The sequence below is a fragment of the Streptomyces sp. CB01201 genome, assembly GCF_002803085.1.
GTDB classification, from domain to species: Bacteria; Actinomycetota; Actinomycetes; order Streptomycetales; family Streptomycetaceae; genus Streptomyces; species Streptomyces hundungensis.
On the sequence record NZ_NNBJ01000001.1, the window covers coordinates 626,134 to 855,210 of the forward strand.

Annotated in this window: 198 protein-coding genes, 2 pseudogenes and 1 riboswitch (1 of these 201 only partly in view); of the genes and pseudogenes, 111 read left to right on the top strand and 89 right to left on the bottom strand. The window is 71.2% G+C overall.

Annotation, left to right across the window (positions count from 1 at the left end; genetic code table 11):
- From CG740_RS02835 to CG740_RS02845, 4 genes are all read left to right on the top strand, one after another.
- Positions 1–775: the 3' portion of an amidase gene (locus tag CG740_RS02835; protein WP_100573245.1), read on the top strand. It extends 680 nt beyond the left edge of the window; 775 of the gene's 1,455 nt are visible here — the last part of the coding sequence; its start codon lies beyond the left edge, outside the window; it ends in the stop codon at positions 773–775.
- On the top strand, positions 772–2,313 hold the full coding sequence (locus CG740_RS02840; RefSeq protein ID WP_100573246.1) for a glutamine synthetase family protein: 1,542 nt from the start codon (positions 772–774) through the stop codon (positions 2,311–2,313). Before CG740_RS02835 ends, CG740_RS02840 begins: the two co-directional genes overlap by 4 nt.
- A gap of 142 nt (positions 2,314–2,455) precedes the next feature.
- Positions 2,456–3,100 carry a thymidylate kinase gene (locus tag CG740_RS39435; RefSeq protein ID WP_107488353.1) on the top strand — a complete coding sequence of 215 codons (645 nt, stop codon included), beginning with the start codon at positions 2,456–2,458 and terminating at the stop codon, positions 3,098–3,100.
- Positions 3,100–4,323 carry an MFS transporter gene (locus tag CG740_RS02845; protein WP_159030200.1) on the top strand — a complete coding sequence of 408 codons (1,224 nt, stop codon included), beginning with the start codon at positions 3,100–3,102 and terminating at the stop codon, positions 4,321–4,323. Before CG740_RS39435 ends, CG740_RS02845 begins: the two co-directional genes overlap by 1 nt.
- A gap of 36 nt (positions 4,324–4,359) precedes the next feature.
- Here the strand turns inward: CG740_RS02845 and CG740_RS02850 are convergent, their stop codons facing one another.
- From CG740_RS02850 to asnB, 9 genes are all read right to left on the bottom strand, one after another.
- Positions 4,360–5,532 (bottom strand): GNAT family N-acetyltransferase, encoded by a 1,173-nt coding sequence (locus CG740_RS02850; RefSeq protein ID WP_100573248.1) that lies wholly within the window; start codon positions 5,530–5,532, stop codon positions 4,360–4,362.
- Between the two features lie 58 nt (positions 5,533–5,590).
- Complete coding sequence (locus tag CG740_RS02855) at positions 5,591–6,652, bottom strand: 50S ribosomal protein L11 methyltransferase (protein ID WP_100573249.1); 1,062 nt, start codon at positions 6,650–6,652, stop codon at positions 5,591–5,593.
- On the bottom strand, positions 6,649–7,548 hold the full coding sequence (locus tag CG740_RS02860; protein ID WP_100573250.1) for a TauD/TfdA family dioxygenase: 900 nt from the start codon (positions 7,546–7,548) through the stop codon (positions 6,649–6,651). Before CG740_RS02860 ends, CG740_RS02855 begins: the two co-directional genes overlap by 4 nt.
- 1 nt (position 7,549) lies before the next feature.
- Positions 7,550–8,818 carry a biotin carboxylase N-terminal domain-containing protein gene (locus CG740_RS02865; RefSeq protein ID WP_100573251.1) on the bottom strand — a complete coding sequence of 423 codons (1,269 nt, stop codon included), beginning with the start codon at positions 8,816–8,818 and terminating at the stop codon, positions 7,550–7,552.
- Between the two features lie 23 nt (positions 8,819–8,841).
- The gene (locus CG740_RS02870) at positions 8,842–9,582 is read right to left on the bottom strand and encodes a metallophosphoesterase (protein WP_100573252.1); all 741 of its coding nucleotides are present in this window, start codon (positions 9,580–9,582) and stop codon (positions 8,842–8,844) included.
- Complete coding sequence (gene aepY, locus CG740_RS02875) at positions 9,579–10,688, bottom strand: phosphonopyruvate decarboxylase (RefSeq protein ID WP_100573253.1); 1,110 nt, start codon at positions 10,686–10,688, stop codon at positions 9,579–9,581. Before aepY ends, CG740_RS02870 begins: the two co-directional genes overlap by 4 nt.
- Complete coding sequence (locus tag CG740_RS02880) at positions 10,685–11,539, bottom strand: isocitrate lyase/phosphoenolpyruvate mutase family protein (protein ID WP_234376012.1); 855 nt, start codon at positions 11,537–11,539, stop codon at positions 10,685–10,687. The genes aepY and CG740_RS02880 overlap by 4 nt, the downstream gene beginning before the upstream one ends.
- A complete protein-coding gene (locus CG740_RS02885; RefSeq protein WP_100573254.1) occupies positions 11,536–12,237 on the bottom strand; it encodes a class I SAM-dependent methyltransferase in 702 nt (233 codons plus the stop codon). The genes CG740_RS02880 and CG740_RS02885 overlap by 4 nt, the downstream gene beginning before the upstream one ends.
- Before the next feature lie 72 nt (positions 12,238–12,309).
- Entirely contained in the window at positions 12,310–14,553 is a 2,244-nt protein-coding gene (asnB, locus tag CG740_RS02890) for an asparagine synthase (glutamine-hydrolyzing) (RefSeq protein ID WP_100573255.1), read from the bottom strand.
- Between the two features lie 247 nt (positions 14,554–14,800).
- On the opposite strand from asnB, the gene CG740_RS02895 reads away from it, so the two are divergent.
- Complete coding sequence (locus CG740_RS02895) at positions 14,801–15,343, top strand: CYTH domain-containing protein (protein WP_199846302.1); 543 nt, start codon at positions 14,801–14,803, stop codon at positions 15,341–15,343.
- A gap of 9 nt (positions 15,344–15,352) precedes the next feature.
- Here the strand turns inward: CG740_RS02895 and CG740_RS02900 are convergent, their stop codons facing one another.
- Positions 15,353–15,664, bottom strand: a complete 312-nt coding sequence (locus CG740_RS02900) for a MazG-like family protein (RefSeq protein WP_100573257.1) — start codon at positions 15,662–15,664, stop codon at positions 15,353–15,355.
- Positions 15,665–15,938: 274 nt separating this feature from the next.
- Here CG740_RS02900 and CG740_RS02905 point away from each other — a divergent pair, with 274 nt between their 5' ends.
- Positions 15,939–16,727: an SDR family NAD(P)-dependent oxidoreductase gene (locus CG740_RS02905; protein WP_100573258.1), complete on the top strand. Its 789-nt coding sequence runs from the start codon at positions 15,939–15,941 to the stop codon at positions 16,725–16,727.
- A 183-nt stretch (positions 16,728–16,910) separates the two neighbouring features.
- On the opposite strand, the gene CG740_RS02910 is transcribed toward CG740_RS02905, so the two are convergent.
- On the bottom strand, positions 16,911–17,174 hold the full coding sequence (locus tag CG740_RS02910) for a GlsB/YeaQ/YmgE family stress response membrane protein (RefSeq protein ID WP_100573259.1): 264 nt from the start codon (positions 17,172–17,174) through the stop codon (positions 16,911–16,913).
- Between the two features lie 221 nt (positions 17,175–17,395).
- On the opposite strand from CG740_RS02910, the gene CG740_RS02915 reads away from it, so the two are divergent.
- Both CG740_RS02915 and CG740_RS02920 read left to right on the top strand, forming a co-directional pair.
- Positions 17,396–18,532 carry an ABC transporter permease gene (locus CG740_RS02915; protein WP_234376013.1) on the top strand — a complete coding sequence of 379 codons (1,137 nt, stop codon included), beginning with the start codon at positions 17,396–17,398 and terminating at the stop codon, positions 18,530–18,532.
- A 77-nt stretch (positions 18,533–18,609) separates the two neighbouring features.
- A complete protein-coding gene (locus tag CG740_RS02920; protein WP_234376014.1) occupies positions 18,610–20,511 on the top strand; it encodes an SMI1/KNR4 family protein in 1,902 nt (633 codons plus the stop codon).
- A gap of 186 nt (positions 20,512–20,697) precedes the next feature.
- Here CG740_RS02920 and CG740_RS02925 read toward each other — a convergent pair whose 3' ends face one another.
- Together CG740_RS02925 and CG740_RS02930 are read right to left on the bottom strand one after the other, a co-directional pair.
- A complete protein-coding gene (locus tag CG740_RS02925; protein ID WP_100573260.1) occupies positions 20,698–21,132 on the bottom strand; it encodes an OsmC family protein in 435 nt (144 codons plus the stop codon).
- A 76-nt stretch (positions 21,133–21,208) separates the two neighbouring features.
- Positions 21,209–21,904, bottom strand: coding sequence for a DUF899 domain-containing protein (locus CG740_RS02930; RefSeq protein WP_100573261.1), 696 nt, complete (start codon positions 21,902–21,904; stop codon positions 21,209–21,211).
- A 246-nt stretch (positions 21,905–22,150) separates the two neighbouring features.
- Between CG740_RS02930 and CG740_RS39520 the strand changes: the two genes are divergently transcribed.
- From CG740_RS39520 to CG740_RS02955, 6 genes are all read left to right on the top strand, one after another.
- Positions 22,151–22,294: a hypothetical protein gene (locus CG740_RS39520; protein ID WP_159030202.1), complete on the top strand. Its 144-nt coding sequence runs from the start codon at positions 22,151–22,153 to the stop codon at positions 22,292–22,294.
- A gap of 260 nt (positions 22,295–22,554) precedes the next feature.
- Positions 22,555–23,235: a dienelactone hydrolase family protein gene (locus CG740_RS02935; RefSeq protein ID WP_442802794.1), complete on the top strand. Its 681-nt coding sequence runs from the start codon at positions 22,555–22,557 to the stop codon at positions 23,233–23,235.
- A gap of 294 nt (positions 23,236–23,529) precedes the next feature.
- Positions 23,530–24,120 carry a fasciclin domain-containing protein gene (locus CG740_RS02940; protein ID WP_100573263.1) on the top strand — a complete coding sequence of 197 codons (591 nt, stop codon included), beginning with the start codon at positions 23,530–23,532 and terminating at the stop codon, positions 24,118–24,120.
- A 266-nt stretch (positions 24,121–24,386) separates the two neighbouring features.
- Positions 24,387–26,168, top strand: a complete 1,782-nt coding sequence (locus CG740_RS02945) for a redoxin domain-containing protein (protein ID WP_100573264.1) — start codon at positions 24,387–24,389, stop codon at positions 26,166–26,168.
- Positions 26,169–26,419: 251 nt separating this feature from the next.
- On the top strand, positions 26,420–28,303 hold the full coding sequence (locus CG740_RS02950) for a glycoside hydrolase family 9 protein (RefSeq protein ID WP_100573265.1): 1,884 nt from the start codon (positions 26,420–26,422) through the stop codon (positions 28,301–28,303).
- A gap of 138 nt (positions 28,304–28,441) precedes the next feature.
- Positions 28,442–31,210 (top strand): helix-turn-helix transcriptional regulator, encoded by a 2,769-nt coding sequence (locus tag CG740_RS02955; RefSeq protein ID WP_100573266.1) that lies wholly within the window; start codon positions 28,442–28,444, stop codon positions 31,208–31,210.
- Positions 31,211–31,248: 38 nt separating this feature from the next.
- On the opposite strand, the gene CG740_RS02960 is transcribed toward CG740_RS02955, so the two are convergent.
- Positions 31,249–32,664, bottom strand: coding sequence for a putative Ig domain-containing protein (locus CG740_RS02960; RefSeq protein WP_159030203.1), 1,416 nt, complete (start codon positions 32,662–32,664; stop codon positions 31,249–31,251).
- Positions 32,665–32,842: 178 nt separating this feature from the next.
- Between CG740_RS02960 and CG740_RS02965 the strand changes: the two genes are divergently transcribed.
- On the top strand, positions 32,843–33,610 hold the full coding sequence (locus CG740_RS02965; RefSeq protein WP_100573268.1) for an SDR family NAD(P)-dependent oxidoreductase: 768 nt from the start codon (positions 32,843–32,845) through the stop codon (positions 33,608–33,610).
- A 59-nt stretch (positions 33,611–33,669) separates the two neighbouring features.
- On the opposite strand, the gene CG740_RS02970 is transcribed toward CG740_RS02965, so the two are convergent.
- From CG740_RS02970 to CG740_RS02990, 6 genes are all read right to left on the bottom strand, one after another.
- Complete coding sequence (locus tag CG740_RS02970; protein WP_159030204.1) at positions 33,670–34,473, bottom strand: aKG-HExxH-type peptide beta-hydroxylase; 804 nt, start codon at positions 34,471–34,473, stop codon at positions 33,670–33,672.
- 149 nt (positions 34,474–34,622) lie between these two features.
- On the bottom strand, positions 34,623–35,579 hold the full coding sequence (locus CG740_RS02975) for a JmjC domain-containing protein (protein ID WP_100573270.1): 957 nt from the start codon (positions 35,577–35,579) through the stop codon (positions 34,623–34,625).
- Positions 35,557–36,816, bottom strand: coding sequence for an MFS transporter (locus CG740_RS02980; RefSeq protein ID WP_159030205.1), 1,260 nt, complete (start codon positions 36,814–36,816; stop codon positions 35,557–35,559). The genes CG740_RS02975 and CG740_RS02980 overlap by 23 nt, the downstream gene beginning before the upstream one ends.
- Positions 36,817–36,851: 35 nt before the next feature.
- Positions 36,852–37,994, bottom strand: a complete 1,143-nt coding sequence (locus CG740_RS02985; RefSeq protein WP_159030206.1) for a hypothetical protein — start codon at positions 37,992–37,994, stop codon at positions 36,852–36,854.
- 98 nt (positions 37,995–38,092) lie between these two features.
- A complete protein-coding gene (locus CG740_RS39525) occupies positions 38,093–38,263 on the bottom strand; it encodes a hypothetical protein (RefSeq protein WP_159030207.1) in 171 nt (56 codons plus the stop codon).
- A 143-nt stretch (positions 38,264–38,406) separates the two neighbouring features.
- Complete coding sequence (locus tag CG740_RS02990; RefSeq protein ID WP_159030208.1) at positions 38,407–38,763, bottom strand: LysR substrate-binding domain-containing protein; 357 nt, start codon at positions 38,761–38,763, stop codon at positions 38,407–38,409.
- A gap of 8 nt (positions 38,764–38,771) precedes the next feature.
- On the opposite strand from CG740_RS02990, the gene CG740_RS02995 reads away from it, so the two are divergent.
- The 4 genes from CG740_RS02995 (at position 38,772) to CG740_RS03010 (ending at position 42,504) form a co-directional block, all read left to right on the top strand.
- On the top strand, positions 38,772–39,557 hold the full coding sequence (locus CG740_RS02995) for an alpha/beta fold hydrolase (protein WP_100573274.1): 786 nt from the start codon (positions 38,772–38,774) through the stop codon (positions 39,555–39,557).
- Positions 39,554–40,480 (top strand): AMP-binding protein, encoded by a 927-nt coding sequence (locus CG740_RS03000; protein ID WP_100573275.1) that lies wholly within the window; start codon positions 39,554–39,556, stop codon positions 40,478–40,480. The genes CG740_RS02995 and CG740_RS03000 overlap by 4 nt, the downstream gene beginning before the upstream one ends.
- 102 nt (positions 40,481–40,582) lie before the next feature.
- A complete protein-coding gene (locus CG740_RS03005; protein WP_100573276.1) occupies positions 40,583–41,401 on the top strand; it encodes a phytanoyl-CoA dioxygenase family protein in 819 nt (272 codons plus the stop codon).
- Positions 41,398–42,504, top strand: a complete 1,107-nt coding sequence (locus tag CG740_RS03010) for a zinc-binding dehydrogenase (RefSeq protein ID WP_100573277.1) — start codon at positions 41,398–41,400, stop codon at positions 42,502–42,504. Before CG740_RS03005 ends, CG740_RS03010 begins: the two co-directional genes overlap by 4 nt.
- A gap of 144 nt (positions 42,505–42,648) precedes the next feature.
- Here CG740_RS03010 and CG740_RS03015 read toward each other — a convergent pair whose 3' ends face one another.
- A complete protein-coding gene (locus CG740_RS03015; protein WP_100573278.1) occupies positions 42,649–43,470 on the bottom strand; it encodes a helix-turn-helix domain-containing protein in 822 nt (273 codons plus the stop codon).
- A gap of 161 nt (positions 43,471–43,631) precedes the next feature.
- Between CG740_RS03015 and CG740_RS03020 the strand changes: the two genes are divergently transcribed.
- A complete protein-coding gene (locus tag CG740_RS03020) occupies positions 43,632–44,834 on the top strand; it encodes an MFS transporter (protein WP_100573279.1) in 1,203 nt (400 codons plus the stop codon).
- Between the two features lie 268 nt (positions 44,835–45,102).
- The gene (locus tag CG740_RS03025; RefSeq protein ID WP_100573280.1) at positions 45,103–45,627 is read left to right on the top strand and encodes a DUF1877 domain-containing protein; all 525 of its coding nucleotides are present in this window, start codon (positions 45,103–45,105) and stop codon (positions 45,625–45,627) included.
- 274 nt (positions 45,628–45,901) lie between these two features.
- Here CG740_RS03025 and CG740_RS03030 read toward each other — a convergent pair whose 3' ends face one another.
- Positions 45,902–46,951 (bottom strand): epoxide hydrolase family protein, encoded by a 1,050-nt coding sequence (locus tag CG740_RS03030; RefSeq protein ID WP_234376015.1) that lies wholly within the window; start codon positions 46,949–46,951, stop codon positions 45,902–45,904.
- A gap of 19 nt (positions 46,952–46,970) precedes the next feature.
- On the opposite strand from CG740_RS03030, the gene CG740_RS03035 reads away from it, so the two are divergent.
- Positions 46,971–47,531 (top strand): TetR/AcrR family transcriptional regulator, encoded by a 561-nt coding sequence (locus CG740_RS03035; RefSeq protein ID WP_100573642.1) that lies wholly within the window; start codon positions 46,971–46,973, stop codon positions 47,529–47,531.
- Between the two features lie 53 nt (positions 47,532–47,584).
- Here the strand turns inward: CG740_RS03035 and CG740_RS03040 are convergent, their stop codons facing one another.
- Positions 47,585–48,406, bottom strand: a complete 822-nt coding sequence (locus tag CG740_RS03040; protein WP_100573281.1) for an SDR family NAD(P)-dependent oxidoreductase — start codon at positions 48,404–48,406, stop codon at positions 47,585–47,587.
- Between the two features lie 189 nt (positions 48,407–48,595).
- Between CG740_RS03040 and CG740_RS03045 the strand changes: the two genes are divergently transcribed.
- The 4 genes from CG740_RS03045 (at position 48,596) to CG740_RS03060 (ending at position 52,140) form a co-directional block, all read left to right on the top strand.
- Positions 48,596–49,027 (top strand): MarR family winged helix-turn-helix transcriptional regulator, encoded by a 432-nt coding sequence (locus CG740_RS03045; protein ID WP_100573282.1) that lies wholly within the window; start codon positions 48,596–48,598, stop codon positions 49,025–49,027.
- Between the two features lie 130 nt (positions 49,028–49,157).
- Positions 49,158–50,006: a precorrin-6A synthase (deacetylating) gene (cobF, locus tag CG740_RS03050; RefSeq protein ID WP_100573283.1), complete on the top strand. Its 849-nt coding sequence runs from the start codon at positions 49,158–49,160 to the stop codon at positions 50,004–50,006.
- A 445-nt stretch (positions 50,007–50,451) separates the two neighbouring features.
- Positions 50,452–50,967 (top strand): hypothetical protein, encoded by a 516-nt coding sequence (locus CG740_RS03055; protein ID WP_100573284.1) that lies wholly within the window; start codon positions 50,452–50,454, stop codon positions 50,965–50,967.
- A 348-nt stretch (positions 50,968–51,315) separates the two neighbouring features.
- Positions 51,316–52,140, top strand: a complete 825-nt coding sequence (locus tag CG740_RS03060) for an SDR family oxidoreductase (protein ID WP_100573644.1) — start codon at positions 51,316–51,318, stop codon at positions 52,138–52,140.
- A 125-nt stretch (positions 52,141–52,265) separates the two neighbouring features.
- Here the strand turns inward: CG740_RS03060 and CG740_RS03065 are convergent, their stop codons facing one another.
- On the bottom strand, positions 52,266–53,360 hold the full coding sequence (locus CG740_RS03065; protein ID WP_107488354.1) for a WD40 repeat domain-containing protein: 1,095 nt from the start codon (positions 53,358–53,360) through the stop codon (positions 52,266–52,268).
- Between the two features lie 246 nt (positions 53,361–53,606).
- Positions 53,607–54,089 carry a hypothetical protein gene (locus CG740_RS03070; RefSeq protein WP_100573286.1) on the bottom strand — a complete coding sequence of 161 codons (483 nt, stop codon included), beginning with the start codon at positions 54,087–54,089 and terminating at the stop codon, positions 53,607–53,609.
- A 129-nt stretch (positions 54,090–54,218) separates the two neighbouring features.
- Between CG740_RS03070 and CG740_RS03075 the strand changes: the two genes are divergently transcribed.
- Positions 54,219–55,520 carry an ion channel protein gene (locus CG740_RS03075; protein WP_234376016.1) on the top strand — a complete coding sequence of 434 codons (1,302 nt, stop codon included), beginning with the start codon at positions 54,219–54,221 and terminating at the stop codon, positions 55,518–55,520.
- 366 nt (positions 55,521–55,886) lie between these two features.
- A complete protein-coding gene (locus CG740_RS03080; protein WP_100573645.1) occupies positions 55,887–56,879 on the top strand; it encodes a fatty acid desaturase family protein in 993 nt (330 codons plus the stop codon).
- A gap of 329 nt (positions 56,880–57,208) precedes the next feature.
- Here the strand turns inward: CG740_RS03080 and CG740_RS03085 are convergent, their stop codons facing one another.
- Complete coding sequence (locus CG740_RS03085; RefSeq protein WP_100573288.1) at positions 57,209–57,418, bottom strand: DUF6480 family protein; 210 nt, start codon at positions 57,416–57,418, stop codon at positions 57,209–57,211.
- Positions 57,419–57,630: 212 nt separating this feature from the next.
- Here CG740_RS03085 and CG740_RS03090 point away from each other — a divergent pair, with 212 nt between their 5' ends.
- The 3 genes from CG740_RS03090 (at position 57,631) to CG740_RS03100 (ending at position 59,182) form a co-directional block, all read left to right on the top strand.
- Entirely contained in the window at positions 57,631–58,077 is a 447-nt protein-coding gene (locus CG740_RS03090; protein ID WP_100573289.1) for a hypothetical protein, read from the top strand.
- A gap of 121 nt (positions 58,078–58,198) precedes the next feature.
- Entirely contained in the window at positions 58,199–58,573 is a 375-nt protein-coding gene (locus CG740_RS03095; RefSeq protein ID WP_100573290.1) for a hypothetical protein, read from the top strand.
- Between the two features lie 129 nt (positions 58,574–58,702).
- Positions 58,703–59,182, top strand: coding sequence for an SRPBCC family protein (locus CG740_RS03100; RefSeq protein ID WP_100573291.1), 480 nt, complete (start codon positions 58,703–58,705; stop codon positions 59,180–59,182).
- A 502-nt stretch (positions 59,183–59,684) separates the two neighbouring features.
- Here the strand turns inward: CG740_RS03100 and CG740_RS03105 are convergent.
- Positions 59,685–59,987, bottom strand: a complete 303-nt coding sequence (locus tag CG740_RS03105) for a hypothetical protein (protein ID WP_100573292.1) — start codon at positions 59,985–59,987, stop codon at positions 59,685–59,687.
- 23 nt (positions 59,988–60,010) lie between these two features.
- Here CG740_RS03105 and CG740_RS41815 point away from each other — a divergent pair.
- Positions 60,011–61,128 (top strand): annotated as a pseudogene (locus CG740_RS41815) (IS701 family transposase); the annotation flags it as partial.
- Positions 61,129–61,149: 21 nt separating this feature from the next.
- Here the strand turns inward: CG740_RS41815 and CG740_RS39530 are convergent.
- The 6 genes from CG740_RS39530 to CG740_RS03140 all read right to left on the bottom strand — a co-directional run bounded on the left by CG740_RS39530 (position 61,150) and on the right by CG740_RS03140 (position 68,197).
- Entirely contained in the window at positions 61,150–61,812 is a 663-nt protein-coding gene (locus tag CG740_RS39530) for a hypothetical protein (RefSeq protein WP_159030209.1), read from the bottom strand.
- A gap of 277 nt (positions 61,813–62,089) precedes the next feature.
- Positions 62,090–63,613, bottom strand: coding sequence for an aldehyde dehydrogenase (gene adh / locus CG740_RS03120; RefSeq protein WP_100573295.1), 1,524 nt, complete (start codon positions 63,611–63,613; stop codon positions 62,090–62,092).
- A 57-nt stretch (positions 63,614–63,670) separates the two neighbouring features.
- Positions 63,671–64,963: a GAF domain-containing protein gene (locus tag CG740_RS03125; RefSeq protein ID WP_234376018.1), complete on the bottom strand. Its 1,293-nt coding sequence runs from the start codon at positions 64,961–64,963 to the stop codon at positions 63,671–63,673.
- Between the two features lie 124 nt (positions 64,964–65,087).
- The gene (locus tag CG740_RS03130) at positions 65,088–65,663 is read right to left on the bottom strand and encodes an N-acetylmuramoyl-L-alanine amidase (RefSeq protein ID WP_100573296.1); all 576 of its coding nucleotides are present in this window, start codon (positions 65,661–65,663) and stop codon (positions 65,088–65,090) included.
- Positions 65,664–65,678: 15 nt separating this feature from the next.
- Positions 65,679–66,707: an acetamidase/formamidase family protein gene (locus CG740_RS03135; protein ID WP_100573297.1), complete on the bottom strand. Its 1,029-nt coding sequence runs from the start codon at positions 66,705–66,707 to the stop codon at positions 65,679–65,681.
- Positions 66,704–68,197 carry an APC family permease gene (locus CG740_RS03140; RefSeq protein WP_234376019.1) on the bottom strand — a complete coding sequence of 498 codons (1,494 nt, stop codon included), beginning with the start codon at positions 68,195–68,197 and terminating at the stop codon, positions 66,704–66,706. The genes CG740_RS03135 and CG740_RS03140 overlap by 4 nt, the downstream gene beginning before the upstream one ends.
- Before the next feature lie 349 nt (positions 68,198–68,546).
- Here CG740_RS03140 and CG740_RS03145 point away from each other — a divergent pair, with 349 nt between their 5' ends.
- A complete protein-coding gene (locus CG740_RS03145) occupies positions 68,547–69,608 on the top strand; it encodes a fatty acid desaturase family protein (RefSeq protein ID WP_100573298.1) in 1,062 nt (353 codons plus the stop codon).
- A gap of 93 nt (positions 69,609–69,701) precedes the next feature.
- Positions 69,702–69,884, top strand: a complete 183-nt coding sequence (locus CG740_RS03150; protein ID WP_100573299.1) for a hypothetical protein — start codon at positions 69,702–69,704, stop codon at positions 69,882–69,884.
- Here CG740_RS03150 and CG740_RS03155 read toward each other — a convergent pair.
- On the bottom strand, positions 69,881–70,972 hold the full coding sequence (locus tag CG740_RS03155; RefSeq protein WP_100573300.1) for a hypothetical protein: 1,092 nt from the start codon (positions 70,970–70,972) through the stop codon (positions 69,881–69,883). The two genes, CG740_RS03150 and CG740_RS03155, sit on opposite strands and share 4 nt — an antisense overlap.
- A 96-nt stretch (positions 70,973–71,068) precedes the next feature.
- Positions 71,069–71,335 (bottom strand): hypothetical protein, encoded by a 267-nt coding sequence (locus tag CG740_RS03160; RefSeq protein WP_100573301.1) that lies wholly within the window; start codon positions 71,333–71,335, stop codon positions 71,069–71,071.
- 168 nt (positions 71,336–71,503) lie between these two features.
- Here CG740_RS03160 and CG740_RS03165 point away from each other — a divergent pair, with 168 nt between their 5' ends.
- Positions 71,504–72,430, top strand: a complete 927-nt coding sequence (locus CG740_RS03165; protein ID WP_100573302.1) for an oxygenase MpaB family protein — start codon at positions 71,504–71,506, stop codon at positions 72,428–72,430.
- Between the two features lie 88 nt (positions 72,431–72,518).
- Here CG740_RS03165 and CG740_RS03170 read toward each other — a convergent pair whose 3' ends face one another.
- On the bottom strand, positions 72,519–73,118 hold the full coding sequence (locus CG740_RS03170) for a class I SAM-dependent methyltransferase (protein ID WP_100573303.1): 600 nt from the start codon (positions 73,116–73,118) through the stop codon (positions 72,519–72,521).
- A 169-nt stretch (positions 73,119–73,287) separates the two neighbouring features.
- On the opposite strand from CG740_RS03170, the gene CG740_RS03175 reads away from it, so the two are divergent.
- The 9 genes from CG740_RS03175 to CG740_RS03215 all read left to right on the top strand — a co-directional run bounded on the left by CG740_RS03175 (position 73,288) and on the right by CG740_RS03215 (position 81,643).
- Positions 73,288–74,055: an MHYT domain-containing protein gene (locus CG740_RS03175; protein WP_100573304.1), complete on the top strand. Its 768-nt coding sequence runs from the start codon at positions 73,288–73,290 to the stop codon at positions 74,053–74,055.
- 49 nt (positions 74,056–74,104) lie between these two features.
- Complete coding sequence (locus tag CG740_RS03180) at positions 74,105–76,618, top strand: sensor histidine kinase (protein WP_199846304.1); 2,514 nt, start codon at positions 74,105–74,107, stop codon at positions 76,616–76,618.
- Entirely contained in the window at positions 76,615–77,100 is a 486-nt protein-coding gene (locus CG740_RS03185) for a roadblock/LC7 domain-containing protein (protein WP_100573305.1), read from the top strand. The genes CG740_RS03180 and CG740_RS03185 overlap by 4 nt, the downstream gene beginning before the upstream one ends.
- 21 nt (positions 77,101–77,121) lie before the next feature.
- Positions 77,122–77,538, top strand: a complete 417-nt coding sequence (locus CG740_RS03190; protein WP_100573306.1) for a DUF742 domain-containing protein — start codon at positions 77,122–77,124, stop codon at positions 77,536–77,538.
- A complete protein-coding gene (locus CG740_RS03195) occupies positions 77,519–78,112 on the top strand; it encodes a GTP-binding protein (protein WP_100573307.1) in 594 nt (197 codons plus the stop codon). Before CG740_RS03190 ends, CG740_RS03195 begins: the two co-directional genes overlap by 20 nt.
- A 124-nt stretch (positions 78,113–78,236) precedes the next feature.
- On the top strand, positions 78,237–78,650 hold the full coding sequence (locus CG740_RS03200) for a roadblock/LC7 domain-containing protein (protein ID WP_100573308.1): 414 nt from the start codon (positions 78,237–78,239) through the stop codon (positions 78,648–78,650).
- Positions 78,651–78,804: 154 nt separating this feature from the next.
- Positions 78,805–79,815 (top strand): DUF6397 family protein, encoded by a 1,011-nt coding sequence (locus CG740_RS03205; protein ID WP_234376020.1) that lies wholly within the window; start codon positions 78,805–78,807, stop codon positions 79,813–79,815.
- A 65-nt stretch (positions 79,816–79,880) separates the two neighbouring features.
- Positions 79,881–80,825 (top strand): ATP-grasp domain-containing protein, encoded by a 945-nt coding sequence (locus tag CG740_RS03210; RefSeq protein WP_100573309.1) that lies wholly within the window; start codon positions 79,881–79,883, stop codon positions 80,823–80,825.
- Positions 80,822–81,643 carry an ATP-grasp domain-containing protein gene (locus tag CG740_RS03215; protein WP_100573310.1) on the top strand — a complete coding sequence of 274 codons (822 nt, stop codon included), beginning with the start codon at positions 80,822–80,824 and terminating at the stop codon, positions 81,641–81,643. The genes CG740_RS03210 and CG740_RS03215 overlap by 4 nt, the downstream gene beginning before the upstream one ends.
- Positions 81,644–81,695: 52 nt before the next feature.
- On the opposite strand, the gene CG740_RS03220 is transcribed toward CG740_RS03215, so the two are convergent.
- The 5 genes from CG740_RS03220 to CG740_RS03240 all read right to left on the bottom strand — a co-directional run bounded on the left by CG740_RS03220 (position 81,696) and on the right by CG740_RS03240 (position 86,070).
- Positions 81,696–82,304 carry a histidine phosphatase family protein gene (locus CG740_RS03220; protein ID WP_100573311.1) on the bottom strand — a complete coding sequence of 203 codons (609 nt, stop codon included), beginning with the start codon at positions 82,302–82,304 and terminating at the stop codon, positions 81,696–81,698.
- Between the two features lie 208 nt (positions 82,305–82,512).
- Positions 82,513–83,715, bottom strand: a complete 1,203-nt coding sequence (locus CG740_RS03225) for an ABC transporter permease (RefSeq protein WP_100573312.1) — start codon at positions 83,713–83,715, stop codon at positions 82,513–82,515.
- Positions 83,712–84,509 carry an ABC transporter ATP-binding protein gene (locus CG740_RS03230; protein ID WP_100573313.1) on the bottom strand — a complete coding sequence of 266 codons (798 nt, stop codon included), beginning with the start codon at positions 84,507–84,509 and terminating at the stop codon, positions 83,712–83,714. The genes CG740_RS03225 and CG740_RS03230 overlap by 4 nt, the downstream gene beginning before the upstream one ends.
- The gene (locus CG740_RS03235; RefSeq protein WP_100573650.1) at positions 84,506–85,570 is read right to left on the bottom strand and encodes a peptidoglycan-binding protein; all 1,065 of its coding nucleotides are present in this window, start codon (positions 85,568–85,570) and stop codon (positions 84,506–84,508) included. Before CG740_RS03235 ends, CG740_RS03230 begins: the two co-directional genes overlap by 4 nt.
- Positions 85,567–86,070, bottom strand: coding sequence for a hypothetical protein (locus CG740_RS03240; RefSeq protein WP_100573314.1), 504 nt, complete (start codon positions 86,068–86,070; stop codon positions 85,567–85,569). The genes CG740_RS03235 and CG740_RS03240 overlap by 4 nt, the downstream gene beginning before the upstream one ends.
- A gap of 249 nt (positions 86,071–86,319) precedes the next feature.
- Here CG740_RS03240 and CG740_RS03245 point away from each other — a divergent pair, with 249 nt between their 5' ends.
- Both CG740_RS03245 and CG740_RS03250 read left to right on the top strand, forming a co-directional pair.
- Positions 86,320–87,009, top strand: coding sequence for a response regulator transcription factor (locus CG740_RS03245; RefSeq protein WP_100573315.1), 690 nt, complete (start codon positions 86,320–86,322; stop codon positions 87,007–87,009).
- Positions 87,006–88,172, top strand: coding sequence for a sensor histidine kinase (locus tag CG740_RS03250; protein ID WP_100573316.1), 1,167 nt, complete (start codon positions 87,006–87,008; stop codon positions 88,170–88,172). Before CG740_RS03245 ends, CG740_RS03250 begins: the two co-directional genes overlap by 4 nt.
- 34 nt (positions 88,173–88,206) lie before the next feature.
- Here the strand turns inward: CG740_RS03250 and CG740_RS03255 are convergent, their stop codons facing one another.
- Positions 88,207–88,641 carry a DUF2000 domain-containing protein gene (locus tag CG740_RS03255; protein ID WP_100573317.1) on the bottom strand — a complete coding sequence of 145 codons (435 nt, stop codon included), beginning with the start codon at positions 88,639–88,641 and terminating at the stop codon, positions 88,207–88,209.
- A 49-nt stretch (positions 88,642–88,690) separates the two neighbouring features.
- Between CG740_RS03255 and CG740_RS03260 the strand changes: the two genes are divergently transcribed.
- On the top strand, positions 88,691–89,500 hold the full coding sequence (locus CG740_RS03260) for a helix-turn-helix transcriptional regulator (protein ID WP_100573318.1): 810 nt from the start codon (positions 88,691–88,693) through the stop codon (positions 89,498–89,500).
- A 49-nt stretch (positions 89,501–89,549) separates the two neighbouring features.
- Here CG740_RS03260 and CG740_RS03265 read toward each other — a convergent pair whose 3' ends face one another.
- From CG740_RS03265 to CG740_RS03290, 6 genes are all read right to left on the bottom strand, one after another.
- Positions 89,550–90,149 carry a hypothetical protein gene (locus tag CG740_RS03265; protein WP_234376021.1) on the bottom strand — a complete coding sequence of 200 codons (600 nt, stop codon included), beginning with the start codon at positions 90,147–90,149 and terminating at the stop codon, positions 89,550–89,552.
- Positions 90,146–91,393, bottom strand: coding sequence for an MAB_1171c family putative transporter (locus CG740_RS03270; protein WP_100573319.1), 1,248 nt, complete (start codon positions 91,391–91,393; stop codon positions 90,146–90,148). The genes CG740_RS03265 and CG740_RS03270 overlap by 4 nt, the downstream gene beginning before the upstream one ends.
- Before the next feature lie 54 nt (positions 91,394–91,447).
- Positions 91,448–92,125 (bottom strand): toxin, encoded by a 678-nt coding sequence (locus CG740_RS03275; RefSeq protein ID WP_100573320.1) that lies wholly within the window; start codon positions 92,123–92,125, stop codon positions 91,448–91,450.
- Between the two features lie 143 nt (positions 92,126–92,268).
- Entirely contained in the window at positions 92,269–92,739 is a 471-nt protein-coding gene (locus tag CG740_RS03280; protein WP_100573652.1) for a hypothetical protein, read from the bottom strand.
- A 477-nt stretch (positions 92,740–93,216) separates the two neighbouring features.
- Entirely contained in the window at positions 93,217–93,783 is a 567-nt protein-coding gene (locus CG740_RS03285; RefSeq protein WP_100573321.1) for a DUF2165 domain-containing protein, read from the bottom strand.
- 538 nt (positions 93,784–94,321) lie between these two features.
- Positions 94,322–96,970, bottom strand: coding sequence for a D-alanyl-D-alanine carboxypeptidase (locus CG740_RS03290; RefSeq protein ID WP_234376022.1), 2,649 nt, complete (start codon positions 96,968–96,970; stop codon positions 94,322–94,324).
- 336 nt (positions 96,971–97,306) lie between these two features.
- On the opposite strand from CG740_RS03290, the gene CG740_RS03295 reads away from it, so the two are divergent.
- Entirely contained in the window at positions 97,307–99,040 is a 1,734-nt protein-coding gene (locus CG740_RS03295; protein WP_159030210.1) for an immunity 49 family protein, read from the top strand.
- A gap of 105 nt (positions 99,041–99,145) precedes the next feature.
- On the opposite strand, the gene CG740_RS03300 is transcribed toward CG740_RS03295, so the two are convergent.
- Entirely contained in the window at positions 99,146–100,153 is a 1,008-nt protein-coding gene (locus CG740_RS03300; protein ID WP_234376023.1) for a LacI family DNA-binding transcriptional regulator, read from the bottom strand.
- Between the two features lie 404 nt (positions 100,154–100,557).
- On the opposite strand from CG740_RS03300, the gene CG740_RS03305 reads away from it, so the two are divergent.
- A complete protein-coding gene (locus CG740_RS03305) occupies positions 100,558–103,740 on the top strand; it encodes a GH92 family glycosyl hydrolase (RefSeq protein ID WP_199846305.1) in 3,183 nt (1,060 codons plus the stop codon).
- A 181-nt stretch (positions 103,741–103,921) separates the two neighbouring features.
- The gene (locus CG740_RS03310; RefSeq protein ID WP_100573324.1) at positions 103,922–104,914 is read left to right on the top strand and encodes a zinc-binding dehydrogenase; all 993 of its coding nucleotides are present in this window, start codon (positions 103,922–103,924) and stop codon (positions 104,912–104,914) included.
- A gap of 67 nt (positions 104,915–104,981) precedes the next feature.
- Here the strand turns inward: CG740_RS03310 and CG740_RS41490 are convergent, their stop codons facing one another.
- The gene (locus CG740_RS41490) at positions 104,982–107,534 is read right to left on the bottom strand and encodes a bifunctional serine/threonine protein kinase/MFS transporter (protein ID WP_199846306.1); all 2,553 of its coding nucleotides are present in this window, start codon (positions 107,532–107,534) and stop codon (positions 104,982–104,984) included.
- Between the two features lie 224 nt (positions 107,535–107,758).
- Here CG740_RS41490 and CG740_RS03320 point away from each other — a divergent pair, with 224 nt between their 5' ends.
- The 4 genes from CG740_RS03320 (at position 107,759) to CG740_RS03335 (ending at position 112,384) form a co-directional block, all read left to right on the top strand.
- Complete coding sequence (locus CG740_RS03320) at positions 107,759–108,694, top strand: PIG-L family deacetylase (protein WP_159030211.1); 936 nt, start codon at positions 107,759–107,761, stop codon at positions 108,692–108,694.
- An 81-nt stretch (positions 108,695–108,775) separates the two neighbouring features.
- Positions 108,776–110,017 carry a styrene monooxygenase/indole monooxygenase family protein gene (locus CG740_RS03325; RefSeq protein WP_100573327.1) on the top strand — a complete coding sequence of 414 codons (1,242 nt, stop codon included), beginning with the start codon at positions 108,776–108,778 and terminating at the stop codon, positions 110,015–110,017.
- Between the two features lie 145 nt (positions 110,018–110,162).
- Complete coding sequence (locus tag CG740_RS03330; RefSeq protein WP_100573328.1) at positions 110,163–111,209, top strand: tetratricopeptide repeat protein; 1,047 nt, start codon at positions 110,163–110,165, stop codon at positions 111,207–111,209.
- 59 nt (positions 111,210–111,268) lie between these two features.
- Positions 111,269–112,384, top strand: coding sequence for a polyprenyl synthetase family protein (locus CG740_RS03335; protein WP_100573329.1), 1,116 nt, complete (start codon positions 111,269–111,271; stop codon positions 112,382–112,384).
- 81 nt (positions 112,385–112,465) lie between these two features.
- On the opposite strand, the gene CG740_RS03340 is transcribed toward CG740_RS03335, so the two are convergent.
- Entirely contained in the window at positions 112,466–113,509 is a 1,044-nt protein-coding gene (locus CG740_RS03340) for an isopenicillin N synthase family dioxygenase (RefSeq protein ID WP_376497486.1), read from the bottom strand.
- A gap of 432 nt (positions 113,510–113,941) precedes the next feature.
- Between CG740_RS03340 and CG740_RS03345 the strand changes: the two genes are divergently transcribed.
- Positions 113,942–114,505, top strand: a complete 564-nt coding sequence (locus CG740_RS03345; RefSeq protein WP_100573330.1) for a GNAT family N-acetyltransferase — start codon at positions 113,942–113,944, stop codon at positions 114,503–114,505.
- A gap of 112 nt (positions 114,506–114,617) precedes the next feature.
- On the opposite strand, the gene CG740_RS03350 is transcribed toward CG740_RS03345, so the two are convergent.
- Complete coding sequence (locus tag CG740_RS03350) at positions 114,618–115,076, bottom strand: SPW repeat protein (RefSeq protein ID WP_100573331.1); 459 nt, start codon at positions 115,074–115,076, stop codon at positions 114,618–114,620.
- Positions 115,077–115,397: 321 nt separating this feature from the next.
- Between CG740_RS03350 and CG740_RS03355 the strand changes: the two genes are divergently transcribed.
- The gene (locus CG740_RS03355) at positions 115,398–116,333 is read left to right on the top strand and encodes a class I SAM-dependent methyltransferase (protein WP_100573332.1); all 936 of its coding nucleotides are present in this window, start codon (positions 115,398–115,400) and stop codon (positions 116,331–116,333) included.
- A gap of 116 nt (positions 116,334–116,449) precedes the next feature.
- Here the strand turns inward: CG740_RS03355 and CG740_RS03360 are convergent.
- The 3 genes and pseudogenes from CG740_RS03360 to CG740_RS03370 all read right to left on the bottom strand — a co-directional run.
- Positions 116,450–116,707, bottom strand: a pseudogene (locus CG740_RS03360) (esterase); the annotation flags it as partial.
- Positions 116,708–116,906: 199 nt separating this feature from the next.
- Entirely contained in the window at positions 116,907–117,272 is a 366-nt protein-coding gene (locus CG740_RS03365; RefSeq protein ID WP_100573334.1) for a MerR family transcriptional regulator, read from the bottom strand.
- 111 nt (positions 117,273–117,383) lie between these two features.
- A complete protein-coding gene (locus tag CG740_RS03370; protein ID WP_100573335.1) occupies positions 117,384–117,863 on the bottom strand; it encodes a GNAT family N-acetyltransferase in 480 nt (159 codons plus the stop codon).
- Between the two features lie 119 nt (positions 117,864–117,982).
- Here CG740_RS03370 and CG740_RS03375 point away from each other — a divergent pair, with 119 nt between their 5' ends.
- From CG740_RS03375 to CG740_RS03425, 11 genes are all read left to right on the top strand, one after another.
- Positions 117,983–119,224, top strand: coding sequence for an RNA polymerase sigma factor (locus tag CG740_RS03375; protein ID WP_100573336.1), 1,242 nt, complete (start codon positions 117,983–117,985; stop codon positions 119,222–119,224).
- Positions 119,225–119,341: 117 nt separating this feature from the next.
- Positions 119,342–119,983 carry a formylglycine-generating enzyme family protein gene (locus tag CG740_RS03380; RefSeq protein WP_199846307.1) on the top strand — a complete coding sequence of 214 codons (642 nt, stop codon included), beginning with the start codon at positions 119,342–119,344 and terminating at the stop codon, positions 119,981–119,983.
- A gap of 133 nt (positions 119,984–120,116) precedes the next feature.
- The gene (locus CG740_RS03385) at positions 120,117–120,929 is read left to right on the top strand and encodes a class I SAM-dependent methyltransferase (protein ID WP_100573656.1); all 813 of its coding nucleotides are present in this window, start codon (positions 120,117–120,119) and stop codon (positions 120,927–120,929) included.
- 730 nt (positions 120,930–121,659) lie between these two features.
- Complete coding sequence (locus tag CG740_RS03390; RefSeq protein WP_324901038.1) at positions 121,660–123,555, top strand: bifunctional metallophosphatase/5'-nucleotidase; 1,896 nt, start codon at positions 121,660–121,662, stop codon at positions 123,553–123,555.
- A 182-nt stretch (positions 123,556–123,737) separates the two neighbouring features.
- Positions 123,738–124,973 carry an SLC13 family permease gene (locus CG740_RS03395; RefSeq protein ID WP_376208766.1) on the top strand — a complete coding sequence of 412 codons (1,236 nt, stop codon included), beginning with the start codon at positions 123,738–123,740 and terminating at the stop codon, positions 124,971–124,973.
- Between the two features lie 9 nt (positions 124,974–124,982).
- Entirely contained in the window at positions 124,983–125,480 is a 498-nt protein-coding gene (locus tag CG740_RS03400; protein WP_100573339.1) for a universal stress protein, read from the top strand.
- A 205-nt stretch (positions 125,481–125,685) separates the two neighbouring features.
- Positions 125,686–126,177 (top strand): fluoride efflux transporter CrcB, encoded by a 492-nt coding sequence (crcB, locus tag CG740_RS03405; protein WP_100573340.1) that lies wholly within the window; start codon positions 125,686–125,688, stop codon positions 126,175–126,177.
- The gene (locus CG740_RS03410) at positions 126,174–126,530 is read left to right on the top strand and encodes a DUF190 domain-containing protein (protein ID WP_100573341.1); all 357 of its coding nucleotides are present in this window, start codon (positions 126,174–126,176) and stop codon (positions 126,528–126,530) included. Before crcB (CG740_RS03405) ends, CG740_RS03410 begins: the two co-directional genes overlap by 4 nt.
- On the top strand, positions 126,527–126,901 hold the full coding sequence (crcB, locus tag CG740_RS03415) for a fluoride efflux transporter CrcB (RefSeq protein WP_100573342.1): 375 nt from the start codon (positions 126,527–126,529) through the stop codon (positions 126,899–126,901). Before CG740_RS03410 ends, crcB (CG740_RS03415) begins: the two co-directional genes overlap by 4 nt.
- A gap of 193 nt (positions 126,902–127,094) precedes the next feature.
- Positions 127,095–127,712, top strand: a complete 618-nt coding sequence (locus CG740_RS03420; protein ID WP_100573343.1) for a phosphatase PAP2 family protein — start codon at positions 127,095–127,097, stop codon at positions 127,710–127,712.
- Between the two features lie 84 nt (positions 127,713–127,796).
- Positions 127,797–128,480: a hypothetical protein gene (locus CG740_RS03425; protein ID WP_100573344.1), complete on the top strand. Its 684-nt coding sequence runs from the start codon at positions 127,797–127,799 to the stop codon at positions 128,478–128,480.
- 96 nt (positions 128,481–128,576) lie between these two features.
- Here CG740_RS03425 and CG740_RS03430 read toward each other — a convergent pair whose 3' ends face one another.
- Positions 128,577–129,200: an RraA family protein gene (locus CG740_RS03430; RefSeq protein WP_100573345.1), complete on the bottom strand. Its 624-nt coding sequence runs from the start codon at positions 129,198–129,200 to the stop codon at positions 128,577–128,579.
- A 653-nt stretch (positions 129,201–129,853) separates the two neighbouring features.
- A riboswitch (cyclic di-AMP (ydaO/yuaA leader) is annotated at positions 129,854–130,037 on the top strand.
- Positions 130,038–130,040: 3 nt separating this feature from the next.
- Between CG740_RS03430 and CG740_RS03435 the strand changes: the two genes are divergently transcribed.
- The 3 genes from CG740_RS03435 (at position 130,041) to CG740_RS40695 (ending at position 133,866) form a co-directional block, all read left to right on the top strand.
- On the top strand, positions 130,041–130,805 hold the full coding sequence (locus CG740_RS03435; RefSeq protein WP_100573346.1) for a transglycosylase SLT domain-containing protein: 765 nt from the start codon (positions 130,041–130,043) through the stop codon (positions 130,803–130,805).
- Between the two features lie 316 nt (positions 130,806–131,121).
- Positions 131,122–131,559 (top strand): STAS domain-containing protein, encoded by a 438-nt coding sequence (locus CG740_RS03440; protein WP_100573347.1) that lies wholly within the window; start codon positions 131,122–131,124, stop codon positions 131,557–131,559.
- A 117-nt stretch (positions 131,560–131,676) separates the two neighbouring features.
- A complete protein-coding gene (locus tag CG740_RS40695) occupies positions 131,677–133,866 on the top strand; it encodes an eCIS core domain-containing protein (protein WP_442802795.1) in 2,190 nt (729 codons plus the stop codon).
- A gap of 138 nt (positions 133,867–134,004) precedes the next feature.
- Here the strand turns inward: CG740_RS40695 and CG740_RS03450 are convergent, their stop codons facing one another.
- On the bottom strand, positions 134,005–134,715 hold the full coding sequence (locus CG740_RS03450) for an HAD family hydrolase (protein ID WP_100573348.1): 711 nt from the start codon (positions 134,713–134,715) through the stop codon (positions 134,005–134,007).
- Between the two features lie 140 nt (positions 134,716–134,855).
- A complete protein-coding gene (locus tag CG740_RS03455) occupies positions 134,856–135,854 on the bottom strand; it encodes an ETX/MTX2 family pore-forming toxin (protein WP_100573349.1) in 999 nt (332 codons plus the stop codon).
- A gap of 157 nt (positions 135,855–136,011) precedes the next feature.
- Here CG740_RS03455 and CG740_RS03460 point away from each other — a divergent pair, with 157 nt between their 5' ends.
- Positions 136,012–137,625 carry an adenosine deaminase gene (locus CG740_RS03460; RefSeq protein ID WP_159030213.1) on the top strand — a complete coding sequence of 538 codons (1,614 nt, stop codon included), beginning with the start codon at positions 136,012–136,014 and terminating at the stop codon, positions 137,623–137,625.
- A gap of 34 nt (positions 137,626–137,659) precedes the next feature.
- Here the strand turns inward: CG740_RS03460 and CG740_RS03465 are convergent, their stop codons facing one another.
- The 3 genes from CG740_RS03465 to CG740_RS03475 all read right to left on the bottom strand — a co-directional run bounded on the left by CG740_RS03465 (position 137,660) and on the right by CG740_RS03475 (position 142,860).
- The gene (locus CG740_RS03465; protein WP_100573351.1) at positions 137,660–139,810 is read right to left on the bottom strand and encodes a beta-galactosidase trimerization domain-containing protein; all 2,151 of its coding nucleotides are present in this window, start codon (positions 139,808–139,810) and stop codon (positions 137,660–137,662) included.
- 129 nt (positions 139,811–139,939) lie between these two features.
- Complete coding sequence (locus CG740_RS03470; protein WP_100573352.1) at positions 139,940–142,051, bottom strand: glycoside hydrolase; 2,112 nt, start codon at positions 142,049–142,051, stop codon at positions 139,940–139,942.
- A gap of 137 nt (positions 142,052–142,188) precedes the next feature.
- Complete coding sequence (locus CG740_RS03475; RefSeq protein WP_324901040.1) at positions 142,189–142,860, bottom strand: PAS domain-containing protein; 672 nt, start codon at positions 142,858–142,860, stop codon at positions 142,189–142,191.
- A gap of 104 nt (positions 142,861–142,964) precedes the next feature.
- On the opposite strand from CG740_RS03475, the gene CG740_RS03480 reads away from it, so the two are divergent.
- The 11 genes from CG740_RS03480 (at position 142,965) to CG740_RS03530 (ending at position 160,102) form a co-directional block, all read left to right on the top strand.
- Complete coding sequence (locus tag CG740_RS03480; protein WP_100573353.1) at positions 142,965–146,114, top strand: cytochrome P450; 3,150 nt, start codon at positions 142,965–142,967, stop codon at positions 146,112–146,114.
- Positions 146,115–146,400: 286 nt separating this feature from the next.
- Positions 146,401–147,333 (top strand): NADP-dependent oxidoreductase, encoded by a 933-nt coding sequence (locus CG740_RS03485; RefSeq protein WP_100573659.1) that lies wholly within the window; start codon positions 146,401–146,403, stop codon positions 147,331–147,333.
- A 210-nt stretch (positions 147,334–147,543) separates the two neighbouring features.
- On the top strand, positions 147,544–148,815 hold the full coding sequence (locus tag CG740_RS03490) for an EfeM/EfeO family lipoprotein (RefSeq protein WP_100573354.1): 1,272 nt from the start codon (positions 147,544–147,546) through the stop codon (positions 148,813–148,815).
- Complete coding sequence (efeB, locus tag CG740_RS03495; RefSeq protein ID WP_100573355.1) at positions 148,812–150,059, top strand: iron uptake transporter deferrochelatase/peroxidase subunit; 1,248 nt, start codon at positions 148,812–148,814, stop codon at positions 150,057–150,059. Before CG740_RS03490 ends, efeB begins: the two co-directional genes overlap by 4 nt.
- Before the next feature lie 185 nt (positions 150,060–150,244).
- On the top strand, positions 150,245–152,140 hold the full coding sequence (locus CG740_RS03500; RefSeq protein ID WP_100573356.1) for a phospholipase C: 1,896 nt from the start codon (positions 150,245–150,247) through the stop codon (positions 152,138–152,140).
- 166 nt (positions 152,141–152,306) lie between these two features.
- Complete coding sequence (locus tag CG740_RS03505; protein ID WP_100573357.1) at positions 152,307–153,221, top strand: glycoside hydrolase family 25 protein; 915 nt, start codon at positions 152,307–152,309, stop codon at positions 153,219–153,221.
- Positions 153,222–153,339: 118 nt separating this feature from the next.
- Complete coding sequence (locus tag CG740_RS03510) at positions 153,340–154,944, top strand: APC family permease (protein WP_234376065.1); 1,605 nt, start codon at positions 153,340–153,342, stop codon at positions 154,942–154,944.
- A 316-nt stretch (positions 154,945–155,260) separates the two neighbouring features.
- Positions 155,261–157,297, top strand: a complete 2,037-nt coding sequence (locus tag CG740_RS03515; protein ID WP_159030214.1) for a hypothetical protein — start codon at positions 155,261–155,263, stop codon at positions 157,295–157,297.
- Positions 157,298–157,352: 55 nt separating this feature from the next.
- The gene (locus CG740_RS03520) at positions 157,353–158,996 is read left to right on the top strand and encodes an ABC transporter substrate-binding protein (RefSeq protein WP_100573359.1); all 1,644 of its coding nucleotides are present in this window, start codon (positions 157,353–157,355) and stop codon (positions 158,994–158,996) included.
- A gap of 215 nt (positions 158,997–159,211) precedes the next feature.
- On the top strand, positions 159,212–159,727 hold the full coding sequence (locus CG740_RS03525) for an Asp23/Gls24 family envelope stress response protein (RefSeq protein WP_100573661.1): 516 nt from the start codon (positions 159,212–159,214) through the stop codon (positions 159,725–159,727).
- A 33-nt stretch (positions 159,728–159,760) separates the two neighbouring features.
- The gene (locus tag CG740_RS03530; protein WP_100573360.1) at positions 159,761–160,102 is read left to right on the top strand and encodes a YkvA family protein; all 342 of its coding nucleotides are present in this window, start codon (positions 159,761–159,763) and stop codon (positions 160,100–160,102) included.
- Here the strand turns inward: CG740_RS03530 and CG740_RS03535 are convergent.
- Positions 160,059–161,483: a pyridoxal-phosphate dependent enzyme gene (locus tag CG740_RS03535; protein ID WP_234376026.1), complete on the bottom strand. Its 1,425-nt coding sequence runs from the start codon at positions 161,481–161,483 to the stop codon at positions 160,059–160,061. The two genes, CG740_RS03530 and CG740_RS03535, sit on opposite strands and share 44 nt — an antisense overlap.
- Positions 161,484–161,629: 146 nt before the next feature.
- Here CG740_RS03535 and CG740_RS03540 point away from each other — a divergent pair, with 146 nt between their 5' ends.
- Positions 161,630–162,550, top strand: coding sequence for a class I SAM-dependent methyltransferase (locus CG740_RS03540; protein ID WP_100573361.1), 921 nt, complete (start codon positions 161,630–161,632; stop codon positions 162,548–162,550).
- On the opposite strand, the gene CG740_RS03545 is transcribed toward CG740_RS03540, so the two are convergent.
- From CG740_RS03545 to CG740_RS03555, 3 genes are all read right to left on the bottom strand, one after another.
- A complete protein-coding gene (locus CG740_RS03545) occupies positions 162,551–163,978 on the bottom strand; it encodes a hypothetical protein (RefSeq protein ID WP_100573362.1) in 1,428 nt (475 codons plus the stop codon). It abuts the gene before it with no gap.
- A gap of 136 nt (positions 163,979–164,114) precedes the next feature.
- Positions 164,115–165,506 carry an amidase gene (locus CG740_RS03550; RefSeq protein WP_100573363.1) on the bottom strand — a complete coding sequence of 464 codons (1,392 nt, stop codon included), beginning with the start codon at positions 165,504–165,506 and terminating at the stop codon, positions 164,115–164,117.
- A 104-nt stretch (positions 165,507–165,610) separates the two neighbouring features.
- The gene (locus tag CG740_RS03555) at positions 165,611–166,597 is read right to left on the bottom strand and encodes a LysR family transcriptional regulator (RefSeq protein ID WP_100573364.1); all 987 of its coding nucleotides are present in this window, start codon (positions 166,595–166,597) and stop codon (positions 165,611–165,613) included.
- A gap of 229 nt (positions 166,598–166,826) precedes the next feature.
- Here CG740_RS03555 and CG740_RS03560 point away from each other — a divergent pair, with 229 nt between their 5' ends.
- The gene (locus CG740_RS03560; protein ID WP_100573365.1) at positions 166,827–168,086 is read left to right on the top strand and encodes an MFS transporter; all 1,260 of its coding nucleotides are present in this window, start codon (positions 166,827–166,829) and stop codon (positions 168,084–168,086) included.
- 41 nt (positions 168,087–168,127) lie between these two features.
- Here the strand turns inward: CG740_RS03560 and CG740_RS03565 are convergent, their stop codons facing one another.
- The gene (locus CG740_RS03565; protein WP_100573366.1) at positions 168,128–169,051 is read right to left on the bottom strand and encodes a glutaminase; all 924 of its coding nucleotides are present in this window, start codon (positions 169,049–169,051) and stop codon (positions 168,128–168,130) included.
- A 114-nt stretch (positions 169,052–169,165) separates the two neighbouring features.
- Positions 169,166–170,623 (bottom strand): glycine betaine/L-proline transporter ProP, encoded by a 1,458-nt coding sequence (gene proP / locus CG740_RS03570; protein ID WP_442802796.1) that lies wholly within the window; start codon positions 170,621–170,623, stop codon positions 169,166–169,168.
- Positions 170,624–171,184: 561 nt separating this feature from the next.
- Here proP and CG740_RS03575 point away from each other — a divergent pair.
- Positions 171,185–172,087: an aminoglycoside phosphotransferase family protein gene (locus CG740_RS03575; RefSeq protein ID WP_199846308.1), complete on the top strand. Its 903-nt coding sequence runs from the start codon at positions 171,185–171,187 to the stop codon at positions 172,085–172,087.
- 70 nt (positions 172,088–172,157) lie between these two features.
- Here CG740_RS03575 and CG740_RS03580 read toward each other — a convergent pair whose 3' ends face one another.
- Positions 172,158–173,480: an aldehyde dehydrogenase family protein gene (locus CG740_RS03580; protein ID WP_100573367.1), complete on the bottom strand. Its 1,323-nt coding sequence runs from the start codon at positions 173,478–173,480 to the stop codon at positions 172,158–172,160.
- 337 nt (positions 173,481–173,817) lie between these two features.
- Between CG740_RS03580 and CG740_RS03585 the strand changes: the two genes are divergently transcribed.
- Positions 173,818–174,081, top strand: a complete 264-nt coding sequence (locus tag CG740_RS03585) for a DUF5133 domain-containing protein (protein WP_234376027.1) — start codon at positions 173,818–173,820, stop codon at positions 174,079–174,081.
- A 151-nt stretch (positions 174,082–174,232) separates the two neighbouring features.
- Here the strand turns inward: CG740_RS03585 and CG740_RS03590 are convergent, their stop codons facing one another.
- Complete coding sequence (locus CG740_RS03590) at positions 174,233–175,252, bottom strand: Lrp/AsnC family transcriptional regulator (protein WP_100573665.1); 1,020 nt, start codon at positions 175,250–175,252, stop codon at positions 174,233–174,235.
- A 148-nt stretch (positions 175,253–175,400) separates the two neighbouring features.
- Here CG740_RS03590 and CG740_RS03595 point away from each other — a divergent pair, with 148 nt between their 5' ends.
- Complete coding sequence (locus CG740_RS03595; RefSeq protein ID WP_100573369.1) at positions 175,401–176,987, top strand: MFS transporter; 1,587 nt, start codon at positions 175,401–175,403, stop codon at positions 176,985–176,987.
- 136 nt (positions 176,988–177,123) lie between these two features.
- Here CG740_RS03595 and CG740_RS03600 read toward each other — a convergent pair whose 3' ends face one another.
- Positions 177,124–177,438 carry a hypothetical protein gene (locus CG740_RS03600; RefSeq protein WP_100573370.1) on the bottom strand — a complete coding sequence of 105 codons (315 nt, stop codon included), beginning with the start codon at positions 177,436–177,438 and terminating at the stop codon, positions 177,124–177,126.
- Between the two features lie 141 nt (positions 177,439–177,579).
- Between CG740_RS03600 and CG740_RS03605 the strand changes: the two genes are divergently transcribed.
- The 3 genes from CG740_RS03605 to CG740_RS03615 all read left to right on the top strand — a co-directional run bounded on the left by CG740_RS03605 (position 177,580) and on the right by CG740_RS03615 (position 181,005).
- Positions 177,580–177,774, top strand: a complete 195-nt coding sequence (locus CG740_RS03605) for a CsbD family protein (protein WP_100573371.1) — start codon at positions 177,580–177,582, stop codon at positions 177,772–177,774.
- Positions 177,775–178,054: 280 nt separating this feature from the next.
- Positions 178,055–178,411 carry a VOC family protein gene (locus CG740_RS03610; RefSeq protein WP_100573372.1) on the top strand — a complete coding sequence of 119 codons (357 nt, stop codon included), beginning with the start codon at positions 178,055–178,057 and terminating at the stop codon, positions 178,409–178,411.
- 209 nt (positions 178,412–178,620) lie between these two features.
- Positions 178,621–181,005, top strand: a complete 2,385-nt coding sequence (locus CG740_RS03615; protein WP_100573666.1) for an ATP-binding cassette domain-containing protein — start codon at positions 178,621–178,623, stop codon at positions 181,003–181,005.
- Positions 181,006–181,022: 17 nt separating this feature from the next.
- On the opposite strand, the gene CG740_RS40215 is transcribed toward CG740_RS03615, so the two are convergent.
- Together CG740_RS40215 and CG740_RS03620 are read right to left on the bottom strand one after the other, a co-directional pair.
- Positions 181,023–181,187 carry a hypothetical protein gene (locus CG740_RS40215; RefSeq protein ID WP_199846309.1) on the bottom strand — a complete coding sequence of 55 codons (165 nt, stop codon included), beginning with the start codon at positions 181,185–181,187 and terminating at the stop codon, positions 181,023–181,025.
- A 66-nt stretch (positions 181,188–181,253) separates the two neighbouring features.
- Positions 181,254–182,210, bottom strand: coding sequence for an SDR family NAD(P)-dependent oxidoreductase (locus CG740_RS03620; protein ID WP_100573373.1), 957 nt, complete (start codon positions 182,208–182,210; stop codon positions 181,254–181,256).
- 358 nt (positions 182,211–182,568) lie between these two features.
- Between CG740_RS03620 and CG740_RS03625 the strand changes: the two genes are divergently transcribed.
- Complete coding sequence (locus tag CG740_RS03625; protein WP_159030215.1) at positions 182,569–183,816, top strand: serine hydrolase domain-containing protein; 1,248 nt, start codon at positions 182,569–182,571, stop codon at positions 183,814–183,816.
- A gap of 23 nt (positions 183,817–183,839) precedes the next feature.
- On the opposite strand, the gene CG740_RS03630 is transcribed toward CG740_RS03625, so the two are convergent.
- The 3 genes from CG740_RS03630 to CG740_RS03640 form a co-directional block, all read right to left on the bottom strand.
- Positions 183,840–184,244, bottom strand: coding sequence for a nuclear transport factor 2 family protein (locus CG740_RS03630; protein ID WP_234376028.1), 405 nt, complete (start codon positions 184,242–184,244; stop codon positions 183,840–183,842).
- A gap of 128 nt (positions 184,245–184,372) precedes the next feature.
- Positions 184,373–185,353: an SMP-30/gluconolactonase/LRE family protein gene (locus tag CG740_RS03635; RefSeq protein ID WP_100573376.1), complete on the bottom strand. Its 981-nt coding sequence runs from the start codon at positions 185,351–185,353 to the stop codon at positions 184,373–184,375.
- Positions 185,354–185,521: 168 nt separating this feature from the next.
- Positions 185,522–185,791: a GlsB/YeaQ/YmgE family stress response membrane protein gene (locus tag CG740_RS03640; protein ID WP_100573377.1), complete on the bottom strand. Its 270-nt coding sequence runs from the start codon at positions 185,789–185,791 to the stop codon at positions 185,522–185,524.
- A 342-nt stretch (positions 185,792–186,133) separates the two neighbouring features.
- Here CG740_RS03640 and CG740_RS03645 point away from each other — a divergent pair, with 342 nt between their 5' ends.
- Positions 186,134–186,595 (top strand): Dps family protein, encoded by a 462-nt coding sequence (locus tag CG740_RS03645; protein ID WP_234376066.1) that lies wholly within the window; start codon positions 186,134–186,136, stop codon positions 186,593–186,595.
- Positions 186,596–186,669: 74 nt separating this feature from the next.
- Here the strand turns inward: CG740_RS03645 and CG740_RS03650 are convergent, their stop codons facing one another.
- Positions 186,670–187,512 (bottom strand): polysaccharide lyase family 7 protein, encoded by an 843-nt coding sequence (locus tag CG740_RS03650; RefSeq protein ID WP_100573379.1) that lies wholly within the window; start codon positions 187,510–187,512, stop codon positions 186,670–186,672.
- A 284-nt stretch (positions 187,513–187,796) separates the two neighbouring features.
- On the opposite strand from CG740_RS03650, the gene CG740_RS03655 reads away from it, so the two are divergent.
- Positions 187,797–188,447, top strand: coding sequence for a VanZ family protein (locus CG740_RS03655; RefSeq protein WP_100573380.1), 651 nt, complete (start codon positions 187,797–187,799; stop codon positions 188,445–188,447).
- 225 nt (positions 188,448–188,672) lie between these two features.
- On the opposite strand, the gene CG740_RS03660 is transcribed toward CG740_RS03655, so the two are convergent.
- The 3 genes from CG740_RS03660 to CG740_RS03670 form a co-directional block, all read right to left on the bottom strand.
- On the bottom strand, positions 188,673–188,987 hold the full coding sequence (locus CG740_RS03660) for a hypothetical protein (RefSeq protein ID WP_100573381.1): 315 nt from the start codon (positions 188,985–188,987) through the stop codon (positions 188,673–188,675).
- A gap of 71 nt (positions 188,988–189,058) precedes the next feature.
- Positions 189,059–191,179, bottom strand: coding sequence for a SpoIIE family protein phosphatase (locus CG740_RS03665; protein ID WP_100573382.1), 2,121 nt, complete (start codon positions 191,177–191,179; stop codon positions 189,059–189,061).
- Between the two features lie 158 nt (positions 191,180–191,337).
- Complete coding sequence (locus CG740_RS03670) at positions 191,338–191,664, bottom strand: helix-turn-helix transcriptional regulator (protein ID WP_100573383.1); 327 nt, start codon at positions 191,662–191,664, stop codon at positions 191,338–191,340.
- Positions 191,665–191,975: 311 nt separating this feature from the next.
- Here CG740_RS03670 and CG740_RS03675 point away from each other — a divergent pair, with 311 nt between their 5' ends.
- From CG740_RS03675 to CG740_RS03690, 4 genes are all read left to right on the top strand, one after another.
- The gene (locus CG740_RS03675) at positions 191,976–192,875 is read left to right on the top strand and encodes an RNA polymerase sigma-70 factor (protein WP_100573384.1); all 900 of its coding nucleotides are present in this window, start codon (positions 191,976–191,978) and stop codon (positions 192,873–192,875) included.
- Complete coding sequence (locus tag CG740_RS03680; protein ID WP_100573385.1) at positions 192,863–193,321, top strand: SRPBCC family protein; 459 nt, start codon at positions 192,863–192,865, stop codon at positions 193,319–193,321. The genes CG740_RS03675 and CG740_RS03680 overlap by 13 nt, the downstream gene beginning before the upstream one ends.
- A 40-nt stretch (positions 193,322–193,361) precedes the next feature.
- Positions 193,362–194,054 (top strand): TetR/AcrR family transcriptional regulator, encoded by a 693-nt coding sequence (locus tag CG740_RS03685; RefSeq protein WP_100573667.1) that lies wholly within the window; start codon positions 193,362–193,364, stop codon positions 194,052–194,054.
- A gap of 88 nt (positions 194,055–194,142) precedes the next feature.
- On the top strand, positions 194,143–195,333 hold the full coding sequence (locus CG740_RS03690; protein ID WP_100573386.1) for an FAD-dependent oxidoreductase: 1,191 nt from the start codon (positions 194,143–194,145) through the stop codon (positions 195,331–195,333).
- A 90-nt stretch (positions 195,334–195,423) separates the two neighbouring features.
- On the opposite strand, the gene CG740_RS03695 is transcribed toward CG740_RS03690, so the two are convergent.
- Complete coding sequence (locus tag CG740_RS03695; protein ID WP_100573387.1) at positions 195,424–197,274, bottom strand: M1 family aminopeptidase; 1,851 nt, start codon at positions 197,272–197,274, stop codon at positions 195,424–195,426.
- Between the two features lie 296 nt (positions 197,275–197,570).
- On the opposite strand from CG740_RS03695, the gene CG740_RS03700 reads away from it, so the two are divergent.
- From CG740_RS03700 to CG740_RS03710, 3 genes are all read left to right on the top strand, one after another.
- Positions 197,571–198,515 carry an ABC transporter ATP-binding protein gene (locus tag CG740_RS03700; protein WP_100573388.1) on the top strand — a complete coding sequence of 315 codons (945 nt, stop codon included), beginning with the start codon at positions 197,571–197,573 and terminating at the stop codon, positions 198,513–198,515.
- A complete protein-coding gene (locus CG740_RS03705) occupies positions 198,512–199,498 on the top strand; it encodes an ABC transporter permease (protein WP_100573389.1) in 987 nt (328 codons plus the stop codon). The genes CG740_RS03700 and CG740_RS03705 overlap by 4 nt, the downstream gene beginning before the upstream one ends.
- Before the next feature lie 72 nt (positions 199,499–199,570).
- Entirely contained in the window at positions 199,571–199,978 is a 408-nt protein-coding gene (locus CG740_RS03710) for a GntR family transcriptional regulator (protein WP_100573390.1), read from the top strand.
- A 71-nt stretch (positions 199,979–200,049) separates the two neighbouring features.
- On the opposite strand, the gene CG740_RS40700 is transcribed toward CG740_RS03710, so the two are convergent.
- The gene (locus tag CG740_RS40700) at positions 200,050–200,421 is read right to left on the bottom strand and encodes an ANTAR domain-containing protein (RefSeq protein WP_324901044.1); all 372 of its coding nucleotides are present in this window, start codon (positions 200,419–200,421) and stop codon (positions 200,050–200,052) included.
- A 425-nt stretch (positions 200,422–200,846) separates the two neighbouring features.
- On the opposite strand from CG740_RS40700, the gene CG740_RS03720 reads away from it, so the two are divergent.
- Together CG740_RS03720 and CG740_RS03725 are read left to right on the top strand one after the other, a co-directional pair.
- The gene (locus tag CG740_RS03720; RefSeq protein WP_159030216.1) at positions 200,847–201,695 is read left to right on the top strand and encodes a hypothetical protein; all 849 of its coding nucleotides are present in this window, start codon (positions 200,847–200,849) and stop codon (positions 201,693–201,695) included.
- A 500-nt stretch (positions 201,696–202,195) separates the two neighbouring features.
- A complete protein-coding gene (locus tag CG740_RS03725) occupies positions 202,196–202,621 on the top strand; it encodes a hypothetical protein (protein ID WP_159030217.1) in 426 nt (141 codons plus the stop codon).
- A gap of 129 nt (positions 202,622–202,750) precedes the next feature.
- Here the strand turns inward: CG740_RS03725 and CG740_RS03730 are convergent, their stop codons facing one another.
- On the bottom strand, positions 202,751–203,311 hold the full coding sequence (locus tag CG740_RS03730) for a hypothetical protein (RefSeq protein ID WP_100573394.1): 561 nt from the start codon (positions 203,309–203,311) through the stop codon (positions 202,751–202,753).
- A gap of 402 nt (positions 203,312–203,713) precedes the next feature.
- On the opposite strand from CG740_RS03730, the gene CG740_RS41495 reads away from it, so the two are divergent.
- Together CG740_RS41495 and CG740_RS03740 are read left to right on the top strand one after the other, a co-directional pair.
- The gene (locus CG740_RS41495; RefSeq protein ID WP_159030218.1) at positions 203,714–214,651 is read left to right on the top strand and encodes a LamG-like jellyroll fold domain-containing protein; all 10,938 of its coding nucleotides are present in this window, start codon (positions 203,714–203,716) and stop codon (positions 214,649–214,651) included.
- Positions 214,652–214,725: 74 nt separating this feature from the next.
- Positions 214,726–215,727 carry a hypothetical protein gene (locus CG740_RS03740; protein ID WP_100573396.1) on the top strand — a complete coding sequence of 334 codons (1,002 nt, stop codon included), beginning with the start codon at positions 214,726–214,728 and terminating at the stop codon, positions 215,725–215,727.
- A gap of 249 nt (positions 215,728–215,976) precedes the next feature.
- Here CG740_RS03740 and CG740_RS03745 read toward each other — a convergent pair whose 3' ends face one another.
- Positions 215,977–216,294: a hypothetical protein gene (locus tag CG740_RS03745; protein ID WP_234376029.1), complete on the bottom strand. Its 318-nt coding sequence runs from the start codon at positions 216,292–216,294 to the stop codon at positions 215,977–215,979.
- 38 nt (positions 216,295–216,332) lie between these two features.
- On the opposite strand from CG740_RS03745, the gene CG740_RS41820 reads away from it, so the two are divergent.
- The 4 genes from CG740_RS41820 (at position 216,333) to CG740_RS03760 (ending at position 219,193) form a co-directional block, all read left to right on the top strand.
- A complete protein-coding gene (locus tag CG740_RS41820; protein ID WP_425579205.1) occupies positions 216,333–216,623 on the top strand; it encodes a NucA/NucB deoxyribonuclease domain-containing protein in 291 nt (96 codons plus the stop codon).
- 232 nt (positions 216,624–216,855) lie between these two features.
- On the top strand, positions 216,856–217,146 hold the full coding sequence (locus CG740_RS39535) for a hypothetical protein (protein ID WP_159030219.1): 291 nt from the start codon (positions 216,856–216,858) through the stop codon (positions 217,144–217,146).
- A gap of 240 nt (positions 217,147–217,386) precedes the next feature.
- Positions 217,387–218,133 (top strand): hypothetical protein, encoded by a 747-nt coding sequence (locus CG740_RS03755; RefSeq protein ID WP_100573399.1) that lies wholly within the window; start codon positions 217,387–217,389, stop codon positions 218,131–218,133.
- 214 nt (positions 218,134–218,347) lie between these two features.
- Positions 218,348–219,193, top strand: coding sequence for a glycoside hydrolase domain-containing protein (locus tag CG740_RS03760; protein ID WP_100573400.1), 846 nt, complete (start codon positions 218,348–218,350; stop codon positions 219,191–219,193).
- Between the two features lie 152 nt (positions 219,194–219,345).
- Here the strand turns inward: CG740_RS03760 and CG740_RS03765 are convergent, their stop codons facing one another.
- Positions 219,346–221,220: a glycosyltransferase gene (locus CG740_RS03765; protein ID WP_159030220.1), complete on the bottom strand. Its 1,875-nt coding sequence runs from the start codon at positions 221,218–221,220 to the stop codon at positions 219,346–219,348.
- Between the two features lie 179 nt (positions 221,221–221,399).
- Here CG740_RS03765 and CG740_RS03770 point away from each other — a divergent pair, with 179 nt between their 5' ends.
- Positions 221,400–222,176 (top strand): alpha/beta fold hydrolase, encoded by a 777-nt coding sequence (locus CG740_RS03770; protein ID WP_100573402.1) that lies wholly within the window; start codon positions 221,400–221,402, stop codon positions 222,174–222,176.
- Positions 222,177–222,289: 113 nt separating this feature from the next.
- Here CG740_RS03770 and CG740_RS03775 read toward each other — a convergent pair whose 3' ends face one another.
- The gene (locus CG740_RS03775; protein WP_100573403.1) at positions 222,290–223,462 is read right to left on the bottom strand and encodes an epoxide hydrolase family protein; all 1,173 of its coding nucleotides are present in this window, start codon (positions 223,460–223,462) and stop codon (positions 222,290–222,292) included.
- A 120-nt stretch (positions 223,463–223,582) separates the two neighbouring features.
- A complete protein-coding gene (locus CG740_RS03780; RefSeq protein ID WP_100573404.1) occupies positions 223,583–223,789 on the bottom strand; it encodes a hypothetical protein in 207 nt (68 codons plus the stop codon).
- A gap of 230 nt (positions 223,790–224,019) precedes the next feature.
- Here CG740_RS03780 and CG740_RS03785 point away from each other — a divergent pair, with 230 nt between their 5' ends.
- Complete coding sequence (locus CG740_RS03785; RefSeq protein ID WP_100573405.1) at positions 224,020–224,373, top strand: hypothetical protein; 354 nt, start codon at positions 224,020–224,022, stop codon at positions 224,371–224,373.
- Between the two features lie 271 nt (positions 224,374–224,644).
- Here CG740_RS03785 and CG740_RS03790 read toward each other — a convergent pair whose 3' ends face one another.
- Positions 224,645–225,100, bottom strand: coding sequence for a lamin tail domain-containing protein (locus tag CG740_RS03790; protein ID WP_100573406.1), 456 nt, complete (start codon positions 225,098–225,100; stop codon positions 224,645–224,647).
- A 341-nt stretch (positions 225,101–225,441) separates the two neighbouring features.
- Between CG740_RS03790 and CG740_RS03795 the strand changes: the two genes are divergently transcribed.
- Positions 225,442–226,560 carry a hypothetical protein gene (locus CG740_RS03795; RefSeq protein ID WP_100573407.1) on the top strand — a complete coding sequence of 373 codons (1,119 nt, stop codon included), beginning with the start codon at positions 225,442–225,444 and terminating at the stop codon, positions 226,558–226,560.
- A gap of 4 nt (positions 226,561–226,564) precedes the next feature.
- Here the strand turns inward: CG740_RS03795 and CG740_RS03800 are convergent, their stop codons facing one another.
- Both CG740_RS03800 and CG740_RS03805 read right to left on the bottom strand, forming a co-directional pair.
- Positions 226,565–227,260, bottom strand: a complete 696-nt coding sequence (locus CG740_RS03800; RefSeq protein WP_100573408.1) for a DUF4328 domain-containing protein — start codon at positions 227,258–227,260, stop codon at positions 226,565–226,567.
- Positions 227,261–227,363: 103 nt separating this feature from the next.
- Complete coding sequence (locus CG740_RS03805; RefSeq protein WP_100573409.1) at positions 227,364–228,782, bottom strand: tetratricopeptide repeat protein; 1,419 nt, start codon at positions 228,780–228,782, stop codon at positions 227,364–227,366.
- Positions 228,783–229,077 lie beyond the last annotated feature (295 nt).

Here is a 229,077-nt window from a genome sequence, read left to right on the forward strand (position 1 = left end):
GGCGCTGGTCACGGAGGTGATGTCCGGGTACGACCCGCGCGACCCCCAGTCGTTCTCGGTGCCCGCGGGCTCGCCGGCCCGCGACCTGGACGCCTGTGCGGACCGGTTGCCGCCGCTGCGGATCGGCTGGATCGCCTCGCTCGGCGAACCGGCTCCGGCGCCCGAGCTGGTCCGGCGGGTGCGCCGGGCCGTTGTGGCCCTGGAATCCCGGGGGCACCTGGTCGAGGAGATCGCGTCCCCCTTCGAGGACCCGTACCCCTGTCTGGAGACGATCCTGGCCGCCGGCGAAGCGGCCTCCCACGGAGAGGACCCGGGCCGGGTCGCGCACCTGCTCGACCCGGGCCGCCTCCGTGTGATCGAGTACGGACTGGGGCTCGGCGCGGCCGAGTTGGCGCGGGCGTACGAGCGGCGTGGCGTGCTGCGCACCCAGGCGCTCACGCTGATGGAGCGCTACGACCTGCTCGCCATGCCGACCGTGGCCGTGCCGCCCTTCGCCGCCGCACTCCACGAACCGCCCGCACGCGTCGACAAGGGAGGTCTGTCCTGGCTGGCCTGGGCGCCCGAGGCCTATGTCTTCAACCTGACCGGCCAGCCGGCCGTGACCGTGCCGGCGGGCCTGAGCGACACCGGGCTGCCCCTCGGCCTCCAACTGGTGGGCGGCCTCGGAGAGGACCGCCGGGTACTCGCCGCCGCCCACCAACTCGAACAGACGAACCCCTGGCACCACTGGTACGCCGAGCTCGCGAAGCGATGCCAGGAGGAGGAAGCACGATGACGAGGACCAGAGTCCAATCCCAGGACAGCGAGCGCCGCTACGCGCGGTTCGCCACCGGCAGCGTGGGCTTCGTGGCGCGGCACGGCCTGTGGGACGACGCCCAGCGCGAGGCCGCGGCGGAGCTTGAAGAACGCCTGGAAGCGCTGGAGTTCGTACGGGTCGGCTTCGGGGACCCGCACGGCCTGATGCGGACCAAGACGCTGACCGTCGAGGCCTTCAAGGTGGCCCTGCGCAACGGGCTCGACATGAGCCCGGGGCCGTTCGTCTTCGACACCGGGCACGCGGTGGGCGTCGACTTCTTCGCCCCCGAGGGCGGCATCGGGATACCCGAACTGACCGGCGCCGGTGACTTCCTGGTCGTACCCGACCCGCTCACCTTCCGCGTACTGCCCTACACCGAGGCGCCCACCGGCTGGGTCGTCGCGGACGAGTACCTGCGCGACGGCAGTCCGCACCCGCTGTCCAGCCGGGCCGTGCTGCGCCGCGCCTGCGGACGGGCCGCACGGCAGGGCCTGGCGTTCGTGGTCGGACTCGAAGTCGAGTGGTACCTCACCCGGCTGACCGGAACCACCGACGCCACCTCGGTCGGCGGCTTCGGCATCCAGGGCGAGCCGCCCGCGGTCCAACCGGTCGACGGGGGCTACCAGTTCAACCTCGACACGCTCACCGACGGCCTGATGCCGGTGATCGGACCCCTGGCCCGCGCCCTGCGCGAACTGGGTCTTCCGCTGCGCACCGTCGAGCACGAATCGGGCCCCGGACAGCTGGAGTTCACCTTCAGCCCGATGAACGGCCTGGACGCGGGCGACGCCATGCTGCTGCTGCGCACCGTCATCAAGCAGATGTGCACCCGCCTCGGACACCACGCGAGTTTCATGGCACTGCCGGGCCTGTCCGGATTCGACGCCAGCGGCTGGCACCTGCACCAGTCCCTGTTCGACACCGCCGCGGACCGCAACGCCTTCGTCGCTCCGGAAGGCACCGCACCGCTGTCGGACCTCGGACTGGGCTATGTCGCCGGGCTCCTGGAGCACGCCGCCGACACCACCCTGCTCGCCGTCCCGACCGTCAACGGCTACCGGCGGATCAGGGGGCAGTTCTCGCTCGCCCCCGACCGGGTCGTGTGGAGCAGGGAGAACCGCGGGGCCCTGGTACGGGTGCTCGGCGGCCCGGGTGAGGAGTCCACCCACATCGAGAACCGCCTGGGCGAGCCCTGCGCCAACCCCTATCTGTATCTGGCGGCCCAGCTCGGTGCCGGACTCGACGGCATCGAGCGCGGGCTGCGGCCCGACGGCGAGGCCGCCGACCCGCACGGCGCGAGTGCCGCCCCGCTGCCCGGGGACCTGCCCGCGGCGATCGGGCGCCTGGAGAACAGCGCGCTCTGCCTCGACCTGCTGGGCAAGCACCTGCGCGACTGTCTGGTCCAGCTCAAGCGCAGCGAGGCCACCCGTTTCCAGGACTGGCTGGCAACGGCCGGACCCGGCACACCGGGCGCGGTCACCGCATGGGAGCACCGTGAGTACTTCGGCGCCTACTGACCACCGGCACACGGACGAGGCGGCCTTCGGGACCCGCGCCGCGAAGGCGCCCGGACCCGAGGGCCGCCCGGCCGACCAGACGCTTCCGCACGGCACCGGCCCGTGGCGGACCCGAGAAGAGGACTGAACTGTGATCATTGCGATGGACGGACCCGACGGAGCCGGCAAGAGCAGCCAGGTCAAGCGGCTCGCCAGCTGGGCGGACAGCCAGGGCCTCTCCTTCCGGGTGGTGGGCAAGTGGCAGGTGTTCGAGGAGGCCCAGGTGCCCCAGGCCCGCTTCCTGCGCGGCAGCAGCCTGGACGAACTCCGCGTCTGCATCGCCGAAATGCCCAATCCGGCGCGGATGTTGTACCTGGGGTGGCTCAACACCCTTGCCGCAGAACGCGCCAGGGCCGCGGAGGAGGACCTGGTCGTCCTCGACGGCTACTGGGTCAAGCACGCCGCCACCGAACTGCTCGCGGGCTGCCACAAGGGCCTGGTGGACGCCATCGTGGACGCGACCGCGCCCGTGGACATGGTCGTCTTCTTCGATGTGACGCCCGAGGAGGCGCTGCGGCGCAAGAAGGGGGATATCACCCCCTACGAGTGCGGACGTGACCCCGAATGCCGGCCCGAGCGGTTCCTCTCCCACCAGGCGGCGGTGCGCGACATCATGCTGGAGTGGGTCGAGGACCGCGGCTGGGACGTCATCCGCGCCAACACCGCGGACGCCGCCCACCACCAGTTGCGCAAGCTGCTCGTCCCGCGGCTGGAAGAAGCCGCGGCCATCCGCGCGGCGGCCCTGTGATGGCACGCCGCCCCACCACGTTGCGCAGGAGCCTGTCGGCGGCCCTGTTCGTCCGCTACCTCGGGGCCGGCGTGTGGGCGCCGCTCCAAGTGCTGTTCTTCGTACGGTCGGTGGGCCTGTCCACGAGCCATGTCGTCCTCGGCCTCACCGCGGCCGGGCTCGCCGGGCTCGCCGCCGGGCCGGTGGTCGGACGCCTGGCCGACCGGTTCGGGCCGCGCGAGGTCGGCATCGCGGGCCTGGTGGCCCAGGCCGCCGCGGCCGCCGCCCTGATGACGGTCCGGGGGATGGGCGGCTTCCTCGTCGTCATCACGCTCATCGCGCTCGGGCGCGGCGCGTTCCCCGCGATCAGCGGCGCCCTGGTGGCCCATGTCGGCGGCGACGACAGGGTCGCCTTCCGGGCCCGCATCTACTCCCTCCAGAACCTGGCGATGGTCACCGGCTCGCTGCTCGGCGGCCTGGTGCTCCAGGCGGACACCCGGCTCGCCTACACCATCGCGATCGGCGCCGACGTGGTCTCCTACCTGGCCGCCGCCCTGCTGGTCGCACGGCTGCCCCATCTGCCCCCGGTGCCCCGGGAGCACGGCAGCGGCCGTCGCTACGCCCTGACGGACCGGCCGTTCCTCGCGGTCAGCCTCCTGTCGGGCGTCCTGGTGATGTTCGATGTCTTCCTCACGGTCCTGATGCCGGTGTGGATCGCCGAGCACACCGAGGCGCCCCGCTGGACGGTGTCCCTGATCTTCGCCCTGAGCTGCACGCTCGTCGTGCTGTGCCAGACCCGGGTGGCCAAGGGCGTGGACACCCCGCGCGACGGCGCCCGGACCATGCGGCGCAGCGGGCCGGTCATCGCGGCCGCGATGCTGCTCGTCTTCGCCGCCGCCCAGGTGCCCACGTATGTGGCGATGACCCTGCTCCTGGTCGGCGCTGCGGTGCTGACCCTCGGCGAAATGCTGTTCACGGCGGGGGAGTACGCCCTGTCGTTCGGGCTCGCACCCGATCACGCGCAGGGGGAGTACCAGGGCGTGTTCGCGGTGGGCGTGGGCATCGGCGGGGCGGTCGCGCCGACCGTCCTGAACGCGCTGTGCCTGGTCGCCGGGCCGCCCGGCTGGTTCGCGCTCGCCGCGCTCATGGTGACGGCGGGCGTCCTGGTGCCCCCGGTCGCCGGGGTCGCCGAGCGCAGCCGCCCGGCGCGGCCACCGGCCACCGTCACCGGCACCGCGACCTGAACGGCCGCCGGGGGCACGGCGGTTGGGGCCGCCGGGTCAGCCCCTGGCGGTCACCAGCTGGACGACGGGCGACTCGACGCCCGGGTCGATCGCGGCGAACGCCTCGCGGCGCTCATTCTCCTCGGCCCGTACCCGGTCGAGCATCGGGCCCGACCACGGCGCGTCCAGGACCAGTGCCCACAACGGCTTGAGATGGCCGCCCCGTGCCACCTTGGCGTCCAGCGAGTCACAGCTCATGTCGAGATGCCGGTAGCCGTGCTCGGCCGCGTACCGGACGGCCTGGTAGTAGGTCAGGTTGAAGTAGACCGAGGCGGCCCGGGCCATCGAGTCGTCCACGCCGTGCGAGCGGCCGTACATGACGTCGCCCCAGAAGAAGAACTGGGTGAACCCGACCATGCGGTCGTCCCGGTAGGCCGCCAGAATCCGGCAGTTGTCGTCGAACAGGTCGACCTGCGCGGTGAACCGCTCGCTCTCGCCCTCGTCCGTGACGTCGTGCCCGTAGCGGCGCAGCACCTGCGCGGAGAGCGGCCCGAGATCCTCGTGGCACTCGGAGAGCAGCCGGACCTCGGCACGGCAGCCGGCCTCCTCGAAGCGACGGATCTCCTTGCGGACCGCGGCGAACCGGCGCGAGCTGAGCCGTTCGCGGTAGCCGTCCAGGCCGGTCGGGTCGACGGGGATGACCGCGGTCGCGTCCAGCAGGACGAGCCGGTCGCCCGGATCGAGCACCGGCAGGAGCTGCGCCACCGACTCGTCGGTGACGTACAGCATGGCCGCGAGGCCGCCGTCCGCCTCGCGTCGCTCGCGCAGGCGGCCCAGGAGCGCGCGCAGGGCCGCCCGGGCCAGGGGCGCGGGTGTTCCCGGCGCCACCAGGGCCTCGCTGGTGTAGCCGAGCCGGGTGCCGCCGAGCAGCAGCGGGCGGTCCGCGCCGGTGGGCTCGGCGACGCCGGGGAACAGGACGGCGGGATCGTAGAAGTGCGGCACCTTCGCGGTGAACCGGTGGACGGGCAGCGCGGCGAGGCGCCGCCCGCCCGACGACGCGACCAGGTGGCCGGGGACGGAGTCCCGCAGCTCCTCGCCGTAGCGCAGCCAGGTGTGGCTGGAATACAGCGAGGCGTCGCCGGCCAGGGCGTCCCAGGCGGCGGGCTCGACCTCGTTCACCGAGGCCGGCTCACCGATGCTTATGCTCTCGCCCCGCGCCCGTTCCGTCACGGAACACCTCCCTGTTCGCCGGCCGTCGCGCCGCCCGGCGCCTCACGTTAGGCGGTGATCACCGCTCGGTGTGGTCGAGTATGCGAAATCCGGACACCCCGTGGTCGATGCGCAGATAGGAAAGCCGGGCACGGGTGGCGCCACGGCGCGCGAACATCTCGGCGACCTCGGAGCTCAGCGCCTGGGCGTCGGCGCCCGGATCCGCGTCGAGCAGATCGGAGACGGCGGTCTGCACCAGGTCCGAGCCGGGGTCGACCGCCATCTCGTCGGTGAGGGAGACCGCGAGAGCGCATCCGTGGGTCTCGGCCCAGTCGCGCAGCTCCTTCGCCATGAGCAGCTCGTCGCCCGCCTGGAACAGGAGCGCGGTCAGATGGGCGGTGCCGTGCGGTGCCAGCTGCCGGGGCAGGCCCTCCAGGACCCGGCGCCCGACGCTGAACCCGTCCTCGCCGCCCTGCTCCGCGGCCTCCTGGCCCGGCGGGGTCGGCGTCGGCAGGAACGGGATGTTGGCGACGACCCGGTCGAAGGGGCGGCCATCGGACGCGAGCGGCGCGTAGAGGTCGCCCGCCAGCACCTCGATCCGGTCCGCCACACCGTTGAGCTCGGCGTTGAGCGCGGCCACCCGCGCCACGTCGTCGAGCAGCTCCACCAGGGTGGCTCGGGCGCCGAGTTGGGCCGCGATCAGCCCCTGGAAGCCCGGACCCGCACACAGGTCGAGGACCCGGGAGTCCGGCCGGTAGGAAATGCGCCGGGCCAGCGCGAGCGAGTCCGGGCCGAAGTAGTGGCGCACCTGGAAGATGCTCGGCGGCTCCGCGAAGAGCCATACCCCCTGGGCCCGGAACAGGCTCACATCGACCAACTGGGCCTCGTTGTCCCGCTGGAGGGCGACCCCGTACTCCTGGAGCCGCGGCAGCGCGGCCGCCACCGCTGTCGGCAGCCCGTCCACCTTCGCGGGCCTGCCGAGCAGGAGGAACCCGGCGGTCGTGCGGAGTTCTCCGTCGAGCAGGTCGACCGCGCGCGCCCAGTCGGCGAGGTCCACGGAATCGGCGGAGAAGCCGGCCAGGAACTCGGCGAGCCCCAGCTCCTCCAGTGCGGTCACGAGCGGCCTGAGGATCGCGTTCACCGGGCCGTCCCGGCCGGCTGCTGCTGCGGCAGGCCGATCCAGGTGCGCAGGAGCAAGCGGCCCCCGCCGGCCGGGCCGTCGTCCTCGAAGGGGGTGCGGCCGTGCACGATCGAGCGGTTGTCGATGAAGATCATCTCGCCGGGGGCGAGCCGGGCGTGGGTCTGGAGATCGCGCCGGTCCAGCAGTTCGTCGAGCAGGTCGAGCGCCTTGATCTGGTCCTTCGACAAGGGTGGGATCCCCGGGTGGCCGTGGCCGATCTCGATGTAGTCGCGCAGGTAGTACACCCGCTCGCGGCCGCCGCTGAATTCCAGTACGGGCCGCCGCACCGTCAGCGGGAAGCCGGGGGCGTCGTCCCGGGTGTCGAAGTGGACCGGCAGCCGCAGCGCAGCCAACTCCTCGGGGTGGTCGGCCAGAAGCTCCAGGAGGTCGCTGACATGGACCGTCACCAGGGCGCCGCCGCTGCGCGCCTGCCGGTGGCAGAACAGGGCGAAGACATCGGGCAGGCGCCCGGGGCGATGGGCCGCGTCCGTGTGCAGGCTGCCGCCCTGGCGGCTGTCCGAGTAGCGTCCGGTCGCGCCCTCGCCGAGCTTCACCCCGCGGTCGCGGACGTCCCGGAGCAGCGCCCCGTGCCCGTCCTGCGGCAGGAGGTCTCCGGTGAGCCGGGAGACGGCCACGGTGAAGCCCCGCGCCTGCTCCTCGGTGAGGTGGTCCAGACCCGCCAGGACGAAGAACCCGGGCCGGGTGTCCAGGTGCTGCCTGGTGTACTCCTCCAGCGTGCTGCCGAACTCCCGGTACCAGGAGGCGTGTTGGTCCCGCTCGGTGCTGTGGGCCAGCGCGAGGGCGAGCTCCGCGTCGACCTGGTGGCGGACACCCGAGAACGGGTCGGTGCTGTTCATCTCAGACTCCCAGTGCTTGGCCGGTGCGGGGTTCCCCGGTCAGATCGCAGTGGCGCAGCCATGCGGCTATGTCCGCCCCGCAGTGCGCGACCCCCGTTATCTCGCTGCCCTCGACCGCTTCGAGCACGGCACGGGCCAAGGTGGCCCGGTCGTCGCCGGTGGCGAGGATCTGGGTGACGATGTTGTCCAGGACGACGGGCCGGCCCACATCGAGCGCACAGTTGTACAGCGCCCCCTGCGTCGGCGGCAGCGACAGGGACTCGATGGTGCCGGGCCCCTCGATGAACACCCGGGCCTCCACACAGTGCACCTCGCGGTCGGCCGTGATGGCGCCGGGGGACAGCAGTCCGCCCTCGGCCAGCTCGATCTGCAGGGCCACCACGTCGATGCCGGTCTGCGCCTCGCACATCCGATAGGCCAGCGGGAGGCGGCCGTTGACCTCAAGGAAGTAGTGGCTGTGGGCGTCGACGATGAACTCCACCGTCGCGACGTTCCGCAGCCCCATCCCCGTCACCAGCCGGGCCGAGTCCGCACGCATCCGTGCGAGCCGGTCGGGTCCCACCCCCTGCACGGGCGAGGCTTCGAGCAGCTTCATGCTCCCGTCGACCAGCAGGCTCTCGCGCTCCCCGAGGAAGGCGACGGTCCCGGCGTCGTCGAGCGCCACGGTGACACCGACCACGCGGCCCTTCTCCACATAGCGCTCGGCGTACCAGTCGGTCCCGTCGTCCAGGGCCATGACCGAGAGCGCGTCCTCGGTGTCCCGCGCCGTCTGGAGGATGCGCACTCCGAGGCCGCCGCACCCGTCGACGGGCTTGAGGATGACGGGCAGACCGATGTCCTGGATCAGCGCGGCGATCGCCTCGGGGCCGGCCGCGTGCGGCAGCACCGGCAGGCCCAGACGGCCGGCCGTGCCGACCGCGCGCTCCTTGTCCCGGGCCTCGGCCAGTACCTCCGCGCCCGGCCCGATGTAGGCGATCCCCGCGGCCGCCAGCCGCTCGGGGAGTTCGGGGTCCTCGGCGAGGGCCCCGTACCCCGGGTAGACCGCGTCCACGCCGCAGTCGAGCGCCGCGGCCACGATCCGCTCCGCATGGTCGTACGTCTCGGCGAGGCCGGTGCCCGGGAGGTACGCGCAGCCGTCCGCCGCGAAGGAGTGAAGGCGCTGGGGGTCGGACGTGGCGGCTACGGCGATGGGCGACCAACCCTGGTTGCGGAAGGTCTCGATGGCACGCGCGGCGATCGCGCCGCGATTGGCGATCAGGACTTTTCTCATGGCCTTCTCTCAGTCGGGGCGCGTCAGCTCAGGGCCCGGTAGTGCGTGACCAGGCGGCGCTGGTCGTCGAGGATGTGAAAGGCGAGCCCCGGTGCCAGTTCGTAGTCGACGGCGTCGCGGCCCTCGAACGGAAGCGGCACGGTGGAGGCGACGCCGGGCGCCACGAGCAGGGGCAGCCCCGCGAAGGTGGTGGCCGCCGCCGTGTGCGCGTGGCCGCACAGCAGCGCGACGACCTGCGGATGGCGGACCAGGACCTCGGCGAACCGTGCCTCCTGGAACTGCCGCAGCCGGTCCACGTGCGGCGTGTGCAGCACCACCGGCGGGTGGTGGAAGCACACGAACACCGGCCGGTCGGCGCTCTCGCCGCCGAGGGTCTCGTCCAGCCAGGCCAGCGTGCGGTCACTGATCAGACCCTCGTCGCTGCCCGGGATGGTCGAGTCGCACAGCAGGAAGGTCGCGCCCTCGGTGCGCACGACCTGGTTCAGCTCGTCGTCCTCGGGCTTCTCGTCGAGCAGCCCGGTGCGGAACGGCGCCCTGCGGTCGTGGTTGCCGGGGAGGACGAGCACCGGGTACGGCAGCGCGAAGAGCTCCTTCGCCTGCTGGTACTCCTGCGGCGCGGCGTGATCGGCGATGTCACCGGTGACCAGGACGGCGTCCAGCGGCCCCGGCAGATCGCGCAGATACGACATCACGCGCTCGGCACGCTCGGTGGCGCGCGGGCCGGTGTCCAGGTGGAGATCGCTGACGTGGGCGATGGAGATCACGGCAAGTCCTTACGGGACAGGGCGACTTCACCCTTGAACCGCGCCGTCACCTCGGCATTGGTGTGGGCCGATGTGACGCGCGGCGGAGTGGCGCCGCCTTTGGCGATGAATACGGCGATCAGGTGCGGGCCGGGAAGGTCCGCCACCTTCGCCATATGATCGTCGATCTCCGCCTCGGTCCGACAGGTCTCGCCCGTGCGATAACCCGCCGCGAGCGCCAGGTCGGCCCACCGCATGGACGAACCCCGGGTGCGCTGGCCACCCGTGGAGTCGTAGGAGCCGTTGTCGAGGACGATGTGGGTGAGGTTCTCCGGGCGCCGCTCGCCGACCAGGGCGAGCCCGCCGAGGTGCATCACCGCGGCCCCGTCCCCGTCGATGACCGCGACCCGCTCGTCGGGCCGGTTCAGGGCGGTGCCGAGGCCCAGGCCGATGGCGTGTCCCATGGAGCCCTGCATGTAGAAGTTCCGGCCGCTGTCGCGCACCCCGAACAGTTCGCGGCTGATCATGCCGGTGGTGCTGTAGACAAGGGCGCCGTCCAGGTGGCGCGCCAGCGCGGTCACCGCGGTCCGCCGGTCGAGCAGGGCCTCGGAGGGCTTGGCCGGCACGTCACACGTGCCGACGGTCTTCGCCGGTACCAGGATCACGAACTGGCGCTGATGCGCGCGCTCCTCCTCCGCCCGGGCGAGTAGCGCCGTCAGGCTCTGTTCGGTGGGTTTCAGGATGCCGTGGGCGACTCCGACGGATTCGAGCACGCCGATGGTCGCGGCGCCCATCGCCGCGTGGTGCGGCTCGTCGTCCTCGGCGTTGGGCCAGCCCCGCAGGCTCACGAAGAGCAGCAGCGGGATCTCGTACGCCATGCTCAGCGAGGTCAGCGGGTCGAGCAGATTGCCGAGGCCCGAATTCTGTGCCAGGACGGCCGACTTGACGCCGCTGAGCTCCGAACCCGCCGCCATGGACAGGGCGATGCCCTCGTTGGGAGCGGGCACATAGCTGCCGCGCTGTTCGAGAAGGGCGAAGGGGCCCTTGAGGAAGGAGCAGGGCACCCCGCTGAAGAAGCCGTAGCCGTGCCGGTCCAGCTCCGCGCAGAAGAACTCGGCGCTGATCATGCGCTCCACTCCTCCCAGCGCGAGACCCGGGTCAGGCCGAACAGCTCCTTCATCGAGGTGATGGACCCCTCGACACCCGCTGTTCCACCGTGCAGTTGGATCTCGCTCAGCACGTCGCGCATCGCCGAGACCGAGGCGCGCAGGGTGTGGTTGGCGTAGATCACCATCGAGACGCCGGCCGCCCGGGCCTCGGCGAGGTCCCAGTGCGGATAGGTGGTCGGCACCACGACGATCGGGGTGCGCGCCTGCCAGGCCTGGAGGAACTCCACGATCTCGGCGGGCGTGGACTTCTTGGAGTGGATGAGGATGGCGTCCGCGCCGGCGTCGGCGTACAGGTGCGCGCGGCGCAGGGCCTCCTCCAGGCCGCGGCCCGCGATGAGCGCCTCGACGCGGGCGACCACCGTGAAGTCCGGGTTGCGCCTGGCCCGTACGCCCGCCTCGATGCGGCCGGCGAACTCCTCGGCCGCCTCCAGGTCCTGGCCGCCGCGCAGAAAACTGTTCCGCTTGGGGAACAGCTTGTCCTCGAAGCAGACGCCCGCGATGTCGGCGGACTCGAACTGCTGGACCGTGCGCACCACGTTGATCTTGCCGCCGAAGCCGGTGTCGCAGTCGGCGAGCAGCGGCAGGCCGGTCGTCTGGTTGGCGTGCGAGGACGCTTCGAGGAGTTCGGCCATGGTGAGCAGGCCGAGGTCCGGCAGGCCGCGTGACGCGGAGATCTCGAAGCTCGACGCCCACAGGCCGTCGAAGCCGGCCTCCTCGATGAGGAGGGCGGTGAGGGCGTCGCGGCATCCGACGATGCGGGCCGTCTCGGGCCGCTCCAGGAGCTCGCGGAACAGGGCTGCTTTGGTCACTGTGTCCCCGCCCTCTGCGCGAAGTGCGTGTGGTTGGTGCCCGCCACCGGGGCCGCCGGCGTCTGGAACACGCAGTGCCAGTGGAACGAGCCGGGCTTGGAGTGTTCGGCGTCCAGGGCGCTGATCAGCTGGAACCCCTCGTGCAGGCGCAGCAGATCGGCCGCGTCGACGTACATGTGCGGATGCACCTTGTCGTCCGGCGCGCCCGGCTGGCAGAAGGTGTTGGGGCTCACCTCGTCGCCCTTGCCGTACTCGCCGTTGCGCTTGGAGAGCATCGTGCACTGGTAGACGCCGCCCGGCCGCAGCACCCGGCGGACCTCGGCCAGGGTCCTGGCCAGGCTCACCTCGTCGCCGTGGTAGACCACGTTGAAGGCGAGCACGTAGTCGAAACTGCCGTCGGGATAAGGGAGTTCGGTGAAGTCGCCGACGTCGAGGGTCACCTGGAGGGATCGCTCGGCGCTGTCGGCGCCGGCCGCTTCGAGGGCGGCCGGCGCCCGGTCGATCCCGGTGCTGACGAAACCCTCCTCCGCGAAGAAGAGCGCGTGCCGGCCGATTCCGCAGCCGAGGTCGAGCGCGTCCTTGGCGCCGAGCGCGCGCAGCCGGGTGGCCTCTTCCACGACCCAGGGGTGGGGGCGGGACCAGTCGGCGCGGCCGCTGTCAGTGCGCCAGACCTCGTCCCAGTAGAGATGGGCTGTCATGGGTGACCTCGTTCGTCAATACGTCCGTACATCCAGGTCCGGATGCCGATTTCCGATGGGGGTGGGGTGCGCTCAGCCGGCGGACGCGACCGGCTGCGGTACGACGTCCAGGAGGCCGGCCTCCAGGGACTCGTCGAGCAGCGGCCGCATCTCCTGGAGGTCGCAGCCGACGGAGGCCACGACCTCCGCGAGGGTGCGCCGGCCGTCCAGGCCGCGCAGCAGCCGCAGCCAGTCCAGGTGGGTGACCTGGTCGATGACGAAGCGCAGGCTGCCGTCGACGACGACGTAGGACGTGTGCGTCTCGTCGCTGTCGTCCAGGACCAGGACGCCTTCGGCGCGCCGCAGGACGGACTCCTCGCCGATCTCGGTACGGGCGAAGAGTTCGAGCACCTCGGGGCCCTCGAAGTCCGTGACCTGGAGTTCGTAGGGCGCGGGGCCGGTGGAGGGGCGGCTGGCGGGCAGCTCGACCGTCATGTGGTCAAGCAGCCCCAGGTTCACCACGCGCATCAGCAGTTCGACGTGTCCCGAGCTCTGGTCGTGCTCCAGGCGACGCAGCGCGCGCCGCATGTTCGTGCCGTCCAGGTACTGCGCGGCCCGGGGCGAGGACAGGGCCTCCTCGATCAGCTCGTCGTCGTGGTGGGCGAGCATCCTGGTGAAGGCGCGGTGGGTGTGCCGTACTCCTTCGCCCTCGTAGAAGGCCAGTTTGGGCCTGCTGATGACCTCGGCGGGCAGGATGTCCTTCACCGCGTCGCGGATGATCTGCTTGTCCCAGAACAGCCGCTTGCGGTAGGCGCGCGGCACGGTGGCGAGCAGTTCGATGATGCGGTGGTCCAGGAACGGGACACGGGCCTCGACACCGTTGGCGGACGCGGTCCGGTCCTCCACCCAGAAGTTGTACTGCTGCATGTCGCGGAACTTCCAGGCCAGATACGACCCGTACGGGTCGTCGACCGCGCCCGGCAGATAGGCGTCCACCGCGCGGTCGCTGAGCAGCGGCAGATCGGTTCCCTCCCACCAGACCGAGACGGGGGACTGGGAACCGAGGGCCTTGCGGCGGGCGAGCGTGCGCAGATTGGTGGTGAAGTCGTCCCAACCGCCGCCGCCGGCCAGGCCGACGCTGTAGCCGCCGCTGAACTCGTCGGCGCCCGAGCCCAGCAGGATCGCCTTCAGACCGGGCCGCTCGGCGCGGGCGAAGCGGTACATCTCGCTCTTGTAGAACTGCTCGGGTCCGCACTGCGGGGACTCCATGAGCCAGAGCAGCCGCTTCCACTCGTCGGCGGAGGGGATCCGGTCGGCGCCGAAGGCGACCTGGTGGTTGGGCAGACCCAGGAGCGCGGCGGTCTGCTGCGCGTACTGGGCGTCCTTGTTGACGACGGTGCTGCCGGTCAGCGCGGAGAAGGTGTGCAGGCCGGTGTGGGCGGACAGGGCGGAGATCGCCGCCGAGTCGAGGCCGCCGCTCAGGAAGACACCGATCTCGGCGTCGGCGACCAGGCATTCGCGCACGGACGAGGCGAGCAGTTCGGCCATGCTCTGGACGAAGAAGCTCTCGGGGAGGTGGTCCGCCTCGGCGGGAGTGGGCAGCTCCCAGTAGCGGTGCACCCGGGTCGCGCCGTCGCGCAGGCTGATGTTGACGATCGCGCCGGAGGGGACGTGGTCGACCTCCTTGAACCAGGTCACCGGGTCGTCGTCGGTCATCGCGGGGGCGGCGTTGAGCCCCTGGTCGGCGAGCGCGCGGGCCCAGTCGAGCTCACGGGGGCACTCGGGGTGCTGGAACAGCGCCTTGATCTCGGACCCGAACAGCACCTTGCCGCGGCTGCGGTTGATGAAGAGCGGCTTGATGCCGAGGCGGTCACGGGCGAGCAGCAGCCGCTGCTCGCGCAGGTCGATGACCGCTATGCCGAACATTCCCCGTACGTCGTCGAGGAAGTCGAGGCCCTTTTCCAGATAGAGGTGGAGCAGCACTTCGCAGTCGGACTCACTGCGGAACTTCGCCCGGCCCTCAAGGCTCTTGGTGAGTTCCTTGTAGTTGTAGATCTCGCCGTTCGCGGCGAGAATGACGTTCCCGTCCTCGCTGACGAAGGGCTGACGGCCACCCTCGGGGTCGATCAGGGCGAGCCGTGTGAACGACATACAGGCCTGTTCCGTGTGATGGAACTGCATGTCATCGGGGCCACGGGGGCGCAGGGCACGGGCCATGTCGCGCAGAATGCGGTCGGCCGACTCCGCCAGACCACTTCCATCTGTATGGGCGAATCCAGCAATTCCGCACATGTGGCTTCCGACTCCCGTGTGAATTTCTGCGTATGGAGTGGACATGCCACGCCCCTCGATGAGAGGCGTGGCATGTGGGTCACTACTAGCGAACGGTAGCGACGATGGTGCCCTGCTCGACCTGCTTGGCCTCGGGCTTGGTGTAAACCTTCATGTCATTCACCTCCGTGCGATGTGTTCGGCTCTTACTGGTGAAGAGCTTGCAAGAGACCGGTTGCGCGGTGGTGGCGTGCCGGTGGCGCGCCGGTGTTCCGGCTCGGGCTCCCCCGACCACCGCTCCCGCGCTGTATAGATGGGTGACCCCGAGGCGGCACGACAGGAGGACATGTCCATGGGCGAGGAGATCGAACGGCGCTTCCTGGTGGCGGGCGAGGTGCCCGACGGCAGCACACGCAGGACCGAACGGATCGAGCAGGGGTATCTGCCCCTGGACGTGGACGGCGCCGAGGTCCGTGTCCGACGCCGTGGCGGCCAGATCCTCATGACGGTCAAGGGCGGCACCGGCCTGGTCAGGACGGAGTGCGAGGAGCCGATTCCACCGGCCCTCTTCGACGCGCTGTGGCCGCTGACCGAAGCGGCCCGCATCGCCAAGGAGCGCCGCACGGTCGCCCTGGAGGGCGGGGAGACCGCCGAAGTGGACGACTTCGGCGGCCGGCTCGCCGGACTCGCCATGGTGGAGGTCGAGTTCGAGACCGCCGAAGCGGCACACGCCTTCCGCGCGCCGTCCTGGTTCGGCCGTGAGGTCACGGACGACGCCCGGTACCAGAACCGCTCGCTCGCACGCGGCGAAGGCGTTCCGCAGCCGTCGGGGCCGGGTGCCGACGACGGCGCCTGAGCGCACCCCTCAGGAGCCGTCGCCCTCGACCCGGTGCAGCACACCCCGGGCGTCCCGCGTGTACACCCGCTCCCGGTTCTTCGCGATCTTGCGCTCGACCTCGGTCTCCAGGTCGATGCCGCTCATCTCGGCCAGGGCGGTCAGGTACAGGAAGACATCCGCCAACTCCTCGCCGTAGTCGGGGAGTTGCTTGCGCCAGGCCGTGAACGCCTCGCCGACCTCGGCGGTGAGAAGGCCGAACTCCAGCGGCACGTCCGTGGTGTTGAAGCCCTTGTCCTGTTTGTTCTCCCAGGCGAGTCGCTGGGCTGAGCGAATGTCCACGAGGCCTCCGGCATGCGGCTTGGGGGGTGCGGTGGGACCCTACAGCGGGCCCGCCCGCCCCCTGCACGACGAGCGCCTGCCGGCCCGCACGGCCGGTCCGGAGGCACGGGCGCCACCGGTACGGGTGGGAAGCGGAGGCACCGGCGCCACCGGTACGGGTGGGAAGCGGAGGCGCGGGCGGCACCGGTACGGGTGGGAAAACGGGAGAAACGGGGAAGCGGACACAGGGCAGCGGAAACGGAGCCGCCCCGGCGGCAGTACGGAGGCAAACAGCGTGCGCATCGATCTTTCCGGGCGGACGGCCCTGGTGACCGGATCCACCCAGGGCATCGGCGCGGCCATCGCGTCCGGGCTCGCGGCGGCCGGAGCGCGGGTCGCCGTGAACGGACGCGGCGCGAAGTCGGTGGGCGAGGCCGTCGAACGCCTGGGCAAGGACGGCGGCGACTTCGTGGCGGCCCCCGGTGACATCGCCACGGACGAGGGCGCGGCGGCCGTCTTCGACGCCGTGCCGCACGCCGACATCCTGGTGAACAACCTCGGCATCTTCGGAGCCAGGCCCGCGCTGGAGATCGACGACGCCGAGTGGCGGCGCTACTTCGAGATCAATGTGCTGACCGCCGTCCGGATGACCCGCCACTATCTGCCCGGGATGGTCGAGCGGTCCTGGGGCCGGATCCAGAACATCGCCAGCGACTCGGCGGTGGTGGTGCCCGCCGAAATGATCCAGTACGGCATGTCGAAGACCGCGCTGCTCGCCGTCGCGCGGGGCTTCGCGAAGGAGGCCGCGGGCACCGGCGTCACGGTGAACTCGGTCATCGCGGGGCCCACCCACACCGGCGGGGTGGAGGACTTCGTGTACTCGCTCGTGGACCGCGACCTGCCGTGGGACGAGGCCCAGCGTGCCTTCATGCGCGCATACCGGCCGCAGTCCCTGATCCAGCGCCTCATCGAGCCCGAGGAGATCGCCCACATGGTCGTCTATCTCAGCTCGCCCTTCGCCTCGGCCACCACGGGCGGCGCGCTGCGGGTGGACGGCGGATACGTCGACTCGATCCTGCCGTAGAGCGGATCCCGCCCCGGGCGGAGAAGCCGGAGGGAGAGGGCCGGGCGGAGAGCCGGGCGCCGGGGCCGGATCGGAGCGCCCGTTCCCCCGGATGACCCAACGCACGCGAAACTCTCCGCGCCTCCCCGGGCGGCTGCCGGGAGGCACGGAGAGTCCGGGCGTCAGGGCCGCTTCGGGCCGAAGTCAGCCGCGCCGGCCCGAGACCAGGCGGTAGAGGAAGAGCACGATCACCGAGCCCACGATCGCGGTGATCCAGGTCGACAGGTGGAAGAAGCCCTTCACCCCGTCGACCCCGAAGACGAGCTGGCCGAGCCAGCCGCCGAGCAGACCGCCCACGATGCCGATCACCATGGTGACCAGACAGCCGCCGGGGTCCTTGCCCGGGGTCAGCGCCTTGGCGATGGCTCCTGCGATGAGCCCGATGACGATCCAGGCGATGATGCCCATAACGGAAACCCGATTCCTTTCGTTGCGCGACCCGGTGGTGCCGCCGACCGGGTGGTGGCAGCGGGGAGCCGGTCCCCCCGTTCGCCTTCGAGCCGGTACCCCCGGCCGGCGCCCGCGCACGGGACCAACGGCCTTCATGCCGTGACCGAAGGTCCCCGACCGGGCGGCGCCGACCGGGGCAGACGGCACGGAAAACGTCCCCGGTACCGGATTGGTCGCACATGCCGATGGAAGAAGACGACGCCAGCCGCCCGAACCCGGAGCGGGGCGGCGCGCCCGAGGAGCCCCACGGCGGCCACGGCGGCCACGGCGCGCACGCGCGCAAGCGGGGCGCGGGCGGGACCTGGGCGGACTTCAAGGACTCGCCGTTCTTCCCGGCGGTTGTCCTGGTCTTCATCCTGGCCGCCGCCGCGGGCCTGTTCGCCGGCTCGTACACGTACACCATGGCCAATCCGACGCCGCACCACATTCCCACCGCCGTGGTCGCGCCCCCCGGCTCGCCCGAGGCGAAGCAGTTCGTCGCCGGAATGGACAAGGCCCTGAACGCCTCCCTGGACGTGCACGCGTACCCGGACGTCCGCGCCGCGCGGCAGGCCATGGAGGAGCAGACCGTCTTCGCGATCCTCGACGTCCGGCCGGCCGGGGTGCGCATGGACGTGGCGGGCGCGGCCGGCGCATCCGTGGCGCAGGTCCTCGCCCAGGCGGCGCCCCCGGTGGCCAAGGCCGTCGGCGTACCGGTGACGATCACCGATGTGAAGCCGCTCCAGAAGGGCGACCCGCGCGGCCTCGCGCTGTTCTACATCTCCCTCGCCGCGGTGGTGCTCGGCTTCGTCGGCTCGATCCAGCTGAGCGTGCACGCCCGGACGCTCAACCCGCTGGAGCGGATCGCGTTCACGGTCGCCTACTCACTCCTCGGCGGCTTCGCCATCGCGGCCGTGGTCGACTGGGGACTCGGCGCGGTGCGGCTCCCGTTCGTCGAGTCGTGGCTGATCCTCGCGTTCACGATGTTCACCTCCGGGATGGTCTTCACCATGTTCAACACCCTCATCGGACGCTGGGCGATGCTGCCCACCTGGGGGCTCATGGTGCTGCTCGGCAACCCCTCCTCGGGCGGCGCGGTGTCCTGGCCGCTGCTGCCCTCGCTCCTCGGCCACATCGGGCGCTGGCTGCCGCCGGGCGCGTCCGTGAACGCCCAGCACACGGCCGTGTACTTCGCCGACGCCCAGCACGCCTTCCCGTTCCTGGTCCTGGCCGGCTGGTCGCTGCTGTCCTGCGCGGTGTTCTGGTTCTGGCGCCACCGCCACCCCGGCGGCCGCGACCGCCCGGCCCCGGCGCACGGGGCGGCACCGGCCGCCTGACGCGACGGGGTTCCCTGGCCGGTGGGGGATGCGCGGACCGGGCTTGTCTGTCAGTGCCAGGTGTCAGGATCGCCCGCATGGACATGGACGCAGACACCGTCGACTGGCCGCGCTTCCTCACCCGGTGGAGCGCGGAGTGGGCCGATGCCCGGCGCGACGAGGTGGATCCGAGCCCCGAGGACGAGACGTCCCGGCGGGAGGGATGGCTCGGGTACGCACCGGCGGACGGGGCGGACATCGCGGCACTGGAGGAACGGCTGGGGTGTGAACTGCCGCCCTCCTACTGCGAGTTCCTCCGGGTGAGCAACGGCTGGCGGCACGCGGGCGGCTTCGTCCGGGAGCTGGCCGGAACCGAGGACGCGCACTGGCACGAGGACGCCCATCACCTCGGTGACACCTTCGACGCGGCCTGGGCCGACGAGGACAACCCGCCGGAGGTGCGGGCGCAGGTCGGCCTGTGGGCGCGGGCGCTTCAGCTGCACGTCGACTCGGATGCCACCTATCTGCTGCTCGACCCCGCGGACGTGGGTCCGGACGGCGAGTGGGCGGTCCGGGAGTGGGCGGGCTGGCATGCCGCCGAGCCACGCAGATATCCGTCGTTCGCGGCCTACATGGTCGCCATGCACCAGGAGTTCCACCACTTGGAGTCCGGCAGCCGGGGGCAGCGGAACCTCGGTTTCGTGAACGAGACCACGCGCGAACAGGACGCGGCGGTCGGCCGAGCCAGGACCCTGTCGCTGCGCGGCGACTACGAGGAGGCCGCGCGTCTGCTGACGGAGGCCGCGAAGTACGGCCGGCCGTACGCGGACGAACTCCGGGACCAGATAGTGAGGTTGGGCGGCCTGCCCGGCTTCGGCCGACTGCAACCGCTGCCCTGCGACTCGGCCTACCTTTCCGATCTCCTTCCGCTCGCCGCCGCCGTGCTCCGCGACAGCGGTCGTGGGGCGGAGGGCCGGCTCTTCGTCGATCCCGAGGCCTTTCCCGATACGGCGCGGGCCGCGGCGGACATCCTGCGCGAGGTGGCAGCGGGAACCTGGCGCTACACCCCGGGTGGCGCGTTCGGTGAGGCCGTCGACGCGGCTCGGGAGAAGGCCCGTTGGGGCGACACCGACACCGCCTGGCGCATCCTGCGTGCCGCGATTCCACGCTGGGAGTCGCTCGGCCCCGACCACATCGCGCCGCTGGGCCTGCTCGCCGATCCCGTACTCGCCATGGTGCTGACCCCTGAGCGGCGTCGGGAACTCCTCGCCACACCACGCGGCGGGGAGCAGGGTCCAGGGCCGGCTCCCACCGGCGACCTGGACCCGGTGGGACTGTCCTGGCTGGTCCGTCCCGAGGGCCTGGGCAGCGGTCGGCGGTCCGCCTTCCGGCTCGTCCTGGTCGAAGGGGCAGCGCCCGCCGAACTGCCGGACCTGATCGGATCCAGCACGGTGCTGGCCCCGCCCCTGCGCGCGTGGGACGTTCACCATCCATCCGGCCGGCGGCAGCCGTCGCAGCGTGAGGACAAGGCACTGCTCAGCGTCGGGCGTGCGGCGCCCGGCTGGAGCTTCGGCATCGACGTGGAGCCCCTTCCCTTCGTCGGGGATGGGCTGATCTCGCCCGCCCCGGCCGCATCGGCGCGCGGCGGCCACGCGATCGTGGTGTGGTACGAGCCGCGCCCGGGAGCCGAGGTCTTCCATCTTTCGGTGGCCCGGGCCGGGGACCCGCTGTACGCACTCACCGTGCGCGCCGGTGCGGTCGAGGAGATCACCGGGGCCCTCCCCGCCGAACTCGCCCCGCACGCACTCGGCTTCACCACCCCGGGCGAGCAGCCGCAGAGGGCCGCGGCCGCCCGTGCCCTGGATGCCGTCGCCGAGCGCCACGGCCTCACGCTGCCGCGGCTGGCCCTGACCCAGGGCCGGCTGCACTCCTTCGAGTCGGTGCCCTGGTCGCGACCGCCGGACCCCGGGGACTTCCGCTGGACGGCCGCCATCGGCTGACCACGCCCCGGTTCCGCGGCCCAACCTCTATACAGGGCCGCTCTGTTGAGGGCCGCTCTGTTGAGGGTGCGGGCCCAACCTCCTTACGGCGCAGCTCTGTTGAGGGCTCTGTTGAGGGTGCGGGCCCAACCTCCTTACGGCACAGCTCTGTTGAGGGCCCGGGTTCGCCGCCTCGGCAGGTCGGGCTCAGGCGCCCGTGTCGGAGACGGTCGCGCTGACCGGTGTGCCCGCCTCGATCGTGCGGCTGACGGTGCACAGGCGGTCGTGCGAGGTCTTCACGGCGCGGGGGAGGATCGCCCGGGCGCGATCCCCGGACGGCCCTTCCGGGAAGGTGACGGAGAAGGTGACGTCGAGGTCGGACATCCGGTTGCCGCCCTCGTCCTCGACCTTGTTGCCCGTAACGGTGACGGTGAACGTCGCCGGATCGGTGTGACGGCTCGTGGCGACCTCGACGTCCGCCGCGGTGCAGCCGCCGATCGCCGCGAGGAAGAGCTCGACCGGGGTGAAGTCGGTGCCCGAGCCGGTGCCGAAGTCCAGCGTGCCTCCGCGGGCGTTGGTCGCGGTGAACCGGCCGGGGCCGGATCGTTCGATGGTGAGGGAGCGGAGCGAATCGTCAGTCATGGCGACGACGGTAACCGCGGGCCCACAGCGACGGACGGAGCCCCGCCGCATCACGGCGGGGTCCGCGCCCGCGGCCTCAGGCGCCGGGCGCGTCCGGACCGTAGGCCGCCGCGATGTCCTGGGAACCGGCCCACTTGCTGTAGGTGGGCGACTGGGGCCAGTCCTCGGGGGAGTTCTGCCACTCCTCCTGGCGGCCGTAGGGGAGCGCATCGATGAGGGAGAAGGTGTGGCCGAGCTGTTCGACGCCGCGGCCGGTGGTGTGCCAGGTGCGGTAGACGGTGTCACCGTCGCGCAGGAACACGTTGACGGCGAAGCCCCCTCCGGGCGGAGCGCCGACGTCCGCGCCGAACGGGCTGTTCGCCGTGGAGTACCAGTCCATCCTGTTGCCGACCAGGCGCTTGTACGCCAGAGCCTCGTCGATCGGCCCCTGGGTGACGATGACGAACCGGGCGTCGTAGGCGGCCAGGAATTCCATGCGGGTGAACTGCGAGGTGAATCCCGTACAGCCCGAGCACTGCCACTTCTTGCCGGGGAACCACATGTGGTTGTAGACGATGAGCTGGGGCCTGCCGTCGAAGACATCGGCGAGGCGGACCGGCCCCTGCTCCCCTTCGAGGGTGTAGTCGGGCATCTCCACCATCGGCAGGGCGCGACGCTGGGCGGCGATGGCGTCCAGCTGCCGGGTGGCGGCCTTCTCCTGTACGCGCAGCTCGTCGAGCCGGTGCTGCCAGGTCTCGGCATCGACGACGGGCGGCAGTGCCTGATCGGTCATGGGTTCCTCCGGAGTCTCGGTGGCGGTACGGCAGGGCGGTACGGCTCGTAGGCGTGGACCACTCCGATGTGTGGACCCCGCCCGGCCGCGTATCTCATCGCCGCCGCCGAACTCACTTGGCACTCATTCGGCGTTCATCGGCATCCATCGGCATGCGTTCGACACCGAACCGCACAGGGTGGCGCCAATCTGCCGGCCGGTCGGTGACGAACCACACGTGACCGATTGAGTTCCGGGGTGAAGGCGATGACGGACCAGGAGTTCGAGGCTCTGATGGCACAGGCGAAGGCGGCCGCCCGGCGGATCGGCTTTCCCGCGCCGCCGCCCCCCGAGGACGAGGACTACACACATCGCAGCCAGCACGCCGAATTCGGCGCCGCAGCGCATTGACGCCGTGTGCAGTACCGTCGGGCCCCCGTGGGCAGCCCTCCTCGCGAGTGCTGCCCACCGCCGGGACCGGCAACCAGCCCGTACGGGCCGCCCGCACATCCAGCCCCGCACCACCAGCCCTTGCGACAGGACCTGCGACAGGACCTGCGAAGGGCCCCTTCACGACCAGCTCCGTACGCCCGGCAGCAGAGAGGCAGCCCCGCCCGATGAGTCAGGTACCGCCCATGGACACCGACCCGCTCGCACCGGGGGGAGGTGCCGTGGGAAGGATCATCTGGAGGAGGTCACCGAGGGCGCTCGCCCGGCTGCTGTCCGGCGCCGACGCGGCGCCCGAGGCGGTCGTCCTCATCCTGCACGGCGGCCGCTCGGAGGCGCTGACCCCGCCGCCACGCCTCAACCTCCCCGCGGTCCGCATGCGCCCCTTCAGCTCGGAGATCGCCGGGGCGACCCGCGCCCGCCGCGTACTCGTGGGGGAGGTGCGCTATCGCTACCGCGGATGGAACGGGGCCCGTGGTGACGCCGCCCGGGACGCGCGCGAGGCCCTGGCGGAGGTGGGCCGCACGGTGGGCGACGGCGTCCCGGTGGTCCTGGTCGGGCACTCCATGGGCGGCCGGGCCGCCCTGCTCGTCGCCGGACATCCGCAGGTGCGAGGCGTGGTGGCCCTGGCCCCCTGGTGCCCGCCGGGCGAGCCGGTGGCCCATCTCGCGCACCGGCGGGTCGTGGTGCTGCACGACGAGAGTGACCGGGTGACGTCGGCCCGGCAGGCGTGGGCATTCCTCGACCGAGCGCGTAGGGCCGGGGCGACGACCGAGGCCATCAGCATGCCCAGCGGCGGTCATGCCATGGTGCGAGGCGCTCGCGCCTGGCATCGCACCACCACGGCCGCCGTGCTGGACATGCTCGAACTTCCGCCCGCACAGGGCGACTTGACGCCCCGCTGAGACGAGCGCCCACGCCGGGCCGATCGCCGGACCGGAAGGCCTTCCGGGGCTTTCGCATACACCCCGATACTCTCCGGCACGTCCCGGTGGCCCCCGGTGGCTCCCCGTATCTACTGATGGGTAGAAAAAAAGCCACATAAGGGGCAATCCGTAGCGACCCGCGCCTCGAATCAGGGGTATGGCGTGGGCTTCTCTCCGCCCGGTTACGTCCTCGGGCACGTGGCAGACAGCCGCGGGGAAGCCAGGATCCGTCCGCTCTTCCGGTCGCTTCCGCGTCATGGCCAAGGAGGAACCATGGACACCAGCCGTATTCGGCGCACAGTGCTCGCGGGCGCTGCCGCCGTCGTACTCCCTGCCTCGCTCATCGCCCTGGCCCCGGCGGCGTTCGCCGACAGCACTCCAGGCCCCTTCGGGACGGCCTGTGCGGGTGTGCCCAAGGGCGGTGCGGGCAGTTTCGCCGGTATGGCCAAGGACCCGGTCGCGACGGCCGCCTCCCACAACCCGGCCCTGTCCACTCTGGTCACCGCGGTGAAGAAGGCCGGTCTGGTGGACACCCTGAACAACGCGAAGAACATCACCGTCTTCGCACCCACCAACGACGCCTTCAACAAGATCCCGAAGGCTCAGCTGGACAAGGTGCTGAACGACAAGGCCATGCTGACCAAGATCCTCACGTACCACGTGGTGGGCCAGAAGGTCAGCCCCGACCAGCTGGCGAAGGGCAGTTTCAAGACCCTGGAGGGGAGCACCCTGAAGACCACGGGCTCCGGCACCTCGTACAAGGTCAACGCCAGCGCCTCCATCGTCTGCGGCAACGTCCCGACGGCGAATGCCACCGTCTACATCATCGACAGCGTGCTGATGCCTGGTATGCCCGGCATGTAGGGCGAGTAGGAGCCGAGCCGCCGCGCATCGCGGGAAGCTCCGCACTTCCACGTCCCCCAGCGCCCCGAACCGGGCCTGGGGGACGTCGGCGTGAGACGGACCGTCACCCGGTGTGGCTCCGGCAGCGATGACCGCCGCGGCGATCCTGATACGTGGTCGGACGTGGTCGGACGTGGTCCCCGGGCCAATCCGGCGGCGGCAGGGTGACGAATCAAGGGGGCAGGAGGTCGCGACAGCCGGCCTTCGTTTTCCGAGAGCGGGCCGCCATGTTGGTACTGATCCTGATCGGACTCCTGGGAGGGCTGATCACCGCGGTGTCGCCGTGCATCCTGCCGGTCCTGCCCGTCGTGTTCCTGGCGGGCGGCCCCGGGACGGACGCCGCGCCCCGCCCCGGCGGAGCGAAGGCCGAGGCGCCGGCGGAGGGTGTCGCCGGGGCCGCGAGCACCCTCGTGGCGGACCCCGATGCGGCTCCCCGGCGTACGCGCAACCGGCGGCCCTACGCGGTGGTCGCGGGCCTGGTGCTCAGCTTCAGCTTCTTCACGCTGCTCGGCGTCACCCTGCTCTCGGCCCTCGGGCTGCCGCAGGACATCCTGCGCTACATCGGGCTGGCCCTGCTGGTGCTGATCGGGTTCGGGCTCATCTTCCCGCCCATCGAGCGTCTCCTGGAGAAGCCGTTCGCCCGTCTTCCGCAGCGGCAGGTCAACAAGGACGGCAGCGCGTTCGTCCTCGGCCTCGGACTAGGTCTGCTGTACGTGCCGTGCGCGGGACCGGTGCTCGCGGCCATCACCGTCGCCGGCGCGCGCGGCCGGATCAGCGTCGAAATCGTCGCCCTGACGCTCTCGTTCGCCGTCGGCACGGCCATTCCCCTGCTCGCTTTCGCCCTGGCCGGGCGCCGCGTGGCGGAACGCGTCGCCGCGTTCCGCACCCGGGCCCGCAAGCTGCGCATCGGTGCCGGCGTGCTGATGGTCCTGCTCGCCTTCGCCCTGGCGTTCAACATCACGGACGCCATCCAGCGCGCCCTGCCCGACTACACGTCGGCGGCGCAGAAGAAGATCGAGGACAGCGACACGGCCCGCCAGCAGCTGTCCGGGCTCTACGACAACTCCAACAAGGAGCTGTCCCGCTGCGAGGACGGGGTCGACCAACTGCGCTCCTGCGGCAGGGCCCCCGCCATCGACGGCATCGCCAAGTGGCTCAACACCCCCGGTGGAGCGCCGATCGACCTCGCGGCCCAGCGCGGCAAGGTCGTACTGATCGACTTCTGGACCTACTCCTGCATCAACTGCCAGCGCAGCCTGCCGCACATCGAGGCGTGGAACGCCGCGTACAAGGCGTACGGGCTCGAAGTGATCGGCGTGCACTCACCGGAGTTCCCCTTCGAGAAGGACGCGGGCAATGTCGCCAGCCAGGCCAAGAAGCTCGGCGTGACGTACCCGGTCGCCCTCGACAACAAGCTGACCACCTGGGACAACTACCGCAACCGCTTCTGGCCCGCCAAATACCTCATCGACTCCAACGGAACGGTGCGCTACTTCAAGTTCGGCGAGGGCCAGTACGACCAGACCGAGAACCTGATCCGCACCCTCCTCCAGCAGGCGAACCCGAAAATCCAACTGCCCCCGAAGACCGGCCAGAAGGCCGACGTCCTGACCGCGGACCGCACCCCGGAGACGTACCTCAGTAATCTGCGCATCCAGGGCTACGTCGGAACCGCGCTCGTCGACGACAAGCCGGCCACCTACCACTTCCCGTCGGTGATCCCGCTCAACAGCCTTTCCCTGGACGGGACGTGGACCGCCGGATACGACCACTTCACCGCCGGTGACAACGCGCGGCTCGCCTTCACCTACCGGGCCAAGAACGTCAACCTGGTCCTGGGCGGCGACGGGCCCGTGACGGTCCTCGTCAACGGCAAGGTCACCAAGACCATCCAGGTGCACGGCACGCCCTCCCTGTACGCCCTGGTCAACGACGACAAGCCCGCCCAGGCGAAACTCGAACTCCGCGTCGCCCCGGGAGTGGAGGGCTACGCCTTCACCTTCGGATAGCCGAGAGCCGCGGCGGCCGGTGCGGGCATCGAGGTGGATGCCCGCACCGCTCGCGGTCGTCCGCCGTCGCACGGGGCGGCGAAGTCACGCGTTCGGGGCGCCCGTAGGCTGGCAGCGGCAGCCGCGGTGCGGAAGCCGGCCCGTCGGCGGAGCACCCGCCCGGCAAGCAAGGGCCATGTCCGCCAGTCAAGACCCCGTCCGGCAGTCCAGTGCGTGCCGGCCGGCCAAGAGAAGGCAGTAGTCAGCCCCCGATGTCTCCGCGCCTGCCACGCCCCCGCGTTCTCGCCCTCGCTCTCGTGCTCTGCCTCGGCGCCGGGGGAGCCGCCTGGTACGCGCTGCCCGAGCACGACAACGGCCCGGGACCCGTCGCCATCCGGGTCGACCAGGGCGGCTACGCCGGCGCGGAGCCCAAGACGGCCTTCGCGATGGGGCCGCGGGACAAGCTGGCAGGCGCGCACTTCGAAGTGGTCGACGAGGCCGGGCGGGCGGTACTCGACGGCGCTCCCGGGCCCAGTACGGGAGCCTGGAACCGGGCGTACGACACCGTACGGCCCCTCGACCTGTCCGCCCTCAGCAAGCCCGGCACCTACCGGCTGCGCCTGACCGGCAGCGTCGACGCCGTCTCGCCCCGGTTCACCGTGGCGCCGGCCGGCCGGCTCATGCAGAACCTGGCGGCCGACAACGTCCGCTTCTTCCAGGCGCAGCGCGACGGCGCCGACATCGTCCCGGGCGAACTGGGCCGCAAACCCTCCCACCTCGCGGACCGCTCGGCGCAGGTGTACGCCACGCCCCACTACAACGACGACGGCACCCGGCTGACCGCCCCGCTGCGGCGGACCGGGCAGTCCGTCGATGTGTCGGGAGGGTGGTTCGACGCGGGGGACTACCTGAAGTTCACCCACACCGCGTCCTACGCCACCGACGAACTGCTGCTCGCGCAAAGGGCGTTGCCCGACACCCCCGGGCTGGCGGCCGAGGCCCGGCACGGCCTGTCCTGGCTCGACAAGATGTGGGACGGCCGCACCCGTACGCTCTACGCGCAGGTCGGCCTGGGCGCCGGCGACAAGAAGCTGCACGGCGACCACGATGTGTGGCGCCTGCCGGAGGCGGACGACGCCCGGCAGGCGCAGGACGGCGACGCCGACCAACTGGTCGCACTCCGCCCCGTCTTCCGCGCCAACCAGCCCGGCGCGCCCATCAGCCCGAACCTGGCGGGCCGGGTCGCGGCCGCCTTCGCGCTGGCCGCACAGATCGACGCGGCCCGGGACCCGGCCGGCGCCCGGCAGTGGCTGGACAAGGCCGCCGCCGTCTACGGCCAGGCCGACACGCACCACCCCCGCCGGCTGGTGACCACCTTCCCGCACGCCTTCTACAGCGAGGAATCCTGGCAGGACGACATGGAGTTCGGCGCGGTCGAACTCGCCCTCGCAGCACAACAGTTGCGGGATGGCAGGGCCGAGCAGTGGCACACGCAGGCCGGCACCTGGGCGCGCGCCTACCTGTCCTCGGGCAATCCCGGCACGCTCGACGTCTCCGACGTGAGCGCGCTCGCCCATGCGGACCTGCTGCGCCTGGGCCCCTCGGCCGCGGTCGCCGCCGACCTGCGCAGGCAGCTCGCCGACGGTGAACGCCGCGCCATGAAGGACCCCTTCCGCGCAGGAGCGGTCTACACGGACTTCGACGCCGTGCCGCACACCTTCGGCCTCGTGGCCACGGCCGCCCTCTACGCCAAGGCCACCGGCGACCACCACTTCGACGCGTTCGCCGCGCAGCAGCGGGGCTGGGCGCTCGGCGCCAACGCCTGGGGGACGAGCTTCATGATCGGCACCGGCGAGGTGTTCCCGCACTGCCCGGCCCATCAGGTGGCCAACCTGGCGGGCAGTCTCACCGGCCGGGGCGCGCTGTTGCGGGGCGCGGTCGTCAACGGGCCCAACGGGGCCAAGAAGCTCTCCGGCGACGACGAGACCCTGGAAGCGACGCGCGCATGTGCGGCGGGGGGAGCCGAGTGGAAGCGCTTCGACGGCAAGGGCGCCCGGTACGTCGACCAGGTGGGGGCCTGGCAGACGGTCGAGCCCGCCGACGACTTCGGTTCGACGGCGCTCCTGGCCTTCGCCCTGTCCGGCACCACGGCATGACGTCCGGCGGGCCGCGGCGGACGACCGGGTGAAACGTCCGGCGGGGCAAAGGGGAGGGTGACGAGCGGGCGCAGGGGAGGGTGACGAGGTCGCGGCACGACGCTTGTTGGCGCCGCGGACGCGCCCTACGGTGACGCCATGACCTCGGACCGCGGCGCCAGCCCCATGCCCGTAGCAGCTACGAGGGCGGCAGGCGCGAGGGCGGCCGACCGGGCCGAGCGGCTACTGGGCTCGGACGGACGGTTGGTGGTCCACGGCCCCTGGGGGTCGGGAAAGTCCGTGGTGCTCTCGGAGCTGGCCCGCCGAGCCGTCGGGGACGGTGTGCCGGTGCTGCGGGTGGCTGCCGCTCCCGGGGACCGGGACCTCGCGCATGCCGCGCTCGCCACCCTGTTCGTCGTCCGGCCGCCGGGGATGGCCGAGGCCGTGGTGGAAGACAAGCGCGGAGCCCTCGCCGCCGCCATCGGAGGAGTGGGGCCCGGTGGCGCGGCCGGGCACCCGCTGGCGGTTCGTCTCGCCCTGACGGACCTCTTCGCCTCCCTGGCGCGGGACGGTTCTGCGCTCCTGCTGATCGACGACGCGCAGTGGCTCGACGTGGCCGGTGCCGAGGCGCTCGGGCACTCCCTGCGGGCCGCGGCGTCCGAACGGTTGAGAGTCGTCGTCGCCGAGCGCGGATGTCGCGAGACGCCGCTCGCCGGCCGGCTGTGCGGCGACCACGCGGTACGGCTGCCACTCGAACCACTCACCGTCGACGACGTGGCGGACGTGCTCAACTCCCATGCCCTGCCCACTGGTTGGGCCTCACGGGTCCATCAGTACACCGGGGGCAACCCGGCATTGGTGCGGGCGATGGCCATCGGGCAGCTGCGTCAGCGACCGGATCCCCGGGGCCGCGTCGCACCCTCGGTGCCGGACACGGCGCGCGCCGCCGCCGAGATCTGGCTGGGCACCGTGGGCCCCGGGCCGCGGGCGACACTCCTGACCGCCGCCCTGGCACACCGCCCGACCCCCGCCCTGCTGCGCCGGGCCGGATGCGCGGATGCCACCGAGCGACAGCTGGCCGAAGCGCGCAACGCCGGGATCGTACGGATCGAGCCGACGGGCGTCGTCGAGTTCGCGGCGCCGGCGCTGCGGGACGCGGCCGCGCACACCGTGAGGCGCTCCGACTCGGCCGCCGCCCATCGGGCGCTGGCCGCGGCGGCGGACGACCCGGTGCGTGCCGTCCGCCACCGTCTGCTGGCCTCGGACGCCTTCGACCGCACCCTCGCGGAGTCGGGGGAGTCGGCCGCGCGGCAGGCCGGTTCGCGCGGCGAGCGGACACTGGCCGCGGAGCTCCTGCTGCTGTCCGCCGATCGCACCCCCGCCGGACACCGCGCGGACCGCATGCGCCGCCTCGCGACGGCAGCCTCGCACGCGGCGGCGAGCGGCAGCTTCGACCTGGCCGTGCGGGTCGCCGACGCGGTGCGAGCCGCCGGGGCGGGCCGGGTGGAACAGGTCGCGGCACTCCTCGCGGTGATCGACGCGGGCGGTCAGGCCATGGGGGAACTGGACGACATCATCGCGCGGGCCCGGGAACGCGCGGGCGAGGACCCCGCACTCCTTGCGGCCGTCCAACTCCGGGTCGCCGTACGGACGAACCTCTGCGACGGGCTGCCGGGCAGCGCTCGCGCCGCCGCCGACCGTGCGGTGCGGATGGCCCGCAACGGCGGCGACCTCGCACTCGAAGCCGCGGCCCTGTCCATGCGCGCCCGTATGGAGCGGATCACCGGGCACCCCGGCTCCACCCGGACCCTGGCCACCGCGCTCGCCCTCGCGGTGCCGGCCGAACGGGTCGGCATCCGGAACAGCCCGCAGTACCTGGCCGCCCGGCACGCCGTGTTCGACGACCGGCTCGGCGCCGCCCGCGAGGCGCTGCTGCGGCTGCTGCCGCTCGCCGAGCGCACCGGCGACGCGGAGGACCTGCAAGAGGTGCTGCGCAGCCTGGCCGAGGTCGACGCGCGCTCGGGGGCGTGCGTACAGGCACTGGAGTGGGGCGAGCGGGCCCTGAGCCAGTGCGCCGGAGCGGGCCTTTCGCCGGGGCCCGCCTCCTATACGGCGGCCCTCGTCCAGAGCGCCGGGGGAAGCTTCGCCGAGGCCGCCGCGCACGCCGCGCGGGGCGTGCGCGTCTCGCGGGAGGAACGCGACCTGGTCTTCACCTCGCGCAACCTGTTCGCGCTGGGGACCGTACGCCTGATCACCGGGCGTCTGACCCAGGCGGCCGAGGCCCTGCGCGAGGTGGCCGCCCTCGAAGCGGAACAACAGGTGCGCGACGCGACCGCACTGCGCTGGCAGCCCGAGCTGATCGAGACGCTGGTGGGTCTGGGGCGACTGGACGAGGCCCGGGCCCTGCTGGCACGGGTGCGGCGGGCCATGGGTTCCGCCGCGCTGAGCACCGGCGCGGGCGCGGCGCTGGCCAGGGCCGAGGCCACGTACCGCGACCGGACCGGCGAACCGGACACGGCCCGTGCGCTGCTGGACACCTCGCTCGTCCAATTCCGCGCCCTGGGGCTCCAGGTGGAGGAGGGGCGCACCCTCCTCCACCTGGCCCGCCTCGAACGCGGACGGCGTCGGCAGGCCGCCGCACGGGCGGCGGCGCAGCGCGCCCACGCTCTGTTCGCCCGCATCCACGCCCGCCCCTGGGTCGCCCTCCTGAGCGCTCCCGCCGCCTCCGCGGCCGGCCCGCTGACCGAGGCGGAGGCCGCACTCGCGACGATCGTGGCCGAGGGGGCGACCAACCAGGAAGCCGCGAACCGCCTGCACCTGTCGGTGAAGACGGTCGAGGCCGTGCTGAGCCGCGTCTACCGCAAGCTCGCCGTCCGGTCGCGGACCGAACTGGGGCCCGCCCTAAGGAGGTTGGACCCTTCGCACTGAGGTGGGGCGGCCGCTGCGGGCGCCACCGCGCGCTCGGCTCAGGTGACGGTCCACTGGAAGGACGTGCTGCCGCGCGTGCCGTTGGCCTCGGTCGCGGTCACGGTGACCGTGCTCGTGCCCCGGGCGGTCGGCGTGCCGGAGACCAGTCCGGTCCTCGCGTTGACGCTCACGCCCGCGGGCAGTCCGGTGGCGGCGAAGGTCAGGGCGCCGCCGTCACTCGCCTTCGCCTGAATCGTGAAGGAGAAGATCCAGTAACCGACCCAACTCGACTGATTGCCGGGGCTGTTGACGGTGACCGTGCCGCTGCCGCCCGCCGGGTTCACCGTCCACTTGAAGGACGCGCTGCCCGCGGCCTTCGACTGGTCGGTGGCCGTCACGGTGACCTGGTAGGTGCCGGCCGCCGTGGGCGTGCCGGAGATCAGACCGGTGGCGGAGTCGATGGCGAGGCCCGCGGGAAGCCCGGTCGCGGTGTAGGTCAAGGTGGCTCCGGGGGTGGTGTCCGTGGCTGCCACCTGGAGGCGGGCGGGGCTCGCGACCGTGCCCGTCTGGTCACCGGGGTTGGCCACGGTCACGGCGCCACCGGGCGCGCCGCCGGTGGCGAGCCGCACACCCAGGTCGCTCAGCGCGTTGGTGACCGGGTAGAAGCTGCTCACGGTGTCACTGCCGCCGCTCACCACACCGAGCGCCGTCGAGCCGTCGTACAGACCGCCGCCACTGTCGCCGGACTGGGTGAGGTTCCCGGTCTGGATCAGATGGTTGACCACCACACCGTTGTCGTACGTGACGGTCTGGTCGACCGCGTTGACCGTGCCGCAGGTGGTGCCGGACGTCGCCCCGTTCTTGCACACGCTCTCGCCGACGCGTGCCGTGCCGACCTTGGTGAACGTGGTGGTGTCGGGGGTGAGTGCGTTGGTCACGAGGCTCGCGTCGGTGCCGTTCGGGCCGACCTTCACGGTCTTGCCGATGAAGTCGCCGGCGGGCGTCTGCCAGCCGTTGGCGGCCTTGCAGTGACCGGCCGTCAGCACGTAGTTGCTCTGCCCGTCCGTGACGTTGAAGCCGATGGAGCACCAACTGCCGGTGTTACCGACCACTTGGAGTTTGTCGCCGGTGTGGGTGGTGCTCTGCTGCACCATCCTGCCCCTGGTGTGCTCGACGCGGACCGAACCGCCCAGGGCGGTCGCCTTCGCCAGCAGCCGTTCCAGGTCCGGGCCGTGCGCCGCATCGCTGACGGTGAGGACCACCTGCCCGGCCGCCGGGTCGAGTCCGTAGGCCGTGTTCGGTACGGCGGGCAGGGCGGCCAGTTCGGACCTGGCCACCTCCGACCGTGCCAGGGGGGCGGCCGGTCGCGCGGGGGCGTCGGAGCCCTGGGCCGCGAAGGCCGGCGGCACGGACAGCACCGCGGCGGCGGCAGCCACACACAGGGCGGCGGCGCCGGCTCGTCTGGATATGTTCATTCCACACCTCTCGAAGGTCGGGGAGAGCGGTGCGGACATACTCGATCCGCCCTGGAGTGCGCGGCATCGGGGAAATCCCTTGTCCTTGGCGGCGACGGGGCGAGGGGCCGGGTGCCCGGCCCGCGCGACGGGAGGAAGAATGGACCGGCAAGGATCCATCCACGACGGGAGTTCTGCCATGAATCCGCGCGCCACCGGCCGCCGCGTCCTGGTCAGCGGGGCCTCACGGGGCCTCGGCCGTGCCGTCTGCCAGGCCTTCGCCGCCAACGGTGACCGGGTCGCCGTGCACTACGGCTCGCGCGCGGACGAGGCGAAGGCGACGCTGGAGTCCCTGGAGGGGGAGGGGCACGGGCTGGTCGGGGGCGACCTGTCCGACCCTGCGGGGGCGGCGGCCGTGGAGTCGGCTGCCGCCGAACTGCTCGGCGGTATCGACGTGTTGGTGAACAACGCCGCCGTGAACCTGCCCCATCCGCTCGCCGAGACCTCGTACGAGGAGTGGGTGGACGTGTGGCAGCGGCACGTCACGGTGAATCTGCTGGGTACGGCCCATCTGAGCTATCTCGCGGGGCGCCGGATGATCGCGCAGGGGACGGGCGGCCGGATCGTCAACATCGGTTCGCGCGGCGCGTTCAAGGGCGAGCCCGACCATCCCGCGTACGGCGCCACGAAGGCGGCCGTGCACGCGCTCGGCCAGTCCCTCGCCGTCTCGCTGGCCCCGCACGGGATCGGCGTCGCCTCCGTCGCCCCCGGCTTCTTCGACACCGAACGGGTGGCGCCCCGCCTGGACGGCGCCGAGGGCGCGGCGATCCGGGCGCAGAGCCCGTTCGGCCGGGTCGGTTCGGCACCGGAGATCGCGACGGCCGTGCTGTGGCTGGCCTCACCCGAGGCCGAGTGGGCGTCGGGGGCGGTCCTCGACCTGAACGGGGCGTCCTACCTGCGTACGTGACGCAGGGCGCGGAACGGCGGGTGGCGCCTGACCTCCGCCCGCACCTGGTCTGGTCCTCGTCAGCCGCCCCGAGCGTCCGTCAGTTCCCGTTCCCATGTGAGCAGATCGTCGAAGTAGGAGCGGCCCCGGTCGGTCCACTCCGCGATCGGTTTCAGCGCCTCCACGGTGCGGTGCAGGCGCTCCAGCGCGTTGTCGCGCCGCTCACGGACCTCCGGCGGCGCGGCCTCCTGCGCCGCCCATCGGGTGAGCCCGTACGCCATGCGCGCGAGGACGTGTGCGGCGTGCACGGCGCCCGCGACCGGCCTGGGTTCGGGGCGCAGTGAGTGGGTCACCAGGGTGTCGCCGTTGAGCAGGAACGTCTCGAAGGTGTTGCGCAGGTAGAGGGAGTGATGGCCGGTTTCGTGCAGGAGCGCCTCGAACGCGGCGGGGGTGCTCTGGATGCTTTCCGTGCCGAGGTAGATGGCGCCGAAGGTCTGGCGAAGCGTGCCCGAACGGAAGGGCCCGGCCCGGACGTACACGATGACGCGGATCAACAGATCCATTTCGAGTACGGCCTCCGGCCATACTCTGCGCAGGATTTCCCGGGCCGATGCGACATGCCCGGTCGCCTCCGCCATGTCCGGGGCGCCGAACCGGTCCGCACCCGCACCGGTGAGGCGCTGGACGTCCGCCAGGAGTTCCTCGATGCCATGGCGGCACCAATCGGGGCACGGGTGAGTTCCGCCTTCGATGTGTTCCAGGGCGGGCATCAGTACGCCGGGCGTCTGGCGGCGCAGCAGATCGGCGACACGCTCGCGGGCCGCCGCGGTTTCGGCGGGGTGGGCGGGGCCGCTTCCGGCGGGTGCCCTCGTCGCTTCCCACACCAGGCCGGGGTGCAGGCAGGAGGGTTTCTCCCCCGTTGGCAGCAGGGGGGAGAGGCGCTGGGAAACCGCGTGCTGGTGGCTTCGCGTCAGGCTCGCGGTCCCGGCCGGCGTCATGGCGACCCGGACCGTTTCATCGCGCCCCGGGTCCCTCACTTGTCACCGGGATTCGACTCCACCGCCAGCACCTCGGCGAGCGATACGGATTCCGACCTGGTGAGTTCCTGCTCCCGTGCCTGGAGACGGCGCAGGATCAGCGCGGAAATCATCTCGTCGCCCAGGCCGTCCAGCGCACGTGAGACGTCCTCCCGTACCTCCTGCCAGATGGCCTTAGACTGGCGGTTCAACGCGTCGGACCTGGCCGGCAGGCGGCCCCGCATCGACACGGTCCGCTCGGCGACGAGGTCCAGCACGTCGTGCAGGACATCGACCCAGTGGTCCTCCACGCCGTCGGAGAACGTGATGTGAACCGAGCCGTCGTCCCCGGTGATCCCCTCGTGGTAATAGCCGCGGGGCAGGTAGAGACAGTCGCCGGGGTGCAGGACGATCTCCTGGGACAGGGGGGTCTCCGGTGTGTCCCCGGGCTTGGAGCGCTTGATGGGCCATTGCTTGGGCGGCTCGTGAAGCCGCCATGTCTTGGAGCCGGCCAGTTGGCGTATGAAGACGCTGGCCATGTCGTAGTGCACGGGGGCGCCTTGGGCGCGGGGCGGTGTCAAGAACGCGTTGGCCGCGACGGGACATCCGATGTCGTCGGCCAACTCCGCGCAGAAGGACGCCACTTCCGGGCAGTACGTGGACATCGCCTGGAAGACGAGCGTCGCCCCCGCCCGCATCTCCGACACCACGTGCTGCGGATCCGCCAACCCGGACAGTACCCGGCGCTCGTCGGCGCCCCCCTTGGTCTTGGCGGTGCGCCGCACGCCTATGTCCTCGCCGTGGCGCCACAGCCTGACGTATGGAGTGCGCAGCCCTCGGTCGAAGAGGAGCCGCTGCGCGATCTCCGTGGAGAACGCATGGCCCAGCCCGGCCAGGTTCCGGCTCACATACGGCTTCTTGTCCCGAATGGACGCCAGCATGGACGGGTCGTCAAGAACTAGTTCTACTGCCATCCTCGGCTACCTCCGTATTCCCGACAGCTGTTGGTTCTTCCTGATCCTGATGGAACGCACGCATCCCGGGCACGGCCAGCACCGCGGCGGAGGCGCCGAGTTGCACCACCGCGGCCACGACAAGGACGGTGGTGCGGCCCAGCGCGTCCGCCAGAGGTCCCACGACGGCCAGGCCGATCGGCAGCAGAGCGAGGCTGCACAGCCAGTCGACCGAGGTCACGCGGCCGAGTAGGGCCGGCGGGAACTGGCGCTGTAGCGCGGTTTGCAGAAGGACGTTGAACGGCATCATCGCGAGTCCTGCCACGGCGTACCCGCCGACCACCCACCAGAGGGAGAAGGGGGTGAGCAGGACGAGCGGAACGGCGGCGAAGAGCGCGTTGAAGACGAGCGCACTCGTGCCGGGCCGCTTCAGCGGAATGCGCCCGACCACGATCGTGCCGACCAGACCGCTCAGGCTGAACATCGCGATCACCAGGCCGTATGCGGTGGGGCCCGCGAACTTCTCCTGCGTGATGACCGGCAGCAGCACCATGTGCGGTGCGACGACGAACATGGTCTGCAACGCGGTCATGACAAGAATGGCCGACACCCAGCGAATCCGGCGAACCGCCGCCAGGCCCTCCTTGGTCTCGGCGACGACGGAGGAACGGGACCTGGGCCGTTCCCGCCTCGGCTCGGTGACCAGGAGGACGCACACCAGACTGACCAGGAACGTGGCCGCGTTGATGCCGAACGCCCACCGGGTTCCGGCGGTCGCCACGATCACACCGGCGAGCGCGGGGCCCACCACGGCCGCGCCGCTGTCCAGGGCTCCGCGCCAGGCGTTCGCGCTGAGCAGCCGCTCTTCGGGGACGATCGCAGGCACCAGTCCGCCGAACGCGGGACGGAAGAACGCCTCGCCGCTGCCGACCAGGAAGGTCAGGGCGGCGAGTTGGAGCGTCCCGGTGTCGAACCTCCCCGCCAGGGCCGCGGTGATCGCCACCAACCGGAACGCGTCGGCCAGGATCATCGCCCTGCGCCGGGGCACGCGGTCCGCCCAGACACCCCCGAGGAGTGCGAACAGGACCGTGGCGAGGATGCGGCCGCCGATCACCATGCCGACGTCACCGGCATCACCGCCGGCCTCGATCACCCTGAGGGACACAGCGATGGTGAAGAGCTGGTCCCCGACGGAGCTGACGGCCTGCCCGGCCCAGAGGAACCGGAAGTCCCGCAGCCCGATGGCGCTTTCGGCCATGCCTGCGGACAGTTTCTTGCTCAGCGTGCGCGCACTCATCCGATCGGAGCCCCCGGAGCCCCCGCGGCTGGATCGGCCAACTGGCCGTAGCCGAACCCGCAGCAGTCGCCCGTGATGTCCTCGTCCCGCACGAGCGCGGGATGCTCGTCCCCGGTCAACGGGAAGTCGGCCAGGTCGATCGGCGAGGGCTCGTCGTCGACGAACACCTCGGCGCCATCGGTGATGAGGTCGAGGTGCACCTTCTCCTCGTAGTCGACCGCGGAGCGGTCCTGGTTGTGCTGGCCGAACCCGATGTGCACGCCGACGCGCCGCTCGTTGATGTGCGAGTTGGCGGGGATGAACCGGCCGATTCCCCTGTTGGTGCCGAAGCCCAGCTCACCGACCCGGGTGCCGTTGGGCTGCTTGAAGCAGAGTTCCACCAGTTCGCGGACGTCGGCGCCGGCGCACTCGACGTGCGTGGCACGCCCGTCGGTGATGTCGACCGTCAGGGGGTGGGCTGCCAGCCGGGTGTCGATCCGTGTGATGACGTTGCAATTCAGCGCGCCGTCGGCCACCAGGCGGCCGTCGATGCGGGCCGGGTACGTGGCGATCTCGCCCGCGGGGAGAATGGTGAAGCCGCCGGGCCGCCACACTCCGCGGTTGCTGATCCAGTCGAATCGGTCCGCATCGAGAGTGATCCGGAGATCGGTACCGCCACGCGTGCGGATCCGGAGATTGCGCGCCCGGGTCAGCCGCGTCAACAGCGCGGCGTTGCGCGCACTGAGTTCCTCCGGCCCGAGGTTGAGGGCCTGCTCGAAGAACTCACGCGACGCGCTGATGATGCGTACCACCATGCACCGATCACCACCGACCCGCTGTAGCACGTCGGCGAGGGGCCCGAAGTGGGACATCGTGTCCCGTTCGAGCGTAAGGACGACGAGCCGACCGGAGTGGGAATCGGCCTCCGCGACCGCGGTGTTCAGGCGCTGGGCGAACTCGTAGTCCACGAGCGGGCGCATACCCACGACCTGCGTGCGGAGGTTGCGTTGCCTCAGCCCTGCCACCAGCCAGGCGGCCGCCTCCCGGCTGTCCGGGGAGAAGGCGACGATGCAGTGATCGTCGGGGGAGACGCCGACGTACCGGTCAAGGAGGGAATCCACGCCGGCCTGGAGTTCGGGGCCGGTCTGCAAGACGCTCAAGATGCTTCTTCTCCCATGGCCTGTGATCGCTTCCATCGGTGTTCCAGCCGCAGGAACGTCCTGCGGCTGGAACACCCGATAATGCCGGTCAGGAGCGATCAGGTGGCGACGAACCACGCCATCAGGGGCCCTTCGTCGCCACTGCCCACCGGCTCAAGAACCGCGTCCGACTCGGCAGCGGAGAGTTCGCGCAGGGCGTCCTCCACCAGCGATTCGTAAGACGGTGCTTCCACAGTGGTGCCCGTTGCAGGGGCAGGATTCAGTGCCATCTTGACTCCTCTCAGACAACAGTGATCGCTCGACCGTAAGGAGCGTGACTGGGCCATGTCAATGAAGCGTCGTGGCCAACTGCCGCCATCCTGGGCCGACTTGAAGATCGTCGATGGCGGACCGGGAGCCGGGAGGCGGCCTCCTAGGAGGCCCCCAGCTCGTCGGCCGCCCGCCAGGCGTGGTGGGCGAAGCGGGCGGCCTGGGGGTGGGCGCCGTGCGAGGGGTGGGCGAGGTAGGCGGGGACCGGGGGTGCTCCGGTCAGCGGGACCAGGCGGACGAAGGGGTGTGTGTAGCGGCGGGCGGCGGCGACCGGCGCGGTGCCCACGCCGAGGCCGACGGCCACCTGCTCCAGCCACTCGTCGAAGTTGCGGCACTCGGCGCCGACCTCGGGACGGCTTCCGTCCGGCCACATGTCGGGGAACGTGGTGCCGCTCACCGTGTTGATGATCAGGGGGAGTCCGGCCAGCTCCGCCCAGTCCAGCTCGGTGCGCTCGGCCAACTGCCAGCTTGCGGGGACTGCCGCGATGCGGGGCTCGTGGTCCTGTCGAACACGTCCTCATCGACGGCCGCCCGGACCTGGCGCCGCTGGTCTTCCTGCACGGCGGACTCGGTTGCGTCGCCGCATGGGGCCGCTTTCCCGCCCGACTCGCCGCCGCCACCGGGCGCCGCGCCCTGGTCTACTCCCGGCACGGCCACGGCGGCAGCGGACCCGACCCGCTGCCCCGCACCCCGCGCTACATGCACGAGCACGCCCAGGACCTGTTGCCGGGGCTGCTCGATGCCCTCGGACTGCACCGCCCCGTCCTCGTGGGCCACAGCGACGGCGCCTCGATCGCGCTGCTGCACGCCTCGGTGCGTCCGGTGGCGGCCGTCGTCGGCATGGGTCCGCACCTGTACTTCGAGGAGGAGAACCGCCTCGGCATCGAAGCCGCCCGCGCCTCCTACGAGGCCGGTCCGCTCGCCAAGAAGCTGGCCCTGGTGCACGACGACCCCCGGGGCGTCTTCGACCGGTGGTCCGGAGTCTGGCTCTCGCCCGGTTTCCGCGACTGGGACATCGAGGGCGATCTGGACGTCACCGCGCCGGTGTTGATGATCCAGGGCGACGCGGACGAATACGGCTCCCTCGGCCAGCTCGACGCCGCCGCCCGCGCGGTGCGCGGCCCGTTCCGGCGCCTGGTGCCCGAAGGCTGCGACCACTACCCGTACCTGGTCTGCCCCGACCTCGTCATCGAGTCCGTCGGCGACTTCCTCGACGCGCACGTCGGCGCCCCCGCCGCGGAGGCCGTCCGATGACCGCTCCCGCGCACGCCGCGACGACCGCACCGGCGGCCACGGAGAACCCCGTACGCCTCGACGCACTCCTGGCCCGCTCCGCCCGCCTCCACCCCGGGCGCCCCGCGCTCGAAGGCGCCGGTGAAAGCTGGACGTACGCCCAACTCGACCACGCTGTAGAGGTGTTGGCCGCCCGGCTGAGTTCCGACGGGCTCGCCCCGGGCGACCGGGTCGGCGTCTACGCCCCCAAGACCCCGGCCACCGTCATCGCCCTGTACGCGGCTCTGCGGGCCGGTGCGGTGGCAGCGCCCCTGGACGTGGCCGACCCGCCGGAACGCACCGCCCGCATGATCCGCAACGCCGGCCTGTCGCAGCTGCTCACCAGCGACCGCGCCCTGGCCGGGGCGCACCGCGCCGCCGTCCGGGCCCGCGACGGCGCCCCGGCCGAGGGCGAGGCCCTCGACCACGGCCTGCACCGACTGCGCGTCCTGGCCCCCGACGAGCGGCCCGGTCCGCTGCCCGCACCCACCGACCGCGGCGGCTACATCCTGTTCACCTCCGGCTCCACCGGCTGGCCCAAGGGCGTCCTGCTCTCGCACGGCAACGTCGCCCACTACGCTCTGTGGGCCGCCCGTGAGTTCGGGCTCACCCCCGAGGACCGGATCGGTTCCCAGGCCGCCCTCACCTTCGACCTGACCACCTTCGACCTGTTCAGCGCCGCCGCCGCCGGTTCCTGCACGGTCTTGATGCCGGACCTGTTGCGCGCCTTCCCGCGCGATGTCGTCGGCTGGCTGACCGAGCAGCGCATCACCCACTTCGTGGCCGTGCCCTCGCTCTACCACGGCATGCTCCAGCAGGGCGGCATCGCCGACTCCCCGCCGAGGCACCTGCGCCTCGCCGCCTTCGGCGGGGAGGCGTTCGCCCCCGAAGTCCTGGAGCGCTAGCTGGAGTTGCTCGACGGCGTCCCCTTCTGCGACCTGTACGGCCCCACCCCACCCGCACACGCATCGACACACCACACCCCACATCCTCAGGAGAAGAAACCCATGCGACTGACCCGGCACCAGGTCGACCAGTACCACGACCAGGGATTCCTGACGCTGGAAGCCCTCCTCGACCCCCGCGAGGTGGACACGCTGCGGGCGGCCCTCGACCGGGACGTCAAGACCCCCGGCCCCCAACTGGTGACCGAGGACGGCGGCACGGAGGTGCGCGCGGTCTACTCCTCGCACCAGCGCCAACCCGAATACGCCGGCCTGGTCCGCGACCCCCGCATCCTGCCGGCCGTCCAGCAGCTGCTCACGGACGACGTCTACATCTACCAGTTCAAGATCAACGCCAAGCCGGCCTTCGGCGGCGACAAGTGGGCCTGGCACCAGGACTACCTGGCCTGGCGCCTCGCCGACGGGCTTCCCGCCCCGCGGCAGACCAGCATCGGTGTCTTCCTGGACGACGTCACAGAATTCAACGGCCCCGTCATCTTCCTGCCGGGCTCGCACCGCGACGGACTCGTCCGCGAGGGCCGTTCGGCCAGCGCCAAGTCCGACCAGCACCTCGACCCCGACGACATCTCGCTGACCCCGCAGCAGCTCGCCACACTCGTCGACCGGCACGGCATGACCAGTCCCAAGGGGCCGGCCGGCTCCGTGGTGCTGTTCTCGCCGGAGATCGTGCACGGTTCGGCACCCAACATGTCGCCGTTCGCCCGCCGTCTGCTGATCGCCACCTACAACGACACGGCCAACCTGCCGCGGCCCGCCGGCGCCCCGCGTCCGGACTACGTCGTGTGCCGCGACACCGAGCCGCTGCGCCCCCTGGACGCGCCCTTCTCCGCGGCGCTCGCGCTGCGTACGGTGACGTCATGACGCCCCGCACCGGACGTGCCGTCGTCCTGGAGGAGTTCAACGCCCCATTGAAACTACGGGAGTTCGCGCTGCCCCCGGCCCCGGACGGCGGCATGATCGTCGCGTGTGGCTACGGCGGGGTGTGCGGCACCGATCTGCACTTGCGGCAGGGGCACCTCGACATCCCGGTCCCGCTCGTCCTCGGCCATGAAGGCCTGGGCGTCATAGAGGAGTTGGGCGCCGGTACGCACCGCGACGCCACCGGAGCGCCGCTCGCGGCCGGTGACACGGTGATGTGGGCGTCCTCCATCGCCTGCGGTGTCTGCCCGCCCTGCCGGCTGCACCGCGAACCGACCCTGTGCGAGCAACGCCGCACCTACGGCGTCAACCGTGCCGTCGACAGTGGTCCGGAGCTCTCCGGAGCGTGGGCCGACCACATCGTGCTCCAGCCCGGCACCGCCGTCATCAAGGTGCCCGACGGCATCGACCCGCTCGCCGCCATGTCGCTGGCCTGCGCCGGGCCCACCGTGGCCCACGCCCTCTACGAGCGGCGGCCGGTGCGGCTGGGCGAGAGCGTGGTGGTGCAGGGCAGCGGCCCGGTCGGCCTCGCGGCGGCCGCGTTCGCGCAACTGGCGGGCGCCTCCCGGGTCATCGTCGTCGGCGGCCCGGCCGGTCGGCTCGACCTGGCTGCCGCCGCCGGCATCGGCGACATCCACCTGGACATCGCCGACGCCGACGACCCCGAGGAGATCCTGCGCGAGGTACGGGCGGCCACCGGCGGGGACGGCGCCGACCTGGTCATCGAGTGCGCCGGGGTGCCGGCCGCGGTCGGGCAGGGTCTCACCCTCGCCCGCCGGGGCGGCAGCTACCTCATCATCGGCCAGTACACGGACGCCGGGGACACCCTGATCAACCCGCACCAGATCGTCCACCGGCAGCTGGACGTCGTCGGCTCCTGGGCCTTCACCGGCGCCCATCTCGTCGAATACGTCCGCCTGCTGCCCGCCCTCACCACCCGGTTCGACCTGGCGAGCCTGGTGACCCGGTTCCCCCTGGAACAGCACACCGAAGCGCTCGGCGCGGTCGCCGAAGGGTCGGTGATGAAGGCGGTGCTCACCTCCTGACACCCACCCCGCAGTGCCCACTTCCCGAGGCACCGGCCCGCGCGATGTGACGGTGACCGGTGAAGGCGACGGCCCGACAGCAGCCCACCGGCGCGGTCGGGCCGTCACCGCTGCCCGCGCGCGGCCGCCCCGTGACGCACCGGCTCACCCGACCAGCAACCCCAGCGCCGACTCCGTCGCGCGGTCGTCAGGAAGGTAGGCGAGCAGATGGTGGCCCGGCTCGTCGACCGCGGCGAGCTTGACGTACCGCAGACGCAGATCACCGGCGACCGGATGCCGGAAGTGACGTACGGCGGGATGGAAGGCCGAGGTCTCCCGGTCGCCGTACCAACGCGCCGCATCCGGGTCGGCAAGCAGCTCCGCGGTGATCTCGGCATACCGGCCGTCCTGCGGATGCCGGGCCGCCTTCGCCCGGAACTGGCCCAGCAGGCTCCGCGCCTCATGCTCCCAACTGGCCAGCAGCGTACGGGCGGGCGGCCAGCGGAACACCAGCCACAGCAGATTGCGCTGCTTGGGCGCCAGCCGCGCCAGATCGGTGAGCAGTGCCGTGTACCCGGAGTTCCAGGCCAGCAGGTCCCAGTGCGGGTCGAGCACCACGGCCGGGTTCGGCGCAAGCGACTCCACCAGGGACAGCAGGTTGCGCGACACCCACCCCGGCGGCTGCTTTGCCGGCGCGGCGTGGGCCACGAAGGACATCACATGCGCGGTCTCGTCCGCGTCGAGGTGCAGCGCCCGGGCCACCGACCGGAGCACCTGCTCCGACGTACGCACACGCCCCTGCTCCAGCCACGCGTACCAGGAACTGCTGATGCCGGCCAGCGCCGCGACCTCCGCGCGCCGCAGCCCAGGGGTACGACGCCGCGGTGAACCGGGCAGCCCCACATCGGCCGGGGCCAGCCGCTCCCGCCGAGAGCGCAGGAACGCGCCCAACTCGCGGTCCGGGCCGTTGGCTCCTCCGCCGCTCATGCTCCCTCCCCCTCGCACCGCGGACTACCTCCCGGGGGGCGTGCGACATGCCCCCAGGGTGTGAGCAAGGGTAATCGGCTGGGGCCCCGCCTCGATCGCCGCCGGTGGTGAGCTGGAGCTGCCGGTTCGTCAGGACCGGCAGGCACGCCACAAGGAGCCCCATGGACACCACCGACTCAGCACGCACCGCCGCCGCGCCCCCCGCGATCCCCTCTGCCCCCGCGCTCCCCGCCGCCTCCCTGCGGCTGCTGCGCGCCGCCGGATTCGTCAGCAACTTCGACCGCTTCTGCATCACCCCCATGCTGCTGCTCATCGGCACGCAGCTCGGCGTCTCGCTGCCCACGGTGATGCTCGCGGCCAGCGGCTACTTCCTCGCCTACGGCCTGATGCAGCCGGTCTGGGGTCTGGCCAGTGACCGACTCGGCCGGGTGCGTGTGATGCGGATGTCCCTGGCCGGCGCCGCCGTAGCGGCACTCTGCTCGGTGGTCGCGCCCGACGCGGCAGTGCTGATCGTGGCGCGCGTCGCAGCAGGCGCGTTCTTCGCCGCGTCCATCGCCGCGTCCATCACGTACATCGGGGACACCGTGCCCGCCGCGGTGCGCCAACGCCCGCTCAGCGAACTGATGACCGCGTTCGCCCTGGGCACCGCCGTGGCCACCGTCGTCGCCGGCGCACTCGCGCATTACGTCAGCTGGCGGCTGGTCTTCGCCCTGCCCGGCCTGATCGCCGCCTATCTGGCGCTCGCCCTGCGCCGTCTGCCGGAGCCGCCGCGCGCAGCGCCCGGCGCGCTGCTCGCCCCCTTCAAGGTTGTTCTGCGGTCCCGCTGGCAGTGGTACGTCATGGCCGTCGCCCTGCTCGAAGGCGCCGTCCTGCTCGGCTTCCTGACCTACATCGCGCCGGCCCTTGAGGCCCAGGGCGCCTCGGCGACCCTGGCCGGTGCGGTGTCCGCGCTGTACGGCGTGGGCTCCATGGCCGCGTCCCAGACGGTCAAGCGGCTGGTCGGACGCTGGACGCCGGTGCGCCTGATCGTGGCCGGCGGGGTGCAGATGGCACTGGCCTTCGGCGTGGCTGCGGCCAGCCGATCGGTGCCCGCGCTGGTGGCGTGCACGCTGCTGCTCGGCGGCGGGTGGTCGTTCATGCACTCCACGATCCAGTCCTGGGCCACCGGCCTGTCCCCGGCGGCCCGCGCCACCGGCGTCGCGATGTTCGGCCTGGCCCTCTACGTCGGCAGCGCTCTGGCCAGCGCCCTCGCCGCCGGACCTGCCGAACACCACGCGTACGGGGGCCTGTTCCTGACCGCCGCGATCCTCACCGTCCCGCTGACGGTCGCCGCGGCCGCGGGGCGAGCCCGTTACCGGGGTTGACCCGGCGTCCCCTGTCGGGCCGATGCCGTTGCGGTGCTGTCGCGTTCGACTCCCTGGTCCTGCGGTCGCCGCCCGAAGCCGACCAGCCGAGCCGGTTGGCGGAGCTAATGGAGCTCTGCTCCGCAGCCTTGGTCGAAACAATCAGGGGCCGGTCTCCTCGGCATGGTGGGTGCAGAAGCCAGGGCCCGCACGGCAGTGCCGGGTCCCATGGGCCGGCGGCGCCCGGGGCCCGGCACTGAATGATGGACGCGCCAGGGATACTGCCGTCATGGCCGTTACCCAGCAACTCGCCCGCATACCCGAGGAGTACCTCGCCGCATGCCGTCAGTCCGCCGCCGCGTCATCGGACGGCGACCACCACTGGGATCCACCGGCGAACGACGTCCTGGACCTGGACTGGGCGCCGGCGCTGCTGAGACGCGCCGGCGAGGTGGCCGGGCTCGACGCGGCCCATCTCGATGCTCTGCGGCGCGCCACCGACGGCGAGAGCGCTCTTGACCTGGTCTTCCTCGACACTTACCCACACGCCATAGCCCCTTTCGGGGCCGCGCCCACCGGCCTCGGCATCTCTGAAGTGGCGCAGGTCTCCGCACTACTTGGCCGGATCGACATGCCCGCCCTTCTCGCCGCCCTGCCGGCCGACGAGGGTGAGGCCGAGTCCTTGATCGGTCTGATGGGCGGGCCCATCACCGGCGGCCTGCGGGCGTACCTGCTGGAGCACTTCAACGCCCTGCGCGACTTCTACCTCGACGCAGCCGAGCGCCACCTGCTGGTCGTGCTCTGGTGGGACTGACCCGCGACCCACCAGGCGTCCCCACCACAAGCACGTGGGGAGTTACGTGATGGTCGGGCAGGGGAGACCGCGTGACCATTTACCAGGGTTGCGCACCTCGACCCGTACACCGCCGGGCTGCTGGGTGTCACTCGCCGCCGTCCACTGCCTCCCTGTGCTTGGCTCGGCGAGGGCTGCCCGTACCTCCTCAAGGCCTCAGCCCCAGCAGGGATCAACCGGAGGGCCGGCAACACCCTCCACCCGCACCTGCGGCCGGACTTTCACCCGACCCGGCCTACCCGCCCAGCTCAACCGCGCGGTGCAGGTCGCGGACATACGCTTCCGGCTGTTCCCAAGCCGCGAAGTGGCCACCGACCGGGTGCTCCACGTACGCGCGCACGTTCAGGAACGCTTCCGCATAGCTCCGCGGCTCCGGCTTGATGTCGTCCGCAAAGATCGACAGCACCGTCGGCGTCTCGATCCGGTCCGGGAGGGTGACCGCTTCGGTGTACGTCGCGAACGAGGTGCCGATCGTGCCCGTGACCCAGTACGCCGTGATCCAGGTCAGCAACTCGTCCAGGGTGAACGCCGTTGCACCGGCCCAGGACTCCAGCTTCTCCGCGAGCCACGCCGCAAGGCCGGCCGGTGAGTCGCCGAGAGCCACGGCGAGGGTGTTCGGCCGCGTGGACTGCTCGGCGATGTAACCGCCCTCGCTCCGGAACCACTGCGCCGCCCGGCTCAGATACGCGACGGCGTCGGGGGCGAGCGTCGTCGGGTCCGCCGTCAGCGCCCGCTGTGGGGCGACGTTCGTGAGGTGCAGGGCCGCCGTCCGGTCCGGATGGCGGCCCGCGAGGACTTCCGCGACCGTGCCACCGACATCGCCGCCCGACGGCGTGTAGCGCGCGTAGCCGAGTTCGGCGAGACCGGCCGCGACGATCTCCGCGATCCGGCCGGCCGACATCCCGGCCGCGGTGAGCGAGGCCGCGAACGGGAAGCCCGGCAGCGCCGGGACCACCACGTGCACGTCCGTGAGCAGCGGTAGGACGCGTTCGAACCGCAGCACCGAATCCGGCCAGCCGTGCAGCAGCACGACGACCGGGGCCCCGGGATCCGCGGACCGCTGGTGGATCACCCGCAGGTCGGTGCCCACCGTTGCCCAGGGGAGCGCGCGGATGCGGTGCTCGTGCGCGTCCCAGTCGTAGTCGCCGGCCCAGCGCGCGAGCAGCTCGTCGAGCCGGGCGCCGGTGATCCCGCGCGTTTCGTCGCCGCTCCAGGGGGTGGTGACCCGCCGGGTGGTCCGCAGTCGGTCCCGCAGTTCGTCCATCATGTGTATGACGATACACATGATGTGTATGCTCGTACACATGACTTCGCGCAACGCCCCGGCCACCCGGCAGCGGATCCTTGAGCAGGCCCGGCGGCAGTTCGCCCGGCACGGGTACACGGCGATCACGGTCAAGGGCGTGGCCGATGCGGCCGGTGTGTCGCCCAACCTCATCACGCGCTACTTCGGCGGCAAGGAAGGCCTGTTCGTCGCCGCGACCCGGGTGGAGATCCCGGTCGAGGACTCCTTCGGCGGCGAGCGGTCCGAGCTGGGCGTGCGGCTCGCGGCGAGCATCGTCCGGCGCTGGTCCGGTGATCCGGGGGAGGACCCGCTGCTGGTGCTGCAACGCGCGTCGGGCGAGCGCCCGGAGGCGGCGGAAGCCCTCGCCTCCTTCCTCGACGCGAACTCGCTGGAGCCGTTGCGCCGTTACCTGCGCGACAGCGGCCTCGACGACGCGGAGGCCCGCCGCCGCGCCGCCGCGATCGACGCCTTCGTGCTCGGTGTCTCGACCCGCCGCCGCGTGCTGCGGTCCGAGCTCGGCAACCCCGCCGAACTCGAAGCCTGGCTGGGCGCGGTGATCCAGCGCCTCGCCGACGGCTGACCTCGTCACCGACCGGGGCGGGACGCCGAGTCCTCGTGCCGCGGGTCGTGGCGTCACAAGGTGGCGGGGTCGAGGTCGCTCACGTCGTCGAATCCGGCCCTGCGGTTGAGGTTGCCGGTGACGCGCGCGACCGCGGTCCGGGGGAGCAGGCGCGCCGCCCAGGCTCCGACGCGGTTGTAGGCGCGTCCGGGGAAGGAGATGGACCGGCCGCGTGCGAAGTCGTCGAGAGTTCTGGCGGCGACGTCGGCGGGGGTGTCCGTGGCCCTCGGGTCCATGGTCGCGGTCGTACGGTCGAAGAATCCGGTGTCGGTGGCTCCCGGGTGCGCCGCCATCACGCGCACGCCGGTACCGCGGACCTCCTCGGCGAGCGCCTCGGTGAACGAGAGCACGAATGCTTTGGTGGCGGCGTAACTCGCCTGGTACGGCATGGGCTGGAAGGCGGCGGTGGAGGCGACGTTGACGATTCCGCCGCGGCCGCGTTCGACCATGCCGGGGGCCAGGAGGTGGACCAGGCCGATCAGCGCGGTGACGTTCACGTCGACGGACTGGAGGTTGGGTTCGAGGGGGCGGCTGAGGAAGGGCCCCACCGACCCCATCCCGGCGTTGTTGAGCAGGAGGTCCACGTCGAGGCCGAGTTCCCCGACGGCGTCGACCACCGCCTGCGGGGACCGCCGGTCCGACAGGTCCGCGGCGATCACGTCGACCCGGACGGAATGGGCCTTCCGGAGCTGCCCGGCCAGGGCGTGAAGCGCGTCGGCCGAGCGGGCGACGAGGACGAGGTGTGCGCCTCGGGAGGCGAGTTCCCGTGCGTAGGCCTCGCCCAACCCCTTCGATGCGCCGGTGACCAGAGCGGTGGTGTTCGCGTAGTCGTGCATGGGGCGGTGCTCCCTGTTCGGCTGTGTGCCGGGCCGTGTCAGAGCGAGCGGGCCCCGGGAAGGAGGGGCGCGCGAAGCGGCCCGCCAGGCGGACGGCCTCGTGTCCGCAGCGGGAACGAGGACCGATTACTTCGAGTCTCGAAGGAACGTAACACTTCGAGACTCGAAGGAGAAGGCTAGGATGAGGCCATGACGCGAGGCACCCTTGAGGCGGCGGTAGCGGCGAACCATGAGATCTTCATGCGCACCAGCGACCGGATCGAGACCGTCCTGGCCGAACACGGTCTGACGCAGGCAACCGCTCAGGCACTCTGGGCGATCGACCCGGCCGAGGCGCCGCCCTCGATGAAGGAGCTGGCCGGCCGGCTGTACTGCAACGCGCCCAACCTCAGCTTCGTCATGAATCAGCTCGCCGGCCGGGGACTCGTCGAACGTTCCACCGACCCCGCCGACCGCCGCTCACGCGTCGCGGTGCTGACGAAGGACGGCCGACGGGTGCGGTCCGCGCTGATCGAGGCGGCTCTGGCCCTGAGTCCATTCGCGCGACTGGGCGCCGACGACCTGCTCAAGCTGGTGAGTCTCCTGGGGAAGGCGCTCGAACCGGCGGTGGATGCGGAGTGAGATTCGGCAGGCTTCAGGACGCGGCACAGGAACGCGCCGGTCTGCCGTGCCGGGCGATCCGACCGGCGGGCCGGGCCGGGGCCGGAGGCCGGGTGCAGGGTGTGCGAGGGCAGCTGAGAGGCTGGAGACCATGAGCACGGAGCAGCGCCGGATCCTCGTCATCGGCATCGGAGCGGGCGACCCGGACCACCTGACCCTTGGCGCGGTGAAGGCGATGGGCAGGGCGGATGTGTTCTTCATCGTGGGCAAGGGGCCCGACAAGGCGTCCTTGACGGACTTGCGGCACCGGATGGTGGAGGAGCACGCCCAGGGCCCCTACCGAGTGGTGGAAGTGGAGGATCCCAGCCGGGAGCGGCGCCCGATGGACCGCGGCGAGTACGCGGTGGCCGTCCAGGACTGGCGCGACCGGCGCGGGGAGCTCTTCGAGCGGCTGATGCGCGAAGAGATGGCGCAAGGGGAGACCGGGGCGTTCCTGGTCTGGGGCGATCCGTCCCTCTACGACAGCACCCTGGGCATCCTCGCCGACATCGAGGCCCGCGGCTCGATCCGCCCGCAGGTCGAGGTGCTGCCCGGCATCACCAGCGTCTCGACGCTGGCGGCACGCCACCGCATCCCGTTGAACCAGCTCGGCCGCCCGGTGCACATCACTCCGGGCCGGCGCCTGTCCGAGGTGGCTCGGATCGACGACGGCGACATCGTGGTCATGCTGGACGCGCACGAGTCGTTCACCCAGGTCGAGGGGGACGACGTGTGGATCTACTGGGGCGCCTACCTCGGCACCCCGGACGAACTGCTCGTCGCCGGTCCGGTACGTGAAGTGGCGCAGCACATCCGGCAGTTGAGGGCCGAGGCCCGCGAGCGACACGGCTGGATCATGGACACCTACCTCCTGCGCGACGTGGGGAAGCGGCCGTCCGAGGGTGCCGACGATCAGCCCTCGGCGGGGCACCGGGACGAGAGCGGTCGCCCCATGGCGTGAAGTGTCCTGTTCCGGTTGCGTGTTCGGGGGCGGGGGAGTGCCCAGCCCGCTTTGATCGCGTGCGGTGCGGTCGCGGGGCGACATCCGGTCGGCGCGTCGCGCGGCACCGCGTTCTGCGCAACGGCCCGTACGTCAAACCCCTTGCCCTGCAAGGCAGTTGACGAGCAGTGCCGAACTCCCGGTTGGCCTGGCACTAGGACGAACCTAGGACGGCCGAAGGACCCGCGTCCGTAACGTCGTGGCCGGTCGGGCAGCCACTCCCCGGCACGGGGGAGCAGCGACAAACGCCCGGTCGAGTCGGCAGCGGGGGCGGGATGACAGCCGTCGCCGCCGTCACCTCGGCCGTCGCTGCCAGGGGAGTGGCCCCGACCCAGCGCTGATCTGCGGGTCGGTGGGATCGCAGCTTCCCGCCGGCCAAGAGGCCACTCCCAACCGGAAGGCACCCATGAGTTTCAAGAAGGCACTCACCGTCTCGGCAGCCGTTGCGGCGTCCCTGGCCGGCAGCCTCCTCACCGCGTCCGGCGCTCATGCCGCCGCCTCGTCGTCCGCCCCGCACGTCGTCTCGCCGGCGTACAGCGCGAACGCGTGCCGGTCGTGGACCACGCACAACTACGCGTACATCACCAACAACATCTCGATCGACTCCTGCTATTGGGTCGAGAACAACGGCTACACCGTCTCCGCCACGATCCCGTTCCAGAACTACTCCGGCACCGGCGTCGTGTACTGCGCGCACGCGGTCAACGTCAACACCGGTGGCTGGGCGCACGACTTCGGCTGCGGTTCCGGGGTCTCGACCGGCCAGGGCTCCACCACGGCGGGGACCGGTGGAGGCGGCCCGGGGTACAGCGAATACTGGAACGCCCCGGCGGGCACCTACGTCGTCTCCACCGGGTTCTGGCTGAACGGCACGTACTACGGCGACGTCCAGAGCCCGCGGACCACCATCGGATCGCACTGACCCATCGGGGGCGGGCGGCTGCCGGTCCGAGCCACCGGACCGGCAGCCGCCCGTTCTTTCGCGGCTTGGCCTGCGTGAGGGTTCATCCGCGACGTCGAGGGCCGGTGCGACATCGCCTTCTTCCCGTGCTGACGGTGTGCACCGACGGGGGTGTGAGCGGCTGGTCGCGGTGAGGGGGAGGGGCGCCCGGGCAACCCCGAACGGGGGTCCCGCATCACCCTCGTCCTCGAAAGGCCCCCTCCGGGACTGCGGGGGTTGCCTTCGAGTGCACTCGAAGGTGTTGTCTGGTGGGAGAAACACGGCGACGTGCTGATCGTACCGATGACGAGTTTCCTTGAGGAGCGCACCATGACGCAGAAGATCTGGTTCATCACCGGCGCCTCGCGCGGCTTCGGCCGGGAGTGGGCCATCGCCGCCCTCGAACGCGGCGATTCGGTGGCCGCTACCGCGCGCGACCTCTCCACGCTGAACGACCTGCGCGAGAAGTACGGGGAACGGCTGCTGCCCCTGCGCCTCGACGTGACGGACCGTGACGCCGACTTCGCCGCCGTACGGCAGGCGCACGAGCGGTTCGGACGCCTCGATGTGGTGGTCAACAACGCCGGCTACGGCCACTTCGGGCTGATCGAGGAACTCACCGAGGCGGAGGCGCGCGCGCAACTGGAGACCAACCTGTTCGGCGCCCTGTGGATCACGCAGGCAGCGCTCCCGTTCCTGCGTGAGCAGGGCAGCGGCCACATTCTCCAGGTCTCCTCCATCGGAGGCATCAGCGCCTTCCCGCTGGTCGGGATCTACCACGCGTCGAAGTGGGCGCTCGAAGGCATGAGCCAGGCGCTGGCCCAGGAGGTCGCGCCGTTCGGCGTCAAGGTCACGCTGATCGAGCCCGGCGGGTTCGCTACCGACTGGGCGGGTTCCTCGTCCAGCACGTCCGAGCCGCTGCCGGCGTACGCCGACTTCCACAAGCAGGTGCAGGAGCAGCGCCGCAAGCGTGTCGGAACCCCGGGCGATCCGACCGCGTCCGCCGCCGCCGTGCTGAAGATCGTCGACGCCGACGAGCCGCCGCTGCGCTGCTTCTTCGGTTCGGCACCCCTGGGCATCGCCAAGGCCGACTACGAGCAGCGGCTCGCGGTGTGGGAGAAGTGGCAGCCCGTGGCAGACCTGGCGCAGGGCTGAGCCGCGCCGACAGGCCTGGCGCTCGGAGCGGGCAGCCGTAGGCCGGGATGCGGTCACCGGGTTCCGGTCGGGGCCCGGGCTCGCGAGGGAGCCCGGGCCGTTCCGTCACAAACCGGGCCGTTCCTTCACAACTCGACGATCTGGAGGAACGCCCCGGGATCGTCGGCGTAGTTCACGCCGGTGACGTACATCGTGTCGCCGTCGGGCCCCAGGGTCAGCCCCGTTCCCCGCTCCATGGCGAATCCGGTGACCGTCTCCCGGGCTACGCGCGTGTTGGTCGCCGTCTTGTAGGAGAGCACCTTCGGCACGCTGCGGTGATCGTCCTCAAGAACGTAGAACCGGCTGCCGTCAGGGCTCACGGCCGGGCTCAGCACCGGTTGGTAGTTCGACTGGAAGTCGATGGTGGTCAGTACCCGGTCGCTGTCGAGGTCGACCAGAACCGCGTGACCGTCCGGCTTGCTCAGCGCGTAGAGGCGGCTGCCGTCGGGAGTGAGGGCCAGTTCATCGACGAAGCCGGTGTCCGAGAGGGTGCGCAGCAGCGTCGGCACGCCGGTCGAGACGTCCAGGTGGATCAGCCCGACATCGCCGCTGACATAGAGGTCCTTGCCGTTCGGCCGGACGATGACGGCACGCGGGCTCTCGCCGGGCAGCGGCACCGTCGTGGTGAACGCCTGCCGCACGGTGGAGAACACCAGCAGCCGGGACGGACCTGTGCTCTGGGCCCCGTTGTCCGGACCGGTTTGGCTCAGATAGACCGAGGCCCCGTCCGGGCTGATGGCCATGCGCGACAGGGATCCGGGATTGGAGCCGGTGGGCCGCGGTTGGTCGGGAACGGGGAAGCTGGAGCGCAGGGTGTTGGTCTTGGTGTCGAACACGTTGAGGGTGCCCTCGGTGAGCAGGTAGATCTGCTTGCCCCCGGGGCCGAACAGCAGGGGCCCGGCCCACCGTCCGCCGCTCGTGGCGACGTGGGCGGTGGTCTTCCCGGTCCGGGTGTTGACGACGTCCAGCGAGGTGCCGACGTCGTCGATGGAGGCAACGTAGGCCTTGGTGCTGTCCGCGTTGACGAGCGGAGCTATCGCGTACTGGGACGACGGCAGGCGCGTGACGCTTTCGGTGCCCGAGTGCGGGCTCGCTTCCGCCACGCCCGTACCGGCGACCATCAGCAGCCCCGCGCAGATCAGCGCCGCCATCCAACGGGCTCTGGAATCAAGGGACTTCATGCATCCTCCCCCACCTTTCCACCGCGTCGTCGCGATGGCGGGGCCAGGCTACGCCGGGGCCCGGTGTCGATGGGTTCAGGCTGAGACGGCGAAGACGGCAACCGGTCAAAGTGCCGGGCCGAAGTGCCGGGCGCAACGCGCGGGGGAGGAGAGCGCGGGGGAGCAAGGTGCGGGGGAGGAGCGGGGGAGGAGAGGGTGGCGCGGCTCTGCGGCGCCGCCCGCTCGGCATCCGGAGGCGTTCAGTGCTCAGCGGGCCCAAAAGGGCGGCGGGGGGCAGGAGTTGGCGCAGGTGTAGCCGCCCGGCATCAGGAGGCCGGCGTCGTCCTCGTTGTTGCCGCCGCCCGCGAAGAAGACCTCGGGCACCCATCCCCATCTGCCGTTGTCGGCCTTCGTGCTGCCCCACCAGTAGTTCTCGGCCGAGCCCGCCCTGAAGGTCTCGCCCTTCATCTCGGTGACGAACCAGTTGGCCGCGCCGCCCTGTTCGAGATATCCGACGACGGCCGCCCGCGGTGACCGGGCCGCGTACACGGGTACGTGCCCGCGAGCGAGGTTGCAGTACATCACCGTCGTCCCGGGCCACGACCGCCCGGTGTTCGGGTCGACGAGGTCGCGCTTGGTGGCGCCATGACAGGGAACGTTGTCGGTGGCGTAGGCCTGGGGGCCGGTTGCGCAGACGAGGCCGGCCAGGACCAGCGCGAGTGCGGTGAGTGAGTGTTTGATCGAGGTCACGTGCTCGCCAACGATCAACGCCGGGCGCAGGTCACCGGAACGGACCGGTGGTGCGCATGTCCGCCACCCGGCCGCATACGGGACGTTTCCTGCGGAACACAGACAGGCCTGTTCACCTAGGGTGATCTTGTGAGCACTCCAGATGATGCTGTGCCGACGGCCCTCGCGGCCGTGCCCTCCGTCTCCGCTCGCACCCTGCTGCCCGCCGTCGTGCCCGCTCTGGTGGTGGGGGTCGGATGCAGCCTGCTGTTCCTCGGGGTCAGCGCGGTGGCCGAGAGGCTCCAGGGCGTGCTGTGGACGGACCTGCCCGGCGCGCTCGGCGTCGGCGGCTACTCCGCGCTGTGGACGATCGCCATCCTCACCCTGACGGGCGTGCTGGTCGGGCTCGTGGTGTGGAAGGTGCCCGGACATGCCGGCCCCGACCCCGCCACACTCGGCCTCGGCGAGGAGGCGCCGCTGCGGGCGCACGTGGTTCCCGGACTGCTCGTCGCCAACGCGTTGATGCTCGCCGGCGGGCCCAGCCTCGGCCCGGAGAATCCGATCATCGCCGCCAACGTCGCGCTCGCGTTCTGGCTCGGGACCAGGGCGCTGCCCAGGGCCCCGGGGCGGATGTGGGTGCCGCTGGCGACCGCGGCGACGCTCGGCGCCCTCTTCGGTACGCCCGTCGCCGCGGCCCTCGTGGTCTCCGAGGCACTGGCGGGCAGGCCCCTGCCGGTGAAGGGCTCCCTGTGGGACAACCTCTTCGGCCCGCTGCTCGCCGCCGCGGCGGGCGCGCTGACGACGACGCTTCTCGCCTCACCGTCCTTCGACCTGGACCTGCCACCCTTCGGGAAGCCCGGCTGGGGCGACCTGCTCGCCGCGGTCGTGCTCGCCTGCGTGGCCGCGGCGCTCGGCATGGCTGCCGTCTGCCTCTTCCCGTACGTGCACCGCGCCTTCGGCGGACTGCGGCACCCGATGCTGATGCTGCCGCTCGGCGGGTTCGTACTCGGTCTGCTCGGCGCCCTGGGCGGGCCTCTGACCCTGTTCAAAGGCCTGCACGAGGTGGGCGAACTGGCCGCGGACCCGGACGGTCGGACGGCCGGTCGGTTCGCCGTGCTGGCCTTCGTGAAATTGGCGGCACTCCTGATCGCCGCGTCCTGCGGATTTCGGGGCGGACGGATCTTCCCGGCGGTGTTCATCGGCGCGGCCTTCGGGCTGTGCGCACACGCGCTCGTGCCGGCGGTGGACCCCTCCGTCGGCATCGCGGCGGGCGTGCTCGGCATGCTGCTGGCCATCACCCGGCAGGGCTGGATCAGTCTGTTCACCGCCGCCGTACTCGTGGCATCACCCGGGATCCTGGCCCTCATGTGCATCGCGTCCCTGCCGGCCTGGCTCCTGGTGACAGGCCGGCCGCAGATGCAGTTGACGAAGGACGGCGTCTCGCTGCGCTGATCTCCGCCCACTTCGATCCCTGCCGGCGCGGTTGCGGCCGGGTGCTCCGGGGGTGCGGGATCCGGCTGGTGCCGAGTGCTCGGTCAATGATCTGGCAGGCATCGGCGCCTCTCCGGGCAATCCGCTGGATATCCGGCCGCGCGGTAGGCTGGAAGCCTCTCGCAACCTTCGAAGTGGTCCCGCCAGGGATGCGCTCGGCCATGACCCCGCCATTCGGCTGCGTGGAGCACCGGGTGCGGCAGTACCCGGGTGCCATCCGCTGAAGGGCCTGTGACCGTGCCGACGAACAGCACCGCTCCCGTACACACGGACGTGGCGGGGAGCGATTTTGCCCGGTTGTCGAAGAGGATCGCCGACTCGGGCCTGATGGCCCGCCGGCCGGGCTACTACACGATCCGCATCACGGCCGTCGCCTCTCTGTACGTCGGCGGTTGGGCCGCCTTCGTGCTGGTGGGGCGGAGCTGGTGGACCCTGGCCGTGGCCGCGTTCCTCGCCGTGGTCTTCGGCCAGGTCGCGCTGGTCGCACACGACATCGCCCACCGGCAGGTCTTCCGGCTGCGCAGAGCGAGCGAGGTGTCCGGCCGCATCGCCGGCAATGCCGGCATCGGCATGGGATATGCCTGGTGGCAGGACAAGCACACCCGCCACCACGCCAACCCGAACCACGAAGAACTCGACCCGGACCTCGACCCAGATGTGCTGGTCTGGTCCCCGTCCCAGGCCCGCGCGGCCAAGGGGCTGCCCAAACTGCTCGGGCGCAGGCAGGCGTATCTCTTCTTCCCGCTGCTCATGCTGGAAGGCTTCAATCTCCACGTCTCGGGCGTACGAGCGCTCGCCAACCCCGCGTTGAAGAACCGGCGGCTGGAGGGCGTGCTTCTCTTCGCGCACTTCGCGGCGTATCTGACGGCGCTGTTCCTGGTGCTGCCGCCCGGTATGGCCATCGCGTTCCTCGCGGTCAACCAGTGTCTGTTCGGCGTCTACCTCGGCTCGATCTTCGCGCCCAACCACAAGGGCATGCCGATCCTGACCGGGAAGGAGCGCCCGGACTTCCTGCGTCGACAGGTGCTCACCTCACGCAATGTGCGCGGGGGACGGTTCACCGACATCGCGCTCGGCGGGCTGAACTACCAGATCGAGCACCACCTCTTCCCGAGCATGCCCAGCCCGCATCTGCGCAGGGCTCAAGCCATCGTCCGCGGCTACTGCCAGGAGCTGGGGGTGGCCTACCTGGAGACCAGCCTGCTCGCCTCCTACCGCCAGGCTCTCGCGAGCCTGCACGACGCCGGAGCACCGCTGCGCACGACGAGCGCCGCCCTCGCCGCTGAAGCGACGGGCCAGGAGGGCGTGCACCGCCGATGACGGGGCTCCTCCCGTCGGGCGCTGTCGGTCCTGCGGCGCCCGCCGTCCGTCGAGCAGCCGTCCCGGAAGCTCGGCCGGACTCCAAGGTCAAGTAAGCCGATCCATAAGGCACTTGACGTTCATTTGCCCAGGGCTGCTGCCAAGAGCTGCACGGCTCACCGATCCCGACGGACATGATCCGTGACGCCGACGAACATGCCGTGCTCTGCGCGACCCGCAAGTTCCACGCGACCCACGCGGCCACATGCCCACGTCCGCGCGGAAGATCTTCTCCTCGGGAAGGAGCCTCGCCGACGCGTGCGGTGCGCTACCAGGACGCGTGCGGTGCGCTAGAGAGAGATGAGGCGCGCGATGAAGAAGGCCGCCACCAACACGGCTCCGGCAGCGATCAGCCACAGCCAGAACCGGGGGTGCTCCCAGAGCCCGCCGTCCGGACGTTCCTCGTGGGCCTCGGCGGTCGAGCCTTCCACGGGCGGAGTCTCTCCGGGAGGTGTCTTTACGGGGGGCGTCTTCCCGGGAGGAACGAGTGGGTCAGTCATGCCATCAGGCTCGCGCAGACCGCGCGATCGTGCATCCGCTGGCACGGCCCGCCGTGCCGAGCTGCGCCGGTTCCGCCCGGGGTCCGTGGATCGCGTCGGTCGCGAAAGGGCCGTCGGCACGCAAAGCTGAGGTATGCGGGCGACTGAGGCGCGGAGCCTCTGGCCATCCCGGCCAGCCGTCGCGCGTCGGGCAGACACCGAAGGATCTCGCCATGAGCCCTAGCGGCGATCGCGGAGCCGGGCCGATGGACGGGCATGTCCGCCCCCACGGGGTGAGTGACGCCACGGTCGAGGCCCTGGGCACCCTGTCGGAGGCGCTGGAGACCGTGGAGCAGGCCCGCGGGCACCTCTACGCCTTCCACCAGCTGACCGGCGGTGCGGATCTGACGCTGGGCCGTGCGGTCGAGCAGCTGCGGGCGGCGGGCCACGGTGATCAGGCCGATCTGGTGGAGCGGGAGATCGTGGGCCGCAACGTCATTCCCGGCTGCTGGACCTTCCAGGTCGTCGAGGCGTACAACGACACCTATTACACGCCGTTCACCGAGGTGGAGCACCAAGTACGCCAGGAACTCGTCGATGGTCGAAGACACCTGTACGAGGCGGAGATGAAAGAGGCCCGCCGCACCCGAGGCCATCCCGACCACACCGCTCACCCCTGACCGGGTCCCCGGTCGACGACCCCTGTGTACCGGCCCCTGCGTACCGGGATGAAGTGCGCACCCGAGGGAACGCGAACACCCTCAGAGGCTCAGAGGCTCAGAGGGGAAAGGCTACGACGTCATGAAGACAACGGATATCAACCGCCTGCTCGGAGCCGCGACCGCGCTCTACGGCGCGGCCATCATGGCCAGGCCCGAATGGCTTGCGAAACCCTGCGCACTCCCGCTGGAGCCCGGTGGCCGCGTTCCCCAGGACACGGGCCTGCTGATCCGGGCCTTCGGATCCCGGGACCTGGTCATCGGGCTTGCCATGGTGGCCGCGACCGGCGAGGACACACGCCGTCTCGCCACCTGGTGCCGGGTCGCCGCAGACACGTCCGACGCCGTGATCTTCGGTACCCAACTACCCCATCGGCAAGCCCGCCTGAAAGCCGCGGGAGCCGCTGTCTCCTGGGCGGCCCTCTGCGCGCTGAGTCTGCGGAGCATCCGTTCGTGAGGTCACCCCGGGCCTCGCCTCGCCAGGGTCGGCTGCGGCGCTGACGCAGGTGCCGTCCCGTGGCGAGATCCGTGATCAGGACTACCGTGGGAACTCGCGAAGGGGGCGTTTGGAAGGCCGGAGGAACGCATGGCCGTACGGCACCGTTTGATCAAGAAACCGCCGGCGGACGTCTGGGCGGTCCTGGCCGACGCCGAACGCTACGGGCAATGGGTCGTCGGCCCGGACCGGGCCGAGCTGAACGGGGGAACCTGGCCCGAGCTCGGAGCCGCCCTCCGCTACGCGATGAAGATCGGGCCGTTCACGCTGCACAACCGGACGGTCGTGCGCCGCGTCGAGCCGATCAGCATTCTTGAGCTGGAGGCGTACAGCGGGCCCCTGGGCACCGCGAGGATCGCCATGGAGCTGCGGCCCTGGGGCAAGGACACACTCGTCATTCTCGACGAGCACCCCTTGCGCGGTGCGGGAGGCGCCCTGCACAACGGTCTCCTGGACGCGGCACAACAGATCCGGCACCGCGCGATGCTGGGCCGACTTGCCCGTCTGTGCGAGGGAACCGACACCCCGGTGCGCGGCGCTGCCGACCGACCGCGCCCGCGCCACGCCTGAGTTCGCCCCTGATTGGCACAAGGGATCCCGATCGGCCAGCCGGGGGCCTGTCGAACGCGCTCGGGCAGACCGACGGTTTCCCCCGTCTCGGTGGGAGCGCGGGTGCGCTCACCGCCGCTCTCGTCCGGCGCCTGGAGGGGCGCGGCGGGAAGGCGCGCTGTGGCCAGGAGGTCCCAAGAGGCCACGGAGATCGTCGTACGGGGAGGACGTGCCGTCGGGCGTCGGGCGTCGGGACCGGACCGTCACCGGCCGTGTCCCGTGCTGCCGTTCGTGCTTCCGCCCCACCTCAGGTACGGGACGGCCGGAAACACCCGTCGCCGGTCTCGTCCTGGCGTAGGCCTCCGCACACCCGGACGCGCGAGTCCACGGCGCCCCGACGCCAACGCCGCGCGGACGGCGCACCCGGGCTCCCTGGAAGGCAACTCGCCCTCCAGGGAGCCGACTTCGGGCTTAGTGCTCCAGTGTGACTTCGTCGTTCCATGTCACGTCGCGTGTGTGGTGGCTACTGGGCGGTGCCCTGCCCGATCGCGCGGAGGACATCTGCGAGCCAGACCAGGTGATGGCCCACGGCCCGGTCCGGATCGGCGAGGAGGTCCTCAAGGTGCTGCCAGGACTCGGAGAGCTGCCCGATGGTGATCGTTCTCGGTTCGTTGGGAACGTCGTAGAGTTCGTCGCCCGGAACGGACCAGAAGTAGTCGTGTTCGAGCGTCACCGGGCTGCCTGCTGACGCTTCGATGTGCTGCAGTGCCAGCTCGAAGACATGCCGAAGCTGGTCAAGCGGGATCCGCAGAGGTTCGCTGTACATGTGCCCATTTTGTCGATCAGGGCCGTCGGGCCGAAACGAGGAGTTCGGCACCGCCCAGGCTATGGCTCGGGTCGCGGGCCGGTTTCGTCGGACTACTGTCCGGTGTCGAGCGGAAGAACTGCTGGCAGCTGGCCGAGCAGGCCGGTCACGTCCGGCCAGGGCCGATGCAGCGGTTGCTGCGTTACGCGCGCTGGGACGCCGATGCCGTCCGCGACGACCTTCGCGCCTATGCCACCGCCCGGGGCCGGACGCTGATCGAACGTCGGCTCTACCTGTCCGAGCACTCCTGGTGCACCGATTCCGAGCGCCGCCAGGCAGCCGGGATACCCGACGAGACCGAGTTCGCGACCAAACCCCGCCTGGCCTGGGAAGTGATCGCCGCCGCATCGGACGCCGGGGTGGAAGCACTATGGGTGACGGGCGACGAAGCCTACGGGCAGGACCCGCAGCTTGGTACCGCCCAGGAAGCACGCGAGACCAGGTACGTGCTGGCCGTCGTCTGCTCCGTCCGGGTCCGGATCAACTCCGGCCGTAGGTCGATCCGTGCAGACACGGTCGGTGGCCGCCTGCCCGCCCGCGGCCTGGCACCGGCAAAGCGCCGGCCACAGCGCGAAGGGCCCGCGCTACTACGACTGGGCCTGGATTCACATCGGCACCGACGAACACCGCCATCTGCTGATCCGCCGTAACCCCGCCGCCAGAGAACTCGCCTTCTACTTGCGCTGGTCACCCACCGCAGTACCCCTGGCCGAACTCGTCCGCGTGGCCGGCAGGCGCTGGAGCATCGAAGAGTGCTTCCAGACCGCCAAGGGCCAGGCCGGCCTGGCCCACTACCCGGTGAGGCACTCGACCTCATGGCACCGGCACGTCACGCTCGCCGTGCTCGCGCTGGCCATACTGGCCGGCCGTTGCCGCCGAAGCAGCCCCCGACCGGCCAGCGGAACCGCATCACCGCAACTGGGGCAGCACCCCGATATCGCTAACCGCTCCGGAGATCCGCCACCTCCTCACCGCCATCCTCAACCCACCAGCCGTGTCCCTGGCCAGACTGCTGCAGTGGTCGAACCGGCGCAGACGCCACCAGTCAGCAGCCCGGCACAGCCACTACCGAAGACGCTCCGCCCATGAAACCAGCGGATAGATCACGAAACCGCACTGAGTACTAGGTGGCGAGGTCCCAAACCGTCGCTCTCAGCCTCATGGTGTGCCCACCCGCTGCGGCCGACACGACACGCACGAACGCAATACGCCCCTCGGTGGTCTGAATACAGAACTGCGCATTCTGAGGCGGGTCCTGCAACATGGGGTCGCCGTTGCTCCGCAACGCCTTCGCGCACTCCGCCTCGGTCGGATCAGCATGACCTCCCGAAATCGGCGCAATGATCGCCGCGAGCCGGGGGCCACCGTGGAATTTGGTGGAACCAGCCGTCCCGCTTCCATCGGTGACGGCCGACAAGTCAGCGCCCTTGAGGGCATCCGCAACAAGCGGCTTGCGCGTGTCGAAGTCGATGTCAACCCCGTAGGCGCTACTCTGGAACTGAATGTCGTATGGACCGAACATGGCGGGGGACGCCGTGTTCCCCGGGCTGGCCGGATCCGCTGACACGGCTGGCTTGGCTTGATCAGGCGTGGCAGACGGTGCCCCCGCGACGGCGGGTGGCTTCGAGTCGTCAGCAGAGCTGTGCCGGTTGTCGATGAACACCGTGGCTGCGATGCCAACGACGGGCACGACGATGCCCACGACCCACCAGGCCCAGCGCGGCTGCCCCGGCGCAGACGTGCCCGGGCCCGCTGCCGACGGATTGCTACCGCTGCTGTTCGTCACAACTTCCCCACCACTTCACTGGCATCCCGGCAGTTCACATTATGACGGACTCCATAGCCCGGTGATCAGTTCCCGGCCGTGTCACGGAGTCGAAGGTCGCACTCGGGCGGCGGAGGCGACTGGATCTTTGAGATTCCACTTCTGGTCCACGGCTGGACCGGGATGATGTCACCTGAGCGCGTGTGGTGGTGCAAGGTGTTGACCTTGTCGCTGAGCGCGTTTGTCGTGCTGGGTGGTCTGGAGAACAACAGCGCCTTAACGCCGCCCACTTGAAGGTCTAGAAGAAGCCGAGCTTCTGAGGGCTGTAGGAACAAAGAATGTTCTTCGTCTGCTGATAGTGGTCCAGCATCATCCGGTGCGTCTCGCGCCCGATGCCCGACTGCTTGTAGCCGCCGAACGCGGCGTGCGCCGGGTACGCGTGGTAGCAGTTGGTCCAGACCCGCCCCGCCTGGATGGCTCGGCCGGCGCGGTAGGCCGTGTTCATGTCGCGGGTCCAGACGCCCGCGCCCAAGCCGTACAGGGTGTCGTTCGCCGTGCCGATCGCGTCGTCGAAGTCGGTGAAGGACGTCACCGCGACGACCGGGCCGAAGATCTCCTCCTGGAAGATCCGCATACGGTTGTCGCCCTCGAAGATGGTGGGCTGGACGTAGTAGCCGCCCTCCAACTCGCCACCGTGGTGGACGCGTTGACCACCCGTCAGGATCTTGGCACCCTCCTGCTGGCCGATGTCCAGATAGGAGAGGATCTTCTGGAGCTGGTCGTTGGAGGCCTGGGCGCCGATCATCGTGTCGGTGTCCAGCGGGTGGCCCGGCACGATCTGTTCGGTGCGGGCGATCGCTGCTTCCAGGAACTCGCTGTAGTGACCGCGCTGGATCAGGGCGCGGGACGGGCAGGTGCAGACCTCGCCCTGGTTGAGGGCGAACATCGTGAAGCCTTCGAGCGCCTTGTCGCGGAAGTCGTCGTCCCGCGCCCACACGTCGTCGAAGAAGATGTTCGGTGACTTGCCGCCCAGTTCGAGCGTGACGGGCCTGATGTTCTCCGAGGCGTACTGCATGATCAGCCGCCCCGTCGTGGTCTCGCCCGTGAACGCGATCTTCGCGACGCGCGGGCTCGACGCCAGCGGCTTGCCCGCCTCCACGCCGAAGCCGTTGACGATGTTCACCACGCCCGGCGGGAGGAGGTCGGCCACCAGGCTCATCCAGAAGTGGATGGACGCCGGGGTCTGCTCGGCCGGCTTGAGCACCACCGCGTTGCCCGCCGCCAGGGCCGGGGCCAGCTTCCACACCGCCATCAGGATCGGGAAGTTCCACGGGATGATCTGGCCGACCACGCCCAGCGGCTCGTGGAAGTGGTACGCCACCGTGTCGTCGTCGAGCTCGCTGAGCGTGCCCTCCTGCGCGCGCAGCGCCCCCGCGAAGTACCTGAAGTGGTCGATGGCGAGCGGGATGTCGGCGGCCAGCGTCTCGCGGACGGGCTTGCCGTTCTCCCAGCTCTCCGCGATCGCCAGCTCCTCCAGATGGGCCTCCATCCGGTCCGCGATCTTCAGCAGCACGTTCCCGCGGGCCTCGGGCGAGGTACGCCCCCACGCGGGCGCGGCCGCGTGCGCCGCGTCCAGCGCCAGCTCGACGTCCTCGGCGGTGCCGCGCGCGATCTCGGCGAAGGGGCGGCCGTTGACGGGGCTCGGGTTCTCGAAGTACTGGCCGAGCCGCGGCGGCACGTACTCGCCGCCGATCCAGTTGTCATAGCGGGACTCGAACGAGACGAGCGCACCCTCGGTGCCGGGCGCTGCGTAACGGGTCATCTGCGTGGGCCTTCCTCTGCCGCGCCGCCCGCCCTTGAGCGGCGCACGCCGCGCAGCCTAGGCACCCGGACGTTGCGACTCCGTTGCGAGGCCCTGCTCCACTGCCAGCTCCCTCAACTTGCTTCGTACGGGCGCCTGTTGGCATCTCGGCAGTGCCATCGCCAAGGCCTGCCACACCGAAAGGTCCTCCTCGCCCCACGGGCTGTACGCCCAGTCGGCGAGGAGACCGGGATCGGCGCGCGCGATCAGTGCGGCACGCAGTTGATCGGCGAGGCGCCGGCGCAGGCGGGCCACGACGGGCGACTGCGAGCCGGGCAGGAGCGGCCCCGCGTAGACCGTCATGGCCGCGGCCACCGCACCGGAGCCGAGCCGCCGGGCCACCGTGTCGAAGTCCGCGTCGACCGGGGCGGTCAGCCGGTAGGGACGTGAGGCGAGAAGCTCGGGACCCAACAGCCTGCGCAGGCGCGAGAGTTCGGCGCGCAGGGTGACGGGGCTGACCGCCTCGTCCTCGTACAGCGCCACCAGGAGTTCATCGCCGGTCAGACCCTCGGGGTGACGGGCGAGCAGGACCACGATCTCGCTGTGCCGCCGGCTCAGCCGCAGCTTGCGGCCGCCCGCCACCAGCAGCGCCTCGTCCCGGCCGAGGGCGCCGAGCCCGATCGCGTCGAGCGCGGGAGGCGGTGCCAGCAGGGCGAGTTCGGACTCGGCGGCCCGCGCGACCGCCTGGACGAAGCCGAGGCTGTGCGGATGGGCGAGGCCGTCGCCGCCGGTCAGATCGACGGCGCCGAGCAGCCGCCCGGTGCGGGGATCGTGCACCGGGGCCGCCGCGCAGGTCCAGCGTTGCACCGGGCGGCGGAAGTGCTCGGCCGAGAAGACCTGGACCGGCCGGTCCTCGGCCAGGGCGGTACCCGGGGCGTTGGTTCCCACGGCCGACTCCGCCCAGCGGGCGCCGGGCACGAAATTCATGCGCCCGGCCGCGCTCCGGGTCCGTGGATGACCCTCCACCCACAGGAGCCGTCCCTGCGCGTCGCACACCGCGGCCAGGTGCTCGCCGTCACCGGCGTACGTCCCGGTCAGCTCCCGTATCAGCGGCATGACGCGGGCGAGCGGATGGGCGTCACGGCAGGCGGCGAGGTCCTCTTCGCCGAGTTCCACGCCGGCCGTGCCGTCCGGACTGACCCGGGCCCGCGCGGAGCGCTGCCAGGATGCCGCGACCAGAGGGCGTACCGGACGCGTCACCCGCCCGCCGACGGTGAACTGCTCGTGCGCCCGCCGAAGTTGACGAGTGCGCTCGGCCGGATCCGCCCCCGCCTCCAGGGCCACCCAGGACTCGTCCCGCCTGTCCGTCACCTAGGGCCTCCCCGCGCACCGTATGGGCCGCCCTCCATCGTCGTCGCGGCGCGACGCCGCGGCAAGAAGCGCGGAACCGGAGCTTCTGGGAGAGTTGCCCACCGGTGCCCGAAGCGGCGTGCGCTCAGGCGAAGTTGACCAGCCGGATGTACCGTACCCAGTCCCACTGCGGCCCCGGATCGGTGTGATCGGTGCCGGGCACCTGGTAGTGGCCGAGGATGTGCTCACGGTCCTTCGGGATCCCGTACCGGTCGCAGACGTTCGCGGTGAGCGCCGCCGAACGCTCGTACAGCGCATTGGTGAAATAGGCCGGCTGATCGACCCAGCCCTCGTGCTCGATGCCGATGCTGCGGGTGTTGTAGTCCCAGTTCCCGGCGTGCCAGGCGATGTCGTGCTCCCGGACCATCTGCGCGATGTATCCGTCGGCCGAACGCGTCACGTAGTGCGCGGACACCTGCTTGGCCGGGTTCTGGAAGATGCCGATGGTGTTCGACCACGTCTCCTGGGTGACGTGGATGATGACGTAGTCGATCGAGTAGGACGAAGGCCTGCTCGAAGCGGTGTAGTTGGAGGACGACGCGGCCGTCCAGTGGGCCCCCGGATAGTCGGTGGTGCCGTCCGCCGCCGCCTCCGTGGCCGGGAACAGCAAACCGGCGCCGACCGTGGCGGCCGCGCCCTGGAGCAGTCTTCTTCGGTTCATGGACGTACCCCTGAACTAGGCTGTAAACGTGTGGAGTTGACCGGCCAGCGCCCTCAGGTGACGATGCAGGCCGCGGTGCGGCTCGCCCTGTCGGGGCAGCCACTCCTTGCGGATCTTGGCGACACAGGTGTAGTTGGTGTCGCAGACGTTGGCAAGCGGGGCCTCACCCGCCTGGCTCACCAGCTGGTACGCGTCCAGCTCGGAAAGGCCGAAGTCGCGCTCCAGCCAGCGCACCAGGTCCAACTGCGAGATGCGGAAGGCGTCTTCGAGAGGCCGGGCCGATCCCGTCGACATGATGTGCGAGTCGGACTCGATGCGCGGCCAGGGCGTCGCCACGCCCTTGAGCAGCTCCACCACGACCACCGAGTTCATGGCGCACTCCACGGCGACCCCGCATGTCTCGCCCTCGCCCTGTCGTGCGTGCCCGTCGCCGAGGCTGAACAGGGCGCCCTCCACATTGACGCCCAGATAGCAGGTCACCCCGGCCCGCATCTCGGGCGTGTCCATGTTCCCGCCGTGCGCGTCCGGCACCAGTGCCGAACGCACCTCCAGATTGGCCGGCGCCACCCCGACCGTGCCGTGCATCGGATCCATCGGCAGCTCGATCTCGATGTCGCTCTCCCGGGCCCGGAACAGACATGTCCCACGGGTCCGGTCGAGCTCCCACATCCACACCACCTCGGGCAGCGGCGGCTGGAGCGTCGCCGTCGCACGGGTGGAGGTGAGCGCGCCGAACAGCGGGACGGTCGTGGATGCCGCCCAGTCCCGCGCGGGGCGGATCGACACGAAGTGCACGGCCAGGGTGTCGCCCGGCTCGGCGCCCTCCACGTAGAACGGCCCGGTCTGCGGGTTGAGGAACGGGAACTCGCAGACGCGGGACACCAGATCGCGCTCGGAGCGCACCCGACCGGCGAAGCAGTCCTCGGTGTAGAGGTCGAGGACGGTGCCGGGCGCGATGCGCGCGACGGGTGCCGCTCCGCCGAACGTCCAGGCGTACTCGTTCTCCTCGGGCCGCACGGTCACGATCACCGGGTCGTCGCTCATCCTCGTACCGCTCCTGTCTCCTCGTGGTCCTCATCGGGATCGATGAGGTGGACGCGGCCGGTCTGCGCCAGCCGCTGCGGGTGGCGTCGTGCCAGCACCACGAGCACGACGATCCCGGCCGCCATCCACACCGCGACGACGGGCCCGGCATACGACACCGGAGGTGTGAGCTCGGCGACGAAACTGAAGGCGGGTATGCCCGCCGCCGTCAGGAGCGCCGGGACGAACGCGGCGATGCCGAGCGCCGGGAACAGGATGTGCCGCAGCGGACTGAACAGATCGCGGCGACGCCGTAGGAAGTATCCGGCGCAGGCCGCGTCGGCCACGATGTACACGCCGATGATCACGGTGACGATGACCGTGGCCAGCATCGCGAACGCCGTGACCGGGTCGTACGCCAGGCCGAGCCCGAGCATCACGGCCACCGCCACCGCGAACTGCACGGCGACGCCCGTCACGGGGGAGCGGCGGCTCGGGTGGAGCCGGGCGAAGGCGCGCGGGAAGACCCCGATCCGGCCCAGCGCGAAGGCGGTCCGGGTCGACACGTTGGAACAGGCGTTGGCGTTCGCCACCGTCGAGTTGACCACCGCCAGGAACAGAATCACCCAGAAGAGGCCGAACGAGGCCCGCGCCACGCCCTCCCACGAGGCGTCGCCGGAGGCGCCGAAGCCCGCGAACCGGTCGGGGCCGAAGTAGACGGCCATCGCGTACGTGGTGAGGACGTACACCACCCCGATCGCGAGAGCCGCCCCGAACACCGCCCGACGCATGGTGCGACGGGGGTCCTTCGCCTCCTCGGCGAGCGGGGCCGCCGCCTCGAAACCGGCGAACGCGAGCACCGTGTACACGGACCCGGCGAACACCCCGCCGAAGCCGCCGTAGCCGTGCGCGGTGTGCGAAGTGCCGAACACCGTAAGGGTGTTGTCGGATCCGGCGGCCACGATCAGCATCACCGCGAAGGCCACGAACACGAGGATCTCGAAGATGCCGAGGACCGTGCCGAACCGCGCCGAGGCGCGTACCCCGAAGAAGCCCGCGATCGCGATGACGACGGCCCCGGCGAGCGACCAGGGCCACCATAGGTCCGCCGGATACGACGTCCACTGCTGGTGCAGGGTGCCCGCGGTGGTGAAGCCCAGTTGCAGCAGAAGGAGCGGCGGCACCAGGGCCTCGACGAACACATAGCCCCAGCCGACCAGGAACCCGACGGCCGGGTGCAGGCCCTGGGCGCTGTAGGTGGCGACCGAGCCGGCGGCGGGCAGATGCTGCGCGAGCTCCGCCACGCATGAGGCGGTGAACAGACAGGCCACCAGGGCCACCACGACCGACAGGGGCAGGCTGCCGCCGGCGAACGCGGCACCGGCCGGAATGGAGGCGGCGACGGCCGCCGCGGGCGCCATCGCGGTGACGCTCTGGAACAGGACCTCGCGCAGTCCGACCGCGTTCCGCGCGAGACCCGTGCCCGTAGCCCTGCTGGATTCCCCCGACACGGTCGGCTCCCTCGATCGGTCAACAGGCAAGCGTCACAAGGTAGTTACCGTACGGTCCGGGGCGTGCGGGGTGGAAGGGGGCGGGCGGTGCGGGCGAGGTGGGCTCAGGCCCTGGACCCTCCGGAACAGCGCCCGGGACGCACCTTCGCGCGGGCCGACGCGACTTCCCCGGAGGGGGCGCGGATGCGTCCCTGACCAGGGTGGGTGTTGCCAGCACCACCTATGAGCGCGGGGCAACCCCCCGTCGGCAGACGGGGGGTGACTCCATGGTCGTCAAGGGGTGCCGGTCCGTACGTTCAGTGAGGTCAGCGCAGGGAACTGCGGGGGACGACCGAACACCGGAGACGTGATGCCACAGGCCACCATGCCCCAACCGAGCACGGGCCTCGGCGCCCCGGCCGAGCCACGGGCCGGGAGCGAATTCGCGCCCCTGCTCAAGACGGTGAAGGGGCAGGGCCTTCTCGACCGGCGCACCGGCTGGTACGCCGCCCGCATCGCCGTCAACCTGCTCGCGCTCGCCGGGACGGCCGCCGCGATGGTGTTCACCGGCGACACCTGGTGGACCCTGCTCCTCGCCGTGCCGCTCTCCGTGTTCTGGGCGCGAGCCGCGTTCTTCGGCCACGACGCCGGGCATGGCCAGATCACCCGCGGCAAGCGCATGGGCCGGGTGATCGGGCTGTGCCACAGCGACCTCCTCCTCGGCATGAGCTATGCCTGGTGGAACGACAAGCACAACCGGCACCACGCCAACCCCAACCACGTGGACAAGGACCCCGATGTCGGCGTCGGCGCCCTCGTGTGGACCCAGCGCCAGGCCGAGCACCGCGAGGGCTTCGCCCGCTGGCTCACCCGCAACCAGGCCCGGCTCTTCTTTCCGATGCTGCTCCTGGAGGGCATCGCCCTGAAGGTGTACGGATTCCAGGACCTCAGGCGGCAGCCGCCGCGCGAGCGCGCCGTGGAAGCGCCGCTCCTCCTGGTCCACCTCGCCGGCTACGCGACGCTGCTCCTGACGATCATGTCGCCGGGCAAGGCGCTGGCCTTCGCACTGCTGCACCACGCCCTGTTCGGTCTGCACCTGGGCATGACCTTCGCCCCCAACCACAAGGGCATGGAGATGCCCGACCCGGAGGACCCCGAGCACCGTGCGTGGGGACATCTGCGCCGACAGGTCCTGACCTCGCGCAACGTACGCGGCGGGCTGCTCACCGACTGGTTCCTCGGCGGTCTGAACTACCAGATAGAGCACCATCTGTTCCCGAACATGCCGCGCCCGCACCTGCGGTTCGCCCAGCCGATGGTCCGCGCCCACTGCGCCGCGCTGGGGATCCCGTACGCGGAGACCTCGCTGACCGACTCCTACCGGCAGGCTCTCGACCACATGCACGAGGTCGGCGCACCGCTGCGGAAGTGACGCATAGTGGAAGAAGCTGGAACCAGCGGGCGCGACCGTGCGTTCTCTGGACAGGAAGAGCGGCCGCGGGCCGTGCAGAGGAAGGCGACGGACATGTCGAAGCGCGCGATGATCGCCGCCGGTGGAGTCGTGGCGGGGCTCATTCTGATCCCCCTGATCGGCTTCTGGCTCGCCCTGCTGGTGCTGATAGGGGTCCCCGTGGTGGCCTACCTGACGCTGGACCCGAGCCAGCGCCGTCGGCTGCGCCGCATATCCCGCAAGGAGCTCGGCCGCTAGAGGGGCCGCACCGCCATCGCCCCCAGCGCTTCGAGGAGGCCGGGCAATTCCTCGTCGCGGGCCACCGGGTGGACATCGCCCGGGCACCCGTCGAGCAGGACGAAGGCCATGTCGTCGGTCCTGGCGACCAGGGACCAGCCGGGACCGTCGGCGCGCAGGGTGCGGGCGCCACCCGGCGCGAAGGTGGAGCGCACCCGGCCGATCGGGGGAGCGGCGTCGAGATAGCCGCGCAGCTCGGCGAGCGCGCGTCGCACTCCCCGCTCCTCCTGCTCATCGCCGTCGTCGTGCCGGTGTCCCCCGCCGGGGCCCGAGGCGGTAGCGGTGTCCGGCGCCTCCGGCTCGCGGGGTGTGCCGTGCCGGTCGCGCTCCTCGGGGGCCGTGGCCTCGACGGCGACAGCCTCGGCGCTCCCAGTCTGCTCGGCCCGCTCGCTCGGCTCGGCCCGTGTGCTCGGCTCGCCGACCCCGGCGCCCTCCTCGCCGCCGGCGGTGACGCCGTCCCCGCCGGAACCCGCTGGGGTGCTCCGGGTCTCGGAGCCACCGGAGGTGTCCGGGGCCGCCGTGCTGCCCGGCGGCTGCCCGAACGTGGCCACGTCCAACTGCTCGCGCCAGGTGCTCCACTGGACCGCCACCGCGTCCGCACCCAGGCGCCGCTGGGCCGGGCCCCATGCGTCGGTGTCGGGGGGCGTGAGCGCGGGAGGGCCCTCCGGGTCCGGCTCGGGGTCGTGCGGAGCAGGCACGTCCGGTGCCGAGACGACCAGCTCCAGCGGCCAGCCGGGCAGCGCCGCCACCACGGTGCGCTCGTCCGGGGACAGGTCGTACTCCATCCCGCAGTCCCAGGACGCGATCGCCACGGCCACGAGCGACACGTCGTCGATGACCACCGTCCAGCGGGCGCCCGCGCCGTCCTGCCCGAGGACGAGCCCGTACCCCTGGGCGTAGGGGCCGAGCCCGAGCGCCGCGCAGGCCTCGGGGTAGTCGTCGCCGAGCACGCTCGGGAACTGTGCGGGGGTGAGGAGCGCCGCCGTCAGCACGTAGAGCGCCTCGTCTGCGGTGGTTGTGGCCGCTTCCGCCTCGTCCGTCCCGGTCACGGAATCCTCCCCTTCGGTTCGCTCATCGGCGCACCCTAACTACTGGGTAACGCGGACGTCGAGGGTCCCGGACCGCGAACTCTCCTCGCGGGATCGTCAGGCCGCCGGCAGGTCCATCAGCTCCCGGACGACGGCGGTCGGCGACTCGTCGCGGTCGCGGGCCAGCGCGATGACGGCCCGGCAGGCCAGCTCCCGGACCCCGAACGACAGGGCTTCCGGTGACACCCAGCCGGCCGCCTCGTCGAGCGCGTCCTGGTCGTCCTCCGCGCAGGCCGCCACATACGCGGCCGCCGCCTCGAAGATGTTGTGCCGGCGATCGTCGGCCGGTGGTGAGTCGGCAGCCTTGCGGAATCTCGCGAACATCAGGACCACCTTCGCGTGGACGATCCGCGCGCACCCGCGCGGCAGGCCCGGTCTCTCGAACGGTCCTTATCACCGTGTTCCCGCCAACGCGTTCCCGCCAACGCGTTTCCCTCAACCTGTGAACGCCGACGTAGAGTTGGGTCTCCGTCGACAGATAGGGGGTCAGCCGTGACTCGCTTCGACCGGCTCAAGGAAATCCAACGCCTCGACCCCGAGCGGGACTTTCTGGAGATCCATCGGATGACGGCGAGCCTGGAGTTCCCGTGGGACTACACCCGCGCCCTGGAGCTCGCGCTGTATCGCACCTATGCCGTGCCGAGCATCGGCCAACTCCTGGCCCGCACAGCAGAGCTGACGGAGCGTTCGCAGAAGCGGTACGACGACACTACCCTGCTCCTCGATGCCGTCGTCGAGCACGGCTTCGACAGCGTGGACGGACGGGCCGCGGTGCGCCGCGTCAACCAGATGCACCGCTCGTACGACATCGGCGACGACGACATGCGCTATGTGCTCTGCACCTTCGTGGTGGTGCCGAAGCGCTGGCTCGACTCCTACGGATGGCGGCGCCTGAGCGACCACGAAATGCGTGCCGCTGCCCGCTACTACCAGACGCTCGGCCGACACCTGGGCATCAAGGAAATCCCCGACTCCTACGAGGAGTTCGAGCGCTGCCTGGACGATTACGAGGCCGCCCACTTCGGCTTCGACGCGGGCGGCCGGAAGGTGTCGGACGCGACCCTCGACCTCATGGCCTCCTGGTACCCGCGCCCGCTGGCCCCCGCGCTGCGCACCGTGAGCCTCGCCCTGCTCGACGACGCCCTCCTTCGAGCGTTCCGCTACGAGCGGCCCGCCCCGGCCGTGCGGTCCCTGGTCCGTGGCGCGCTACGCCTGCGAGCCCGAGCCGTACGCCTGCTCCCGCCGCGCTCCACGCCGCACTACGGCCGCCAGAACCGCGAGGTCAGGGGCTACCCGAACGGCTATCGCGTCCCGGAGCTCGGCACGTTTCCGGTGCCGGGCGTCCGGGGCTGCCCGGTGCCCCGCGCCGGGGCGGGCGGAACCGCGCCGGGCTCGTCGCCTCCGGCGTCCGGGTGGTGACCGTTCCGGACGCCGGGCACAACGTCATGTTCGACAACCCGGCCGGCTTCGTGCGGGAAGTGGCCCGAATCGGCCGGCGGGTCGCCGGTCAGCCTTCGCGCACCGCCACCGCGAGATAGCGCCGGTCCTCGTCGGCGTACGACAGGAGCCGCCAGTTGGCCGAGGCGAGCAACGGCCGCAGCCGGGGTTCCGCGCGCAGATCCTCGTCGCTGAGCGCCCGGCCGTGGCGGGCCGCGAGTGCGGCGCGGCCGATGGGGTGGAACAGGGCGAGGCGACCGCCGGGACGGGTGATCCGCGCCAACTCCCGCAGGTTCTGGGCTGGTTGGGGCAGATGGGAGATGAGACCGGAACCGAACACCACGTCGAAGGACGCGGGGGCGAGCGGTAGCCGGGTCACGTCCGCACGCAGCAGCGCGGCATGCCGGTCGCGCCCGGCCCGTACGGCCTCGGTGAGCATCTCCGGGGTGAGGTCCACGCCGACGACGACGCCGGTCGGGCCCACCGCGTCGCGCAGCGGCGCCAGGGCGCGGCCGGTGCCGCATCCCGCGTCGAGCACGGTGTCGCCCGGCGCAAGCCCGACCTCCGCGACGGCCGCCGCGAACGCCGGGCCGTCGTCGGGGAACTTGCGGTCCCAGTCGGTCGCGCGAGCGGCGAAGAATTCCTTGACACGTTCCTGGTCTCCGGCCATGGCCCCATGATCCCCCACGCGCCAACGATCCCGCAGTGGCCGAAAATAGACCACGGTGAGCGCATTCGAACAAAGCGCGATCGCGGGGGAACACCTCTTCGTCATATTCCAGCAGCTTTCGAACTGCGCCCCCGTCGTGCGCCCCGCCCCGGACTAGCGTCCCTGGGCCATGGGACACCTGGACCACGCCGCCTTCGGCTGGCTGACCCCCGTGCTGTCGTACGCGATGGCCTGCATAGGCGCCGCCCTCGGGCTGCGCTGCACCGTGCGCGCCCTGGGCGCCACCGGACGCTCCCGGCGCAACTGGCTGATCACCGCGGCCTCGGCCATCGGTACCGGCATCTGGACGATGCACTTCGTCGCGATGCTCGGCTTCGCCGTCAGTGGCACCGACATCCGCTACGACGTGCTCCTGACCGTTCTCAGCCTGCTCGTCGCCATGGTCTTCGTCGGCGCCGGAGTCTTCGCCGTCGGCTACGGCAAGGACCGCAACCGCGCCCTGCTGACCGGCGGCCTCGCCACCGGACTCGGTGTCGCCGGCATGCACTACCTCGGCATGGCGGCGTTGCGGCTGCACGGACAGGTCCACTACGACCCCGCGCTCGTCACGCTCTCCGTCGTCATCGCCGTGGCCGCCGCGACCGCCGCGCTGTGGGCCGGGCTCAACATCGAGTCACCCGTGGCCGTGGCGATCGCCTCCCTCGTCATGGGCGCGGCCGTCAGCACCATGCACTACACCGGCATGATCGCGGTGAGCGTGGACGTGGCCCCGAGCGGCGCCGTTCTGCCCGGGGCCACGGCGATGCAGTTCATCTTCCCCCTCGCCGTCGGCCTCGGGTCCTACCTCTTCATCACCGCCGCCTTCGTCGCGCTCTCCCCGACGGCCCGGGAGCGCGCCGCGTACGCCTCGGCGGAACAGCTCGCCGCCGCCCCCTGAACCGCTTCCGCCGCGCCGCACCCGGCCGCATCCATGAGCGAGGAGATCCGTGCGCACACCCCGCAAGGCCCCGGACGCCGCGCCGCCGAACCCGGTGGGCACCCGTGGACGACGCGCCCACGCAGGACCGCCGGCCGCCGACGAGCACGCCTTCGGTGAGCGCCCGGCGCCGCAGGACACCGAGGCCCTGTGGCGGCTGAGGCCGCGTACCGTTCGCGCCAAGATCGTCTCCCTGCTCATGGTGCCCGTCGTCTCGCTGCTCACCCTGTGGGGCTTCGCCACCGTCACCACGGCGCAGGACCTGTCCGCGCTGCGTCAGGCACGCCGCGTCGAGGAACAGATCCGCACTCCACTGATGGCCGCCGTGACAGCGCTTGAAGACGAACGGACCGCCGCAGTGGGGTACTTGGCGAACCCGGCAAGTGACCGTGCCGCCGAACTCGACCAGCGGGCCCAGCGCACCGACACCGCCCTCGCGGGGCTCAGGCTCGACCGGGACCACACCGTCGCCGATGCCGGGAGCGTGCCGGCGAGCGTGACCGACCGGCTGCGCGCCTTCGTCGCCCGGGCGGGGAAACTGCCCGCCCTGCGCACCGGCGTCCACGACCGGAGCGCCGCCTTGGACGCCGTCTACCAGCGGTACACCGAGGCCATCGCTGGGGGCTTCGACGTCGACGGCGCGCTCGCGGGTGTCCAGGCCCCGGCGCTCGGCCCCCAGACACGCGTCCTGTACGAGTTCGACCTGGCCGGCGAGATGCTCGCCCGCGAGGACGCGCTGATCTCCGCCGCGCAGCCCGGCCACACCTTCAGCGTCGAGCATCTGCGCCGCCTCACCGGGGCCGTCGACAGTCGCCGCACCCTCACCGAGAGCGCCACCGCCGATCTCACCGGACCCCTGCGCGCCTCCTGGACCCAGCTGAGCGGGCAGAGCGCGTACGCGGCGCTGACCTCCGCCGAGGACAGGCTTCAGGCCGCGGAACCGGGGCGGGCGGCGGCCGGCGCCGTGGACCCCGCCGCCTGGGACACCGTCGTCGGCACGGTGCGCAAGGGCATGCGGGACATCGGCGCCGCAGGGGCGCGGACCGCCACCGATCGCGCCGACCCGTTCACCCGCGGTCTGCTGAGCACAGGCGGCGCGGCCGTCCTGTTCGGCCTGGCCGCCGTCGCCGCATCGCTCGTGATCTCCGTACGCATCGGACGCGGGCTCGTCGTCGAACTGATCAGTCTGCGCAACAGCGCACTGGAGATCGCCCGCCGCAAACTCCCCACGGCCATGGGCAGGTTGAGGTCCGGTGAAGAGCTCGACATCGAAGCGGAGGCACCGCTCGGACCACTCCCGCGGGACGAGATCGCACAGGTCGGCGAGGCACTGGGCACCGTTCACCGGGCGGCCCTTTCAGCCGCCGTCGAACGCGCCGAACTGGCCGGCGGCATCTCCGGCGTCTTCGTCCATCTCGCGCGCCGCAGCCAGGTCCTCGTGCACCGCCAACTGGGCCTGCTCGACCGCATGGAGCGGCGTGCCGAGGACCCGGGCGAACTCGGCGACCTGTTCCGCCTCGACCATCTCACCACCCGCATGCGTCGCCACGCCGAGTCCCTGATCATCCTGTCCGGCGCCGCGCCCGGCCGCGCCTGGAGCGTGCCCGTCCCGCTCACCAATGTCGTACGGGCCGCCGTCTCCGAGATCGAGGACTACGCCCGGGTGGAAGTACGCCGGCTCCCCGAAGCCGCCGTCACCGGCGGCGCCGTCGCCGACCTCACGCACCTGCTCGCCGAACTCATCGAGAACGCCGCCCAGTTCTCGCCACCACACACCAAGGTGAGGGTCACCGGCGAGCCGGTCGGCAACGGCTACGCACTCGAAATCGAGGACCGGGGGCTCGGCATGGGCGACGGCGTCCTCGACGATGCCAACCGCAGGATCGAGCAGTCGGAGGCACTCGACCTCTTCGACAGCGACCGTCTCGGCCTTTTCGTCGTCAGCCGCCTCGCCGCCCGCCACACCATCAAGGTCCAGCTGCGCACCTCGCCGTACGGTGGCACCACCGCTGTCGTCCTCCTGCCAACTGGTCTCCTGCAAAATCCGGTTGAGGCGATCGAGCGGCCCGACGGGGTCGCGGTCCCGAGCGGCGGCCGGCCGAGCGACACGTCCCGCGAACCGATCGAGACGCCCCGTGGGCCCATCGGGCCGCCCTCGACGGTGCCGGCCCGACCGGCTCTGGTGGCCGAGCACGCCCCCTCCGCCACCGAGCCCGACTCCGCGGCACCGCCCGGTGTGAGCACCTTGCGCCAGCGGGCCCGCGGCATCGCCCCGGACGGTGGCGAGGACGGACTCCCGCGCCGGGTGCGCCAGGCCAGCCTCGCCCCGCAGCTGCGCGAGGCCCCCGCCGCCGGACCCGATACCGGCCCGGCCGCCGCCGCACCCACTCCCGAGCAGGCACGGGACCGCATGGCGGCCTACATGGGCGGCTGGGCCCGCGGCGGAGCGGACCGCCGCGCGACCCCAACCGCCGCCCCCAGCCGGTTCGTTGGCGGCCCCACCGACGAAGGAGACCGCGCATGATCGACCACCAGAGGCCCGACACCCCGCACCACGCGGAAGCGGCACCCGGCCCCGGCTCGCGTGCGCGACCCCGAACGCGCTCGGGTGAACTCGACTGGCTGCTCGACGACTTGGCCATGCGCGTGGGCGAAGTCCGGCATGCCGTCGTACTGTCCAACGACGGCCTGGCCGTGGGCGCCTCCAGCGCCCTGACCCGCGAGGACGCCGAACACCTCGCCGCGGTGGCCTCCGGGTTCCACAGCCTCGCCAAAGGAGCCGGACGCCACTTCCAGGTCGGCACGGTGCGCCAGACGATGGTCGAGATGGACGACGGCTTCCTGTTCGTCGCGGCCGCGGGAGACGGCTCCTGCCTCGCCGTACTCTCCTCGCTCACCACCGACATCGGGCTCATCGCGTACGAGATGGCGCGCCTGGTGAAACGGGTCGGCGAGCACCTCTGTACGCCGCCGCGGCACGCCGTGCGCCCGCCGGCCGCCGGCTGACCGGAAAGGCACGCCCATCCCATGACCGAGCACCGGCCGGAAGGCCCCGCGTACCGGCCGGGCCACTGGTACGACGCCGACGCGGGGCCGCTGGTCCGCCCGTACGCCATGACCGGGGGCCGCACCGCGCCGGGACCCAGCGGTGTGCGCCTCGACCTGATCGCACTCGTCACGCTCGCCGTACCGCGCGGGCCCGAGCCCGACGGCGAAGCCCTCCTCGGGCCCGAACACCGGGCACTGCTCGCCCTGTGCCGCAAGGAGACCCAGTCCGTCGCCGAACTCGCCGCCGACGCCGACCTGCCCGTCGGTGTCGTCCGCGTCCTCGTCGGGGACCTGCTCGAATCCGGTCACGTGGCCGTCAGCCGGCCCGTACCGCCCGCGCAGCTGCCCGACGAGATCATCCTGAGAGAAGTGATCGATGGCCTCCGAGCCCTGTGACCCCACGCCCGCCCTCGCGCTGAAGATCCTTGTCGCGGGCGGCTTCGGCGTCGGCAAGACCACCCTCGTCGGAGCGGTCAGCGAGATCCGGCCGCTGCGCACCGAGGAACTCCTCAGCGAGGCGGGGGAGTCGGTCGACGACACCGGTGGCGTGGACCAGAAGACCACGACGACCGTCGCCATGGACTTCGGCCGCATCACCATCCGCTCGGGCCTGTCCCTGTACCTCTTCGGCACACCGGGGCAGGATCGTTTCTGGTTCCTGTGGGACGAACTCTCCCAAGGCGCGCTCGGCGCGGTCGTCCTCGCCGACACCCGCCGCCTTCAGGACTGTTTCCCGGCGGTCGACTACTTCGAGCACCGTCGTATCCCGTTCGTCGTCGCCGTCAACTGCTTCGCGGGGACCCGCGCCCACGGAGCCGCGGATGTCTCGGCGGCGCTGGACCTGGACCGCGGCACCCCCGTGGTGCTGTGCGACGCCCGGGACCGCGACTCCGGGAAGGAGGTGCTGATCCGGCTCGTGGAGTACGCCGGGCGCGTGCACACCGCGCGCCTGCTCGACTCGGTCGGCTGAGGTCCCGGCCCGCTCCGCCGCGCGACTTGCCGGAGCCGGGCACCGCTTGCCCGGGGCGCGCCAGTGGTGAAGGGTGGCAGGAGAACGGGGACACGGGGAACCGCATGGATCGGGGAGGCCTGACATGGCACTGAACAAGGAACTCGACTGGTTGCTCGACGACCTGACCCGGCGGGTCGAGCACGTGCGGCACGCGATCGTACTCTCCAACGACGGCCTGGTCACCGCCGCGAGCGCGGACCTCCTGCGCGAGGACGCGGAACATCTGGCGGCGGTCTCCTCGGGTCTGCACAGTCTTGCCAAGGGCTCCGGACTGCACTTCCGGGCCGGCAAGGTCCGCCAGACCATGGTCGAGTTCGACGAGGGGGTCCTGTTCGTGACCGCGGCGGGCGACGGCAGCTGTCTGTGCGTGCTCAGCTCCGCCGATGCCGACATCGGCCAGATCGCGTACGAGATGACCCTGCTGGTGAACCGGGTCGGCGAGCACCTCTCGGTCGCGGCGCGGCAGCCGGGCGATTTCGGGACGACCGGGCTCTGACCGCCTGAACCGGCCAGTCCCAGGACGGACTTGAGTCCGTCGGGCGCCGGAGCGGAGTTATCCACAGGCCGAGCGGGATGTCGGCACGGCGCGTTACGGTCGTCACCGAGAGTATTCGTCTCTCGCGTACTCGTTCCTCACGGGGGAGGATCCGATGACCGTCTTCACCACCGTCACCACCGTCACCACCAAGAACGCCGTCGTACCCGCAGCCGTCGCGGGTGCGGCGGCGCCGGCCGGCCCACCGCTCGCACCGGGCGTCGCCGCGCGGGAACTGGAGCTCAAGCGGGCCGAGTTCGAGCTGGCCGTCCAACTCGGCCACATCCGCACCGTCCCGGGTCCGGGTCGCGGACACCGCCGCGTGACCGCGCGCGAGGTGGCCCGGCTGAGGGCAGCAGAGGGCTTTCCCGAAGGCCTGCGCGAACGGGTGCGGACCGTCGGCACGGCGGAGGGCGCCGAATTGCTCGGCATCGCGCCCGGCCGCTTCACCAGGCTCGCCCGCGCGGGCCGGTTCGCTCCCGTGCGCTGCTATCTCAACCGGTACCGGGCCGTGGTCTGGCTCTACCTGGCCGACGAGCTGGTCGAACTGGCGCTGCGCCGACCGGAGTTGCTCGGCGGACGCCATCCGGAGCCGGACCGAGACCAGGACTGGCGGCCGCGCAACTGGCGGGCCCGCAGGATCGCGATGCTGGCACGCCAGACCGACGACCAGTGGGAGCTGGCTGCCGCGGTCGCCGGCACGCTCGACAGCGCCCATCTCGCCCACATCGTGCCCGACCCTTATGAACGGGCCCATTTGAGACGCCTGTGCCCCGAGACCTTCAGGGTCCACCCCGAGTCGCCGACCGCCCGCGGCGTCATCGACGCCCTGGTCCTGGCGGACGAACCGGACGAGATCGACTGGTGCCGGCTGCGCCTGGTGGAGGCGCTCGCGGACGCCCGGGACCAAGGCCCGGCCCCGAGCCCCGCGTTCGATGCGGGCCCTACGCTCAACGCGGGCCCGGCGCCGGGGGACTTGTCGACAGACGCGCCGGAGGCGGCTCCCGCCGCCGGGGGCCCATCCTTCCGGCAGGCGGGAGCGCCGGTCCGACGAAGTGTGCTGGGGCGGCTGCGACGGGGAAGACAACCGGGCCGGGGTGGGCGGCGACCTGCCCCCAGTTCATGACATCCTGTGACGTCACAGCTCGCCGGACGGGATCGGCGGACGTCCGGGCATTACGGGGAAGGTCGATGAGGCTCTGCTTCCTGGTGGAAGAGCACTACCGCCATGACGGCATGCCCGTCGAGGTGATCCGCCAACTCGGTTCCTGGGGGCACCAGGTCGACGTGGTGCGCCCCGGCGGCTCGCTGCTGAGGATGTCCGAGGCGGTCCGGGCGGGCAGCCATGACGCCTGGGTGCTCAAGACGGTCTCCGGCGGCCCGGGGCTGCCGCTCCTCGAAGCCGCCGCCGCCGTCGGCCTGACCACGGTGAACGACGTGCGCTCCATCCGCGGAGTGCGGGACAAGGCGCTCGCCTCGGCCATCGGGCGCAGCCGGGGCCTGCCGGTGCCGATGACCTACGCGGCGGCCCGGCCCGAACTGCTCATGGAGATACCGGAGTCCGAGTACCCGCTGGTGGTGAAGCCCGCCGACGGCAGCTCGGGGCGGGCCGTGCACCTCGTGCCGTCGCCGGAACGACTGGCCGCGATGCTGCCCGTCCTGGCCGGGGAGGGGATGCTCATCGCGCAGCCGTACGTCCCCAACTCGGGCATCGACCTCAAGGTGTACTGCGTGGGCGGGGAGTTGTACGCCACCGAGCGCCGCTCCCCGCTCCATCCCGACCAGGGCGTTCGCGAACGGCACGTTCCGCTGCCCGCGGAAGTGGCCGCCATCGTCGACCAGGTGGGTGCGGTCTACGGGCTCGACCTGTACGGCGTCGATGTGCTGCTCGGTCCGGACGGTCCGGTGGTCGTCGATGTGAACGACTTCCCGAGCTTCCGCCAGGTCCCGGACGCGGCCGCGAAGGTGGCCCGCGCGGTGCTCGAACTGGCCCGCACGGGCAGCGAGGTGGCGGCTGCCGCGTTCGTCCCCGGTGTGTCCGGCGCGGGACGCATACCGGAGCAGCCTTTCGGGGGCGGCGTGCCGACCCCCGGGGTGCCGGCCGTGCGGTCGTCGGCGGCGGTCGAGGGCCGGTGAGCGGCACCACCACGGTCGGGCTCATCACGCCTGAGCCGGACCATCCGCTGCTCGCCGCCACCACGGAACTGCTCCGGCGCGAGCACCGGGTGGTCGCGCTCCACCCGGAGACGACGCGTCCCGACAGTTTGGACCGGCCGGCGGACGTCTATCTGCTGAAGTCGCGCACGCCGCGCGCGCTCTCCCTCGCCCGTGAGCTGGAGTCCCGGGGCGCCCCAGTGGTCAACTCCGCGGCTGCCACCGCCCTGTGCCAGGACCGTACGGCTATGGCGGAGCGGGCCCGGGAGGCGCGGCTGCCGTTCTCGGCGACCCGTACCCACGACTCGCTGGCGGAGCTGGCGGCCGGTGCGGAGCCGCTCGCGCCGCTCGTGGTGAAGAGTCGGCACAGCCGACGGCACGACCTGGTGGCGCGGGTCGACAGCCGGAGGGGGCTGGCCGAGTTGACTGCGGCCTGGGCCGATGAGCCCGTGGTGACCCAGGAGTTCGCGGCGAACAACGGGGACGACCACAAGCTCTGGGTGATAGCGGGGACGGTTTTCGCCGCGCTGCGGCGCTCGGAACTCTCCCCGGGGGGCCGGGGTCCCACCCGGCCCCTCAAGCTCGGTCAACTGCCTTCGGGATGGGCCGAGTTGGCAGTGCAGGTCGGCGAGGCCTTCGACCTCGACGTCTATGGGGTGGACGTCATAGCGACACGGGAGGGTGGGCCGCTGATCGTGGACATCAACGCCTTTCCCGGCATACGCGGCCAGGCGGGAGCGCCCGAGGCCCTCGCGGCCCTGGCGCTGAGCAGGGCCCACGAGGCGGTGGCGCCGGCCTGAGGGCCGACGCCACCGGAGGGCGCGCCACCGAAGGGGCGTGCCGCCGCGGCGTTCAGTTCGCGGTGGGCTCGATCACCGTGTTCCACGCGGTGAGCACCGGGCGGCCGTGTTCGCGGCCGAGCCGGGACAGGGCGCCCGTGTCGAGGACGAACAGGGCACCGCCGGAGGCGGGCAGGCCCAGATAGCGGGCCGTCAGGGCCCGCAGGAAGTGCGAGTGCGCGATGAGGACGACGTCGTCCTCGCTCGCCCGCAGGGCCGCGTCCGCCTCGGCCAGCACCCGGTCGGCTCGTGCGCCGACCTCGGCCGGGCTCTCGCCGGGGTGGTCCGCCGGGCCGGGGGCCACGCCGTCGGTCCACAGGTCCCAGTCGGGTCGGGTGCGGTGGATCTCGTCCGTGGTGATGCCCTCGTAGCCGCCGTAGTCCCACTCGTGCAGATCGGGGGTGATGCGGGCGTTCTTGAGACCGGCCAACTCGGCGGTGTGCAGGGCTCGTTGGAGCGGGCTGACCAGGGCGAGGCCGATGGGCCGGTCGGCGAGCAGCGGTGCGACCGCGCGGGCCTGCTCTTCGCCGTGCGCCGTGAGCGGCAGGTCGGTGTAGCTCGTGTGCTGTCCCGAGCGCGACCATTCGGTCTCCCCGTGACGTACGAGGATCAACTCACCCATGGCTGTGTCTTCCGTTCTCCGTGTGCGTTCCCCGGGCCGGTACCGCCCCGGCCGTACGCGGGGACAACCAGGCAGGGGGCGCGCGCATTCCGTGTGGACCGGTGTGTCGAGTGTCGGATACCTCACCAACGGCCCGGCCGGTGACCGCACACGCGGGCCGGGCCCGAATCCGTGGATCCGGGCCCGGCCCGCGCAGGCGTGACGATGCTCAGGCGGAGTGCAGCGCGAGGGTCGGGGACAGGCGCGACGCCCGGACCGCGGGGTAGAGCCCGGCTACCGTGCCGATCGCCAGCGTCGCGCCGAAGCCGCCCGCGACCGCCCATGCCGGGATCACCCACGGGATGCCGCTCGACACCGCGTACACCGCCGTCGCCGCCCCGCCCAGCACGATCCCCGCGGCCCCGCCCAGCCCCGACAGAAGCAGCGACTCGGTGACGAACTGGCCCCTGATCTGGCCCCGGGTCGCGCCGATGGACCGGCGCAGACCGATCTCGTAGCGTCGTTCCAGAACCGAGATGATCATGGTGTTGGCCACGCCGACGCCGCCGACCAGGAGGGCGACCCCGCCGAGCCCGAGCAGCAGGCTGCTGAACGCGCCCTCGGTGGCGGCCTTCGCCTGAAGGCCGGCGGACGGGTCGCTGACGCCGACGTCGCGCGGTGTCCGAGGCGAGACGGTGCGCGGGATCAGATCGTGGACGCGGTCGACCGAGGCGTCGGCGGAGCGCTCGTAGACGGCCGTGGGACGGCCGTCGAAACCGAGACGGCCGGTCGCCACGTCCCAGCCGACCAGTGCCGAGCGCGCGATGTCGGGTGCCAGCGGCAGCGGGTCGAGGATGCCGAGCACGGTGAAGTACTGGCCGCCGATGAACACCCGCTGGCCGGGTGAGGTGATCCCCAGTCGCCCCGCCGCCACATCTCCGAGGACCACCGACGGGTACTTCCCGGTCGCGGAGTTGAGGAAGGTACCGGTACGCATCGTGCCGCGCAGGGTGGTGAGGAGCTCATCGGTGGCGGCCTGGACCTGGATGCCGCCCGTGATGGTGTCGGGGATCTTCTCCGAGCGGCGCACGGTGGCGGGCACCGAGCCCGTGGCGCCGACGTGCTGCACTCCCGTGATCCGCGCCACCCGCCCCGCCGCGTCCTTCGGCATCGGCACCGACTTCCCGGTGAGCAGATCCGTACCCGGGGTCACGACCAGCATGTTGGTGCCGAGCTTGTCGAGCTCGCGGAGCAGCTGTTCCTTGCTGGACGCCGAGATTCCCACCACCGCGATCATCGTGGCGATGCCGATCGCGATGCCGAGCGCCGAGAGCACCACCCGCATCGGCCGGCTGCGCATCCCCGAGGCGCCGGTGTGCAGGATGTCCCGCGGGCCGAGCCGGGCCGGCCTGAGCACCGGCCGCCCGCTCATCGGACCTCCCCGGGCAGCGGCGCCGTCTCCGGGCCGCAGCCCTCCGCGGCGCCGGGCGCGCCCCGACCCGAGCCGAGCGGACCGCGGGGACCGCTGTCCTCGACCACCCGGCCGTCCCGGATCCGCACTTGGCGCGGCAGCCGGGCGGCGATCTCCGTGTCGTGGGTGATCACGGCGATGGTCGCGCCCTCCTGGTTGAGTTCGTGGATGAGCTCCATCACCGCCTCCCCGGACGCCGAGTCGAGCGCGCCCGTCGGCTCGTCCGCCAGCAGCAGATCAGGCTCGCCGACCACGGCCCGGGCGATGGCCACCCGCTGTTTCTGCCCGCCGGACAGTTCGTGCGGCCGGTGCTTCATGCGGTCGCCGAGCCCGACCCGCTCCAGTGCGCGGGCCGCCCGCTTGCGGCGCTCCGCGCGCGGAAGGCCGGAGTAGAGGAGCCCCTCCGCCACGTTGTCCTGGGCGCTCATGCCCGGGACGAGGTGGAACGCCTGGAACACGAAGCCGATGTGCTGGGCCCGCAGCGCCGACAGCCGGCGGTCGCTCAGGGCGGCCGCGTCGTGCCCCGCGATGGTGACCGACCCGGCGGTCGGCAGATCGAGGGTGCCGACGATGTGCAGCAGGGTGGACTTGCCCGAGCCGGACGGGCCGACGATCGCGAGCAGCTCACCCCGCTCCACGGTGAGATCCACCCCGCGCAGCGCGGCGACCCCGCCCGGATACTCCTTGGTGACCCCGGACAGCCGGACCACGGGCGGCTCGAACGCCGGCGGTTCGATGAGAGTGGCAGTGCTCATGTCGAGGGCACCCCGACCCGCAGCCCCGAGCGCAGCCCCGCGCCGGATATCTCCACGCGGCCCTGCGCGAACATGCCGAGTTCCACCTTGACCTCGCGCGCCTTCCCGTCCTCCACCACCTGCACCCCGAACGCCCCGTCGTCGAGCGCGAGCAGCGCCCCGACCGGCACGCTGAGGACGTTTCTGCGGATCTCGCCGCTGAGCTTCACGGTCGCGGGGGACTTGTCGATCCCCTTGACCCGGCCCGGATCGTCGAAGGTGACGGTCACGGCGATCCGGGGCGTCTTGTCGTTGGGGTCGTCACCCGCCTTCGCGGTCGAGCCGACCGACGACACCGTGCCGGACGCGGTGGTGCCGTCCGGCAGCTCCACCTGGACCTTGCCGCCGTCCTTGGCGAGCGCCGCGTCCGACACCTTCAGCTGGAGCTGCACGACCCGGTCGGAACTGGTGGTCGTCAGGAGCTTCTGCCCGGGTGCGGCGCGGTCGCCCACCGCGGCGTCCGCGCTCTGCACCCGGACCGGGCCGGTGGCGAACGCGATCTGCTCGGGCCCCACCTGCCCGCTCCGGGTCAGTCCGTGCGCCTTCTGCCAGCGCTTGACCGCATCCGCGGTGCCGGGCGTGAACTTCTCGTCGTCGGCGAGCCCGTCCCCGTAGCCGAGCGCCCTCAGGTTCGCCTTCAACTGCCGCACGTCGGTGCCCTGGTCACCGCTCTTGAGCACCCGGTACATGGGCTCGGTCCCGTACATCAGGCGTACGTCGTTGCCGTCGACCGCGTACAGCCTGCCGTCCCGCTTGACGCTCGACCCGCCGCTCGCGATCCAGGTGAGGGTGCCGGCCGCGCCGGCGTTGATCTTGCTCTCGCGCGAGTAGCCGAGCGTGCCGTCGACGCTGGTGCTGCTCACCAGGTCACCCTGCTCGATGGGAGCGGTGGCGGCCGGGAGTCCGGTCCGCTGCTGCGCGGAGTCCTTGGCTTCGGGCTGGGCCAGTCCCGTGACGGCGAATCCGCCGCCCGCGACGGCCGCCACCGCCACCACCGCCGCGATCATGGTCCGGCGCCTCATGCGGCGCACTCGTTGAGGGCCTTCATGAACTTGTCCGGGTCCGCCCCCGAAGGAATCTTGAAGCCGCTGCTGTGGTTGCCCTCGACCTTCGGGTCGGGCATGTCGAAGCCCTTGCCCCGCAGACACTGGGCGATCTTGACGGCCTGGTCCTGCTGCTTGGGGTCCGGGGCGCCGGAGCCGTCGCCGCCCTGGACGCCGGACCCGCACGCGTTGAGCGCCTTGTTCCACTTGTCCGCCGAGGTGCCCTGCGGCGGCGAGAGCACCTGGGCGTTCGGGTTCTCGCCCGGCTTGAGGTCGGGCACGTCCATGCCCTGCTTGCGCAGACAGCCGCGCAGCGCCTGGGCCTTGTCGGCGCCGGACGCATCGCCGCCCGAACCGCTGCCGGACGTGCCCGAGTCCTTCCCCGAGTCCCCTCCCGACGATCCGGAGCAGCCGGTCGCGAACAGTGCGAGCCCCGCCATCCCGGTTGCCAGGACCAGGGTGAGCCGGTGGTTCCTCATCGTTTCTCTCCTCGCGGACATGCGTGGCCACGGCACGGCTGCGCGCGACCGGCCGCCGAAGAGCGGCCGGGGAGAGCGTCCAGGAACCCGCTGTTTCGTTTCCCTTACAGCTCGGGGACACCGCTCGGGGACACCGCTCGGGGCCACAGCTCGGGGCGCGGGCCCTGCGGCCCCTGGCACCAGGCCGCACGGCTCCGGGCGCGGCCCGCGTAACAACGGCGAAAGGTCCGTTTCCGGTAGACAGGGGGCATGCGCGTACTGGTAGTCGAAGACGAGGCGTTCCTGGCCACGATGATCGCGGAGGGGCTGCGCCGCGATGCCATCGCGGTGGACGTGGCCCTCGACGGACTCAGCGGGCTCCGCAAGCTCCAGCTCGGTGCGTACGACGTCCTCGTGCTCGACCGTGACCTGCCCGGCCTGCACGGCGACGAGGTGTGCCGCACGGTGGTGGCCGAGGGGCTGCTCACCCGGGTGCTCATGCTCACCGCCTCGGGCGCCGTACACGACCGGGTGGAGGGCCTCGGGCTCGGCGCCGACGACTACCTGACCAAGCCGTTCGCGTACGACGAACTCCTGGCCCGGGTCCTCGCGCTCGGCCGCCGCACCCGGCCCGCGCTGCCACCGGTCATCGAACGGGCCGGCATCGTCCTCGACACCGCCCGCCGCCAGGCCCGCCGTCACGGCCGTCAACTCGCCCTGACCCGAAAGGAGTTCGCCGTGCTGGAAACCCTGATGCGGGCCGACGGCGGGGTGGTCAGCGGCGAGGACCTGATCGAGCAGGTCTGGGAGGAGCACGCCGGGTACGACACCAATCCGGTCCGGGTCGCCCTCAGCCGGCTGCGCGCCAAACTCGGTGACCCACCCGTCATCGACACCGTCCCCGGCGCCGGATACCGCATCGCGCGCACTCCGGACGAGGCCCGGCGGGCCGGGCGATGATCCGCCGGCTCGTACCCGCAACCGAGCGGGCCCGGCTGACCGCCCTGTACGGGGGACTGCTGCTGCTCGCCGGCTGCGTCCTGGTCGGTGTGATCTACGCATGCGTCCAGTACGGCCTGGACAACCGCATCGGGAGCGCGGTCACCGGGGTCGTGCCCGGCGGGCAGACGGTACCGCGGTCCTCGGCCAGTCCACCCGGTGACCTCGTGCCCGCCGAGCAGGCGGGCAAGCACGCCAGGACCCAGGTCGTCGAGGTCGTCGCGGCCACCACCCTCAACCGTCTGATGACGGTCTCCGGCATCGCCCTCGCCGTCTTCGCCGTGCTCTCCGTCGTGCTCGCCTGGTGGATGGCGGGCCGGGTGCTGCGCCCGGTCGGGCTCATCACCGCCACCGCACGCAAGCTGTCCGGCGAGAACCTCCACCAGCGCATCGACCTCAAGGGTCCGCCGGGCGAACTGAAGCAACTCGCCGACACCTTCGACCAGATGCTGGGCAGAATCGAGCAACTAGTGGGTGCACAGCGGCGGTTCGCCGCGAACGCCGCGCACGAACTGCGGACCCCGCTCGCCGTGCAGCGGGCCGCCGCCGAGATCGGCCTGGTCGATCCCGATCCGGAACGGATCAGATGGATCCGCGACGAACTCCTCCAAGTGGCCGACAACAGCGAGCACTTGATCGAGTCCCTCCTGCTGCTCGCCGCTTCCGACCAGGGCCTGGAACACCGCGAACCGGTGGCGCTCGACGCGAGCGTCACCGCCGTCGCCGAGGAGCACCACGACGAGGCGGACGGACGGGGCATCAGCCTCACCACCGCCCTGGAGCCGCTCAGCGTCGAGGGCGACCCGGTGCTGCTCACCCATCTGATCCGCAACCTCATCGGCAACGCGCTCCGCTACAACCACCGCGGCGGCAGCCTTCACCTGAGTCTGGTGGCGGCCGGCCGTTCGCTCCGGATCACGAACACCGGGCCCGTCGTGCCGCAGGAGGCGGTGGCGGACCTCTTCGAGCCGTTCCGCCGGCTCAACGAGCGCCGGCACGCCCCGGGCGAGGGCGCCGGGCTCGGCCTCGCGCTCGTCGCGTCCATCGCACGTGCCCACGGCGGCGAGGCCACGGCCGTGGCGAACCCGGACGGTGGTCTCACCGTGACCGTGCGCTTCCCCTGAACCCCTCCCGGCGCACCCTGGCGCGAGCGCCTGTTCAGGGGTGCATGCGTGCCCCCTTGAGCACCTTGTCGACCGCGTTGCGGGGCCCGTAGACGGCGAGCCCGACCAGATCGAGGTCGGCGCCGTGGACGGCCCGCACGGCGGCCCGGTTGTCGGCGTCATGGCCCGTCCTGAACATGTCGCCGATGAACACCGCTCGGGGGAGGTCACGGCTGAGGGCGCGGGAGTGGGCCGTCTTCAGTACTTCCTTGCCGCCCTCGAACACGAGGACCGGCTGGCGGAACAAGGGCAGATACCCGGTGCCGTCGGCATCGGCATACGGCTCGCCGATCGTCTCGGGCAGCTCGGTACCCAGACCGCTGACCAGGAAAGCCGTCACATTGAGCCGCTGCCAGGTCTGGAGGTCGTCGCGGAGCAGTACCGCGATCCTGGTGTCGAAACGTACGGGGGTGGCGCTGTCCGATGTCATGGAATGAGACTGCCGGACCCGCCCGGGCCCGGTCTTGTACGTTCCTTGCATGACCGCCGAACAGGAGATCTCCGCCTGGCGCCCCAGGGTCGCCGGGGTCGTGGAGGTCTTCCACGCCCGGTTCACCGAGCACTCCTACCCCATGCACGTCCACGACAGCTGGACGCTGTTGATCGTCGACGACGGCGCGGTCCGCTACGACCTGGACCGCCATGAGCACGGCACCCCGGGACACGTGGTGAGCCTGCTGCCGCCGGACGTGCCGCACAACGGCTCCCCGGCCACCGCCGGGGGCTTCCGCAAGCGCGTGGTCTACCTGGACCGGGCCCAGCTCGACGACAGTCTCATCGCCCCCGCGGTCGACGGGCCCGATCTCGTGGACTCCGTCCTGCGGCACAGGATCGGCCGACTGCACACGGCCCTCGCGCATCGCGGGGAGGAGCTGGAGGCCGAGAGCCGGCTCGCGTTCATCGCCGAGCGGTTGCGCGGGCATCTGAGCCCCCGGCTCACGAACGGCCCCGGCGGCCCGAGCGCGCCGGGTCGTTCGATCGCGCGGAACCTGCGCGAACTCCTGGACGCGCGGGTCGTCGACGGCATCACCCTTGAGGAGGCCGCCGGCCTCGTCCACGCCCATCCGACGCATCTGGTGCGCGCCTTCACCGCGGAGTTCGGGATCGCGCCGCATCAGTATCTGACGGCCCGCCGCGTCGACCGGGCCCGCGGTCTGCTCCTGGAGGGGCGCCCGGCCGGTGACGTGGCCCGTGCCACCGGGTTCTACGACCAGTCCCATCTGACCCGCCACTTCAAGCGGGTGGTGGGGACCGCGCCGGGCCGGTACGCCCGCCGCGGAGCGAACTGACACACCGTCAGCTGAAGGGGCCGTAGACGACCCCCGCAGAACGAGACCGTCACACGAACAGGAACGCGGCCGAAGTGGCCGCCCCGAGGGCGCCGCCCGCCACCGTCTGCATGACGGTGTGGTAGCTGAGGGCCACTCGCGACCAGCACACTGCGACGGTCACCGCGTACGCCAGCAGCCACCACGGGGAGTGGACCACCGCGAGCAGCGCGACCACTGCCGATGCGACGGCGGAGTCCACCGAGATCTTCCAGACCGTGTTCACGGCGAGCAGGAAGATCGTCATCACCCACAGGGCGAGCATCGCGGCCAGGATGCCGGTCGGGGCATGGCCGAGGACCATGACGACCGAACCCGCGCCGATCGAACCGAGGATGACGAAGAAGATCGGCGCCCGCTTGGTGCGGTCGACGACGTGCCGGTCGCCCCAGGTGCCGCGCTTGCGTTCCCACTCGATGTATCCGGCCGGTACGAGCCCCGCGCACAGCGCGCCGAGCAGTCCCCACAGCAGTCCGGTCCACTCGCCGGCCGCGGCGAGCCCGATCCCGAGCATTCCGGCGAGCAGGACGTTGCGCGGTTGCAGTACGTCGGTGATGGTGCGGGCCGTGACCGTCCTGCGGCTCTCGGTACCGGTCAGGGTGTCGCTCACGCGGTCTTCTCCAGGGAGTCCAGCACGCCGCGGGCCCGTTCGCCGCTGACGTTCAGATAGGCGTCCGCCACCCGTACCAGCCAGGCGACTTCGCCGTCCTGGTCGGTGGCGTGCTTGGTCGCGACGGCCGCGGCGTCACCCGCGGCCGTGCCGTCGGCCTTGGCGGCGAGCGCCGCCTTGATCCAGTACGCCTCGGCCAGTGGCCCGGCGCTCTCCGCGGACGGGCTGTCGTCGGCCGCGGCCCGCTGGGCGGCGGGGAGCAGCCCGTCCGGCACGTAGTGGCGCAGCTTCTCGACGGCGTCCGCGATGTCCGCCGCCCACCGGTCGATCCGCAGGTCCGCCGGAGTGTCGAACCGGGTCAGCTCGCGGCGGAGCGAGGCCGGGGGCTCGAAGGGCTGGTCGGGGAAGGCCGTCATCAGCTCGCGCCACAGCGGGTGCAGCCGGACCTGGGCCCGCCACAGCCGGACCCGGCGCCAGCCCTTGCTGAACGCGGGGACGGAGGCGCCGAGCGCGAAGAACGCGAACAGGACGACCTGGGCCGCCTCGGTGATCTCGTCGAACTTCAGGGCGAACGCCGGGCTCGGCCGGTCGGCGACGCTGATCCACAGGAACAGGGTCCGGCTGACCGTGTAACCGACGCCGATGAACATCGCGAACGTCATCATGCCGAGGCCGATGCGCAGATGGCGGGCCCCGGCCCCGGCGGTGGCGAGCGCCCACTGATAGGCGCAGACGGCGGACGCGGCGCCCAAGTACAGGTAGAACACGCTCATGTAGAGCGTGGCGCCCCACTGTCCGGCATGGTCGGAGACGAACCGGTCCGAGGCGTACGAGCGGTCGACCACGGTGAAGAAGAGCACGGTCAGCAGGATCAGCGTGGCGATGGACGCCTTGGCCGCCACCTGCTGGATCAACCGCGCGAACCGTACGTGCCGGGGGACGACCCCGCCCTCCGGGAAGTGCCCGTAGATGGCGACGATGTAGCTGAGGATCGCGAGGATCGCGACCGTCGCCGTGTAGTGCTTGATCAGTACGGCGAGGTCGACGACGGGGCTGTTGTTGAGCCCGATCCGCACGACCTTCGTCTTGGTCCACAGGGCGAGCGCGAAGCCGGCGTAGCAGCCCCACAGGGCGCGTCTGCGTCTGTCCTCCTCGTCGCCCCACAGCGCCGCGGGCATGCGCCACAGGGCGACGGCAGTCATCAGGCCGGCTATGAGATAGCCGGCAAGGTCAAGCGCGGTCACGGCAGTTCCTCGGGGGACGGGGCGGGGGGACGGAGGGGACGAAGTGCGAGGAGGTCACGGCCAGGAGCGGCGGAAGAAGCCGCGGCGCCGGTGCGCGACGGGCCGGGACAGGGAGTTGGCGAGCCGCCCCATCATGTCGTCGCTCGTCACGTCGAGGGCCATGCGGGGGATCAGCGAGGCGCCGAACTCGGCGATCCGCTCGTCATGGGTGTCGTACTGGGCGCGTGCCTGGATGGGGCCACCGGAGCGCAGCGCCTCGGTCACCAGGGGCGGCAGACCGTCCGCCTCCGCCTCGTGGGGAGTGGCGGGCTCGGTCGTCGCGGGGCGTGCGGCGGGTTCGTTCGCCGCCGGGCGTACGGCGGGCTCGTCGGAGGTGAGCACGCGGTTGATCAGGGAAGTGTTGAACACGGGGAGGAGCTGGCGCAGTTGGTCCGCGTTGAGCGTCGTGCCATGGTCGAACCACTCGTGGCACAGCTCGTGCAGGATGACGTGCTGGGTCTGGTAGGCGGTGGGGCGACGCCGGTACAGCACGAAGCTGGTGGCGCCCGACTTGAGCCGCAGGCCGCAGGCGGCGTTCACCCGGGCGAGCCGGTCGGGCAGCTCGTGCAGCACGATGGTTCGGCCCCGGGCCTTCTCCATGTTCGCCACGAGACCCGGAATGCTGAACGGGGCCGGGATCGGCAGATCCGCCAGTCCGGCTTCGCATTCTTTCCGCAGCTCGCGCAGGGACATGGAGACCTCTTGATCGTAGTCACGCGTGTGTGACAGGCGATCTGCGATCTTAGCCAATCGTCATGAACACGCGGGGACCGCTACAGCACGCGGGGGCCACTACCGGGACCCGCCCGCCGGCGGGCGGCTTCGGGGGCGCCGCCTCATGCGTCCTTGCTCGCACTGCCGCCTTTCCCGACCTTCCCGCCCTTGCTCTCCTTGTTGTCCTTGTTGTCCTCAAGGAGGGAGAGGACGAACTGGAGCAATTCCGGATCGAGTCCGTCGTCGTCGATCCCGCGGCCGGCCAGCCCGCTGATCTCTCCCGTGCGCCGCTTGGCGAGGAACTGGAGGCCGGCGACCACGTCGTCGACCACCTCGGACTCGTCCTTGAAGAAGCGCCAGTCCACGCCGAAGCCGAGCCCGAGCGCCTTGAGGATCTCTTCCGAGGGGTTGGTGACCTTGCCGGCGAGGATGTTGGAGAAGTAGCTATGCGAGAGCGAGCCGCCCCGCTCCTTGACGAGATCGGCGAAGACCCGGCCGGAGATCTTCTCTCCCGGAAAGGTCTTCTCGACCATGTACTCGACCTTCTGCCGGAGCGTCGTCAGGTCGGGCGTGTGTTCTTCGCCGTTGTCCATCAGGGTCCCCACGTCCACGTCCGCCGCTCGTGCGCTGTCCGACGATGCGTGATGTTCGATTCGGTCAACGGATCCGTACTTTAACCGACCTTGGTGGAGGAGCCCGGCGGACGGGGAGCCTGTCGGCCACGGTCGGCGGCAATAAACCGGAGCATCTTGTTCCGTTATTACGCCTCGGACTTGCGGAAACAATCTACGTCACTGTTAACTCGAAAAAACACGGACAAGGAGCCACGAGGGGAGTTCCTTGCTCGGGTGGCCGCTGTGCCCTGCGCGCTTTGCGCGCCCACGGCGAGCGGCCGTTGCACGCAGGTGTAGCCCTTCGCGACGGGGGACGCGCGAAGGGCTACACATGCATTATGCACCTTCTCTGCGGTGGCTGGTGACCGCTTCCCGCCGGGGGCGTTGACGCGCGACCTGGCCGGGCGGTGTCGGCGGGCGACTCGGTGCGGCGGCGCCGCCCGGTCGGCGGCCCAGTCAGTCCGACGGTGCGTCGCTGCCCGGCAGATGGACGACCACCAGGACGAGGCCGGCCATCATGAAGTTGCGGGCGGCCGCGTCGAGTCCGTTCCAGGACTTGGACTGCCACATCGCGAACCACTCGCCGCCGACCGCTATGAATCCGGCGCCGAACAGCACCAGCACCATCAAGAGGCCCGCGGTGCTCAGCCGCCGGGCCCGTCCCACCCCCGAACGCCGCCGGATCCCGCCCAGCCAGGTGGCGGCCCCGGCGATCAGCACCAGGGCCGCCACGGTCTCCCAGATGATGATCAGGACGTACGCGATGTCCTGCACAGTGCCGGAAGTGATGGCCCGCCACATCAGGTCCGGGTCCTTGAATGTGGTGTCCATCGCGAGGACGTGCCGGACGAACTGCCGATTGGTGTCGAAGTCGGTGATGTTGCCGAAGGCGACGAGCGCCATGTACAGCGCGACGGTCGCGGTGAGCAGCCCCGCCGCGAGCGGAACGGCCGGAAGCCCTGTCCCGCTCGCCGGGCGTGTGCCCCCTGCCGTTCGTGCCCCGAATCTGAACCTGGAGGTCATCGCGGACTCCTTGCCGGACGTGCCGAGCCGTTTGCTTCGCCGAACGCACGGACGCCGCGCGCCCGGCATTCACCCTGGCCCACCATTCTGCATTCCCTTGCGCCACCCCAAACCCCATGTGCAACAGGGACGTTGACGGCCGACGGGCCCTGGAGTTGACTCGGGACCGAAACGGCGCACCAGGGAAGGGAGCTCCACCGTGATTCCCGAGCAGCCTGTTCCTCCGACGGCCCCACCGGGCCACCTCTACGCGACCGGCCGCCGGGCGGCCGTCCCGACACCGCGCGCGGCCAACTGCTCGTGCGGGCCGAGCTGTCCATGCGGCTGCCAGAGCGGCGGCCCCTGCCAGTGCGGAGGCGCCGTCCCCTGCTGAGCCCTGCCGAGCTCCGCCGGGCCCTGCCGACAGTGCGGCCCCCGCCCGGATCGGGCGGGGGCCGCACTGTGGCCAGGAGCACGTCGACCGCGGCTGCTCTTCCGGGGGTCGGCGGCTGTCCCTTCGGGAGGAGCGGCTGTCCCCTCGGGAGGCAGGCGGTCGAGGTCAGCCGAGCCGGGTCAGCTTCGCGCCGAACGACGGCTCCACCAGATCGCCCTTGAGTGCGACGGGCACCTTCACCTCGCCGGTGCCGGTGCCCACGGTCAGGGTGCCGACCTGGGTGCCTGCCTTCGCCGTGTGGGGCAGTGTCCTGCCGCCGTCGGTCAGGCTGATCCCGACCGAGGCGCCGGACCAGACGGGCACGCTCAGATCCTTGGTCGCCACGACCGGGACCGTGCCGCCGAGGCCGTCGTCCACCTGGCCGACCACGTCGCCCTTCTTCACCACCGTCTCGCTCCTGAGCGCCTTGTCCGCGGCCAGTATCAGCTTCTTGCTCGCCGCCGTCGCGGTGTCGATGATGGGCGCCCTGTGCTGACCGAACACGGCGCCGATGACCAGCTGCTTGCTGTCGCCGACGGTGGTCTCGGCGGCGAAGAGGAGGTTGCCGCCCGCCTTGGTCGTCGAGCCCGTCTTGATGCCGACGACGCCGTTCAGCGGGACGAGCTTGTTGAAGTTGCGCTGTGTGCGTGCCGTCTCGATCGTGCCGCCGCCGGACGTCGTCGTCGACGTGTACGACGGCAGTTTGGCGATGGCCCGGAAGACCGGGTCGGCCATCGCCCGCTTGGCCAGCTTCACTTGGTCCTCGGCGGTGCTGACCGTGGACTCCATGAGACCGCTCGCGTCGGTGTACGTCGTGTTGGTCATCCCGAGTTCCTTGGCGGTGTCGTTCATCTTCTTGATGAACGCCTCCTCCGAGGACGCGTCCCAACGGGCCAGCAGACGGGCCATGTTGTTCGCCGAGGGCAGCATGACCGCTTGCAGGGCCTCCAGTTCGGAGACCTGCTGGCCCGCCTTGACCTCGACGACGGACTCCTTCTCCTTGACGCCGTTGGTGTAGTCGTCCTGCGCCTTCTGGTCGACCGGGATGGAGGGCCCCTTGTCGCCGACGGTCTTGAGCGGGTGGTCGCGCAGGATGAGGTACGTGGTCATCACCTTGGCCACGCTGCCGATGGGGAGTGGCTTCATCTCTCCGTAAGTGCCCATCCGGCCGAGGCCGTTGATGTCCACCACGGCCTGGCCCTCGCTCGGCCAGGGCAGTGAGACCGGTCCGCCGGATGCGGTGTGGCTCGACTCGGCGGTGAGCTTGAGCGTGGGCGTGGGAAGCGGCCGCAGCGCCTGGACCACGACCAGAACGACGGCGAGCAGCGCGACGAGGGTGCCCCAGATCTTGATCCTGCGCCCGACCGTGCGGGCCACTGTTTCGGGCTTCGGCGGGGTGTTGGTCAGCTGCGCCAGCAGGTCGAGCGGGGGCGGCGGCCCGCCCGCGTCACCGTTTCCGGCCGCGGTCGCCGGTGCGGGTGCGGGTGCGGGTCCGGTTGCCGGTGCCGGTGCGGAGGCCGGGGGCGGGGCTGCGGGAGTGACCGGCGGCCGTTTCAGTGCCATGGTGCGGTCGTCGTAGGCCCGCGGCGGCGCGCCGAACTCCCGGGTGACATCGGCCTCCGAGGGTCCCTGGCCCGGCTCGTCGCCGACCGCCGGAGCGGAGGGGACGGGCGCCGCGCGGCGGGGCGGGGCGGCGTGCGGCAGATCCGGCTTGAGCGCGATGAACTCACTGGTCCGCTCGGAGTCGGACTCCTTGCGAGCCGCCCATGAGGGGGCGGGCCGTTGCGCCGACTCGGGCTCGGACTCGGGCGCGGGCTGGGAGTTGGGCGTGGCCCCCGCCTCGGACTTGGACTCGGGCTTGGCCCTGGACTCGGGCTGGGCCTTGGATTCCGGCTGGGCCTTGGGCTTCGCCCTTGACTCTGCCCCTGACTCGGCCCCGGCCTCGGATGCGGGCGCGGACGCAGTCTCGGGTGCGGACCCGGACCCGGACCCGGACCCAGACCCGGACCCGGACCCTGACTCGGTCTCGGCGTTGTCCGTGGGCAGCGCGCGGCGGTCCGCCGCGGAGGCGGAGGCAGGGGGAGTGGAGGCCGTTGGCGGCGCAGGGGGAGTCGAGGCGAGCGCGGCCCTGGGGTCGCTCTTGGCCGATGCCGCACGCGTCTCCGCCTCGGGCGTCTGTGGCCCCTGGGGCGCGTTGCCCGCTGCCTCGGGCGCCGACGCCTTGGGCCCGGCGGCCGACTCCTTGAGTTTGGGCGCCGCCTCCGCCGCTCGCTCGGGATCATCCTGCCCGGCCTCGCGGTTGCGCGGCGGGTCTTCGGAGGCTGGGGCCGGGGCGGCGGAGTCGGGGCTTGCCGCGGTGTCGACCGCGCTGCCCGTGCCGCCCGCCTCGCCCTCGGCGGGGCGCGCCGTGTCCTCTCGCGGCAGATCGCCCGAGCGCGCAGGCGCGGGAGCCGCGAAGACCAGGGTCTTGTCGGCCCGGTCGGCCGTGTCCGTCGCATCGGCGTCCGTCGCGTCGGCGTCCGCCGTGTCGGCCCGGTCGGTTCGGTCAGAGTGCTCGCTGCCCGATGCGGACCGGCCCCAAGTCGGCTTGGTGGACGGCGAGTTGGGGCCTTCGGAGTCCGTCGGCGCCGAGGCCGCACGCGGCTCGGATTCCCGCGCCACGCCCTCCCTCCCCTCGCCGGCCGCCTCCGCCGCCTCCGCTGCGTCCGAGGCGCCGCCGCGTACGGCCTCCGTGCCGGAAAGCCCGCCCGCGTTCGCGCTGTTCTTCTCGTTCATACGTGGTGCAGCCCGCCTTGCTGATCTCGCCCTGTGCTCTGCGCTGTCGGCCGCCTAGACGTCAGGAAGGCAGGGAACCGTTCCAGCCGGAAGTACTCATTTCCGGGCCGACGGGGAACTGCCATGGTCCCGGAAGCCGATCAAGCATGACCACGATCGCATGTCCGTGTGACCAAATGATGACAAAGACGCCGCGGGATCTGTCATGAGGCTGGGTGGACCCCCGAGCCGGGCGCGTTGTCAGACCCCCTTCTTATGCTGGCAGGGCAAGATCGAACGGGGACTCGTCGGGAGGCAGAGGTGCGGATCGAGCGGCATCGAATCGGTGAGCCGGCTTTGGCCGCCGCGGAGGCCGACTTCGCGGACCGCGTCGCCGCGGAAGTGCACCGGATGCAGGAGGATCCGCTTCCGGCCACGCGCTGGCGGCTGGTCACCGATGATTTTCTGGACTACTTGGGCGCGCGGTCCGTACGGCTGCCCGGGCTGGCTGGGAAGGACGCCGGGACGGCGCTCGGCTCGGCGGCGGCCGCCGCGGTGGGCGCCCTGGAGCTGGCCTCGTCTCCAGGGCGGGAGACCGAGGTGTTCATCGACTACGTCGGGGCCGGGGTCTCGTACGGCGGTGATGTCGAGCGCGGTGAGGGCGCCGGCGATCAGGAGGGACGGGTCCGCGCCTCCGAGTGGCTGGTCGCCTTCCAACTGGCCTTCCTGGCCGAGGTCTCCGACCGCAGGGCCGATGTCTTCATCGAGGCCGCCCCACCCTGGCGCGGCAACGAGGGCCGTGCCGACGTGGCGCTCGTCCATGCCCTGATGGCGTACGCGTTCGACCATGAGGAAGGGGCCGTCGATGTGCTGACGGAGGGGCCGGTTCAGGACGTCGAGAAGTGCGCCCTGATCGACATGGTGACCGCCACGCTCGGCGAGGGCGACGACTGGCCCGGCCATCGCGCGGCCCTCAGCACCCTGCGGGCACTCGCGGCGGGGGACGAGGAAGGCTTCGCCCAGCGCCTGGCATCGCAATTGGAGCAGTACCGGAGCCGTGCCGCGGGAGACAACGCAAGACCCCGCAGCCTGCTCCCGCTCGACGCCTTGGCGCTCATGGCGATGGCCCATCGGGGGTACGGCTGGGACGTCCCGGTCGAGTCCGGTTACCTTCCGCGGGCCCTGGTGACCGGCTTCGAGAGAGCGGCGCCCCGGGTGCGCGCCTACGGCCGGGACAAGCGCGCCGACGCCATGGCCGCGCTCGCCGCCGGCTCCCTGGCGGTCGAGCGTCCGTGCCACCCCGCGGCGTCCCAGTCCCTCGACCCGTCGCCGTACGACGACTGCGCCGCGCAGGAGCTGGCGCGCTTCCACGACCCGAACGCGGACCCGAAGTCACTCGCGCGGGATCTGACATCGCTCATGGCGGACCAGCGCCGGCGTTTCCTGGTACGCGCCGCGCTCGATCCGACCGGCTGCGACCCGTGCCAGTACGAGGCCGTGCTGCTCGGCGCCGAGGCGGGAGCGGCCGCACTTCGGGTGGCACGGGCCGAGCCAGGAACAGAGGTGGACGTCACGATCGGAGGAACGACGAGGACGCTGCCCGCGTGGCGCGGCTCCTACCGCCCCAATCCGCACCAGTGGCAGCAGGCCATGGCGCTGACTCTGATCGTCGGTGCCCGCGAGCCGCTGGCCGACTGCGTGCTCATCGAGCCGGAGTTCCTCGCCGAGGGTGATCACCCGTCACCCGGTGGGGCCTACTGCGTGGCACTGCACGACTATCTGCGCGGTGCCGATCCCGAGCCCGCCATGGACCACGCCCTGGCGACCGCCGACCGGATGGCCGGAGCCGGCTTCCTCGCCCCGCCGCTCAGCCTGCTGTCCCAGCTGGTCCAGTGCGATCAGGAGGGCTTCGCCCTCGCGCTGGCCGACGCCCTGGAAGAGCACCGCGAGCACTACAGCGTGGGCGCCCGCGGCAGGGACTTCGAAGCCGCCGTCAACCTGGATGTGCTGGGCCTGGCCTGCCACGCCCGTCGGATCGGCTGGCCCGTTCCCGTCCGATCGCCCTATCTCCCCCAGGGGCTGCTCCTCTGACGCCGACCCGTTCCCCCTCATCGGTCACGTGCACCGGCCCCGACCGCCCGACCGCTCCACCGGCCCCGAGCACTCCACCGGCTCCGCCAGTCCCGGTCCGCTCCGCTAGCGCGGCCGGCCGCCGCCCGCGCCCGAGCCGCGCACGATGAGCCGGGTCAGCAGCACGACCGAGCGCGGAGCCGAGCGGTCGCCGTCGATGCGCGAGAACAGGAGGTTCGCGGCCGTGGCGCCGAGCGCGACCGGGTCCTGGCTGACAACGCTGAGCGGGGGACTGAGCCGGTCGGCCAGCGGAAAGTCGTCGAACCCGACGAGGGCGACGGGGTCGGGCTGCCCGAGCCCGTCCATCACCCCGATGGTGATCAGGTCGTTGGTGGTGAACAGCGCCGTGGGCGGAGCGGACAGCGCCCGCAGCTCGGCGAGGGCGGCGGCCGCGTGGGACTGGGAACGCAGTTCGTGGCGGACGAGAGCGGGGTCCTCGGGTATGCCGTGGGAGGCGAGGGCGGCCAGATACCCCGCGTGGCGTTCTCGCTGGGTCCAGATGTCGAACCGGTCGCCGAGATAGGCGATCCGGGTGTGCCCGTGGCCCAGCAGGTGGCTGACGGCCCGCTCGGCCCCCGCGCGGTTGTCGACGGTGACGGTGTCCACGGCCAGGCCCTTGGCGGGCCGGTCGACGCAGACCACGCACGTGCCGCCGTCCATCTGCCGCTTGAGGAAGCCGTGGCCGCCGTTGGTCGGGACGAGGATGAGGCCGTCCACCTGACGTGCGGTGAACGCGGCTATGACCTCGCGTTCGCGTCGTGGCTCGTCGTTGGTGCTGCCGACCAGGACCAGGAAGCCGCGCCGGTGGGCCTCGTCCTCCACGGAGCGGGCCATCAGCGCGTAGAACGGGTTGGCCAGGTCGTCGACGACCAGACCGATGGTCGACGTGCGGAGGTTCTTCTGCCGCAGGCTGCGGGCGTTGTCGTTGCGTTGGTAGCCCAACTGCCTTACGGCCTGTTCCACCCGGGCGGCGGTGTCCGGCGAGACACCGGGTTCGCCCGACACCGCCCGCGAGACGGTCATCGGGCTGACTCCCGCGGCACGGGCCACGTCCTTCATCGTCGGGCGCTTCACGAGCCTCCTCATCGGCCGGTCCGCGCCCGGGTCCGGCACGGCGACGCGTCGATGATGGCAGACGGACCCCCATGTCAGGCGGCCCGCGCGGTGCTTGCGCCAGGACCGCCTGGCCCGCCTACGGATTGGTAACGTTCCCATGGACGTCGATCGCCGACGACACCATGTCTGACAGACCGTCAAAGTCACGGTGCTGAAAGGAGATTGAGCCAATCGGGCAACGGGTGCAGGGGCCTTGCGGTGAACGCGCGGCGGCAATTCGCTCCTTGCCCTTGACGGGTAGTCAGGGACACCTCAACAATCCTGAGTTGATTGGTAACGTTCACATGCACACCGAGCATCCTCCGTCCCGAGGCCGCCCGCCGGACGGCGAGCGGTCCCTTGCGAGAAGGTGGTCCCCCCTCGTGCTCCGCTCCGTGCCCTCCTCCGGACCCACGGTCCGGCCCAGACGTCCCTCCCGCGGCGTCAGCGCGTTCAGTGCGCTGGCGCTCTCCGCCCTCGGACTCGTCGGCCTGGCCGCCGCCGTGCCCGCCCATGCGGCCGCGCTTCCGCTGACCCAGTACGTCGACCCGTTCATCGGCACCGACGACAGCAACGCCCCCAACCCCGTGCCCGGCGGCGCCGGCGGCAGCACCTATCCCGGCGCCGTGGTGCCGTTCGGCGGGGTGCAGTTCGGTCCGGACACCCCTACCGCCTCCCCCTCCGGCTACCGCTACAAGGACACGTCCGTCGAGGACTTCAGCCTCACCCACTTCGACGGCGCCGGCTGCCCCAACAACGAGGACCTGCCCCTGCTGCCGGTCACCGGCGCGCTCGGCAGCTCACCCGGCACCAACTGGACCGGCTACGCCTCCGGTTACAGCAAGGCGAACGAAGTCGCCAAGCCCGGCTACTACAAGACGCGCCTGGACCGGTACGCCACCGACGTCGAGCTGTCCGCGACCACCCGCACCGCCATGGGCAAGCTGACCTACCCGTCCTCGACGGCGTCCCGGCTGCTGATCAACACCGGCCGCAGTGCCACCGGCAACCGCGCCGGATCCGTGCACATCAACGGCAATGAGCTGACCGGCAGTGTGACGGCCGGGGGGTTCTGCGGCTCGTCCAAGACGTACCAGATCTACTTCGACGTGCGCTTCGACCGGACGCCGACCGGCTTCGGCACCTGGTCCGGCGGCACCGTCAGCGACGGCTCGGCCACGGCCTCCGGCACCAACACCGGCGCCTACGTCACCTTCGACACCAGCAGCAACGCGACAGTCCAGTTCAAGGTCGGCCTGTCGTATGTGAGCGTGGCGGGGGCCCAGGCCAACGTGGCCGCGGAGAACGCCGGTTGGGACTTCGGCGCCGTCCGGACCGCCGCGGACACGGCCTGGAACCAGATGCTCAACCGGGTCCAGGTCTCCGGCGGCAGCGCCGAGGAGCGGCAGAAGTTCTACACCGCGCTCTACCACGTGCTCCAGAGCCCCAACATCTCCAGCGATGTCAACGGTGACTACCGGGGCTTCGACAACGCCGTGCACAATTCGGTGCGACCGGTGTACCAGAACTACTCGGGCTGGGACATCTACCGTTCATGGGCCTCGCTCATCGCCCTCATGGCTCCGACCGAGGCGAGTGACATCGCCAAGTCGATGGTCCTGGACGGTCAGCAGGGCGGACTGCTGCCCAAGTGGTCGCAGCAGACGAATGAGGACTTCGTCATGACGGGCGATCCCGGCCCGATCATCGTCAGCAGCCTGTACGCCTTCGGGGCCCGCGACTTCGACACCTCAGCAGCCCTGTCCCTGATGGAAAAGGCGTCCAACGGCGGTACCGCGCAGGGCAGCGCGATCCGCGGCCGCCAGTCCACGTACACCAGCCTGCACTACCTCGACGATCCCTCGGACTCGCTCGAATACTCGGCGTCCGACTTCGCCGTGGCCCAGTTCGCCAAGGCGCTCGGCAACACATCGAGCTACAACACCCATATGGGACGCGCCCAGTGGTGGCGCAACACCTTCAACCCCGAGTCGTCCTATGTACAGCAGCACCAGAGCGACGGCTCGTGGACCTGGCCGCTCGACCCGGCCAGCCAGTCCACGTTCACCGAGGGCAACGCCTCCCAGTACACCTGGATGGTGCCGTACGACTTCTCCGACCTGATCAACTCCATGGGCGGCCCCGGAACCGCCGTCCAGCGCCTCGACCACCACTTCACCGAGGTCAACGCCGGTCAGAGCAGGCCCTATTACTACATAGGGAACGAGCCCGAGCACGGGGTGCCGTGGGCCTACAACTACGCACGCCACCCGGCGGGCGCCACCGACGCCGTGCGCAAGGTGATGGCCGAGTCCTTCACCACCGGTGCCGGCGGACTGCCCGGCAACGACGACCTCGGCGCGACATCGGCCTGGTACGTGTGGGCGGCGCTCGGCATGTATCCCGCGACTCCGGGCGCGGACACACTGGCCGTGCACGGGCCCCAGTTCCCCTCCGTTCTGATCCAGCGGGCGGCCGGGAACATCACCATCAACAGTTCCGGCAGCGGGCCCTATGTGCAGGCGCTCGACGTCAACGGCACGTCCACCAGCCACAGTTACCTGCGCTATCCGGACGTCGCGGGCGGCGCGACCTTGAACTACACCATGGGAGCCGCGCCCAGCGGCACCTGGGGCACCGGCGCCTTTGACGTGCCGCCGTCGTTCCAGGACGGGGCCACCCCGGTGCCCGCGGCGCCGGACCTCGGCACCGACCTCGCGCTCGGCAAGCAGGTCACCGGGTCGGCGAGCTGCGCCACGGCGGAGTCGGCCGACAAGGCGGTGGACGGCTCGCTGGCCAACAACAGCAAGTGGTGCTCGTCGGCGGCGAACCCCTCGATCCAGGTCGACCTCGCAGCCGTGCGCGACGTCTCCTCGTTCGTGGTCAAGCACGCGGGTCTTGGCGGCGAGAACACCGGCTGGAACACCGGCGCCTTCCAGATCCAGACCAGCACCGACGGCACCGCCTGGACCACCGCGGCCACCGTCACCGGCTCGCGCGCCAGCCGGACCTACCATCCCGTGTCGGTCCGGCCGGCCCGCTATGTACGCCTCCTCGTCACCAGTCCCGCCAACACCACCGGCGGCGGCAGCGACGCGGCCCGCATCTACGAGCTGGAGGTCTACGGGCCGAGCGGCGGCAGCCGGGACCTCGCGATAGGGCAGCCGGCCACCGGCTCGGCGTCCTGCAACGCCACGGAGACCCCGGACAAGGCGGTCAACGGCACCTTCAACGGCGGCACCGGTGACAAGTGGTGCTCGAAGGCATCCGGCACCAAGACCCTCCAGGTCGACCTGGGCGCGTCCCATCGGCTGACGTCGCTCACCGTGCGCCATGCGGGCGCGGGCGGCGAGAGCGCGGACTGGAACACCAAGGACTACGACCTGAGCGTCTCCGCCGACGGCACCACCTGGACCACGGCGGCCCAGGTGCGCGGCAACACCGCCGATTCCACGACGAGCACGGTCACCGCGTCGGCCCGTTATGTGCGCCTCGCGGTCCTCACTCCGACCCAGAACAGTGATCCGGCAGCCCGCATATACGAGCTGGAGGTCAACGGAAGCTGATCGTCCTCGCGGCGGCCCGTCCGGCACCTGCCGGACGGGCCGCTGTTGGCATGTCCATGTAGGTCATATGGGGATTCGTCCATCGATTCGAATCACGCGCATAAAGCGCCTCCGTGGTGGGAATTCAACCACCAGAGCAGGGAACAACTGTACGACGCGGGTGCAAAGGTGGGATGGGCGCATGAAGGCCATACGGTTCGCGGGTGCGGGACGGCCGCTCAACTTCGAAACCGTTCCGGACCCGGAGCCCGGGCCGGGATGGGTGGTCGTCGACATCGAGGCGGCCGGGCTCTGCCACTCCGACCTGCACATCATGAGCGGTATGGATCTCGGTGACCTCACCGTCAAGTCGCCGGTGACCCTGGGCCACGAGGGCGCCGGGGTGATCTCCGCGGTCGGCGACGGCGTACGGGGCTTCGAGGTCGGCGACCGGGTGGGCATAGCCCTGGTCACGCACCCGATGGAGGAGGCCCTCTTCGCACCCGGGGTGGGGCACGACGGCGCGTTCGCCGAGCAGGAACTGGCCCATGTCTCCACGCTGGTCCACATACCGGACAACGTCACCTTCGCGGAGGCCGCGGTCGCCACCGACTCGGTGGCGACCGCCTATCACGCGGTGCGGACGGCCGGTTCGGTCGGCCCTGGCCGGACGGTCGGGGTGATAGGCCTCGGCGGCCTCGGTCTCAATGGCGTACGCATCGCCAAGCTGCTCGGCGCGACCGTGTACGGAGTCGATGTGAATCCGTCCACCTTCGGCCCGGCGACGGAGGCCGGAGCCACGGCCTGCTTCGCGGACGTCCACCAGCTCACGGCCCAACGCCCGGACGTCATCGTCGACTTCGCGGGCGTGCCGTCCACGGCCGCGGCCGCCGTGGAGTGTGTGCGGCCGGGTGGCTGCGTGGTGCTCGTCGGCCTGGGCGGCGCCGTCGCCCCGATCCCGATCACCTCCCTGGTGATGCGCAACGTCCAGCTCGTCGGCTCCCTCGGTGCGAGCAAGGACGAACTGCGGGAGGTGTACGGCCTCATAGCGAGCGGCGCGCTCAAGCCGGCCGTGCAGGAGGTCCCGTTCACCGAACTCCCGGCGGCGATGGACCGGTTGGCGCGGGGCGAGGTCCGCGGCCGCCTCTTCACGCGCCCGCGTGCCGATCTCCGCGTGTCCGTGGACGCCGCCTGAGGGAAGCCCGCCAAAACCGCAGTGCGCCGGAAGGAAAGTGCGCCGGGTAACCGCCCGGCGCACTTCCTCAGGGTGCGAGGTCTTCCATCGTCGGCCTGGACCTGACCATGACGGCGGCGACGAGCCCGGCGAGCAGGGTGATCCCCACCGCCCACCACAGCGTCTGCGTGTAACCGTCCAGCAGGCCCTGGCGCACCACGCCGGAGAGCGACGGCGGGAGCGCCATCGGGTCGACGCTCCGGCCGCCCCGGACCGCGTCGACGGCACTCGGCGGAACACCCGGCGTGGCCTGTAGGCGGGAAGCCACGCCCGCCGAGAGGAGTCCCGCCAGCAGCGCCGTGCCGAGCGCACCGCCCAGCTGCCCGGCCGCGCCCACCAGCGCCGCGCCCCCGCCGGTGTCCGGCACGCGTGCGGGGGAGGTCGCGATGGAATAGAGCGGCACCAGGGCCAGGCCGAGGCCGAGCCCCGTGACGAGCATGCCCGGCAGGGCGAGCGTGGTGTACTCGCTGTCGGGTCCGAGCCGTGTCAGCAGCCCCAGCCCGGCCGTGGCGAGCAGCAGTCCCGGCACGATCAGGGTGCGTGCCGGGGCGCGGTGGACGAGCCGGGCGGAGACCTGGCAGCCGATGACGATCGCGGCGCCCGCGGGCAGTATGTGCAGGGCGCTCGTCATGGAGGATTCGCCACGGAAGGCCTGGAAGACGGCGCTCAGTACCGTGAACAGGGCGAACGTGCCCGTGCCTGCCAGGAACAGGGCGAGCAGGGAGCCGAGGCGGTCGCGGTCCGCCAGGGCGGCGGGCGCGAGGAGCGGTGCCGTCGCCTGCAACTGCCAGAACGCGAAGGCCGTGAGCAGCACGACGCCGACGGCGACCGGGCCGAACACCGGGAGTTCGGCCCAGCGGTGCTGAGCGGATTCGGCCAAGCCGTACACGAGGGCGGCGATCCCGCAGCAGCCCAGCAGCACGCCCAGCGCGTCGAAGCGGCGGACGGCGCGCATTTGGTGGTCGGGCACGAGGGTGGCCACGCCGAGCAGGGCGATCAGCGCGAGCGGCACTTCGGCGTACAGACACCACCGCCAACTCGCGCTCTCCACCAGCAGACCACTGGTGAACAGGCCCACGCACGAGCCGCCCGCGACGACCGCCGCATAGGTCCCGAAGGCGCCGCCCCGTGCGCGGGGCTCGAGGAAGGCCGCCGCCACCCAGCCCAGCGCGGCCGGTGCCAGGAGCGCGGCGAAGAAGCCCTCCAGGGCGCGGGCCAGGACCAGTACCCCGAACGAGGGCGCGGCACCGCCGATCGCCGCGGCCACGGCGAACCCGAGCAGGCCGAGGATCAGCATCCGCTTGCGGCCCACCAGATCCGCGAGGTGTCCGCCGAGCAGCAGCAGGCCGCCGAAGGTCAGCGCGTACCCCGTGAACAGCCAGTTCGCCTCGGAGGTTTTCGCGTGCAACTGGACCACGATGGAGGGCAGGGCAGTGCTGAGCGATGCCCCGTCGACCAGCACGAGCAGCTGCACCAGGGCGACCACCGCCAGACCCCACCAGCGCCTCGGGTGCGGCGGGGTCGAAGGGGCCGCTGCGGGGACCGTCTCCAGGGGAGGCGGGAACCCCTGCGCGGGCACGGAGAACGTCGGGGCGTACGCGGGCGGTGGGGGAGCCGGTACCGGGGCCGGCCAGGAAGGGATGCGAGGGTCGACCGGGGCGGCCGGCGCGGTGACGGCCCGCGCCGGGGCGAAGTCCAGCAACTGGGCCGCATGGCGCCCGAGTTGGGCGAGCACCGCACCCGGCAGCCACTCTCCGCCCGGGTCCGTCGCCGTGCGTTCGGCGATCTGTCGCGGGGTGGGCCGCCTGGCCGGGTCCTTGTCGAGGCACTGGCGTACGAGGTCGAGCAGCGGCCCGGGCACGCCGGTCAGGTCCGGCTCCTCCTCGGCGATCCGGAAGAGGTGGGCGTTGAGGCCGCTCTCGGCGGCGCCGAACAGCAGTCGGCCGGTAGCGGCGTGGACGAGCACGGCGCCCAGGCAGAACACATCGCTGGCCGGGGTGAGGGGCAGTCCGCGCACCTGCTCGGGCGACATGAAGCCGGGGGAGCCGATCAGCATGCCCGTGCGGGTGTGCAGGCTGTCCCCGGTGAGGCTGTCCATGGCCCGCGCGATGCCGAAGTCGATCACGCGCGGTCCGTCCACCGTCACCAGGACGTTGGACGGTTTGAGGTCCCGGTGGATCAGGCCCGCCTCGTGCACCGCCGCCAGAGCCAGCGCCAGGCGGTTGGCGAGGACGCGCACGGAGTGCTCGGGCAGCGGCCCGAAGTCCTTGCCGACCACCGTCGTGAGGTCGGGCCCCGGAATGTACTGGGTCGCGACCCAGGGCACCGGGGCATCGGTGTCGGCGTCGAGTACATCGGCCGTCCAGGCGCCCCCCACCCGCCGGGCGGCCGCGACCTCGCGCGCGAAACGCCTGCGGAACTCGGGGTGTTGGGCGTGCTCGTCCTGGACGACCTTGACGGCCACGGTCCGCCCGGCCTCGGAGCGGCCCAGGTACACCAGGCCCATGCCGCCCGCGCCCAGGCGGGCGATGAGACGGTAGGGGCCTATGTGGGTCGGGTCTGAAGAGATCAACTGGTCCACTGGGGAACCGTATTGCACGGTGGGCGCCGCGTCATGGGGTTCCGCCCAAGACCTCGAAGGGGGCCGGGGCGTCCCGCGCCCCGCCGCGCCACGACTGCGCAAAGGGAACCCGAAGCCGAGCCCGTCGAAGGAGCCGCTCCGGATCCGGGCCGTGCGGATCGCCGAGAGGCACGCCCGAGAGGAAATACGGGATCTTCGGGACATATGCGCCAATAATCCGTCCCGTGAACGGGACAGCGGCAAGGCGGAAGAAGCTCGGACTTCGAGGCGCTTCGATGGTGTGCGGCCTGGCGACTCTGGCGTGGGGGCAGGTCGCCGTACCGGCGAACTCGTCGGCGGCCCCGGCCCCGCCGTGCCGGAGCACCGTGTTCGCCGGCGTCGCGCACGAGGACGACGACCTCCTCTTCATGAGTCCGGACCTGGTCGCCGACCGGGACAGGGGGGCCTGTCTCGACATCGTGTACCTCACCGCCGGCGACGCGGGCAGCCCCGGCACCCGGTATGTGCAGCAGCGCGAGCAGGGCGTGGGCCAGGCCTACGCCCTGCTCGCGGGCGCGCCCAACGAGTGGCGGCGCGAGGACCGCAGGCACGCCGGGCGCACGGTCCGGGCCTTCGTGCTGCGGGTGCCGGCGGGCCGGCCCGGCGTCCGGGTCACCTTCCTGCGCCTGCCGGACGGGATCCACGACGGCTCGGGCACCCGCGCCCAGGCCGGCCAGAGCCTGCTCAAGCTCGAACGCGGAAGCATCCGCAGGATGACGGCCATGGACCACAGCGCGAGTTACGACGCGAGGGAACTCACCGCGATGCTGGCCTGGCTCGTCGCGGACGCGCACGCCAGGACCGTACGCACCCTGGACTACCGCAACACCGACTACGGCACGGGACCCAAGGGCGACCACAGCGACCACGAAGTCGCCGCACGGTTCGTGCGATCGGCCGCCGCCACCCTCCCGGGGCCGAAGCCCGCGGTCATCGGGTACCGCGGCTACTCCATCAGCGCGCTGCGCCCGAACGTGCCGGTGCAGCCGGCCCGCCACAAGGAATCGGTCTTCCGGCGGTATCTGACCACGACCGAGTGCCCCAAGGGCTGCACCGACTACAAGGGCCCCCTGTCGGCGCTCTACCGGAACTGGATGCTCCGCCAGTACCCGACGGCTTAGCACTCCCCGGTCGTCTGGGCAGCCCCCGGCGCCACCCGGTACAACGGGGGAGTCGTCGGTGCGGACCAGGTGGAGGCAGGCGTGCGCAGGATCGCGATCATCGGGGCGGGGCAGGCCGGTCTTCAGCTCGCGCTCGGACTCCAGGGCGCGCACTACGACGTGACGCTCCATGCGGAGCGGACCGCGCAGCAGGTCCGCGAGGGGCGGGTCACTTCGACACAGCTCATGTTCGGCCCCGCCCTGGCACTTGAGCGGGCGGCCGGGCTGAATCTGTGGGACGAACGGGCGCCGGTGATGGGCGGCCTGGAGATGTGCCACGGGGACCCGGCCGAGGCAGGCCGGCCCGTGCGCTTCACCGCCACCTACGACGCGGAGGTCCGCTCGGTCGACCAGCGGCTCAAACTCTCCGCGTGGCTGGAGCTCTTCGCGTCGCGGGGCGGCCGGGTGGAGTACGGATCGGTCGCGGCCGAGGACGCCCCGGCGGTCGTCGACCGCCATGACCTCACGATCGTCGCCGCCGGCCGGGGCGCCCTCGCCTCGCTCTTCGGCCGGGACGCGGCGCGCTCGGTCTACGACCGTCCGCAGCGCACGCTCGCCGCGTTCTATGCCGACGGCGTCATGGCCAGGGGTGACGAGGCGGACGGGTATCTGCGGGTGTCCGGTGCGACGAGGGCCGGGGACGCCATCGCCCTCCAGGCCCTGACCGTGCAGGGGCCGTGCGCAATCCTGCTCCTGGAGGCGAAGCCGGGTGGCCCGTACGACTGTTGGGCGGACCGGCCGGGCTCGCGCGAGGGCCTGCGCCGGGCGGTGGAGCTGCTGCGCGAATACGCGCCGTGGGAGTACGAGCGCTTCGCCCGGGCCGAACCCACCGACGGGGGAGCCGCGTTGTACGGCGCGATCACGCCGGTTGTCCGGCACGCGGTGGGCTCGCTGGGGGGCGGCCGGTACGTCCTGGGAATGGCGGACGCGGTCGCCGTCAACGACCCGCTCACCGGCCAGGGCGCCAACAACGCCGCCAGGGCGGCCGACGCCTACCTCGGCGCGATCCTCAAGCACGGCGAGCGCCCCTTCGACGAACGGTGGATGCGCGCGACCTTCGAGGACTACTGGGAACAGGCCCGCCATGTGCACGCGTTCACGGACTTGATGGTGCGTCAGCCACTGCCCGACCATGTCAGCCGTGTGGTGGAGGCCGCGTACCGACACCCCGAGGTCGCCCACCGCTTCGCCAACGGCTATGCGGATCCGGCCAGTTGTCGCGACTGGCTGATGGATCCGGAGCGGGCCGACGCCTATGTCGCTCGGTTCGCCGGGTCCCGCTGAAGACGGACCCGTTTCGCCGGACGTCCGACTTCAGACGGACTCCGCACAAGCTCTGAGGCTGACTCCCGGCACCCCGTTCGTCTCCTAGCTTCGTGATCAAAGGCGGAGCCCCCGGCTCCGTACCCCGATCCGAAGCGAGACGACCATGTACGGCAAGGCATTCGCCCCCGAGTACCGGGGATCCCTGGGTGAGCTCTCGGTCAACACCTCACTGGAGGAGGTCCTGGCCAAGGCGGTCGGGGAGCGACGAAGGGCCGAACAGAGCCGTGACGCACTGGAGTTGGCGCACGCCGCGCTCGCCGTCGCCGAGGCGAGCAGGCGGCTCGGCCGCGTCGACCAGGCCGAACAGGCCTGGCAGGACAGCTATCACGCGGCCGAGCGGGCGGCCGACCGGGGTGCGATGGCCTGGGCGGTGTGGAGCGGCGGCACGCTCGCCCGCCAGCGCGGCGATCTCGCGCTGGCCCGTCGGCGGCTGGCCGAAGCCGCCGAACTCGCGGAGCAGGGCGACGACATCGTGGCCCGCGGCTACTCGCTGGCCGGGCTCGCGGAGACCGGCCGCATCCAGGGCGACTACGAGGCGGTGGGCCGTCTCCATGAGCAGCTGCTCGCGGAGGCCCGGCGGCGCGGCGAGGCGCGGCACACGGTGTGGGCGCTCGAAGGCATCGCGCAGATGCACCGCAACACCGGCTCCTTCGACACCGCCCTCGCCCTCTTCGAGGAAGCGGCCCAGATAGCCGGGGACGCGGGGGACGACCGCGGCCGGGCCTGGGCGCTGAGGGGCCTGGCCGATGTGCGGTCCGCCCAGGGCGAGCCGGAGCGGGCCCTGGCCCTGCTGGCCGAGGCGGAGCCGCTCTGCCGCGAGGTCCAGCTGGTCGGCGCGCTGGCGTACAACCACAAGATGCGGGGCAACGTGCTGTACCGCGCGGGGCGTTATGCCGAGGCCGAGGAGGTGTACGGCGGGGCCCTCGCGGAGTTCCGCGCGATGGGGGAGCCACGGGGAGAGGCGCTGTCGCGGCTCGGCCTGGTGAAGGCGAAGGCCCGGCTGGGGCGTTCGGCGGCACGGACCGCGGCCGATCTCGACGCCCTTGAACGCGCGCTCGCCGACATCGGGTTGCGGCATGCCGGGGACATGATCGCCAAGGCGCGCGCCGAACTGGGCGTCGCCGCCGCCGACGCCGTACCCGCCCCTTGACCGCGGCTTCCGCGCTGTCCGCCCCAACTCCCGCACGGCCCACGACAGGAACGGGACCCATGTTCCCCCAGACCGCTCCGCGCACCACCGACTGCCTGCGCCCGGCCCCGGACGGGTCCGGCCCGGCGGAGTCCGCCACTCGCTTTGCACCCGGCCCGGCCGCCACCCTCGCGCGCTGCCGTGAACTGGTCGAACCGGCCCTGCGCGACGCGGTGCGGGGCCTGCATCCGGAGCCGGGCCGCATCGCCGCGCACGCCTTCGGCTGGTGCGAAACGGACGGCAGGCCCAGCGCCGGGAGCGGTGGCAAAGGGGTGCGGCCGGCACTGGCCGTGCTCGGGGCGGAGGCAGTGGAAGCGGGTGCCGATGTGGCGGTGCCGGCGGCCGTGGCGATCGAGCTGATCCACACCTTCTCGCTGATGCACGACGACATCATGGACGGGGACGAGCGCCGACGGCACCGCGACAGTTCCTGGAAGGCGTTCGGCACGGGCCCCGCGGTTCTGGCGGGCGACGCCCTGTTCGCCTTGGCCGTCCGCACCGTGGCCGAGGTGGACGATGCGCGCGGTGGCCCGGCCGTGCGTCAACTGGCCTCCATGCTGGCGGAGTTGGTGCACGGACAGGCCGACGATGTGCGGTTCGAGACCCGGCCGTGGACCGGCCGCGATGCCGTGAGCCTCGCCGAATACCGGGCGATGGCGACCCGTAAGACGGGCGCCCTCCTCGGCTGCGCCACCGCCCTCGGGCCGGTCCTCGCGGGTGCCCCGGCCCGGCTCTCGGACGCGCTCGCACAGGCCGGAAGGGAGTGGGGGCTCGCGTTCCAGGCGATCGACGACGTGCTGGGCATCTGGGGGGACCCCGCCGTCACGGGGAAGCCGGTGCACAGCGATCTGCGGCGGGGGAAGAAGACGCTGCCCGTGCTCGCCGCGACGGCCGCGAACCCCTCGCTCGGACCTCGTCTGGAACGTCTGCTCGGCGGGGAGGCACCACCGGACGAAGCCGGGGTCAAGTGCGCCGCCGACCTGATCGAGCGGGCGGGTGGCCGCGAACGCGCCCTGCGGGAGGCGCGGGCCCGGGTCGTCGCGGCGCGCGACCGGCTGCGCGCGGCGCCGCTGGTGACGCCGCGCGTGGACGAGCTGGTCGCCCTCTCGGAACTGCTCCTGGACCGCCAGGTGTGACGGTGCACCGACCCGCCCCGCGCGTCGATGCGCCGACCTGTCCCGCGCGGCTACGACGTGAGCACCGAGCCGCCCGCGCGGCTACGACGTGAGCGCCGCCCCGGCGAGCGGGCGCTCCGTGAGCAGCAGGTCGGCGTGGTGGCGGGCCGCCACCAAGGGATGGGCCCGCAGCTTGCCCTTGAGTTCGTTGCGCCCGTACTCGGCGAACAGCGGGTTCGCCGGGTCCGCGGTGGCGCCGGGAGCGTGTGCCGCGTAGGGGAACGACAGCGGCTCGATGTGGGCGTCCAGGCGCGGGTTGTAGAAGAACGGCACCGAGAAGCGCTCGGTGGCTCCGGGCGGGCTCACCACGCGGTGGTTGGTGGCGAGCAGATAGCCGTTGGTCGCGACTTCGAGGAGTTCGCCCAGGTTGACCACGAAGGCGCCGGCCAGCGGCGGTACGTCGTGGAAGCGGCCGTCCTCGCGCTGCACCTGGAGGCCGCCCACGGTGTCCTGGTGGAGCAGGGTGAGGAACCCGTAGTCCTTGTGCGCACCGACGCCCTGCCCGGTGCCGTCGTCGGCGCTGCCCGGGTAGCGGACCAGCTTCAGATGCAGATGCGCCCGGTCGCCGAACACGTCGTCGTAGAAGTCCTGGGGCGCGCCGATCGCGGCGAGCAGTTCGTGCAGCAGCTTCTCGGCGACCGCGCTCAGCCGGTCGATCCAGTTCAGCGCCGCGGCGCGCAGGTCCGGCAGCGCGGCGGGCCACTGGTTGGGGCCCTCCAGCCACCAGTACGCGGGCTCGCCGGGACCGGGCACACGGGCCGGCCGCTCGGCGCCTATGTCCAGCTGGTCGCGCCAGTCGCGGGAGCCACCGGTGCGCTCGTCCCCGATGCGCGTATAGCCGCGGAAGTGGGGCGAGTTGACATTGTCGATGGCGAGCCGGTCCGCGTCCGGCAGCCGGAAGAACGCCCGCATGGTGTCGTTGAGCGCGGCGGTCTCGGCGTCCGTGACGCCGTGCCCGACGAGCTGGAAGAAGCCGACGCCGTGCGCGGCACTGTGGAGCTGGGCGTGCAGCCGGCTACGGGCCTCGGGACCGCGGTCGGCGGCGGAGAGGTCGATGATCGGCAGCTGTGAGGACACGTACGACATGGAAGCCATCCGCTGGGAGATGCCCCGGCCGGCGCGGGTGGGCGCGATCGTGGCTCCGCCGGGGTCGGGCGGGCGCCACAGGGGCACGGGGGAGGAAAGGGGGGCCTGGGTCAGCGGTGAGTGCGACAGGCCATGCTCGTGACGCGGACGAAGTCCACGTGGCGGCGTCGAACGAGCAGAGGCATGACGCAAGGTTACGCCCGGGCGGCCCCCTGGGCGTGTGATCACCCTCACACCGCATCCGCCGCCCCTTCTCTTCCGCTCGCGGCCCTCGTCGGGGAGTGGTGCGCATCCTCGTCCGGGGAGCGGTCCGGGTGTAGGGGGCCCTGGGGGAGTTGGCCGAGATGCGGCCGCAGGCCTGGCGATGGTGGCCCTGGTCCCGCCGGGAACCGGAGATCGACAAGACGATGTGGCGACGGCGAGGATTGCCGCGTGAACCCTCTTGAAGCGGAGCCCGTCGTGACTGCCCGGCTCGACCTTGTGCCGCTGGGCATCGGCCACGCCGAGGAGATGACCGAGGTCCTGGCCGACCCGGCGCTGCACGCCTTCATCGGGGGCGTCCCGGAAAGCGCCGAAGCTCTCCGGGCCCGCTATGAGCGCCTGGCGAGGGGCTGTCCCGAGCCGGGGGTGTCCTGGCTGAACTGGGTGGTGCGGCTCCGGGACGAGGACTGCTTGACCGGCACGGTCCAGGCAACCGTCACTGCGTCCGGGCACGGGCGGGTCGCCGAGATCGCCTGGGTGGTGGGAACGGCCTGGCAGGGCCGGGGCATCGCCACGGAAGCGGCACGCGGGCTCGTGGGCTGGCTCGACCGGCAGTCGGTGCGGACGGTGACGGCCCACATCCACCCCGAGCACCGCGCGTCCGAGGCCGTGGCCGTGGCCGCCGGGCTCACGCTCACCGGCATGTGGCAGGACGGAGAGCGCGGGTGGCTGCGCCCGGCCGATCCGCAAGCCGTCGTCGCCCGCGCCAACTCCGCTTCACCCCAAGGGAGTTGAGGTGCGGGCGCCGTACGTTCCGCGCGCTGCGGACGGCCGGGCGGACCGGGGCGACGGCAGGTCCTCGTGGAACCGGTGAGGATGCACCGCCGCCGGGGTCGGTGACCGGACGTCAGGCCGGCCTACGGGTTGTCGACCTGCGGTTTCTCGACATCAGCATCCCGCCGGCGACGAGCGAGAACAGGCATACGCACGCGCCCGTGATGACGTTGCTGAGGATGGCTCCGGTGCCGGCGCTGCGCGCGACGACCCACGGAGAGACGATGAGCCAGGCTCCGAGGAGCAGGACCACGAAGTTCAGGTCCGTGGACCGCTCCGGGGCCATGGACATGCACAGGCCCAGCACCGCGAGGGCTATGCCGACGACCAGGTTGCTGAGGGCCAAGGTGGGCTTGGCGGCCGAGAAGTGGACCGTCCAGCCGGAGATCGCTGCGTAAATGCCGGCGAGGATCACGAGTTCCTCGACCGCTGCTACCCCTCGGGTTTCCATCACCTTGGCGTAGCGGTCCCGCATCTCCGATACATCGGGGTGCCCGGAAATATCACCGGGGCGGTGTGAGACGTCGGCCATCCGACTCGCCTCCTTCTGAAGATCTGCACGTCTGGCCGCGCTGCGACACCATGTCGCGATCCCCATTGTGCGCTTACATCCCCTTTATGTGTAGTCGGGCGAATGGTGGACCGGGATATCCCGCGAATGTCGCCCTGGGTGTCCCGGTCGATGCGCAGGGTGTCCGTCGTGCCCCTTTCGTTCCGCGTCTGCGGCTCTTCGGGCGGTGGATCCGTTGTTTCGGGGCGGTTTTCCGGCGCTGTACGGGGAGTTTCTGCCGGGGGTGCCGGGGCCACGCCCCGTGGTCACCTTCCGGCCATCTGGCAGGAGTAGGACCGGGCCATGTCACAAACGACGAGTGCACCGGTGACGTCCCCGGCCGGCTTCTCCGACGTCAAAGGCTGGTTCTGGCCGGCCGATCAACTGCTGTTCGACTGGTTCCTGAAGCGCCAGGACCGAAGCCCCGAACAGACCGGTGATCTGCTCGAACTCGGCGCCTATTTGGGCAAGAGCGCGATTTTCATCGGCGGATATCTGCGACCGGGCGAGAAGTTCACGGTCTGTGACCTCTTCGACTCGCCGGCCCCCGACGACCCCAACAGCGCTGAAATGGGAAGGTCGTACTCGACTCTCACCCGGCGTGCCTTCGAAGCGAATTACCGCGCATTCCATGAGCAGTTGCCCACGGTCGTCCAGGCGCCCACCTCCGTCATCGGTTCGCGCTTGAAGGCGGGCAGCTGCCGCTTCATCCATGTCGATGCCTCGCACCTGTACGAGCATGTGCACGGCGACATCCAGGCTGCCAGGGAACTCGCCGCCCCCGACGCGATCGTGGCCTTCGACGACTTCCGCGCCGAGCACTGCCCGGGGGTGGCCGCGGCGGTATGGGGCGCGGTCGCGACGATGGAGTTGAAGCTCATCTGCATCACCGGCACGAAGGCGTACGGGACTTGGGGCGACCCCGAGCCGGCCCGTGCCGAACTGCTCGACTGGCTGTCCTCGCGCAAGGACCTGTGGCACGGGGTGGAGGAGGTGGCCGGCGCGCCGCTGATCCGGATCGACGGCAAGAAGGCCAAGGCGCCCACCCCGCCCCAGCCGCTGCGCCCCGCACCGCAGACGCCGGAGACGGCGGCAGGGCCGGACGCGCCGGAGGCTCCGGGTGTGTCGGAGTCCGCCGGGACGCCGACGGCCACCCCCGCCACTTCGACCCCCGCCACTTCCACCCCTGCACCCGCACCCCGGGGCCTGCTCGCCCGGGCCCTCGGCCGCCGCCGCTGAGCAGCGCGGCAGGCGGGCCGGCATACGGCCCCGGCCCCGTCGCCGGGCGGCTCGTACGATCGAGCCGCCCGGAGCGCGGGGCCGGGGTTATGGCACCAACTGGCTTGCGCGGCCTAGTGGTTGACCACCACGCCGACGCCCTGCTCCTGTCCGAACAGGTCCGTCCAGGAGCCGAAGAACAAGAAGGAGTTGTTCGTCGCGAGCCCCACGGCGGCGAACACCAGGAACTGCGTCGCGATGAGCAGCCCCAGCCGGCCGATCACCGTCTTCCAGGTGTGACGTGACAGACGCGGCCACAGCCAGATGGTGACGGCGAACATGACCACCGCGCAGAGCACGGTCAGTGCCAGCACCTTGTTACTCGTGAGACCCATGGGTCGATAGAACTCTCTGCCAGACGTTCCCCCGGGCGCGCCCGAGTGGCACCGCTCGGGGGTGCTCAGGAGAGTAGACAGGGATGGAGCCGGATCCGTTCCAGCGCATCACCTCGAATGTGGGGGGCCTGTGGGGCGGCCCGTGAGCGTGCACGCGGGTGAACTCCGGCAGGGCCCCGCCGGGACCCCGCACACGGTGTCAGCCCCGCTTGCCGCTCACCGCGTCGAGATACTCCGACACCGCGTCGCGATTGCGGATCAGGCAGTCGATGCGCCGCGTCATGCGGTCGCGTTCGAGGGTGAGCGTGGCGAGCATCTCCGGCGTCGCGTCCGGAAAGTGGATCGCCCGGGGTTTGTTGAGGCAGGGCAGGATCTGTTTGATGATGCGCGTCGGCAGCCCGGCATCGAGCAGCCCCCGGATTTGCAGGACCCGGTCGACGAGGTTCTCCTCGTAGTTCCGGTAGCCGTTGGGGGAGCGGCTGGAGATGATCAGGCCTTGCTCCTCGTAGTACCGCAGCAGCCGACGTGATGTGTCGGTGCGCTCCGAGAGCTCGCCGATGCGCATGTGCCCCTCCTCGCGGACGTACGGATCGAGGCGTCGAGCCTCACACCGGTGTCAAGGTGGGAGCGAGTGTAGGGCAGCGCGAAGCCGGGCCACGGGGGCGAGGCCGGGCGGTCACAGATCCCGTACGAAGCGGAGACCCGGGCGCCCGTTCAATTCGATGTCCCCGACGGGAGTGAAACCGGCACGGGCCAGGACGGCCCGGGACCCGGGATTGTCCAAGGTCGCTCTCGCGGTCAGCGAGGTGAGCCCGTAGGTCTCGCGGGCCAGCACGCAGACCTCGCGGACGGACGCCGTGGCCAGCCCCCGCCCTGCCGCCCGCTCGGCGATCCGGTAGCCGAGCTCGGCCGAACCCCCGTCCAGATCAAGCAAGTTGACGCGGCCGAGCACTGCCCCGCCGTCCCCCACCACCAGATGGAAGTAGCACGTGCCCACCTCCTGCTCGGCCAGCAGTGCCGCGTGGCGGACGTCGAACTCGGCGAAGTAGTCGTCGCCGCGATCCGGGATCGACGCGGCGAAGTAAGCGCGGTTCTCCCGTTCGAACGCCAGCAGGGCAGGGCCGTGATCGACGCGGAGGAGCTGGAGCTGGGCCATGCCGCAAGGCTACGCACCGGGTGCTGTCGGCAGCCCCGGGGGCGGCGCCCGGGGGAGGCCCGCGGGACGCGCCGCGTCGAGCTTGCCGCGCCCCCGCGGGGCTGTTCTGATGGGTGGCCGTGACGGCAGCGAGTGCGACCGAGACGGTCGAGGCGGTATTCAGGATCGAGTCCCCGCGGATCATCGCGGGGGTCACCCGCATCGTGCGGGACGTGGGCATCGCGGAGGAGCTCGCGCAGGACGCGTTGGTCGCCGCACTGGAGCAGTGGCCCGCCTCCGGCGTCCCCGACAACCCGGGCGCCTGGCTCATGACCACCGCCAGGCGCCGCGCCATCGACCTGGTGCGCCGGAAGGAGGCGTACGCCCGCAAGCTGGCGGAGGTCGGGCGGGCCATCGAGGACTCCCCGCCGCCGGATCCGGCCGAGTTCGACGACCCCGACCGCATCGACGACGACCTGCTGCGGCTCATCTTCACCGCCTGCCATCCCGTGCTGTCCACCCCGGCCAGGATCGCGCTCACGCTGCGGCTGCTCGGCGGTCTGACCACGCAGGAGATCGCCCGCGCCTTCCTGGTCCCCGAGCCCACCGTCGCCCAGCGCGTCGTCCGCGCCAAACGCTCGCTCGCCAAGGCCGGTGTCCCTTTCGAGGTGCCGCACGGGGCGGACCGGGAGGCGCGGGTTTCCTCGGTCCTCGAAGTCATCTACCTCATCTTCAACGAGGGGTATTCCGCGACGGCCGGCGACGATCTGGTGCGCCCGGCGCTGTGCCAGGACGCGCTGCGGCTGGCGCGCGTCCTGGCCGCCCTGATGCCGAACGAGTCCGAGGCCCACGGCCTGGCAGCCCTGTTGGAGTTCCAGGCCTCGCGCATCGCGGCCCGCACCGGGCCCGGCGGCCGGCCGGTGCTGCTCGCCGAGCAGAACCGCGCCAAGTGGAACCGCCTGCTGATCCGGCGCGGCGTCGAGGCCCTGCACCGCGCCGGGGACGGCCCCTACTCCGTGCAGGCCGCCATCGCCGCGTGCCACGCGCACGCCGTCCGGTACGAGGACACCGACTGGGCGTCGATCGCCCTCCTGTACGGCCGGCTCATGACGTTGACGCCGTCCCCCGTGATCGAGCTGAACCGGGCCGTCGCCGTCGCGATGTCCCAGGGCCCCGCGGCCGGGCTGCTCCTGGTGGACGCCCTGGCGGACGAACCGGCCTTGCAGGAATACCACTTGCTGCCCAGCGTGCGGGGGGACCTCCTGGAGCGCCTCGGCCGACGGGCCGAAGCCAAGGCGGAGTTCGAGCGCGCCGCCTCCCTGACCCGCAACGCCCAGGAACGTGAACTGCTGCTGAAACGAGCCGAGTTGAACGATTCGTAGATGCCCGTACCTGCGCCCATGAGGCCTGGACGACGGGCCTTGACCTGAAAGGGGGTTTGGGGCCGCCACTGCTAGGCTCGCCCGATCATGGTCACGGGTGGGGTAGTGAGAGACGCGATGGTGGCCGTCCCCGGCGGGCGGGTGACGGTGTCGGACCGGCGGACACAGCGCAGTTGGCAGGTGGACCTCCCGCCCTACCGGCTCGGGACGTACCCGGTGACCCAGGCGCGCTACGCGCAGGTCACCGGCGACCGGCCGAGCACCGCGCGGGGCGACGGGCTGCCCGTGGAGGGCGTCTCCTGGCTGGACGCGGTCCAGTACTGCAACGCCCTCTCCCGGCAGGAGGGGTTGACCCCCGTCTATCGCGGAGCGGGGGACGAGGGCGTTGAATGGGACGCGGCGGGCGACGGGTACCGGCTGCCCAGCGAAGCCGAGTGGGAGCACGCGTGCCGGGCCGGCACGGCGCAGGCGCGCTACGGTCCGCTCGACGAGATCGCCTGGCACCGCGGCAACTCCGGCGAGCACCCGCACGAGGTGGGCGGCAGGCAGCCCAACGCCTGGGGGCTGCACGACATGCTCGGCAATGTGTGGGAATGGTGCTGGGACGTCTACGACGCCGAGGTCTACGGCAGCTACCGGGTACTGCGCGGTGGCGGCTGGTTCGACGAGCCCTGGAGCTGCCGGGCCTCGGTGCGGCGCCGCAGCCATCCGACCTTCCGCATCGACGACGTGGGGTTCCGGGTCGCGCGCTCCGGCTGAACGACACCTCCACGGAGTGCGGTGAAGGGGCACTGGCGGGCGGCCGACGTGGGTAGGGTCGGAGCGGGACGGCGTCCGTGAGGAGGACCGGTTGACCGATGTGAGCGATGGCTTCGACCCGGCCGTGCGGCGCATGATGTCGTCCAACGAGGCGAACTGGGATGCCCGCACCCCGGTCCACCTCGCGAGCCGCTTCTACGGAGTCGCCGACGAGAGCGCCGATCCCGAGCGCTGGTTCGCCGACCACGAGTGGCGTGACCTCGGTGATCTCGCCGGGCGGGACGTCCTCCATCTCCAGTGCCACCTCGGCACCGAGACCATGGCGTTCGCCGCCCGTGGCGCCCGCACAGTGGGCCTGGATCTCTCCGGCGCGTCGATCGCGGCCGCCCGCACGCTGGCCGCCGAAGCGGGCCTCGACATCGCCTACGTCCAGGCCAACGTCTACGACGCGGTCCAGCACCTCCCGGAGCGGCGGTTCGACGTCGTGTACACCGGCAAGGGCGCGCTCTGCTATCTCCCGGACCTGCCCCGCTGGGCCGAGACGGTCGCCACTCTCCTGCGTCCCGGCGGACGGCTCCACCTCGCCGAGTTCCACCCGCTGCTCAACTCCCTCGGCCCTTCGCCCGCCCCCGGCTCCGGCCCCGAACTGCTGCTGCGCAACGACTACTTGGGCGGAAGAGGGCCCGTGCTCCGCGACGCCACGCACACCTACACGGACGGTCCTGCCGTACAGGGCGCGACCGAGTGCTACGAGTGGATGCACGGACTGGACGAGATCGTCGACGCCGTGCTCGGTGCCGGCCTGAGGCTGGGCCGGCTGAGGGAGAGCGACGAGCTGCCCTGGCCCCGCTGGCCGCAGATGGTCCGGACCCCGCAGGGCTGGTGGCGGCTGCCCGACAGCGAGCCCCGGATCCCGTTGCTCTTCACGCTGATCGCGCACCGCTGAGTCCCGCGACGGTCCGTACGGCTGCCTGATTGCTCAACTCCCTTGCGTTCCGTTCGATTTGGGGCCGCGGCCGCGGGGGACACTGCCAACAAGTGCATCTCCGCCGGGCGGTCGGCTCCTGTGCCGACGCGGTGCGAGACGGCCAGTAGGCGGCCCCTGGCCCCAGCGCTCCAGACGCACACGGACCGCCGTGACGGGAACGGTCGAACCGTGCCGGGTGCGCGGAAACCCGGCGCGGAGTGTCGCCCTCCAGCGGGACGCGGCGGGCACCGGCGAAGGGCGGCCTACTGTGCGGAGAGGTCGGAGCCGATTATCCCGCGGTGCCGCCGAACCGCGCTCCGAGCGGAGACTTCGCACCGGCACCGCATTCCGCACGACCCTGACGTCCATTCATGATGTCCGCGCACGCGCCGGGTTGAAGAACGCCGGGCCGAGTTCAGCAACTCGTCATGTGACACCACCACCGAGTTCCGCGCAGCTTTCGCTCTTCGTGTGGTTCGTGCGCTTGAGTGGGACATGTTGGCGACCCGGATTTCGGCGCCCTTGGTCCGGCGGCGTGTCGAGGGTTCGGCCATCTCGCCGTGTTGTATTCCTTGTGCCCGCAATCGGCGGATTCGTGTCACGCAGTTCTTCGGGCCGCCAGGTGGGGAGCCGGAACACCGCTCCCGGCATGGCCGCATAGCTTTCGAATGAGGGAGTCGAAATGTGGGGCGTGGGTCGACGGAGCTTCATGACCGTGGCGGGATCACTGGCGACGATGGCGGCGACCGGCACCTCGGCGCTGGCCAGCGGACACGCGCGTGACGCCGAGACCGCCACCGAGTACGTGGACGTACAACTGCTCAGCATCACCGACCTGCACGGATACCTGGCGGGACCGCCCGCGAGCGACGCCGTCATCACGGGCGCGGGCGGCGAACAGTTCACCGTCGGCGGCGTGCCCTACCTGGCCACGCACCTCAAGAACCTCCGGGCCGGCCGCACCAACACGCTGTTCTTCGGACAGGGCGACCTGTTCTCCGGCTGGGCGTGGCCGGCCGAGTCGCTGGCCGACGAGCCCACCATCGAGGCGCTCAACCGGATGAAGCTCGACTTCTCGACCGCCGGGAACCATGAGTTCGACCGCACCCCCGGATTCCTGATCAACCACATGGAACACGGCAGACCGTACGCCGGAGCGGGCTGGACGAACAGTTTCCCCGACTCCACCGGAAGGACCTTCCCCGGCGCGAACTTCCGTTACTACTCGGCCAACATGCTGTGGGGGAATACGGGAAAGACCGTTCTCCCGCCGATGAATGTCGAATGGGTCCAGGGGGCGAACGGCAAGCGCCTTCCGATCGGATTCATTCACCTGACCGTCACCGGCACCGACACCGGTTCCACGAGTTTCCAGACCGCACTGCGCATGACCGAGGAGCTGGCGACCGCGAACCGCTGTGCGGCACTGCTCAAGGCGCAGGGAGTCAACGCCATCGTGCTCAGCATGCACGACGGGGCGGTCGCCGGCAGCGACTTCAACAGCGGGAGCAACCCCTCGGGCCCGGCCTACGACCTGGCGCTCGCCGTCTCGTCCGACATCGACGCGATCGTCACCGGGCACTGGCACTACGCGTTCAACATGATGGTCCCCGACCCCTCCGGCAAGCCGCGCCCGTTCGTCGAGGCCGGCTGCCACGCGCAGATCATCAACGAGATCAACCTGCGCCTCGACCCGGTGACGGGCGAGGTCGTGCGGGAGCTGACCACCTCGACCAACCACCCCAACACCCATGACGTGACGCCCGACCCGGACCTCAAGGAGACGTCCGACTACTGGACGGGGTACGCCAACAACCGCGGCAACACCCGCATCGGTCGCCAGACGGCCTCGTTCACCCGGAGCCTGAACAGCTTCGGCGAGAGCACGATGGGCAACCTCACCGCCGACTGGGCGCTGTGGGCCGGGGGACAGCCGCTGGACCCCTTCGACACGGGCAACATCTATCCGAACGTGCCCGCCCAGCTCGCCCTGATCGCGATCGCCCCGCGCCAGGGCTCCTGCGTCATCAACGGCGACCTCACCATCGACGCGACCATGCAGGGCGCCGTCTCCTACCGCAAGGCGTTCAACGCGGTGGGCTACGGGGACCCGATCGTCACGACCACCGTCACCGGTCAGGTCATCCACGACACGCTGGAACAGCAGTGGAAGATGAAGGGGACCGTGCTCACCTACGCGCCCCTGGCCGTGTCGCACAACGTGCGCTACACCTTCGACGCCGCCGGGGCGGTGGGCAACCGGGTGGCCCCGGCCGATGTCCTCATCGACGGCACCCCGCTCGACCCGAAGGCCTCGTACCGGATCGCCGTCACGGCGTACACACTGATCGGCGCGGACGACTACCCGGCGCTGCTCACCCACTCCCAAGCGGTCCGCCACACCCGGGACTTCGAGAGCTTCATCGCCTACGTGCAGAGCCAGGCCGTCCTCACCCCGGCCCCCCTCGGCCGGGTCACCGCGCGCAACGCCGAGGCGCTGCGCGCTCAGACGGGCCAGCTGCTCCCGGTGCCCCGGACGCGCAGCGCCGACGCCGGGCCCCGGGTCGCCTCGGCCGGAACGGACGGCGGCGAAGGCCGCTGCTGACCGGCGCGCCACTTCCTCCTCCGCGCGGCGGTCGCACGGGGGAGGAGGAGGCGACGACTCACCCCGCCGGAGGTCACTCGGCGACGAGCGACGCGTAGGGTCGTCGTGGTGGTGTGGCAAGGGGCCCACCACCGCGATCGCCCGTTGCCCGGAGGCCGAACCTGAGTACCGTCACCGCCGAGATCGTGTCGGCCGTCCTCCTGATCGGCGTGCTCGCCTTCGCCGTGGTGCGCCCCCGCAACTGGCCGGAAGCCGTGGCCGCACTTCCGGCGGCCGCGCTCGTGGTCGGGCTCGGCGCGGTCTCGCCCGCCGAGGCCTGGCAGCAGACCCGCGATCTGCTGCCGGTGGTCGGATTCCTCGCCGCCGTCCTCGTACTGGCCCAACTCTGCGACGACGACGGGCTGTTCGCGGCCACCGGTGACTTCGTGGCCCGGGTCTGCGGCAGCAGCGCCCAGCGTCTGCTCGGCGGGATCTTCGCCGTCGCCGCCGTCATCACCGCCGTGCTCAGCCTGGACGCGACCGTCGTGCTGCTCACCCCCGTGGTGTTCGCGACGGCCGCCCGCGCCGGGGTCCGGGCCCGCCCGCATGTGTACGCGACCGCGCACCTGGCGAACTCGGCCTCCCTGCTGCTGCCCGTCTCCAACCTCACCAACCTGCTCGCCCTCGCGGCCAGCGGGCTCACCTTCACCCGGTTCGCGGCACTGATGGCCCTGCCGTGGCTCGCGGCCATCGCCGTGGAGTACGCAATCTTCCGGGCCTTCTTCCGCAGCGATCTGGCCGCCCGGCCGAGCGGCGGGCGCGCGCGGGACAACACCCCGATGCCCGTGTTCACACTGGTGGTCCTCGCGCTGACGCTCGCCGGGTTCGCCGTCACCTCGTTCGCGGGTCTGAGCCCGGCCTGGGCCGCGCTCGCCGGCGCGCTCGTCCTCGCCGCGCGCGGCCTGGCCCGGCGCCGCACGACGCCGCGCGCACTCGTCGGCTCGGCCGGCCTCCCGTTCTGCCTGTTCGTGCTCGGCCTCGGCATCGTCGTCAAGGCCGTCGTCGACAACGGTCTCGGCACCGCCATCGGCCATCTGCTGCCCGACGGCGACTCGCTGCCCGCCCTGCTCGCCGTCGTCGTGGTCGCCGCGGTCCTGTCGAACCTCATCAACAACCTGCCCGCCGTGCTCGCCCTGCTCCCCGTCGCCGCCCCGGGCGGCCCGGGGCCGGTCCTGGCCGTGCTCATCGGCGTCAACCTGGGCCCCAATCTCACCTACGTCGGCTCGCTGGCCACCCTGTTGTGGCGGCGCATCCTGCACGAGCACGACGACGCGCCGGAACTCGGGCACTTCACCCGCCTCGGTCTGCTCACGGTTCCCGCCACACTGGTCGCGTCGACCGCCGCGCTGTGGGCGGCGCTGCACACGATCGGAGGCTGACCGCATTCCATGAGCGTCATCATCTGGATCACCGAGGGCACCTGGCCCGCTTGCGTGGATGCCGCCCGCGAGCACACCGCCGCGGACGACGACCTCGTACTCCTGCACGTCACCGACGACACCGTGGCCGAGGCCGCGCACGGGGCCTTCGCCGGACTGCTCGGACGAGGCCACCGCGAACGCGATCCCGGCACCCGCCTCGAAGACCTCTCCCGGGCCGCCGTCGACGACCTCTTCGCCGACGCCGAGCAGCGCCTGGGCCGCCCGGCCCGCCGCCTGGAGGTGACCGGCCGCGCCGAGCAGCGGGTCGTCCGCGCGGCGGAAGGCGCCGACCTGCTGGTCTGCGCCCGCGACGGCGACCGCGGCCATCTCGGGCCCCGCAGCCTCGGCCCGGCCACCCGGTTCGTCGTGGACCACGCGCCCTGCCCGATCCTGCTGGTCTGGCCCGATACGGTCCCCGGCCTCGGCTCCCTGCCGCCGCCACCGCCCGAGCCCCCGCGGAGCTGACCCGCGCCCGGTGCGGGGCCGGTTGGCGGGCGGCCGAAGCCGGGCGCTAGCCTGGGGGAAGCGGTGCTGACCGGTGGCGACAAGCCGAACGGGCCACCGCGCGGCGGTGGGGCCCGCCGTACCCGAACCGCGGCATCCGCGCCGCCAACGGTCCCTACTTGCGAGCGCATGCGCCCGGGTCGGGTGCCCAGCAGGTAGGAGAGGTATGTCCGAGCGAGCCCACGAGGCGGGGGCGGCCACCCAGCCCACCGACCCCGACATCGACCTGGCCGTGCCGGCTCAGCGCCTTGAGGCCGCGCGCGGTCTCGGCCCGGTCGTCGCGGTGGTGGCGCTCGGCGGAGCGATCGGCGCCAGTGCCCGTTACGGGGCTTCGCTCCTGTGGACCACCCCGTCAGGGTCCTTCCCGTGGACGACGCTGCTGGTGAACGCCCTGGGCTGCGCGGTCATCGGGATCTTCATGGTGGTGATCACCGAGGTGCGGCCCGTGCACAGGCTGGTGCGCCCCTTCTTCGGCACCGGTGTCCTCGGCGGATTCACCACCTTCTCGACGTACGCCGTCGACATCCAGAAGCTCCTCTCCGCCGGGCGGCCCCTCACCGCCTGCGCCTATCTGGCCCTGACCCTGTTCGCGGCGCTCGCGGCGGTGGCGAGCGCGGTGTGGCTGACCCGACGGGTCCTCGTACGGAGGCAGCGATGACAGCGACGACCAGACCGACCGGACGCGCCCTGCGGGCGACGGTCCTCATCGGCGAGAGCGACCTGTGGCACCACAGGCCCGTCTACACCGAGATCGTGCACCGGGCCCACGCGGCCGGGCTCGCCGGCGCCAGTGTGTTCCGCGGCATCGAGGGCTTCGGCGCCTCCTCACTGGTCCACACCCAGCGCCTCCTCTCGCTCAGCGAGGACATGCCCGTAGCGGTCGTCATCGTGGACGACGAGGAGCGCGTACGTGCCTTCCTGCCCCAGCTCGACGAGCTGGTCACCGAAGGCCTGGTGATGCTCGACGACTGCGAGGTCGTCCGCCACGTCGGCCGGGAGGCCGCCAAGTGAGCTGGATCTACGTGGTGTTGGGGGCGGCGATCGGCGCGCCCCTGCGCTTCCTCACCGACCTGGCCGTGCAGAAGCGGCACGACAGCGTCTTCCCCTGGGGCACCTTCACCGTCAACGTCGTCGGCTGTCTGATCCTGGGCACGCTCACCGGCGCGGTCACCGCGGGCGCCGCCTCCTCGTCCGTGCAGCTGTTCCTCGGCACGGGGCTCTGCGGGGCGCTGACCACGTACTCGACCTTCTCGTACGAGACGCTCCGGCTCGCCGAGGACGGGGCGAGGTTCTACGCGGCGGCCAACGTCGTGGTGAGCGTGGTGGCCGGGCTCGGTGCGGTCTTCGCCGGGGTGGGGCTCGCCGGGGCGCTCTGGGGCTGAGGCCCGGCACGACGGCGGAGCCGGCGATCGATCCGTCCGGCGCCCGTGACGAGGCGGCCCGCGGACACGCGCAACCAATCCGGACCTTCTGGCGTCTACACGGCTGTAGTCGTTAATGTTCCGCTCGCCGGGCCGTCACCCAGAGGGCCGCCGCACGCCCCGCCCCGTTCGATCCACCGGAGAACCGCATCCCATGACCAGTCCCACCCCCACGCCCCAGGCCCTGGACGGCGCGTCCATCGACGGCGGCCTGTACGGCGACATCACGGACTTCGCCCGGCACACGCACTGGCTGAACGGGCCCGTGTTCGCCTACACCAGCTACGGCGTCGCCCTGTTCGCGGTGCTCATGCTGGCCGGGTGGTGGATCGCCCGGCGCAAGGACGCCTCCGTGATGGCCGCGGCCCTGTCCGCGCCGATCGCGGTGGTCCTGGCATACGTGGTGAACGACGCCGTCAAGTCGGTGTTCACGGAACCGCGGCCGTGCCGGGCCCTGCCGCACGACTTCCTGATCGAGAAGTGCCCGCCCGTGAACGACTACGCCTTCCCCAGCAACCACACCACGGTGGCCGCCGCCGCGGCCGTGGCGTTGTTCCTCGTCGACCGGCGCCTCGGCGCGATCGCCGCCCTCGCCGCGCTCCTGATGGCCGCGTCCCGGGTCTACGTCGGCGCGCACTACCCGCACGACGTACTGGTCGCCCTCGTGGTCGGCGGCGTGGTGGCCCTCGCGGTGACATGGTCGGCGCGGCGGTACGCGGCCCCGCTCGTCTCGCGGCTGCGCGGCGGCGCCCTCAAGCCCCTGCTCGCCTGAACCGCGCGCGGGCCGGCGGCGTTTCTCGTACGCGTGGGCGTGGGCCGGTGTCCAGGGCGGCTTAGAACACCTAGGGTCGGCGGCATGCTGCGAATCGTCGATGAACTCGCCGGCCCCGGCCCCTTGCGCATCTGCGCCCACGCACCCGCCGACGGCGAGCCCGGCACCGCGCTGCGGGTGCTCCTGATGGCGGATGTTCTGGCGCGCGTCGTCGAGCAGCGCGGCCGGGCGGCCCTCATCGGCTGGACCGGCCCCGAGCAGCAGGTGGCCGCCGCCGGAATCCGGCCGCCCGACGCCGAGGGGGACCCGGAGAGCATCGCCGAGGCACTCGGCGGGCTGCCCGGGGTCCAGCTCAGCAGCGGGACGTACGAAGGGGCCGGTGTCGCCGGACTCCAGATCGGTGCGGCCGTGCTGCCCCCGCTCGACGGCCTCGACCTGCTGGCCGTACGCCTGCTGCTGCTCAGCCGGCCCTACGAGGAACCGGTCTCGGTGACGGCCGAACAGGTCGACGAGGCGGCGCGTGCGATGGCCCGCTGGCGGCGGGCCGTCGCGGACTGGGCCACGCACCCCTCGAAGCCGATCCCCGCCGACCTCAAGAGCACGGCCCGTACCGCCCTGGACAACCGGCTCGACACCGCCGCCGTACTGCGCCTCCTGCACGATCTCGCGACGTCCGACGAGGTGCCACCGGGCGCCAAGTTCGAGACCATGTCGCATCTGGACCGTGTGCTCGGCCTCGAACTCGTCCGCGAGGTCGGCACGGTGTGAACCCGGCGGCCGGGCTCACCCGTGAGGTCGGCACGGGGCGAACCGGCGGCCGCGGTCACCCGCCAACCCGCCCCGAGAGCACGGTGGTTGGCGGGCTCAGCCCTCGAAGCCGCCTTCGCGCAGGGCCCTGTCGATGCGGTCGCGGTGGGCCTCCTCCCACGCGTCGAGGGATTGGGCGGCCTCCTTGGCCAGCTTCTGCCGGGCCGCCGCGAGCACCTGCTCCGCCCGGGCGCGCGGGCTGACCACGACGCCCTCCTCGTCCGCGACCACCACATCACCGGCGTTCACGAGCACGCCGCCGCAGCGCACCGGCTCGTTGAGCGGGGCCACGGCCTCCTTGGTGCCGGGGACGGGGATGACGCCCCGGGCGAAGACGGGGAAGCCGGCCTCACGGACCTCGGCGAGGTCACGGATCACCCCGTCGACCACGAAGGCCGCGATACCCCGGCGCTGGGCCACGGCGCACACATTGCCGCCGGCGAGGGCGTAGTCCAGATCGCCCGACTCCACGACGACGACCGAACCGGGCTCGGCCCGGTAAATGGCCGCGTGCAGCATGAGGTTGTCACCGGCCGGACAGCGCACGGTGAATGCGGGCCCGGCCACACGAGGCGTCGGGGACCACAGCGGGCGAATTCCGATATCCATGACCTGTCGGCGTCCCACGACGTCGGCGAGCGTCGTCGGGGGAATGTCCTTGAATTCGCTGAAGTCGTTCATTCTCTTCCTCACGGTTGGCAGTTGACGACTGCTTATTCTTTTTCGTGCCGGCCGCCGGTCGGCCGGCACGGGATTGACGGGACGTGACGGGGCTTGCGCGACCCGCGAGTTGGACGGCAGGGGCGGGGCTCGATGTCGTGAGAGGCGCGGGGAGCCGGGCGGTGGGCCGCGCGCCATTCGGAGAAGAGTGCGTTGGTCACCACTTCGCCTCTCTGTCGGCTCCCGCTACCGGCCCCATGTCCCACGCCCTCTTCCGGGTCGGTGATCATGATCCCCGACCGGGGTGCAGGGGGCGCGTGTGCCGCCGCACACCGAGGATGGGGCCACCCTCTGCGTCCGTAATGTCCCTATTGAAAGGTAATGCGCGCAGGCCGGCGCGCCGCGAAAATGTCCAAATTAGGGCTAATGGGTGGGACTCGCCTTGTTTATCGCCGGCCCCGGCGGTTGCGTCATCGGCGAGTGAATTGGGTCACGCGGGGCCTGTTGGCCCCGCAGGGCCCCTGCGGGGCATTTCGGTGCAGCCGAAAGCGAGTTGAGGGTGCGCGGTGAACCGCCCGGCTCGGGAGAATTCGAGTTGATCTATATCCGCGATCATCATTCGTGAATTCCCGCCTTGTTTCCGTCGGGGCTATTCGTCTACGTTCACCGTCAATCCGGAAGGAACGCCGAATCCTGCCGCCGTCCGGAGCCGCCCAGACACGTACGGCAGGAGCGGGGGACCCAGGTAAGCCGCCGATCCGGATTCCGGACCGGCTGGGGTGAAGTCGCGTGCATCGCGGCCGGACAGCTCCCGTCCGAACCCGACAGCTCACCTCGTAGGCGACGGAGAGGAAATACACCATGCCTGCAAAGGGCAAGCACCGCCGTCCCAAGTCCCGCTCGTTCTCCCGGGGCCTCGCCGTCGCGAGCACCGGCGGCGCGGTTCTGGCCATGCCGGTGATCGGCGCGACCACGGCCTCCGCGGCCCCCGCGGCGGTCCACTCCGCCGTGGCCCAGCCGGTCACGGCGGTGAAGGCGGCCCCCACCAGCTACGCCGTCGTCGACGGGGACTCGCTGGCCAAGATCGCCGACGCGCTCAACGTGAGCGGCGGCTGGAAGCAGCTCTACCAGGACAACCAGAGCGTCATCGGCGGCAACCCCGCGCTGATCCGCCCCGGCATGAAGCTCACCCTCGGCGCCCCCGCGGCGACCACCGCCCGCGACGCCTCCGCCGCCCGCGCGGACCGCTCGGCCCGGACGACCGACCTCACCGCGACCGCCACCGTGGCCAGCGCCACCACGTACGCGAACAACCTGGACGGCTGGATCAGGCAGTCGCTGGCCATCATGGCCCAGCACGGCATCCCGGGCAGCTACGACGGCATCTACCGCAATGTGATGCGGGAGTCCTCGGGCAACCCGATGGCCATCAACAACTGGGACTCCAACGCCGTGGCCGGAACCCCCTCCAAGGGACTCCTCCAGGTCATCCAGCCCACCTTCGCCGCCTTCCACGTGCCGGGCACCTCCACGGACCTGTACGACCCGATCGCCAACATCACCGCGGCCTGCAACTACGCCGCGAAGACCTACGGCTCGATCGACAACGTCTTCGGGGCCTACTGACGGTCCTCGCGGCCGGACACTCTCGCGGTGACGGGAGCGCCCGGCCGTGCCGCACCTCACGCGGCCCCCAGCGCGCGCCCGGCCTTCCCATCGGCCGGGCGCCGCGCCGTTTTTGGCCCCGGACGGCCCTGGAGAAGTGTCCGAACAGGGGGCGGCGCAAATTTCGTTCACCCTCCGGGGTGAACAAATCGAAGGCTGGACGTTTCTGCACGCGCGCCAGTTCCTAGGGTGCTAGTGCGTCACCCCGGACCACGGTGACTGTCCGACTACCGAGGACTCCCGCACCGCGGGGGTCCGTTCTGGACCGGGAGCTGCCATGGGTTCCACCGTTCGGCCGTCCGTCTCGGCGCCCGTGCCCCTTCCGCCGGGGCTGCTGCCGGACCTGAGCCGCCACGCCCGCACGTATCTGATGCGCGGCTTCACGGTCGTCGAGGTGCACGGCACCGTCGACCTGGTGACCGCGCCCGATGTGCAGCTCCACCTGGACGCGGCCACCCGGCCGGCCGGCGCGCGGGTGATCGTGGACCTGCGGCCGGTGGACTTCTTCGACTGTGCCGTCCTCACCCAGCTCTGCCGGGCCCGCCGCAGGATCCGGGAGCGTGCGGGGCACCTCGGCGTGGTCTGCGTACGGCCGTGGCATCTGCGTGTCCTCGCGGCGGCCCGCCTCGATACGGTCCTGCGGCCGGCCGAATCCATCGAAGAGGCCGCCCTCGCCGCCCTGGCCCGGTCGGGCCCGGACGTCAACCCGCGCTGAACCGGGCGCGGTTGGGGCCCTTGCCCTCACCGCTGCCCTTTCGTACCTTCACCCCTGCCGCCACGGCTGATATGCACATACAGCCCGGCATCACGCTTCACCACCTAAGGGGTTCACGTGCACGCGCAGGACAGGCAGCAGGGCCGAGCTGTCACGCCCGGCGGACCCGTTTCGCGGGCCGGAGACAGGAGCGGGAGCGAGCGCGGGGGAGCGGCGGCAGGCGGCGGAGGGCTCGGCGCGGCCCAGTTGCTCGCGCTCCAGCGGTCCGCGGGGAACGCCGCGGTGGCCGGCCTGATGGCCAGGGGCGAGGCGACCGTACAGCGCTCGGCCGTGCACGAGGTGCTGCGCGGATCCGGGCAGCCCCTCGACTCCGAGGTGCGGGCCGACATGGAGTCCCGGCTCGGCGCCGACTTCGGCGACGTCCGTCTGCACAGCGATGCCGCCGCCCAGCGCTCCGCCGCCGAGATCGGCGCCCGCGCCTACACCTCGGGAAGCCACATCGTGGTCGGGCAGGGCGGCGCCGACCGCCACACCCTCGCCCATGAGCTCACCCACGTCATCCAGCAGCGCCGGGGGCCCGTCGCCGGCACCGACACCGGTGACGGGCTGCGCGTGTCCGACCCCTCGGACTCCTTCGAGCGGGCCGCCGAGGCCAATGCCACCCGGGCGCTCTCCGGGCCCGGCCCCGAAGCGGGCGCCGAGCCCGAGTCCGTCCAGCGCGACTGCGGAACGGCGGGCCACGCACACGGGCAGGGCGCTCCGGTCGTCCAGCGGGCCGTCGGCTTCGAGTTCGAGGCGCAGTGGAACGTCCGCCGGGTCGCGGACCCCGTCGCCGCCAAGGCCGTACAGGAACAACGGGCCGTGGAGCGTGAGCGGTTGCTCGACGCCAAGCTCCTGGACCGCGTCCTGAATCCGTACAGCCCCTATGCGAAGGAGCTGAGCGCCTCGGAGCGGAGCGAGCCGCAGGACGCGCTCAGGGCCCGCTGGTTCGACGGTGAGTACCTCAGCGAGGAGGGTGAACTCCGGCTGAAGAAGACCCAGTTGGGGCCGGACGGCGCGCAGCGCGCGGCGGCCGAGATGAGCCTGATGATCTCCAGTGAGATCTCCGAGGTCCCGCTGGTGGGCGAAAACCTCGGCAAGGGCCGCGGGCCCGACGGTGTGGTGGTGAAGGGCGACAAGTTCGATCTCACCGCGGACGCGAGCCCCTCGGGTGGTTCGAACCTGGAGTGGGTGACCGACCCCCTGAACAACGTCGCCGAGGTCGGGGGCGTCCTCGACCGCATCTCGCGGATGGCCGGTTACCTCAACGGCCGCCAGCGGGACGCGTACATCCCCTCCGAGGACGTCACCGCGGGAGGCGGCACGCCCGAACGGCAGCTGCGCATCTACCCGTTCGGCGGCGCCCTCAAGTTCGCCCCGCAGACCACCGCCGGAGTGCGGCTGGACCGGCTGCCGGATCTGATCGGCTATCTCTCCGACGCCAAGGAGCCCGAGGAGAAGGGCATCGGCGGCGCCGTGCGCGGGGTGTACGGAAAGCTCACCCACACCAAGGAGCGGCGCGCGCAGGCGCAGCGCGACCTCTTCGGCGGCGGCCTCGGCACGCTGCCCGCGGCCAAGGCCGGCGCGGAGCGGGCCGTGGGGGAGTTCGGGGATGCGGCCCCCGAGGGGATCTCCCTGTCGAAGACCGACATCGGGGGTCTCACCGGCCTGGTCATGCACCTCGCCTCCTATGTGCTCGCGGGGGAGGAGCTCCAGGCGGGTGCCAACGCCAAGTCGATCGCGGGCGGTCTCATGGCCCGCACCGACTTCGGCCGCCACTTCGGGCTCCTCGCGGAAGGGGTCCGGGAGTACTTCACCGCCCATCCCGACCACTTCGTCGACCTGGTCCTGTCGGCCGCCAACCGGGAGGGGTCCGGCGGCACCAAGCTCTTCGGGGCCCCCGTGGAGCGGGGCCTGGCGAACGACCGCACGCAGACCGACATCGCCCTGACCCGGTCCCAGTGGCTGCGGGCGATCCCCCAGGGCCACGACCTGCTGAAGAACACGCAGCACCTGACGGCCGAGGAGCGCACCATGGTCGACGACGAGCCGGGTGCGCAGGCGGTCCACAAGTCGCTGGGCGCGCTGGGCGACCAGGACAACCGCACCACCGTCAAGAGCGGCGAGCTGAACCTCATGGTCGCGGAGCTGCGCCGGATGCGGGACGGCGTTCCGGCGGAGGGGCTGAAGCCGCTCGCACTGGCGGCCTTCAAGCTCATCGAGCAGCTGAACGAGGGCAAGAAGCTGAAGTACGCGAAGCGGGCCTGAGGTACCGGCGGGGCCGGCAGCACGCGAGGCGGGCCTGAGGTACCCGCAGGGCCGGGCGGCATCCCGATCGGTGCCGCGCTCCGCCGTCAGGACCGCGAGCCGGCGCTCCGGAGCGGCCGTCGTCCGTACACCGGGCCGTCAACTCGCCTCGTGGCCAGGGTGGTTGAGGTGACGGACCAGCTCGCCGATGTGCGGGATGGTGGCGATGTCCGGGGGCAGCGCCTCCGGCCGGGGCCCCGGCCGGACGAGTACCGCGGACATGCCGTACGCGCGGGGCCCGAGCGCGTCGGTCCGCGCGTTGTCCCCCACGAACAGGATGTCCCCGGCGGGGCACCCCGCCACCCGTGCCACCTCGGCGTAGAAACGCCGGTCGGGCTTGCGGACGCCGAGCGTGCTGGAGAGCACCAGGGCGTCGAAGCAGTGCGCGATACCGGCATCTTGCAGGGTGCCTCGGCGCACCGGTTCGGGCCGGTCCGTATTGGCGGCCAGCACGAGGGACAGACCGCTCGCACGCAGCTCCCGCACCGCGGCGGCCGCTCGCGGATCCACCTCGGCGTCGGGCAGTGCCGCGAACACCGCCTCGGTGGCCAGCCGCAGATCGGGCACGACGGCTCCGCAGTCCTGGGCGGCTCGGCCGAGACGGACGGGGAACAGGGTACGGACGCCCCGGGGCCGGCCGGGTTCCCCCGGCCGGCCGGTGACGGCGTCGAAGCGCGCCGGGAAGTCCGCCGGGATCGCCGCCCCCGGCAGGCCCCGGAGCACGCCCGCGACGAACCGGCCATGCGGAGCCGGGCCGTGGCCCGCCAGGGTGCCGACGAAATCGAGCGCGAGTACGCGCGTCCGCGCCATGGGGCCGCCCCTTTCCCGGGATCGGCCCCACCTTACTGAGCGGCCGCACGAAATTCGTCCGCGATTGCGCGCGCCGGTCCCGCGGCCACCGGAATCGCCGCACGCACCATGGAGAATCCGATGGATGCTCAGAAGGGAGTTCAGTGCCCAAAAACGGCTGCTCGTTCTCCGTTCGGGGTGAGCGGAATGGGAATCGTTCGGGATTCGGCAGTGCGGGAACGGCCGCCGTTCAGTGGTTTCTGATCGGCATTCACATTCAGGGACACGCCCTGGCCGCCACTGAAGGTGCCGCTCGCGAAGGCGTGCACCCCGCCCGAGACGACCTCGTATCCCGGGGTGTCGATGATCTGGTGGTCCCGGCAGTCCCGGAACACCTGCTCGACGGGAACGAACCACAGCCAGTGGCGGTCCCCGTCCTGATTGAGGTCGACCTTCTCGTTGAACCAGATCGCGACATTCCCCCGCAGGGTGACGGTGGCCGTCCAGTCGATGTCGTATGTCTGGGTGCCGACCACCAGCGTCGCCTCCACCACCGACTTGGGGGGAATGCGCAGCGGCAGGTCGACGCTCCAGTTCTGCGTCTCCTTGTGGGTGTACTCCTGGGTGGACGACAGACTCGCCTCGATGGACGTCGTCTCGCTGACCTTGGCGACCGCCGGAATCTCGGCCGACACCTCCACCGTCACGCCGATCTTCAGCGACTCCGTGACCGAGATCCGCAGATCCTGCTCGGTGGTCTTGCTCTGCTTGTAGGTGACGGTCTGTTCCACCGCAGTTCCGTTGCGGTAATTCGTGGCTACCGAACTGACCTGCCCCGGAACGGGGGAGGGGGCATTCGCGTCGTAAATGATGTCCTGGTACTTCGCCGCCACCTGATGACGGTGGTAGTCGTCGAGGAAGCTCTGCTTCCCGTAGTCGGTGGACGCGGTGAACCGGCAGCCGTTCGAGGCGGGAAAGCGTTGGCGGGCCATCCAGTTGCCCCACGCGTCCGTTATCTCCTGAAGCGGCCGGCCCGATGTTTTCGAGCCACCTTTCCCGGGTGCGGCATGTGCCGCCGAGCCGACGGACAGGGGAATGGCCGAGGCGAGGGTGACGACGGGCGCGACAGCGAGCAGACGTCGTCGGGATACATGACTCATCGGCGGAGGGGCCTTTCGTTCCATCTTGTACGAAACGGTCAACTTCCTTGACAGGCCATGCAATCCACTGACGGACCCGCGGTATAGGGACTTTGGTCCCGACCCCCGTATCAATGAATGAGGGGACGCGAAAGTGAACGAGGAGAGGGAACGGAACATGCGCAAGAGGTACGCGATCCGGTGGCCGGTGCTCGCCGGGGCCACGGCGTTGGGCGTGGCCCTGGGGGCGCTGCCGGCGACGGCCGCGGTCCCGTCGGACGGGCAGGGCGAACGGGGCGGCCAACCGGCATCAGCACAGACCTACTTGGAGCGCATCGCGCATTCTCCGAGCGAACTCAGGAGGTTCCTGGCGGAGTTGCCCAAGGGCGGCGATCTGCACCACCATCTGTCCGGCGCGGTGCGCGCCGAGTCGCTGATCGGGTACGCGGCGAAGGACGGCAAGTGCATCGACACCACGACCTACGTCGTCACGTCCGCCGCCGCCCCCTGCGCGGACGGACAGCGCCCGGCGCGTGACGCGCTGGCGCCCGGGCCGTTCCGGCGCGGCGTCATCGGGGCATGGTCGATGCAGGGTTTCGTCCTGCCGCCCGACGGCGATCCCCAGCCCGGCCACGACCACTTCTTCGACACGTTCGGGAAGTTCCAGGAGGCCACCACCGGGCACGACGCGGACATGCTGGCCGAGGCGGCCCGCGCTTCCGCGAAGGAGCACAGCGGCTATCTGGAGACCCTGATCACCCCCGGGGCCGGCCCGCTGAACCAGCTCGTCGACCGCATCCTGCCGAAGGACCCCGGCCCGGCCGATCTCGCCGCCTTCCACGCCACGCTGACCGCGAACCCGCGGTTCCAGGCGCTGGTCCGGCAAGTGGCGGACGACACCGACCGCACCGTACGCGATGCCCGCAAGCTCCTCGGCTGTGACACCCCCGGCGCACCCGAGGCCTGCCGGGTCGCGATCCGCTTCGACTACCAGGTGCTGCGGGCCCAGGATCCGCGCCACGTCTTCGCCCAGCAGACCCTCGGCTTCGAGCTCGTACGCCACCACCTCGGCGGGGTCGTCGGAGTCAACATGGTGCAGCCGGAGGACGCGCCCGTCGCGCTGCGCGACTACACCCTGCACATGAAGATGGTCCGCTACCTCAAGTCGGTCTCCCCCGAGGTGCGGGTGAGTCTGCACGCGGGCGAACTCGTCGCGGGTCTCAACGGCGTCGGCGGACGCGATCTGACCTTCCACATCAACGAGGCCGTCGGCGTGGCCGGCGCCGACCGGATCGGTCATGGCGTCGACCTCGCCGAGGAGAAGGACCCGCGGGCCCTGGCCGCGCGGATGCGCCGACAGCACGTCCTCGTCGAGGCACCCCTCGTCAGCAACGCCCAGATCCTGCGCGTCAGCGGCGACCGCCACCCGCTGCGCACCTACCTCGACGCGGGCGTCCCGGTCGCGCTGGCCACCGACGACCCGGGCGTCAGCCGCAGCGACCTCACCGCGGTCTTCCAACAGGCCGTCATCGACCAGGGGTTGACCGTCGCCCAGCTGCGCACTCTGGTGCGCGCCTCCCTCGGCCACGCCTTCATCGAGGGGCGCGACCTGTGGCAGGAGCAGGACCGCTACGACGCCTTCGCGAAGCCCTGCGCCCACGACACCCCCGACGCGCACCGGCTGCCCAGCGCCGCCTGCCGCGGCTTCCTGAAGGCCAGCGCCAAGGCGACGGTCCAGTGGAAGCTGGAGGCGGACTGGCGGGACTTCGAGAACCGCTACGCCCACCGCTGAGCCGGGCGGGGACGCCCCCGCTCCGGTGCCCCGCTCAGCGCACAGTGAAGGTGAGCAGCGAGTACTGAAGGACCGTCAGGTCCACGCTCGCCGTCGCCCCGCTCACCTTCCACCCCACCGGCACCGGGGCGGGCGAGGCACCGTCCGGCGAACTCACCGCGGCGGCTGTCACCTGCTTGCCCGCCGGGACCGTCAGCGAGACCGTGCAGGCGGCCGGGGTCGTGGTGAAGGTGCCGGGGCTCTCGCCGAACTGGGTGAAGTTGACGAGTTGCACCACGGTGTCGTCGCCGTACCGGCTCAGCTCCAGATGGATCCGCCGGTCGCCGGCCAGTGATACGGCCGGCGGCGCGGCGGTGCGTACGGGGTCGAGCAGCCGGTCGGCGCTCGGCGTGTCCGTGTGCGCCAGATAGGAGAGCCCGAGCAGGTCCTTGAAGTACCAGCAGGCACCGGCACCGTAGCTGTGCCGGCTGGTGGCGGGCAGCGGGTCGGCCTTGCGGAAGCCGAGCACATCGGCCAGCGCGTACTCGGCCCGCGCGGTGCCGAACGCGTCGAGGGCCGTGGGCGCCGGGCCCGTCACGACGACCGTGCCGCCGCCGTTCACGAAGGCGCGCAGCACCTCGGCCTCCGGGTCCGCGACCGCCTGGAGGTTGGGCAGGTACAGGACGCGGTAGCGGGACAGGTCGGCGGCGTCCAGACCGGGGCTCGGCACGGTGTCGAACGGAATGTGCGCGTACACCAGGGCCTTGATCGTGCCGCGGAACTCGCCGAGCCACTTCTGCTGGGTGCAGCTCTCCTCGGAACTCTCGAAGCTCCACCAGTCACTGACGCCGGCCGGCGGCTTGGTGTTCACGTACATGCCGCTGCCCGGCACCGGGCTGACGAAGTCACGGCTGCCGGAGGAGTGGTACACGCCGACCGCCGCCCCCGGGACGGCGTCGAACAACCGCTCCTGATGCGCCGCGACGAACCCGAACATGCGGGTCCGCATCGCGGTGTCGGTGCTCTGGTCCTTGAACGGGCTCTTCACCTCGTACGGGTTGCAGCCCGCCGCGAGCAACTCGGCCATCACCAGGGAGGCATCGTCGGCCTTCCAGCCGTAGGAGAAGGCCCACGCCGGTTTGGTGCCGCTGGCGGCCCGCGCGTACTTGTACATCGAGATCAGGCAGATCCAGTCGCCGGCCGTGGCGTGCCGCATGCCGTCGTAGTTGCCGAGGATGTCCACCTCCCACACCTGGCTGACGCCTTCGGCGCGCCGCAACTGCGCGCCGTCCAGGCCGATGAGGGACGCGTACTGGTAGTCCATGGTCACCGTCTCGACGAAGGTGACCAGGTCCGGGTTGACGGAGCGGCCGGCGGCGGCGATGTCGAGCTGGAAGGCCGACAGGTTGCGGTGGCGCCACTCGACGTAGCGCCGGAACCCGGGGTTCGCGAAGTCCGCGGTGCGCGGGAGTTCGAGACCGGTGTCCGAGCGGAACGCCTCGGCCGCCCAGGTGGAGGCGTCGCACCAACTCAGCGCCCCGTCGAAGTAGATGGGTACATCCGGCCAGATCGCGTCGACGCCCGTCGCGGCCAGCCCGCGCACACGCCCCAAGTAGTATTTCCGCCAGGGCGAGTTGGGACTCAGCCAGCAGCTCTCGTCACCGGGGTCCACCCAGACGACGAGGCTGCCGTAGAACACGTTGGGCTGCCCGTCGAGCCCGCGCTGCACCCAGTCCTTGCCGCCGCCGTTCTTGTAGAACGACGGCCCCTTCTCGCCGCCCGGGCTGATGAGTTCGAGCGAGGGGTAGTACATGACCACCCGCAGGCCGGCGGTGTGGGCCAGCGCGACGAAGCTCTTCACCTTCGCCATGTGCGCGGCGAACTCCTGGTCCGTCAGCCAGTTCGACAGGACGGTGTCGAGCTCGATCACGCTCACGTTCTGCGCCTTGAGCCGGTTGATGACCGGCAGCATGTCGCGCTGGGGATCGGCGTCGTCGTCGAAGGTGCCGTCCGCGAGCCGGGCGTACCGGGCCCAGTCGGGGAAGGAGACCCCGGCCACGCCCCGGGCGTCCGGCGCCTCGGCCCAGGCCGGGCGGGGGCCGCCGCCGGGAAGGAACGGCAGCAGCTGTGACGCTGCCGCGAGTCCTCCGGCGCCGAGCCCCGTCCGTAACACGCTGCGCCGGCTCAGTCTTCGTCTCGATTCCATGGCCCGTGTCTCCCTACGACCACGCCGGTACGGTTCCGGCTCGGGCGAGGCATCCTGTCGCCGTACGCGGGGATCGGCCAGAGCGCCCTTTCGGCCAGCCGGGCCGGGGGGCGCCGGGCGCGCCCGGGTCTACGAGACCACGTCGGCCGGGCACAGCCGCCGGGGTGTGCCGCCCTTCGGGGTCGCGTCGACACAGCCGCCCGGAAGGCCGTCATGGGCGGCGGCGCCGAAGTTGGCGGTGACGGTGAGCGCTGCGTCGCCGAACACGGTCCGCTGTACGGTGCGGTCGGATGTGAGCCAGTCGAACGAGGTCAGCTCCTCGGTCCCCGCCGCCTGGTGCAGCGGAGCGAAGTACCGCTGGAGCGCGGCGAGTTCGCGCACATTCTGCGCGTCGCGCCGGTCCTTGTCGCTGAGCACGAAGTTGAGCGGGGTGTTGTAGAGCATCGCGAGCAGCGCCCGGTTCGTCTTCTCCTCGGGCAGTTTGCCGAACGGCAGCTCCCAGCGCTCCACGTTGACCAGCGAGCCGTGCAGCGCGGTCTCGTAGAGCGGCACGCGATAGGCCGGGTCGTACATCGCCATGAGCGCGTCCGCGACCGCCGCCCGGTGGGCCGGTGCGAAGTCGCCGACCCGCACCGGCTTGAAGAAGGTGTCCGGCGCCTCCGCCGGCAGGTAGCCGCCCCACGCCGTGTCGTCCTTGGGCTGGTCGGGCGCGCTGTCGAAATGGCCGTTCTCCATCGGCCAGAGCCGCCCGTCGACGGGGGTGCCCGAGCCGTGGTCGAAGGCGAGGACCTGGTTGGCCCAGGCTCCGGCGGACTCCGAGCCGAGCACCAGCGGGGTGCGCCGCGCGGTGCCGTCGTACGAGCCGTCGGTCAGACGCCCCATCCGGGCCAGCCGGTTGGCCCGGTCCTGGGCCATGGTCATCGGGTGCCCGGCGGCATGGTCGCGGAAGAGCTCGCCCGCCGCGTCGACGTCCAGGAAGTAGCTGCTCGCGCCGTTGGCGACCAGTGAGCGGGTGCGGTCCGCGAGCAAGTGCCGCTGCTTTTCGGCCTGTTCGAAGGCCTCCGAGCTGAGGTAGCAGCCCTGCTGACGGAAGCCGGGCTGGGGGGTGCCATCGGCCCGCCGCACACAGAAGGACGGGTAGACACCCTCGGGCCAGACCGAGTTCGGGGGAGTGTCGGGGCCCTTGTCCCGGCCGTTGGCGAACGAGTCGTACGGGCCGACCAGGTATCCGGCCTTCGTGGCGGCGGCGACGTCCGCGCTCTTCATCGGGGCGTCGTCGGCGTCGTAACCGAGCCAAAGCCGGGATATCCCGGCGGACTTGAGGCGGGCGATCCCCGCCGCCGTGCGATCGCCGCCCCAGGCGTAGGCGTGGAAGGCGCCGAGCAGCTTGCCCGTCTGCGGATTCGCGCGGATCTTGTCGCTCAGACTGCCGAGCCTGCCGTGCTCGGCGAGCCAGCGGCGGTAGTCGACGGCCGAGGCCACGGGCGAGCCGTCGGTGAGGGAGAAGGCGACGGTGTAGGCGCGGGTCGCGTTGCCGCCGGAGAAGATGTGCTTGGCCGTGGTGCGAAGGCGGCCGTCCTGCGAGGAGTAGCCGAGAGAGGTGTCGATGTCGGTGGGCGCGAGGTAGCTGACGCCCCGGCCGCCGCCGAGCGTGTAGCCCCAGGCCGGCAGCGTGAGCTGGGATGCCATGTCCTCCTCGGAGCCCACGAGTCGGGCACGTCCGGAGTTCCAGAACGGATCGGCGACCGGCAGCGAAAGGCCCTCGCCGCGCGGGAGTTGGAGCGCCGAGGAGGCGGGATCCGTGCCCGTGACCGGCCAGGCCAGCGTCGTGTCGCGATCGGCGGTGAGGGTGACCAGCAGCCTGCCGTGCTCGACGCTCGCCCGGGCCCGCAGACCCCGCTCGGGATAGGACCACTGGGCACCCCGGCCCGAGGCGGTCACCCGGCCGGGCCTGCCGGGGGCGTCGGCCGCCGGGTCGCTGACGCGCAGCGTGCGGCCGTCGTCGGTGCGGGCGTCGACGCGCAGGGTGGTGGGGTCGATGGTGGCCGTGCCTCCGGAGATGGGCAGCTCCACGTGCCCGCCCTGGACGCGGACCCCGGCCGCGTGCGCGGGTCCGGCCGTCGCGGCCGGAGTGAGGCCGCCCGCCAGGGCGGTGGCCACGGCGAGTACGAGCAGGGTGCGCCGGGCGCGTCGCCGGCCGGTGGGACGCGCGCTGGAGGATTGCCCCGAGTTGATGTCCATGGCGCAGTGATAGTGAAGAGTTGTAAGAGAGGTCTAAGAAACATGTGGGCGACCGGAGTTCGGCCCGCCCGAGGCGCATCGCCCCCGGCTCGGGGCTCGGTGGGACTCCCGGCTCATGGGGTGCTGGGACCTGCGGCTCACGGGCCGGTGAGCCCCTCCGCCGGTTCCGGCGGCCAGCGACCCGCAGCCAGCACACCGAGCGCGTACGCCTTCGCCACCAGGGCGGTTCGACCCTGGACGCGCCAGCGCCGCGCGAGCCGGGCCAGGTGGTAGTTGACGCCGTCGACCGTGAGGCCGAGTGCCTTGCCGATGGTGGCCGTGGTCGCCCCGGACGCGGCGAGTGCCAGGATGCGGGCCTGCGTCGCGTTCACCGTGCCGCTCGGCGGCGGCGGTGGCTCGGGCCGCTCGTCGTGTACGTACAAAAGGGCCAGCAGGACGGGAACGGGCTCGGAGACGGTCCTGATGGGGTCGATGGTGAACTCGCCCGTGCGCACGGCACCGTCCTTGCCGGGCCAGCTCACCTCGATGCGATAGCGCGAGGTGCGCCCCGCCCGCAGGGCTGCGACCAGCCGCTCGATCTGCCCCTCGGTACGCGGGGTGAACAGATCGCGCAGCGCCCGGCCGCGCAGCCGGCCGGGCGTGGTGCCCCATTCGGCGGCCATCGCGGGATTGGCGACGTGCATCTCACCGTCGATCGTGCAGACCGCGATCGGCAGCGGAATGCGATCGAGAAGGTTCAGGAAGTGGTTGCGCCAGGCGCCCAGTTCCTCCTCCCGCACTGCCTGCCAGTCGGCCATGCCGCGTGCCACCGTCCTTCCTTGGCCCGTCCGCAAGTACCGGACGCGAGAAACCACTGCACAATCATGCAGTCCTCGTCCCCGGACCCGGGCATCGGGAGGGTGAGGCTTGAGGCATGACGGACACGATCCCGATCCCCACGCCCGTGAGCCCCGACGCCACCGTCCCCCTGGTGGACATCTCGGCCGACGGTCCCACCTCGACGCCCATCCAGCAGGCCATGGACCTGGCCCGCGAGCACGGGCCGGTCTTCCGGCGGCGCCTGCACGAACACCAGGTGCTCTTCGTCGGTTCGCTCGACCTGGTCACCGAGCTCGCGGACGAGACCCGCTTCGCCAAGGGCATCTCGAAGGTCCTCGACCACGTACGGGAGTTCGCGGGCGACGGACTGTTCACCGCCTACAACGACGAGCCGAACTGGGCCAAGGCCCATGACATCCTCATGCCGGCGTTCGCGCTCGGCTCGATGCGCACCTACCACCCGGCGATGCTGCGCGTCGCACGCCGGGTGATCGACAGCTGGGACCGGCGGGCCGCGGCGGACACCGCCGTGGACGTCGCCGACGACATGACGCGGATGACCCTGGACACCATCGGACTCGCCGGTTTCGGCTTCGACTTCGACTCCTTCGGACGGGACACCCCACATCCCTTCGTCGAGGCGATGGTGCGCTGCCTTGAGTGGAGCATGAAGCGCATCGGGCGGGCCCCGGGCACCGACCACAGCGCGGTGGACCGGGAGTTCGAGCGGGATTCGGCCTATCTCGCCTCGGTGGTGGACGAGGTGATCGCCGCCCGCACCGAGAGCGGGGACACCTCCGTCGACGACCTGCTCGGCCTCATGCTCGGCGCCAAGCACCCCGAGGACGGCACCACGCTGGACGCGGCCAACATCCGCAACCAGGTCATCACCTTCCTCATCGCCGGCCACGAGACCACATCGGGCACCCTGTCCTTCGCGCTCTACCACCTCCTGAAGGACCCGACCGCGCTGCGCCTGGTCCAGCGCGAGGCCGACGAGCTGTGGGGCGACGCCGCCGACCCGGAGCCCTCCTTCGAGGACATCGGCAAGCTGCGCTTCACCCGCCAGGTACTGAGCGAGACCCTGCGCCTGTGGCCCACGGCGGCCGCGTTCACCCGGCAGGCCCGCGCGGACACCCTGCTCGGCGGCCGTGTGCCGCTCGCCGCCGGTGGCCTCGTCACGGTGCTCACGCCGATGCTGCACCGCGACCCGGTCTGGGGCGACAACCCGGAGCTCTTCGACCCCGCGCGGTTCACCCCCGAGGCGGAGGCGGCCCGCTCGCCGCACGCCTACAAGCCGTTCGGCACCGGTGAACGGGCTTGTATCGGGCGGCAGTTCGCCCTCCACGAGGCGACCATGCTGCTCGCGCTGCTCGCCCACCGCTACCGTTTCGTCGACTCCGCCGACTACCAGCTGCGGATCAAGGAGACCCTCACCCTCAAGCCCGAGGGCTTCACCCTCTCCCTGATTCCGCGCACCCCCGCCGACCGGTTGCTGAACCGGATCGCCTTCCCCGGCGCCGCGGCCGCCGCGGCTTCCGAAACCGCCGACGGGCCCGAGCTGCCCTCCCGGGTGCACCAGGGGACCGGCCTGCTGCTCCTGCACGGAACGAACTACGGCACCTGCCGCGAATTCACCGAACGGCTCGCCGCCGAAGCGGCCGGTCTCGGCCTCGCCACCGAGATCGCGCCGCTGGACGCCCACGCGGGCGCGCTGCCCAAGGACCGTCCCGTCGTCATCGTCGCCGCCTCCTACAACGGGCAGCCCACCGACGACGCGGCGCGCTTCGTCCGCTGGATCGAGGAGGCCGCGCCCGGCACCGCCGACGGCGTCCCGTTCGCGGTGCTCGGCGTCGGCGACCGCAACTGGGCCGCGACCTACCAGCGGGTGCCCACCCTCATCGACGAGCGTCTCGCGGCGCTCGGCGGTGACCGGCTGCTGCCCCGCGCCGAGGCCGATGCCTCCGGTGAACTCATGGGAACGGTGCGGGAGTTCGCGACCGCGCTGCGCGTGGAGCTGCTCACGCGGTACGGCGACCCCGAGACCGTCGGCGCCACCACCGCACCCGTAGAGGCCGGGTACACCGTGACCGAGATCACCGGCGGGCCGCGCGAGGCGCTCGCCGCACGGCACGGTCTCCTGGAGATGACCGTCACCGAGGCCCGCGACCTGACGGCCCCCGGCCACCCCAGGCCCAAGCGCTTCGTGCGCCTGTCCCTGCCCGACGGCGTCGGCTACCGCACCGCCGACCACCTCACCGTCCTGCCCGAGAACTCTCCGGCTGTCGTCTCCCGGGCCGCCGCCGCCCTCGGCGTGGGCCTCGACACCGTCCTGAGCATCCACGCACCGGTCGCGACGCCTGCCGCACTGCCGGTCGACCGACCGCTGACCGTACGCGAACTCCTCACCCGCCACGTCGAGTTGGGCGGTCGGCCGACCCGGGGCCAGATCGACCTGCTCGCCGCGCACAACCCCTGCCCGCCCGAACGCGCCGCCCTCGAACACCTCCCGGCCGACGACCCGCGCCCCCTGCTCGGCCTCATCGAGGACCACCCCGCGCTGCGCGGCGCCCTCGACTGGCCCGCTCTCCTGGAGCTGCTGCCCCCGCTGCGGCCCCGCCCGTACTCGGTGTCCTCCTCGCCCGCCCGCGACCCGCGCCACGCCGACCTGATGATCTCGCTCAACCCGGGCGGCACCGGCTCCGGGCATCTGCACGCGCTGCGGCCCGGCGACACCGTCCTCGCCCGGATCCAGCCCTGCCGCGAGGCCTTCCGCATCGCCCCCGACGCCCTCGAACCGGTCATCATGGTCGCGGCGGGCACCGGCCTCGCCCCCTTCAGGGGCGTAATCGCCGACCGCCTGACGGTCACTCAACCCGCCCCGGCTGTGCTGTACTTCGGCTGCGACGCCCCGGACGCCGACTTCCTGCACGCCGACGAACTCCGCAGCGCCGAGCTGGCCGGAGCCGTCTCGCTGCGCCCCGCCTTCAGCGCCCCCGCCCAGGGCGCCGGCCGCTTCGTGCAGCACCGCATCGCCGAGGACGCGGACGACCTCTGGCCGCTCCTGGAGGCGGGCGCCCGGGTGTATGTGTGCGGCGACGGCAACCGGATGGCGCCCGGGGTGCGCGCCGCCTTCCGCGAGCTGTACGCGCGGCGCACCGGAGCCTCGGCCGAACAGGCCGAGGCCTGGCTGAACCGCCTCACCGCCGAGGGCCGGTACGTGGAGGACGTCTACGCGGGCTGAGCCACCGGGGGCGCGCCCCGGACCGGCGGGTCCGTGTGGGCGGGGGCGCGCCCAGCCAGGGACGTAAGCCCGGACAAAACCGGCACCGCTCACCCGGGGATGCGGCTGGACCGGCCGGGTACGCGCACCCGGCCGGGCGAGCAGCCGCCCGGGGAGCGCGTCCGCGCGGCGCGCACCAGAATCGTAGGAACCGGGCGGCCCGCCCCAGGGCGCCCCGCCCGCCCACCTCGACATCGGGAGAGAGCACGCGATGCCCACCAGCTCCGCAAGCACCGAGAAGAGCACCATGAAGGCCATGACGTACTCCTCGTACGGGGACAACTCCGTCCTGAGCCTGACCGAGCAGCCCCAGCCCAAGGTGGGCCCCGGCGAGGTGGTCGTGCGGGTGCGCTGCGCGTCCGTCAACCCGGTCGACTGGAAGATCATGTCCGGCGGCCTCGACGGCATGATGGACACCGTCTTCCCGGTGGTCCCGGGCTGGGACGTCGCCGGTGTGGTGGAGCGCGTGGGCATCGACACCCCCGAGTGGAAGGAGGGGGACGAGGTCTTCGCGTACGCCCGCAAGGACTATGTGCACGGCGGCACCTTCGCCGAGTACGTCACCGTCCCCGTACGGGCGCTGGCCCGCAAGCCCCGGTCCCTGAGCTGGGAGGAGGCGGCCGGCCTTCCGCTCGCGGGGCTCACCGCGCGCCAGACCCTGACCCGGCTCGGCACCGGCAAGGGCGACACGGTGCTCGTGCACGGCGCCGCGGGCGGCGTGGGCACGTTCGGCGTACAGATCGCGAAGGCGCTCGGCGCGCGCGTGATCGGCACGGCCTCCGAGCGCAACCACGACCGGCTGCGCGAACTGGGGGCCGAACCGGTGACGTACGGCGACGGCGTCGCCGATCGGGTCCGGGCGCTGGCCCCCGACGGCGTCGACGTCGTCGTCGACTACGTGGGCGGGGTACTCGACGCGACCCGGGCGGTCCTGCGCGAGGGCGGTCGGCATGCCTCGATCGCCGACCCGTCGGTGATGGAGGCGGGTGGCCAGTGGATGTGGGTGCGCCCCGACGGACCCGGGCTCGAAGCGCTCGCCTCGCTCGCGGACGCGGGCGAGCTCAAGGTGCCCGTCGCCGAGACGTTCCCGCTGGAGCGCCTGGCGGACGCCTTCGAACTCAGCCAGGCGGGCCACACCCACGGCAAGATCGTGATCCGGGTCGGCGGGGACGCGGCGTAGTCCGCGGCGTCCGGGGTGTGGGCCGTTCGGGGCGGGACCGTCCCGCGACCGGTGACATGTCGGTGAACTCAGGGGCAAATCTGGACGCGCGCCCGCCCGGATGAGTGTTCGGGCCGGGTTGCATGCCTAGCATGAGCGGGCCGGCCCGAGCGGCGGTCTCCTTGCGCCGCCTCGCGCTGCCTGCCCTGCCGACACGAACGGAGTGCCGTGATGAGCGACCCCGACCGGGGGCCGGTCCAGGTCCCGGCCGAGCCCGAGGCGGGGCCCGGGGCGCGGGTTCGCCGGGCCCGGCCCGGCGGCGGCCGTCGCCTCGGGGCCGCCCTGGCCGTGCTCGCCGTCGCGGTGGGCGGGACCGTCTGGGCGCTCGGCCCGTTCGGCGACAACGGCCCGGACGCGAAGCACCCGGCCGCCCAGGGCCCCACCACCGTCGAGGTCTCGACCGGCTCCTGCGGACGGGGCTGGAGCGGCGGGACGGCGGGCCCCCAGGTCTTCGCGCTGCGCAACACCTCCTCGACCGCCGCCGAGGTCGACCTGACCGACCCCGCGACCGGTGCCGTCTACGGGGAGATCGAAGGTCTCGCCCCCGGGACGACCCGGGAGATGCGGGTGGCCCTGGGCGGCGGCTCCTACGCCTTCAAATGCCTCCCGGACGACGCCGACGCCGTGACCGGCCCCACCGTGAACGTCACGGGCGCCCGCACCGGCGCAGGCGCGGCCGCGGTCCCGGTCACCCAGCACGACCTCATCCCGGTGGCCCTCGCCTACCAGCGCTGGATCACGTCGAAGACCGTCGAACTCGCGGACCGCACCGATGAGTTGAAGCGCGCCGTGGACGACGGCGACCTCGACGCGGCCCGCTCCGCGTGGCTGCCCGCGCATCTCGTCTACGCACGCATGGGCGCCGCGTACGACGCGTTCGGCGACGCGGACGCGGCCATCAACGGGTCAGGACCAGCCCCCGCCGACGCGGAGGGCGCCCGGGACTTCGAGGGTTTCCACCGCGTCGAGTACGGACTGTGGCACGGCGAGTCCGCGGCCTCGCTGCGCGCTCACGCCGACCGGCTCGCCCGGGCCGTGCACGCCCTGCGCGACAGCTGGCCGCAGGTACGGCTCGACCCCGCGCAACTGGGTCTGCGCGCCCACGAGATCCTGGAGGCCACCGCGCAGTCGGAACTCACCGGACGCACCGACTACGGCAGCGGCACCAGCCTCGCCACCGCCCGCGCCAACCTCGACGGCACCCGTGAACTCCTCAGCCTGCTGCGGCCGTTGCTCAGCACCCGCTACCCCGGCCTGCCGCAGCTCGACACCTGGCTCGACCGCACCCAGCACACCCTGGACGGCTTCGCGGGCGGCGGTAGGTGGACGCCCCTGGACCGGCTCGGCCGCCCGGACCGGCAGCGGCTCAACAGCGACATCGGGCAGACGGTGGAACTCCTCGCCCCGGTGGCGACGATCTGTGACGTGCGGAGGACGACATGAGCGAGGTACGACGCCGGGGCTTCCTGCGGGGCGCGGCCGCGGGGGTGGGCACCGCTGTCACCGGAGCCGCCGTCACCGGAGCCGCCCGGTCCGGCGCCATCCCGCGTCCGGCCCGCGCGGAGGCGGCGGAACAGGCCGCCCCGCGCCTGGACTTCCACGGCGTTCACCAGGCCGGAATCCTTCAACCCCCGCGCCGGGCAACGGCGTTGGTCTCCTTCGACGCGACCGCGGCGGACCGCAGGGAACTCACGGAACTGCTGCGTACCCTCACGGACCGGGCCCGCTTCCTGACCACCGGCGGCGCGCCCGCCCCGCTCGGCATCACCGCGCCGCCCAGCGACTCCGGCGTACTGGGACCGCGGGTTCCCGCCGGCGGGGTGACGGTCACGGTGGGCGTCGGCGCCTCCCTCTTCGACGACCGGTACGGCCTGAGGGGCCGGGGCCCGGCCCGGCTCACCGCGATGCCGGCCTTTCCCGACGACGACCTCGACGCGGCCTGGTGCCACGGCGATCTGAGCGTCCAACTGTGCGCGGACAGTCCGGACACCGTGCTGCACGCCCTGCGCGACATCGCCCGGCACACCCGGGGCGCGATGCAGGTGCGCTGGCGCATGGACGGCTACACCAGCCCGCCGAGGCCCAGCGGAACGCCCCGCAACCACATGGGGTTCAAGGACGGCACCGCCAACCCCGACGCCGGCGACCCGGCCGCGATGGACCGACTGGTCTGGGTGGGCCCGGGAGGTGCCGAGCCCGCCTGGACGGCCGGCGGCAGCTACCAGGTGGTGCGGCTCATCCGCATGCTGGTGGAGTTCTGGGACCGGGTCTCGCTCGGCGAGCAGGAGCGGATGTTCGGGCGCGCCCGCGACACCGGCGCCCCACTGGACGGCTCCGCCGAGTTCGACGTGCCGAAGTTCGCCGAGGACCCCAAGGGGGACGTGATTCCGCTGGACAGCCACATCCGGCTCGCCAATCCGCGCTCCGGGCAGAGCAGCGAGAACCAGCGGATGCTGCGGCGCGGCTACAACTACGACCGGGGCATGGACAGCAACGGCGACCTCGACATGGGGCTGATCTTCTGCTGCTACCAGCAGGACCTGGCCCGGCAGTTCGAGACCGTGCAGCGACGGCTCAAGGGCGAGCCGCTGGTGGACTACATCAAGCCGTTCGGCGGGGGCTACTTCTTCGCGCTGCCCGGCGTGCGGGACCGCACCGACTGGTTCGGCCGCGCCCTGCTCGCCTGAGCAGAGCCGACCGGGCGAACTTCGCCAACAGAGGGTCAAGTTTTGGCCTGATATTCCTGACCGCGTGTTCACCATGGGGACACGGTGTCGCCGTCGCGGTGTAGTGGTCCGCGCGAAGCATCGCGTTTCGTCAACGACATCACGAAGGCGGCCGGAGACCGGAAGCCAGTGGAGGCACGCGGAGCATGGGCAGCAAAGGCAGCGCGGTGGGTCCGGGACGCTGGGCCAGACGGTGGGGGGCGTTCGCCGGAGCCGCGGCGCTCGGCCTGCTGAGCAGTGCGGTCCCGGCCGCGGCGGACTCGGCGGACCACTCCGGCGGCCGGACGGCGACCCCGGTCAAGCACCTGGTGGTGCTCTTCCAGGAGAACGTGTCCTTCGACCACTACTTCGGCGCCTACCCGGTGGCGGCCAACACCGACGGCACGAAGTTCACCGCCGACCGGCGGACCCCGAAGGACATCAACACCCTGCGCAACGCCGGGCTCCTGACGAACAACCCCAACCAGTACCCGCCCAAGCGGCTCACCCCCGAGCAGGCCATGACCTGCGACCAGAACCACGGCTACGGGCCCGAGCAGTACGCCGCCAACGGCGGCAAGGCCGACAGTTACGTCCAGAACACCGACTCCGGCAAGTGCTCCGGCAACCTGTTCGGCGAGCCCGGCCTGGTCATGGACTACTACGACGGCAACACCGTCACCGCGATGTGGAACTACGCCCAGCACTACTCGCTCGGCGACAACTCCTTCAGCAGCACCTACGGGCCCTCCACGCCGGGCGCGATCAACCTCATCTCCGCGCAGACCCACGGCGTGATCTCCACCGACGCGGCCTCCGGCACCGAGCACCCCAAGCAGACCGCGACGCCCGACCCGTACGCGGTGGTCTCGCCCAACGCCAAGGGCGTCGGCACCCTGGTCAACGACCCGGACCCGGCCTACGACGACTGCTCGGGCAAGGACCACACCAGCACCAGCCCGCTGGCCGCGATGCAGGGCCGCAACATCGGTGACCTGCTCAACCGGCAGAAGGTGACGTGGGGCTGGTTCCAGGGCGGCTTCCGGCCCAGCACCGCCTGGGACGGCGAGCAGGGGCACTACGCGAAGTGCTCGGGCACCACCCACGCCAATGTGGGCGGCGCCGCGGCCATCGACTACAGCCCGCACCACTCGCCGTTCCAGTACTACGCGTCGACGTCCAACCCGCACCACCTGCCGCCGAAGAACACCGCCGAGATCGGTCACGACGGACAGGCCAACCACAACTACGACCTCACCGACTTCGACGCCGCGCTCAAGGCCGGCAACCTCCCCGCGGTGAGCTTCCTGAAGGCGCCGGAGTACCAGGACGGCCACGCCGCGTACTCCGACCCGATCGACGAACAGCACTACCTCGTCGAGCAGATCAACAAGATCCAGCAGTCGCCGCAGTGGAAGGACACCGCGGTCGTCGTCGCCTACGACGACTCCGACGGCTGGTACGACCACGGCTACGCCAAGCCGCAGAACGGCTCCAAGGACACCAAGCCCGGCTCCGACGGCAAGGCCCCCGACAGCCCCGCCTGCCAGGCCGGGCCCGCCGCGGCCGGCGGCTACTCGGACCGCTGCGGCCCCGGCACCCGCCAGCCGCTGCTCGTCATCTCCCCGTACAGCAAGGTCAATTCGGTCGACCACACCCGGACCGAGCAGGCCTCCATCACCCGCTTCATCGAGGACAACTGGGGCACCGGCCGCATCGGGGACGCCTCCTTCGACGCCCGCGCCGGCTCGCTCACCTCGGCCTTCGACTTCAAGCACCCCAACGGCAAGCAGGTGCTGCTCAACGCCGACGGGTCGGTCAAGTCCGTCCGCGGCATCCCGAAGCATCCGGCTCCGCCCGCCGCGGGCTCGGAGGCCTCGTCCGGCGCCGGCGGCTCCGGGAACACCCCGGTGACCCAGACCGCCGGTGAAAGCCTCGCCCAGACCGGCTCCTCCTCGGCGCTCCTCCCGGCCGGCCTCACGGCCGCCGCGCTCGCCGCCGGAGGGGCGGGCATCGCCCTCGCCGTGCACCGCCGCAGGAACCGCGCGAACGCCGCCGGATAACACCCGCACCACCCGTGGGGCGAAGGGCCGCCGACACCGTCGGCGGCCCTTCGCCGTGTCCGTCGCAGGCACGTGCATGACACGCCCGTTCGGGAGTCGGCCTGCCCCGATACGGGCAAGCAACAGGTAGGAACAGCCGGTTCCGCCGGCTCGCGGAAGGACTCCCATGGGGATCTACGGGCAGGACTGGGCGTCGTACCAGTCGTCGACACCGGACACGAGCGGCCTGTCCTTCGCCTTCGTCAAGGTCACCGAAGGGCTGTCGTACATCAACCCGAGCTGGGTGTCCCAGCGCGACCACGCCAAGGCCAACGGGCTCGTGTGGGGCGGGTACCACTACCCCAACATGGGCAACAGCCCCCAGGCCGAGGCCAACTACTTCATCGACCAGGTCAACTGGCAGCCCGGCGACATCGTGATCCTCGACTGGGAGGGCTACGACACGGCGAACTCCAGTGTCTCGAAAGCGACCCAACGCGCCTACAAGGACGCCTGGTTGAGGTACGCCAAGGGGCGCCTGCCGCACCATCCCGTCGGCCTGTACGCGAACCTCGACTACTGGTGGAACGTCGACCAGGACGGCTACTACGCCGACTTCCTGTGGATCGCCACGGCCGGGCGCGCGGCCGGCGACCCGGGGATCCGGGCGAACTGGCTGTTCCACCAGTACGGCGAGTCCAACGGCCTCGACCGTGACTACTGCCGCCTGGGCAGCACCAGTGAACTGCGCGCCTGGGCGCTCTCGTTCCAGCCCTCACCGCCTCAGGAGACCGACATGCCCCAATGGATCACCGGCCGCGTCGACCCCGGCATCCAACCCACCGTCGTCCTGCTGCCGCACGGCACCGCATGGGCCGCTTTCAACCGCCGGCTGCACCTCGGCATGGACCAGATCACCGACGTCCCGGCGGTCGGCTCGGTCCGCGTCGCCCTGCACAACGGGGCCGGCTGGCGCGACATCGAGGCCGTACGGGTCGAGGCGGCGAGCGGCACGGTCGACGTGGACATCACGAGCGGCGATGTGAAGCTGAGCCTGCAGACCGACACCGCCGGAGTCACCTACGCCGTCGAGACCTGGTAGCACCCGCGCGAAACCGCCAGGACTTGTCCCCTCCTTCGGTGCCGCACGGCGCGCGGCGTGACACGCTGGGCACTCTTGTGTCCCGAGTCATGCAAGGAGGCGGGTGCGCGTGCGGCCGATCGAGGCGGGGGAGAACCCCGAACTCCTGACGGTCCTCGGCGAGGAGCGGCGGCTCCGCAAGGAACTCGGCTTCTGGAGCCTGACCGCCATCGGGTTCTCCAACATCCTCGGCTCGGGATGGCTGTTCGCCGCCATGTTCGCCGCGCAGACCGCCGGACCCGCGGCCCTCCTGTCCTGGGTCGGGGCGGGCGTGCTGTGCGCCCTCGTGGCCCTGGTGATGGTGGAACTCGGCGCCACCCGGCCCGAAGGCGGGGGCACCGTGCGCTGGCCGCTGTACGCCAGCGGGCGCCTGGTCGGCACCGTCGTCGGCTGGTCGGTGCTGCTCTCGGTCGGCGGTACCGCGGCGGAGATCAGCGCGATCATGCAGTACGCCGCCCACTATCTGCCCGGCCTCTACGACCACGGCCGGCTCACCGGCTCCGGCCTCGCCGTGGCGACCGGCCTGAGCGTGCTCCTGACCGCGCTCAACTGGTTCGCGGTGCGCGCCTTCGCCCGCCTCAACAACCTGGTGTCCCTGTTCAAGGTCCTCATCCCGGTCCTCACCGTGGTCGCCCTGTTCCTCTCCGGCACCCACTCCGGCCGCCTCACCGACCACGGCGGCTTCGCCCCGTACGGATACGCGGCCTGTCTGACCGCGCTGGCCGGGGGCGGGATCGTGTACTCCGTCAACGGCTTCCAGGCCCCGCTCGACTTCTCCGGCGAGGCCCGCAACGCCCGTCGCACCGTGCCGCTCGCGGTGCTCACCGGGATCGCGCTCGCGGTGCTCGTCTACCTCGGCCTGCAACTCGCCTTCCTGTTCACCGTGCCCGACTCGCTGCTCGGCAACGGCTGGCACGGCGTGAACTTCGAATCGCCCTTCGGGCAGCTCGCCCTCGTGCTCAACCTGCACTGGCTCGCCACCCTGCTGTACGCGGACGCTGTGGTCTCACCCGGCGGATCGGCCTACGTCGGCGTCGCCATCGACGCCCGGCACACCTACGCCCTCGCCAAGAACGGGCTGCTGCCCCGCTTCTTCATGCGGATCGACCCCCGCTCCGGCACGGCACGCCGGGCGCTGCTCCTCAATCTGCTCGTCATCATCGTCTTCATGCTGCCGTTCGGCGGCTGGCAGGACATCGTGAGCGTGATGGGCGACATGTACCTCATCGTGTACGCCGCCTCGGCCGTGGCCGCCGCCGCCTTCCGCGCCCACGACCGGGACCGGGGGCTCCCGCCCGCGGACGGCCAGGTCCCGGGAGTGCGCTGGATCGCGCCCGTCAGCTTCGTGGTGGCCGGCGAGTTCGTGTTCTGGTCGGGCTGGCACCACCTCAGGCTCGCCCTGCCCCTGGTGCTCGCGGGCGTCCCCCTCTTCCTGATGCTGCGCCGGGACGCCGAAGGCCGCTCCACCCGCCTTGAGCTGCGCCACGGCGCCTGGCTCGTCTTCTACCTGGCCGCCCTGACGCTGCTCTCCTGGCTCGGCACCTTCGGCGGCTCGGGTCGGCTGCCCGCCCCCTACGACTCCTTGGTGGTGGCGGTCCTCGCGCTCGGCGTCTTCGGCTGGGCGGTCCGCTCGGGCGCGGCCCATCTCAGGACGGCCCCGGTCACCTCGCTCCCGACGGACTGACGGCTGCCGCCGAGCTTCGCCCGAAGCAGGGCCAACTGGGCCGTGCGGCAAGGGAGATGCGCCTTCGGAGCCCGAATCCACGCAACTGCCGCACACCCGCTCATCCCAGTGGACCGATGTGGTGGAACACCCGTCGCAACCTGTCCCTCCGGTGTTACCTTCCGTGTCAATCGATGCCGAAGGTGTGCCTTGGGCAGGTCGGTTCCGGGGGGCGGTGAGTGCGGTGGGGGATCTTGATGCGGCAGAGGGCGCGGACGCGTTCCTGCGGCACATGTTGTGGCGGAATCCGGGCCAACGGCAGCCGATGGTGGCGCTGTTGGGGCCGAGACAGTCGGGCAAGACCGATCTGTTGCGGGCCGTGTCCAGGGCGTGCGGCGGCACGGTGATCCACGCGGGGCTCGACTTCGAGGAGAACCCCGTCGACCCGGTCTCCGCGGCGGCGCTGGCCGCTTTCCAGATGATGCGCGGCTGGGACAACCTGCGGCGCGGTCCGGTGTTCCACCGCTTCGGGCTCGGGCTGCTGGCCCTCAACGAGAACCTGGACGCCGACCGCGGCCGGGCCACCGTGCAGATCCGCGAACTCATCCAGAGTTACGTCCGCAGTACCCGGGGCGGCAGGATCGCGGTCAACCTGGAGGGCGCCGCGGCGGGCGCCATGGACATCGTCAGCCAGGGCGTGTTGAGCCCCCTGGTGTCGGGGCCCGCGCGCGAGGTGGTGGCCGCGGTCCGCGAACAGGCCAAGCCCGTCATCGGCTCCCTGTTCCAGAGTGCCGCGCGCTGGGGCGTACGGGACGCGCTGCGCTGGCACATCAGCGTCCCCGAGGCCGAGTCGGCCCGTTCGGTCGACGCCCTGATCCGGCTGAGCTCCACCTCGCGGTCCGCGGCGGTCGGGCCCCTGATGGCGGCCTTCCTCGCCGACGTCAAGGACCAGGCGGAACGGCATCCGCCGATACGCTCCGCCTGCACCTGCGTGCTGCCCGCCCACGGCACCCGCCGGGACCGGCACGACCACGCGTGGGTGCTCCTGGTGGACGGCGCGCAGACCCCGTCCGGGCGGCGCTTCCTGACCGAGCTCGCCGGCGCCCGCGCCCGCAACCAGCTGTCCGACCTGGACGGCACGGGCGCCGCCGACCCCCTGCTCGTCCTGGCGGCCTGCGCGCAGTGGCAGTCCGAGTGGACGACCTGGTGGTGCGAGCCGTGGCGCTCGACCCCGCTGGCCGGCACACCACAGCGCCGCGTCCCGCTGCTCTCCCGGGCGACCCGGTCCCTGTGGGCCGGTGAGAACGAGGCGGCCGTCGGCGTCGAGCGCGGACCCGCTTCCGCCTGGTGGTACCCGGTGTGGCTCGACCCGATGACCGAGGAGCAGGTCGGCTACTCGATGGACCGCTCCGATCCCTCTCCCGCCCGGCCGCTGCCCGCATCGGTCGTGCACCGCCTGACCGGGGGCCACCGGGGTGCCGTGTCCGCCGTCCTGGAGGAGCCGTTCGGCGTCCACCCCGGGCCGCACGGGCCCGCCGTGTCCCTGCTCGACCCCGCCGACGAGGACGGCACGCCCCTGTGGTCGTACGCCCTGGAGGCCAGCCTGCCCGAGGGGCTGCCGGTCCCCGGCACCACCTGGAACACCGCCCCGGCGGTCGTTCTCGCCGCCGCCTACCTCGCCGACGTCCGCACCGCGCACGACCCGCGCCTGCCGGCCGACTCCACGGAACTCCCGCGCAGTCTTGAGCTGTTGCGCCGCCACCTGTGGGTGAGCACCTTCACCCACCGCCCGTCCCGCATCCGTGAGATCGGCTGGGGCGACGCCGACGGGCCCGCCACCCTGCACCCCTGGCTCGCCCGCTCCGCGCTCACCGCCCTGAACACCGCACGCCGCACGCAGCCCGCCGAACCCGCCCTGTGGCACGAGGTGTTCGCCGACCAGTCCTTCGCCCTGGCCACCCCCTCGGCGCTCGGCGGTGACGACGCGGCCGTGGAGCGCGGACTCTTCCACGACCTGGCCCTCGGCCGCTTCGAACCGGTGGCCGCCGCCCTCGCCGACCGGTTCGACGAGGACCACCGCGCCTGGATCCGGCTGCTCGACTACCTCGCGTCGGCACCCTGTCGGCTGCTGTACGAGCAGTCGCCCCAGGAGGCCTACGCCACCCTGCTCGGCGGGGTCGAGAGCACCGGGCGGACGGTCTCCGCCGTGGCCACCGCCAAACTGCTCGCCCTGCTGTGGCTGTACAACGACCCGCTGACCGAGCACACCCGGCGCTGGGACGGCGAGATCAGGGAATGCTTCACCCGCCTCGCGCACAACTCCCGCCTGCTGGACGTCAGTCCGCTCCAGCAGGCGGCGGCCGCCTTCGCCTAGCCCCGCGGCGGACGCGGCGCGCCCGCGTCCGCCGACCGCACCGCAAGGAGTGTCCATGCCACCCGCTGTAGGCAACCCCCGCTTCGGCCGGCTGCGCCGCCACCCCGTGCTGTCGGCCCTCGCGGCGCTCGTGATCCTCGCCGGGCTCGTGTTCGGCGGCCGCTGGGGATACGGCAGACTCTTCCCGCCCTCGCTCACCTGCGGGACCGGCCTGACTGCGACGGGAAGCCCGCTCGCGTGTGCCGGCGTCAACCTCGACAGCGGCCCCTTCACCGACCACGAGCCCGCCCGCATGCGGGAGTTGGAGGGCATGGTCAAGGCGGCCAACGACACGGTGAAGGGCCCGTACACCAGCATCGTCCTGATGCTGGACCTCTCGCCCGTCTCCGATGTGGACACCCTGACCTACGACTCCCTGTACCCCAACATCGAAGGCGCGCTCACCGCCGTGTGGCGGGCCAACAACACGGCCGCGTACGGGAGTACGCCCGCCATCAAGCTGTACCTCGCCAACATGGGGAGCCAGTACGGCTCGTGGGAGCAGACCGTTGCCCAGCTCAAGGCGAAGGCGGTCTCCGAGCATGTCTCGGCGGTCGTCGGCCTCGGCCAGTCCACCGATCAGACCCGGCGCGCCGCCGCGGCGATCTCCTCGCAGCTGCACATCCCCGTCATCGGTTCCACGGTGACGGGCAACTCGATGAACCTCGACCCCTCCGACCCCGCAGGCAAGAAGCTGATCGTCGACATGTTCCGGGTCTCCCCGACGAACTCGGACTCGGTGACCGCCGCCAACCAGTATGTGTCGGGGCTGCGGCCCGCGGTGACCTCGCTCGCCGTCGTCGCGGACAGCGTCACGGGAGACGACTACACCCAGACGCTCGCCGACGACGCCAAGGCCAAGTTCAAGGCGCCGGGCCGCACCGTGACCGTCCTGCCGTACACCTCGCCCGTCGATCTGCCCGCCGGTTCGGGCCGCCAGGCCTATCTGGTCCAGCAGTTCAACCTCATGCACGCCAACCTGTGCCAGGCGGCCCCCTCCGTCGTCTACTTCGCCGGCCGGGGCCGCGACCTCGGGGCGTTCGTGGAGAACTGGGTGCAGGGCACGCCGTGCGGGAGCGCGCAGCTGCACATCCTCGCCGGTGACGACGCCTCGGAGTCCATCCGGGACAAGGGTGTCCTGAACGGCATCGCCTCCGGCCGGGTCACCGTCGCCTACACCGCGCTCGCCAGTCCCGACGAGTGGGGCAAGGAGTGCCCCGGCTCCGATGCCAAGCACAACTACGACCAGTTCTGGTCGGCGTTCACCGGCCGCCCCGACCCCTGCACCGGACAGCCCTTGAGCGCCGACCAGGACGTGCCGACCCTCTCCTTCGACCCCGTGGACCTCGCCAGCGGCCAGGCGATACTCACCCACGACGCGGCCGTCGCGGCGATCAGCGCGGGCCGGCACGACGCGGTCGGGCTGAAGAACCCGGGCCTGGAGACCGGCATCCTGCACCAGTTCTACTGCGCGCAGATGCTGCCCGGGGCCAGTGGCTGGCTGTCGTTCGGCAGCGACGGCAACCCGGCGGGCAAACCCACCCCGGTGGTGCAGCTCGGCTCCGACGGCTCGGCCAAGACGATCGCCCTGACCTGGCCGGACGGCGCCCCCAACCTGAGCCTGCCGCAGCGCGGCGGCAAGGGCGCACCGGGCTGCTGAGCCGCACCCCGCGGCGGCTCGGCGGCCGCTGCGGGGAAGTGCCCCCGTATCCGCATGAACCGTCCCGGGCACGGTACCCGGAAGGAGTGAGGGGGCGGCCGTCCGGGCCGTCACAGCACTTCCCGAGGAGGTGGCTTCGCATGACGGAGCCGATCGGCCAGTCCTTGCGCAAGCCCGAGTCGGACGAGTTCCGCACACCCGCGCCCGGTACCACCATGCCCGGTACCGCCCCATCTGGAATCGCCACGCCCGGTACCGCCACGCCCGGTACCGGCACCTCCGGTACCGCCACCTCCAGTGGGACGACGGGCAGCACCACGCTGGAACCCGCCAGGAGCGGTGCGGGCCAGCCGCCGGCGACCCGCGGCCGTACCACCATCGCGGGCGGTGTCGTGGAGAAGATCGCGGCACTGGCCGCCCGCGAGGTGCCCGGCGTCAACGCCCTGGGCGGGGGCCTGGCCCGGACGCTCGGCGCGATACGGCCCGGCCGCGCGTCCGTGACCCGCGGCGTGAAGGTCGAGGTGGGCGAGCGCCAGACGGCCATCGACCTGGAGATCGTCGTCGAGTACGGGGTGAGCATCACCGAGGTCGCCGCCGAGATCCGGCTCAACGTCATCGGGGCGGTGGAGCGGATGACGGAACTGGAGGTCGTCGAGGTCAACATCGCCGTCAGCGATGTGCACCTCCCGGACGAGAGCGAGTCCGCGGTCCCCGAGAGCCGGCTTCAGTAGCATCGCCGCCACAGAGCGAGGGAAGGCGGCTCGATGAGCACCGAAGTGAAAGTCGGCCTGGTCCTCGCGGCCGTCGCGCTCCTGGCGACCGCCGTGATCACGGTCGTCCTGACGGTCCGCCTGTTCAAGGCCCGCAAGCTCCTGCGGGACGCGGGGATCCCCCTGACCCACAAGGCGGCCTGGTGGGGCGCGCTCCTCTATGTCGTCAGCCCCGTCGACCTGCTGCCGGATCCGATCTACCTGGACGACATCGGCGTCCTGCTGCTCGCCCTGCGCACCCTGCACATGGCGGCGGCGCGGGCCACGCAGGGGGAGCTCGGTGCCGGGAAGCTCAGTGACCGGTGGGCACCAGAGCGCTCAGCCCGGACGAAGTGACCAGGGCCTGGGCGCAGCCGTCGCGCAGCACGACCGCAGTGTCGCGGGGATGCCGGGCCAGTGTGCCGTGGGCTTCGTGAGCGGGCTCGCCGTAGCCGAATTGGGGGAGCGGCGGTTCGAGATGGTCCGACAGCGGGTCGCCGAGGGTCGCGCCGCCGTCCTGAAGGGCGGCTTCGAGCCCGGCCAGTGTCACCGACCCGGCGAGTTCCGGTGCGGTGGGCCGCCGGTCCGGACCCGCCGGGCAGGGGCCGGCCGGCAGAACGGGCTCGACCCCGGCGAGATTCCTCGCGCGCAGCACGTTCAGCGCGTCGCCGACCGGCGTGCGGGTGTTGAGGTACGGCAGCGCCGCGGAGTCACCGTCCTGGGGAGTGGCATCGGCGACCCGCGGTGCGTCCGCGTCGCCGTCGAGGAATCCGAGGCGCAGCATCCAGGTGTCGTTGAAGTACTTGGACAGATACTGCCGTCCGGAGTCCGGAAGGATCACGACCACGACGGCGTCCGCGCCTGCGCCGGCGGCCACCTCATGGGCCGCGGCCAGTGCCGTACCGGATGAGCCGCCCGCCAACAGTCCCTGATCGCGGGCGAGTTGACGCAGGGTGTGCAGCGCGCGCCGGTCGGCGACGGGCACGATGCGGTCGACGACATCGGGGTGGTAGGACGTGGGCCATACGTCCTGCTCGGTGTCCGGGTGCAGGAAGTGGCCTGCCGCCTCGATGAAGTAGGGGCGCCCGTCGCCCCCGGCGTAGACGGAGGAGGCGGGGTCCGCGCCGATCACTTGGACGCCGCCGTCGCTGACCTCCTTGAGGTAGCGGCCGGCCCCGCTGATGGTCCCGCCCGTCCCGATGCAGGACACCAGGTGGGTGACGCGGCCACGGGTCTGCCGCCAGATCTCGGGGCCGGTGGTCAGATAGTGGGCCTCGGGATTGGCCGGGTTGTCGTACTGGTTGGCGAGCCAGCCCCCGGGCGTCGTCGCGGCGAGGTGGGCCGCGAAGCTCATCGGGTGCTCGGGGTGCTGGCGCGGATGCCCGCTCGGCTTGATCACCACCTCGGCCCCGAAGGCGCGCAGCGTGTTCACCTTCTCCTCGCTGACCCGGTCCGTCACCACCACGAGGGAGCGGTAGCCCTTCTCGGCGGCCACCAGGGCGAGGCCGATGCCGGTGTTGCCGGAGGTGGCTTCGACGACGGTTCCGCCGGGCCGCAGCAGCCCGTCCTTCTCCGCCTGCTCGACCATGCGCAGGCCGATGCGGTCCTTGGCGCTGCCCCCGATGCTCAGGTATTCCAGCTTCGCGTAGACGGCGGCGGCACCCTCGGTGCGCAGCCGCACCAGCGGAGTGCCGCCGATGAGGCCGAGCGCGGATTCGTATACGTCCATGGCGTCCATCACGGCACCCTAGCCAACGCCCGCCAGAACGAAACGCCTTACAGGGGTGGCGAGTTGACGTCGACGGAGGCCCGGGAGTGCGCCGGGCGTCCCGGAATCAGCAACGAAAGTTGCCGTGGCGGCCCGGCGGGCGCAGGCTCGTCCGCATGAGCGCACACAACGATTCCGCACACGCACACGCACACGCCCACGCCCACGGTGACGGTCACCAGCACGGGGACCTCGACTGGGAGGTCATGGCCGCCCATCTGGTGAACAGCGGCGAGCTTCAGCTCCCGGTCCTGCGCCGGACGGCCGGTCGCCTGAGCGAACTGCTCGGACCGGAGCCGGAGGTCCGGCGGGTCCTCGACATCGGCAGCGGGCCGGGCGTGATGACCTGCGTACTGGCCGAGGCCTTCCCGGCCGCCGAGACGGTCGCGGTGGACGGTACGCCCGCGCTCCTCACCCACACCCGGGACCGCGCCGCGCGGCTCGGCGTGGGCGAGCGCGTCACCGTCCGGCACGCGGAACTCCCCGACGGCCTGGACGGGGCACTCGGCACGGCCGACCTCATCTGGAGCAGCAAGGCCGTGCACCACATCGGCGACCAGCAGGGCGTTCTCGACGCGCTCGCCGGCGCCCTGAATCCCGGCGGACTGCTCGCCGTGGCGGAGGGCGGCCTGCCGACGCGCTTCCTTCCGCGTGACATCGGCACCGGTCGACCCGGACTCCAGGCGCGGCTCGACGCCGCCCAGGAGTACTGGTTCGAGATCATGCGCTCCGAACTGCCCGGCAGCACGAGCGTGGCCGAGGACTGGCCCGCCATGTTCCGCCGCGCCGGGCTCACCGAGGTCGCGAGCTTCACGCTGCTCCTGGATCTGCCGGCGCCCCTGGGAGAGGCGGCCCGCACGTTCCTGCACACGCAGTTGACCCGCTTCCGGGAGATGATGAGCGAAACCCTGGACGCGGACGACGTCAAGACCCTCGACCTGCTGCTGGACGCCGACGCGCCCGACGGCATCCTGCGCCGGAGCGACGCGTTCCTGCTGTCCGCCACCACGGTGTACACGGGCGTGCGCCCCGCGTGACTACACCGCGACCCGCCCCTTCGCAAGGGCCCACTCGCGGTGGAGCGTGCCCAGCGGGATCCGGTGCTCGATGACCGGCGTGCCGAACAGGGACAGATGGAATTCGAGCCGGCCGCTCAGGTCGAAGCCGCCGAACACCGCCCACGTCGCACGGGCCGTCGCCTTGCCGTCGCTGGACGCGGCTGCCTTGGCGGCGCCCTCGCCGCGCAGATACGGGGCGAAGTCCGCGGTGACGCCGGCCGCTCCGTACAGGCCGACGGAGGCCTCCGCACCGAGCGCGCCCTTGACGTTCCCGGCCGCCGAGACGCTCGCGTTCACCGGGGTGCTGTGCACGGCCGAGGTGCTGACCGGGGCCCAGCCCTTGCCCACCGCGTAGCTGCCGCCCACCCGGAAGTCGCCCTTGACGTTCTGCTGGACGTCGAGGGTGACGTGGCCGTCGGCCTCCACCTGGACGTAGCAGGTCAGGTCGAGGTTCACGACGACGGGCACCGGCCCCACCTGGATGACCGGAGCGCTGTGCAGTTTCGCGAACGGGATCCGCTGCGGAGTGCCCGTGCTCGCGGCGGCCCGGCCCTTGAGCGCCCACTGCGAGGACCAGGCGCCACTCATGCCGAGGAAGGCCGAACTCGGCCCGGCCCCAACGCCCTTGCCGCCGCCGTACGCGAACTCCACCTGCGGGGCGAGCTGGACGAAGCCGGAGACCGCGGCCGCGGCCGAGGCGGGGGCGCCCTCGGCGGTGTTCACCCCGGCGTTCACATCGAGGCGCAGATCGCCGAGGGGCAGCTTGGCGCCCTGCGGCCCGAATCGCGCGCCCTGACTCCCGGCCCACGAGAAGGTGACGCCCTTCATCAGGGGCACCACGCGGACGGATGCGGGGTCGACCGGCACCCTGCCTTCGGCCCTGTCGTCCTGGAGGACGGAGTCGAGCGTGGTGGCGGCGGTCTTCACCTCGGTGCCGGCTTCGGTCCGGCCCACGACTTCGGTGACCTTGGCCAACAGCCCGTCGGGTGCGCCGGGTGCGGGCGCGCTGGCGATGACGTCGCCCACCGCGACGGACTGGTCGGCGGGCCTGCCCGGCGTGGGGGAGTGGCTCGGCTGCGCGGTGCGGCGCGGCGGGCCGGTGTGGCTGGGCGCGGTGGCGGATATGACGGCGCGCCCGCTTGCCCTGTCGTACGAGGCGACCTTCAGCGGGGACCGCTCCGGCCGGCCCTTGCCGCCATGGGCGCGGGCCACCGCGGTCGGCGAGATCGAGCCCTGCGGGGCGGCGTCGACTTCGAGCTCCTGTGCCCCGCCGGCCGGCGTCGACGAGGGGGCGGCGGCACTTCCCGACCCGGCCGCCGGGGTGCCGGCGGGCGCTGAGCAGCCCGTGCCGGCCAGCGCGAGCGCGGTCAGGCCGGGGAGCAGGAGGCGTCTGGTGAGCGTGCGCACGTAGGGGTGACCTTCAAGTTGGGGGAGTGGTCGCTACCGACGGGTAACGCGAAGATGATCATGCCATGCCCGTACGGCCCCGGTCATCCCCGGATCCCTCCAACTCAGGTGCTCCGTAAGGCTGTTGAAGGTTCACCTACGGCTGGCGACCGGGCGTCTTCGGGGGTGCCGTGCGCCGCCAGGGGTGCAGCGCCTCCAACTCGGCAGCCAGATCGAGGAGTTGGTGCTCCGATCCCGGACGCCCGACGAGCTGGACCGAACCCGGAAGCCCCGACGGCAGTGAGCCGAACGGCATCGCGAGCGCCGGGCGGCCGGAGAGGTTCCACGGCGGGGTCATCGGCGAGCAGGCGGTGTTGGCCAGCATGTTGGCCAGCCAGCCGCGCTCGTGCCAGGCGTCGGCCGCCGGCCCCGGGCGGGCGAGGGCCGGGGTGAGCAGGACGTCGTACTCCGCGAAGAACGGCTCCAGGCGTTCGTTCAGCGCCGCGCGGTGATCCCCGCGCAGCATGCCGAGCCGCCCGGCGAGGCGCCCCACCTGGGCGTGCCGCCGGGTGCGCGGGGCAAGCAGGCGGGGGTCGAGCCCCTCGGCGTCCTGCGCGACCCCGCCGGTCCAGCGGGCGAGAACGACCGTGCCGAAGGACAGCGGGTAGGGCGGATGGGCGGTCACCACCCGGTGGCCCGCGCCCGAGAGGGTACGCGCGGCCCGGCGGGCGAGCGCCGCATGCGCGGTCCCCACGCGCACCCCCAGGATCGGACTGCGCGCGGAACAGGCGATGTTGAGCCTGCGCGGGGCGGCCGGCCCGCTCCGGGCCGGACCGCCCGAGCCGTCCGGCCCGACCGCCTCGTCGGCGAGCACCGAGAACATCAGCCGGGCGTCCGCGGCGGTCGTCGCCAGCGGGCCGTGCTCCGACATCCCGAACCACCCGCCGCCGAGCTCGAAGGGGATGCGCCCGGTGCCCGGCTTGAGGCCGACGAGCCCGCAGTGCGCGGCGGGTATGCGAAGCGAGCCCATGCCGTCGTTGCCGAGCGCGATGGGCACGAGTCCTGCCGCCACCGCGGCCGCGCTGCCGCCGGACGAGCCGCCCGCCGTGCGGGTCGGGTCCCACGGGTTGCGCGCCGTGCCGTGCACCCCGTCCGTCGTGCCGAAGACGCACAGCTCGGGCACCTGGGTCAGCCCCACCACCACCGCGCCCGCCGCCCGCAGCCGGGCCACGGTCACATGGTCGGCGGTGGCCGGGGCGCTGGAGGTGGCCGCCGAACCGTTGCGGGTGCTCTCGCCGCGCACCGGAAGATTGTCCTTGACGGCCACCGGCACGCCCGCGAGCGGGAGTCGGCCCAGGTCCGTTCGGCTGCCGACCGCGTCGGCCTCCGCGAGCGCGGTGCTGGCGCGCACCACGCGGAACGCCCCGACGCGCTCGTTGCCCTCGGCGATGCGGGCCAGGTGGTCGGCCACCACCTCCCGGGGTGTGACCTCCTTGCGGCGCACCGCCTCGGCTATCTCGACGGCGGTCCGGCCTGCCCACTTCGTCACGGTGGCTCCTCGTTGCTGGTGGGGTCACGAAGGCTGAGGAAGCCACTGTGTACGGTCGTACGCCCCCTGTCGATACCGCGATCTTCGACGCCGCCCACGACCGGTCAAGTCCGGTGGAACGACTCGCCGTCGGCGCCGAAGCGTTGTGCGGATGTCGTCCTGCTCACCCAACTGGGCGTCCAGAATGGGGAGTTGGGGGACGGGGAAGGCTCGGCGCAATCGAGGTACCGGCGCAGCGCGGCGAGTGAGGGATGCGGGTTGTCGCTGTGCCAGATCAGGGAGTGCGGGTAGACCGGAGTGGGATCGAGGAGGGGAATGCGCCGCAGGCCCTGATCGGCGGGCCAGGCGAACCGGGTCTGCTCGCCCACGAGGGTCGCCAGCACGGCGGAGTCGGCGATGGTGTCAAGGAGCGGCTCGGTGCCGAAGTCGGGTCCTGTCGCCTCGATGGTGAGCCCGAAGGCCGCCGCGAGCGCGTCGTAGTAGGCCGCCCACTCGGTTCCCGCGACCAGGCCGGGCATCCAGATCCGATGGCCGACGAGATCGGCGGGGGCGACCGCGCGGGCCTGGGCCAGGGGGTGGCCCGGCCCGGTCAACAGCTGTACGGGCTCGTCGTGCACCCGGGCGGTCTCGATCCCGTCGGGCAGTTCCCGCGCCGGCCGGGTGACCGCGCGGAAGGACGTGTCGATCGTGCCGGAGCGCACGGCGGCGAAGGCCGCGTCCGCGTCGAACAGCGTCACCACGTCGAGTTCGGTCGCGGGGTGTGCGCGGTGGAAGCCGCGCAGCAGATCGGCGGGCGCGAGACGGCGGCCGATCACATCGACGCGCAGCGCGCGGTGGCCGGGCCGCACCGAGGCCGCCGCCCGCTCCTCGGCCTGGAGCAGCGCGCGGGCGTGCGGCAGGAAGGCCTGGCCGTCGATGGTCGGCCGGGCCCCGGACGCGGTGCGGGTCAAGAGCCGCACCCCGAGGTCCTTCTCCAGCGCGGCGATGCGCTTGGAGACGGCCTGCTGGCTGATCGCGAGATCGGCGGCGGCCCGCTGGAACTGACCCGCGTCCGCGACGGCGACGAAAGTGCGTACGGCGTTGAGATCCACGCCCGGGGATCCTAGGGCATCTCCGCGGAGCGGGACCGGGTGCGTCGGATCCCGGGCCGCCCCGGGCGGCGGATCGGCCGGGCCGGCCTGGTGCACAATGCCTGGTTGTGGCTTTCCGCCGGACCGGTTGTTTGACCTGCCCCGGTGCCGGTCGCTTGGATCTCACGGGTCAACGTGGGGTTGTTCCACCGGGACGGGGCGTGCGGGTCGGGTGAAAGGTGTGCTGGGCATGGCGGGCAGGCGGCGGTCGCTGGGGCGGCAGTTCGGATGGCTGTGGGCCGCGTACGGGGTGAGCACGGTCGGCACGATGCTGGCGTTCGACGCGTTCCCCCTGATCGCCATCCTGGTCCTGCACGCCGGACCCGCCGCCGTGTCGGCGCTCGCCGCCGCGGGGCTGGCGGTCGGGACGGTGCTGGCGGTGCCGCTCGGACCGTGGGTCGAGTTCCGCCCCAAACGGCCGGTGATGGTCGCGATGGACCTGATCCGGTTCGCCGCCGTCCTCAGCATCCCCGTCGCCTTCGCGCTCGGACTGCTCGGTTTCGTCCAGCTGGTCGTCGTCTCCGTCGTCGTCGGCGCGGCCGACATCGCCTTCAGGGCGGCCGGCGGGGCCCACCTCAAGGCGCTCGTCGCGCCCGAGGACCTGCTCGTCGCGAACGGCCGGTTCGAGTCCACCGCCTGGACCGCCACCATGATCGGACCGCCGCTCGGCGGGTTCGCGATCGGCGCCTTCGGCCCGGTGGCCACCGTGACGGCCGACGCGATCAGCTATCTGCTGTCGGCCCTGGGCATCCGGGCGATCGGCGGCAAGGAGGCACCGCCGCCGGTAAGGACCGGAACGTCCGCACGGCTGCGGCGAGCCGATCTGCTCGAAGGGTGGCGGCACATCCTGACGCACCCCTCGCTGCGTCCCCTGCTGTTCAACACGATCCTGGTGAACGGGTTGATCATGACAACGGCCCCATTGCTCGCCACGCTCATGCTCGGCTCCCTTGGCTTCGCGCCCTGGCAGTACGGCCTCGCGTTCGGGGCCTCGTGCATCGGCGGCCTCATCGGCTCACGCCTCGCGCGCCGGCTCGTCGCCCGGTTCGGCCAGCGCAGGATCCTGCTGTTCTCCGGGGCGCTGCGCGCCTGCTGGGTGCCCTGGCTCGCGTTCACCGGCCCCGGCGTGGGCGGTCTCGTGCTGGTCGCCACGGTCGAGCTGGGCCTGATCACCTGCTGTGGGATCTTCAACCCGGTGTTCGCGACCTACCGCCTGGAACAGACCGACACGGACCGCGTGGCCCGCACCCTGTCGGCCTGGACGGTCGCCAGCAAGGCGGCCATCGCGACCCTGACCGCGCTTGGAGGCGTCCTGGCCGGCCTGACCGGCCCGCGCACCGCGATCTTCGTCGCCGGTGTCCTCATACTGGCCACCCCGCTCCTGCTGCCCCGGGCCGCCCGCACCCCGGGCATCGAGCCGGCGCCCGCTCCGGCCCCGAGCGCGGGCTGAGCACACGGGCACGGGGCAATGACGGATGCCCTGACGGCCCGTCAGAAAACAGACAGCCCGGTCAGGGTGGTGAAGCGGTCCAGGGCCGCCACTCCGGCCACCGAGTTGCCTCGCTCGTCGAGGCCGGGGCTCCAGACGCAGAGGGTGCAGCGGCCGGGGACCACGGCGATGATGCCGCCGCCGACCCCGCTCTTGCCGGGCAGGCCCACGCGATGGGCGAAGTCGCCCGCCGCGTCGTAGGTGCCGCAGGTCAGCATGACCGCGTTGATCTGCTTTGCCCGGCTGCGGGTCAGCAGGGAGGAGCCGTCGGCCAGTATCCCGTGCCGGGCAAGGAAGCCGGAGGCCCGTGCGAGGTCCGCGCAGGACGCCTCCAGGGCGCACTGGCGGATGTACTGGTCGAGGAGTTCGGGGACCGGCGTGGAGATGTTGCCGTACGAGGCCATGAAGTGGGCGAGCGCCGCGTTGCGGTCGCTGTGGGCGGCCTCGGAGGCGCGGACCTGCTCGTTGTAGCCGAGGCGCGGGTTGCCGGACTCGGTGCGCAGGAAGGTCCGCAGGGTGCCGGCCGCGTCTTTGGTCAGGGACTGGAGGCGGTCGGTGACGACGAGGGCACCCGCGTTGATGAACGGGTTGCGTGGGATTCCGGCCTCGTACTCCAGCTGCACCAGGGAGTTGAAGGGATTGCCGGAGGGCTCACGGCCGACGTGCTCCCACAGCTCCTCGCCCTCGCGCGCGAGACACAGCGCGAGGGTGAAGACCTTGGTGATGGACTGCGTGGAGAAGGGCTGCTGCCAGTCGCCGACCCCGTACACCGTGCCGTCGAGCTCGGCGACCGCCATCCCGAAGCGCTGGGGATCGGCCGAGGCGAGCACGGGGATGTAGTCGGCCGGGCGGCCGCGCCCCGGGGTGGCCGCGATCTCGGTGGCGATGCGGTCCAGGACCGACTGGAAGGACGAGGACACGCTCAACTTGCTCCGGATTCCTGCGGCACAGCACGACTGACTCACCCTACGGCAGAGGCCGCACCCCACCGCGCAGGCGATCAGTGGGGTGCGGCCTCTCGGCGGTGTCGTCGTACGCCGTCAGGCGCGCGAGGCGGCGACGAGTTCCGCCGCCTCCTCGGCCGTGGCGACGGACGGCGGGGAGCCCTCCAACGGCTTGCGTGCCGTCTCCGTCATGGCGAGCGCGGCGATCAGGCCGACGAGGCCGGCCAGCATCGTGTAGAACGCCGGCATCAGGTCGTTGCCGGTGGCCCCGATCAGACCCTGGACCACCAGCGGCGTCGTACCGCCGAACAGGGACACCGAGATGTTGAACCCGATGGAGAGCGAGCCGTAGCGGATCGCCGTCGGGAAGAGGGCCGGCAGCGCCGAGGACATGGTGCCCATGTAGCAGACCAGGGCCAGACCCAGGGCGAGCAGTCCGGTGAACACCGCGACGGTGCTGCCCTGCTTGATGAGCAGGAAGCTGGGCACCGCGAGCACGATGAAGCCGATGGAGCCGCCGATGAGGACCGGCTTGCGGCCGACCCGGTCGGAGAGGCGGCCGACCGCATTGATGATCGCCATCAGCACGATCATCACGATCACGATGGACATCAGGCCGGTGGTCTCGTTGAAGCCCTGCGTCGAGAGGTACGTGGGCATGTACGAGAGCAGCATGTAGTCGGTGATGTTGAACGCCGCCACCAGCGCCAGGCACAGCAGCATCGCGCGGCCGTTGCCGAAGAGGATGCGCTTGAGGGGCAGCTTCTCGCGCTCCCGGTCGGAGGAGCCGTTCTCCTCCAGCTTCTTGAAGGCCGGGGACTCGTCGAGCTTCAACCGGAGGTAGAGGCCGACGAGACCGAGCGGGCCCGCCACCAGGAACGGGATCCGCCAGCCCCACTGCTGCATCGCGTCGTCGCTCAGGAACACGGTGAGGGCGGTCACGAGCGAGGCGGCCACGGTGTAGCCGATCAGGGTGCCGAACTCCAGGAAGGACCCCCAGAACCCGCGGCGCTTGTCCGGCGCGTACTCCGCGATGAAGGTGGCCGCGCCGCCGTACTCGCCGCCGGTCGAGAAGCCCTGGACCATGCGGCACAGGATCAGCAGCACCGGCGCCCAGATGCCGATGGTGGCGTAGCTGGGGATCAGGCCGATCGACAGGGTCGCCGCGGCCATCATGATCATGGTCAGGGCGAGGATCTTCTTCCGGCCGACCCGGTCGCCGAGCGGCCCGAAGAACATGCCGCCGAGCGGCCGGACCAGGAAAGCGGCGGCGAACGTCGCCAGCGACGCGATGACCTGCATGGTGTCGCCGGCGCCGGAGAAGAAGACCTTGCCGATGACGACGGCGAGGTAGGAGTAGACACCGAAGTCGAACCACTCCATGGCGTTGCCGAGGGCGGTGGCCTTGACGGCGCGCTTGACCGCGGCCTCGTCGGTCACGGTGATGTCCGAGCGGCGCAGCGCTGGGTTACGCCTGCGGTGGACCGCCCGGAACAGGGAACGGTGCCGGGTGACTGCCTCAGGCTCTGGCTGTTGATCCTCGGTGCTCAGCACGCAACGTCTCTCTCGCTCGACAACAGAAGGGTGCGCCCTACATGGAACTCCCTCCGGGCGGCGCGATCACACGGTGAAAGTCCTTGATCGCCGGACCAAAGCCCGCGGTGACGGCAGGGCTTTGGTCCTCAACGCGACATAAGGGACACGTGTGAGGTGAGGGAGGGGGAGCTGGGAGTCCGACGACTCAGCCGTCGACGACGTCCCTGGCGGCGTTCTCGACGTTGCCCTGTGTACGTGGGGCCCGATCGTCGCTCGTCATGGGCTGCCTCCACCTGCGGTTGATCATGTTTTCCGTCACCAGTACGCCTGGCCGCTTCTGCGCATCTCAAACAGCGAGAACGCGAAAGACGCCTCTGACCGGCGGGTTCGCGGACCGTCAGCCGGTATGCGCGCCACTGGGCGGTCGGGCTGCGACATCGTGAACGACCGCCCGCATTGGGGAAGTTGGGGCAGTTGGGGCCTATACGGCGAGCGGACCGGGCCGGTGGACGGCCATCGGGTTCGGGGTGTCCGTAATGGGTTTGACGGCCTCGGGCGCCCCGGGATCGGATGGGCCGCATGAGCGCCGAGCGGATGCATGCCGACCAGTACGCCCTGGACGAAAACCTCGTGCGACGGTTGATCGCCGGGCAGTTCCCGCGGTGGGCCGGGTTCGCGGTGGAGCGGATCGCCTCCGGGGGGACCGTCAATGCCATGTTTCGCCTGGGTGATGACATGGTCGTGCGGCTGCCCCTGGTGGCGGGTGGGGTCGGGGACGTGCTGAGCGAGCGCGTGTGGCTGCCCCGCCTGGCACCGCTGCTGCCCGTTGCCATCCCCGAGGTGCTCGGCGCGGGGGAACCTGCGGAGGGCTACCCGGCGCCGTGGTCGGTGTACCGGTGGCGGCCCGGCGAGATTCCGCAGGCCGGTGCGCTGCGGGAGCCCCTCGGGCTGGCGCGGGACCTTGCGGCGTTCGTCGCGGCGATGCGCGGCGTCACGCTGCCCGGTGCCCCGACAGCCCACCGGGGAGGGCCACTTGGCTCTCTGGACGCGGAGACCCGCAAGGCCCTCGCGCTGCTGCGTGACCTCCCGCAGGAGGGCGTCGACTGCGCTGCCGCCGAGGCGGTGTGGGAGGACGGGCTGATGGTCCAGGACCTGGACGGCCCGCCGGTGTGGCTGCACGCCGACCTCATGCCGGGCAACCTGCTGGTGCACGGCGGCCGGCTCGCCGCGGTGATCGACTTCGGGTGTGCGGGCACGGGTGATCCGGCCTGTGACCTCTTCCCGGCCTGGAACCTACTGCCGGCCGACGGGCGCGAGGTCTTCCGTTCGGCGCTCGGCGTCGATGACGCGACATGGCGCCGGGGCCGCGCCCGGACGCTCTCACAGGCGCTGATCGCGCTGCCGTATTACCGCACCACGAACCCGGCGATGGCGGGGAATGCCCGCCATGTGATCCGCGAGGTGCTGGGGGAGTGGGCCTGAAGGGTCAACTGCCTTCATGCACCGGGCAGTTGACCCTTCAGTTGAGGTTGTTCCTCGGGAGTGGGGCGGATCAGCCGAGGGGCTTGCTCAGCACGGCCTTGCGGTGGCTGAACGTCTCGATCGAGTAGCGGCCGTGGTAGTTGCCCATCCCGCTCTCGCCGACCCCGCCGAACGGCAGGTCGGAGACGGTCAGATGGGCCAGCGGCAGGCCGAATCCGAGACCGCCGGACGACGTCTCGGCGGCCAGCCGCTCGCGGGTGCGGTCCGACTCCGTGAAGGCGTACAGCGCGAGCGGCTTGTCGCGGTCGTTGATGAACTCGATGGCCTCGCCCAGGTCCGCCACCGTGATGACGGGCAGGATCGGACCGAAGATCTCCTCCCGCATGACCGGCGACTTGGGGTCGACGTCGGCGAGTACGGTCGGCGCGATGTACTTGGTGGCCCGGTCGGTGCCCCCGCCGGTCACCGTCCGGCCGGAATCGAGCAGTGCGGCGAGCCGGTCGAAGTGGCGCTCGTTGACGATGCGGCCGAACTCTCGCGAGCTCTGCGGATCGGCGCCGAACAGCGCCTCGACGGCGCGGGCGAACTCGGGCTCCAGGGCGCGGGCGGTCTCCGGGTCGGTCAGGACGTAGTCCGGGGCGACGCAGGTCTGCCCGGCGTTGAGGAACTTGCCGCGCACGAGGCGGTCCGCGACGACGGACAGGTCGGCGCCGCGATCGACGAACGCCGGTGACTTGCCGCCCAGTTCGAGGGTGACCGGGGTGAGGTGTTCGGCGGCGGCCCGCATCACGATGCGGCCGACCGTGCCGTTGCCGGTGTAGAAGATGTGGTCGAAACGCTCCGCGAGGAGGGCGGTGGTCTCGGGCACGGCACCTTCCACGACGGCGACCGCGTCGGTGTCGAGGTGGCGCGGCAGCAGGCGGGCCAGCGCGGAGGAGGTGGCGGGCGCCATCTCGCTGGGCTTGACGACCACGACGTTGCCCGAGGCCAGCGCGCCGAGCAGCGGGGTGAGGAGCAGCTGGACCGGGTAGTTCCACGGCGCGATGACGAGGACCACGCCCAGCGGGTCGTACTGCGTGTGGGCCGTCGCATCCGCGCCGAGGTGGGCCGGGACGGGGGCGGGCTCCGGGCGCAGCCAGTCGGCCAGGTGCTCAAGGGTGTGGTCGATCTCGCGGATCGTGAAGTCGATCTCGGTACGGAAGGCCTCGGTGGAGCTCTTGCCGAGATCGGCGTGGAGGGCCTCCGCCAGGTCCGCACCATGAGTGGTGAGCATGTCGCGCAGCCGGCGCAGCTGGGTGGTGCGCCAGGCGAGGGGCTGGGTGCGGCCGGATCGGAAGGTGGCGCGCAGCCGCGCGACGGTGTCGGCGGGCTGCTCGGGGGTGCGGTCGTTCACGATGCCTCGCTGTCAGTGCCGGCCTGACCGGTGGTGCACCGGCAGGTCGATCCGTTTCGGTCGATGTATATGCCAACCATTGAGGTCCCCCAGTGAATTCCGCACTCGGGGAACTACTTTGCGCGACGTGACCGTTACAGCCCCGCACTCGGAGGGGTGTGGATGCGGCCGGCACGGATCAGGCCTAGCGCTCTCGTGACGCAGTGTGATGCTTCGGGGTGCGGATGGTGAGGTGACGGGTGACGATGAGAGGCGCTTCAGGGCCGGGTCGCCTGTGCATGGCGAGCGAGCGCCCGGCGGGGCGTCGACGCCGCCATGCCCGCAGGCCCTTCGTCCGATGCCGGAGCCCACGATGCTGCTGCCCCACTGCCATGTCGTCCATGAACTGCTGTCCCTGCTGCGCAGCAGGGAACGCCGGGTCGCCCGCGCACCGCTGGACTCCGGTGCGCTCCAGGCGCGGGACGATGCCGCGTACACGCTGTGCGTTCTGATGGGGGAGCGTTCGATGGCCGCTGCCGTGGAAGCCGCTGAGCGCTATCTCGTGCGCTGCCGGCGCGCGATGCTGCCCGCTGTCGGGGTCGCTCCCGACCGGGCGCGCTGACCCGGGAGTTGCGGACCCGGGAGTTGCGGACCCGGGATGTTCGGGGCGGGCGGGGGCCGGCTCGGCGTGCTTGGGCTCGGCGTGCTTGAGCTCGGCCACCCCGAATGCGGGTCACTCGGATCGAGGAGCCCCCTCGGGTGGCTCGGTCGGTTCACGCTCGGGTGGGGAGGTAGGGGCCCGGACCCTTGAGGGTGCGGTGGATGGGGACGGTCGCCGTGTGGCGCAGGCCGGGCAGGGCGGCGATCGACTCGGTGAGGTAGCGGTAGAAGAGCTGCGCGGTCGCCACGTCGATGCTCGCGTAGAGGGTGGCCGTGCCCGTGACGGCGGCGGCGAAGGAGACCTCCGGGTGTGCCGCGATCGCCGCTCCGGCCTCTGCCAGCCGGGACGGGTCGACCTCCAGCCACAGGGCCGCCCGGAACTTCCGGTGCAGGACGCCCGGGTGGTACTCGACGTCGAAGTAGAGGACCCCGGCGATTCGGAGTTCCGTGATGCGGCGGCGCACGGTCGACACGGAAAGCCCCGTCGCGGCCGCCAGTTCCGCGGGCGCCGCCCGGCCGTCCCTGGCGAGCAGATCGAGCAGATGCCGGTCGCTCTCGTCGAGCGCCACCGGCGGGGTGTCGGCCGTGGCCCGTTCCGGCTGGACGGACGGGGTGAGTTGCTCGACCTGCGCCGCCGTCAGCGGCCCGCTCTTGTTGATCGTGCCGAGGTCCTGACCGAAGAAGACGTGCAGCAGGCAGTGCGCCGAGACGTCCACCACCTGCGGGGTGCGCGGCAGCTTCTGCAGGAGCAGCGACTCCTCGGTCCCGGGCCCCCGTGTACGAACCGAGCAGGAGATCTCGGTGCCGCCCGAACTCAGGTTGACCCAGCTGGTGTCCGCGCGCCGGGCGAGGACCTCCCCGATGGAAGCGGCGGCGTCCGGTGTGCAGCGCACCCGGACGATCCACGGGGAGTCGCCGACACGCTGCGGGTCGGTCAGGCCGAGGACCCGGAGCTTTCCGGCGGATTGCAGTCGCGACCAACGCCGCGCGGCCGTCTGGTCGGACACCCCGAGGGCGTCGGCGATCTCCCGGAACGACGCCCGCCCATTGATCTGCAAGGCGTGCGCAAGGGTGAGGTCCTCCTCCGACAGCTCGCGATCCGCACGGCTCAAGGTGTCGAGATACGTCTTCATGGAGCCCATGATGTCGGATTCACGCATCGCGCGGGCGCTGGCTCATGAAAATTGCCTCAGGCGTTCCACACTCATCTCCGGGACCGGCGCCGACCGTGAGCGCCTTTCGGGTCCCGACAGCACTTTCGATCCGATCGGAGAACCTGACATGCGCAAGTGGTGGCCCCTGACGGCGGTCTGCCTCGGCGCCTTCATCCTGCTGGTCGACGTGACCATCGTGAACGTCGCACTCCCCAGCATGGCTGACGACCTCGACGCCTCCTTCTCCTCGCTCCAGTGGGTGATCGACGGGTACGCGCTGGCCCTGGCCGCCCTGCTCCTGGCCTCCGGCTCCCTCGCGGACCGCTTCGGCCACCGGCGCTTCTACATCTACGGCCTGGCGGTCTTCGCCGCGGCCTCGCTCGTCTGCGGCCTGGCACCCAACGTGGGTGTGCTGATCGCGGCCCGCGTGGTGCAGGGAGTCGGCGGTGCGGCCATGTTCGCCACCACCCCCGCCCTTCTGCTCGGCTCGTACCAGGGACGGGACCGGGGCACCGCCTTCGGCGTGTGGGGCGCGGCCAATGGCGCGGCCGCCGCCGCGGGACCGCTCCTCGGCGGCCTGCTCACCGAACACATCAGCTGGCCCACGATCTTCTGGGTCAACCTGCCCATCGCCGCGGTCGCCATCGCCATGACGCTGCGTGTGGTGCGCCCCGACCGCCCCCGCGCCTCGGCCGGCCAGGGCGGACCCGCCCGGATCGACGTTCCCGGCGCGGCCGCCTTCACCATCGCCGCGGGCAGCCTGACGTACGGGCTCATCCGCGGCGGGGAGTCCGGCTGGACGAACGCCGTGACCCTCGCGACGTTCGCCGTCACCGTGCTCGCGCTGCTCGCCTTCGTCGTGGTCGAGCACCGCACCGCGCGGCACGGCGGTTCCCCGATGCTGGACCTGGCGCTGCTGCGCCGCCCCTCCTTCACCGGCCTGATGAGCGGCGCGCTGCTGCTCCAGGGCAGCGCCTTCGGCTGCCTGGTCCTGCTCTCGCTGTGGCTCCAGTCGGTCGTCGGCCTCAGCCCGGTCGGCGCGGGCCTGGCCCTGACGCCGCTGGCCGGCGCGTCCTTCGTCGTGGCCGTGTTCGCCGGCCGCCACATCCAGCGTCTCGCCCCCCGACTGCCCATCGGTGGCGGCCTGCTGCTCGTCGCGGCGGGCATGCTGTTGCTGCGGGCCGGGATGACCGCCGATGCGGGGCGCAGCTCCCTCATATGGGGTCTGGTGGTCACCGGCATCGGCGTCGGTCTGGCCACGCCCATGCTGGTCTCGGCGGCCACCTCCACCGTGCCGCCCCAGCAGGCGGGCATGGCGGGCGGCGCAGTCAACACCTTCCGCCAGCTCGGCATGACCTTGGCCATCGCCGTCCTCGGCGCGGTCTTCACCGGCCGTACGGCGGCCACCCTCGCCGGGGCCGGCGCCGTCCCGGACGCCGACCGGGGCGCCGACGCGCTGGCCGCCGGTCAGGCGCAGCGCCTGGTGGAGGCGGCTCCGGCCGGCCACCAGGACGCGGCGCGGCACCTCGTGCACCAGGCTTTCGCCACCGGTCTCGACCGGGTCTTCCTGTGCTCGGCGGTGGCGGCGGCCCTCGGCGGTCTGATCGTCCTGGCGCTCGTACGGCCGTCGAGCCGGACCACCCCTGGAGCCCACGGCCCCGGCTCGGCACAGGCGCCGCAGCCTCGGAAGGAATCCGTCGGATCGGGGGTCTGATCGGGAATCCGATCGGGGGGACCCGACCGGGGGATCCGATCGGGAAGATGGGGGCCGACCGAGGGTCCGATCCGACCGACCAAGAGCCGCATCCCGCCGGAGAAGCGGGATGCGGCGGGTCAACAGGCGCCCTGGATCAGGGAGTTCGGGGTTCCACGAACACGATGACGGAGGCGACCTGCTCCCGCTTGGGGTGGGTCTCGGCCCCGCCGAGTCCGTAGTGGGTCTCCACCCGCTGGACGACCAGGGGGTGGCCCGTGATCCAGAGCGTGACGGCCTGGCCGACGGTGGGGATGGGCAACGGGCCCTCGAACATGGCGAGTTCGACCGCCTCGGCGCCTTCCGTCCGATGGACGAAGGTCATGATCTGGCGGGTGCGCGCGAAGTCCTGCTCGAAGTCGACCTTGTCGCGGGCGGCGAGGGTGGCGGTGATGGCGTCGGGAAGGCTCATGGCGCCATCATCCCGTGCCGTCGGCCCGGCCTGCGCCGCCGGGGGAGCGATGTGCCGAACGAGGGACACTCGCCGGGCGGTATGTGCGTATCTGTCCTAGGTTGGGTGACGTCAGTGATCCCGACCACGTAGGAGTTCGCCATGGGCGACAGCGCCATGGACAAGATCAAGGGCAAGGCCAAGGAAGCCGCGGGCAAGGCCACCGGCAACGACCGCATGGCCGCCGAGGGCAAGACCGACCAGGCCAAGGGCAAGGCCAAGGACGCGATGCGGAACATGAAGGAGCGTGGCGAGGGAGTCAGGGACTCACTGAGCGACAAGCGCGACGGCTCCTGAGTCGTCACGGCGAAGCCCCCGGCCGTTCTCGGCCGGGGGCTTCGCCGTGTGTTCGGTCCGCCCGGTGACGCTTGGACCCAGGCCCCCGCTGGACCCAGGCCCCCCGCGGCTCGTCGCCCGGCCCCGTTCGGCGCGGCTCGCGCCAACCGATCAGGAACGGAGAAGCGCGCCCACCCGGCCGGAGCTAGCGTGATCAGCACCTCGGTTCTCCAGGGTCTCGCCCCGGCGCCGAGCGCGAACTGAGCACTTGCCGCACCTGCCCACGACTTCAGGAGTGACCATGACCACCGGCTCCGCCACCCAGGGAATCAAGACCGTGCTGCACCCCGTGACCGACCTCGCGGCGGCCAAGGCGGTCTACACCGCACTGCTCGGCGTCACGCCGACGAGCGACGAGCCGTACTACGTCGGCTACGAGACCGAGGGCCAGCAGATCGGCCTGGTCCCGGGCGGCGCCGACCGGGGCATGACCGGGCCGGTGGCGTACTGGCACGTGCCGGACATCGAGGCGAAGCTCGCCGAGGTGACCGCCGCCGGCGCCAAGGTCAAGGAGCCCGCGAACGACGTGGGCGGCGGCCGTCTGGTGGCCACGTTCACCGACCCCGACGGCAATGTCCTCGGGCTGATCCAGGGCTGATCCGGAGCCGGCCAGGACGAACCGGAGCCGGTCGGCGGGCCCCGCCCCGCCCCGGCCGGCACCCGTCGGACGCCGGGGCGGCCGAGCATTGCCGCAGCCGCCCCGACGAAGTAGAACCGTACGTACTGCTCGCAGGCGGGCAGGTGGAACAGGCGAGAGGGGCAGGGCCCATGAGGCGGGCCGCCCTACGGATGGAGAACGCGATCAGCATGGCCAAGAGGACGGACCCGCGGCCGCCCGCGCCGCACGCTGCCGACAGCCACGACATGATCCGTGTGCACGGCGCGCGCGTGAACAATCTCAAGGACGTCAGCATCGAGATCCCCAAGCGCCGCCTCACGGTGTTCACGGGCGTCTCCGGTTCGGGCAAGAGCTCGCTGGTGTTCAACACGATCGCCGCGGAGTCGCAGCGCCTGATCAACGAGACGTACAGCGCCTTCGTCCAGGGTTTCATGCCGACGCTCGGACGCCCCGAAGTCGATGTGCTGGACGGGCTCACCACCGCGATCACCGTCGACCAGCAGCGCATGGGCGGTGACCCGCGGTCCACCGTCGGCACCGCCACCGACGTCAACGCCGTGCTGCGCATCCTGTTCAGCAGGCTCGGCAAGCCGCACATCGGCTCGCCCAAGGCGTTCTCCTTCAACGTGGCCTCCATCAGCGGGGCCGGTGCGGTCACCGTGCGGCGCGGCGGGCAGGAGGTCAAGGAACGGCGCAGCTTCAGCATCACCGGCGGCATGTGCCCGCGCTGCGAGGGCCGGGGTTCGGTGAGCGACATCGATCTGACGCAGCTCTACGACGACGGCAAGTCGCTCAACGAGGGCGCGTTCACCATTCCCGGCTACACCGGCGGCGGCTGGAACTCCCGTCTCTACATCGAGTCGGGGTTCTTCGACCCGGACAAGCCGATCCGCAAGTTCACCAAGAAGGAACTCCAGGACCTGCTCCACCGCGAGCCGACCCGCATGAAGATCGCGGGCATCAACATGACGTACGAGGGGCTGATCCCGCGCGTCACGAAGTCGATGCTGTCCAAGGACACCGACTCGATGCAGCCGCACGTCCGCGCCTTCGTCGAGCGCGCGGTCACCTTCACCGTCTGCCCCGACTGCGACGGCACCCGGCTCAACGAGGGCGCCCGCTCCTCGAAGATCAAGCGGAAGAACATCGCCGACCTGTGCGCCATGGAGATCAGGGACCTGGCCGAGTGGGTGCGCGCCCTCAAGGAACCCTCGGTGGCGCCACTCCTCAGCACGCTGGTGGAAACCCTCGACTCGTTCGTGGAGATCGGCCTCGGCTACCTCTCGCTGGACCGGCCGGCAAGCACGCTGTCGGGCGGGGAGGCCCAGCGCGTCAAGATGATCCGCCACCTCGGCTCCTCGCTCACCGATGTCACCTACGTCTTCGACGAGCCCACCATCGGCCTGCACCCGCACGACATCCAGCGCATGAACGACCTGCTGCTCAGGCTGCGCGACAAGGGCAACACGGTGCTCGTCGTCGAGCACAAGCCGGAGACGATCGTGGTCGCCGATCACGTCGTCGACCTCGGGCCGGGCGCGGGCACGGGCGGCGGCACGGTCTGCTTCGAGGGTACGGTCGCCGAGCTGCGGGCCAGTGACACCGTCACCGGCCGCCACTTCGACGATCGCGCCGGGGTCAAGGACGAGGTGCGCGAGCCCACCGGCACGCTGAAGATCCGCGGCGCGAAGGCGCACAACCTGCGCGACGTCGATGTCGACATCCCGCTCGGTGTCCTCACCGTGGTCACCGGCGTCGCCGGATCCGGCAAGAGCTCGCTCGTGCACGGCTGCATCCCCGCGGGCGAGGGCCTCGTCTCGGTCGACCAGGGTGCCATCCGGGGCTCGCGGCGCAGCAACCCGGCGACCTACACGGGTCTGCTCGAACCGATCCGCAAGGCGTTCGCCAAGGCCAACGACGTGAAGCCGGCCCTGTTCAGCGCCAACTCCGAGGGCGCCTGCCCCACTTGCAACGGCGCCGGCGTCGTCTACACGGATCTCGCGATGATGGCCGGGGTCGCCACCCCGTGCGAGGAGTGCGACGGCAAGCGGTTCGAGGCGTCGGTCCTCGACTACCACTTCGGCGGCCGCGACATCAGCGAGGTGCTCGCGATGTCGGTGACCGAGGCGACGGAGTTCTTCGGCTCCGGAGAGGCGGCGACGCCCGCGGCCCACCGGATCCTGACCCGGCTCTCGGATGTGGGCCTCGGATACCTCAGCCTCGGTCAGCCCCTCACCACCCTGTCCGGCGGCGAGCGGCAGCGGTTGAAGCTGGCCACACACATGGGGGACAAGGGCGGTGTCTACGTCCTCGACGAGCCCACGGCCGGTCTGCACCTCGCCGACGTCGAGCAGCTACTGGGGCTGCTCGACCGGCTGGTGGACTCCGGCAAGTCGGTCATCGTGGTCGAGCACCACCAGGCCGTGATGGCTCACGCGGACTGGATCATCGACCTGGGCCCCGGGGCCGGCCACGACGGCGGCCGGATCGTCTTCGAGGGCACCCCCGCCGACCTGATCGCCACCCGTCCCACCCTGACGGGAGAACATCTGGCCAAGTACGTCACTGGCTGAGGGCGCCCGGAGTACGGTCAGGCGGCTTCCTCGCGGCGCCGCTCGACCACGAGGAACATGTCACTGTCGAGGTCCATCACCACCGTGGCCGCCCGGCCGCGGTGCCTCAACTGAGCCGCGAACTCCTCGGCCGGCCATGAGCCGCGCGGACCGCCAGCGGGAAAACGCCCAAGAACCGACATGGCAGCAGCCTCCCCTTCGAACCAACGTCTGTGAGGTGCTCCTGCCCGCGATTCTCATGAGCATGCTCACGCGGCACGACAGAAGTCCGGATCGATGTCGAGCAACTCGCAGCTCTTGTACCAGAGTTGGGAGGCCACCGTGGTTTCGGTGAGGTGACTCCAGACGGCCTCGCGGTGCGGCCGGCCGCGCAGCCCGAAGACCCGCGGCCCCCACAACTCCCCACTGGCGACCCGGGGATCGAGCACCGCCCGCACCGCCGGCCACGCGCCGGCGTGCTTGCCCTGGAGGACGAGCGCCGCGGCCCCACCCCGCAGCCGCTCGCCCGGCGTCCGGGTGTGGACGGGCGGTCGCGCGGGGGTGAGGGAGTCCAGCGCCCCGCCGGGGTGCACCACCACACTCGTCACCCGGCTGCCCAACTCGGCCAGGCGCCGGGCCAGTTCGAGCCCTCCATACATCTGGGCCAGCTTCGACCGGCCGTACGTGCGCTTCGGCCGGTAGTCCCGGCGGGACTGGAGGTCGTCCAGGTCGATCCGCTCTGTCTTCGCCGCAAAGCTGCCCACGGTCACGATGCGGGCCGCGGGGGCCGCCGCGAGCAGGGGAAGGAGGTGCTGGGTCAGGGCGAGATGACCGAGGTGGTTGGTGCCGAACATCAGCTCATGGCCGTCTTTGGTCGCGAGCCGGGGCGGATCGTCGAGCGCCACACCCGCGTTGTGGACCACCGCGTCCAGATGGCTCAACTCCAGCGCAGCGACGCAGTGTTGGAGGGACGACAGGTCTGCGAGGTCGAGCCGTACATGACGGACCGACGCACCCGGGACCCGGGCCCGGATCGAACCGGCGGCCGTTTCGGCCTTCGCCGGGTCGCGGCTGCCGAGGATCACCGCGGCGTCCGCTCCCGCGAGTTGCTCGGCGACGAAGTATCCGATGCCCGCGTTGCCGCCGGTCACCAGAACGCTGCGGCCCGCGGCGTGCGGCAGCCGGTGGACGTCCCACGGTTCGTTCCGGGGTGCGGTGGGGTTCATGGGTCGCTCCTTGCCTGCGGTACGCGACGTTCGGGGGATCCGCCCACCGAGCCGCGGTGACACCCCGAACGTTCCAGACGGAACCGACAACGCTCCGACAACCCACCTACAGCAGCCGCGTCCCACCCGCACGAAACGCCGGGCGCTCCCCGTTGCCCGGGCCGCATCCCGGCACATGTATACGATCTCGCCGCGCGAGCGGGGGTCGGTATCCAGGGACGGCCCATGGAGGGACGGCCCATGGAGGGACGGCCCATGGAGGGACGGCGCATCGAGGGACAGCACGTCGAAGGACAGTGCACCGAGGGACAGTGCATCGGGGGACAGTGAGGACCGCGCCAGTGATGAGGACCCAGTGATGAGGACAAGGCTCGCCCGTTCAGTGACCACGCTCGCCACGGCCGCGGCCCTGGTGGCCGTGAGCGCGCTGGGCGCCTCCGCCGTACAGGTGCGGAAGGAGCCCGACCCGGACGGGCTGCGCGCCGCGCTGCTTCGCGTCACGGCCGCGGGGGCGCCGGGTGCGTTCGCCGTGATCCGCGATCATGCCCACCCCGGCCTCGACCGTTCGCTCGCCGTCGGCGAGGGAGACCTGGACGGCACGCGGATGCGGGCGGACGCGCGGTTCAGGGTCGGCAGCAACACCAAGATGTTCACCGCGGTCATCGTGCTGCGCCTCGCCGAACGGGGCCTGCTGGATCTCGACCGGCCGCTATCGCAGTATCTGCCGCCCGGCACGCTCCCACCGAGCTGGCCGATCACCGCCCGCCAGGTGCTGGAACACCGCGCCGGGGTGTACGACCACGTCAACGACCTCCTTGAGCAGAGCGGCGAGGAGACGACGGCCGTCTTCGAGGCGCGCATCCGCAACTCGGTCTACGCGCCCCGCGACCTGGTGGCCCGCTCGGTGCGGCACGGACCGCAGTTCGCGCCCGGCAGCGCCTACGCGTACTCGAACACCGGCTTCCTGCTCCTGGGCCTCGCCGCCGAGCACCTCACCGGCCGGCCCTACGCCGAGCTTCTGCGTGAGGAAATCGTCCGGCCGCTCGGGCTGCGCAGGACATCGTTCACCGTGCCCGCGAAGGAGATCACGGGCCGGCACATCACCGGATACCTGACCAACGACGACCCCCGCAGGCCGCTCCTCGACTCGACCGAGCAGACCGCCTCCTGGATCGGCAGCGCGGGCGCGATCGTGTCCTCGGCCGGCGACCTGGACCGGTTCCTGACCTCGCTGCTCGCCGGGCGCACCGGAGGGCTGGTCTCCGACGACTCCTTGCGTCAGATGACACGGGCCCTGCCCACTGGTGTGACGAGGATCGGATACGGGCTGGGTCTGCGGCGGATCTCCCTCAGCTGCGGCGCGGTGTTCGGCCACGGCGGAATCGTCCAGGGCTATCAGTCGCAGGCCTTCGCCACACCGGACGGCCGCCGTACCGTCGTCGTCTTCGCCAACGCCTCGAACAACGGTGCCGTCACTCAGGGGCTGATGGATGTGCTCGACCCCGCGTTCTGCGGCGGGCCCCGGCCCGTACGCCCCGCCGCACCGTGTCATCCACGCCTCGGCGAGACCCACACCGTTGCGGCCGTCGAGGACTCGCGCATCTGACCCGCCGAGGAGCCAGCAGCGGCCTACGCGTCGTCCCAGGCCATCGAGCTCATCCGCCAGCCCGCGGGCGTGCGCACGAACTGGGTCGTCTTGCGCCCCGCGCCCTCGAACCACTGCCCGTCGCGGAAGCCGGACTTGGCGTAGTCGCTGAAGCGGTGCGCGACCGAGCCGTAGACCTCGGTCCGCTCGTGGACCTCCCACTCGGAGAAGTCCGTCAGGGTGCCGTCGGTGAGCATCCGCTCCCGGGGCGCGATGAACGCGTCGAGGTCGTAGACGACGGGGCGGGGCCCGGAGTTGTTGATGATCATCCCTTGCGGGAGGAACACCTCGCGGATGGTGGCGAGGTTCGGCCCGTCGCCGTCGGTATTGGTGAACGCCCCGAGGAAGGCACGCATCAACTGGTCGATCTCTGCTTTGACTTCGGACACGGGTACGCCTTCCACGGGTACGTCTTCCACGGGTGGGTCGCCTCTCTCGGACCGTCCTCGCACGGACCGCCCGCGCATGGATGGTCCGCGCGCGGGCCGTTACCGGGATTGTCCAGCGCGCGGTGCGGCTAGCGTCCGGTGGGGTCGGTTCCCGCCGGGACCTCGTAGATCTTGCCGTCCACGCCGGACCGGTAGAGCTTGCCCGCCGCGAATCCGCGGTCGCCGTGTCCGTAGGTGATCTGGGTGGAGAGGTACATCCCGGCCTGCACGGCGCACAGCGATCCGCCCTCGGCACGCCAGATCTGACCCGCCGCGTGTGTGGCGATCAGGGGGCGCCCCCGGCTGTCCAGGGTGAGGCCGTCGGGGAGGGCGAGGGTGTCGGCGGGACCGGCGGTGATCCAGCGTTGCGGATGCGCCGGATCATCGGCGGGGATGCGGTACAGAGCCGGGGCGACGGTGGTCTGGATGACGTAGACCTGGGTGCCGTCGGGGGAGACGGCGATGCCGTTGGGCATCAGAACGTGGGCCCAGGCGGGCTCGACCTGGCCGTCGGGTGTCACGCGGCCGATGTTCCGGCCGCCCACGGCGGTGGTGTACACGGTGCCGTCGGGGGCGAGGGCCACGCCGTCGATGCCGCCGAGCCCCGAGGCGTAGGTGCTGACCCTGCCGGAGTCGGGGTCCACCTGGAGGAGTTTCGAGACCGGGAGGATGTCACCGGTGAGCGAGTGGCCGAGGTCGTTGCCCGTGCCCACGAGCAGCTGACCGTCCGGGCGTACCACGATGCCGCCGTTGGCCCCGATGTTCCCGGTGAGCGGGACGGGGTCGCTGCCGGGCGCGTCGATGCGGTAGACCCGGCCACTGAAGTACGCCGTAACGAACATCCGGCCCCGCTGGTCGACGACGATCGACTCGGCCCAGTCGGGCACGTGCGCCACCTGGACGGGCGCTGTCGTCGTGGCGGACTCACATGGGGGAGCCGCGTGGGCGGTGGCGGGGGTGAGCAGGGCCGCGGCGGCGGCCAGTGCGGCCGCGACGAACAGGGATCTGCGGTGAGAGCCTCGTATGCGAGAGCCTCGTATCGCGGCGCGGAGCGTGGTCGTCGGCCTCATCAATTCCCTTCCCTGCCTGGGCTGTTGGGCAACACTGCGACTCCGGGATCTTCCGGATCCGTAGATTGTGCGTCAACAGCAGGCAGGGCATGGGGAGTTCGGCCTACTCACCGGCCCTCGACCGGTGTGTGCGTCGTCACTGCTGTCCGTACCGCCGACCGCTCGCGCTCAGTTGCGGCTGCGGTTGCCGATGATCAGGCGGTAGAGGATCAGCACGATGATCGAACCGACGATGGCGGCGATCCAGGTGGAGAGGTGGAAGAAGCCGTTGATGGAGTGGACGTGGAAGATGACCTTCCCGAGCCACCCGCCGAGGAGGCCGCCCACGATGCCGATGAGCATGGTGATCAGGCAGCCGCCCGGGTCCCTGCCCGGCATGAGTGCCTTGGCGATGGCGCCCGCGATCAGGCCGATCAGGATCCAGGCGATGATGCTCATGGTGTGGTCCGTCCCAACGTCGATGTGACCGCACCCTGATGGGTCCGGTGCTGGTGGTGAGCTGTTCCGAGTGGCCGAGGGGCCCTGTGAGGAAGAGTGCCCAGGCCGGGAACCGGTATGCCATGCGCATCGGCCATTGGAGGTGCGTGGGCCTCCGGAGCGAGGGGGCGCGGGACGCCGGGGCCGCCCGGGTTTGATGTGCCCTTTGCGAGGAACGCGGTCTACCGAGATCGACGATCCCGTCGATCGACGCGATCGTCGAGGGGAGAAGCGATGTCTGGTGCGAAGGGGTCCGGTGTGACGGGGGCCGGCGTGAAGGGCTCGGGCGTGAAGGGGTCGGGCGTGCGGGGTTCGTTGTCCGACGCGGATCTGAAGGTGGTCGGCCCGGCTCTCAAGGGGGCGCTCGTCGACCTCGTCGACCTGTCGCTCGTGGCCAAACAGGTGCACTGGAACGTGATCGGCCCGCGCTTCCGCTCCGTCCACCTCCAGTTGGACGACGTGGTGGCCACGGCCCGCCAGCACTCCGACACCGTCGCCGAACGCGCCTCGGCGCTCGGCGTGAACCCCGACGGGCGGGCGGCCACGCTGGCCGGTGCCAGTGCGATCGGTACGGTGCCGGATGGCTGGATCAAGGACACCGAGGCGGTTCAGGTGCTGGTCACCGCCCTCGGCAGGATCATCGAGCGGATGCGCGAGAGGATCACCGAAACGGCCGAGCCGGACCCGGTGAGCCAGGACCTGTTCATCACCCTGACGGGCGAGTTGGAGAAGCACGCCTGGATGTTCCAGGCGGAGAACAGCTGACCGAGGGCCCTGGCGCCCCGGGGTGGCCTCGGCTCAGCGGCGGTCGCCGTTCACGTGGCTGGACGGCAGCACGCTCAGCTGTGCGCGACCTCAAGGCCGTAGAAGGCGACGCGCGCGCCCTTCGTGGTGCTGCTGGAGGACGACTGGTTGTACGAGCCGGCCTTGAAGTACTGCCGGTAGCTGTCGAAGGAGGACGGGATCGCGTAGTGGGTCGTGGTGCCGTTGACCGTGAGGTCGACGGTGTGGCCGCCCGAGACGGCGATCGTGTAACTCCAGGTCTTGCCGACCGCCACATGTCCCACCGGGTGCGGTGTCTGGCCGCCCGAAGGCGAATCCTCCGTGCCGAGGACGATGTCGCCGTTGGCCCGGTAGTACAGCTCCACCAGCGGCTTGGTGGATGAGCCGCCCGTGCCGAGGTGGATCTGCCCGACGCAGACGTTGGACGTCACCGACACCACGCGCAGCGTCGCGTTCAGCCGATGGGACCCCGCGAGCGACCAGTTCGCGGGGCTGCCGTCGCGGTTCATCTCGCGCAGCTCGGAGCGGGCGTAGTTGGAGTTCGGCGTGGTCACGCCCTTCTCCGGAGCCCAGAACGTCATCGCGCCGTCACGCGGGTCCGTGTAGAAGTACGTGTCCTGGAAACCGTTCGCGCCCAGGAGGCGGGACGAAGGGATCGTGGTCGGCGAACCGGGGGAGCCCACCGGCTCCTGGAGCTCCCACACCGACAGGTCGAAGTTGCCTCCGGGTGCGACCGACGTGCTCGCCGCCGGACCGAACGTGCCGGCGTCCCCGCTTCTCGGCCCCGCAACGCCGTTGATGGCGTGGGCAGTTGACGCTGGGGGCAGCGCGAAGGCCAGGCTGCTGACGGCGGCGAGGGCGGCGGCGGTGAGGGGGAGGAGCCGAGGGCGTATGCGCATGGGGGGACCCTTTCGTTCGTGGGGGAAGGGCGTGCCTGGTGCTGGGTGCTGGGTGCGGGGTCTTCGTTCGGGTGGGGCGTCCCGCAGTTCATGTTCCGTATGCTGAACGACATGCCGTGATATGAACGGGGAAACCGTAGAACCCTGGCGTGGACCCGTCAATAGATCTGCGCGTCGCCGTCACGTGAACTCGGCGGCGCCGGGCGCGCGTTGAGGAAACGGGGCCACTGACTGCGGCCGCGGCCAAGTGCGTGTGCCCATGCGCAGCGGGTACTGGGGATGGCATGGCATCAGAACCACGGCTTCAACGCCGTACTTGGCCGGCGGTGGCGGCCCGTGTCGTCGTGCTGATCGTCGGATTCGTCTGCATGGTGGCCTTCGCGGTGGTGCTGGCCAAGGCCACCCTGGTTCCCTCGCCGGCGTCCGTCCGGTTCACGCACACCAATCTGCACCCCGGCGATTCCATCCGCGCCTACCTCGCCCAGCCCGACTGGAAGGACGCGGTGAAGCAGGTCGGCGGCAATGTGGTGCTCGGCATGCCGTTCGGCGTGCTGCTGCCCGTGCTGTTCCCCAGGACGCGCGGCGTCGCGCGGGTGGTCCTCATGACCGCCTTCGTGATGCTCACCGTCGAAACGGCTCAGGGTCTGCTCGTCACGGGGCGCGCCTTCGACATTGACGACGTCATCCTGAACTCGACCGGCGCCTTCGCCGGTTACCTGCTGCTCGGCCGTCGTCTCGGCCGCGCCCTGCACCCGCGTCGGCAGCACTGGTGGCAGCGTCGTCCGGCCGATGCGGGGATTCCCGAGGACCGTCCGGTCGAAGCGGCGGACGCGCCTTCCCCCGAAGCCCCTTCGACCGGTGCTTCGGACGTACCGATCACTTCGAAGCCGCGCCTGCCCGCCATCCTGCGGGCGGTACGGAAACCGGCGCGGTGAGTGAGCCCGTCGGGAAACGGGGCAAGCCGCACCACGCTTGAGGGCTGGTTGAGGGCCGCGTGAGGGGCTTGAGCGACGACCGAACGACGCGACTGAACGACGACGCCCGGGTGTCCGGCCGCCTCGTACAACTCCCCTGTCGATGAGTGGAGTTGGCGGAGGCCGGTCGCACCCGGGCGTCCGTCGTCCTTCGGTTTTCGCGCCGTCGGTCTTCCCGTTGCTCGGCTATTCGGTGATGCCCGTGATGGTGGCGTCGCCCAGCGGCGCCTGGTCCTGCGAATAGCCCGCTGTCCGCAGCGCGGCGGAGACCGTCTGGCGGGCCTGCTGCTCGGCGGTCTTGGTGTCGTCGGCCTCCACCTCCAGGCGGATGCTGAACGCCGAGGACCCGCTGTAGAACGTGAGCATCTCCAGATGCTCCGCCTCGCCCAGCTGGGTTCCGCGCGGATCGGCGGGGCGCAGGGCGTTCTCCAGGGTCTTGATGGTCGCCTCGGTGCGCTCCGCGAGGAGGGTGCCGGGGATCGTTACGACATAGGTGGTCATAGAGCTACCGGGTGCCCCGTGGGCCCGCTTCGTACACCCCGCGCTGCGGCGAACGGGGTGCGCGGGCGCGATTACCGGCCGTCCGCGCGGGCTGCCGGGGCACCGTCGGCCGGTCGGCGGGACGGGGTGACCTGGGCGATCAGCAGGGCGATGTCGTCGTGACGCTGCGGCGGGGGCAGTGCGGCCAGGAGCCGGTCGCAGGTCGCCTCCAGGGGCAGCCGATGGTGGGTCAGGGAGTCGAGCAGGGCGCGCAGCCGGTCGTCGATGGGCTGGTCCCGGGTCTCCACGAGCCCGTCCGTGTACAGCACGAGCCGATCGCCGGGCGCACAGTCGACCGTGGTCGCCCGGAAGGGCACGCCACCCACGCCGAGCGGCGCCCCGGTGGGGAGTTGGAGGAAGCGCGGAGCGCGGCCCGGGCGGTCCCAGATGGGCGGCAGATGTCCCGCGAGCGCGATGCGGCAGCTCGTCCGGTGCGGGTCGTAGACGGCGTACACACAGGTCGCCGTGGTCTCGTCCAGCTCGGCGGTGATGCGGTCGAGGTGGCGCAGTACGTCGGCGGGGTCGAGGTCGAGCCCGGCAAGCGTACGGGTGGCGGTGCGCAACTGGCCCATCGTCGCTGCCGCGTTGATGCCGTGGCCCATCACATCGCCCACGACGAGGGCGGTCTTGTCGCCGGCGACCGGGATGGCGTCGAACCAGTCGCCGCCGGCCTCGCCGATCGCCGCGGCCGGCTGATAGCGGTAGGCGACGTCGAGACCGGTGGGCTGGGGCGGCTGGCGCGGGAGCAGGTGCTGCTGGAGGGCGAGAGCGGCGTGGCGCTGCTGCTGGAACCAGCGCGCGTTGTCGATGCAGACGGCGGCCCGGGTGGCGAGTTCGAGGGCCAGGACGGCGTCGTCGTGCGTGAAGGGCTGCGGGTTCCTGGCCCGTTTGAGGTCGAGTGCGCCCAGCACCTCGCCGCGCGCGATCAGCGGTACCGCCAGATAGGAGTGCAGGCCCGCCCCCGCCAACAGGGCGGCCGCCGCTTCGTCGCGGGCGATGTTCGCCAGGTCACCGGGTTCGACATGGCTGATGAGGACCGGCCGGGCGGTCGTCACACAGCGGGTGACCAGGCGCTCCGCGTTGTACTTGGCGATGTTGCCCGGGGTGTCGGCGGCCTGGAGGGCGTCGGTGGGATAGGCGGCCGCGACGGCCAGGGCTCTGATCGCCACGGGTCCGGCCGAGGGGTCCTCGACGGCGCCGCGGCCGTCCAGGACGGAGTCGAGGAGGTCCACGGCCGCGATGTCGGCCAGGTCGGTCACCACGAGGTCCGCCAGCTCGTGGGCGGTGCGGTTCAGGTCGAGCGTGGTGCCGATGCGCACCGAGGCACGGGCGATCAGATCGAGGCGGCGGCGCGCCTCGGCGGCCTCGTTCGCCGCGTGGTACTGCTCGCTGACGTCCACGATCGAAGTCGCGAGGCCGAGGATCCGCCCGCCCGGATCCTCCAGACGGTAGTAGGACACGTTCCAGGCATGCTCGGTGGGATCGCCCGGTGTGCGGCCGATCGCCGTCTGGTCCAGGAGCGGCACACCGGTCTCCAGGACCCGTCGCATCGCGGCCTCGATGTGCTCGTGGTCCAGGAACGGCAGGGCGTCGTGCACCGTACGTCCGATGTGCTCGTCGGGGGAGACGCCGTTGATGCGGGCCAGCGTCGGGTTGACGAGGACATAGCGCAGTTCCGTGTCCAGGACGGCGAGGCCGATGGGGGACTGCGACACGAGCCGCACCGACAGTGCGAGGTCGCGTTCCACCGCCCGCAGCGTGGGCTCGTCCGTGGCGATTCCCAGCGCGTACAGGCCGCCGTGCTCGTCCTGGAGCCGCATGTTGCGGAACTCCACCATCCGGGTGCGGCCGTCCTTGTGCCGGATGGGGAAGACGCCGGCCCAGGTATCGCCCCCGCTCATCACCCGGGCGAACAGGTCGAGGACCAGCGGCCGGTGCTCCTCGGCGACCAGGAGCCTCGCGGCGGAGTGGCCGAGGGCGTCCTGCGCGTCCCAGCCGAACAGCTCGTGGGCCTGCGGGCTCCACAGGGTGATCCGCCCGGCCTCGTCGAGGACGATGGCCGCGACACCCAGCACGTCGAGGAGGCCGCCCGGCTCGGAGGCGGCGACGCGCACGGGGCTGAGCCGCTCCCCGAATACCTCGGATGTGTTCATCGTCGGCCCTTCGTCAGCCCGTCCGGTGCCTCACTCCTGTCCCGGCGCCTTCACCATCTTCTCCCCGCGCGGCGCGATCGGCAGACCAGACGTCGCAAGAGATGCAGGTGAGCACGGTGAGTGACCCGGGCGGGCGGAGCCCGGCCGGTGCCGCGTGATCAGCGGTTCGACTGCCTACCGCGCTGCTCGTCGTGCTGGGCGAGGACGCCGAGGAGGGTGGCGACCGTCAGGCCCGCCTCGGCGGGGTGCCGCAGCTCGGTGCCTGACTCGATCCGGTACGTATTGGAGCGTCCGTGCCGGGTGTGCGACAGGTAGCCGGCCTCCTCCAGATCCACGATGATCCGCTGGACGGCGCGCTCGGTGAGTCTGCAGTGCGCGGCGATGTCGCGTATACGGGTCTGGGGATCGTCGGCGATCGCGGCCAGCACACGGGCGTGGTTGGTGAGGAAGGTCCAGCCGGCGTGTGGTTCAGGTACGGCACCCATGCCCTCAGGGTAGGTCGTGACATTCGTGCAAACAATCAGGGGAAAAAGACTTCACGTAACCCACGTCGTGCATGCGCTCGCCGCCCGCATTCCCAGCACACCACCGTGGATCCTCACCGTGAGCACACCGCCGCGCATCCCCGCCGTGAAGCACATCACACCATCAACCTGTCACGCTTCGCCGGACCGCGGTGTCTCGATGGGCATGCGTGGACCGACCGGGCCGCGTGGACGACGGAAAGGGCCGGATGGCGATGTCGGGGAATCGGGGCGGGCGCGGGGAGGAAGCGGCCTTGGATCGGGATCCGCCCATGGTGCAGGACGCCTTCACCGAGCACCGCGCGCTGCTGTTCACCATCGCCTACGAGATGCTGGGCAGCGCCGCCGATGCCGAGGACGTGCTTCAGGAGAGCTATCTGCGCTGGAGCGCGGTCGACGCGGCGCGGGTCGACCATCCGCGTGCCTACCTGGTGCGGATCGTGACCCGCCAGGCCCTCAATCATCTGCGTTCGGTCCGGGCCCGGCGCGAGGAGTACATCGGCACCTGGCTGCCCGAGCCCATCCGTACCGGCCCGGCGGTGAGCGAGGACGTGATCCTGGCCGAGTCGGTGTCGATGGCCCTGATGCTCGTCCTGGAGACGCTGAACCCGACCGAGCGCGCGGTGTTCGTGCTGCACGACGTGTTCGGCTACACCCATGGCGAGATCGCCGCCTCGGTGCGCAAAACAGAAGTGACGGTCCGTCAAATAGCCCACCGGGCACGGCGGCACGTCCACGCGCGGCGGCGCCGATTCGAGCCCGATTCCTCGGCTGCCCGCGAGATCGTCCAGCGGTTCCTGCTCGCGACGTCGGCGGGCGATGTCCAGTCCCTGATGGATCTGATGGCGCCCGATGTCGTCCAGATTTCGGACGGCGGCGGGAAGGTGACTGCCGCGCGCCACCCGATCACCGGCAGCGCCGAGGTCGCCCGGTTCGTCCTCGGCGTGGCCCGCACCAGCATCACCGAGGCGACCGGGATCCAGGCCGCCACCTACAACGGCATGCCCGCGGCGCGGTTCCTGAACGACGGCGAACTCGACTGGCTGGTCGCCTTCGAGATCCACGACGGACGGATCGCCGGCCTCTATGCCATGCGCAACCCGGACAAGCTGCACCGTGCGGACGCGGTGCGCCCACTCGACCGAGGAGAACACCGGCTGTGGAAACCATGACTTCCGAGCGCGTCATCGCCGCTCCCATCGACGACGTCTTCGCCTGGCTCACGACCACCACGAACTACACCCGCTCGCCGCTGGTGCTGAGCTGCCGGCTGGCCCGCAGGGGCGAGTCGGCGCCGTACGGCGTGGGTGCGGTGCGCAGCCACCTCTGGACGATCGGTTGGCTCAGGGAACGCATCACCCGCTACGAGGCGCCGTACACCACGGAGTACATCGTGGAGCGGAGCTTCCCGCCGTCCCGGCACGAGTTCGGCAGCATGACGTTCAGCGAGGTCGACGGCGGAACCCTGGTGCGCTGGACGACCCGTGCCGAGATGAAGCTGCCCCTGCTCGGCCCGGTGCTGACCCGCGTCCTGGTACGGCCGATGATCACCCGCTCCTTCGACCGCATCCTCGGCGCGGCCGACGTGGCTCTCGCGCGCGGGCGAACGCGTTCGTGAAGAACTTGTTCGTGACGAACATGTTCGTTACGCTCGTGTGGTGACCCCGCAGCCCTCCACGCCCCGCAGCCGCCGCGAGCGGCCCGCCAAGCCCGCGCTCACCCATGACGGCATCGTCACGACCGCCGTGCGCCTGATGGAATCCGAAGGCCTGCAGTGCGTCACCATGCGACGCCTGGCCCAGGAGCTCGACACCGGGCCCGCCTCGCTGTACGTGTACGTGGCCAACACCGCCGAACTGCACGCCGCCGTCCTGGAAGCGCTGCTCGGCGCGGTGGACCTGACCCCGGTCGACGCGCGCGGCGACTGGCGGGAACGGCTGCTGGGGGTGCTCGGCTCGTACGTCGAGGTGCTGTTCGCGAACCCCGGCCTTGCCCGCTCCGCGCTGGTCGCCCGGCCCACCGGCCCTCACTACCTGGCGCTGGTGGAGGGCATCCTCGCGCTCCTCCACGCGGGGGGAGTGCCGGACGCCCAGGCCGCCTGGGGGGTCGACGTGCTGCTCCAGGTCGCCACGGCGACCGCCGCCGAGCAGTCGACGCGCGCGCGGTCCGGCTCGGCCGACGACGAGCACGACGCGCTCGCGGCGGTCCTGCGCGAGGCTTCCGCCGACACCTACCCGCGCATCGCGGCCCTCGGCGGCGACCTCGTCTCCGGTACGCCCGAGCAGCGCTTCGACTGGATCTTCCGCGCGGTGATCAACGGTACGAAGACCACGCCGCGCGACACCCCGTGAGAGCACCACGGCCCCGGTCCGAACGACCGCTCACCGCCCACCCCCAGGCAAGGAACTACCGCGCCACGCAAGGAAATGAGGACCCGCCATGAACCCGACGACGAACCCCACCGCGAACCCCGCCACGCCCATCGGCATCCCGCACCACCCCGTCGCGATCATCGGCGGCGGCCTCGGCGGCCTCACGCTCGCCCGGGTCCTCCAGCTGAACGGCATCCACGCCGAGGTCTTCGACCTCGACGCGTCCCCGGACGCCCGCACCCAGGGCGGCATGCTCGACATCCACGAGGAAACGGGCCAAGAGGCCCTGCGCGCGGCCCAGTTGCACGACGCGTTCCTCGCCAAGGTGCACCCGGGCGGACAGGCGATGCGCATCCTCGACCAGCAGGCGCGCGTACGGCGCGAGGAAGGTGACGACGGCACCGGCGGCCGACCGGAGATCGACCGCGGTGATCTGCGCGGGCTGCTCCTCGATTCGCTGGCGCCCGGCACGGTGCGCTGGGGTGCCAAGGTCACCGGCGCCCGGCCGATCGGCGGGGGAGTGCACGAGGTGACACTTGTTGACGGCGGTGTGTTCACCACCGGTCTCCTGATCGGCGCCGACGGCGCCTGGTCCCGGGTGCGGCCGCTGCTGTCCGCCGCGACCCCCGCCTACACCGGGATCTCCTTCGTCGAACTCGACCTCATGGACGCCGAGGCCCGCCACCCCGAGGCCGCACGGCTGATGGGCGGCGGCATGTTCTTCGCCCTCGGCGACGGCAAGGGGTTCCTCGGCCACCGGGAGTCCGACGGCAGCCTGCACCTCTACGTCGCGCTGCGCGCCGACGAGGAATGGCTGTCCACCATCGACTTCACCGACACGGCCGCCGCCAAGACGGCGCTCCTGGCCCACTTCGCCGACTGGGCGCCCGAGCTGCGGCAGTTGGTCATCGACGCCGACGGCCCGCTCACGGGCCGGCCGATCCACGCCCTGCCCGTCGTCCACCGCTGGGAGCGGGTGCCGGGCGTGACCCTGCTCGGCGACGCGGCCCATCTGATGTCCCCGTTCGCGGGCGAGGGTGCCAACCTCGCCATGAAGGACGGCGCCGATCTCGGACTCGCCCTTGCCAGGTACGCCACGGACACCGAGGCCGCCCTCACGGCGTACGAGGAAGCACTTTTCCCGCGCAGTGAGGCGACGGCTCAGGAGTCCGCCGACGGCCTTGAGACCATCTTCGACTCCCGTGCGCCGCAGCCGTTGCTCGACATGTTCGCCGCCTTCGACGCGGAACGGGCCTGAGGCAGGCCGACGCCCTGTGACGCGGAATCGCCGTGCGGGACATGGGGGAACCACTGTCCCGCACGGCGAACCGGTGGGGCGTGCGGAAGGTCAGCCGTCGATGCGGTGCTGGGTCCAGAACGAGGTCAGGTCCGTGGCCGTGGCCGCCTGGGCGGCCGCCTTGAACTCGGCCGTGGTCGAGACGCCGTACCAGTGCGAAGTGGCGTAGTCCTTCAGCAACTTGGCCATCGCGCTGTCACCGATCACCCGGCGCAGATCGTGCAGGGCGCACTTGCCGTAGCCGTAGACGACGGTGGAGTAGCGGGAGGAGTGGGCGTCCCAGTACGCCATCGAGTTGGTGATCTTCTCGCTCGACGAGGCCCACGACACGCTGTTCCAGCAGTTGGTGCCGGTCTGGTTCAGGGCGAGGTCGGTGGAGTAGTCGGCGAAGGCCTCGTCCAGCCACGGGCTGTTGTACTCGTCGTCGCCGACGATGCCGTACCACCACTGGTGCCCGATCTCGTGCGTGAGCGCCGTGGTGGAGACCAGGTCGAGCACGAAGCCCGGGTATTCCATGCCGCCGAACCAGTAGTTGTTGTCGATCACCGCGTCGAGTTCGCCGTACGGGTACGCCCCGAAGCGGGCCGCGTGCGTGTCCACGGCGGACTTGGCCGTCGCCAGCATCGACTGGGCGCTGGAGGAGCTGATGCCCGAGACCGAGTAGATGTTGATGGCCGTGCCGGCCGGTGAGGTGCCGGAGATCTTGCTGAACGGACCGGCCGCCCAGGCGAAGTCGCGGACCTTGGAGGCGGTCGCCGTGGTGATCGTGCGGCCACTGGATCCGGGGGTGTCCACCGAGGTGCCGGTGGCCGGGACCAGCAGACCGGTGGGGTGGTCGAGGGTCACCTTGAAGTCGGCGGCCAGCGAGTAGAACGACTCCCCGTTGTTGGTGTACGGGTCCAGGTGCCAGCCCGCCGCGTCCCGGATCGCCAGGACGGGCAGGGCGTTGCCGATGTTGTTGAACGCCCCGTCGGCGCCGAAGCGGTCGGCGCCGTCGGGCACCGTGATTCCCAGATCGAAGCCGATGGTCGCGCTCTGGCCCTGGGGCAGCGGCGCCGGAAGGTCGATCTTGAGGGCCGTGCAGCCGACGGAGAGGGCGCCCGCGGTGCCGCCGGTGACGTTGCCCACCGTGATCGGCATGGCCGAGCAGGTGCCGTGGTAGTTGTCCCACAGCCGCAGGTACACCTCGCTGAGCGCGGTGGCGGAGGCGTTGGTGAAGGTCGCGCTCTCGTGTCCGGTCCAGCCGTTGCCGCTCGCGTTGCTGGTCAGGTTCACGGTGTAGGCGGGCGCGGCCGGGGTGCGGGTCGAGTCGGCGGGCGGAGTGGTGCCGCCGGAGGTGTTGAGGGCGACGTCGTCGAGGACGAAGCTCGTCTTGAGGCTGGAGTCCTCGGTGCCGGTGAAGGCGAGCGTCACGGTCTGCCCCGCGAACCCGGACACGTCGACCGACTTCTGTACGTAGCCGGTGTTCTTGTCGAGGTTCGAGTAGGTCGCGAGCGTCGTGCTGCCGATCTTCGCCGTGAGCTTGTCGTACGCGGTCGACGTCGTGGTCTCGGCCGTGTCTATGTGAAGCCAGTAGGTGAGTGTGGCGGTGCTGCATCCCGAGGGGATGGTCACGCTCTGGGAGAGGGTGTCGGTGTGTGTGCTGCCCACACCGTTCAGCCAGGCGAAGTGGGTGCCGCCGTGAGCGGTCTCGCCGGAGCGATTGGTGATCACGCTCGTCGACGACTGGGTCCAGGGCGAAGTGCCGCTCTCGAAGTCGCCGTTGGCGACCACCTGGGCCGGGGTGCAGGCGGCGGGCGCGGCGGGCGCGGCCGACGCCGGGACGGCGGGAAGCGAGACGGCAGCCAGCGCGGCGACGGCGCAGGCGGCCGCCGCGAGGGACTTGTGGGGGGTGGATCTCACACGGAACTCCTTTGAGGCGGCCGGGATTCCGGCCTGCTCGATGGCCGCCCGATCGGCTTGGGTGCGCCGCGGGACGGCCGCGGACTGTGTGCGGCACGTGCACGATCACTGAGGTGGGACGGGTGCACGTCGTCCTGGGGGCAGGGCTGCGTGCGGAGGGAAGCTTCGCAGCTATGACCAGGCCATGCCAAGAGACGCGCGGAGCATCCGGTGGCGGGCGGCGGCAATTGACAGGCTCGCGTCGAGCAGACCATGATTCCACTAGTTGACTAGTGGAATCGGCAAGGAGGGGGAGTATGAGCGGCACGGCCACTTCGGGTGGGGGTGACAGCCGGTGGGCCCTGGAGGCACACGGTCTTGGCAAGAAGTACCGCCGGGGGTGGGCGCTGCGGGAGGAGACCTTCCGGATCCCGGCCGGCCGCGTCTGCGGCCTCGTCGGCCCCAACGGGGCAGGAAAAAGCACCCTGTTGGGAATCGCCGCCCGGCTCGTCGAGCCGACACGGGGAGAACTGCGCGTCTTCGGGCGCCCGGTCACCGATCCGTCGGTGCTGCCCAGGTGCGCCTATCTCGGCCAGGACAAGCCCCTGTTCAAACGCTTCACCGTGGCCGAGACGCTCCGCATGGGGCAGGAACTCAACCCCGGCTGGGACCGGGCCGCGGCCGAACGGATCGTGCGAGAAGGGAAGTTGGAACCGAACGCCAGGGTCGGGACCCTCTCCGGTGGCCAGCGGACCCGGGTCGCCTTCGCGCTCGCCTTCGGCAAGCGCCCCGACCTACTGCTCCTGGACGAGCCGATGTCCGACCTCGACCCGCTCGCCCGGGACGAGATCGGCTCCCTGCTCATGTCGGAGGTCGCCGAACGCGGCACCACCGTCCTGATGTCGTCCCACATGCTCTCCGAGCTGGAGCACATGTGTGACTTCCTGCTCGTGATGGCGGACGGCCGGATCCGTATGGCCGGTGACACCGACGAGCTGGTGCCCATGCACACCCTGGTCACCGGGATCACCGAGGACGGCGGCCTGCCCGAGTCCCTGGGTACCCACACCGTGATCGATGTCCGTACCGCGGGGCGGCAGTTCACCGCCCTGGTCCGCCATGAGATTCCGCTCGACCCCACCTGGCAGCTCGCCGAACCAGGCCTGGAGGAGGTGCTGCTCGGCTACCTGCGCCATCCCGAGGCCCCCGCGCTGCTCTCGCCGACAGCCGTCCCCGCCCACCGAGAGGAGCATGTGGCATGAGCGTCCTCGCCCGCACCCCCGCGCGCCAGGAAGCCTCCTTCGGCGGCCGCCGCCGGATACGCGGTCTGGCCTGGCTGATGGTGCGTCAGCACCGTGCCGCCCTGATCGCCTGCACCGCGGCAACCCTCATCGGCGCGCTCTGGATCATCTACGAACGCGGCACCATGCTGGACACGCTGCACAACGCCGGCTGGCCCGCGAAGCCCACCGTGGCCCTTGACGGGGGAACGGCGCAGAGCATCGACAACTCCTTCAACAACCTCGCCGGATACCTCGGTTACCTGCCGCTCGTGTTCGGCGTGTTCATCGGTGCCCCTCTCCTCTCCGCCGACCAGGAGCACGGCACCGCCCGTCTCGCCGCCACCCAGTCGGTGTCCCGACTGCGCTGGCTGCTCTGGAAGTTGGGCTTCGCGCTCGGTCTGGTCGTGGTCACCACGGCGGTCCTGGGCGCACTGTTCGGCTGGTGGTGGCGGGCCCTGCGGACTGTGGTCTCCAGTGACTGGCTGTCCGGCACGGTCTTCGACAACACCCTGCCGGTCCTGATCGCGCTCACGCTGTTCACCACCACCCTCGGCATCGCCATCGGCGCGCTGACGCGCCGCGCGGTCACCGCTATGGCCGTCACGTTCTTCACTTCGGCGGCGTTCCTCCTGGTGTGCGACCACTTCAGGACGCGGCTCGCCACCCCGCGCCGCGTCGCCTTCCCGCTCGACGGCGCCCATCCGGCGGTGCTGGACGGCGCGGTCCAGGTAGACCAGTGGATCGGCACCGCCTCCGGCAAGGTCTACGGCTGGGGTACATGTGTGAGCGACGCGTCACCCGAGGCCTGCCGGGCCAGGATGGGGATCGTCAACACGGTGTGGGACTACTTCGGTTACGACCAGATGGCCGGCCTTCAGTGGACGGCGGCCGGATTCCTGCTGGGCGGGAGCGCACTCCTGGTGGCGCTGGTGGTGTGGCGAACTCGGCGCCAGGCGCTCTAGCCGTACGCGGGTCCCTACGTCAGTCCTCACACCAGCCCGTATCGTCAAGACGCACGGAAGGAGGCGGGTGCGATGGTCGTGTTCCGCATAGAGCGACGCAGCGGAGTGCCCGCGTATCTCCAGATCGTCCACCAGGTCGAGCAGGCGCTGCGGATGGGCGCGCTGGAGGAGGGCGACCGGCTGCCCACCGCGGCGCAAGTGGCCGCCGACACGAAGGTCAACCCCAACACCACGCTCAAGGCGTACCGCGAGCTGGAACGGTCCGGACTCGTCGAGGTGCGCCAGGGCGCCGGCACCTTCATCACCCGGTCGCTGGCCGCCCCCGACAGCGAGCCCGACTCACCGATCCGGGCCAGGCTCGCCGAGTGGATGCGGGAGGCGGTTTCCCTGGGCCTGACGGAGCAGGAGGTCACCACCCTCTTCGACACGGTCCGCTCCCACGCCTACGCCGCCGCGCTTGCCCCGGCACCTTCGGCGTGAGCCTTTGGCAGGAGCGGCGCCTGGGGCCGGGCCGTGCTCCCGGTCATCCTGCTCTGCCTCCCACCCCGAGGCTAGGCCTGGGGCTGGGGCTGGGCGTCGGCGGCGGCGTTGGTCTCGGCGACGGCCGCGGAGAGTCGTTTCCGTACGGATTCGGGCAGCGGGGTGCCCCCGGTGGAGTCGACCACCTGCTCGGCCAGGCTCCGCAGCTTGGTGTTGGTGTGCTGGGACGTGGCGACGAGGACCTTCCACGCGTCGTCCTGGCTGAGGCCGAAGGCGGCCATGAGAATGCCGCGGGCCAGGTCGATGGTGCCCCGGCTGCGCATGGCCCGTCGCAGCTGGTCGAGTTCGAGGCGTAGGTCCGCGTCGGGGTCCGTTGCGTCCGGACCTTGGGAAGGGAACTCGTCGTGATCCGGGACGGAGCCGTCCAAGACAGGGCGGTCCAAGACGGGGCGGTCCGGGACGGGGCGGTCCGGGACGGGGTCGCGCGGGAGCTGGTGGTCCGGCCTGGGGCAGGTGCCGGCTTGCCCGGCCCCGTTCTGGTCACAGCGTGGCATCGCCATCTCCCCCTGCGCATTGAGGCAGTTCACGCACGCCCAGATTCGCGCGCGTACGCGACACACGTCAAGTGATACATGAAGCCCAGTTCGGGTATTCCTGGCCGCGAGACAAGCACGCCGATACGGGCCCGCGATGCGCCGCACTGGTGGAGTGGTCATCGCGGCTTGATCTCGTGGGTCACGCTGGCCGGTTGCGCGCTGGTCGTGGGCCTCGCGCGCCGGGAGGATTCTCCCCTGCCGGGTGGGGATACCGAGAGGGGTGGGAGTAGATGCGCATACGACGAAGGAGTGCTGCGGACAAGGGTGTTGGGGTGATCGGACGGAGTCTGGTCGCAGCGGCCATCGCCTGCGCGGGAGTTGCGGCAGTGCCGGCGGCGGCCCAGGCGGCGCCCGCCGGAACCGCGGCCGCGGCTGCCTCCACCGCCACGACCTCCGCGTGCGGTACGGACACGGGTGCCAAGGGTCTGGCAAGCTCACCGGTCTCCGACAGCCTGGTCTCGGTGGTCCGCACGGACGGCCGAATCGCCCAGTTCCAGCTCTTCTACGACTCGACGGCGACCAGGGGCCTGCCCTTCGTCTGGCACCGCGAACAGCTCGCGCCGGGCGGTGCGTACGGCGCCTGGCAGCGCGTGAGTGCGGCCACGGTCGGCCCCAAGAGCTACTACGTCACCGCGATGGAGAACTCGGCCGGCGCCATCGAGTTGCTGTTCTCCACCTATGGCACGTTCTGCCACTCCGTCGAGAACGGCAGCGCCGGAGGCTGGAGCGAGCCCGATGCGTTCGGCCTTGCCCCGACCCCGTACCACGGCGGAGTCGTCCTGTTCAAGGAGCGGGACGGCAGCATCGACGCCTTCGCCTCCGGCTCAAGGAACGGCAGCACGATGGAGCTGCGGCACCAGCAGAACGCGGCGTCCGGCTGGGGTCCCGTCCAGTCGACCGGCACGGTCCCCGGGCAGGACGTCGGCCTGAGCCAGCCCAGCACGGTGGAGCAACTGCCGGACGGCAGGCTGCACTTGACGGCCCGCGAATGGAACCGCGACCGCACCTGGGAGATCTACCAGACATCGCCCGGCGGCGGCTGGGGCCCTTGGCAGCTGGTCTCCCCGCCGGCGACCGCGGTACCGGCCTCCCTGCTCGCTGCCGCCACGTCCCGCAGTTGAACAGGTGAACGTGGACCGCACCACCGGTCTGCGGGACGGTGATGTCGTCCAGCTCACGATCGCGCGCCGGCCCGCCCGAAGACACGGCGGGGGTCAAGGAGCAGGGGCCTCCCCAGGGACCTCGGTGTCGGTGTCCGTGACGACCTGATGTGGGTCGAGAAGTGAGGCTGGAGAAGGGGCCGACGGTAACGTCGGCCCCTTTGTCTTTCTCTGTATCTGGTCTCTGTATCTGGTTTGTCCCTGCTGTCCGGGCGCGAAGACGGGCGCCTCCCGCCGGTCAGTGGCGCGCAGCCGTCCGGGCTGCCCCACCCGAACACGCCGTGACTGGTGGCGAGTTGCGGGGGTTCAGCGCCGCCTCTGGCTGCGGCCACCTCCAAGTCTGCCTGGCATGTGGCGTGTCCGTGCCTGCCTACTCCCGGCCCCCGGGCGGTACGGGATGCCACCATCAACAGGTATGTTGAACGCGTTCAAGTCAAAGCTTTGTGTACCTGTGGGGGGTCATGATGAATGCGGTTTCGGCGGATGAAGAGCGGGCCCATGGATGGCAGATCGCTCTGGCAGCGGCCGCTGTGCTGGCCCTCCTGCCCTGGCTGGCCCTGGGCGTGGAAAGCGTGTTCGTGCCGATCGTCGTTATGGTGGGCGGTCTTCCCGTCGCCATTCCCCTGCGTGACCTGCGTCGGCGTGAGGCGTTCGTACGGAGCTGCATCGGGGCGGCCTCCTACTGCGCGTTCTGTGCCATATGCGGTTTCATGTTCGGGGCGTTCGTGCTCCTGCCGTCGGCCGTGCTGCTGCTCTTGGCTGCCGGTGCGGATCCTCGCAGGCGACCGGACGAGGCGCCGGTTCTGGGCGTGGTGGGTGCTCTGCTGGCGGCAGGTGCGGTGGTCGGCCCGACCGTGCTGATCTGGGACGTCGTCGTCGCTCCGTAGCGCCGAGCCTTTCCACGGCCGGGGCTGTATCCATCGCACGGTTTCGCGTGGCCGCCGCCGTACTGGTTGTTGAGGATCCGGTGCGGCGCCCCCGGCCCGTTGCGGCCGCAGAATCCTTGGGCGCGCGGGCTACCCGTGCAGTGCGCTCTCGACAGCCGAGGCCACCCGACTGCGTACGTTGCTGTCCTTGTCGGTGTTTACCGCAGGGGAGAGGGCCGTCACGTTCTGCCCGGACGGGGCCCGGCCGGGCGATGTGCCGGTGCCGTCTTCCACGACGAGGAAGTGCGTCTTCGGGAACTTGTCGCTGTTGAGGGCCACCGCGCCTTCCGGTGCCGCGCCGACCGTCAGGACGACCGTGCATTTGCGGGCCGCCAAGGTGGCCAGGTACGGCGCGGCGTTACCGGCGCTCTGCTCTCCCGCCACGGCGAGGTAACTCACCTTGGCGTGGGTTTTCGCCGAGGCATCCTGCAAGCCGCCCCACACCTGACTGGCCGCCGCCTGGGCGATCCCGCTGTCCGGTGTGAGGAGACAGGCTTGCTGCTCGGTGTATGCGCGCGCTCGTGTGGGCGGGATGCGGGTATCGGTGGAGCCACCAGAAGTCACCAGGGCAATGACGGCGACCGCCGCGGTGGTCAGTCCCGCCGCACCGCCCAGCACCCAGCGCCGGTGCGCACCGTTCCATGCCTTCACGGCAATCCTCCCAAGAGCCCGGCGGGCCAGGCGGCCCGCATATCGAGCGCGCAGCATACGTGCATCCGGTGACCCCGCTCGGGGCACCCCCACAGCTCACAACCAACCGCCGCCAGCGGCGAGGTATTGGTGTGACCTTGAGCTCGCAAAGATCTGTACTGGCCAAAACGGAAGCAACCAGACGATCCCTGAGGGATTCTCACGGGCTAGTAAATAAGCGGCCAAGAGCAGCCCTTGAGGGGTTTCCAAGTCGAAAGCGGAACCCGCACACTCTGTGAGTTTTGTGTGCCGATCTTGTCTGGAGTCTGTGCCGTGCGCGCTCGCCCCTTCCGCCGTCATCCCCGGTGGAATGCTCTACGTCGTCGGTGGCTGCGTGCCACCGCGATGGTGGCGTTCGTCGCCATGGCTCTGGTTCTGACGACGGAACAGGCCTCCGCCGATGGCGCCACGCTGCCCGCACTCTCCATGCCCCACCTGTCCTGGTCGGCCCTCGCCGACTGGTTCCAGGACCCGACGTGGGGGCACATACCCCACCAGCGGGGCGGCACCGCGGCCGGACTGAGCCACCGGGCCGGCGCCGCGTCCACCCGCGCCGGTAAGGGTGCGGGGCGGGCTCCGGGGAAGGGCAAGGGCGAACTCGACGCCTACCACCCGTATGTGAAGGCCTCGAAGTCCGGCCCGAGCACGGCGATCGGCGGCTTCTCCGCGAAGACCAGCAAGCGAAACGCCGCCAAGTCCACCGCCACCGCGAGCGTCTTCGACAACGCGGACGGCACGACGACTCGTCAGATCGCCCAGAAGCCCGTCAACTACCGTGACGCCGACGGCAATTGGCAGCCCATCGACACCCGGGTCACCACCGGCGGTGACGGGCGTCTGCATGAGAGTGCCAACTCGCTCGGCATCGACCTCGCGCCCAGCAGCACCGACCCCGCCGTCGTCTCCGTCAGCACCGACGGCGACCACACCCTGTCGTTCGGCCTCCAGGGCGCGACCGCGGTCGCGGGCAAGGCCGACGGTTCCAAGGTCACCTACGCCGGCATCCTGCCCGCCACCGACCTGGCGGTCCAGCCGACCACCACCGGTGTCAAGGAAGCTGTCGTCCTGCACTCGGCGCAGGCCGCCAACTCCTGGACCTTCCCGCTCACTCTCAAGGGCCTGAGCGCCGTTCAGAACAAGGACGGCGCCATCGAGCTGCGGGACACGAGCGGCAGGATCGCCGAGCGGATCCCGGCCGCCTACGCCTACGACTCCAAGGTCGACCCGCGCTCCGGCGACCCGGCCACCACCTACGCGGTGAAGTACCGACTGACCGGTGACACCGGCCACCAGGCCCTCAAGGTCACGCTGGACACGAGCTGGCTGCACGACCAGGCCCGTGTCTTCCCCGTCACCGTAGACCCACCCGTCATCACCGACGGCTGGACCACCACCTACGCCGAGTCGGGCGCCACCGGAGACCACTCCTTCGAGCAGACGGTGAAGATCGGCTCGTACGACTCCGGCCCGCATTCCGCGGCCGCATACGTCAACCACTGGTACAGCGGCTGGGACGGCTCCAAGGTCACCGTGACCGCGGCCGATCTGAAACTCTTCGCCACGTGGGCCTCCACCTGCACCCCGGAGCGCCTCGACGTCGCCCAGGTCACCAAGGCCTGGACACCGACCGGCGTCACCAGCTACCCGGGCCCCAGCTACGGCGCGTCCATCGGCAACGCCACGCCGTCCGTGCCCAACGCCTGTGCCAATACCGCCGCCAACCACAGCGTGGGCGACTGGGTCGACGTGCCGCTGACCACCGCGTCCATCCAGGGCTGGATGAACGGCACCACCCCCGACTACGGGCTCGCCGTCTACGCCGCCACCAACGACTCGGTGCACTGGAAGCAGTTCGGCTCGTTCAACGACGGCACCCTGACCCCGCGCATCTCGGTGACCTACACCGGCACCACACCTCCGCAGGTCTACCAGCAGTACCCCAACAACAACGCCACCGCTTACACCACCACGCCCGAACTCACCGCGTGGTCCGGCGGCGCGGACTCGTCCGCCAACACCACCACCAAGTACCAGTTCCAGGTCTACGACAACACCAACACCAAGATCGTCGACTCGGGACTGCTCGCCACCGGCGACTATGTCGTCCCGGCGGGCAAGCTCAAGTGGGGCCAGAGCTACAACTGGACCGTGCAGTCCTACGACGCCGGCCTCTACTCCGGCGCCACCTGGTACTCGCTGAACATCCAGGTACCACAGCCACTGGTCACCTCCGGGCTGTCACAGAACAGCAGCGAGCACGGCTTCGACCCGGCCATCGGCAACTACACCACCGAGGACACCGACGCCACCATCTCCACCGTCGGCCCCTCGCTGGACATCACCCGCGACTACAACTCCCGTGACCCGCGCTGGACCGGCGCGTTCGGTGCCGGCTGGTCCGCGATCCCCGACTCCCGCGCCACCGAGCAGTACAACCCCGCGGGCGCCGTAGTGTCCGCCGTCGTCAGTTACCCGGACGGGTCCCAGGTCGGCTACGGAAAGAACGGCGACGGCACCTTCTCGCCGCCCGCCGGCCGCTTCGCCACCTTCAAGTCGGTCACCGGCGGCTACTCCCTGACCGACAAGAACGACACCACCTACACCTTCACCCAGGTCTTGGGCTCCGGCGGCTACGGTCTCACCGCAGTCACCGACGCCAACGGCCGCTCCCTCAACCTCGGTTGGAGCGGCGGCCACGTCACCAGGATGACCTCGGCGGTCTCCGGCCGCTCACTCACCCTGACCTGGTCCACACCGTCAGGGGCCGGCGCCGCTCACGTGGCCACCGTCGTCACGGACCTCGCCGACCCGGCCGCCCCCACCAGCGCCCAGACCTGGACGTACGGCTACAACGGGGACCAGCTCACCTCGGTGTGCGCGCCGCTGACCACCACGCAGTGCACCACCTACGGCTACACCTCGGGTTCGCAGTACCAGAACGCCTCGCTCGACCTCGGCCCCCACGCCCTGTGGCCGATGGGGGAGGCGTCCGGGACCACGGCCCGGGACGCTGTCCTCGCCAACCAGGCCACCAACAACGCCACGTACAGCGGCATCACCCTCGGCGGATCCGGCCCGATGGCCGGAGGCACCGGTACGTCCGCCGCCTTCAACGGCACCAGCTCCTACGCAACGCTCCCGTTCGACATGGGCAACAACACCGACTCGGGCGCGCTGTCCCTCTGGTTCAAGACCTCCGCCGGCCCCGGCGTCCTGTACTCCTACGCCTCCCAGCCCGTCACGGCCGGCAACTCGCCCGGCGCGTACACACCGACGATCTACGTCGGCACCGACGGCAAGCTGAAGGCCGAATTCTGGAACAGCGGGGGCATCGCCCCGATCAGCACCGGCGGAGCGGTCACCGACGGCAAGTGGCACCACGTGGTGCTGTCGGCAGCGGGAAACACCCAGTCGCTGTACCTCGACAGCGCCAAGGTCGGCTCCCTGTCGGGCACCGTCTCCATCCAGCCCGGTGTCGCCTTCGGCAAGAACCAGCAGTACAACACGCTCGGTTCGGGGTTCCTCGGGGGCAACTGGCCCGATGAGCCGCACCAGAGCAGCAGCGACAAGACCGGTTACGCCACCTACTTCAACGGTTCCATCGCGGACGCCGCCTGGTACGACCGGCCGCTGGTCGCCGCCGATGTCGCGGCCCTCTACCAGTACGGCACGCATGCGGCGAACCTGCTGTCCTCCATCACCCGGCCGTCCGGCAAGGCCCACTCGGCCATGACCTACGACCCGGCGACCACCACACTCACCCAGCTCACCGATGAGAACGGCGGCACCTGGAAGCTGGGCTCGCCCACCGTCTCCGGCTCCAGCCAGACCTACCGGGGCGCGGTCCTGGGCGGCGCACCCGCCACCTACTACCGGCTGGGCGAGGCGGCCGGCGCTTCGCTCGCACTGGATGAGACGAGGGGCGGCACCGGCACGTACAACGCCGTGACGCTCGGTGCCGCTGGCCCCTTCAGCGACCAGAAGGCCGCGAACTTCAACGGCACCGGCTCGTATGTGAAGGTGCCGGACGTCCAGAGCGGGGACACCTCCGCAGCGGCCGAACTCTGGTTCAACACCACCCACGGCACAGCGATCCTGATGAACGCGCAGAACGCGGCCATCGGAGCCGGACCGACCAGCATGGCGCCCCAGCTGTGGATCGGCAGCGACAACAAGCTGTACGGCGGCTTCTACACCAGCTCCGGGTCGGTGCAGATGGGCACCGCGGGCACGGTGACCGACGGCAAGTGGCACCATGTGCTGCTCTCCGCCTCGCCGACCAGCCAGACCCTTTACCTGGACGGCGTCCAGGCCGCCACCAAGACCGGCACCGCAGCGCTCGCCTCCGGCAGCCGCACCACCGACTACCTCGGAGCCGGCACCACCGGTGTCGGCTGGACCGGCCTGCCCAACGGCGCCGTCGCCTACTACAACGGCACACTCGCCGAGGCCGCCTCCTACCGCACCGCGCTCACCGCGCAGGACGCCGCCGCACACTTCCAGGCGGGCCTCAACTCCACCGGGCTGCTCCCGGTGGAGACGGTCCGGGTCACCTCACCGGCCAACGCCGTCAGCACCTACACCTACGACGTCGACCACGGCGACCGGCAGCTCACTCACACCGACGGCCTGGGCAACACCACCTCGTTCGGCTACGACACCGGCGGCTTCGAGCACAGCGTCACCGACCCCAACGGCGCCATGACCGTCACCGGACATGACGTGCGCGGCAACGTGGTCTCCGCGGCCACCTGCCAGGACCAGGCGGCCAACATCTGTTCCACGGAGTACTTCACCTACTTCCCCGACGACACAACCGCGCAGCTCACCACCGCCGACCCGCGCAACGACCTGGTGCTCACCCACCGCGACGGCCGTTCGGCATCGGCCACCGACCCGACATATCTGACCTCGTACACCTACGACGCCGCCGGCGACGAGACCGCCGTCACCGGGCCGCCGGTTGCCGGCTTCCCGTCCGGCCGCACCGCCACCAACACCTTCAGCGACGGGACCGCCGCCTTCCCCGCGGCCGACTCCGGCAATGTGCCCAAGGGCCTCCCGGTGCGGACGACCACGCCCGGTGGCGCGGTCAGCTCCGTGGCGTACCTGCACACCGGTGACATCGCCGCCGGCACGGACGCCGCCGGACTGGTCTCGACGTACGGTTACGACGGTCTGGGCCGGGTCACGTCCAAGAAGGTGGTATCCGACACCTTCCCCAACGGACTGACGACGTCGTACGTGTACGACAAGGCCGGGCAGATCGTCGAGGAGGACGACCCGCAACTCACCGACCGGGTCACCGGCGCCACCCACGCGGCCGCCACCACCACCGTCTTCGACATCGACGGCAACATCACCTCACAGACCGTCAAGGACACCAGCGGCGGCGACTCCTCGCGCACCGAGACCCAGACCTACGACGCGTACGACCACGTGGCCACCAAGACCGACGCCAACGCGAACGCCGGCGGCGCCAACGGCGGCACCGACACGTATACGTACGACACCTCAGGCAACAAGATCCAGGAGGTGTCGAAGTCGGGCACCACCACCACATACGCCTACGACGACAACGGACACCTGCTGACCCAGTCGCTGATGTACACCGGCGACCCGGTCAACCCGAGGACCGCGACCGCGCTCGTGGAGTCCTCCCGCGCCTACGACCCCGCAGGCCGCCTCGCATCGGTCACCGACTCGATGGGCTCGACGACCTCGTACACCTACACCGACAACGGCCTCCTGGCGAACGCGACCAAGAAGAGCGCCGACGGCACCTCCTCCACGGTGCTGCAATCGATGACGTACGACGCGGCCGGCAACCGCCTGTCGCAGACCACCGGCAACGGCCAGACCATCACCAACTACACGGTGGACGCGGCCTCCAGAACCACCAGCACCGCCGTGGACCCCACCGGCGTCAACCGGGTCACCTCCGTCTCCTACACGCCCGACGACAAGGTCGCCACCAGCAACCAGCACGACTCCTCGGGCTGGGACCGCACCACGTCGGCCACCTATGACACGGCCGGCAACCAGCTGAGCAAGACCCTGTACGGGGACTCCTCCGGCCACCCCTCCGGCTGGTGGAAGCTCGACCAGAGCACGGGTGCCACCGTCACCGACTCCTCCGGCACCGGCTACACCGCCGCCGCCACCGGAGCCACCTGGGGCAACGGGGCCGCGACCTTCACCGCCACCAACGGCCAGCAGATCGCCACCAACGGTCCCGTGCTCGACACCAGCGCCTCCTACACCGTCTCCGCCTGGGTCAACATGGCCTCGCTGCCCACCCACAACACGACGATCGTCGCCCAGAGCGGCACGAACGCCAGCGCCTTCTACCTCCAGTACAACTACACGCACGCCGGCGCACCGCTGTGGGCCATGCTGCAAACCAACGCCGACACCGCCTCGCCGAGCTTCCCGGCCGCGTACTCGACGGCCGTACCCACCGCCAACACCTGGACCCACCTGGTCGGCGTCTACAACGTGGCCACCGGCACCAGCCAGCTCTACGTCAACGGCACCCTGTCCGGGACCGGCAGCGACACCACCCCGTGGAAGGCCGCCGGGCCACTGACCATCGGGGCCGGCAAGTACGCGGGCGCGGTCACCGACTTCCTGCCCGGCTCCGTCTCCAACGTCCAGGTCTACCCCCGGACGCTGACCGGCGCCGAAGTCAACTCGCTCTACGGCAACGGCCGTTCCGGTGGCACGGTGGGCTCCTCCAGCCAGCAGACCACCTCCTACACCTACGACAAGCGCGGCCTGCCCACGTCGATGACCGACGCCAACGGCCAGACCACGAGCTACTCCTACGACGAGGCCGGCAACCTCGCGGTCACCACCGCACCCGCCGTCCAGGTCGAGACATCCGGCGGCGCCCCCGTCACTCAGCGCCCGGTCACCACCAGCGGCTTCAACACCTTCGGCGAGGCCGTCGAGGAGGTCGACCCCAACGGCAACCAGACCACCACGGTCTACGACGCCAACGGCAACAAGGTCTCCCAGACCGAGCCGCCCTACACCCCGGCCGGCTCCTCGACACCGGTCACGGCCACCTCGACCTGGACCTACGACAGCGACGGCAACCAGCTCACCTCGACTGCCCCTGGCGGCGAGACCACGAGCTTCCTGTACGACCAGCTCGGTGACGTCGCCCAGATCACCGAGCCGGACGGCACGACGCTCCACTCCACCTACGACACCAACGGCGAGAAGCTGTCCTCGACGGACGGCACCGGCGCGGAACGCCAGGCCACCTACGACTATCTCGGCCGCCAACTCACCGCTACCACCCTGGAGCGCTACCCCTCCACAAAGACCCTGACCAGCACCAACTCCTACGCAATCACCACCGGTAACCCTTACGGCACCAACCTGGCTTCCACCAGCACGCCGGGCGGCATCACCACGAGCTACAGCTACAACCGGGTGGGTGAGACCACCGCGGTCGTGGACGGAGCGGGCAACACCACCGCCTACACCTACGACTTCATGGGGAACCGGCAGAAGACCACGCAGCCGGACAACACCTGGAGCGAGACCGACTACGACGCGGCCGCTCGCCCGGTACTCAGCAAGCAGTACGACTCGTCGAACACCCTGCTCAAGCAGATCAGCCGGGTCTACGACGGCGTCGGAAACGTGCTCACCTCGACCGACGCGAACGGCCACACCAGTCACTTCACTTACGACGCCGCAGGCACCGTCACCCAGGAGACCCAGCCGGTCACCGACACCACCTCGATCACCACGTCGTTCGGCTACGACGCGGCTGGCAACCGTACCCGCTTCACCGACGGACGCGGCAATTCCTGGCTGTACGGATTCACTCCGTGGGACCAGCAGGAGACGGTCCGACAGCCGTCCACAGCCCAGTACTCATCGGAGGCCGACTCCACGACGACCAACGTGTACGACGTGGACGGCCAACTGGCTTCCACTAGCCAGCCGGGCGGCGTCACCACCGTGATGACCTACGACAAGATCGGCAATATGCTGACAATGTCGGGGAGCGGAGCGGAGGCCGCAACCGCCACCCGCACCTTCACCTACGACGCCAACGGCAAGGTCAAGTCCGCCGCTACAGCGGAGGCCGGTGCCGCCGAAGTCAAGGATCACCAGAGCGCCACCAGCGATACGTTCTCGTACGACGACCGGGGCAACCTGCTGTCGGCCTCTGGCTCTGCGGGGTCCTCCAGCTTTTCCTACAACAGCGACTCGGCACTGACGAGCCGCAGCGACGCGGCCGGCACCACCTCCTACGGCTACGACACCGCGGGCCGCCTCGCCACGCTCAACGATGCGGCGACCGGTACCGCCCTCACCTACACCTACGGCAAGCTCAACGAACTCTCGACCATCAAATACGGGACGTCCGGCCAGCTGCGCACCTTCAGCTACAACAGCGCCCACGACCTGACCGGCGATTCACTCATGCAGGGCCTGACGACCGTCGCCGCCGTGACCTACGGCTACGACAACAACGGCAACGTCACCTCGAAGAACACCACCGGGGTCGCCGGGGCCTCTAGCAACACCTACACCTACGATCAGGCTGACCGCCTCACCTCGTGGAACAACGGCGCCGCCACCACCGCCTACTCTTACGACGCCTCGGGCAACCGGACTCAGGTCGGCGCGAATGTCTACACCTACGACGCCCGCGACCAGCTCACGTCGGACGGCACGCACACCTACGCGTACTCCGCCCGCGGCACGATGACCTCGGACAGCTCCACGGCCAACGGCTCCACCGCATACTCCACGGACGCGTTCGGCAGTCAGATCACCGCCGGCACCCACTCGTACGCCCTCGACGCGTTCGGTCGGAACATCACCGACACGGAGACCACCGGTCACACATCGCGTACCTTCCAGTACTCGGGCGCGACCAACACTGTGGCTTCAGACGGCGAGTTCAGCTACAGCTACGACCCCTCGGGCTCACTCGTCGGCATCAACAGCGGCACGACGACCTCCTCGGGCGTTCTCGCGATGACCGACTCGCACAACGACGTGGTGGGCACCTTCACACCCGGCGCCAACACCCTCACGGGATCCGCCACCTATGATCCGATGGGCAAGGTCACAGTCGGCGCGGGCATGATCGGCCACCTGGGCTTCCAGTCCGGCTGGACCGAGGCCGACACTGGCAAGGTCGGCACCGCGTCCCGCTGGTACAACCCAGCGACAGGTACTTTCCTGAACAAGGACTCGGTCTCCTTGAACCCAGTGCCGAACTCGGCGGCGGCCAACCCCTTCGCCTACGCCAATGACAACCCGATGGTGGGAACCGACCCGTCCGGCCACTGCTGGATATGCGACGTCTGGCACGACACCACCTCCAGCGTCTCCAATGCCTGGGACTCGGCCACGTCCTACGCCTCCAGCAGCTGGAACTCGTTCAGCTCCTGGGCTTCGGAGTCCTACAACACTTATGTGGCGCCGGTCGTCCACCACGTCGTGCAGGCGGCGAAGCACATCGCCCGGCGCGTAGTTCACCGCGTCCGCGACGCCTACCGCGCCACCGTCCGCTACAGCCGTCGCGTCTACCACTACGCCGCCCGGCACGTACGCCGCTACTACCGGGCAGCGGTGCATGCCGTGCACTCCGCCTACCACGCGGTCAAACAGGCGGCGAAGCGCGTGGTCCACGCAGTGAAGAAGGCCGCACACGCGGTGGAACACGCCGCCCGCACCGCCTACCACGCGACGGTCAAGGCAGTAAAGACAACAGCCACCTTCGTCAAGCACCACGCCGCGGCGATCACTTCCTTCGTAGTGTCCACGGCGGTGTTCATGGGCTGCGAGGCAGTAACCGCCGGCGTCGGCACGATCGGCTGCGCGGCGGTGGCCGGCGCGGCAGGTTCGCTGGTCGACCAGGGCTTCAAGTGCGCCCAGCACGGCGGCTCCAGTTGCAGCGTCGGCGCGTTCGCGGGCTCCGCGGTCGACGGTGCGGTCTCAGGTGCGGTCGGCGGAGCCCTGGGCTCCATCGGCGGCAAAATCCTGAGCAAGTTCGCCCCCAAGGCCATGGAGGCCGTGGGCGGCCTCTTCGGCAAGGGAGCGAGCGAAGCGGAGGAAACGGCGGCGTCGGACGCCACGGAATCGGCGTCCTCGCGGGCCCAGTCCGAGGAAGCCGGCTCCAGCAGCGAGGGAGGAGGATGCCGTTCAGGGGCGCCTCACAGTTTCACCGGCAGCACCAGAGTCCTGATGGCCAACGGCATCGCGAAGGCCATTGCTCAGATCAAGGTCGGCGACACAGTGGCTAATGCCGTGCCGGGCGAGGGCACGCAGGCGCACACGGTGACGGCGGTCATCGTTACCAAGACGGACCACGACTTCGTGGACGTCGCGATTGAGGCACCAGCCAAATCCACGACGAGTGCGGGAGCCAAGGCAAGCGTCAAGACAGGGCAGACAGCGAAGAGTGCCGTGAAAGAGCGTCCTCACAATTCCCCGGCAGGGTCTGTGAAGGACGCAGTCAAGAAGGCGGCCGTCGGTCTGACCGCACTCGCCGCAGTGCTGGCCCCGGCAGCTACGGCCCAAGCGGCGGAAACCACCCCGGACGCTGTCGCCACCAACATCAGCCACCTGACCACCACGTTCCATCACCCGTTCTACGACCTGACTCAGGCGGCATTCGTCGAGGCCAAGGACCTTGACGAGGGCGATGTTCTGCAGACGCCGACAGGCACCGCCGCAGTCTCGGGTATCCGGCTTTACCACGCGAACACGACTACGTATGACCTCACCATCGGAGACCTGCACACCTACTACGTGGAGACGGGCGAGACGGCCGTCCTTGTCCACAACTGCGGTGACGCCTACGACAAGGACGGCAGCATCCGGCACGAGGCGCCGGACGAGTACGGGCGACCCGGTGCTGCCCACGCATCCGTCAGCAAAGGCATGCTTGACAAAGGCACGGAAGCGGGGAAGAGGTGGACGCCGGGCTGGCGAGGGAACGGCACCAAGTTCAACGAGGCGCGCGGCCACTTGATCGCCGGCCGCCTCGGCGGCGCTGGCAAGGGGCCCATGGCCAAATACAACTTGGTAACGCTGACACAGGATCCAGTCAATACGCCCTGGATGCGTGACCTGGTCGAGAAGGAGGTCTACAACGCCGTCGACGAGGGAGATGAAGTGGTCCAGTACACTGTGAGGCCTATATATGAGGGCCTGAACCGAATCCCCATCAGGCTTGAGTTCGAAGCCCATGGCAGTGGCGGGTTCCATCTGACTGGGTGGCTGGAGAATCCTGCCGCAGGTGTGCGGACAGCCGGTTAGCCGATTGGCCCACGAGAGACCAGCTGGGCTGGCTTCCCCTTCAACTGCCGCTTGAGAACACGGAGGATCGAACAATGCGGACCACGCCCCGCCGCCCACTCGACATCGAGGCAGCCTTTCCTGAACTGGCCGAATATCGTGCGACGGCGACGCGGCTGCATCCGCGGCCCGGTTGCCCTGGCGAGACGGTCAGTTCGGTTGGTGGCAAGTTCCTCTGGCCGGCCGCGGAAGCATGGCCGGTATGTCGGGAGGCGCACCCCAAGGGGCGAGGCCAGCTGTTGCAGAACGTGCGGAAGCGCAGGCAGCTTCTCACGGAGGTTCGGCGCCGGCCTGGGGGCCCGACTCCCGAGGAACGGGAGCTTTTGATCTCCTTGCGCAAGCGACGAAGGTATGACCCAGACCTTGCGGATACGGCCGCCATCCCGCTGCTGCCGGTCGCCCAGCTGTACACCAGGGACGTGCCGGATCTGACCGGGCCTGAAGACATGGATCTGCTCCAGGTCTTCTGGTGCCCGTTCGACGCCCACGGTGAGCGGCGCACCGTGGCAGTACACCTCGTGTGGAGGCGCGCCGGAGACGTTGTCGAACCGATGACGGAGTCCCCCCAGCCGGTGGTCGTGGGCAACGACGGCTATGTCCCGGAGCCCTGCGTGCTGAATCCGGAACGCGTCGTAGAGCACCAGGACATCGAACTGCTTCCCGAGAGTCTCCAGGAGCGGCTGGAGGAGTGGGAAGCGACGCTGGAGGAACGGCACGTCGGAGAGGGAGTACCGCTGGCCTACGGCTCGGACTTCTCCGTCGCGCCTGGCTGGAAGGTGGGTGGCTTCGCTGCCTGGAACCTGACGGGCCCAGCCGAACCAACTTGCGCCTGCGGGGCTCCCATGGTTCTGCTGCTCAACGTTCACAGTCGGGAGTGGGACGGCGGGAATCACAGCTGGGTTCCGGTGGAGGATCGGCCGTTCATGGATGACAGGGGAGCGAGCACCCCGACTGGGATAGTGGTCGGAACCAACGCGCTGCGGATCTTCCAATGCTCGGCGGACCCCACCCACGCACATCAGGTGAACGAGCAGTGAGCCGCTGTCCGAGCAAGGTCCTCGGCCACGTTCGGACCTCGCCGCCGTGCTGATCACGGCAACCCACAGTGCCTGCCGCAGCGGCTTGACGGCCCGGCTCTCGGCTCAACGCCTCAGGAAAGCAGATAGGGCGTGACCAGTCTTGCCCGGCGCCGCATTACGTGTTGGCCAGACAAGGGCTACCGGGGTGTCGGCGGCGCGGTCCGTACCCCCGTTAAGTGCTGTCCCGTAATTCCACGAGGCTGAGGGTCATGCCGTGTCCGGGTGGGCGCCGATGGCGCCGGCCAAGCGAAGCGAACGTCCGAGGTCTCCGGTGAGGGTGCGGGGGTGGCGCCGCCACCACCAGAGGCCAGGGCCGGGCAGCCTAGGGAACTGATCGAGTGCCTGGCCGTCGTCGTTGACGGTCGCGGCCTTGTACTGGGCGTTCAGCGCTTTGATCCGCGGGGTCCAGAGCTGGACGATGTGTTCGTCCAGTAGAAGCCACGCTTCGTGCAGCCAGTTTCGGCAGTAGAGGTCGTTGGTGTACTCGTAGATGTCGTCGCCGTAGCCGCGTTCGATGACGCTCACGAGGGAAGCCCACGCGTTCACCCTTTCAGTGACCGTGAATGCCGTCCGCCAGCCGCGCTGGTGCAACAGCTCTCCCACCTCGGTTTCCGTTTCCCGACGTTGGCGACAACTTCGACAACGCGCTCGCAAATGGGGACATCCCCACAGTGAACCGTTTGGTCGGCCGATCAAATATCAGGGCGAACCGAAACGCGGCTCAGGCGGGATTGCCGCGTCCTGACAGCCTGGGGACCGACGTGAACGGAGGGAAGTTGTCGTGGGAGGAGTATCCTTTCGCCTCGACAACTCAGGGTGGTTCCGGGGCGGTGAGCGATGATGCTGGACGCTGAGCTGGAACGTCTCGCTAGGCATCTCCAAGCCCTCAACAGGCCGGTACTGGCCTGGATGGTTCCTGGTGTGGATGCGGACTACATTTCATCTGTACTTGGCGGCCCCATTCCGCAATCGGTTGTCCGGTGGTTTCACTGGTGCAATGGAGTTGCCGATGTTGCCGGTCAGATTCAAGACGACGTCAACGTGATTCCTGGATAGAGTCCAATCTCCGTCGAAGAGGCTGCCCGTATGAGGAGCGCCCACGCGGGAGATCCGGTGCTGGGAAATAACTGGGTACCGATTTTGGCGAGTGGGAGCTGTGACCTCTATGCGGACGTCTGGCGTCCTGATGCGGAGGCGGTGGTTGCTGGCGTTCCGCTCGGTGAACCGACGGAGATTGAGTTCTCGTCGGTTGAACAGATGGTTCATCTGTTCAACCGGTGTTTCGTGGAAGGCGCCTACTCCGTTGACTCGCAGGGCATGTTCTCCATGTCGCCGGACAGGTACGACGAGGTGTATGAGCGAGTTGTGGGCCAGTAGTCCCCTATAGGTTCGGTCTGGACGGATATGGGTCGGTCGTGCAGTCCCCCTGTAAGCGCCGTACCGCACTGCGATTACTATCCCGGAAGCGCGTAAGTGGGCGGGCGGCGTTAGGCTCGCACCCGCCTGCCTCCTGATTGAGTGGGGGAGCGGTCACTTCCGCCATCCGCCGCCATGACCAACGACTGAGCATGGCTCTCGCAAAATCACCATTCAGCCCTCCATCACATAAGGCATTTCATGCGTCTCGTAGGTAGATCCACTGCGCTCCTCGCCGTCGCGGCTCTCCCGCTCGCCCTGACCGCCTGTTCTTCGGGCGGTTCGGCTTCTGGGGGTGCTGCGAAGTCGGCCGCAGGCACGGCTGCCACTCCCTCGGTCGCCGCGACCCCCGAGGACCCCAACGCGGGTCTGGCGACCGGTGCGCGGCTGAAGACTGCCCTCGCGCCCGCGTCATTCTTCGGTCCCGGCTATACGCTGGACGCATCCGCGACCCGTGATTCGGGATCCACCTACCAGGAGCCGAGCAGCGCGCCGGCCTCCGCGGGCAAGCCGGACTGCGGCAAGTTGGCGGGTACCAGCTGGATAGCGATCACCGGTGACACCGGCGTTTCCTTCGCGCAGGACGACTACGCCAACAAGAACACCTCCGCCGAGATGGCCCAGGAGGTCGACGTGTTCCGGGGGACGACCGCCTCGACGGTCCTCAAGCACCTGAAGAAGGCAGTCGCCGCCTGCCCGGCCTTCAAGGACGGGGACACGAAAACCACGGCCAAGGTCAAGGGCGCGGCCACGCGCGGCCTGGGCGACGAGGCGTACACCATCACGGTCACCGACCCGGCCTGGCAGAACGGTACGACGTTGATCGCGGTGCGGCGTGGTACGGCCGTGGTGACGGTGCTGTCGACGGCCGGCCACGACAACGGTGCCGCGACCGCGAAGAAGCTGGCGGCGCGGGTGACGACCGCGGCAGCCAAAGTGAAGGGGTAGGCGAGGGGTGGTCCCGTAGGGAGTTTGTCTTTCCTTGACCAAGGCTTGTCCTGGTGAAGGTCACGGATCACGCACGGAGTTGAGTGCTCTGGATAACCTCTGGGGCGCACGACGGGGTGCGCGGTGAAGCGCCCGCGCGTACGTGGCGCCGCTCAACCGAGGCAGCAGCCATGCGTGCATGGGCAATGATGCGAACAGCAAGGGTGGGGACCGTATGTCCGAGAAGTCGCGCAAGCCTGCGCACCGTCTCTCGAAGAGAAGCCGTTACATCGGGTGGGGTGTGGCCGGTGTTGCTGTGGCGGCGACGGGTGGCCTGATCGCGCAGAGCGCGTCGGCGGCTCCGGCGTGGCCGGCGCAGAAGACGTTCACGGGTCTTGCCTTCGACACGTGTACCGCTCCTTCCGCTGCTGCGATGAAGGCGTGGAAGCCCGGTCCGTATGGGGCGGCGGCCGTTTATGTCGGTGGGAAGAACCGTGGTTGTTCCCAGCCGAACCTGACGGCGCCGTGGGTGAAGACGGTGACTGCCCAGGGGTGGAAGCTGATTCCGCTGTATGTGGGTGCTCAGCCGTCCTGCCAGTCCGGGTCCAGCCCGGAGAAGATGACCGCCGCCGATGCCTCCTCGCTCGGCGCCACCGACGGCGCGGACGCGGTGGCGAAGGCTTCCGCGCTCGGGATGAAGCAGGGCAGCGCGATCTATCTGGACATGGAGCCGTACGACATCAAGAACACGTCGTGCAACAACGCGGTCCTGGCCTACGTCCGCGCGTTCACGAAGACGCTGCGCGCCAAGACGTATCGGGCCGGCTACTACGGCTTCAGCTCGTCCAGTGCTCATGCTGTTGCCACCGCTGCGGACCGGACCGATCTGCCGGGCAATCTCTGGTATGCGAAGTGGGACAACGTCAACACGACGACCAGTGACTGGCCTTGGGCGAGCAAGCTGTACACGGACCACAGCCGTGGTCACCAGTTCATGGTGAACAGCAAGGAGTCCCGGGGCGGTTACACCATCACCGTCGACCGGGACGCCTGGGACGGGCCGGTCGCCATCGTCGGCTGAGCCGATCTCTGCGGGGGGTTTCACCCCGGCAGTAGGCCTGCTCACACTTCGGATGGCTCGCGGTAACCGTCCCACGACCAAGGCCGAGGAGGCCCCGCCGACCGGCGGGGCCTCCTCGTCTTTCCAGGGCGGTAAAGCCCCTTGCCTACTGGTCAGCGGCCGCGCACCAGGCGGGCGGCCTTGCGGCGCACTTGGCGTACCAGGGGTACCGGTACGGTCAGGCGCAGGGGTTCGCCGGAGGGTTCGATCACCGGTACGTCCCGGGTGAATGTGCCTGTGTGGAGGCGGAGTTGGAGTTCCCAGGTGCCTGGGGTGACGCCGTCGGCGGTGGCTCGTGCCGAGATGCGGCCGTTGGTGTCTACTTCGGTGGTGGTCGGTGCGGTGAGGGTTGTGTGGCCGGAGACCAGGAGCAGGCGGGTCTCGCCGCGCTCGGCGGGCCAGCCGGGGACGGTTGCGCGGGCGGTGGCTTCGACCCGGCCGAGGCGGGTGCGGGTGAGGGTGCCGCGGGCGGTGGTGGCGAGGAGTCGGCGGGTGTCGCCGATGTCGAGGTTGAGGTGCTGGTGGGCGGCGGAGTGGAACAGGCCCGCGGCGCAGGGTCCGGTCGTGCCGCGGTCGATGATCCGGGGTTCGGGCGAGACGTCGTACAGGCGGTCCGAGGGGCGTGCGAGCCAGGCTTCCTTGCTGAGTTCGCCGCAGGTGACGACGATCCGCATGCTCCATATTCCCTCGGGCAGGGGTTCTCCGTCGGCGGCCCGGCCGATGTCGAGGCGGAGGGTGTAGGTGCCGTCGTCGGCGGTGTCGGCGGGTACCCAGTAGGTGTAGCCCTGGCGGCGCAGTAGCACGCCCACTGTGCGGCCGGCCGGGTCGAGTTCGCTGAGCAGGGCCGAGCCGGTGATCCGCAGTACCGGGCCGTCCCAGGCGTAGGAGTCGACGCGCTGGACCAGGCGGACCCGGGAGGTGATGTCGTAGGCGGAGTCGGGGATGGCCCGCTCGGAGTCGCGGAAGTAGGGGTAGGCGGCGTAGACGCGCTCGCCGTCCTGGTGGGCGGGGCCCAGTGTGTTCCCGGTGTCTGCGCGGACGATCTCGGTGAGTTCGTCCACCAGGCCGTGGCGCAGGCAGTGCACGCGCAAGCGGAGGCGGGGCGGCAGGGCCGCCATGATCGGCTCGGTGGTCCACTCGTCGAGCAGCACCTTGGCGGCGGCGGCCATGTCCCTGCGCCCGGCCTCGTCGCGGGCCAGATACGGCTCGCCGAACATGCTCAGGATCTCGCCGTGGAAGTGACGCTCCATCAGCTTGTCCCGCTCGCGGCCGGCCGGAACCAGCTCGGCGACGGTACGCAGAGTACCGGCGACGTACTCAAGTTGGTCGACCCAGTCGACGTCCTGGCGGCTGGCGTTGGTGCCGTCGCCCCGGCCCTCCAGGTAGTAGCAGTCGTAGTCGGCGACCACCGAGATCTTCTTGGCGTTCAGCAGGGCAGGGACGGCGAACGGCACGTCCTCGCCGAGCAGCCGGTGTTCGACGAAGCGCAGACTGTGCTCCTCGATCAGTGAACGGCGCCACAGCTTGTACGCGGCCAGGGCCCAGTACACGGGGGAGTCGTAGAGGCTGACATCAGGGGCGGTGGTGCGGAAATCGACCGGAGCGTCCCTGTCGAGGCCGACGATGCGCCCGTACACGACATCCGACTGCTCCCGGTCGGCCATCGCGACCAGACGTTGCAGCGCGTCGGCGCCCAGGTAGTCGTCGGAGTCCAGGAAGAAGAGGTAGCTGCCGCGGGCCCGCTCGATGCCCACGTTGCGGGGCTTTCCGGCGCCGCCCGAGGGCTCCTGGTGGATCACCTGGACGTGGTCGCGCTCGCGTGCCCACGCGTCGAGCCAGTCGCCGCTGCCGTCCGACGAGCCGTCGTCCACCGCGATCACTTCGAGCTTGCGCCGTCCGATGGTCTGGGCTTCCACGGACCCGAAGCAGCGCTCCAGATACCGCAGGGTGTTGTGCACCGGCACGATCACGGTAACAACGGGGTCCATCGGCACACATCCTTGTAGGGGGCACAGCATTTGCGGGGGTTGGTCGGCGCCTCGGCTCGCGCGCACGCGGACGCTAGCACAGGTTGTCATATTTACCGGAGGGCCATGGGGCCCTGTGCCAGGGGGTGCGGGTATGTGACTTCTGCGGGGTCACCCGCGGGTGACCCCGCAGAAGTCACATATTCGACCAGCGCGGCTGCGGACGCTCCAAGCCGTCCGCCAGTGATGTGGAGACCGGCCTCGCCGCCAACACCACTCACCATCTGATGGCGGACATGGAGCTGCTGCGGAAGCATCTCGGTATCGCCAACTGGCTTGTTTTCGGCGGCTCTTGGGGTGCGACGCTTGGACTGGCGTATGCGCAGGCGCACCCGGACCGAGTCACCGCGCTCGTGCTCTTCTCGGTCACGACGACCAGCCGTGCCGAAGTGGACTGGATCACCGAGGGCGTCCGGGTGCATTTCCCCGAGGCCTGGGCCGCCTTTCGTGACGCGGCTTGTCCCCGTGCCGGCGAGCGCCTGGTCGACGCGTACGCCAGGCTGCTCGCCGACCCCGATCCTGCGATACGCGAGGAGGCCGCCCGCACCTGGTGCCGCTGGGAGGACACCCATGTACGGGCGCCAGGAACGCCGCTTGTCGAGGACTTCGGTGACCCGGAGTACGCCGACCCCACCTTCCGCATGACCTTCGCCCGGCTCGTCACCCACTACTGGCGTCACGCGGCATGGCTCAAGGAAGGGCAACTGCTCGACGGGCTGGGCAAGTTGGTCGGGATTCCTGGAGTGCTCATCACCGGCGGGCACGACCTCAGCTCGCCGCCCGATCCGGCGCGGGCGCTCGCCGCTGGGTGGCCGGGCTGCGAGCTGGTGGTGATCGATGACGCCGGGCACGGCCTGGGCCACCCCGGTATGGGGGAGGCGGCCCAGGCCGCGCTCGACCGGTTCGTCTGTGACTGAGCGGCGCCGACTCCGCGCCGGGCATACGACCACCAGCCGTTCGCTACGAAGGGACCGTGCTGGTCGCAGCCATCGGAGGCGGACGTTGACCAGCACGGTCACCGTTATGGCTGCTACTCGGCGACGGACCGGTAGGGGCGGAAGAAGGCCCGCAGTTCCTCCGCGTACAGTTCGGGCTCCTCGAACGGGGCGAAGTGGCCGCCGCGTTCCGGCTCGGTCGCGTAGGTGACGTTCGCCGTGCGCTCCAGCCAGGCCCGCGGCGGCCGGACCACGTCGCCCTGGAAGATCGAGAACCCGGACGGGACCTCGACCCGGCGGGTCAACTGGGTGGGCGGGATGGCCGCGTTGGCGCTGTACATGCGCATCGAGGAGCCGATGGTCTCCGTCAGCCAGTAGAGCGTGATGTTCGTGAGGATCTCGTCCTTCGTGAAACTCCGCTCGATGTCTCCCTCGCAGCCGCTCCACGCCCGCAGCTTCTCGACGATCCACGCGGCGAGCCCGGCCGGTGAGTCGGTCAGTGCGAAGGCGGCGGTCTGCGGCTTCGTGCGGTGCATGGCCGCGTAGGCGCCCTCGCTCGCACCCCAGGCCGCGACGCTGTCCAGATAGGCACGCTCCTCCGGTGCCAGATCCGCCCGATCGCCGAGGAAGACCGGAACGCCCGCGTCGGTGCGGTGCACGGCCACGACCCGCTCGGGGTGGTCGAGCGCGAGGTAGCGGCTGACGTGGCTGCCGACATCGCCCCCCGACGCCCCGAACCGCTCGTAGCCGAGTGCGCCCATGAGCTCGGCCCACAGACCGGCGACGGCGATGGAGTCCAGGGGCGCCCCGGTGGGCCGGTCGGAGTATCCGTAGCCCGGCATGTCGGGCACGACCACGTCGAACGCGTCGGCGGGATCGCCGCCGTGCGCGCCGGGATCGGTGAGGAGCGGGATGACCTTCGAGTAGCGCCAGAACGAGTCCGGCCAGCCGTGGCTGAGGACCAGCGGGAGTACGGGCCCGGTCGGGGCCACCGCCCGGGCATGCACGAAGTGGATCCCGAGACCGCCGAGCGGGACGCGGAAATGGGGCAGCCGCCCGAGCGCGGCCTCCTGCTGGGACCAGTCGAACTCGTCGGCCCAGTAGGCGACGAGTTCGCGGAGATAGGTGAGATCGGTCCCGAGCGCCCATCCCGCGTCCTCCGGGGCATCGGGCCACCTCGTCGCGCGCAGCCGGGTACGGAGGTCGTCGAGCGCCGCGGGGGCGGTGTGCGGGATGAATGGCTCGGGGCGTGGCTGGAAGTCCGACATGGGACGCACCCTACCGAGGAAGCCGCCGCGCTCTCAGGAGCGACGGAGGCCGGTCGGGACCGGAGGCAGCGCGCCGACGGGCCGATGCCGTCATGACTGGGTGCCATGACTGAGCGCCCGTCAGGGATGGCTGCCCAGCTGCTGGTTGTTGCCGCTCAGTACATGCTGCTCGGCCAGGACCTGGCACAGCCCCACATGCACACCGGTCCCGGCGCAGTTGTCGTCGGCGTTCGGAGCGGCGGGGAGGGCGTCGGCGGTGCCGGCCAACGCGAGGGAGGCGAGAGCGGCGACGGCCGCTGCGGTGAGCACGGTACGTGTCAGAAGCATGCGCTGCCCAACGACCGGCTCCGCCCGGCGACACTCTCCTTTCACTGGCCCACAGGAGGAAGCCCCGGCACAGGAGCAAGACCCCGAGGGTGAGTGCCGACCGGGCCGGCCGCCCCGGCGAGCGGGGCTTCTCGTCGAGCGGGGCTGCTCGTTGCGACCTCCGGAGAACGGGACGTAGGGTCGGCCCCATGTCACTCCACGCCCGTATGCGTCAAGCGTTGCCGGAAGCCATGCGTGCTCGCGACAAGGTCGCGGTACGTGCCCTGCGGGCCACGCTCGCCGCGCTGGACAACGCGGAAGCCGTGCCGGTCGGCGCGACCGAATCACGCGGCCTGTCGCTGGAGGAGTCGCCGGTCGGCGCCGGAGCCACCGAGGTGGCACGACGTGAGCTGAGCGAGGCGGAGATGGCGGACATCGTGCGGTCCGAGATCGCCGAACGGCTGGCCGCCGTACAGCAGTTGAGTTCGCCCGCGCACCGGGACAGGGCGACCGAGCTCCGCGCCGAGGCCACCGTGCTGCGCCGGTTCCTCGACGACGCGGGCGCCGCGACGCCCGAGCCGGCCGCCGGGACGCCGCCGGCGTGAGGCGGCCGAGGCGGCGGTGCTCTGCCTCGCCCGTCGCGATGGGCACCCTGTGATTTTCCGCAGCGGAGTTGGATCGTCCACCGGATGGTTTCGCAGGGCGTCAACTCGTAGTGCTGCGGCACTGGTTGAAGCGCTCGTAGCAAGCGGTGCAGCGGATCCTTGAAGCCGAAGGCCGGTATCCGTGAAGCCGAAGGCCGGCACCCCTGGATCGGGGTGCCGGCCTTCTCACGTCCGGTGCCGTGGCGGCGGCACCGGACGGTGGCAGTGGCGGTCAGCGGCGACCCCACGACTTGGTGGCGACAATGTGCTTGTGGCTGTCGCGCAGCGTGGCGGTGTCCCGGTTGTTGTCCCAGGCGTAGTCGCGGCGGTTCTGGTAGACGTCGCGATCGGTGTCGCGGCCCTTGCCGGTGTGGACCCGCACCGACTGGTGCCCGGCGAGGCGCAGGTTGTGGAAGGTGTACGTCTGGTGGGCGCGGTCGGTGAGCGTCCAGCCCTTGAGGTTGACCGCGCTGCGGCCCGTGTTGGTGACGGTGACCCACTCCGCGTTGAGGCTCTTCTGGGAGTGGTCGTCGCGTCCGGGGCTGTCGTACTGGATCGCTCCGAAAACGATCGGGGAGCGCGGCTCCGCCGGCCGTACGGTGGCGGAGGCGGGAACGGCAGCTGCCGCGGCGAGGCCGGAGGCGGCCAGGGCGAGTGCGGCGACACGGGTCATGGTGCGAGGAGACATGTGAACTCCCGGTTCACGACAGCCCGGGCGCGAGCCCGGAATGCCGAACGGTGTGAAGCCCGACGCTGGTTCGGCCGGACACCCACACTGTGGCCCCGGGTTCGGTGGGCCCGGGCACAGAAGGGCCACACGTAACCAAACGCGGAACATGACACACCATCAGCGATCACGGCGCGTACGCCCCCGCGCGCGGGGGCGCGGTGCCGCGCGGGGGCGTTGCCGGGCCCCGGCACGACATCCACCGGGTGGCTGGGCGTACCCGGGCGGACGGGGGTCAGCCCGTGAGCGGGACGGGGGCTGGCCCCATGGTTCGGGCGCGACGCCTGGGCGACGCTCGGAGCATGTTCCGTACGCCTCTGCACCAAGGGTTACCGCGTACCGCGAGCGCCGCGGCACACCTTCGGCTGTTCGTCCTCGTCGGCGTCGTCACCGTCCTGGTGACCCGCGCCTTCCTGGCGCTGACCGGCTATCCCAAGCTCGGAGGAGGCGCGGCCAACGGCGGCCTGCACATCTCCCACATGCTGTGGGGCGGACTGCTCATGCTGGCCGGACTTCTGGTCATGCTGGTCCGCGCCGGGGCCGCCTCCCGTCGGCGCGGTGCGGTGCTCGGCGGTGTCGGCTTCGGCCTCTTCATCGACGAGGTCGGCAAACTGGTCGCCACCGACGGCTACTTCTACCGCCCGGCCCCCGGGATCATCTACCTGTCGTTCGTCATGCTGACGGGCTTCGCCCAGTGGGTGGCGCGGCGTGCACATAAGGACCGGCGGGAAGCGCCCGGCGCGCTCCGCGCGGCCGACGCCGCCGAGACCGCGCTGCACGGCGTGCTCGGCGGCCTCACCGCACAGGAGCGGTGCGAGGCGCTGCGCCGCCTGTGCGGCACCGAGGGGCCACCGACCGCTCTGGACACGGCACTCGCGGCCCTGATCGAAGCCGTGCCCGAACGTCCCGCCCCACCACCCGCCCCGCACCACGAGGCGCTGGCGCGGGCCCGGGTGCGGGCATCCGAGCTGATGGCCCAGCTGACGCGCACAAGAGGGCTGGTCCACCTCGTCGCATGGGGCACCACGCTTCAGGCCGTCGTCCTGCTGGTCGCCGTGACCGCCGAGGGCGTGACGGGCGGACTCGACGGCGAGACTCCGTGGCCGGCCGTCACCGGTGCGCTGGTCTGCTCGCTCGCGACCCTGGCGCTCTCCCTGCGCGGCACGGCCCGGCTGCTCAGCGACCGCGATGCCGCCCTGCGGACGCTGCGCGCCGCACTCCTGGTGGACCTGGTCGTGGGGCAGGTCTTCAAGTTCACGATCAACCAGTTCTCCGGGGTGAGCGACTGGCTCATCAGTGTGGCCCTGCTCTGTCTGCTCTGCCGGTGCTCCGCCGGGCCGACGGACCGTCAAGTTCCGTCCCCGCAGGCCGTGGAGAGTGCGGCAACGACCCTTAGGGCCACGACGCGTCAGGCTGTGTGACGCGTCAGACGGAGGCGTGCGGTCCCTCGGTGGCCTTGCGGTGCTGCATGGCCGTGAGCCGCCGTACGAAGAGGATGGCGAGCAGGGCGGCCGTCAGATTGAGGGCGTCCGCCAGCATGACCACATCGGTCGAGCGCTGGACGGCCTCGGGTGTTGTGGCATGACCGGCCATGGTCGTGCCGACCCGGTAGACGAGCAGGCACGCTATCCAGGTGCCCCACCACGCCCTGATGGGCCATTGCGAGACCGTACGCCACGCGCCGTCCGGGGCGTGCTGGGTGCTCGCGACCCATGTCTCGCGCGCGACGCCGAACGGGAGCCACAGATTGCCCACGGGGATGAACCATCCGCCGATGGCCCACCCGCGGCTGCGCGTGCAGATGTCCGGCGCCAGGACATCGGCGTTGGAGCGCACCCGGAAGAACCAGATGATGAAGACGACGGCGGTGGCGAGGACGGCGGACATCTGGAGATACCCGGACAGCTGGTAGAGCAGGTCGGTACGGTCGATCTCCTCGGAGCCGCGATCGAGTATGTCCCCGGCGACGATGCGCAGTTGGAGGTCTGCGTACAGGGCGAACAGGTCGGTGGCGGCCGCCACGCCCAGCAGCACACTGGTCGCGGTGGCGAGTCCCCGTGGTGAGCGCAGGGCCGGGGTGGTGATGTGTGGCTGTGATGCGAGCTGAGATGGTGGCAGCATGGTCGAGATCCCCCCACGGGCATGAAGAACCCCACGTGAGATCCGTGGGGGTGTCGCAGGACCGTATGTGACTCGGAGGGGTTCCCACAAATGGGATAACCGGCTACACCTCGGAGTCGTTGCCCGTCCCCCGGTGCAGGATGGCCTCCCGCGCCGATCGGGCGAGCTTTGCCGAGGCCTCCTGGCCCTGGCCCTCGTCGGTGAAGTAGACGGCTCCCATGCTGCCCTTGTCCAACCACGCGCAGTTCACCATCGGGGTGGTGGCCACCTCGTAGGACACACACCGCATCGAACCACCGAGACTGCCGGGGGCGGCGCTCCAGGACGAGCGCACCGGGTAGCCGATCGCCTCGGCGCCGCGCTGGATTTCGGCCAGCCCCTCGGCGGGTGCGTCGTGGAAGTCTCCCGTAGCGCCCCACACCAGGAGCGCCGGCTGCTCGGGATCCGGGCCGTACACGTAGGCGAACGTCCGGGCGCCCTCGGCGGAGAGATCCGGTATGAGGCTCTCCACGCGCGTCCGCACCGGGCTCGCGTCCTGGCGCTCCAGGCCCTGGAGGCGGTCGGGTGCCGACACCGTGTAGCGCGGGTACGCCGCGTACTGCCGGTAGCTCCAGACGCCCGACGCCACGCCCGCCGCGACGATCGCGACGAGAACCACGGCGCCGGTGGCCAGCTCGCGGCGGGGGTACGCCGGGACCGGCGGCAGGGCGGGGAAGGCCGGGGCGCCGGCATCGACGGGCGGCGCCGGCGGGCGGGCGGCCGCGCGGGTACGGGCGCGCCGCAGGAGGGTGTTGAGCGGCAGGGCCACCAGGAGCGGGGCAAGGACGGCCAGCCGCGACCACCAGGGGAGGTGCAACGCCGGGACGGCCAGGAGCACCACCACGTACCAGGCCGCGCGCAGGAGCCCCGTGAGCACGGGAGCCCGTGCCATCCGGCGCAGCGGCGCCCGGCCGGGGCGGGCAAGTGCGCCGAGGGTTTCGGCGAGCACCGCGAGACGGTCGTCCCCGGGGCGGGCCTCGGCCTGGCGCCGGGCCCGTGCCGCGGCCGAGGCCGGGTCGCCGACGGCCGCCAGAACCAGGCGGACGTCGTGCAACTGGGTACGTGACGCCGACGGCGGCTTCGGCCCGCCGAGCCCGCGCCCGCTCCGCTCGACGCGCAACGCCTGCGGTGATCCGGGTGCCAACTCGCGCACGCGGCGGGCGAGTTCGGGGCCGCGGTCGTTGCGGGCGGGCCGGTCCAGGTAATCGCTGGCGAGGCACAGTTCGGCGTAGGCGGCGAGGAGGTCGAGGTCGTCCGGGAAGGCTTCGAGGCCCTCCTGGTAGGCGGTCTCCGCCCGGTCGTCGTGGTCGTCCTCGTTCTCGGCGGCGTGGGCCCGGCCGAGGGTCAGGAACAGCCGGGCGTCGGGTCCCTCGGCCGTCAGCGCGTTCCCCGCGGCACGCCGGGCCTCGGCGAGCCGTCCCGCCCGAAGATGCTCTTCCGCCTCCGCGCACGCGGACATGACCTCTTGATGCTCGGCCTGCATGGTTTCCCCACCCCTGATGAATCCGCCGAGCCCCTCGAATGGGTCGGCGCGCAACTATCGCCCGGGGAACGCCGCTGGTCAAGGCCTATATCGCAGCCCCGCCAACGCGGCTCGCGGGTGGGGGAGTCCGGGTTGCTCGTGCCGGGTGCCCGAACTCCCGACCGGGGCCGCCCGCCCGGCCGTCGTGCTTTCGGCCGATGTGTCGCTCGGGCGCGCCGGGGCCTAGGGCCCCCTGATCGAGGACGTGTGGCGCCAAGGGGCGGCCAGGGACTTGGACAGGCTTGATCCGTGCCGT

Excerpts from the sequence above, each read along its gene's own strand:
- CG740_RS03435 (WP_100573346.1), top strand. The coding sequence starts at position 130,041 with ATGCCTGCAAAGGGCAAGCACCGCCGTCCCAAGTCCCGCTCGTTCTCC.
- asnB (WP_100573255.1), bottom strand. The coding sequence starts at position 14,553 with ATGTCCACTCCATACGCAGAAATTCACACGGGAGTCGGAAGCCACATG.
- CG740_RS03350 (WP_100573331.1), bottom strand. The coding sequence starts at position 115,076 with ATGGCCGACGTCTCACACCGCCCCGGTGATATTTCCGGGCACCCCGAT.
- CG740_RS03620 (WP_100573373.1), bottom strand. The coding sequence starts at position 182,210 with ATGAACCCCACCGCACCCCGGAACGAACCGTGGGACGTCCACCGGCTG.
- CG740_RS03790 (WP_100573406.1), bottom strand. The coding sequence starts at position 225,100 with ATGTCTCCTCGCACCATGACCCGTGTCGCCGCACTCGCCCTGGCCGCC.
- CG740_RS03330 (WP_100573328.1), top strand. The coding sequence starts at position 110,163 with ATGTACGGCAAGGCATTCGCCCCCGAGTACCGGGGATCCCTGGGTGAG.
- CG740_RS03560 (WP_100573365.1), top strand. The coding sequence starts at position 166,827 with ATGGCGGGCAGGCGGCGGTCGCTGGGGCGGCAGTTCGGATGGCTGTGG.
- CG740_RS03610 (WP_100573372.1), top strand. The coding sequence starts at position 178,055 with ATGACCACCGGCTCCGCCACCCAGGGAATCAAGACCGTGCTGCACCCC.
- CG740_RS03210 (WP_100573309.1), top strand. The coding sequence starts at position 79,881 with ATGAGGCTCTGCTTCCTGGTGGAAGAGCACTACCGCCATGACGGCATG.
- CG740_RS03590 (WP_100573665.1), bottom strand. The coding sequence starts at position 175,252 with ATGAAGACGTATCTCGACACCTTGAGCCGTGCGGATCGCGAGCTGTCG.
- efeB (WP_100573355.1), top strand. The coding sequence starts at position 148,812 with ATGAGCGAGGTACGACGCCGGGGCTTCCTGCGGGGCGCGGCCGCGGGG.
- CG740_RS03430 (WP_100573345.1), bottom strand. The coding sequence starts at position 129,200 with ATGAACGACTTCAGCGAATTCAAGGACATTCCCCCGACGACGCTCGCC.
- CG740_RS02885 (WP_100573254.1), bottom strand. The coding sequence starts at position 12,237 with ATGACAGCCCATCTCTACTGGGACGAGGTCTGGCGCACTGACAGCGGC.
- CG740_RS03040 (WP_100573281.1), bottom strand. The coding sequence starts at position 48,406 with ATGCACGACTACGCGAACACCACCGCTCTGGTCACCGGCGCATCGAAG.
- CG740_RS03410 (WP_100573341.1), top strand. The coding sequence starts at position 126,174 with ATGACAGCGACGACCAGACCGACCGGACGCGCCCTGCGGGCGACGGTC.
- CG740_RS39525 (WP_159030207.1), bottom strand. The coding sequence starts at position 38,263 with ATGGCACTGAATCCTGCCCCTGCAACGGGCACCACTGTGGAAGCACCG.
- CG740_RS03575 (WP_199846308.1), top strand. The coding sequence starts at position 171,185 with ATGAGCGCCGAGCGGATGCATGCCGACCAGTACGCCCTGGACGAAAAC.
- CG740_RS03005 (WP_100573276.1), top strand. The coding sequence starts at position 40,583 with ATGCGACTGACCCGGCACCAGGTCGACCAGTACCACGACCAGGGATTC.
- CG740_RS03100 (WP_100573291.1), top strand. The coding sequence starts at position 58,703 with ATGGCCGTACGGCACCGTTTGATCAAGAAACCGCCGGCGGACGTCTGG.
- CG740_RS03455 (WP_100573349.1), bottom strand. The coding sequence starts at position 135,854 with ATGAGTCATGTATCCCGACGACGTCTGCTCGCTGTCGCGCCCGTCGTC.
- CG740_RS02955 (WP_100573266.1), top strand. The coding sequence starts at position 28,442 with ATGACCTCGGACCGCGGCGCCAGCCCCATGCCCGTAGCAGCTACGAGG.
- CG740_RS41820 (WP_425579205.1), top strand. The coding sequence starts at position 216,333 with ATGCCGTCCGCCAGCCGCGCTGGTGCAACAGCTCTCCCACCTCGGTTT.
- CG740_RS03650 (WP_100573379.1), bottom strand. The coding sequence starts at position 187,512 with ATGCGCATACGCCCTCGGCTCCTCCCCCTCACCGCCGCCGCCCTCGCC.
- CG740_RS03170 (WP_100573303.1), bottom strand. The coding sequence starts at position 73,118 with ATGGCCGGAGACCAGGAACGTGTCAAGGAATTCTTCGCCGCTCGCGCG.
- CG740_RS03535 (WP_234376026.1), bottom strand. The coding sequence starts at position 161,483 with ATGGACGCCATGGACGTATACGAATCCGCGCTCGGCCTCATCGGCGGC.
- CG740_RS03290 (WP_234376022.1), bottom strand. The coding sequence starts at position 96,970 with ATGAACGAGAAGAACAGCGCGAACGCGGGCGGGCTTTCCGGCACGGAG.
- CG740_RS03200 (WP_100573308.1), top strand. The coding sequence starts at position 78,237 with ATGGCACTGAACAAGGAACTCGACTGGTTGCTCGACGACCTGACCCGG.
- CG740_RS03450 (WP_100573348.1), bottom strand. The coding sequence starts at position 134,715 with ATGGCGCGGACGCGCGTACTCGCGCTCGATTTCGTCGGCACCCTGGCG.
- CG740_RS03095 (WP_100573290.1), top strand. The coding sequence starts at position 58,199 with ATGAAGACAACGGATATCAACCGCCTGCTCGGAGCCGCGACCGCGCTC.
- CG740_RS03585 (WP_234376027.1), top strand. The coding sequence starts at position 173,818 with ATGCCGGAGCCCACGATGCTGCTGCCCCACTGCCATGTCGTCCATGAA.
- CG740_RS03385 (WP_100573656.1), top strand. The coding sequence starts at position 120,117 with ATGATGTCGTCCAACGAGGCGAACTGGGATGCCCGCACCCCGGTCCAC.
- CG740_RS03055 (WP_100573284.1), top strand. The coding sequence starts at position 50,452 with ATGAGTTTCAAGAAGGCACTCACCGTCTCGGCAGCCGTTGCGGCGTCC.
- CG740_RS03675 (WP_100573384.1), top strand. The coding sequence starts at position 191,976 with ATGGTGCAGGACGCCTTCACCGAGCACCGCGCGCTGCTGTTCACCATC.
- CG740_RS03390 (WP_324901038.1), top strand. The coding sequence starts at position 121,660 with ATGACCGTGGCGGGATCACTGGCGACGATGGCGGCGACCGGCACCTCG.
- CG740_RS03250 (WP_100573316.1), top strand. The coding sequence starts at position 87,006 with ATGATCCGCCGGCTCGTACCCGCAACCGAGCGGGCCCGGCTGACCGCC.
- CG740_RS02930 (WP_100573261.1), bottom strand. The coding sequence starts at position 21,904 with ATGACCGATCAGGCACTGCCGCCCGTCGTCGATGCCGAGACCTGGCAG.
- CG740_RS03540 (WP_100573361.1), top strand. The coding sequence starts at position 161,630 with ATGAGCGCACACAACGATTCCGCACACGCACACGCACACGCCCACGCC.
- CG740_RS03275 (WP_100573320.1), bottom strand. The coding sequence starts at position 92,125 with ATGTCCCTGCGCGAGCTGCGGAAAGAATGCGAAGCCGGACTGGCGGAT.
- CG740_RS03520 (WP_100573359.1), top strand. The coding sequence starts at position 157,353 with ATGCCACCCGCTGTAGGCAACCCCCGCTTCGGCCGGCTGCGCCGCCAC.
- CG740_RS02915 (WP_234376013.1), top strand. The coding sequence starts at position 17,396 with ATGCCGATGGAAGAAGACGACGCCAGCCGCCCGAACCCGGAGCGGGGC.
- CG740_RS03655 (WP_100573380.1), top strand. The coding sequence starts at position 187,797 with ATGGCATCAGAACCACGGCTTCAACGCCGTACTTGGCCGGCGGTGGCG.
- CG740_RS03625 (WP_159030215.1), top strand. The coding sequence starts at position 182,569 with ATGAGGACAAGGCTCGCCCGTTCAGTGACCACGCTCGCCACGGCCGCG.
- CG740_RS03365 (WP_100573334.1), bottom strand. The coding sequence starts at position 117,272 with ATGCGCATCGGCGAGCTCTCGGAGCGCACCGACACATCACGTCGGCTG.
- CG740_RS03670 (WP_100573383.1), bottom strand. The coding sequence starts at position 191,664 with ATGGGTGCCGTACCTGAACCACACGCCGGCTGGACCTTCCTCACCAAC.
- CG740_RS03470 (WP_100573352.1), bottom strand. The coding sequence starts at position 142,051 with ATGGACATCAACTCGGGGCAATCCTCCAGCGCGCGTCCCACCGGCCGG.
- CG740_RS03060 (WP_100573644.1), top strand. The coding sequence starts at position 51,316 with ATGACGCAGAAGATCTGGTTCATCACCGGCGCCTCGCGCGGCTTCGGC.
- CG740_RS03600 (WP_100573370.1), bottom strand. The coding sequence starts at position 177,438 with ATGAGCCTTCCCGACGCCATCACCGCCACCCTCGCCGCCCGCGACAAG.
- CG740_RS03605 (WP_100573371.1), top strand. The coding sequence starts at position 177,580 with ATGGGCGACAGCGCCATGGACAAGATCAAGGGCAAGGCCAAGGAAGCC.
- CG740_RS03425 (WP_100573344.1), top strand. The coding sequence starts at position 127,797 with ATGCTGCGAATCGTCGATGAACTCGCCGGCCCCGGCCCCTTGCGCATC.
- CG740_RS03705 (WP_100573389.1), top strand. The coding sequence starts at position 198,512 with ATGAGCGTCCTCGCCCGCACCCCCGCGCGCCAGGAAGCCTCCTTCGGC.
- CG740_RS02940 (WP_100573263.1), top strand. The coding sequence starts at position 23,530 with ATGGACACCAGCCGTATTCGGCGCACAGTGCTCGCGGGCGCTGCCGCC.
- CG740_RS03465 (WP_100573351.1), bottom strand. The coding sequence starts at position 139,810 with ATGGAATCGAGACGAAGACTGAGCCGGCGCAGCGTGTTACGGACGGGG.
- CG740_RS41495 (WP_159030218.1), top strand. The coding sequence starts at position 203,714 with ATGGCTCTGGTTCTGACGACGGAACAGGCCTCCGCCGATGGCGCCACG.
- CG740_RS03145 (WP_100573298.1), top strand. The coding sequence starts at position 68,547 with ATGCCACAGGCCACCATGCCCCAACCGAGCACGGGCCTCGGCGCCCCG.
- CG740_RS03760 (WP_100573400.1), top strand. The coding sequence starts at position 218,348 with ATGTCCGAGAAGTCGCGCAAGCCTGCGCACCGTCTCTCGAAGAGAAGC.
- CG740_RS02960 (WP_159030203.1), bottom strand. The coding sequence starts at position 32,664 with ATGAACATATCCAGACGAGCCGGCGCCGCCGCCCTGTGTGTGGCTGCC.
- aepY (WP_100573253.1), bottom strand. The coding sequence starts at position 10,688 with ATGATCAGCGCCGAGTTCTTCTGCGCGGAGCTGGACCGGCACGGCTAC.
- CG740_RS03245 (WP_100573315.1), top strand. The coding sequence starts at position 86,320 with ATGCGCGTACTGGTAGTCGAAGACGAGGCGTTCCTGGCCACGATGATC.
- CG740_RS02950 (WP_100573265.1), top strand. The coding sequence starts at position 26,420 with ATGTCTCCGCGCCTGCCACGCCCCCGCGTTCTCGCCCTCGCTCTCGTG.
- CG740_RS03310 (WP_100573324.1), top strand. The coding sequence starts at position 103,922 with ATGAAGGCCATACGGTTCGCGGGTGCGGGACGGCCGCTCAACTTCGAA.
- CG740_RS03480 (WP_100573353.1), top strand. The coding sequence starts at position 142,965 with ATGACGGACACGATCCCGATCCCCACGCCCGTGAGCCCCGACGCCACC.
- CG740_RS03335 (WP_100573329.1), top strand. The coding sequence starts at position 111,269 with ATGTTCCCCCAGACCGCTCCGCGCACCACCGACTGCCTGCGCCCGGCC.
- CG740_RS03420 (WP_100573343.1), top strand. The coding sequence starts at position 127,095 with ATGACCAGTCCCACCCCCACGCCCCAGGCCCTGGACGGCGCGTCCATC.
- CG740_RS39520 (WP_159030202.1), top strand. The coding sequence starts at position 22,151 with ATGACGGACCAGGAGTTCGAGGCTCTGATGGCACAGGCGAAGGCGGCC.
- CG740_RS39435 (WP_107488353.1), top strand. The coding sequence starts at position 2,456 with ATGGACGGACCCGACGGAGCCGGCAAGAGCAGCCAGGTCAAGCGGCTC.
- CG740_RS02920 (WP_234376014.1), top strand. The coding sequence starts at position 18,610 with ATGGACATGGACGCAGACACCGTCGACTGGCCGCGCTTCCTCACCCGG.
- CG740_RS03740 (WP_100573396.1), top strand. The coding sequence starts at position 214,726 with ATGCGGACCACGCCCCGCCGCCCACTCGACATCGAGGCAGCCTTTCCT.
- CG740_RS03255 (WP_100573317.1), bottom strand. The coding sequence starts at position 88,641 with ATGACATCGGACAGCGCCACCCCCGTACGTTTCGACACCAGGATCGCG.
- CG740_RS03190 (WP_100573306.1), top strand. The coding sequence starts at position 77,122 with ATGACCGAGCACCGGCCGGAAGGCCCCGCGTACCGGCCGGGCCACTGG.
- CG740_RS39535 (WP_159030219.1), top strand. The coding sequence starts at position 216,856 with ATGAGGAGCGCCCACGCGGGAGATCCGGTGCTGGGAAATAACTGGGTA.
- CG740_RS03045 (WP_100573282.1), top strand. The coding sequence starts at position 48,596 with ATGACGCGAGGCACCCTTGAGGCGGCGGTAGCGGCGAACCATGAGATC.
- CG740_RS03355 (WP_100573332.1), top strand. The coding sequence starts at position 115,398 with ATGTCACAAACGACGAGTGCACCGGTGACGTCCCCGGCCGGCTTCTCC.
- adh (WP_100573295.1), bottom strand. The coding sequence starts at position 63,613 with ATGACCCGTTACGCAGCGCCCGGCACCGAGGGTGCGCTCGTCTCGTTC.
- CG740_RS02975 (WP_100573270.1), bottom strand. The coding sequence starts at position 35,579 with ATGGCAGTAGAACTAGTTCTTGACGACCCGTCCATGCTGGCGTCCATT.
- CG740_RS40215 (WP_199846309.1), bottom strand. The coding sequence starts at position 181,187 with ATGTCGGTTCTTGGGCGTTTTCCCGCTGGCGGTCCGCGCGGCTCATGG.
- CG740_RS03035 (WP_100573642.1), top strand. The coding sequence starts at position 46,971 with ATGACTTCGCGCAACGCCCCGGCCACCCGGCAGCGGATCCTTGAGCAG.
- CG740_RS03755 (WP_100573399.1), top strand. The coding sequence starts at position 217,387 with ATGCGTCTCGTAGGTAGATCCACTGCGCTCCTCGCCGTCGCGGCTCTC.
- CG740_RS03595 (WP_100573369.1), top strand. The coding sequence starts at position 175,401 with ATGCGCAAGTGGTGGCCCCTGACGGCGGTCTGCCTCGGCGCCTTCATC.
- CG740_RS02910 (WP_100573259.1), bottom strand. The coding sequence starts at position 17,174 with ATGGGCATCATCGCCTGGATCGTCATCGGGCTCATCGCAGGAGCCATC.
- CG740_RS03235 (WP_100573650.1), bottom strand. The coding sequence starts at position 85,570 with ATGAGGCGCCGGACCATGATCGCGGCGGTGGTGGCGGTGGCGGCCGTC.
- CG740_RS03185 (WP_100573305.1), top strand. The coding sequence starts at position 76,615 with ATGATCGACCACCAGAGGCCCGACACCCCGCACCACGCGGAAGCGGCA.
- CG740_RS03505 (WP_100573357.1), top strand. The coding sequence starts at position 152,307 with ATGGGGATCTACGGGCAGGACTGGGCGTCGTACCAGTCGTCGACACCG.
- CG740_RS02865 (WP_100573251.1), bottom strand. The coding sequence starts at position 8,818 with ATGAGAAAAGTCCTGATCGCCAATCGCGGCGCGATCGCCGCGCGTGCC.
- CG740_RS03460 (WP_159030213.1), top strand. The coding sequence starts at position 136,012 with ATGCGCAAGAGGTACGCGATCCGGTGGCCGGTGCTCGCCGGGGCCACG.
- CG740_RS03000 (WP_100573275.1), top strand. The coding sequence starts at position 39,554 with ATGACCGCTCCCGCGCACGCCGCGACGACCGCACCGGCGGCCACGGAG.
- CG740_RS03525 (WP_100573661.1), top strand. The coding sequence starts at position 159,212 with ATGCCCGGTACCGCCCCATCTGGAATCGCCACGCCCGGTACCGCCACG.
- CG740_RS03090 (WP_100573289.1), top strand. The coding sequence starts at position 57,631 with ATGAGCCCTAGCGGCGATCGCGGAGCCGGGCCGATGGACGGGCATGTC.
- CG740_RS03130 (WP_100573296.1), bottom strand. The coding sequence starts at position 65,663 with ATGAACCGAAGAAGACTGCTCCAGGGCGCGGCCGCCACGGTCGGCGCC.
- CG740_RS03640 (WP_100573377.1), bottom strand. The coding sequence starts at position 185,791 with ATGAGCATCATCGCCTGGATCCTGATCGGCCTGATCGCGGGCGCCATC.
- CG740_RS03800 (WP_100573408.1), bottom strand. The coding sequence starts at position 227,260 with ATGCTGCCACCATCTCAGCTCGCATCACAGCCACACATCACCACCCCG.
- CG740_RS03725 (WP_159030217.1), top strand. The coding sequence starts at position 202,196 with ATGATGAATGCGGTTTCGGCGGATGAAGAGCGGGCCCATGGATGGCAG.
- CG740_RS02895 (WP_199846302.1), top strand. The coding sequence starts at position 14,801 with ATGGGTGACCCCGAGGCGGCACGACAGGAGGACATGTCCATGGGCGAG.
- CG740_RS03370 (WP_100573335.1), bottom strand. The coding sequence starts at position 117,863 with ATGGCCCAGCTCCAGCTCCTCCGCGTCGATCACGGCCCTGCCCTGCTG.
- CG740_RS03780 (WP_100573404.1), bottom strand. The coding sequence starts at position 223,789 with ATGCTTCTGACACGTACCGTGCTCACCGCAGCGGCCGTCGCCGCTCTC.
- CG740_RS03030 (WP_234376015.1), bottom strand. The coding sequence starts at position 46,951 with ATGTGTATCGTCATACACATGATGGACGAACTGCGGGACCGACTGCGG.
- CG740_RS03240 (WP_100573314.1), bottom strand. The coding sequence starts at position 86,070 with ATGAGGAACCACCGGCTCACCCTGGTCCTGGCAACCGGGATGGCGGGG.
- CG740_RS03160 (WP_100573301.1), bottom strand. The coding sequence starts at position 71,335 with ATGTTCGCGAGATTCCGCAAGGCTGCCGACTCACCACCGGCCGACGAT.
- CG740_RS03380 (WP_199846307.1), top strand. The coding sequence starts at position 119,342 with ATGGTGGCCGTCCCCGGCGGGCGGGTGACGGTGTCGGACCGGCGGACA.
- CG740_RS03795 (WP_100573407.1), top strand. The coding sequence starts at position 225,442 with ATGTTCCGTACGCCTCTGCACCAAGGGTTACCGCGTACCGCGAGCGCC.
- CG740_RS03340 (WP_376497486.1), bottom strand. The coding sequence starts at position 113,509 with ATGTCGTACGTGTCCTCACAGCTGCCGATCATCGACCTCTCCGCCGCC.
- CG740_RS03690 (WP_100573386.1), top strand. The coding sequence starts at position 194,143 with ATGAACCCGACGACGAACCCCACCGCGAACCCCGCCACGCCCATCGGC.
- CG740_RS03500 (WP_100573356.1), top strand. The coding sequence starts at position 150,245 with ATGGGCAGCAAAGGCAGCGCGGTGGGTCCGGGACGCTGGGCCAGACGG.
- CG740_RS02845 (WP_159030200.1), top strand. The coding sequence starts at position 3,100 with ATGGCACGCCGCCCCACCACGTTGCGCAGGAGCCTGTCGGCGGCCCTG.
- CG740_RS03710 (WP_100573390.1), top strand. The coding sequence starts at position 199,571 with ATGGTCGTGTTCCGCATAGAGCGACGCAGCGGAGTGCCCGCGTATCTC.
- CG740_RS03065 (WP_107488354.1), bottom strand. The coding sequence starts at position 53,360 with ATGAAGTCCCTTGATTCCAGAGCCCGTTGGATGGCGGCGCTGATCTGC.
- CG740_RS02965 (WP_100573268.1), top strand. The coding sequence starts at position 32,843 with ATGAATCCGCGCGCCACCGGCCGCCGCGTCCTGGTCAGCGGGGCCTCA.
- CG740_RS03080 (WP_100573645.1), top strand. The coding sequence starts at position 55,887 with ATGGCCCGCCGGCCGGGCTACTACACGATCCGCATCACGGCCGTCGCC.
- crcB (WP_100573340.1), top strand. The coding sequence starts at position 125,686 with ATGTCCGAGCGAGCCCACGAGGCGGGGGCGGCCACCCAGCCCACCGAC.
- CG740_RS03485 (WP_100573659.1), top strand. The coding sequence starts at position 146,401 with ATGAAGGCCATGACGTACTCCTCGTACGGGGACAACTCCGTCCTGAGC.
- CG740_RS03805 (WP_100573409.1), bottom strand. The coding sequence starts at position 228,782 with ATGCAGGCCGAGCATCAAGAGGTCATGTCCGCGTGCGCGGAGGCGGAA.
- CG740_RS03400 (WP_100573339.1), top strand. The coding sequence starts at position 124,983 with ATGAGCGTCATCATCTGGATCACCGAGGGCACCTGGCCCGCTTGCGTG.
- CG740_RS03220 (WP_100573311.1), bottom strand. The coding sequence starts at position 82,304 with ATGGGTGAGTTGATCCTCGTACGTCACGGGGAGACCGAATGGTCGCGC.
- CG740_RS02945 (WP_100573264.1), top strand. The coding sequence starts at position 24,387 with ATGTTGGTACTGATCCTGATCGGACTCCTGGGAGGGCTGATCACCGCG.
- CG740_RS03660 (WP_100573381.1), bottom strand. The coding sequence starts at position 188,987 with ATGACCACCTATGTCGTAACGATCCCCGGCACCCTCCTCGCGGAGCGC.
- CG740_RS03490 (WP_100573354.1), top strand. The coding sequence starts at position 147,544 with ATGAGCGACCCCGACCGGGGGCCGGTCCAGGTCCCGGCCGAGCCCGAG.
- CG740_RS02980 (WP_159030205.1), bottom strand. The coding sequence starts at position 36,816 with ATGGCCGAAAGCGCCATCGGGCTGCGGGACTTCCGGTTCCTCTGGGCC.
- CG740_RS03785 (WP_100573405.1), top strand. The coding sequence starts at position 224,020 with ATGCGTGCTCGCGACAAGGTCGCGGTACGTGCCCTGCGGGCCACGCTC.
- CG740_RS03530 (WP_100573360.1), top strand. The coding sequence starts at position 159,761 with ATGAGCACCGAAGTGAAAGTCGGCCTGGTCCTCGCGGCCGTCGCGCTC.
- CG740_RS03665 (WP_100573382.1), bottom strand. The coding sequence starts at position 191,179 with ATGAACACATCCGAGGTATTCGGGGAGCGGCTCAGCCCCGTGCGCGTC.
- CG740_RS03765 (WP_159030220.1), bottom strand. The coding sequence starts at position 221,220 with ATGGACCCCGTTGTTACCGTGATCGTGCCGGTGCACAACACCCTGCGG.
- CG740_RS03025 (WP_100573280.1), top strand. The coding sequence starts at position 45,103 with ATGGCCGTTACCCAGCAACTCGCCCGCATACCCGAGGAGTACCTCGCC.
- CG740_RS03085 (WP_100573288.1), bottom strand. The coding sequence starts at position 57,418 with ATGACTGACCCACTCGTTCCTCCCGGGAAGACGCCCCCCGTAAAGACA.
- CG740_RS02840 (WP_100573246.1), top strand. The coding sequence starts at position 772 with ATGACGAGGACCAGAGTCCAATCCCAGGACAGCGAGCGCCGCTACGCG.
- CG740_RS03775 (WP_100573403.1), bottom strand. The coding sequence starts at position 223,462 with ATGTCGGACTTCCAGCCACGCCCCGAGCCATTCATCCCGCACACCGCC.
- CG740_RS03280 (WP_100573652.1), bottom strand. The coding sequence starts at position 92,739 with ATGGACAACGGCGAAGAACACACGCCCGACCTGACGACGCTCCGGCAG.
- cobF (WP_100573283.1), top strand. The coding sequence starts at position 49,158 with ATGAGCACGGAGCAGCGCCGGATCCTCGTCATCGGCATCGGAGCGGGC.
- CG740_RS02925 (WP_100573260.1), bottom strand. The coding sequence starts at position 21,132 with ATGACTGACGATTCGCTCCGCTCCCTCACCATCGAACGATCCGGCCCC.
- CG740_RS03635 (WP_100573376.1), bottom strand. The coding sequence starts at position 185,353 with ATGAGGCCGACGACCACGCTCCGCGCCGCGATACGAGGCTCTCGCATA.
- CG740_RS03615 (WP_100573666.1), top strand. The coding sequence starts at position 178,621 with ATGGCCAAGAGGACGGACCCGCGGCCGCCCGCGCCGCACGCTGCCGAC.
- CG740_RS03700 (WP_100573388.1), top strand. The coding sequence starts at position 197,571 with ATGAGCGGCACGGCCACTTCGGGTGGGGGTGACAGCCGGTGGGCCCTG.
- CG740_RS03285 (WP_100573321.1), bottom strand. The coding sequence starts at position 93,783 with ATGACCTCCAGGTTCAGATTCGGGGCACGAACGGCAGGGGGCACACGC.
- CG740_RS03105 (WP_100573292.1), bottom strand. The coding sequence starts at position 59,987 with ATGTACAGCGAACCTCTGCGGATCCCGCTTGACCAGCTTCGGCATGTC.
- CG740_RS03015 (WP_100573278.1), bottom strand. The coding sequence starts at position 43,470 with ATGAGCGGCGGAGGAGCCAACGGCCCGGACCGCGAGTTGGGCGCGTTC.
- CG740_RS03175 (WP_100573304.1), top strand. The coding sequence starts at position 73,288 with ATGGGACACCTGGACCACGCCGCCTTCGGCTGGCTGACCCCCGTGCTG.
- CG740_RS03260 (WP_100573318.1), top strand. The coding sequence starts at position 88,691 with ATGACCGCCGAACAGGAGATCTCCGCCTGGCGCCCCAGGGTCGCCGGG.
- CG740_RS03020 (WP_100573279.1), top strand. The coding sequence starts at position 43,632 with ATGGACACCACCGACTCAGCACGCACCGCCGCCGCGCCCCCCGCGATC.
- CG740_RS03440 (WP_100573347.1), top strand. The coding sequence starts at position 131,122 with ATGGGTTCCACCGTTCGGCCGTCCGTCTCGGCGCCCGTGCCCCTTCCG.
- CG740_RS03010 (WP_100573277.1), top strand. The coding sequence starts at position 41,398 with ATGACGCCCCGCACCGGACGTGCCGTCGTCCTGGAGGAGTTCAACGCC.
- CG740_RS03230 (WP_100573313.1), bottom strand. The coding sequence starts at position 84,509 with ATGAGCACTGCCACTCTCATCGAACCGCCGGCGTTCGAGCCGCCCGTG.
- CG740_RS03205 (WP_234376020.1), top strand. The coding sequence starts at position 78,805 with ATGACCGTCTTCACCACCGTCACCACCGTCACCACCAAGAACGCCGTC.
- CG740_RS03135 (WP_100573297.1), bottom strand. The coding sequence starts at position 66,707 with ATGAGCGACGACCCGGTGATCGTGACCGTGCGGCCCGAGGAGAACGAG.
- CG740_RS02860 (WP_100573250.1), bottom strand. The coding sequence starts at position 7,548 with ATGAACAGCACCGACCCGTTCTCGGGTGTCCGCCACCAGGTCGACGCG.
- CG740_RS03195 (WP_100573307.1), top strand. The coding sequence starts at position 77,519 with ATGGCCTCCGAGCCCTGTGACCCCACGCCCGCCCTCGCGCTGAAGATC.
- CG740_RS03150 (WP_100573299.1), top strand. The coding sequence starts at position 69,702 with ATGTCGAAGCGCGCGATGATCGCCGCCGGTGGAGTCGTGGCGGGGCTC.
- CG740_RS03225 (WP_100573312.1), bottom strand. The coding sequence starts at position 83,715 with ATGAGCGGGCGGCCGGTGCTCAGGCCGGCCCGGCTCGGCCCGCGGGAC.